Annotated in this window: 219 protein-coding genes, 7 tRNA genes and 3 pseudogenes (1 of these 229 only partly in view); 99 read left to right on the forward strand and 130 right to left on the reverse strand. The window is 58.3% G+C overall.

Going from position 1 to position 229,965, the window contains the following annotated elements; translation table 11 throughout:
* Window positions 1-343: 343 nt before the first annotated feature.
* From EDC26_RS00005 to EDC26_RS00020, 4 genes are all read right to left on the reverse strand, one after another.
* Entirely contained in the window at window positions 344-814 is a 471-nt protein-coding gene (locus tag EDC26_RS00005) for a barstar family protein (protein WP_132579227.1), read from the reverse strand.
* 2 nt (window positions 815-816) lie between these two features.
* Window positions 817-2,043, reverse strand: a complete 1,227-nt coding sequence (locus tag EDC26_RS00010) for a patatin-like phospholipase family protein (RefSeq protein ID WP_132579228.1) — start codon at window positions 2,041-2,043, stop codon at window positions 817-819.
* Window positions 2,024-4,312, reverse strand: coding sequence for an NADP-dependent malic enzyme (locus tag EDC26_RS00015; protein ID WP_132579229.1), 2,289 nt, complete (start codon window positions 4,310-4,312; stop codon window positions 2,024-2,026). Before EDC26_RS00015 ends, EDC26_RS00010 begins: the two co-directional genes overlap by 20 nt.
* 110 nt (window positions 4,313-4,422) lie before the next feature.
* Window positions 4,423-5,349, reverse strand: coding sequence for a hypothetical protein (locus EDC26_RS00020; protein WP_132579230.1), 927 nt, complete (start codon window positions 5,347-5,349; stop codon window positions 4,423-4,425).
* A gap of 101 nt (window positions 5,350-5,450) precedes the next feature.
* On the opposite strand from EDC26_RS00020, the gene EDC26_RS00025 reads away from it, so the two are divergent.
* The gene (locus EDC26_RS00025) at window positions 5,451-6,614 is read left to right on the forward strand and encodes a pyridoxal phosphate-dependent aminotransferase (RefSeq protein WP_132579231.1); all 1,164 of its coding nucleotides are present in this window, start codon (window positions 5,451-5,453) and stop codon (window positions 6,612-6,614) included.
* A gap of 3 nt (window positions 6,615-6,617) precedes the next feature.
* Here EDC26_RS00025 and EDC26_RS00030 read toward each other — a convergent pair whose 3' ends face one another.
* The gene (locus EDC26_RS00030) at window positions 6,618-7,556 is read right to left on the reverse strand and encodes a lytic transglycosylase domain-containing protein (RefSeq protein ID WP_132579232.1); all 939 of its coding nucleotides are present in this window, start codon (window positions 7,554-7,556) and stop codon (window positions 6,618-6,620) included.
* Between the two features lie 83 nt (window positions 7,557-7,639).
* Here EDC26_RS00030 and EDC26_RS00035 point away from each other — a divergent pair, with 83 nt between their 5' ends.
* Complete coding sequence (locus EDC26_RS00035) at window positions 7,640-9,184, forward strand: UbiD family decarboxylase (RefSeq protein ID WP_132579233.1); 1,545 nt, start codon at window positions 7,640-7,642, stop codon at window positions 9,182-9,184.
* Window positions 9,185-9,406: 222 nt separating this feature from the next.
* Here the strand turns inward: EDC26_RS00035 and EDC26_RS00040 are convergent, their stop codons facing one another.
* The 6 genes from EDC26_RS00040 to dacB form a co-directional block, all read right to left on the reverse strand.
* Window positions 9,407-9,754: a hypothetical protein gene (locus tag EDC26_RS00040; protein ID WP_132579234.1), complete on the reverse strand. Its 348-nt coding sequence runs from the start codon at window positions 9,752-9,754 to the stop codon at window positions 9,407-9,409.
* Window positions 9,751-10,161, reverse strand: coding sequence for a phage holin family protein (locus tag EDC26_RS00045; protein ID WP_132579235.1), 411 nt, complete (start codon window positions 10,159-10,161; stop codon window positions 9,751-9,753). Before EDC26_RS00045 ends, EDC26_RS00040 begins: the two co-directional genes overlap by 4 nt.
* A gap of 45 nt (window positions 10,162-10,206) precedes the next feature.
* The gene (locus EDC26_RS00050; protein WP_132579236.1) at window positions 10,207-10,533 is read right to left on the reverse strand and encodes an ElaB/YgaM/YqjD family protein; all 327 of its coding nucleotides are present in this window, start codon (window positions 10,531-10,533) and stop codon (window positions 10,207-10,209) included.
* 103 nt (window positions 10,534-10,636) lie between these two features.
* Window positions 10,637-11,359 carry a hypothetical protein gene (locus EDC26_RS00055; RefSeq protein ID WP_132579237.1) on the reverse strand — a complete coding sequence of 241 codons (723 nt, stop codon included), beginning with the start codon at window positions 11,357-11,359 and terminating at the stop codon, window positions 10,637-10,639.
* Between the two features lie 260 nt (window positions 11,360-11,619).
* Window positions 11,620-12,258, reverse strand: coding sequence for a uracil phosphoribosyltransferase (gene upp / locus EDC26_RS00060; protein ID WP_132579238.1), 639 nt, complete (start codon window positions 12,256-12,258; stop codon window positions 11,620-11,622).
* Window positions 12,259-12,295: 37 nt separating this feature from the next.
* Window positions 12,296-13,720, reverse strand: a complete 1,425-nt coding sequence (gene dacB / locus EDC26_RS00065; RefSeq protein ID WP_425012180.1) for a D-alanyl-D-alanine carboxypeptidase/D-alanyl-D-alanine endopeptidase — start codon at window positions 13,718-13,720, stop codon at window positions 12,296-12,298.
* Window positions 13,721-14,063: 343 nt separating this feature from the next.
* Between dacB and queA the strand changes: the two genes are divergently transcribed.
* The 12 genes from queA (at window position 14,064) to EDC26_RS00125 (ending at window position 28,447) form a co-directional block, all read left to right on the forward strand.
* Window positions 14,064-15,116 (forward strand): tRNA preQ1(34) S-adenosylmethionine ribosyltransferase-isomerase QueA, encoded by a 1,053-nt coding sequence (gene queA, locus EDC26_RS00070; RefSeq protein ID WP_243700726.1) that lies wholly within the window; start codon window positions 14,064-14,066, stop codon window positions 15,114-15,116.
* Entirely contained in the window at window positions 15,113-16,249 is a 1,137-nt protein-coding gene (gene tgt, locus EDC26_RS00075; protein ID WP_132579241.1) for a tRNA guanosine(34) transglycosylase Tgt, read from the forward strand. The genes queA and tgt overlap by 4 nt, the downstream gene beginning before the upstream one ends.
* Window positions 16,250-16,300: 51 nt before the next feature.
* Window positions 16,301-16,654, forward strand: coding sequence for a preprotein translocase subunit YajC (gene yajC / locus EDC26_RS00080; RefSeq protein WP_132579242.1), 354 nt, complete (start codon window positions 16,301-16,303; stop codon window positions 16,652-16,654).
* A 73-nt stretch (window positions 16,655-16,727) separates the two neighbouring features.
* Window positions 16,728-18,602, forward strand: coding sequence for a protein translocase subunit SecD (secD, locus tag EDC26_RS00085; protein WP_132579243.1), 1,875 nt, complete (start codon window positions 16,728-16,730; stop codon window positions 18,600-18,602).
* A gap of 58 nt (window positions 18,603-18,660) precedes the next feature.
* Window positions 18,661-19,596: a protein translocase subunit SecF gene (gene secF, locus EDC26_RS00090; RefSeq protein ID WP_132579244.1), complete on the forward strand. Its 936-nt coding sequence runs from the start codon at window positions 18,661-18,663 to the stop codon at window positions 19,594-19,596.
* Window positions 19,597-19,711: 115 nt separating this feature from the next.
* Entirely contained in the window at window positions 19,712-21,112 is a 1,401-nt protein-coding gene (gene miaB, locus EDC26_RS00095) for a tRNA (N6-isopentenyl adenosine(37)-C2)-methylthiotransferase MiaB (RefSeq protein WP_132579245.1), read from the forward strand.
* Window positions 21,109-22,113, forward strand: a complete 1,005-nt coding sequence (locus EDC26_RS00100) for a PhoH family protein (protein ID WP_132579246.1) — start codon at window positions 21,109-21,111, stop codon at window positions 22,111-22,113. The genes miaB and EDC26_RS00100 overlap by 4 nt, the downstream gene beginning before the upstream one ends.
* Window positions 22,103-22,582: an rRNA maturation RNase YbeY gene (gene ybeY, locus EDC26_RS00105; RefSeq protein WP_132579247.1), complete on the forward strand. Its 480-nt coding sequence runs from the start codon at window positions 22,103-22,105 to the stop codon at window positions 22,580-22,582. The genes EDC26_RS00100 and ybeY overlap by 11 nt, the downstream gene beginning before the upstream one ends.
* Window positions 22,583-22,636: 54 nt before the next feature.
* A complete protein-coding gene (locus EDC26_RS00110) occupies window positions 22,637-23,512 on the forward strand; it encodes an HlyC/CorC family transporter (protein WP_132579248.1) in 876 nt (291 codons plus the stop codon).
* 4 nt (window positions 23,513-23,516) lie between these two features.
* Window positions 23,517-25,163 carry an apolipoprotein N-acyltransferase gene (gene lnt, locus EDC26_RS00115; RefSeq protein WP_243700727.1) on the forward strand — a complete coding sequence of 549 codons (1,647 nt, stop codon included), beginning with the start codon at window positions 23,517-23,519 and terminating at the stop codon, window positions 25,161-25,163.
* Window positions 25,164-25,549: 386 nt separating this feature from the next.
* Window positions 25,550-27,385, forward strand: coding sequence for an SLC13 family permease (locus tag EDC26_RS00120; RefSeq protein ID WP_132579250.1), 1,836 nt, complete (start codon window positions 25,550-25,552; stop codon window positions 27,383-27,385).
* 42 nt (window positions 27,386-27,427) lie between these two features.
* Complete coding sequence (locus EDC26_RS00125) at window positions 27,428-28,447, forward strand: hypothetical protein (RefSeq protein ID WP_132579251.1); 1,020 nt, start codon at window positions 27,428-27,430, stop codon at window positions 28,445-28,447.
* Window positions 28,448-28,456: 9 nt separating this feature from the next.
* Here the strand turns inward: EDC26_RS00125 and EDC26_RS00130 are convergent, their stop codons facing one another.
* Together EDC26_RS00130 and EDC26_RS00135 are read right to left on the reverse strand one after the other, a co-directional pair.
* The gene (locus EDC26_RS00130) at window positions 28,457-28,870 is read right to left on the reverse strand and encodes a hypothetical protein (protein WP_132579252.1); all 414 of its coding nucleotides are present in this window, start codon (window positions 28,868-28,870) and stop codon (window positions 28,457-28,459) included.
* A gap of 3 nt (window positions 28,871-28,873) precedes the next feature.
* Window positions 28,874-29,230: a hypothetical protein gene (locus tag EDC26_RS00135; protein ID WP_132579253.1), complete on the reverse strand. Its 357-nt coding sequence runs from the start codon at window positions 29,228-29,230 to the stop codon at window positions 28,874-28,876.
* Between the two features lie 675 nt (window positions 29,231-29,905).
* On the opposite strand from EDC26_RS00135, the gene EDC26_RS00140 reads away from it, so the two are divergent.
* The 11 genes from EDC26_RS00140 to EDC26_RS00190 all read left to right on the forward strand — a co-directional run bounded on the left by EDC26_RS00140 (window position 29,906) and on the right by EDC26_RS00190 (window position 37,518).
* Entirely contained in the window at window positions 29,906-30,553 is a 648-nt protein-coding gene (locus EDC26_RS00140) for a GntR family transcriptional regulator (RefSeq protein WP_132579254.1), read from the forward strand.
* A gap of 70 nt (window positions 30,554-30,623) precedes the next feature.
* Complete coding sequence (locus tag EDC26_RS00145; RefSeq protein ID WP_132579255.1) at window positions 30,624-31,637, forward strand: Bug family tripartite tricarboxylate transporter substrate binding protein; 1,014 nt, start codon at window positions 30,624-30,626, stop codon at window positions 31,635-31,637.
* A 28-nt stretch (window positions 31,638-31,665) separates the two neighbouring features.
* Window positions 31,666-32,727 (forward strand): isocitrate/isopropylmalate dehydrogenase family protein, encoded by a 1,062-nt coding sequence (locus EDC26_RS00150; protein WP_132579256.1) that lies wholly within the window; start codon window positions 31,666-31,668, stop codon window positions 32,725-32,727.
* 12 nt (window positions 32,728-32,739) lie between these two features.
* Complete coding sequence (locus EDC26_RS00155; RefSeq protein WP_243700728.1) at window positions 32,740-33,591, forward strand: amidohydrolase family protein; 852 nt, start codon at window positions 32,740-32,742, stop codon at window positions 33,589-33,591.
* Window positions 33,592-33,679: 88 nt separating this feature from the next.
* Window positions 33,680-34,606 (forward strand): DMT family transporter, encoded by a 927-nt coding sequence (locus tag EDC26_RS00160; RefSeq protein WP_132579257.1) that lies wholly within the window; start codon window positions 33,680-33,682, stop codon window positions 34,604-34,606.
* Between the two features lie 73 nt (window positions 34,607-34,679).
* Window positions 34,680-34,755 (forward strand) — tRNA-Ala (locus EDC26_RS00165).
* Window positions 34,756-34,809: 54 nt separating this feature from the next.
* A tRNA-Glu gene (locus EDC26_RS00170) sits at window positions 34,810-34,885 on the forward strand.
* A 45-nt stretch (window positions 34,886-34,930) separates the two neighbouring features.
* Window positions 34,931-35,007: transfer RNA gene (locus EDC26_RS00175), tRNA-Asp, on the forward strand.
* Between the two features lie 506 nt (window positions 35,008-35,513).
* Window positions 35,514-35,906 carry a hypothetical protein gene (locus tag EDC26_RS00180; RefSeq protein ID WP_132579258.1) on the forward strand — a complete coding sequence of 131 codons (393 nt, stop codon included), beginning with the start codon at window positions 35,514-35,516 and terminating at the stop codon, window positions 35,904-35,906.
* A gap of 348 nt (window positions 35,907-36,254) precedes the next feature.
* On the forward strand, window positions 36,255-36,938 hold the full coding sequence (locus EDC26_RS00185) for a DUF5343 domain-containing protein (protein WP_132579259.1): 684 nt from the start codon (window positions 36,255-36,257) through the stop codon (window positions 36,936-36,938).
* Window positions 36,931-37,518 (forward strand): Swt1 family HEPN domain-containing protein, encoded by a 588-nt coding sequence (locus EDC26_RS00190; RefSeq protein WP_132579260.1) that lies wholly within the window; start codon window positions 36,931-36,933, stop codon window positions 37,516-37,518. The genes EDC26_RS00185 and EDC26_RS00190 overlap by 8 nt, the downstream gene beginning before the upstream one ends.
* A gap of 131 nt (window positions 37,519-37,649) precedes the next feature.
* Here the strand turns inward: EDC26_RS00190 and EDC26_RS00195 are convergent, their stop codons facing one another.
* The 3 genes from EDC26_RS00195 to EDC26_RS00205 all read right to left on the reverse strand — a co-directional run bounded on the left by EDC26_RS00195 (window position 37,650) and on the right by EDC26_RS00205 (window position 39,387).
* Entirely contained in the window at window positions 37,650-38,309 is a 660-nt protein-coding gene (locus tag EDC26_RS00195; protein WP_132579261.1) for an ATPase, read from the reverse strand.
* Window positions 38,306-38,710: a TA system antitoxin ParD family protein gene (locus tag EDC26_RS00200; protein WP_132579262.1), complete on the reverse strand. Its 405-nt coding sequence runs from the start codon at window positions 38,708-38,710 to the stop codon at window positions 38,306-38,308. The genes EDC26_RS00195 and EDC26_RS00200 overlap by 4 nt, the downstream gene beginning before the upstream one ends.
* Window positions 38,711-38,793: 83 nt before the next feature.
* The gene (locus EDC26_RS00205) at window positions 38,794-39,387 is read right to left on the reverse strand and encodes a hypothetical protein (protein ID WP_132579263.1); all 594 of its coding nucleotides are present in this window, start codon (window positions 39,385-39,387) and stop codon (window positions 38,794-38,796) included.
* Between the two features lie 882 nt (window positions 39,388-40,269).
* Between EDC26_RS00205 and EDC26_RS00210 the strand changes: the two genes are divergently transcribed.
* The 5 genes from EDC26_RS00210 (at window position 40,270) to EDC26_RS00230 (ending at window position 44,834) form a co-directional block, all read left to right on the forward strand.
* Window positions 40,270-41,046, forward strand: a complete 777-nt coding sequence (locus EDC26_RS00210) for a hypothetical protein (RefSeq protein WP_132579264.1) — start codon at window positions 40,270-40,272, stop codon at window positions 41,044-41,046.
* Between the two features lie 271 nt (window positions 41,047-41,317).
* Window positions 41,318-41,776, forward strand: a complete 459-nt coding sequence (locus tag EDC26_RS00215) for a hypothetical protein (RefSeq protein ID WP_132579265.1) — start codon at window positions 41,318-41,320, stop codon at window positions 41,774-41,776.
* Complete coding sequence (locus EDC26_RS00220) at window positions 41,769-42,461, forward strand: hypothetical protein (protein WP_132579266.1); 693 nt, start codon at window positions 41,769-41,771, stop codon at window positions 42,459-42,461. The genes EDC26_RS00215 and EDC26_RS00220 overlap by 8 nt, the downstream gene beginning before the upstream one ends.
* 1,045 nt (window positions 42,462-43,506) lie before the next feature.
* Window positions 43,507-44,085 (forward strand): hypothetical protein, encoded by a 579-nt coding sequence (locus tag EDC26_RS00225; RefSeq protein WP_132579267.1) that lies wholly within the window; start codon window positions 43,507-43,509, stop codon window positions 44,083-44,085.
* Complete coding sequence (locus EDC26_RS00230; protein ID WP_132579268.1) at window positions 44,082-44,834, forward strand: hypothetical protein; 753 nt, start codon at window positions 44,082-44,084, stop codon at window positions 44,832-44,834. Before EDC26_RS00225 ends, EDC26_RS00230 begins: the two co-directional genes overlap by 4 nt.
* Window positions 44,835-44,953: 119 nt before the next feature.
* Here EDC26_RS00230 and EDC26_RS20265 read toward each other — a convergent pair.
* Window positions 44,954-45,088, reverse strand: a pseudogene (locus tag EDC26_RS20265) (tyrosine-type recombinase/integrase); the annotation flags it as partial.
* Between the two features lie 69 nt (window positions 45,089-45,157).
* Window positions 45,158-45,232, reverse strand: a tRNA-Met gene (locus tag EDC26_RS00240).
* Between the two features lie 456 nt (window positions 45,233-45,688).
* Here EDC26_RS00240 and EDC26_RS00245 point away from each other — a divergent pair.
* Window positions 45,689-46,147 carry a host attachment protein gene (locus EDC26_RS00245; RefSeq protein WP_132579269.1) on the forward strand — a complete coding sequence of 153 codons (459 nt, stop codon included), beginning with the start codon at window positions 45,689-45,691 and terminating at the stop codon, window positions 46,145-46,147.
* 71 nt (window positions 46,148-46,218) lie between these two features.
* Here EDC26_RS00245 and EDC26_RS00250 read toward each other — a convergent pair whose 3' ends face one another.
* The 5 genes from EDC26_RS00250 to EDC26_RS00270 all read right to left on the reverse strand — a co-directional run bounded on the left by EDC26_RS00250 (window position 46,219) and on the right by EDC26_RS00270 (window position 51,168).
* Complete coding sequence (locus tag EDC26_RS00250; RefSeq protein WP_132579270.1) at window positions 46,219-47,199, reverse strand: Bug family tripartite tricarboxylate transporter substrate binding protein; 981 nt, start codon at window positions 47,197-47,199, stop codon at window positions 46,219-46,221.
* Window positions 47,196-47,906: a hypothetical protein gene (locus EDC26_RS00255; protein WP_132579271.1), complete on the reverse strand. Its 711-nt coding sequence runs from the start codon at window positions 47,904-47,906 to the stop codon at window positions 47,196-47,198. Before EDC26_RS00255 ends, EDC26_RS00250 begins: the two co-directional genes overlap by 4 nt.
* 31 nt (window positions 47,907-47,937) lie before the next feature.
* Complete coding sequence (locus EDC26_RS00260; protein WP_132579272.1) at window positions 47,938-48,927, reverse strand: Bug family tripartite tricarboxylate transporter substrate binding protein; 990 nt, start codon at window positions 48,925-48,927, stop codon at window positions 47,938-47,940.
* Window positions 48,928-48,994: 67 nt separating this feature from the next.
* Entirely contained in the window at window positions 48,995-50,407 is a 1,413-nt protein-coding gene (locus tag EDC26_RS00265) for an MmgE/PrpD family protein (protein WP_132579273.1), read from the reverse strand.
* Between the two features lie 5 nt (window positions 50,408-50,412).
* Entirely contained in the window at window positions 50,413-51,168 is a 756-nt protein-coding gene (locus tag EDC26_RS00270; RefSeq protein WP_132579274.1) for an SDR family NAD(P)-dependent oxidoreductase, read from the reverse strand.
* A gap of 279 nt (window positions 51,169-51,447) precedes the next feature.
* On the opposite strand from EDC26_RS00270, the gene EDC26_RS00275 reads away from it, so the two are divergent.
* Complete coding sequence (locus EDC26_RS00275; protein WP_165930858.1) at window positions 51,448-52,206, forward strand: IclR family transcriptional regulator; 759 nt, start codon at window positions 51,448-51,450, stop codon at window positions 52,204-52,206.
* 502 nt (window positions 52,207-52,708) lie between these two features.
* On the opposite strand, the gene purU (EDC26_RS00280) is transcribed toward EDC26_RS00275, so the two are convergent.
* The 5 genes from purU (EDC26_RS00280) to EDC26_RS00300 are packed head-to-tail and all read right to left on the reverse strand — an operon-like array spanning window position 52,709 to window position 58,671.
* Window positions 52,709-53,563 carry a formyltetrahydrofolate deformylase gene (gene purU, locus EDC26_RS00280; RefSeq protein ID WP_132579276.1) on the reverse strand — a complete coding sequence of 285 codons (855 nt, stop codon included), beginning with the start codon at window positions 53,561-53,563 and terminating at the stop codon, window positions 52,709-52,711.
* A 16-nt stretch (window positions 53,564-53,579) separates the two neighbouring features.
* Window positions 53,580-54,167 (reverse strand): sarcosine oxidase subunit gamma, encoded by a 588-nt coding sequence (locus tag EDC26_RS00285; protein WP_132579277.1) that lies wholly within the window; start codon window positions 54,165-54,167, stop codon window positions 53,580-53,582.
* Entirely contained in the window at window positions 54,160-57,135 is a 2,976-nt protein-coding gene (locus EDC26_RS00290) for a sarcosine oxidase subunit alpha family protein (protein ID WP_132579278.1), read from the reverse strand. Before EDC26_RS00290 ends, EDC26_RS00285 begins: the two co-directional genes overlap by 8 nt.
* Window positions 57,132-57,407, reverse strand: a complete 276-nt coding sequence (locus tag EDC26_RS00295; protein WP_132579279.1) for a sarcosine oxidase subunit delta — start codon at window positions 57,405-57,407, stop codon at window positions 57,132-57,134. The genes EDC26_RS00290 and EDC26_RS00295 overlap by 4 nt, the downstream gene beginning before the upstream one ends.
* A 10-nt stretch (window positions 57,408-57,417) precedes the next feature.
* Window positions 57,418-58,671, reverse strand: a complete 1,254-nt coding sequence (locus tag EDC26_RS00300; RefSeq protein ID WP_132579280.1) for a sarcosine oxidase subunit beta family protein — start codon at window positions 58,669-58,671, stop codon at window positions 57,418-57,420.
* 262 nt (window positions 58,672-58,933) lie between these two features.
* Between EDC26_RS00300 and EDC26_RS00305 the strand changes: the two genes are divergently transcribed.
* The 3 genes from EDC26_RS00305 (at window position 58,934) to EDC26_RS00315 (ending at window position 61,745) form a co-directional block, all read left to right on the forward strand.
* Window positions 58,934-59,719 carry a polysaccharide deacetylase family protein gene (locus EDC26_RS00305; RefSeq protein ID WP_132579281.1) on the forward strand — a complete coding sequence of 262 codons (786 nt, stop codon included), beginning with the start codon at window positions 58,934-58,936 and terminating at the stop codon, window positions 59,717-59,719.
* Window positions 59,673-60,686 carry a Bug family tripartite tricarboxylate transporter substrate binding protein gene (locus tag EDC26_RS00310; protein WP_132579282.1) on the forward strand — a complete coding sequence of 338 codons (1,014 nt, stop codon included), beginning with the start codon at window positions 59,673-59,675 and terminating at the stop codon, window positions 60,684-60,686. Before EDC26_RS00305 ends, EDC26_RS00310 begins: the two co-directional genes overlap by 47 nt.
* Window positions 60,687-60,773: 87 nt before the next feature.
* The gene (locus EDC26_RS00315) at window positions 60,774-61,745 is read left to right on the forward strand and encodes a LysR family transcriptional regulator (RefSeq protein WP_132579283.1); all 972 of its coding nucleotides are present in this window, start codon (window positions 60,774-60,776) and stop codon (window positions 61,743-61,745) included.
* A 12-nt stretch (window positions 61,746-61,757) separates the two neighbouring features.
* On the opposite strand, the gene EDC26_RS00320 is transcribed toward EDC26_RS00315, so the two are convergent.
* The 5 genes from EDC26_RS00320 to EDC26_RS00340 all read right to left on the reverse strand — a co-directional run bounded on the left by EDC26_RS00320 (window position 61,758) and on the right by EDC26_RS00340 (window position 66,855).
* Window positions 61,758-62,735 (reverse strand): Bug family tripartite tricarboxylate transporter substrate binding protein, encoded by a 978-nt coding sequence (locus tag EDC26_RS00320; protein ID WP_243700729.1) that lies wholly within the window; start codon window positions 62,733-62,735, stop codon window positions 61,758-61,760.
* A 15-nt stretch (window positions 62,736-62,750) separates the two neighbouring features.
* Window positions 62,751-63,773: a membrane dipeptidase gene (locus EDC26_RS00325; RefSeq protein WP_132579285.1), complete on the reverse strand. Its 1,023-nt coding sequence runs from the start codon at window positions 63,771-63,773 to the stop codon at window positions 62,751-62,753.
* A 62-nt stretch (window positions 63,774-63,835) separates the two neighbouring features.
* Window positions 63,836-64,828 carry a Bug family tripartite tricarboxylate transporter substrate binding protein gene (locus EDC26_RS00330; RefSeq protein ID WP_243700744.1) on the reverse strand — a complete coding sequence of 331 codons (993 nt, stop codon included), beginning with the start codon at window positions 64,826-64,828 and terminating at the stop codon, window positions 63,836-63,838.
* Between the two features lie 144 nt (window positions 64,829-64,972).
* Window positions 64,973-65,650 (reverse strand): nitroreductase, encoded by a 678-nt coding sequence (locus EDC26_RS00335; protein ID WP_132579287.1) that lies wholly within the window; start codon window positions 65,648-65,650, stop codon window positions 64,973-64,975.
* 233 nt (window positions 65,651-65,883) lie between these two features.
* Window positions 65,884-66,855 carry an ATP-grasp domain-containing protein gene (locus tag EDC26_RS00340; RefSeq protein WP_132579288.1) on the reverse strand — a complete coding sequence of 324 codons (972 nt, stop codon included), beginning with the start codon at window positions 66,853-66,855 and terminating at the stop codon, window positions 65,884-65,886.
* 450 nt (window positions 66,856-67,305) lie between these two features.
* Here EDC26_RS00340 and EDC26_RS00345 point away from each other — a divergent pair, with 450 nt between their 5' ends.
* Window positions 67,306-68,166: a DMT family transporter gene (locus EDC26_RS00345; protein WP_207915027.1), complete on the forward strand. Its 861-nt coding sequence runs from the start codon at window positions 67,306-67,308 to the stop codon at window positions 68,164-68,166.
* Between the two features lie 70 nt (window positions 68,167-68,236).
* Here EDC26_RS00345 and EDC26_RS00350 read toward each other — a convergent pair whose 3' ends face one another.
* Together EDC26_RS00350 and EDC26_RS00355 are read right to left on the reverse strand one after the other, a co-directional pair.
* Window positions 68,237-69,514 carry an MFS transporter gene (locus EDC26_RS00350; RefSeq protein ID WP_132579289.1) on the reverse strand — a complete coding sequence of 426 codons (1,278 nt, stop codon included), beginning with the start codon at window positions 69,512-69,514 and terminating at the stop codon, window positions 68,237-68,239.
* Between the two features lie 36 nt (window positions 69,515-69,550).
* Window positions 69,551-70,054, reverse strand: a complete 504-nt coding sequence (locus EDC26_RS00355) for a peroxiredoxin (protein ID WP_132579290.1) — start codon at window positions 70,052-70,054, stop codon at window positions 69,551-69,553.
* Window positions 70,055-70,284: 230 nt separating this feature from the next.
* On the opposite strand from EDC26_RS00355, the gene EDC26_RS00360 reads away from it, so the two are divergent.
* From EDC26_RS00360 to EDC26_RS00390, 7 genes are all read left to right on the forward strand, one after another.
* Complete coding sequence (locus EDC26_RS00360) at window positions 70,285-70,677, forward strand: hypothetical protein (protein ID WP_132579291.1); 393 nt, start codon at window positions 70,285-70,287, stop codon at window positions 70,675-70,677.
* A gap of 57 nt (window positions 70,678-70,734) precedes the next feature.
* Window positions 70,735-71,232, forward strand: coding sequence for a cyclic pyranopterin monophosphate synthase MoaC (moaC, locus tag EDC26_RS00365; RefSeq protein WP_132579292.1), 498 nt, complete (start codon window positions 70,735-70,737; stop codon window positions 71,230-71,232).
* Window positions 71,213-71,464, forward strand: a complete 252-nt coding sequence (locus EDC26_RS00370) for a MoaD/ThiS family protein (RefSeq protein ID WP_132579293.1) — start codon at window positions 71,213-71,215, stop codon at window positions 71,462-71,464. The genes moaC and EDC26_RS00370 overlap by 20 nt, the downstream gene beginning before the upstream one ends.
* Window positions 71,465-71,468: 4 nt before the next feature.
* Window positions 71,469-71,939 (forward strand): molybdenum cofactor biosynthesis protein MoaE, encoded by a 471-nt coding sequence (locus EDC26_RS00375; RefSeq protein ID WP_132579294.1) that lies wholly within the window; start codon window positions 71,469-71,471, stop codon window positions 71,937-71,939.
* Window positions 71,940-72,102: 163 nt separating this feature from the next.
* Window positions 72,103-72,624, forward strand: a complete 522-nt coding sequence (gene moaB, locus EDC26_RS00380) for a molybdenum cofactor biosynthesis protein B (RefSeq protein WP_132579633.1) — start codon at window positions 72,103-72,105, stop codon at window positions 72,622-72,624.
* Between the two features lie 11 nt (window positions 72,625-72,635).
* The gene (locus tag EDC26_RS00385) at window positions 72,636-73,841 is read left to right on the forward strand and encodes a molybdopterin molybdotransferase MoeA (protein ID WP_132579295.1); all 1,206 of its coding nucleotides are present in this window, start codon (window positions 72,636-72,638) and stop codon (window positions 73,839-73,841) included.
* Window positions 73,842-73,883: 42 nt separating this feature from the next.
* On the forward strand, window positions 73,884-74,303 hold the full coding sequence (locus EDC26_RS00390) for a DsrE family protein (protein ID WP_132579296.1): 420 nt from the start codon (window positions 73,884-73,886) through the stop codon (window positions 74,301-74,303).
* A gap of 161 nt (window positions 74,304-74,464) precedes the next feature.
* Here EDC26_RS00390 and soxB read toward each other — a convergent pair whose 3' ends face one another.
* From soxB to EDC26_RS00455, 13 genes are all read right to left on the reverse strand, one after another.
* Window positions 74,465-76,174, reverse strand: coding sequence for a thiosulfohydrolase SoxB (gene soxB, locus EDC26_RS00395; protein ID WP_207915039.1), 1,710 nt, complete (start codon window positions 76,172-76,174; stop codon window positions 74,465-74,467).
* A gap of 9 nt (window positions 76,175-76,183) precedes the next feature.
* Window positions 76,184-76,696 (reverse strand): TlpA family protein disulfide reductase, encoded by a 513-nt coding sequence (locus EDC26_RS00400; RefSeq protein WP_132579298.1) that lies wholly within the window; start codon window positions 76,694-76,696, stop codon window positions 76,184-76,186.
* A gap of 14 nt (window positions 76,697-76,710) precedes the next feature.
* Window positions 76,711-77,364: a sulfur oxidation c-type cytochrome SoxX gene (gene soxX, locus EDC26_RS00405; RefSeq protein ID WP_132579299.1), complete on the reverse strand. Its 654-nt coding sequence runs from the start codon at window positions 77,362-77,364 to the stop codon at window positions 76,711-76,713.
* Between the two features lie 13 nt (window positions 77,365-77,377).
* A complete protein-coding gene (gene soxA, locus EDC26_RS00410) occupies window positions 77,378-78,199 on the reverse strand; it encodes a sulfur oxidation c-type cytochrome SoxA (protein ID WP_132579300.1) in 822 nt (273 codons plus the stop codon).
* Window positions 78,200-78,235: 36 nt separating this feature from the next.
* Complete coding sequence (gene soxZ, locus EDC26_RS00415) at window positions 78,236-78,550, reverse strand: thiosulfate oxidation carrier complex protein SoxZ (RefSeq protein WP_132579301.1); 315 nt, start codon at window positions 78,548-78,550, stop codon at window positions 78,236-78,238.
* 58 nt (window positions 78,551-78,608) lie between these two features.
* On the reverse strand, window positions 78,609-79,076 hold the full coding sequence (gene soxY / locus EDC26_RS00420; RefSeq protein ID WP_132579302.1) for a thiosulfate oxidation carrier protein SoxY: 468 nt from the start codon (window positions 79,074-79,076) through the stop codon (window positions 78,609-78,611).
* A gap of 36 nt (window positions 79,077-79,112) precedes the next feature.
* On the reverse strand, window positions 79,113-80,255 hold the full coding sequence (locus EDC26_RS00425; protein ID WP_132579303.1) for a c-type cytochrome: 1,143 nt from the start codon (window positions 80,253-80,255) through the stop codon (window positions 79,113-79,115).
* Window positions 80,239-81,621: a sulfite dehydrogenase gene (gene soxC, locus EDC26_RS00430; protein WP_132579304.1), complete on the reverse strand. Its 1,383-nt coding sequence runs from the start codon at window positions 81,619-81,621 to the stop codon at window positions 80,239-80,241. Before soxC ends, EDC26_RS00425 begins: the two co-directional genes overlap by 17 nt.
* 495 nt (window positions 81,622-82,116) lie before the next feature.
* The gene (locus tag EDC26_RS00435; protein ID WP_132579305.1) at window positions 82,117-83,388 is read right to left on the reverse strand and encodes an NAD(P)/FAD-dependent oxidoreductase; all 1,272 of its coding nucleotides are present in this window, start codon (window positions 83,386-83,388) and stop codon (window positions 82,117-82,119) included.
* Window positions 83,385-83,780, reverse strand: a complete 396-nt coding sequence (locus tag EDC26_RS00440) for a c-type cytochrome (protein ID WP_132579306.1) — start codon at window positions 83,778-83,780, stop codon at window positions 83,385-83,387. The genes EDC26_RS00435 and EDC26_RS00440 overlap by 4 nt, the downstream gene beginning before the upstream one ends.
* On the reverse strand, window positions 83,741-84,343 hold the full coding sequence (mobA, locus tag EDC26_RS00445; protein ID WP_279432673.1) for a molybdenum cofactor guanylyltransferase MobA: 603 nt from the start codon (window positions 84,341-84,343) through the stop codon (window positions 83,741-83,743). Before mobA ends, EDC26_RS00440 begins: the two co-directional genes overlap by 40 nt.
* 119 nt (window positions 84,344-84,462) lie before the next feature.
* A complete protein-coding gene (gene moaA / locus EDC26_RS00450; protein WP_132579308.1) occupies window positions 84,463-85,545 on the reverse strand; it encodes a GTP 3',8-cyclase MoaA in 1,083 nt (360 codons plus the stop codon).
* A gap of 23 nt (window positions 85,546-85,568) precedes the next feature.
* Window positions 85,569-86,675: a substrate-binding domain-containing protein gene (locus EDC26_RS00455; RefSeq protein ID WP_132579309.1), complete on the reverse strand. Its 1,107-nt coding sequence runs from the start codon at window positions 86,673-86,675 to the stop codon at window positions 85,569-85,571.
* Between the two features lie 209 nt (window positions 86,676-86,884).
* On the opposite strand from EDC26_RS00455, the gene EDC26_RS00460 reads away from it, so the two are divergent.
* From EDC26_RS00460 to EDC26_RS00490, 7 genes are all read left to right on the forward strand, one after another.
* Window positions 86,885-87,391 (forward strand): formate dehydrogenase subunit gamma, encoded by a 507-nt coding sequence (locus EDC26_RS00460; protein ID WP_132579310.1) that lies wholly within the window; start codon window positions 86,885-86,887, stop codon window positions 87,389-87,391.
* Window positions 87,388-88,959: a formate dehydrogenase beta subunit gene (locus tag EDC26_RS00465; RefSeq protein ID WP_132579311.1), complete on the forward strand. Its 1,572-nt coding sequence runs from the start codon at window positions 87,388-87,390 to the stop codon at window positions 88,957-88,959. Before EDC26_RS00460 ends, EDC26_RS00465 begins: the two co-directional genes overlap by 4 nt.
* Window positions 88,960-88,973: 14 nt before the next feature.
* Window positions 88,974-91,835, forward strand: coding sequence for a formate dehydrogenase subunit alpha (gene fdhF, locus EDC26_RS00470; RefSeq protein WP_132579312.1), 2,862 nt, complete (start codon window positions 88,974-88,976; stop codon window positions 91,833-91,835).
* Window positions 91,836-91,844: 9 nt separating this feature from the next.
* A complete protein-coding gene (fdhD, locus tag EDC26_RS00475) occupies window positions 91,845-92,708 on the forward strand; it encodes a formate dehydrogenase accessory sulfurtransferase FdhD (RefSeq protein WP_132579313.1) in 864 nt (287 codons plus the stop codon).
* Window positions 92,705-92,959 carry a formate dehydrogenase subunit delta gene (locus tag EDC26_RS00480; RefSeq protein WP_132579314.1) on the forward strand — a complete coding sequence of 85 codons (255 nt, stop codon included), beginning with the start codon at window positions 92,705-92,707 and terminating at the stop codon, window positions 92,957-92,959. The genes fdhD and EDC26_RS00480 overlap by 4 nt, the downstream gene beginning before the upstream one ends.
* 76 nt (window positions 92,960-93,035) lie before the next feature.
* On the forward strand, window positions 93,036-94,439 hold the full coding sequence (locus EDC26_RS00485) for an L-lactate MFS transporter (RefSeq protein WP_132579315.1): 1,404 nt from the start codon (window positions 93,036-93,038) through the stop codon (window positions 94,437-94,439).
* Between the two features lie 16 nt (window positions 94,440-94,455).
* Window positions 94,456-94,599 (forward strand): MFS transporter small subunit, encoded by a 144-nt coding sequence (locus EDC26_RS00490; protein WP_132579316.1) that lies wholly within the window; start codon window positions 94,456-94,458, stop codon window positions 94,597-94,599.
* Between the two features lie 138 nt (window positions 94,600-94,737).
* Here EDC26_RS00490 and EDC26_RS00495 read toward each other — a convergent pair whose 3' ends face one another.
* Together EDC26_RS00495 and EDC26_RS00500 are read right to left on the reverse strand one after the other, a co-directional pair.
* Complete coding sequence (locus tag EDC26_RS00495; RefSeq protein ID WP_132579634.1) at window positions 94,738-95,199, reverse strand: universal stress protein; 462 nt, start codon at window positions 95,197-95,199, stop codon at window positions 94,738-94,740.
* Between the two features lie 93 nt (window positions 95,200-95,292).
* The gene (locus EDC26_RS00500; protein WP_132579317.1) at window positions 95,293-95,634 is read right to left on the reverse strand and encodes a protein tyrosine phosphatase family protein; all 342 of its coding nucleotides are present in this window, start codon (window positions 95,632-95,634) and stop codon (window positions 95,293-95,295) included.
* A gap of 101 nt (window positions 95,635-95,735) precedes the next feature.
* Between EDC26_RS00500 and EDC26_RS00505 the strand changes: the two genes are divergently transcribed.
* Window positions 95,736-96,338: a GNAT family N-acetyltransferase gene (locus EDC26_RS00505; RefSeq protein WP_425012109.1), complete on the forward strand. Its 603-nt coding sequence runs from the start codon at window positions 95,736-95,738 to the stop codon at window positions 96,336-96,338.
* Between the two features lie 537 nt (window positions 96,339-96,875).
* Here EDC26_RS00505 and EDC26_RS00510 read toward each other — a convergent pair.
* The gene (locus EDC26_RS00510) at window positions 96,876-97,772 is read right to left on the reverse strand and encodes a ChbG/HpnK family deacetylase (RefSeq protein ID WP_132579319.1); all 897 of its coding nucleotides are present in this window, start codon (window positions 97,770-97,772) and stop codon (window positions 96,876-96,878) included.
* Here EDC26_RS00510 and EDC26_RS00515 point away from each other — a divergent pair.
* Window positions 97,707-98,096, forward strand: a complete 390-nt coding sequence (locus tag EDC26_RS00515; protein WP_132579320.1) for a GtrA family protein — start codon at window positions 97,707-97,709, stop codon at window positions 98,094-98,096. The genes EDC26_RS00510 and EDC26_RS00515 overlap by 66 nt on opposite strands.
* Here EDC26_RS00515 and EDC26_RS00520 read toward each other — a convergent pair.
* Both EDC26_RS00520 and EDC26_RS00525 read right to left on the reverse strand, forming a co-directional pair.
* Window positions 98,056-99,639, reverse strand: coding sequence for a glycosyltransferase family 39 protein (locus tag EDC26_RS00520; RefSeq protein ID WP_132579321.1), 1,584 nt, complete (start codon window positions 99,637-99,639; stop codon window positions 98,056-98,058). The two genes, EDC26_RS00515 and EDC26_RS00520, sit on opposite strands and share 41 nt — an antisense overlap.
* Window positions 99,639-100,628, reverse strand: coding sequence for a glycosyltransferase family 2 protein (locus EDC26_RS00525; RefSeq protein ID WP_132579322.1), 990 nt, complete (start codon window positions 100,626-100,628; stop codon window positions 99,639-99,641). The genes EDC26_RS00520 and EDC26_RS00525 overlap by 1 nt, the downstream gene beginning before the upstream one ends.
* A gap of 343 nt (window positions 100,629-100,971) precedes the next feature.
* On the opposite strand from EDC26_RS00525, the gene EDC26_RS00530 reads away from it, so the two are divergent.
* From EDC26_RS00530 to EDC26_RS00540, 3 genes are read left to right on the forward strand one after another with little or no spacing between them, the layout of a single operon-like run.
* On the forward strand, window positions 100,972-101,376 hold the full coding sequence (locus EDC26_RS00530; protein WP_132579323.1) for a group III truncated hemoglobin: 405 nt from the start codon (window positions 100,972-100,974) through the stop codon (window positions 101,374-101,376).
* Window positions 101,369-102,574 (forward strand): NnrS family protein, encoded by a 1,206-nt coding sequence (locus EDC26_RS00535; RefSeq protein WP_132579324.1) that lies wholly within the window; start codon window positions 101,369-101,371, stop codon window positions 102,572-102,574. Before EDC26_RS00530 ends, EDC26_RS00535 begins: the two co-directional genes overlap by 8 nt.
* Entirely contained in the window at window positions 102,574-103,062 is a 489-nt protein-coding gene (locus EDC26_RS00540; RefSeq protein WP_132579325.1) for an RrF2 family transcriptional regulator, read from the forward strand. Before EDC26_RS00535 ends, EDC26_RS00540 begins: the two co-directional genes overlap by 1 nt.
* A gap of 15 nt (window positions 103,063-103,077) precedes the next feature.
* Here the strand turns inward: EDC26_RS00540 and EDC26_RS00545 are convergent, their stop codons facing one another.
* From EDC26_RS00545 to serA, 4 genes are all read right to left on the reverse strand, one after another.
* Window positions 103,078-104,235: a D-alanyl-D-alanine carboxypeptidase family protein gene (locus EDC26_RS00545; protein WP_132579326.1), complete on the reverse strand. Its 1,158-nt coding sequence runs from the start codon at window positions 104,233-104,235 to the stop codon at window positions 103,078-103,080.
* Window positions 104,236-104,305: 70 nt separating this feature from the next.
* On the reverse strand, window positions 104,306-106,129 hold the full coding sequence (locus EDC26_RS00550; protein ID WP_132579327.1) for a chloride channel protein: 1,824 nt from the start codon (window positions 106,127-106,129) through the stop codon (window positions 104,306-104,308).
* Between the two features lie 227 nt (window positions 106,130-106,356).
* Window positions 106,357-106,791, reverse strand: coding sequence for a MarR family winged helix-turn-helix transcriptional regulator (locus EDC26_RS00555; protein WP_165930860.1), 435 nt, complete (start codon window positions 106,789-106,791; stop codon window positions 106,357-106,359).
* 14 nt (window positions 106,792-106,805) lie between these two features.
* The gene (serA, locus tag EDC26_RS00560) at window positions 106,806-108,005 is read right to left on the reverse strand and encodes a phosphoglycerate dehydrogenase (RefSeq protein ID WP_132579328.1); all 1,200 of its coding nucleotides are present in this window, start codon (window positions 108,003-108,005) and stop codon (window positions 106,806-106,808) included.
* A gap of 146 nt (window positions 108,006-108,151) precedes the next feature.
* On the opposite strand from serA, the gene EDC26_RS00565 reads away from it, so the two are divergent.
* On the forward strand, window positions 108,152-109,375 hold the full coding sequence (locus EDC26_RS00565) for an FAD-dependent oxidoreductase (protein ID WP_243700731.1): 1,224 nt from the start codon (window positions 108,152-108,154) through the stop codon (window positions 109,373-109,375).
* A 15-nt stretch (window positions 109,376-109,390) separates the two neighbouring features.
* Here the strand turns inward: EDC26_RS00565 and EDC26_RS00570 are convergent, their stop codons facing one another.
* Window positions 109,391-110,155, reverse strand: coding sequence for an AraC family transcriptional regulator (locus EDC26_RS00570; protein WP_132579330.1), 765 nt, complete (start codon window positions 110,153-110,155; stop codon window positions 109,391-109,393).
* Window positions 110,156-110,276: 121 nt separating this feature from the next.
* Here EDC26_RS00570 and EDC26_RS00575 point away from each other — a divergent pair, with 121 nt between their 5' ends.
* The 7 genes from EDC26_RS00575 to EDC26_RS00605 all read left to right on the forward strand — a co-directional run bounded on the left by EDC26_RS00575 (window position 110,277) and on the right by EDC26_RS00605 (window position 116,389).
* Window positions 110,277-111,500, forward strand: a complete 1,224-nt coding sequence (locus EDC26_RS00575; RefSeq protein WP_132579331.1) for an MFS transporter — start codon at window positions 110,277-110,279, stop codon at window positions 111,498-111,500.
* A 176-nt stretch (window positions 111,501-111,676) separates the two neighbouring features.
* The gene (locus EDC26_RS00580; protein ID WP_132579332.1) at window positions 111,677-113,245 is read left to right on the forward strand and encodes a multicopper oxidase family protein; all 1,569 of its coding nucleotides are present in this window, start codon (window positions 111,677-111,679) and stop codon (window positions 113,243-113,245) included.
* A gap of 92 nt (window positions 113,246-113,337) precedes the next feature.
* On the forward strand, window positions 113,338-113,691 hold the full coding sequence (locus EDC26_RS00585; RefSeq protein ID WP_132579333.1) for a hypothetical protein: 354 nt from the start codon (window positions 113,338-113,340) through the stop codon (window positions 113,689-113,691).
* A gap of 254 nt (window positions 113,692-113,945) precedes the next feature.
* Window positions 113,946-114,587: a glutathione S-transferase family protein gene (locus EDC26_RS00590; protein ID WP_132579334.1), complete on the forward strand. Its 642-nt coding sequence runs from the start codon at window positions 113,946-113,948 to the stop codon at window positions 114,585-114,587.
* A gap of 54 nt (window positions 114,588-114,641) precedes the next feature.
* Window positions 114,642-115,451, forward strand: a complete 810-nt coding sequence (locus tag EDC26_RS00595; RefSeq protein ID WP_132579335.1) for an alkaline phosphatase family protein — start codon at window positions 114,642-114,644, stop codon at window positions 115,449-115,451.
* A gap of 346 nt (window positions 115,452-115,797) precedes the next feature.
* Window positions 115,798-116,112 (forward strand): transcriptional regulator, encoded by a 315-nt coding sequence (locus EDC26_RS00600; protein ID WP_132579336.1) that lies wholly within the window; start codon window positions 115,798-115,800, stop codon window positions 116,110-116,112.
* A complete protein-coding gene (locus EDC26_RS00605) occupies window positions 116,105-116,389 on the forward strand; it encodes a helix-turn-helix domain-containing protein (RefSeq protein ID WP_132579337.1) in 285 nt (94 codons plus the stop codon). Before EDC26_RS00600 ends, EDC26_RS00605 begins: the two co-directional genes overlap by 8 nt.
* Before the next feature lie 7 nt (window positions 116,390-116,396).
* Here the strand turns inward: EDC26_RS00605 and EDC26_RS00610 are convergent, their stop codons facing one another.
* The 4 genes from EDC26_RS00610 to EDC26_RS00635 are packed head-to-tail and all read right to left on the reverse strand — an operon-like array spanning window position 116,397 to window position 123,847.
* Complete coding sequence (locus tag EDC26_RS00610) at window positions 116,397-117,314, reverse strand: DUF2971 domain-containing protein (RefSeq protein ID WP_132579338.1); 918 nt, start codon at window positions 117,312-117,314, stop codon at window positions 116,397-116,399.
* A 17-nt stretch (window positions 117,315-117,331) separates the two neighbouring features.
* Complete coding sequence (locus tag EDC26_RS00615) at window positions 117,332-120,508, reverse strand: type I restriction endonuclease subunit R (RefSeq protein ID WP_132579339.1); 3,177 nt, start codon at window positions 120,506-120,508, stop codon at window positions 117,332-117,334.
* Window positions 120,501-121,874: a restriction endonuclease subunit S gene (locus EDC26_RS20195; protein ID WP_207915029.1), complete on the reverse strand. Its 1,374-nt coding sequence runs from the start codon at window positions 121,872-121,874 to the stop codon at window positions 120,501-120,503. The genes EDC26_RS00615 and EDC26_RS20195 overlap by 8 nt, the downstream gene beginning before the upstream one ends.
* Window positions 121,871-123,847 carry a type I restriction-modification system subunit M gene (locus EDC26_RS00635; protein WP_132579340.1) on the reverse strand — a complete coding sequence of 659 codons (1,977 nt, stop codon included), beginning with the start codon at window positions 123,845-123,847 and terminating at the stop codon, window positions 121,871-121,873. The genes EDC26_RS20195 and EDC26_RS00635 overlap by 4 nt, the downstream gene beginning before the upstream one ends.
* 351 nt (window positions 123,848-124,198) lie before the next feature.
* Between EDC26_RS00635 and EDC26_RS00645 the strand changes: the two genes are divergently transcribed.
* Together EDC26_RS00645 and EDC26_RS00650 are read left to right on the forward strand one after the other, a co-directional pair.
* Complete coding sequence (locus EDC26_RS00645; protein ID WP_132579341.1) at window positions 124,199-124,546, forward strand: type II toxin-antitoxin system RelE/ParE family toxin; 348 nt, start codon at window positions 124,199-124,201, stop codon at window positions 124,544-124,546.
* Window positions 124,543-124,875: a helix-turn-helix domain-containing protein gene (locus tag EDC26_RS00650; protein ID WP_132579342.1), complete on the forward strand. Its 333-nt coding sequence runs from the start codon at window positions 124,543-124,545 to the stop codon at window positions 124,873-124,875. The genes EDC26_RS00645 and EDC26_RS00650 overlap by 4 nt, the downstream gene beginning before the upstream one ends.
* 337 nt (window positions 124,876-125,212) lie before the next feature.
* Here EDC26_RS00650 and EDC26_RS00655 read toward each other — a convergent pair.
* Window positions 125,213-125,287: transfer RNA gene (locus EDC26_RS00655), tRNA-Val, on the reverse strand.
* 324 nt (window positions 125,288-125,611) lie between these two features.
* Between EDC26_RS00655 and EDC26_RS00660 the strand changes: the two genes are divergently transcribed.
* On the forward strand, window positions 125,612-127,225 hold the full coding sequence (locus EDC26_RS00660) for an NAD(P)/FAD-dependent oxidoreductase (protein WP_132579343.1): 1,614 nt from the start codon (window positions 125,612-125,614) through the stop codon (window positions 127,223-127,225).
* 197 nt (window positions 127,226-127,422) lie between these two features.
* Here the strand turns inward: EDC26_RS00660 and dnaQ are convergent, their stop codons facing one another.
* The 3 genes from dnaQ to EDC26_RS00675 all read right to left on the reverse strand — a co-directional run bounded on the left by dnaQ (window position 127,423) and on the right by EDC26_RS00675 (window position 129,520).
* Window positions 127,423-128,124, reverse strand: a complete 702-nt coding sequence (gene dnaQ / locus EDC26_RS00665; RefSeq protein WP_132579344.1) for a DNA polymerase III subunit epsilon — start codon at window positions 128,122-128,124, stop codon at window positions 127,423-127,425.
* 162 nt (window positions 128,125-128,286) lie between these two features.
* Window positions 128,287-128,733, reverse strand: coding sequence for a ribonuclease HI (gene rnhA / locus EDC26_RS00670; RefSeq protein ID WP_132579345.1), 447 nt, complete (start codon window positions 128,731-128,733; stop codon window positions 128,287-128,289).
* Between the two features lie 28 nt (window positions 128,734-128,761).
* Window positions 128,762-129,520 carry a class I SAM-dependent methyltransferase gene (locus tag EDC26_RS00675; RefSeq protein WP_132579346.1) on the reverse strand — a complete coding sequence of 253 codons (759 nt, stop codon included), beginning with the start codon at window positions 129,518-129,520 and terminating at the stop codon, window positions 128,762-128,764.
* 16 nt (window positions 129,521-129,536) lie between these two features.
* Between EDC26_RS00675 and gloB the strand changes: the two genes are divergently transcribed.
* From gloB to fabI, 3 genes are read left to right on the forward strand one after another with little or no spacing between them, the layout of a single operon-like run.
* Window positions 129,537-130,352 carry a hydroxyacylglutathione hydrolase gene (gloB, locus tag EDC26_RS00680; protein WP_132579347.1) on the forward strand — a complete coding sequence of 272 codons (816 nt, stop codon included), beginning with the start codon at window positions 129,537-129,539 and terminating at the stop codon, window positions 130,350-130,352.
* Between the two features lie 7 nt (window positions 130,353-130,359).
* On the forward strand, window positions 130,360-131,757 hold the full coding sequence (locus EDC26_RS00685) for a transglycosylase SLT domain-containing protein (protein WP_132579348.1): 1,398 nt from the start codon (window positions 130,360-130,362) through the stop codon (window positions 131,755-131,757).
* Window positions 131,758-131,809: 52 nt separating this feature from the next.
* Window positions 131,810-132,592, forward strand: a complete 783-nt coding sequence (fabI, locus tag EDC26_RS00690) for an enoyl-ACP reductase FabI (protein WP_132579349.1) — start codon at window positions 131,810-131,812, stop codon at window positions 132,590-132,592.
* A 3-nt stretch (window positions 132,593-132,595) separates the two neighbouring features.
* Here the strand turns inward: fabI and EDC26_RS00695 are convergent, their stop codons facing one another.
* Window positions 132,596-133,267, reverse strand: coding sequence for a glutathione S-transferase (locus EDC26_RS00695; protein ID WP_132579637.1), 672 nt, complete (start codon window positions 133,265-133,267; stop codon window positions 132,596-132,598).
* 185 nt (window positions 133,268-133,452) lie between these two features.
* On the reverse strand, window positions 133,453-134,412 hold the full coding sequence (gene trhO / locus EDC26_RS00700; protein WP_132579350.1) for an oxygen-dependent tRNA uridine(34) hydroxylase TrhO: 960 nt from the start codon (window positions 134,410-134,412) through the stop codon (window positions 133,453-133,455).
* Window positions 134,413-134,824: 412 nt separating this feature from the next.
* Between trhO and EDC26_RS00705 the strand changes: the two genes are divergently transcribed.
* From EDC26_RS00705 to EDC26_RS00730, 6 genes are all read left to right on the forward strand, one after another.
* The gene (locus EDC26_RS00705) at window positions 134,825-135,796 is read left to right on the forward strand and encodes a dipeptidase (protein ID WP_132579351.1); all 972 of its coding nucleotides are present in this window, start codon (window positions 134,825-134,827) and stop codon (window positions 135,794-135,796) included.
* Between the two features lie 86 nt (window positions 135,797-135,882).
* A complete protein-coding gene (locus EDC26_RS00710) occupies window positions 135,883-136,401 on the forward strand; it encodes a DUF5943 domain-containing protein (protein ID WP_132579352.1) in 519 nt (172 codons plus the stop codon).
* 12 nt (window positions 136,402-136,413) lie between these two features.
* Complete coding sequence (locus tag EDC26_RS00715) at window positions 136,414-138,480, forward strand: NADH:flavin oxidoreductase (protein WP_132579353.1); 2,067 nt, start codon at window positions 136,414-136,416, stop codon at window positions 138,478-138,480.
* 2 nt (window positions 138,481-138,482) lie between these two features.
* Window positions 138,483-140,390 carry a (Fe-S)-binding protein gene (locus EDC26_RS00720; protein WP_425012182.1) on the forward strand — a complete coding sequence of 636 codons (1,908 nt, stop codon included), beginning with the start codon at window positions 138,483-138,485 and terminating at the stop codon, window positions 140,388-140,390.
* Window positions 140,387-141,508 (forward strand): electron transfer flavoprotein subunit alpha/FixB family protein, encoded by a 1,122-nt coding sequence (locus EDC26_RS00725; RefSeq protein WP_132579355.1) that lies wholly within the window; start codon window positions 140,387-140,389, stop codon window positions 141,506-141,508. The genes EDC26_RS00720 and EDC26_RS00725 overlap by 4 nt, the downstream gene beginning before the upstream one ends.
* A complete protein-coding gene (locus EDC26_RS00730; RefSeq protein WP_132579356.1) occupies window positions 141,505-142,284 on the forward strand; it encodes an electron transfer flavoprotein subunit beta/FixA family protein in 780 nt (259 codons plus the stop codon). The genes EDC26_RS00725 and EDC26_RS00730 overlap by 4 nt, the downstream gene beginning before the upstream one ends.
* Before the next feature lie 24 nt (window positions 142,285-142,308).
* Here the strand turns inward: EDC26_RS00730 and EDC26_RS00735 are convergent, their stop codons facing one another.
* Entirely contained in the window at window positions 142,309-143,358 is a 1,050-nt protein-coding gene (locus tag EDC26_RS00735; protein WP_132579357.1) for an RNA-guided endonuclease InsQ/TnpB family protein, read from the reverse strand.
* A 122-nt stretch (window positions 143,359-143,480) separates the two neighbouring features.
* On the opposite strand from EDC26_RS00735, the gene EDC26_RS00740 reads away from it, so the two are divergent.
* Together EDC26_RS00740 and EDC26_RS00745 are read left to right on the forward strand one after the other, a co-directional pair.
* Complete coding sequence (locus EDC26_RS00740) at window positions 143,481-144,764, forward strand: aromatic ring-hydroxylating oxygenase subunit alpha (protein WP_132579358.1); 1,284 nt, start codon at window positions 143,481-143,483, stop codon at window positions 144,762-144,764.
* Window positions 144,765-144,786: 22 nt separating this feature from the next.
* Window positions 144,787-145,908 (forward strand): FAD-binding oxidoreductase, encoded by a 1,122-nt coding sequence (locus EDC26_RS00745; protein ID WP_165930861.1) that lies wholly within the window; start codon window positions 144,787-144,789, stop codon window positions 145,906-145,908.
* A gap of 648 nt (window positions 145,909-146,556) precedes the next feature.
* Here the strand turns inward: EDC26_RS00745 and EDC26_RS00750 are convergent.
* The 8 genes from EDC26_RS00750 to EDC26_RS00785 form a co-directional block, all read right to left on the reverse strand.
* Window positions 146,557-147,411 (reverse strand): glycine betaine ABC transporter substrate-binding protein, encoded by an 855-nt coding sequence (locus tag EDC26_RS00750; RefSeq protein ID WP_132579360.1) that lies wholly within the window; start codon window positions 147,409-147,411, stop codon window positions 146,557-146,559.
* Window positions 147,412-147,478: 67 nt separating this feature from the next.
* Window positions 147,479-148,498, reverse strand: coding sequence for a GlxA family transcriptional regulator (locus tag EDC26_RS00755; RefSeq protein ID WP_243700732.1), 1,020 nt, complete (start codon window positions 148,496-148,498; stop codon window positions 147,479-147,481).
* Window positions 148,499-148,776: 278 nt separating this feature from the next.
* Window positions 148,777-149,370 (reverse strand): sarcosine oxidase subunit gamma, encoded by a 594-nt coding sequence (locus EDC26_RS00760; RefSeq protein WP_132579361.1) that lies wholly within the window; start codon window positions 149,368-149,370, stop codon window positions 148,777-148,779.
* Window positions 149,360-152,437, reverse strand: coding sequence for a 2Fe-2S iron-sulfur cluster-binding protein (locus EDC26_RS00765; RefSeq protein ID WP_132579362.1), 3,078 nt, complete (start codon window positions 152,435-152,437; stop codon window positions 149,360-149,362). The genes EDC26_RS00760 and EDC26_RS00765 overlap by 11 nt, the downstream gene beginning before the upstream one ends.
* Window positions 152,434-152,715: a sarcosine oxidase subunit delta gene (locus EDC26_RS00770; RefSeq protein WP_132579639.1), complete on the reverse strand. Its 282-nt coding sequence runs from the start codon at window positions 152,713-152,715 to the stop codon at window positions 152,434-152,436. The genes EDC26_RS00765 and EDC26_RS00770 overlap by 4 nt, the downstream gene beginning before the upstream one ends.
* A 160-nt stretch (window positions 152,716-152,875) precedes the next feature.
* The gene (locus tag EDC26_RS00775) at window positions 152,876-154,120 is read right to left on the reverse strand and encodes a sarcosine oxidase subunit beta family protein (protein ID WP_132579363.1); all 1,245 of its coding nucleotides are present in this window, start codon (window positions 154,118-154,120) and stop codon (window positions 152,876-152,878) included.
* A gap of 6 nt (window positions 154,121-154,126) precedes the next feature.
* A complete protein-coding gene (locus EDC26_RS00780) occupies window positions 154,127-155,497 on the reverse strand; it encodes an L-serine ammonia-lyase (RefSeq protein ID WP_132579364.1) in 1,371 nt (456 codons plus the stop codon).
* Window positions 155,498-155,659: 162 nt separating this feature from the next.
* Entirely contained in the window at window positions 155,660-156,727 is a 1,068-nt protein-coding gene (locus EDC26_RS00785; RefSeq protein ID WP_132579640.1) for a GlxA family transcriptional regulator, read from the reverse strand.
* Between the two features lie 163 nt (window positions 156,728-156,890).
* Between EDC26_RS00785 and purU (EDC26_RS00790) the strand changes: the two genes are divergently transcribed.
* Window positions 156,891-157,769 (forward strand): formyltetrahydrofolate deformylase, encoded by an 879-nt coding sequence (gene purU, locus EDC26_RS00790; protein ID WP_132579365.1) that lies wholly within the window; start codon window positions 156,891-156,893, stop codon window positions 157,767-157,769.
* Between the two features lie 30 nt (window positions 157,770-157,799).
* Here the strand turns inward: purU (EDC26_RS00790) and EDC26_RS00795 are convergent, their stop codons facing one another.
* Together EDC26_RS00795 and EDC26_RS00800 are read right to left on the reverse strand one after the other, a co-directional pair.
* Complete coding sequence (locus tag EDC26_RS00795; protein WP_132579366.1) at window positions 157,800-158,720, reverse strand: ABC transporter permease; 921 nt, start codon at window positions 158,718-158,720, stop codon at window positions 157,800-157,802.
* On the reverse strand, window positions 158,717-159,898 hold the full coding sequence (locus EDC26_RS00800; protein ID WP_132579367.1) for a quaternary amine ABC transporter ATP-binding protein: 1,182 nt from the start codon (window positions 159,896-159,898) through the stop codon (window positions 158,717-158,719). The genes EDC26_RS00795 and EDC26_RS00800 overlap by 4 nt, the downstream gene beginning before the upstream one ends.
* Window positions 159,899-160,340: 442 nt before the next feature.
* On the opposite strand from EDC26_RS00800, the gene fdhA reads away from it, so the two are divergent.
* Entirely contained in the window at window positions 160,341-161,540 is a 1,200-nt protein-coding gene (gene fdhA, locus EDC26_RS00805; protein WP_132579368.1) for a formaldehyde dehydrogenase, glutathione-independent, read from the forward strand.
* Window positions 161,541-161,736: 196 nt separating this feature from the next.
* On the opposite strand, the gene EDC26_RS20025 is transcribed toward fdhA, so the two are convergent.
* The 4 genes from EDC26_RS20025 to EDC26_RS00820 form a co-directional block, all read right to left on the reverse strand.
* Window positions 161,737-161,895, reverse strand: coding sequence for a hypothetical protein (locus tag EDC26_RS20025; RefSeq protein ID WP_165930862.1), 159 nt, complete (start codon window positions 161,893-161,895; stop codon window positions 161,737-161,739).
* 494 nt (window positions 161,896-162,389) lie between these two features.
* Window positions 162,390-162,650: a pentapeptide MXKDX repeat protein gene (locus EDC26_RS00810; protein WP_132579369.1), complete on the reverse strand. Its 261-nt coding sequence runs from the start codon at window positions 162,648-162,650 to the stop codon at window positions 162,390-162,392.
* A gap of 144 nt (window positions 162,651-162,794) precedes the next feature.
* Window positions 162,795-163,580, reverse strand: a complete 786-nt coding sequence (locus EDC26_RS00815; RefSeq protein ID WP_132579370.1) for a molybdopterin-dependent oxidoreductase — start codon at window positions 163,578-163,580, stop codon at window positions 162,795-162,797.
* A gap of 19 nt (window positions 163,581-163,599) precedes the next feature.
* Window positions 163,600-164,214 carry a cytochrome b/b6 domain-containing protein gene (locus EDC26_RS00820; RefSeq protein WP_132579371.1) on the reverse strand — a complete coding sequence of 205 codons (615 nt, stop codon included), beginning with the start codon at window positions 164,212-164,214 and terminating at the stop codon, window positions 163,600-163,602.
* Window positions 164,215-164,338: 124 nt separating this feature from the next.
* Between EDC26_RS00820 and EDC26_RS00825 the strand changes: the two genes are divergently transcribed.
* From EDC26_RS00825 to EDC26_RS00845, 5 genes are all read left to right on the forward strand, one after another.
* A complete protein-coding gene (locus EDC26_RS00825) occupies window positions 164,339-165,070 on the forward strand; it encodes a response regulator transcription factor (RefSeq protein ID WP_132579372.1) in 732 nt (243 codons plus the stop codon).
* Window positions 165,067-166,533 (forward strand): sensor histidine kinase, encoded by a 1,467-nt coding sequence (locus tag EDC26_RS00830; protein WP_132579373.1) that lies wholly within the window; start codon window positions 165,067-165,069, stop codon window positions 166,531-166,533. Before EDC26_RS00825 ends, EDC26_RS00830 begins: the two co-directional genes overlap by 4 nt.
* A gap of 192 nt (window positions 166,534-166,725) precedes the next feature.
* A complete protein-coding gene (gene queE, locus EDC26_RS00835; RefSeq protein ID WP_132579374.1) occupies window positions 166,726-167,361 on the forward strand; it encodes a 7-carboxy-7-deazaguanine synthase in 636 nt (211 codons plus the stop codon).
* Between the two features lie 25 nt (window positions 167,362-167,386).
* Window positions 167,387-167,836, forward strand: coding sequence for a 6-carboxytetrahydropterin synthase QueD (gene queD, locus EDC26_RS00840; RefSeq protein WP_132579375.1), 450 nt, complete (start codon window positions 167,387-167,389; stop codon window positions 167,834-167,836).
* 139 nt (window positions 167,837-167,975) lie between these two features.
* Window positions 167,976-168,479 carry a surface-adhesin E family protein gene (locus tag EDC26_RS00845; protein ID WP_132579376.1) on the forward strand — a complete coding sequence of 168 codons (504 nt, stop codon included), beginning with the start codon at window positions 167,976-167,978 and terminating at the stop codon, window positions 168,477-168,479.
* 16 nt (window positions 168,480-168,495) lie between these two features.
* Here EDC26_RS00845 and pepE read toward each other — a convergent pair whose 3' ends face one another.
* Window positions 168,496-169,188: a dipeptidase PepE gene (gene pepE, locus EDC26_RS00850; protein WP_132579377.1), complete on the reverse strand. Its 693-nt coding sequence runs from the start codon at window positions 169,186-169,188 to the stop codon at window positions 168,496-168,498.
* Between the two features lie 903 nt (window positions 169,189-170,091).
* On the opposite strand from pepE, the gene EDC26_RS00855 reads away from it, so the two are divergent.
* Complete coding sequence (locus tag EDC26_RS00855) at window positions 170,092-171,549, forward strand: PIN-like domain-containing protein (protein ID WP_132579378.1); 1,458 nt, start codon at window positions 170,092-170,094, stop codon at window positions 171,547-171,549.
* A gap of 506 nt (window positions 171,550-172,055) precedes the next feature.
* Window positions 172,056-172,187 (forward strand): hypothetical protein, encoded by a 132-nt coding sequence (locus EDC26_RS20430; RefSeq protein ID WP_279432669.1) that lies wholly within the window; start codon window positions 172,056-172,058, stop codon window positions 172,185-172,187.
* 97 nt (window positions 172,188-172,284) lie between these two features.
* Here the strand turns inward: EDC26_RS20430 and EDC26_RS00865 are convergent, their stop codons facing one another.
* Together EDC26_RS00865 and EDC26_RS20490 are read right to left on the reverse strand one after the other, a co-directional pair.
* Window positions 172,285-172,737 (reverse strand): hypothetical protein, encoded by a 453-nt coding sequence (locus tag EDC26_RS00865; RefSeq protein WP_132579379.1) that lies wholly within the window; start codon window positions 172,735-172,737, stop codon window positions 172,285-172,287.
* Window positions 172,688-172,891 carry an Arm DNA-binding domain-containing protein gene (locus tag EDC26_RS20490; RefSeq protein WP_341802602.1) on the reverse strand — a complete coding sequence of 68 codons (204 nt, stop codon included), beginning with the start codon at window positions 172,889-172,891 and terminating at the stop codon, window positions 172,688-172,690. The genes EDC26_RS00865 and EDC26_RS20490 overlap by 50 nt, the downstream gene beginning before the upstream one ends.
* Window positions 172,892-173,269: 378 nt before the next feature.
* Between EDC26_RS20490 and EDC26_RS00870 the strand changes: the two genes are divergently transcribed.
* Together EDC26_RS00870 and EDC26_RS00875 are read left to right on the forward strand one after the other, a co-directional pair.
* Entirely contained in the window at window positions 173,270-173,773 is a 504-nt protein-coding gene (locus EDC26_RS00870) for a hypothetical protein (RefSeq protein ID WP_207915030.1), read from the forward strand.
* A complete protein-coding gene (locus EDC26_RS00875; RefSeq protein ID WP_132579380.1) occupies window positions 173,757-174,542 on the forward strand; it encodes a DUF1828 domain-containing protein in 786 nt (261 codons plus the stop codon). Before EDC26_RS00870 ends, EDC26_RS00875 begins: the two co-directional genes overlap by 17 nt.
* A 24-nt stretch (window positions 174,543-174,566) precedes the next feature.
* Here the strand turns inward: EDC26_RS00875 and EDC26_RS00880 are convergent, their stop codons facing one another.
* From EDC26_RS00880 to EDC26_RS00970, 20 genes and pseudogenes are all read right to left on the reverse strand, one after another.
* Window positions 174,567-175,295 (reverse strand): hypothetical protein, encoded by a 729-nt coding sequence (locus tag EDC26_RS00880; protein WP_132579381.1) that lies wholly within the window; start codon window positions 175,293-175,295, stop codon window positions 174,567-174,569.
* Window positions 175,285-175,626 carry a single-stranded DNA-binding protein gene (locus EDC26_RS00885; protein ID WP_132579382.1) on the reverse strand — a complete coding sequence of 114 codons (342 nt, stop codon included), beginning with the start codon at window positions 175,624-175,626 and terminating at the stop codon, window positions 175,285-175,287. Before EDC26_RS00885 ends, EDC26_RS00880 begins: the two co-directional genes overlap by 11 nt.
* 609 nt (window positions 175,627-176,235) lie before the next feature.
* Window positions 176,236-176,988, reverse strand: a complete 753-nt coding sequence (locus tag EDC26_RS00890) for a Rha family transcriptional regulator (RefSeq protein WP_132579383.1) — start codon at window positions 176,986-176,988, stop codon at window positions 176,236-176,238.
* The gene (locus EDC26_RS00895) at window positions 176,985-177,278 is read right to left on the reverse strand and encodes a helix-turn-helix transcriptional regulator (RefSeq protein ID WP_132579384.1); all 294 of its coding nucleotides are present in this window, start codon (window positions 177,276-177,278) and stop codon (window positions 176,985-176,987) included. Before EDC26_RS00895 ends, EDC26_RS00890 begins: the two co-directional genes overlap by 4 nt.
* 83 nt (window positions 177,279-177,361) lie before the next feature.
* On the reverse strand, window positions 177,362-178,315 hold the full coding sequence (locus tag EDC26_RS00900; RefSeq protein ID WP_132579385.1) for a hypothetical protein: 954 nt from the start codon (window positions 178,313-178,315) through the stop codon (window positions 177,362-177,364).
* 106 nt (window positions 178,316-178,421) lie between these two features.
* A pseudogene (locus tag EDC26_RS00905) lies at window positions 178,422-179,501 on the reverse strand (tyrosine-type recombinase/integrase).
* Window positions 179,498-179,617, reverse strand: coding sequence for an Arm DNA-binding domain-containing protein (locus EDC26_RS20495; protein ID WP_341802600.1), 120 nt, complete (start codon window positions 179,615-179,617; stop codon window positions 179,498-179,500). The pseudogene EDC26_RS00905 and the gene EDC26_RS20495 overlap by 4 nt, the downstream one beginning before the upstream one ends.
* Window positions 179,618-179,850: 233 nt before the next feature.
* Window positions 179,851-179,941, reverse strand: a tRNA-Ser gene (locus tag EDC26_RS00910).
* A 72-nt stretch (window positions 179,942-180,013) separates the two neighbouring features.
* Window positions 180,014-180,643 carry a riboflavin synthase gene (locus EDC26_RS00915; protein ID WP_132579386.1) on the reverse strand — a complete coding sequence of 210 codons (630 nt, stop codon included), beginning with the start codon at window positions 180,641-180,643 and terminating at the stop codon, window positions 180,014-180,016.
* Window positions 180,644-180,697: 54 nt separating this feature from the next.
* The gene (ribD, locus tag EDC26_RS00920) at window positions 180,698-181,978 is read right to left on the reverse strand and encodes a bifunctional diaminohydroxyphosphoribosylaminopyrimidine deaminase/5-amino-6-(5-phosphoribosylamino)uracil reductase RibD (protein ID WP_165930877.1); all 1,281 of its coding nucleotides are present in this window, start codon (window positions 181,976-181,978) and stop codon (window positions 180,698-180,700) included.
* A gap of 88 nt (window positions 181,979-182,066) precedes the next feature.
* On the reverse strand, window positions 182,067-182,528 hold the full coding sequence (gene nrdR, locus EDC26_RS00925) for a transcriptional regulator NrdR (protein WP_132579388.1): 462 nt from the start codon (window positions 182,526-182,528) through the stop codon (window positions 182,067-182,069).
* Window positions 182,529-182,570: 42 nt separating this feature from the next.
* Window positions 182,571-183,815, reverse strand: a complete 1,245-nt coding sequence (gene glyA, locus EDC26_RS00930; RefSeq protein ID WP_132579389.1) for a serine hydroxymethyltransferase — start codon at window positions 183,813-183,815, stop codon at window positions 182,571-182,573.
* Between the two features lie 129 nt (window positions 183,816-183,944).
* Window positions 183,945-184,757, reverse strand: a complete 813-nt coding sequence (locus EDC26_RS00935) for a CPBP family intramembrane glutamic endopeptidase (protein ID WP_132579390.1) — start codon at window positions 184,755-184,757, stop codon at window positions 183,945-183,947.
* A 53-nt stretch (window positions 184,758-184,810) separates the two neighbouring features.
* Entirely contained in the window at window positions 184,811-185,407 is a 597-nt protein-coding gene (gene pth / locus EDC26_RS00940) for an aminoacyl-tRNA hydrolase (protein WP_132579391.1), read from the reverse strand.
* Window positions 185,408-185,513: 106 nt separating this feature from the next.
* Complete coding sequence (locus EDC26_RS00945) at window positions 185,514-186,158, reverse strand: 50S ribosomal protein L25/general stress protein Ctc (RefSeq protein ID WP_132579392.1); 645 nt, start codon at window positions 186,156-186,158, stop codon at window positions 185,514-185,516.
* Window positions 186,159-186,264: 106 nt separating this feature from the next.
* Window positions 186,265-187,215 carry a ribose-phosphate pyrophosphokinase gene (locus EDC26_RS00950; RefSeq protein ID WP_165930863.1) on the reverse strand — a complete coding sequence of 317 codons (951 nt, stop codon included), beginning with the start codon at window positions 187,213-187,215 and terminating at the stop codon, window positions 186,265-186,267.
* A gap of 113 nt (window positions 187,216-187,328) precedes the next feature.
* Window positions 187,329-187,405 (reverse strand) — tRNA-Gln (locus EDC26_RS00955).
* A gap of 1 nt (window position 187,406) precedes the next feature.
* Entirely contained in the window at window positions 187,407-188,369 is a 963-nt protein-coding gene (gene ispE / locus EDC26_RS00960) for a 4-(cytidine 5'-diphospho)-2-C-methyl-D-erythritol kinase (RefSeq protein WP_132579393.1), read from the reverse strand.
* 8 nt (window positions 188,370-188,377) lie between these two features.
* A complete protein-coding gene (locus tag EDC26_RS00965; protein WP_132579394.1) occupies window positions 188,378-188,956 on the reverse strand; it encodes an outer membrane lipoprotein LolB in 579 nt (192 codons plus the stop codon).
* 9 nt (window positions 188,957-188,965) lie between these two features.
* Window positions 188,966-190,741 carry a tetratricopeptide repeat protein gene (locus tag EDC26_RS00970; protein ID WP_132579395.1) on the reverse strand — a complete coding sequence of 592 codons (1,776 nt, stop codon included), beginning with the start codon at window positions 190,739-190,741 and terminating at the stop codon, window positions 188,966-188,968.
* Between the two features lie 86 nt (window positions 190,742-190,827).
* Here EDC26_RS00970 and mutM point away from each other — a divergent pair, with 86 nt between their 5' ends.
* The 6 genes from mutM to fahA all read left to right on the forward strand — a co-directional run bounded on the left by mutM (window position 190,828) and on the right by fahA (window position 197,506).
* Window positions 190,828-191,655 (forward strand): bifunctional DNA-formamidopyrimidine glycosylase/DNA-(apurinic or apyrimidinic site) lyase, encoded by an 828-nt coding sequence (mutM, locus tag EDC26_RS00975; RefSeq protein ID WP_132579396.1) that lies wholly within the window; start codon window positions 190,828-190,830, stop codon window positions 191,653-191,655.
* Window positions 191,656-191,740: 85 nt separating this feature from the next.
* Window positions 191,741-192,697: an MBL fold metallo-hydrolase gene (locus EDC26_RS00980; RefSeq protein WP_132579397.1), complete on the forward strand. Its 957-nt coding sequence runs from the start codon at window positions 191,741-191,743 to the stop codon at window positions 192,695-192,697.
* 219 nt (window positions 192,698-192,916) lie between these two features.
* Window positions 192,917-194,593: an FAD-dependent oxidoreductase gene (locus EDC26_RS00985; RefSeq protein WP_132579398.1), complete on the forward strand. Its 1,677-nt coding sequence runs from the start codon at window positions 192,917-192,919 to the stop codon at window positions 194,591-194,593.
* 7 nt (window positions 194,594-194,600) lie between these two features.
* A complete protein-coding gene (locus EDC26_RS00990) occupies window positions 194,601-194,807 on the forward strand; it encodes a DUF2783 domain-containing protein (RefSeq protein WP_132579399.1) in 207 nt (68 codons plus the stop codon).
* Between the two features lie 56 nt (window positions 194,808-194,863).
* Window positions 194,864-196,165, forward strand: coding sequence for a homogentisate 1,2-dioxygenase (gene hmgA, locus EDC26_RS00995; protein WP_132579400.1), 1,302 nt, complete (start codon window positions 194,864-194,866; stop codon window positions 196,163-196,165).
* Between the two features lie 18 nt (window positions 196,166-196,183).
* Window positions 196,184-197,506, forward strand: coding sequence for a fumarylacetoacetase (gene fahA, locus EDC26_RS01000; RefSeq protein ID WP_132579401.1), 1,323 nt, complete (start codon window positions 196,184-196,186; stop codon window positions 197,504-197,506).
* A 142-nt stretch (window positions 197,507-197,648) separates the two neighbouring features.
* On the opposite strand, the gene EDC26_RS01005 is transcribed toward fahA, so the two are convergent.
* Together EDC26_RS01005 and EDC26_RS01010 are read right to left on the reverse strand one after the other, a co-directional pair.
* Window positions 197,649-199,004 (reverse strand): phosphatase PAP2 family protein, encoded by a 1,356-nt coding sequence (locus EDC26_RS01005; RefSeq protein ID WP_132579402.1) that lies wholly within the window; start codon window positions 199,002-199,004, stop codon window positions 197,649-197,651.
* 129 nt (window positions 199,005-199,133) lie between these two features.
* Window positions 199,134-200,546: an FAD-binding oxidoreductase gene (locus tag EDC26_RS01010; RefSeq protein ID WP_132579403.1), complete on the reverse strand. Its 1,413-nt coding sequence runs from the start codon at window positions 200,544-200,546 to the stop codon at window positions 199,134-199,136.
* Window positions 200,547-200,720: 174 nt separating this feature from the next.
* Here EDC26_RS01010 and EDC26_RS01015 point away from each other — a divergent pair, with 174 nt between their 5' ends.
* On the forward strand, window positions 200,721-202,151 hold the full coding sequence (locus EDC26_RS01015) for a phosphomannomutase/phosphoglucomutase (RefSeq protein ID WP_132579404.1): 1,431 nt from the start codon (window positions 200,721-200,723) through the stop codon (window positions 202,149-202,151).
* Here the strand turns inward: EDC26_RS01015 and EDC26_RS20500 are convergent.
* From EDC26_RS20500 to EDC26_RS01085, 15 genes and pseudogenes are all read right to left on the reverse strand, one after another.
* A complete protein-coding gene (locus tag EDC26_RS20500; protein WP_341802603.1) occupies window positions 202,148-203,320 on the reverse strand; it encodes a glycosyltransferase family 4 protein in 1,173 nt (390 codons plus the stop codon). The genes EDC26_RS01015 and EDC26_RS20500 overlap by 4 nt on opposite strands.
* 129 nt (window positions 203,321-203,449) lie before the next feature.
* Window positions 203,450-204,469: pseudogene (locus EDC26_RS20505) on the reverse strand (glycosyltransferase); the annotation flags it as partial.
* Window positions 204,466-205,602 carry a glycosyltransferase family 4 protein gene (locus EDC26_RS01025; protein WP_132579405.1) on the reverse strand — a complete coding sequence of 379 codons (1,137 nt, stop codon included), beginning with the start codon at window positions 205,600-205,602 and terminating at the stop codon, window positions 204,466-204,468. The gene EDC26_RS01025 and the pseudogene EDC26_RS20505, both read right to left, overlap by 4 nt.
* Entirely contained in the window at window positions 205,599-207,518 is a 1,920-nt protein-coding gene (asnB, locus tag EDC26_RS01030) for an asparagine synthase (glutamine-hydrolyzing) (RefSeq protein ID WP_132579406.1), read from the reverse strand. The genes EDC26_RS01025 and asnB overlap by 4 nt, the downstream gene beginning before the upstream one ends.
* 37 nt (window positions 207,519-207,555) lie before the next feature.
* Complete coding sequence (locus EDC26_RS01035; protein WP_132579643.1) at window positions 207,556-208,650, reverse strand: glycosyltransferase family 4 protein; 1,095 nt, start codon at window positions 208,648-208,650, stop codon at window positions 207,556-207,558.
* 52 nt (window positions 208,651-208,702) lie between these two features.
* Window positions 208,703-210,052, reverse strand: coding sequence for a murein biosynthesis integral membrane protein MurJ (gene murJ, locus EDC26_RS01040; RefSeq protein WP_132579407.1), 1,350 nt, complete (start codon window positions 210,050-210,052; stop codon window positions 208,703-208,705).
* 1 nt (window position 210,053) lies between these two features.
* A complete protein-coding gene (locus EDC26_RS01045; protein ID WP_132579408.1) occupies window positions 210,054-211,079 on the reverse strand; it encodes an SDR family oxidoreductase in 1,026 nt (341 codons plus the stop codon).
* Window positions 211,080-211,096: 17 nt separating this feature from the next.
* Window positions 211,097-212,371, reverse strand: coding sequence for a Vi polysaccharide biosynthesis UDP-N-acetylglucosamine C-6 dehydrogenase TviB (gene tviB, locus EDC26_RS01050; protein WP_132579409.1), 1,275 nt, complete (start codon window positions 212,369-212,371; stop codon window positions 211,097-211,099).
* A gap of 183 nt (window positions 212,372-212,554) precedes the next feature.
* Window positions 212,555-213,694: an MraY family glycosyltransferase gene (locus tag EDC26_RS01055; RefSeq protein ID WP_132579410.1), complete on the reverse strand. Its 1,140-nt coding sequence runs from the start codon at window positions 213,692-213,694 to the stop codon at window positions 212,555-212,557.
* A 445-nt stretch (window positions 213,695-214,139) separates the two neighbouring features.
* Window positions 214,140-214,820: a 2-polyprenyl-3-methyl-6-methoxy-1,4-benzoquinone monooxygenase gene (gene coq7, locus EDC26_RS01060; RefSeq protein ID WP_243700734.1), complete on the reverse strand. Its 681-nt coding sequence runs from the start codon at window positions 214,818-214,820 to the stop codon at window positions 214,140-214,142.
* Between the two features lie 35 nt (window positions 214,821-214,855).
* Window positions 214,856-215,485, reverse strand: a complete 630-nt coding sequence (locus EDC26_RS01065; protein ID WP_132579411.1) for a hypothetical protein — start codon at window positions 215,483-215,485, stop codon at window positions 214,856-214,858.
* On the reverse strand, window positions 215,482-216,129 hold the full coding sequence (locus EDC26_RS01070) for an SCO family protein (protein WP_132579412.1): 648 nt from the start codon (window positions 216,127-216,129) through the stop codon (window positions 215,482-215,484). Before EDC26_RS01070 ends, EDC26_RS01065 begins: the two co-directional genes overlap by 4 nt.
* A 21-nt stretch (window positions 216,130-216,150) precedes the next feature.
* Window positions 216,151-216,747 (reverse strand): c-type cytochrome, encoded by a 597-nt coding sequence (locus tag EDC26_RS01075; protein WP_132579413.1) that lies wholly within the window; start codon window positions 216,745-216,747, stop codon window positions 216,151-216,153.
* 46 nt (window positions 216,748-216,793) lie between these two features.
* Window positions 216,794-217,390 carry a cbb3-type cytochrome c oxidase subunit II gene (locus EDC26_RS01080; RefSeq protein WP_132579414.1) on the reverse strand — a complete coding sequence of 199 codons (597 nt, stop codon included), beginning with the start codon at window positions 217,388-217,390 and terminating at the stop codon, window positions 216,794-216,796.
* Window positions 217,391-217,392: 2 nt separating this feature from the next.
* The gene (locus tag EDC26_RS01085; protein ID WP_132579415.1) at window positions 217,393-219,063 is read right to left on the reverse strand and encodes a cbb3-type cytochrome c oxidase subunit I; all 1,671 of its coding nucleotides are present in this window, start codon (window positions 219,061-219,063) and stop codon (window positions 217,393-217,395) included.
* A 184-nt stretch (window positions 219,064-219,247) separates the two neighbouring features.
* Between EDC26_RS01085 and EDC26_RS01090 the strand changes: the two genes are divergently transcribed.
* Genes EDC26_RS01090 through EDC26_RS01100 form a run of 3 tightly spaced genes read left to right on the forward strand, consistent with a single transcriptional unit; the run spans window position 219,248 to window position 221,005 of the window.
* Complete coding sequence (locus EDC26_RS01090) at window positions 219,248-219,670, forward strand: OsmC family protein (RefSeq protein WP_165930864.1); 423 nt, start codon at window positions 219,248-219,250, stop codon at window positions 219,668-219,670.
* A gap of 30 nt (window positions 219,671-219,700) precedes the next feature.
* The gene (locus EDC26_RS01095) at window positions 219,701-220,495 is read left to right on the forward strand and encodes a thymidylate synthase (protein ID WP_132579416.1); all 795 of its coding nucleotides are present in this window, start codon (window positions 219,701-219,703) and stop codon (window positions 220,493-220,495) included.
* Between the two features lie 12 nt (window positions 220,496-220,507).
* Window positions 220,508-221,005, forward strand: coding sequence for a dihydrofolate reductase (locus EDC26_RS01100; RefSeq protein WP_132579417.1), 498 nt, complete (start codon window positions 220,508-220,510; stop codon window positions 221,003-221,005).
* 209 nt (window positions 221,006-221,214) lie between these two features.
* On the opposite strand, the gene EDC26_RS01105 is transcribed toward EDC26_RS01100, so the two are convergent.
* Window positions 221,215-222,642, reverse strand: coding sequence for an aminotransferase-like domain-containing protein (locus EDC26_RS01105; RefSeq protein WP_132579418.1), 1,428 nt, complete (start codon window positions 222,640-222,642; stop codon window positions 221,215-221,217).
* A gap of 153 nt (window positions 222,643-222,795) precedes the next feature.
* On the opposite strand from EDC26_RS01105, the gene aptA reads away from it, so the two are divergent.
* Window positions 222,796-224,121 (forward strand): omega-aminotransferase AptA, encoded by a 1,326-nt coding sequence (gene aptA / locus EDC26_RS01110; protein WP_165930865.1) that lies wholly within the window; start codon window positions 222,796-222,798, stop codon window positions 224,119-224,121.
* Window positions 224,122-224,241: 120 nt separating this feature from the next.
* Here aptA and speB read toward each other — a convergent pair whose 3' ends face one another.
* The 6 genes from speB to EDC26_RS01140 form a co-directional block, all read right to left on the reverse strand.
* Window positions 224,242-225,222: an agmatinase gene (speB, locus tag EDC26_RS01115; RefSeq protein WP_132579419.1), complete on the reverse strand. Its 981-nt coding sequence runs from the start codon at window positions 225,220-225,222 to the stop codon at window positions 224,242-224,244.
* A gap of 85 nt (window positions 225,223-225,307) precedes the next feature.
* Window positions 225,308-226,747 (reverse strand): aldehyde dehydrogenase family protein, encoded by a 1,440-nt coding sequence (locus EDC26_RS01120; RefSeq protein ID WP_132579420.1) that lies wholly within the window; start codon window positions 226,745-226,747, stop codon window positions 225,308-225,310.
* Window positions 226,747-228,459, reverse strand: a complete 1,713-nt coding sequence (locus tag EDC26_RS01125; RefSeq protein WP_243700735.1) for a 5-guanidino-2-oxopentanoate decarboxylase — start codon at window positions 228,457-228,459, stop codon at window positions 226,747-226,749. The genes EDC26_RS01120 and EDC26_RS01125 overlap by 1 nt, the downstream gene beginning before the upstream one ends.
* Before the next feature lie 8 nt (window positions 228,460-228,467).
* The gene (locus EDC26_RS01130; RefSeq protein WP_132579421.1) at window positions 228,468-229,121 is read right to left on the reverse strand and encodes an amino acid ABC transporter permease; all 654 of its coding nucleotides are present in this window, start codon (window positions 229,119-229,121) and stop codon (window positions 228,468-228,470) included.
* Window positions 229,118-229,786: an amino acid ABC transporter permease gene (locus EDC26_RS01135; protein ID WP_132579648.1), complete on the reverse strand. Its 669-nt coding sequence runs from the start codon at window positions 229,784-229,786 to the stop codon at window positions 229,118-229,120. The genes EDC26_RS01130 and EDC26_RS01135 overlap by 4 nt, the downstream gene beginning before the upstream one ends.
* 31 nt (window positions 229,787-229,817) lie before the next feature.
* On the reverse strand, window positions 229,818-229,965 hold the 3' end of the coding sequence (locus tag EDC26_RS01140) for a transporter substrate-binding domain-containing protein (RefSeq protein ID WP_243700746.1). It continues 605 nt past the right edge of the window; the window shows 148 of its 753 coding nt (coding positions 606-753); its start codon lies beyond the right edge, outside the window; the stop codon is at window positions 229,818-229,820.

The following is a 229,965-nucleotide window of genomic DNA, read 5'->3' on the forward strand; positions in this document are numbered from 1 at the left end:
GAGGATGGCCCGGTTCTTGTTTCTTTGTCATGGAATCACCTTATAAATTAATAATGATTCACTTCAAAAGTGTCCTCCAAAATTAGACCACAGCAGTTTGAGCGGGACGCTTGCGAATAGCCTGGGGGGCTATTCGCCCCGCGAGTTCGCACGCCGCCCCGAAGACGGTTCTGCGCGCGGGAAGTTCTGGCGCAGCCAGAACCGTGCCCGTCAGAGCCCGATCCACCTTGACTGGCCATGATGCGGGGCAAGAAGGTTTTAAACAAAGGTAAGGTTAATGCGCGAGGATGAATGCCACCCACAAGGGGTGGCGCTACAGGGCGCCGCTACAACGAACGGCGAACTACTCGTGCGAACGGTGGCCCGAATAAGGCGTGGGCGCAATCCCCGGCTCGGGATCCGGATGCTTGCCCGCATGCTGCACCGCATAGGCAAAATAGCGATCATTATTGATCGCAAACTCCACCGTATCCGCGCACACACTCAGCACCGCCGCCGCATCATCGGCCAGCGCCGGATCCCCGGAATGCAAATTATCCAGACACAGCACCACCCCGACCTTCTGATCCAGAACCGTATCGCACAGACAATCCGACAACGCATCCAGATTGCTGCCGAAATACTCCGGAAAATCGACCGCCCGGGCAATCGCCCGAAGCACCGCCGAACGACTGCGCGCCCGATCGCAATTGACAACAAAGACCGTCATCCCCAACGCATCGGCAGCCTTGGACAGGTCTTCCTGCGACACCGAGGAAACGTCAAGCAAACCACCTTTCTGCAGCTTTTTTTGCAACGACTGCACTGGGGCCATGATTACGCCTCCTTAAAAAACGCCTGGATTTCTTCAACATGGCTCAAACTATCTGAACGCCCCAACTGAATCAGCGCTTGCGTATAGCCGGCCTCGAACAACAAATACGAGATCAATGCGCCACCGCTCGATGGTCCTGAACCCGACGATACACCGAGAACCCGAAAAAGGGTACGGGCGGCGTGCGGCATTTGGTGCAGATGCTCCATGGCAATATCATCCAGGGAACGGCTGGGGGTAATCGCCAATGTACGTACCGGACGCAGCGACTGGCTTTTTAAACCATCTGGGGGTAGTTGCGCAAGCAATTCATTAATCCGGTCCATGCGCTCAAGGTCCATGGACAGACTATCGAGGAAAATATTCGACAAGGCCTGCCCGCCAATTTGCGCCAACGACGGGTACTGGGGCCGATCATTGCGATTTTCAGGGTGCGTATCATCGCGATGCCCCGTGCCGATCACAAATATTTTTTTGGCGCCCAAATGTATCGCGGGGCTCAACGGCGCCAATTGCCGCATCGACCCGTCGCCGCACCACTCGACCTGCCCATACAGAGGCAAAGCCTCGGCCGGGAATACAAACGGAATCGAACTTGAAGCCATCAAGTGATCCACACCTATGGTGCAGGGCACCGCACGGCGCAAAACGCGCCTCCAGGGCTGTATGGTGTGATGCGACTGATAAAACGTTAAGTGTTCGCCGCTGGTATAGCCCGAAGCCGTAATGGCCAGCGCCTCCAGGTAGCCCTGGCTCAGGTTATGGGGCAGGCGCTTAAAATCCAGCGTCGCGGCAAGCAGCTCGGCCAGCGGCCGATTATTGAGCAGAGACCGGGGGTTCTGATTGCGCAACCCCGGGAACAACCACCCCATCGACAACATCGCGAACCAGCGCAGACCGCTGCGCACCAGACCCAGGCTATCGGCGCGATAGACCATGCCGGTGGACAAATTTTCCCAAAGGGCCCGCAGGCGATCTATCGCATCATGCGGGGTATCGGCCCGGCATGCCAGGGCGGCGGCATTGATCGCCCCCGCCGAAGAGCCGCAAATGACTTCGAACGGGTTCGCAAAACCAGCGCTGCGGCTGGCGTCGAGGATCTGGTACACCCCATCGAGCACACCCACCTGATAGGCGGCCCGTGCCCCGCCTCCGGTCAATACCAAACCCGTAGGAGAAGCGCGGGCACCGGGAGGCCCCGAATCGGGCTTATCGAGGGGTATTGGCATCGACCACGGTGAGCGCCGTCATGTTGATGATCCGGCGCACCGTCGAACTGGACGTCAGTATATGCACCGGCGCGTTGGCCCCCAACAGGAATGGGCCCACTGCAATATTGCCACCGGCCGCGGTTTTAAGCAGGTTGTAGGCAATGTTGCCCGAATCGACATTGGGGCACACCAGCAAATTGGCCTCGCCCTTGAGCGTCGTGGAGGGCAGGATGCGCAGGCGCAGCGCTTCGTCGAGCGCGCAATCGCCATGCATTTCGCCATCGATTTCAAGCCCCGGCTCGCGTTGGCGGATCAGCTCGAGCGCCGCACGCATTTTCTTGCCTGAGGCCGAACTGCCTGATCCGAAATTGGAGCGCGACAGCAAAGCCACCTTGGGCACGACATTCAGGCGCCGCATTTCGGCAGCCGCCATAATCGTGATTTCGGCGATCTGCTCGGCGCTGGGGTCGTCGTTGACATGGGTGTCGACCAAGGCCACCGTATGCTCAGCCAGCAACAGGATATTCATGGCGGCATAGGTTTTGGCGCCCGGCGTCTGGCCAATGACCTGATCGATAAACTGCAAGTGATTGGCATAGGTGCCCACCGTGCCGCAGACCAGGCCATCGGCGTCGCCCAGATGCACCATCATGGCGCCGATCAGCGTCAGGCGGCGGCGCATCTCGACGCGCGCCATTTCCTTGCTGATGCCGCTGCGGCACATCATTTCCCAGTAGGTTGTCCAATAGCGATGGAAGCGCTCGTCGTATTCGGGGTCGGTCACTTCGACATCAACCCCCAACTGGATGCGCAGGCCGAATTTTTCAATGCGCGACTGCAGCACTGCCGGACGTCCGACCAATATAGGTTTGGCGATCTTCTCGTCGATGACCACCTGCACGGCGCGCAAAACGCGTTCTTCTTCGCCTTCGGTAAATACAATGCGCGACTTGCCGCCATCGCGCACCAGGCCTTTGGCAATCGAGAACAGGGGCTTCATGAAGGAACCCGAACGATAGACGAACTGTTGCAACTGCGCGGTGTAGGCATCCAGATCGGCAATCGGCCGGATGGCCACGCCATCTTCCATGGCGGCGCGAGCCACCGCGACCGCAATGCGCACGATCAGGCGTGGATCGAAAGGCTTTGGAATCAGATAGTCCCGGCCAAACGAAACCCCGTAGGTGCCATAGGCCGCCGCCACGACTTCATTTTGTTCTTCTTGCGCCAATTTGCAGATGGCGCGCACCGCGGCTTTTTCCATGCCACGGGTAATGGTGGTGGCGCCCACATCGAGCGCCCCACGGAAAATATACGGAAAGCACAAAACATTATTGACCTGATTCGGGTAATCAGAGCGGCCCGTTGCCATGACGATATCGTCGCGCACCGCATGCGCCACTTCGGGGAGAATTTCCGGATTGGGATTGGCCAGGGCCAGAATCAAAGGATTGGGGGCCATTTTGGCCACCATTTCGGGCTTGAGCACGCCGCCCGCCGACAGGCCCAAAAACACATCCGCGCCATCGATGATGTCGCCCAATGTGCGCGCCGTCGTGTCCTGTGCAAACCGTTCCTTGTCGGGATCCATAAGCGCCACGCGCCCCTTGTACACCACCCCCTCAATATCGGAAATCCAGATATTTTCAACTGGCAACCCCATGTCGACCATCAGGTCCAGACAGGCCAGCGCCGCGGCGCCCGCGCCTGACACCACCACCTTGACCTGATCGATGGCCTTGCCCACCACTTCCAGCCCTCCGGTGAACGCCGCCGATACGCAAATGGCTGTCCCATGCTGGTCATCGTGAAAAACCGGAATGCGCATGCGCTCGCGCAATTTGCGTTCGATGGTGAAGCACTCGGGTGCCTTGAAATCCTCTAGATTGATGCCGCCAAACGTGGGCTCCAGGCTGGCAATGATGTCGACCAGTTTGTCCGGATCGGTTTCGTTGATTTCAATATCGAACACATCGATATCGGCAAACTTCTTGAACAGCACCGCCTTGCCTTCCATTACCGGCTTGGAGGCAAGCGGCCCGATATTGCCCAGGCCCAGCACTGCGGTGCCATTGGTAATGACGCCCACCAAATTGCCGCGCGCGGTGTAGCGGTAGGCATTGACCGGGTCGGTCACGATTTCTTCGCACGCAGCGGCCACGCCGGGCGTATAAGCCAGTGCCAGATCGCGCTGATTGGAAAGCTGCTTGGTAGGGCTGATCGCAATTTTGCCTGGCCGGCCATGCTCGTGATAGTCCAGGGCCGCGCGGCGAAGATTTTCTTCCATGATGATTATTCAAAGTTCGAAAAGTGAGAGACGCTCATTCTAGCCCCAAGTCGGCGTTCAATGGCGGACCCGCCAGGGACCCCGAGCGCCGCGCCTGTCCGGACGCCTGTCTAGATATCCTGGCCCGTATACGGAAAAAGGTCGTTGGGATCGAATAACGTCTTGACCTGTGCGTCCAGGTCGGCGGCAAAAAACCAGGCCTCGTCTTCGGAACTGTCATGATGGGTGGAGAAGGCGGGCCGGGCCGTGTCCATGTCGCAGTTCATGGTGAGTTCGTTCAGCACCACCCACTCTACCCAGCCCAAGGCCCCTCCGTGACCCAGCAACAGATGAGCCAGATTGATGGTCTGCCCGGCGCACGGGAAAAGGGCGTCCAGACGGTAGCGCGCCGCCCAGGGAGTCAGCCGGCGGCACGACTGAGCGGCCGCCTTGCCCGACAGTTGAAACAGATCCGGCACCAAATGCTGCAGCATCAGGTTTTCAAGCGGCTGACGGCTATCTTCGCCAAAAGGACCGAGCGTCGCGGTCGTGCCGTCGGCCAGCAGAACCGACGCGTGATCCAGGCCCGACTTACAGGTTTCTCCGGTATTCCAATCGCACAGAGTCCGGTCGGCGAGCCAGGCCGCCACGGTCAAATGGCCGGGTATGTCGGCAAGCGCCTGGAACCCGGCCGCGCAGAGCTCGCCCACGAAGCAGCCAGGCTGCACGAACCACTGAGGGCTGCCCTCGGACAGCCGCTTGAACCCGCCCATTTCGTTGCCCGGCTCCACCCACAGCACCGACTGGCCCAGAGGCGTCGCCGTCTGCGAAATGCCGCCCAGGGCCAGCACCACCCGATACTCGGCGCACAAGGCCCGCGCGTGATGCACATCCCCCGGCTGTCCAGGGACCAGGCGCGCGCTGCCCACCCCGGACGTGGCGCCGAAATCATACAGACTGCCCTTGATATTGCGCCGCAGGCGTTCGCAGAACTTATCCCAGGGGTTACTGGAAGGGCGACGTCCCATCAGAAAGCCGCGACGAGAAGAGGACTCCATACAACGATTCCTTGCCAACAAATATTTCCGGATGGATGCGCCGCGGCGAATCGCGCGACGCTCTACAATAGCTACCTTTTTAAGCCCGAGAAGCCAGCCTTATGACCCACCTAGCCAAGCGTACCGCACAAGTGATGCCATTCTACGCTGTGGATCTCTTCAAACAGGCCAACGCGCTCAATGCGCAAGGCCGCGACATCATCAGCCTGGGCATCGGCGAACCCGACTTTACCGCACCCGCGCAAGTACTGGAAACCCTGAACCGCGCGGCCCGCGCCGGCCTGAGCGGCTACACCCCGCCGGCCGGGATCGCGCCGCTGCGCGAGGCCATTGCCCATTATTACTCGCAGAGCTTCGGCGCGTCCGTGGATGCCAAACGCGTAGTGGTGACCTCGGGCGCCTCGGGTGCGCTGCTGCTTGCCTGCATGGCCTTGATCAATCCGGGCGACGAAATCCTGATGCCCGACCCCTCCTACCCCGCGAACCAGAATTTCATCCTGGGCGCGGGCGGCGTCCCGCGCCTCATCCCCTGCCAGGCGGCACAACGCTTCCAGTTGAGCGCAGCCGATATCCGGGTCCATTGGGGCCCATCGACCCGCGGCGTACTGATCGCCTCGCCCAGCAATCCGACAGGCACCACCATTGCCCGCGAAGATCTACGCGCCCTGATTGCCGAGGTCAGGGCGCGTGACGGCTTTGTCATCATGGACGAAATCTATCTGGGCCTGTATTACGGCGACGCCCCCCAAAGCGCGTTGACGCTGGATGACAATGTCATCATCATCAACAGCTTCTCCAAATATTTTCATATGACCGGCTGGCGGCTGGGCTGGCTGATTGCGCCCGAGCCGATGGTGCCCGCCATCGAAAAACTGGCCGCCAGCCTGGCCATCTGCGCCCCGTCGCTGGCCCAGCACGCCGCCCTGACTTGTTTCGAGCCCGAGGTGATGCGTATTTACGAAAACCGCCGGCTGTCCTTCAAACAGCGCCGCGACTACCTGCTGCCCGAACTCGAGCGCCTGGGCCTGCACGTGCCGGTAACGCCCGACGGCGCCTTCTATATTTATGCCGATATCCGTGAACACAGCCAGGACAGCGACGACTTTTCGCACCGCCTGCTGCACGAGGCGAGCGTTGCCGCCGTGCCGGGGCGCGATTTTGGGCCCGCCCACGCGCGCCACACCATGCGCTTTTCGTACGCAACTGGGCTGGGCCGGCTACAGGAAGCCATCGCCCGCATCGAGCATTTTCTGGAAATGGATTGAAACTTATTTTTGCTCGATGGGAATACCCGAAGCTAGCGCGATGCGACGCCTTTCAGCCAACACCTTGGCGCCATAACCGCCATCGCTCGGGCCGCTGGAACCCACATAGCACGCCAGCCCCCCTTCCACCGACCCACGCCGCTTGATGCAGTCTTTCAATATCTGCGAACCCACGCGGATATTGGCAATGGGGTTCAAGGCCGCCACAGGCCCGCCGCCGAAACGCTTGAATTTGTCTTTGTGGACATCGCTCATCACCTGCATCAGTCCCTGCGCCCCCACATGGCTCTCCGCAAAGGGGTTATAGCGCGATTCGATGGCGATCACGGCCAGCAACAATTGCGGATCGAGATGCTGTTCCTTGCCGACCGCAAAAGCCGTTTTGATCAGCACGCCCGCCGCGTTATAGGCGATTTGATATTTGCGCGCGATATAGCTGCGCAAAGCCTGAGACTGCGCCTTCGTTACATTGGGGATCGATAGATTGCGAGCATCCACGCCCATCGCATAAGTGAAAAACCCGCCCGGAACCGCCTCGGGCTTCGAGTTTGCTTCAGGGGTCTTCGATTTTGCAACAGGCTTGGCCGGGGCCGAAGAGGGAGGCGGGGAAAGGGCCGGGCCGGACTCGTCGGCGCCAACGGTTTCATCGGGCGCCAGCGCGGACGATGTCGATTCGGACGGCATGGCCGACGCCAGCATCGTATCGTTGACCTGAGCAAACGAAGTCGTGTTTTGTATGGCGTCGGGGCGCAAGCTGGCCAGCAAAGCGCTGTGTATTTGCTGCGACTGCAGGCGCAGCGACGGCACAGTAACGCTGAGCGCCAACGTCACCAACACTGCAATGCCGAGATAGATCGCCGATACGTGAACAAATTCGCCTACCTGATTCACGAGTCCGCGAGCAGAACGGCTGAATAGATTTCCCGAACCCGAGTCGGTCATCCTGCTGCCACCAGATAAAATGAGCAAAGCCGATGTTAACCTTAGTCTAGCCGCTAAAATGTAACAAAACTAACAGGATTGCCGTGAAATATCGTGACCTCAGGGACTTTTTGGCGCAGCTTGAAAAGGCGGGCGAACTCAAGCGTGTCGCGCATCCGGTATCCACCGACCTGGAAATGACCGAAATCAGCGACCGGGTGCTGCGCGCCGGCGGTCCGGCGCTGCTGTTTGAACGAGCCATGCACCAGTCCGGGCCGGCGGCCATGCCGGTGCTGACCAATTTATTCGGCACCCCCAAACGAGTAGCCTGGGGCATGGGCGCGCAAGACGTCAGCGCACTGCGCGACACGGGCGAGCTGCTGGCGTCGCTGCGCGAACCCGAAGCGCCTCGGGGCCTGCGCGATGCGCTGGCCAAAGTATCCATGCTCAAGGCCGCCTTGTGGGACATGAGCCCCAAGAACGTCAAAAATCCGGCCTGCCAGGAAATCGTGCTCGAAGGCCAGGACGTCGACCTGAATCAAATCCCCCTGCAACGCTGCTGGCCCGGCGACATCGCCCCCTTGCTGACCTGGGGCCTGGTCATTACGCGCGGCCCCAACGCGCGCCGCCAGAACCTGGGCATCTATCGGCAGCAACTGCTGGGCCGCAACAAGCTCATCATGCGCTGGCTGTCACACCGCGGCGGCGCGCTCGATTTCAGAGACCACGCGCTGGCTCACCCAGGCACGCCTTTTCCGATCGCCGTGGCGCTTGGCGCCGACCCGGCGACCATTCTGGGCGCGGTCACCCCGGTTCCCGACAGCTTGTCGGAATACCAGTTTGCCGGCTTGCTGCGCGGCTCGCGCACCGAAGTAGCCAAAGCGCTGGGCAACGACCTCTCCGTACCTGCCTATGCCGAGATTGTGCTCGAAGGCCATTTGCTGCCCGCGGACGATCCGCGCGCCGTTCGGCCGGCAGTACCCGAGGGTGCCGCAGGGCCGGCCGATTCCCGCTACGAAATGGCGCTGGAAGGGCCTTATGGGGACCACACCGGCTACTACAATGAAAAAGACTGGTTTCCGGTCTTCACGGTCGACCGCATCACCATGCGCCGCCAGCCCATTTACCACAGCACGTATACCGGCAAACCGCCGGACGAACCGGCCATTCTGGGCGTGGCGCTAAACGAAGTATTCGTGCCGCTGCTCAAGCGTCAACTGCCGGAAATCGTGGATTTTTATTTGCCTCCGGAAGGCTGCAGCTACCGGCTGGCAGTCGTCTCGATCCGCAAACAGTACCCGGGCCACGCCAAGCGCGTCATGTTCGGTCTGTGGAGCGTGCTGCGCCAATTCATGTACACCAAATTCATTGTGGTCGTGGACCAGGACATCGACCCGCGCAACTGGCAAGAAGTGATATGGGCCATGACCACGCGCATGGATCCCGTGCGCGATACCATTCTGGTCGAAAATACGCCTATCGATTACCTGGACTTCGCCTCCCCCGTATCAGGCCTGGGCGGCAAGATGGGCCTGGACGCGACCAACAAATGGCCCGGCGAAACCCAACGGGAATGGGGCACCCCCATCCAGATGGACGCCGCCGTAAAAGCCAGAGTAGATGAAATGTGGCAAAAATTAGGGCTGTAGGGTGGGGGCGCCTTGATTTGCCGGGTGTCGTGATTTGCCGGAGCGGCGTCTCGATTTGCCGCATGGCAGCCACAAGGGCTGCCCCTACAGGCTGCCCCTACAGGCTGCCCCTACAAAAACGTAGCCGTGAATCATGTAGCGACAGGCCTTGTGCCTGTCATCCATGCAAGATTCCGTCTTGCTTGTCAAGGTTTTGTGCCACCCACAAGGGGTGGCGCTACATTATTCACGGGCATGTCTATTACGCGGCGCCTTCGCCGCGCGCAGGGCCTGCCAGCCCAGCAGTACGCCAATGCCGATGCGCAACCAGGTACGGCGCTTGCCGCGGCCGGTCAGCACGGAAGACGCTGCTGCTATCAACAAGGGGTAGCGCCGCGCCAGGCTTAACCCTTGCAGCAAGCGCCAGGTGCTCCAGCCCGATACGACCGGGAGCGCCTCGTGCAGCAGCGCCGCTGGCTTTAGCGCCTTGCCCACCTGCCTGGCCTGGCGGCCCAGCGCCTCGCGCTCCAGCGCGGCATGCGCCCGCAATATCTCGACGCGCAACGCATTCTCGGCAGACAGGGTTTTCATGGCCTATCCTCGGTGTCGGTGCGCGCGCCCGCAGCGGGCTCGCACAAACGCTGTACGGCAGTAAAATCGCGCCGCAGTTCATCCAGCGTTGCGTTAAACGGCATGGGGCCGCCCAACAAGGCGCGCCGTACCGCCCAGAAAAACCCCAAGCCCAGCGCACCGTATACCACCACCAGCAAGCCAAGCGCCCAGTAGCGATAATCGGTCGGCCAGAAATACAGGGCCAGCGTCAGCGACAACACCAATAACGCCAGCGTCGAAAACAACAACGCGGCAAACGCCATGCCCAGCAATTTGAACAGGCGCGTCTTCTCGCCCGCCGCCTCGAGCCCGAAAAGCTCGACGCGCGTGCGCACGATGGACAGCAAGGTGCCGGCCAATTCGCCTACGGATTGCCTGATCGCCATATCTGCCTTTTAAAGGCCAGGCACGCGGCCGGGTTTGCGGCGCATCTACCGGCGACTGATCAGCATGCCAACCAGCAGGCCTGTCAGGCCCCCGATACCAATCGCCTGCCAAGGGTTATCGTGCACGTAGTCGTCGGTGGCGCGCGCAGCCCGACGCCCCTTGTCCAGCAGAGCATCCTGGGTGTCGTAAAGTGCTTCGCGCGTGCGGCGCAATGAACGCATGGCCCGTTCACGCAACTCGGCGGCCTTGTCACCCGTGGCGTCAGCCGCTTCGAGCAGCAGCTTCTCGGCATCGTCCAGGCTGTCTTTAACGGTTTCAATAAATTGATCTTCGCGAGATTCAACGTCTTTGGTCGTATTTTTTGCTGTCATTGCAAGCTCCCTGGACTAAATTGAACTGAACGCTTACTGAAATCATACACGAACGAGATTGCAGATTTTTCGGTATGAATCCAGCCCGAAACCGGCCTATGCGCTAGCGCAGGCTGGATACTTCGAGCAGCGAGGACATGCCCTGCTGCTGACTCTCTTGTTTCATCACCATATTCACCTTGGGGCAGAACCAATCCGTCACCGATGAGGTCATGCCGGGAACCGGCAGGACCAGTCCATTGAACGAAGCCTGAGTCGGATCGATCACACGCGTATAGCGTATGGGCCAGCACGCCTGCGTACCCGCGGCGGTTTGTATCGATTGCTGCGAGCCGACCGTCTTTTCGCCGGTGTGCACCACCAAGGGCTGGGTCTGGACCGCATGTTTATCAATATTGATCTGGAATTTCAGGGCCGGAAAGGTTTGCCCGCTGTGAGTAATCGGCCGACCGTAGGCAAACAGCCCCAGCATACGCAAATCGAACTTGCCATTGACCGGCACACGCCGGCCCGCGCCATCGCTGCGCTCGAAGCTGGCCTTGCCATTTTTTACCGACATCCAATAATCGATTTTGGACTTGCCCGGCGGCAGGCCCATCAGGCCGAAAGTGGCATTACCCTGCACACGCGCCTCGCACGCATCGGCGGATACTTTTCTAACATTCGAAAAGCTCAGGTCCGCGCCCAGCTGGACGCCGCCCGAACCGGTCAGTGTGACCGCGCCGCCATCATGCATGAAAGGCACTTCGCAAATACCCGCCACGGCCTGCCCCATACCCAACCCCCACGCCAATGCCACCGCACCCGCTACGGAAATCAAACGCATAAATCCCATCCGCTACAAATATTCAGGCTTCATACTACTCCGTCTGCCGCAGGCGCCCCGGACAAAACACAAGAAGACGTAAGTAAATTTAATGATTTCATCGCCAGGAGGTGTTGATGTGGCACCCACAAGGGGTGCCGCTACGTGGACGACGGGTAGGTATTTGTAGCGGCCCCCCTTGTGGGTGCCATCCATTTAGCTGTAGCGGCAGCCCTTGTGGCTGCCACCTCAACCAACCCACGATTGACCTGGCAACAGAATCAAACGTCTTTCTGGCGTGTACCAAAGAGGCGATCGCCGGCATCGCCCAGGCCCGGGATGATATAGCCGTTTTCATTCAGATGGCTATCGATGGAAGCCGTATAGATATGTACGTCCGGATAGCGGGCGAACACCGCCTCGATGCCCTGCGGCGCGGCAACCAGCACCAGTGCGCGCACGCTGCGGCAGCCCGCTTTTTTAAGCATGTCGATCGTGGCCAGCATTGACCCCCCGGTCGCGAGCATTGGGTCGATAATCAAGGCCAGCCGCTGATCAAGCTGGCCAACCAGTTTCTCCAGATAAGGTTGCGCCTGCAGGGTTTTTTCATTGCGCGCAATGCCGACCGCGCTCACCCGGGCTCCAGGGATCAGATTGAGTACGCCATCGAGCATGCCGATGCCCGCCCGCAAAATAGGGACTACCGTGATTTTCTTTCCGGCAATTTTTTCCGCCGCCAGCTCGCCGCACCAGCCCTGGATGGTATACGGCTCCATGGGCAAGTCCTTCGTGGCTTCATACGTCAGCAAGGAAGCCACTTCCTGCGCCATCTCGCGAAAATTCTTGGTGCTCAGATCTGCCCGTCGCATCAGGCCGAGCTTGTGGCGTATCAGGGGATGACTAATTTCATGTACAGGCATAATTTTTCCGAAAAAAGGTAGTGGCGTGCGAGGCCGGTCAGTGTGCCGCCAGCCAAGCAATCAGCGCGTCGTCAAAGCTGCGCACCGAACCCGAGTGTTCGTCGTTGACCAGGCTGACCACAATATAGCGCTTGCCGCTGGCCCCCAGCACGTAGCCCGCGAGCGCGCGGGAATCGCGCAGGGTGCCGGTTTTCAGATGCGCCATGCCCTTGACCTCGCCGTCGCGCAAACGGCGCTTGACGGTGCCATCGGTGCCCGAAATCGCCAGAGAAGAAATAAATTCGGACATCAGGGGAGAACGCCACACCACTCCCAGCATCTGGGCCAGGCCCGTGGCGGTCAAGCGGGCGTCGCGCGCCAGGCCCGCGCCATTGTCGATGACCCAGCCGCGGGTATCCACCTGTTGGCTATTGAGCAGCGCCAGCGCGGCACGGCCCCCAGTCTCCATGGTGGCGCCAGGCCCAATTTTCTGGGCGCCCAGCGTCAACAGCAAGGTTCGGGCCATGACATTATTGCTGTGCTTGTTGATCGTGCGGATCGTGTCGGCCAGTATCGGCGAATCATGCCAGACTATCGGCGTCGCACCGGGCGGAACGCGGCCCGCCCGAATGCCCTTGCCCAGGGTGCCCCCCAGTTCTTGCCAGAGCATCCGGAAAACGGCGGAAAAATAATCGGGCTGCGACATGACCAGGCGATACACGCTGAACTCGCCGCACGAGCCCGCCGCCGTGCCGCTGACATGGACCACAACCTCTTTGCCGCCGCGGCTGACATCGGTGGCGATGGACGGAGACCCGGGACAGACCGCACCGCTCCATTTGATATCGCCGCTGATCCGCACCTCGGGCATCGGCGGGTCGACAATGGGAATCCATTTATGGGCGCGCTCATCGGGCTGGAACACCAGCCGCACCGCCCCCAAACCCACCATCAGCGCATCAGGGCTGGCGTTATAGGGCCGATCGGGCGCACCGTCAAACTCGCCCGGATCAGTGGCCACCTGGCCGAAAATGGATCGATCGACCACGACTTCGGAAAGATTTTTGATGCCGCGCAGGCGCAAATCGCGCAGCAAGGCCCATAAATCCTCGATCCGAAGCAAAGGGTCGCCACCCGCCTTTAAATACAGGGGACCCAGCAACGTGCCCTGGGCGTCGGGGTGGCCGCTGGTCAGGAACGTTGTGCGCCAGACATAATCGGGACCCAGGCCGGCGAGGCTGCTCCAGGTGGTTACCATCTTCATGACCGAAGCGGGGTTACGCGGCACGGCGCCGTTGATCTCGATCAGTCGCGGCCCATTGATCTCCTGCACCACCAGCGACAAAGAGCTTTGCGGCAAGCGAGTCGCCTGCCAGGCCCGGCTCAGGTCGGCCGGCAGCGACTGGGCGGCGGCAACCCCCGCGAACCCTGCGGCCAGGCCGCAGGCCAGCCATCGCAAGGCGCTACACCCAACGCGGCGCAGCCGTTTTCCCCACACATGTAACGCCATGATGACACCGAATTCCGCAGGCCAAAACCAAGAGCATAACCAAAGTCGCACCCGAATTGGCCGGCGTCCAAGCAAAAATCTGCGCCCGCAGCTTAAAATGTACATAGGGGCGACCCTTGTAGTCGCCCGGTGACACCCACAAGGGGTGTCGCTACAAATACGTACCCGTCGTTCATGTAGCGGCAGCCCTTGTGGCTGCCAAATCGGCAAACAGACGGTATCTACAAATTAAATTATTGAACGAATGGCGACCACAAGGGCCGCCCTCACAACCCAGGCGTGCTTACGGGCGCGGCCGCAACTCCAAGATTTACGCGTGAATCACAGGCTTGAACTTTCCCAGTTCGACTACGAACTCCCCCCCGAACTCATCGCCCAAACTCCGGCCCCCGAACGCACAGGCAGCCGCCTGCTGCATCTGGATGCGGCCGGCGCCTTGCATGATCGGCAATTCACCCACCTGCCCGAGCTGCTCAAACCCAACGACCTGCTGGTCTTCAACGACACGCGGGTCATCAAGGCCCGGCTGCGCGGGCACAAGGAAAGCGGCGGCAAAGTGGAAGCGCTGATCGAGTCCATCACCCAGCCTCGCGTGGCCCTGGCGCATGTCAGGGCCAGCAAGTCGCCCAGGCCCGGCAGCGTTCTTATCATGGCCGAGGCCTTTAATGTCAAAGTCCTGGGCCGGCAGGGGGAGCTGTTCGAGCTTGAATTCCCGGAACGGGTGCTCGACCTGCTCGACCGCTATGGCTCCACACCCTTGCCGCCCTATATTACCCATGCCGCGCAGCCTCAGGACGAAGAACGCTACCAGACGGTATACGCCCGCGAACCGGGCGCGGTTGCAGCGCCTACGGCAGGGCTGCATTTTGACACTGCCATGCTGGCCCGCCTGGCTGCGCAAGGCATAGGCGAATCCTTTGTGACTCTGCATGTAGGCGCCGGAACATTCCAGCCGGTGCGGGTGGAAAATCTCGACGAACACATCATGCATTCGGAACATTATTCGGTTTCGGCCCAAACCCTGCAGCAGATTCGCGCCACCCGCGCCGCCGGAGGCCGGGTCATCGCCGTCGGCACGACCAGCGTGCGCGCACTGGAATCGGCCGCGCAACATGCCGGCCAGGACAGCTCGGCCGAGGTCAGTCCCATCGAGGGAGACACGCGTCTATTCATCACCCCCGGCTATCGTTTTCAGATCATCGATGCGCTCATCACCAATTTTCATTTGCCGCAATCCACCCTGCTGATGCTTATTTCCGCCCTCGCGGGCATGGATCCCATCCGCCGCGCCTACGCGCACGCCATCCAATCCCGATATCGCTTTTTCAGCTACGGCGATGCCATGTTCATAGAAACGCCCCAGCCATGACCGGTCTGCAATTCGAACTTCTCGCCACCGATGGCGCGGCGCGCCGCGGCCGCATGACGCTTAATCACGGCATTGTGGAAACCCCCATCTTCATGCCGGTGGGAACCTACGGCAGCGTCAAGGCCATGCTGCCGCATGAGCTCACCGAGGTCGGCGCACAGATCGTGCTGGGCAATACCTTTCACCTATGGCTGCGCCCCGGCACCGAAGTCGTCGACAAGCATCAGGGCCTGCACGGCTTCATGCAATGGAATAAACCCATATTGACCGACTCGGGCGGGTTTCAAGTCTTCAGCCTGAAGGGCATGCGCAAAATCACCGAAGAAGGGGTCAAGTTCGCCTCGCCCATCGACGGCGCCCGGCTATTCCTGACACCTGAAGAATCCATGCGCATACAGGCGGCGCTGGATTCGGACATCGTCATGGTGTTCGACGAATGCACGCCCTACCTCATAGAGGAGCGGCCAGCCACGCACGACGAAGCGGCCCGATCGATGCGCATGTCGCTGCGCTGGGCCAGGCGGTCCCGCCAGGCCTTTGACCAGTTGCAAAACCCCAACGCCTTATTCGGCATTGTCCAGGGCGGCATGTTCGAGGACCTGCGCGACGAGTCGCTGGCAGGGCTGGTCGACACCGGTTTTCACGGCTACGCCATAGGTGGCCTGTCGGTGGGCGAACCCAAAGATGAAATGATGCGGGTGCTGGCGCACATCGCGCCGCGCCTGCCGGCCCAGGCGCCACGCTACCTGATGGGCGTGGGCACTCCCGAAGACCTGGTGGCCGGCGTCGCGCTGGGTGTGGACATGTTCGACTGCGTCATGCCCACGCGCAATGCACGCAACGGCTGGCTATTCACCCGCTACGGCGACATCAAAATACGCAACGCGCGCTATCGCGACGACACCCGCCCGCTCGACCCCGGTTGCTCTTGCCATACCTGCGGACACTTTTCACGCGCGTATCTGCATCACCTGCAGCGCGCCAACGAAATTACCGGGGCGCGGCTCAATACCCTGCATAATCTGCACTTTTACCTGGCCTTGATGCAGGAGATGCGCAGTGCGATCGCCGCCGGCACCTTCGAGGCATGGAGCCGCGAATTCGCCAAAAATCGCGCCCGCGGTATCGAATAAGCCAGATATCGCTACAATAGAAAGTTAACCAGAAACCTTCAGGAGTATTGAATGCTCGCAGTCGACACGCTCACACTTGTTACAGCCCAGGCCGCCGGCACCGCCGCGGGTGGGGAAAACGCCCTGCTGGGCATGCTGCCCATTATCTTGATGTTCGTCATTTTGTACTTTTTGATGATACGTCCCCAGATGAAGAAACAGAAAGAACACCGCAATATGGTGGCCGCGCTATCCAAGGGCGACGAAGTCATCACCTCGGGCGGGCTGCTGGGCAAAGTCACCAAAATGGGCGACAACTACATTACCGTCGACATCTCCACGGTTGCCGACAAGCCGATAGAAACCATTGTGCAAAGAGCAGCCGTCACGGCGGTTTTGCCCAAAGGCACTATCAAGGCGCTATAAGCGCGCTGTGCGTACCCCGAACCTGAAAAGGGTCCGGGGCTTGTTTTTGACGCTTTTAGCCTGTTGATCGACCATGAATCGCTACCCTCTCTGGAAATACCTGACCGTCCTGGCCGCTTTGATCATCGGGCTGCTGTACACCTTGCCCAATTTTTTTGGCGAATCGCCGGCGGTGCAGATTGCCGGCGCCAAATCAACGGTCAAGATCGATAACAACGTACTGCAAAAAGTCGAAGACATACTTCAGGGCGACCATATCGAGTACACCGGCGCCTATTTTCAGCAAAACGGCCCGAACGGCACGGTCCGGCTTCGCTTTGCGAGCACCGACATCCAGCTCAAGGCCAAGGACGCCCTCGAAAAGTCGCTTAATACCGACCGCTCCGACCCCAGCTACACCGTGGCGCTGAATCTGGCATCGGCCTCGCCCAATTGGCTCTCGGCGCTGGGCGCCCACCCCATGTACCTGGGCCTGGACTTGCGCGGCGGCGTGCACTTCCTGCTGCAAGTCGACATGCGCGGAGCCCTGACCGGACGCTACGACTCGCTGGCCAGCGACGTGCGCACCACCCTGCGCGACAACAACATCAAGAACGCCAGCGTCGACCGCTCCGATCTGTCCATCGTCGCCACCTTCGACAGCGCCGATTCGCGCGATACCGCCGCTTCGGAACTGCGCCGGCGCATGCCCGACATGGTGTTTACCAATGCCGCGGTCAATGGCGGCAAATTCCCGCTGACCGGCAAGCTCACCGACGCCGCTGTGGTCGAGGTCCAGTCGAATGCCCTCAAACAGAATATTCTCACCCTGCACAACCGTATCAATGAACTGGGTGTGGCCGAACCCGTTATTCAGCAACAAGGCGCCGACCGCATCGTGGTGCAATTGCCCGGCGTACAGGACATCGCCAAAGCCAAGGAAATTCTGGGCAAGACAGCCACACTGCAAATTCGCATGGTCGATGACTCGCCGGCCGCCATGGCGGCGCTTGCAGCGGGCACCGTGCCCTTCGGGCTGGAACGCTACACCGACCGCGACAAGCGTCCGATACTGCTGCGCCGCCAGGTGATTCTGACCGGGGAGAACCTGCAGAACGCCCAACCCGGACGCGACCAGCAAACCCAGCAGCCGTCAGTCAACCTGACGCTCGACGCCAAAGGCGCCCGCATCTTCCGCGACGTCACCCGCAACAATATCGGCAAGCGCATGGCGATTGTGCTGTTCGAAAACGGCAAGGGCGAAGTCGTGACGGCGCCGGTCATCCGCAGCGAAATCCCCGGCGGACAGGTCCAGATCAGCGGCAGCATGACGGCTGAAGAAGCAACCGACACGGCACTTCTGCTGCGCGCAGGCGCCCTGGCCGCGCCCATGAACATCATCGAAGAGCGCACCATCGGCCCCAGCCTGGGCGCCGACAATATCGCCAAGGGCTTCGATTCGACCCTGTACGGCTTTATGGCCATTGCCATATTCATCATCCTGTATTACCGCCTGTTCGGTCTGTTCTCCACCCTGGGCCTGTCCTTCAACGTGCTGCTCCTGCTGGCCGTGCTGTCCATGCTGCAGGCCACGTTGACTCTGCCCGGCATCGCGGCTATCGCCCTGACCCTGGGCATGGCCATCGACTCGAACGTGCTGATCAACGAACGGATACGTGAAGAACTGCGCCACGGCGCCTCGCCGCAACAGGCCATACACCTGGGGTTCGAGCGCGCCTGGGACACCATTTTCGACTCGAACCTGACCACGCTGATCGTCGGCCTGTCCCTGCTGGCGTTCGGCACAGGTCCGATACGCGGCTTTGCCGTGGTGCACTGCATAGGCATCCTGACCTCGATGTTCTCGTCGGTGGTGGGCGTGCGCGCGCTTGCCAACCTGTGCTATGGCCGTCGGCGCAAGCTCAAAAGCGTGTCTATCGGCCAGATCTGGAAGCCCAAGCAAGACTAAGCCCTGTGGCGGCCCGCCGTGCCGTGCCGCCACGCTCACGAATTAGGCAAGAAGAAACATGGAATTTTTCCGCATCCACCGCACCATACCGTTCATGCGCAATGCATTGGTGCTTAACCTGATCAGCCTGGTCACCTTTATCGCCGCTGTATTCTTCATCGCTACCCGAGGCTTTCATCTATCGATCGAATTCACCGGCGGCACGGTCATGGAGGTGCATTACGCACAGACCGCCCAGATCGAGAAGATCCGCCACGCGGTCGATACGCTGGGCTATACCGACTTCCAGGTGCAGAATTTCGGCACCTCGCACGACATCATGATCCGGCTGCCTCTGCATGCCGGGCAAACCTCGGCGGCCCAAAGCGAAGCGGTGCTCAAAACCCTGAAGGCTCAGCAACCCGACGTGGAACTGCGCCGCGTCGAATTCGTCGGCCCCCAGGTTGGGCAAGAGTTGGTGCATAACGGCCTGATGGCGCTGCTGTCGGTGGTGGTGGGCATCATGATCTACCTGGGCGTGCGCTTCGAATGGAAGTTCGCCGTCTCCGGGGTCATCGCCAATTTGCACGATGTGGTGATCATCCTGGGATTCTTTGCGTTTTTCCAATGGGAGTTTTCGCTCTCGGTGCTGGCCGGCGTGCTGGCCGTGCTGGGCTATTCGGTGAACGAGTCGGTCATTATCATGGACCGGATCCGCGAAAACTTCCGCAAGCAGCGCAAGACGTCGGTGCGCGAAACCATCGACAGCTCCATTACCCAGACCATTTCACGCACCATCATTACCCACGGATCGACGCAAATGATGGTGCTGTCGATGTTCTTCTTCGGCGGCCCCACCCTGCACTATTTTGCGCTGGCCCTGACCATCGGCATCTGGTTCGGTATTTATTCCTCCGTATTCGTGGCTGCCGCGCTGGCCATGTGGATGGGCGTCAAACGTGAAGACCTGCTCAAGACCGTCAAAAAGGACGACCCGAGCGCCGAAATCAGCTAAGATTTTTGGCAACCGTGTCAATTAATGTTTTTGGCAGCCACAAGGGCTGCCGCCACAAGTAAAATATTCAGCCCTATTTATCGCCCCCGGGATAAGACCCGTTACGGCCAGGATCATGCAAGAAACCCCACTCAACCCCGCCGGCGCGACCGCGACCGGCGCTCCCCGCAAGCTGTTTATCCGTACCTTCGGCTGCCAGATGAACGAGTACGACTCGCAGAAGATGGCCGACGTGCTGCGCGAGAATCAGGGCCTGGAGCTGACCCAGAACCCGGAAGAAGCCGACGTTATTCTTTTCAATACCTGTTCGGTGCGGGAAAAGGCACAGGAAAAAGTCTTTTCCGACCTCGGACGCGTCCAGCACCTCAAGCAAAACAAGCCGCATCTGATCATAGGCGTGGGCGGCTGCGTTGCCAGCCAGGAAGGCGGGGAAATCGTCAAACGCGCACCCTATGTGGATGTGGTGTTCGGCCCGCAAACCCTGCATCGCCTGCCCGAATTGATTGCGGCACGCCAGGCCTCGGGGCGTGCTCAAGTCGACATCAGCTTCCCTGAAATCGAAAAATTCGACGCGCTGCCCCCGGCGCGGGTCGAGGGCCCCAGCGCCTTTGTCTCGATCATGGAAGGCTGCAGCAAATATTGCAGCTTCTGTGTCGTGCCCTACACCCGCGGCGCCGAAATCTCGCGCCCCTTTGACGATGTGCTGGTCGAAATCGCCGACTTGGCCGACCAGGGCGTCAAAGAAGTCACCCTGCTGGGGCAAAACGTCAACGCCTATCGCGGCCCCACGGGCGAGACGGGCGAGATCGCCGATTTCGCCATGCTGCTCGATTACGTGCACGAAATTCCAGGTATCGAACGCATCCGCTACACCACCTCGCATCCCAAAGAGATGACCACCCGCCTGATCGAGGCGCACGGCCGGCTGTCCAAGCTCGTGCCCTTTTTGCACCTGCCGGTGCAGGCCGGCAGCGACCGCGTGCTGGCGGCCATGAAGCGCGGCTATACCACGCTGGAATTCAAATCGATCGTGCGCCGCCTGCGTGCCGCGCGCCCCGGCCTGTCGCTGTCGTCGGATTTCATCATCGGATTTCCCGGTGAAACCGAAAGCGATTTCGACCAGACCCTGAAACTTATCGAAGACGTGGGTTTCGACCAGTCGTTCTCCTTTGTCTATTCGCGCCGTCCCGGCACTCCGGCCGCCGACCTGCACGACGACACCAGCAAAGAACAAAAACTGGCGCGCCTGCACCGTCTTCAGGCCCTGATCAATGAGCAGGCTAGCGTCATCAGCCACGCCATGGTGGGCAGCACGCAGCGCGTGCTGGTCGAAGGCCCGTCGCGGCGCGATCCCAACGAACTGATGGGCCGCACCGAAAACAACCGCATCATCAATTTTGTCGGCCAGCCGCGCCTTGTCGGCCAGATGCTGGATGTACGCGTCGTGCAGGCTCTCACCAACACCTTGAAAGGCGCCATCGCCATCAGCGAGCCGCCGCTGCAGGGTGGCGCATGAGCCGCTCGCACCGTCATTCAATGCCCACCGTCGTGATGCTCGACGGCGACAATACACACCTGGCCAATCTGTGCGGGCCGCTTGATGAAAACCTGCATCAGATTGCCGCCGGCTGGAACGTCAAGCTCGCCCGGCGCGGCAATCGGGTTTCACTCGAAGGCGAGCAGGCCCAGGCCGCGGGCCGGGCGCTCGAGTGGTTTCACCACCGCGCCGTCCATGTAGCCCTATCGATCGACGATATACAACTGGGCCTGGTCGAACTGGGCGCCGGGCTGGCCCAGGCCAATAGCAAGCCTGTCGCGGCCGAACCCGAATTGCCCGCCGAACCCGATGAGCGCATTGTTTTACGTACGCGAAAAAGCGATTTGCGCCCACGCACGCCGCGCCAGCGCGATTACCTGAACCAGATTCTGCAACACGACATTACCTTCGGCCTGGGGCCGGCGGGCACCGGAAAAACGTGGCTGGCGGTCGCCTGCGCCATCGACGCGCTTGAACGCGAAACCGTGCAGCGCCTGGTCCTGACCCGGCCCGCCGTCGAGGCCGGGGAGCGCCTGGGCTTTTTGCCCGGCGATCTGGTGCAAAAGGTCGACCCCTACCTGCGCCCTCTTTACGACGCCCTGTACGATCTGATGGGAGTCGAACGCGTCAACCGCCTGTTCGAGAAGCAAACGATTGAAGTCGCGCCGCTGGCCTATATGCGCGGACGCACGCTCAACCATGCATTCGTGATTCTGGACGAGGCGCAAAACACCACTCCCGAACAAATGAAAATGTTCCTCACGCGCATCGGATTCGGCAGCAAGGCGGTCATCAATGGCGACCCCTCGCAGGTGGATCTGCCCCGCGGCCAGGCAAGCGGCCTGACCCACGCCGTCGATGTGCTCAACGCCGTGCAAGGCATCGCCGTTACACAGTTCACCAGCCGCGACGTGGTGCGCCATCCGCTGGTCGCGCGGATAGTCGAAGCCTACGAACAGGCAGGCGATCATGTCGCCTAAGCTGACCCTGGCCGTGCAATATGGCGCCACCGCGCCAGAACTGCCGCGCTGGCGGCTGCGCCGCTGGGTGCAGCAGGCGATCGATGCCGTTGCTCCGCAACTCGACCCGGCCATCCGCCTAATTGCCCTGACCTTGCGCCTGGTCGACGCCCGCGAGGGGCGGCGCCTGAATCAGGCCTTTCGCCAGCGCGACTACGCGACCAATGTGCTGACCTTCGAATACGGCACCGACCCCGAAGGCGCCGCCAGCGGCGATATCGTGCTGTGCGTTCCCGTTCTGCGGCGCGAAGCCCGGGAGCAGAAAAAAGGTCTGCTGCAGCATGGCGCCCATCTGACGGTGCACGGCGTGCTGCACGCGCTGGGATACGACCATATCGATCCCCTGCAGGCGCAGGCCATGGAATCGCTTGAAACCCGGATTCTCGCCCGCATGGGCATATCCGACCCTTACATATCACAAAGTTCATAAACGAAAACGCAATTTCGGTTATGCTGAAAGACCCCGTAACTCGTCCTGTGGACAATGCCAGACTCTCACCCCCCCGATGCCGAACCTCGACCGGCGAAAAACCCATCCAAATCACTATTCGCCAAGCTGGCCACGCTCATACGTCCTGAGCCTGAAGACCGGGAAGATATCAAAGCCGTCCTGGAAGCCGCTCACGACCGGCATGTGCTCGACGGCGAGTCCTATGCGATGATTTCAGGAGCGCTCGAAGTCGCCAACCAGACCGTGGCCGACATTATGGTGCCGCGCTCGAAAATGGATATGCTCGATATCGCCAAGCCGCTGTCCGAGCTTTTGCCGGAAATCATCGACACCGGCCATTCACGCTTCCCGATCTACGAGACCGAGCGCGACAATATCGTGGGCATCTTGCTGGCCAAGGATCTGTTGCTATCGATCACCAAGCCGTCGATCGACGTCAGGCCGCTGGTGCGCCCGGCCGTATTCATCCCCGAAACCAAACGGCTGAATGTGCTGTTGCACGACTTTCGCAGCAGCCGTAATCATCTGGCTATCGTGGTCGATGAGCACGGCGGTACATCCGGCCTGGTCACCATGGAGGACGTGCTCGAGCAAATCGTGGGCGAAATCGAAGACGAATTCGATGAGGACGCGGAAAAAACCATATTCCAGACGGGCACAAACAGTTGGCGCGTGATGGGCATTACCGAGGTTGAAGCGTTCAACCACACCTTCAACACCGACTTGCCGCACGACGATTACGACACGCTGGGAGGCTGGCTCGCCACCGAACTGGGGCGTATTCCCCGGCGCGGCGACAGTATCGTCTCTCAAGGCATGAACATAACGGTCGTGGGCGCCGATGCCAAGCGGGCCTTGTGGCTGCATGTCCAGCACAGCGGCACAGAAATGGCCCCCTCCGGCGAATAGGCTCTTGAAACACGCTCACTCTCCCTGGCTATACAGCGCAGGCCTGCTGGCTTTGGGTGCCATCCACGCGCTGGCGTTCGCGCCGGGACCCCTGCCGTCCTGGACGCTGCCTTTCGTCGATATTTTCACCCTGGCGGTTCTGGCCAAGGTGGTCTTTCAAAGTTCAAGCGTTCTGCGAGCGGCGGGCGCCGGCCTTTTGCTTGGCCTCGCCAATTTTTCGGTGGGGGTGTACTGGCTGTATATCAGCATGCATTCGTTCGGCGGGCTGGCGGCGCCGCTGGCCGCCGGCGCCGTGCTTATCCTGGCGTTTGTGCTGGCGCTATTCATCACGCTGGCCAGCGCCTTGGCCCGCTGGCTATCGGCACGGCACCTGGGTCTGCCCGCCAATTATCGCTGGCACCTTCTGATTGCCGCCGTCTGGGCCTCATGCTGGACTGCGACCGAGTGGCTGCGCGGCACCCTGTTCACCGGGTTTCCCTGGTTGAATATCGGCTACGCGCACGTCGAAGGCGTGCTGGCGGGCTGGGCGCCGGTCGTAGGCGTTTATGGATTGGCATGGCTGTCGGCCTTCGCCGCCGGCGCCGTTGCTCTACTGGCGGGCGCCAAAGACAACCAGAACGACGCCGCGGCGGCCATTACAGTAGGGGCCGCTATCGTGACGGGACTGGTCGGCATTTTGCTGGGCCACATTGGCTGGTCGCAGCCTCATGGCGAGCCCATGGTCATCCGCCTGGTGCAGGGCAATGTGCCGCAGACGGAAAAATTCGATCCGTCACGGATGTTGCAAGGCATCGAAAGCTATATGCGTCTGGCGGCACTGGCGCCCAAGGAACCCGATGGCGCTCCCAGCCTGATTGTGCTGCCCGAGACGGTCATGCCGGTGTTCCAGGACCGCATCGCCCCCCAGATCTGGGAGCAATGGCTGCATATCGCCAAAGAGCGCAATGCCACGATTCTGATGGGCATACCGTTGCATCGGAACCTGAACGGTCAGGATCAGTACACCAACAGCGCTATTGGTTTTAACGCCTCCACGTCGCTGTCTCAGCTGGGCGCTGCAACGCTGCCCATGGCTTACGACAAACATCATCTGGTGCCCTTCGGCGAATTCATCCCCTGGGGTTTCCGCTGGTTTGTCCACGCCATGCAAATTCCGTTGGGCGATTTCAACCGTGGAGCGCCGCGCCAGCGCCTGTTCCAAATAAACGGGCAGGCATTCAGCCCTGATATTTGCTATGAAGACGTGTTCGGCGAAGAGATCATCCGGTCTGTGCGGGACAGCGAGGTTTACGGGCCGGGCGCCAATATTCTGGTCAATGTGAGCAATCTGGCGTGGTTCGGAAACTCCTGGGCCTTGCGCCAACATTTGCAGATTTCGCGCATGCGCGCACTGGAGACGGCCCGCCCGATGATACGCGCGACCAACACGGGCATGACGGCGGCGATTGCCCCCGACGGCAGGGTGCGCGCCGCGCTGGATCCGTTGCACAAGGGGGTGCTCGACGTCGAGGTCCAGGGCGCCACGGGCCTGACTCCTTATGTGCGCTGGGGAAACTGGCCTGTTCTTGCCTGGACAGGGCTGTTCTTGCTGTGGGGATGGGCCCTGCGCAAGCGGGTCCCTGGTGGGCAACAGGGTGACGACACTCCGTAACGTCATCCTGCATCTCCGCCAACAATCATAACGCCACCCCTGTAGCGCCACCCCTTGTGGGTGGCATTCTTTTTTATATCATCCCATCTTGCCTACAAAACCTTCTAGCCCCGCATCGTGTGGTGGACTTGACGCAATCATCGCTTGTAGTGGCAGCCCTTGTGGCTGCCATGGCGTTTTTTTATAATTGCCGCCTTGGTTTTCAACGATTCTGGCAGCCACAAGGGCTGCCGCTACAAGCGGTGGATACGTTCTCGTAGCGGCACCCCTAGTGGGTGCCACCTCTACGCCAATTCCGCCACTGCCAAAAATTAGGAGTATCTGAACGGCCATTATTTGTTTAACATAGGCGCTGTTTCAGATCGTAACTCCGGACGCCGACACGTATGCAGGTCTCCTTCGCCACTGCCCTACGCAAACACACGTTATTTGCCGACTGCACACAAATTGAATTGGCTCGTCTGCTGGCAGGCACGGTTCAATGCGAATTTGCCGCCGGCGCAGAGATTTTTCAGGCGGGGGCTTCGGCAACTTATTACTATTACATTATGTCGGGCGAAGTCGCGCTTAATGCGGAAGACGATACCTGGCACCGATGCGCCGATGAAACTTTTGGCTCGGAAGCCTTTGCGGACAATGCCCGCTACCTGCGCACGGCGCGGGCCGCCACGCCGCTGGTTGCGCTGCGGATCACACGAACGGCGCTGCTGACGCTGGCCGCACACCACCCCACCATGCAGTCAACGGCGCTGGTCGATCTGGCCGCGCATATGGGTAAAGTGACGGTGCATGAACGTCCGCGCATCAAGATCGAGCGCACGGCTCAATTGCCCATGAAGCAGCGCATCGGTTGGGTTGCCACGCTGTTGCTGCCGCCGGTGACGTATCTGACCTCTACGCATAACGGGCTGCCGCAACACAGCGCCATCTATCTGGCTCTGCTCACGATGACGGCCGTCATGTGGCTGTTTGCCGTCGTTGATGAATTCGTCCCGCCGCTGATCGCCCTGGTGGCCATGCTGTTCATCAATCTGGTGCCGCCCCAGATCGCCTTGGCGGGGTTTTACTCGCCGGCCTTCCTGTTGCTGATGGGTGTGTATGCCATATCGGCCGTGCTGCTCAGTTCAGGCCTGGTCTACCGATTCATGCTGTGGCTGCTGCTCAAGGCCCCCGACCGGCCGTTCTGGCATCGCACTGCCCTGACTTTCTTCGGCATGCTGCTATCGATCATGGTGCCTTCGGACAGCGCCCGCCTGGCCCTGATGCTGCCGCTCTATCGTGAAATGGACAACAATATTGAAGCGCCGGCGCAAAGCCGCGAAGCCACCGCGCTGATGATCGCGACTTTTATGGGCGCCACGCTGTTTGCCCCTTTGCTGCTCACCAGCAAGTCGGCCCATCTGGCCGCCTACACCATGCTGCCCACTCAGGTGCAATTGCAATTCCAGGGCTCGCACTGGCTGGTCGCCGCGGCCGTCGTGGCCATCGGCCTGCTGGCCTGTCACATGCTCGCCATGCGTTTTTTATATTCGTCGGGCGGGGAAACGCAAGCCCTGCCACGCGACCGGATTGCCGTGCAACTGAAGCTGCTGGGGCCGATGGACAGCGGCGAATGGGTGGCCTTGTGCGCATTCCTGATATTTCTGCTGGGCGCCGCCTTCCCTCAACTGCACCTGTCGCTCACCGCCTGGCTGGCGGGCTTTATCCTGATCAGCCTGCTGGCGCTGGGCCTGTTCGACCGCAAGGCTTTCCTGCAAAATATTGATTGGCCCATGCTCTTTTTCATTTTGAGCCTCGACGGCCTGACTCGGGTCATCCAGTATTTGGGCCTGGGCTCTTTGCTGGTCGACGCCATAGGCAACAAGCTCGACTGGATCCACGGCCACCTGGGCTGGTTCATTTTGCTGACGCTGGCGATAACGGTCGTCACACGACTCGTCCTGCCTCTGACCGCAGGCATGCTGCTGGCCATGACCATGCTCTTGCCTATAGGCATCGAACAAGGCATACACCCATGGGTCGTCATGTTCCTGGTGTCGCTATTCAGCGATATCTGGTTTTTTCCGCACCAGATGTCCACCTATACCCAGGCAAAAAACAATGGCCTGCAAGCGCGCTGCAGCGAATCGATATTCATGCGCTACATATGGTGGCTGAACCCCTTGCGTGTGCTGCTGGCGTTTGCCTCGATCCCTTACTGGAACTGGCTGGGCCTGAATTAAGGCGCCGCCGATATCCCAATGAAACGCTATTGACGCCTTCCGATGAAATCACGACTGAAAATGCTGTTTGCGGGGCTGCTGATCATCTTGCTCTTCGCGGCAATGGACACCTTCAACCACGAAAAGCCGCGCATACTGATATTGCACAGCTATACCGAAACGGGCAAGTGGGAACAGGCCGTCAACGAGGGCATCAACCGCGAACTGGCCAAGAATCGAACACCTATTTCGATTCTCTGGCACTACATGGCGTTTACCGACCAGGCCGGCAAGACGGACTGGGACGATGCCTCAAAGCAGGCCCGGCACGTCATCAAGACCTTCCGGCCCGACATTCTGGTGCCGATAGGCGAAGAAGCCCAGGAATACGTAGGCCGCCACTACGTGAACGACCCCCACATGCGCATCATCTACGCGACGAGCGAACATCCCTCCCACTTCAGGTACCCTGAGGCCGACAATGTCACCGGCATCAGAGAAATATTGCCGCTGGCCCAGATTACCGAAGTGCTGCACTACCTGCGCCAGCCGACGCTACGGATTCGGGTACTAGGCATGGACGACGCAACGGGTCAGTCCGAGCGCGAGCAAGTGAAAGATTTTTTATGGGCGCCCAACCACTTGGTCGATGTGCAACTGGTGTCTAATTTCGATGCATGGAAAGCCGCCGTACACGCGGCGAATCAAGATGCCGATGTGCTTATCGTATTAAGCTACAACGGCCTGCCTCTCTCGGCCACCGATACCCATCCGGTCGACAACAAACTGCTCGCGACCTGGACCGAGCATGAGTCCAAACCGCTGGTCATCGGGGTACGTGTGCCCTTTGCTGCGGGCGGCGGCGCACTGGCGGTGGTTCCTTCGGCCGAAGGCATAGGCGCCCAGATCGGCAAGCGCATTCTTACGCTGCTTGCGCTTCCGCCGGGCGGCGCCTTGCCGCGCGGCAACGACAGCCAGGATTTCCTGATTGCGCTGCGCCCGGAACGTCTGGCCGAACGCAAATTCTCTTTGCCCGCTATCTATATACAGGCCGCAAGAGCGTCGCATACGCTATTTGAATAGCCACGCGCCTCACGAAAACCACCGCAGAAACGCCGCTGCCGTCAAGGCGGTGCCGCCCAGCCCAGTCAGCACCTGCCATATCCGCCGGCGGACCGCATCCGGCCAATGAGCGGCGCGCAACAGATACAGCACAGCCAGAAAACAGCCGAGGCTTGCACAGACAACTTTAATCGCCAATGCCGTCGTGGCGATCCCGCTGATTTCCGGGAACCGGCCATAGTAGTAAAAACTAATTGCGCCCAGCCCTGCGCCGCTAACGATTTGGACCGCCCACGCCAGCGCCACCAGCCACGCCAGGCGGCGTTCCAGCACGGGTTGCCGTGGCGTCAGCCAAAGAGCCGCCGCCGCACCGCCCACCACGCAAGCCGCGCCAAAATTATGGGCCACTTGATCGAGGGCATAGGCAAGGTTTTGGGGATCCATACCCTATTCCACGGTAACTTTGACGCATTGTTCGACCCCGATGGGAACGTGCGCCTTGTTCACCACCTTGATGCAGATGTTGCGGGTTCCGGAAGCGAGGGTTTCAAGCGTATAGCTTCCCGCGAGCTGGCGCAATATTCCCACCTCTTTGCCATCCACATAGACATGGACATGGTCGCCATGGGGCCCGCGGCCCGCCTCATAAACCAGTTTGGTTTGCTCCATGGCGTCCAGTTTGGCGCCTTGGACCGGGGATATGATCTTGACATACGCTTTCTCCGAAGCCGCCGACGCAACGATCGGGGTGAACAGAATGGCAGCAAGAACACAGACAGATGAAGAACGTATAGGAAAACGCATGGTTTGGCTCCTTTTCTGATTCGGGACGAAACACGGTATATCGATGCTCTTTTCAAGAATACCTCATCGGGCCCAAACCGAACCGGGTACCTCGGCGCGAGCCTCTCAAAACTGTTTGCGGCGGGGCGACGGCGAAGTGCTAAGGGATGGTTGTAGCGATAGGGCATTTTCGGTTGACGTGTTTACGGAACTGAACGCGTTTCGTGTCGCTCTTTTTTTAGCCGTTTTGGGTGGGGGTCATTCTATTAAGACGCCACAGGGCGAGGGGTGGGTACCGTCCGGTCCGTCCAGCGGCTGCGCTGATGGAGTGCATAGAGGAATGTGTAGGGGCAGCGGCCAACGTGACAGGCTGCGGGCCAGTGAGTTCCGGCCCTGCCCCTGCCCCCATAGACGGCGTCTTCAAATACCCAAACATCCCGCGCCGCATACCGTTCGACCAAAAACGCTCTAGCTCGACGAAAATGCCGCGTAATTCAGAGCTTCTTGACAAATATATTTATATATACAAAAATATATTTAACCAATAAACGGGTTTCAACCTGAAAAACACCAATATCAGAGACAACAATGAGACACCTGACTCATGCACGCCCGACCTCCCTGTCGGCCCCAAGAAGCCCAAATCGCAGTGCCTCATGTCTGAAAAATTGAATACTCTCGCATGGTTGACTTGTAATGCCAATTCCTAAAAGCGATACGCAGTTCCATGCTGCGTATAAGGACATCAAGCAAAGAATCCTGGAGGGATTTTTTTCCTCCACCGATCGCCTGCGGGAAGTCGATGTTGCGACCCTTGTCGGCATGGGGCGCACGCCGGTGCGAGAAGCCCTGAAGCGCCTTGAAGACGAAAGACTGTTGACACACGAGCCGCGGCGCGGGCTGGTTGTCACCCAGATCGACCAGCAAGGCGTCACCGAGTTATACGCGATGCGAGAAGTCCTGGAAGGGACGGCGGCAGAGTTCGCCGCGCGTCACGCCACCGACGCCGAGATCGAAAACATGGAATTCATATTGGTGGAAAGCGGCGCGCCCGGCTCCGATCCCGTGACCTTGAATCTGGCGTTTCACCAGGCAATTTACGGCGCCGCCCACAACCAATACCTGCTGCGTTCGCTGCGCGCCTTGACGGACACCACATATCTACTCGGGCGAAGCACCTTACACACCACAGACAGGGCGAAGAGGGCATTGAGCGAACACAGGAAAATTGTCACCGCTATAAAAAACAGAGACGCCGAACAAGCCGGACGTGCGGCGAAACATCATATAAGACAAGCGTTCCTTGAGCGCTTGAAAATGCTTAGAGACAGCCCGACAGGTTGAAATCAAGCGTGCCGGGCCTGGACCGGCTTATGCACTGTTCAGAATTGAAAGACACAAAAAAGAGACTGCAATGAAATTGACAAACGAATTTGCCGTGCACGCAGGACGGCGCAATTTTTTACGGATAGGTGGCGCCGGACTGATCGTAGCGGCAACGGATATACGAACGGCTCATGCCCAAACGGACTATCCATCTCACTCCATGAGCGTTATTGTGCCTTACGCGGCCGGCGGCCAGGGCGATGTATTCGCTCGTATCCTTTCGGGCCCACTGGGCGCACAACTGAAGCAAACCGTCATTGTGGAAAATCGTCCGGGCGCATCTGGAATGCTCGGTACCCGAGCGGTGATTCGGGACAAGGGCGACGGCTACACGCTGCTAATGGGGCAAACCGGCGAGATAGCCATCAATCCCACAGCGAATAAAAATGCCGGCTACGATACATTGAAGGATTTGGCGCCCATCGTATTGGTGGGCGACGCTCCCCTGGTACTCATTGCGCCCAAAAACTCTCCCTACCATTCGATTGATGAACTTATCGCCCTGGCTCGCAGCAAGCCCGAGGCTGTTTCTTATGCGTCGTCCGGTACGGCCACACCGGGCCATCTTGCAGCGGCAGCGCTGGCTCTGGGCACACACTCGAAAATGATCCATGTTCCTTACAAGGGCGCTGGACAGGCCATGAGCGATGTGATCGGAGGCCAGGTGAACTGTTTCTTTTCCAGTGCGTCAGCCGCGATGGGCCACATCAAATCGGGGTCGGTCAAGGTGCTCGCCGTCGCTTCCTTGAAACGCCTCGGTTCCCTTCCCAATGTACCGACGGTTGCCGAAACCGTGTTACCCGGCTTCCATTACAGCCTGTGGGGCGGCTTTTTTGCGCCCAAGCACACGGCAGCGACCATCGTCAATCGATTGAATCAGGACATAAACAACATCTTGGCACGCCCGAATATCCGGCAGCAATTCGACGCCAACGACAGTACGGTGGCCGCCAACACACCCGCACAGTTCACAGAATTCGTGCAGGCCGAAATTGCCAAGTACAAGGCCCTTGTTGCCTCTCTCGGCATTGCCATCGGTTGAACCTTCATAACTTGCGCGAAACCTTCTCATGAAAATTGTAGTTCTCCCCGGCGATGGCATTGGGCCTGAAACAATGGCAGCGACCACGCAAATCCTGCGCACCATCTCCGATCTCTTTGGTCTGGGGCTCGACCTGGTTCACGACATGGCTGGCCACGACAGCCTTAAATTGCACGGCGCAACCGTCACGGAGGCTCTGCTCGAAAAAGTAAAGTCAGCGGACGGTCTGCTACTTGGCCCAATGGCTACATATGACTTCAAGGACGAGTCCAAAGGAGAAATCAATCCATCGAAATATTTCCGGAAAGAACTGGATTTATATGCCAATATCCGGCCGGCCAGAACCTACAAAGGTATGAAAGCCCGGCTGGGCGAGTTTGATCTGGTTGTCGTCCGTGAGAACACGGAGGGGTTCTACGCCGACCGCAATATCGAATCCGGCAGCAGCGAAATGTTGATCACCCCAGACGTGGTCGTGTCTCTGCGCCGCATTACAAGAAAGTGCTGCGAGCGCATTGCCCGATCCGCCTTTAATCTTGCAATGAGCCGAAACAGGCACGTCAGCATTGTGCACAAGGCCAATGTGCTCAAGATCGGCGACGGCATGTTCATCGATATTTGCCGCGACGTGGCCCGCGAGTTCCCGGAGGTAAAGGTCGACGACTTTATCGTCGATGCCATGATGGCCCATGTAGTTCGCGCTCCGCAACGTTTCGATGTCATCGTGACGACCAATATGTTCGGTGACATCCTGTCGGACTTGACCGCGGAATTGTCCGGCAGCCTGGGTTTGGGAGGGTCCTTGAATGCCGGCGACCGTTATGCCATGGGCCAGGCGGCCCATGGATCCGCTCCGGATATTGCCGGAAAAGACATTGCCAACCCATTCTCTGTCATCCTTTCGGCGGCCATGTTGCTGAACTGGCATGGACAAAAGAACAACAAAGCGGAGTTCCTGAGCGCCGGCAAAGCCATTTTCGACGGGGTGGCCCACGCGATTGAAGCAGGCGAAGCGACCAAAGACGTAGGCGGCAAGCTTGGCACAAAGGAAACCGGCGCGGCACTCGCCAGACGCTTGTCGAATTTATAAAAGGATAGGCGCATGAAGCTGCCGGCACAAGCCTGTGATTGCCATGTCCATTTGATTGGACCGATCGCCCAGTACCCCATGAACGAGGATAGGCATTACACGCCGGGGCCTGCCGGCCTGGACGCCTTGATAGGCCATATGCACCGGCTCTCGCTGGATCGCGTGGTATTGATTCAGCCCAGCGTCTATGCCACAGATAATCGATGCCTGCTGGGCGGCTTGCGGCGCCTACAAGGTAAAGCACGCGGGGTGGCGGTGCTGGCCGATGACATAAGCGACACAGATCTCGTCACGCTGTCAGAGTCGGGGGTCAGGGGGCTGCGGATCAACCTGGAGAGCGCCGACACACAAGACCCAGACGCAGTTCGCAACAGCCTCAAAAAATGGTCAAAGCGTTTGTCGCCGCTGAGTTGGCATATCCAGATATATGCATCCCTCAATGTGATTGATGCCTCTCTTGGGTACATGAACGACTTGGCCGTGCCCGTTGTGCTGGACCATTTTGCGATGGCTTCCATGACGCGCCCAATGGCTGACCCGAAGATCCAGCATTTGCTGCAGGCAGTACGCAACGGCAATGTGTACGTAAAACTATCGGCCTCCTACCGCGTTGCCGCGATGATCGAGAATCGCGCGCCCGCAGAGTTGGCTAGGGCCCTGCTGGACGCCAATCCGCAACGAATACTATGGGGCAGCGACTGGCCCCATACCAATCGCGAGCCCGGCAAAGCGGCCGGAGAGGTGAGCGCATACCGGCCGGTGAGCCCCGAGAGCCTGCGACAAGAATTATTTGCGTTCTTGCCCACGCCCGAATTACTCCATCAAGTGCTGGTCGAAAACCCCGCCAGGCTTTATGGCTTTTGAACCGGCATGTAGTGCCCAAACGCCTTGATATCTCTGGATATCCCGCGTACCCTGCAAGCTGCTGATTTGATTGCAATCGGAAGCTTCTGTGCCGTATCCCCAGCCCTCCCCTACGGCGCCGCCCTGGCTTAAAGCGGCGCCGCTCCTGTTTCTACTGTTATGGTCATCGGGCTTCGTATTCCTGAAGCTCGGGCTTCACTATGCCGATCCCCTTACCTTCCTTGCCCTGCGCTACGCTTGCGTTGTCGGTCTTTTGCTGATTCCATTTCTGTGGATCAGGCCCGCGCTTCCGGCAAACCGCCAGGCCTGGCTGCACCTGGCGATGGTGGGATTGCTGCTGCAAGCGGGCTATTTTTCCCTTACCTATCTAAGCCTGAAGAGCGGCATGTCAACAGGAGCCGTGGCGCTCATCACCTCCCAGCAACCCATCCTGATAGGCCTGCTCGCCCCCGCCATCGCACACGAGCGCGTCGATCGGATCCGTTGGGCGGGACTGGCTCTAGGGGTGGCGGGCGCGGGGCTAGTCATCGGCGCAACCTCGTCGCTCGATGCAACATCGCCGCTTGGCGTCCTTTTCGCCGTTCTGGCATTATTGGCCATAACCGGCGGCACACTATGGGAAAAGCGCTACGGCACGCCCACACATCCCGTGACCGCCAACCTGGTTCAATACACCGTCGGGCTGCTGGCCGTCGCGCCGCTGGCCTACATGCTCGAACCCATGCATGTGCAATGGGCGCCCGGCCTGCTTTGGTCCCTGGCCTATCTGGTCGTTGCCAATTCGATTATTGCGATCTCTCTGCTGTTGGCCATGATTCGCCACGGCGAAGCATCGCGAGTCTCGGCGCTATTCTTCCTGGTGCCTCCCGTCACGGCCGTCATCGCCTTTGTCCTGTTAAGCGAAACCATACCGTTGCTGGCCTGGCCGGGGATGCTATTAACCGCCGCCGGTATCTATCTGGTAATGCGCAAGCCGCGCCAAGAAGCGTGCAGCCAAACCGTGGGAGGGCTCTAATGTGAGGCAGGCCAACTTGCACGCAGCCCGGATTTCATGCATAATCTCGCTTCTTCGCTAGGCACACGGGTTTGGGGGTATAGCTCAGCTGGGAGAGCGCTTGCATGGCATGCAAGAGGTCAGCGGTTCGATCCCGCTTACCTCCACCACACTACCGAAGAAAACGCGTTCGATATGCTAGAATGCAGCGCTGTTTTCGTCCTGTCCCCATCGTCTAGAGGCCTAGGACATCACCCTTTCACGGTGAGTACAGGGGTTCGAATCCCCTTGGGGACGCCAAGTTTTTGCTCATGAAAGCCTGGCACGATTTGTATGTACCGCTGCGGAGCGGTAGTTCAGTTGGTTAGAATACCGGCCTGTCACGCCGGGGGTCGCGGGTTCGAGTCCCGTCCGCTCCGCCAAAGAATTCAGTAAAATCAAGCATCTACATTATGTAGGTGCTTTTTTTTCGTCTCGGCTTATATTCCAAACTCGGGATTTTTATTCCAAAGTTCCGCTTTTCTGGCTTCCTGTTTAGCTGGAAAGCCGCGCCAAGCCTAGCTTTCCGACAGAGGCCCTCCTGAACGAATACCGACACAGAATGCCGGTATTCATGCCCTTCTTCCCCGCTGATTTACGCACCCAGATGGGTGCGCATTACACTCTGCGCATTATGTAATGCGCAATGCGCATTGAGCAATACGTATCCCGGGAGCACAACGAGCGACGTTCAGACGCCCCACCCTGCTGCTCGGTGCCACAAGCCCTGAACCAATAACACGCCACAACTCAGGGAGGCATCTCGTGCACAGCAACCACCAAGCCAAGCCCTTACCTTCCCGCGTATACGAAAGGTACGGGGTAAGAGTCTATTCCACCGGTTACAAGCGTCCCGGTGGTTCATGGGCCTTTCGCCTAAGCTGCGACATTGCCGACCAACAAGAAATTGCCGCTCTCCGAGAAGAAGCAACTTATCGTACTACAGAAGACCAACAAGACTGCCTTCATAGTAAAACTTTCACTGCCGTTGCAAAGCAACGGCTCAACTGGCACACGAATCTGCCACAGCAGCTCCGCAGAAAAGCGGGCCGATAGTACATTGGCAGAAAATGAAAAAGAGGTAGCCCAAGCCCAGCTTAATCGAACCTTTGGCAAAAGAAGGATCACAGTCCTGACCAAAGTTGACGCATATGCCTATCTATGTGACTCCCAAAGCAAGGGACGCTCCGCGAAGGGCAACAAAGAAATCGCATTAGCTAGACTCATCCTTGAGCATGCAGTCACGCTTGCCATTTCGAACCTCCCTCGTTTTCAGTATTGATATGATACTAAATATGCAATTAGAGACTAATGTAGGTGTGGAGGCGGTAGATCTGTAGAAACGGCATCAGTAGGTTTCTTCGAAAAATTCGGATTCACGCTGCACAACACACATTTTTTGGGGCTGCGGGTGAAAGTGCCTATGGACGAAGGCATCTTTCGGTCAATTGCCGTCGTCTATTGGCATTGACCTTGCAGCAAGCAAATCCCTGGCATGTCGCCATTAGCAGGCTGCGAGTCGCTAGCCTTTGCAGCACAAATAGGTGAGGAAGGGCACGTGAAAACTACATGCACCCGTGGGGGATCAGCGAAAATACGATCCACCACACTCTTTTAGAAGGAAATATATATGGCTGGTCTTCCATACGTTACTGCCACTGGCAATATAGAGCGCGCACTATTGGCTATCAAGAATGCCGCGACGCCACCGACAGTCAGCCAGGATTTTGTTAAGACGATCCTGGGCATTCCTGGCGGCTCGGGATCCCAAATGACCTCGTTCTTGCGAAAGATTGGGTTCGTTGGTCAGGATGGCAAGCCAACGGTGATCTACACGCGATTTCGCAGCACCGATTCCGAGACATCCGGTGCTGCAGTGGCAGATGCGCTGAGGTTCGGCTATGCGCCGCTATACGCACGAAACGAGTACATGCACTCGCTGTCTGACGACAAGCTCAAGGGCTTAATCATCGAAGAAACGGGGGCAGGAGGCGACTCAAACGTGGCAAGTATGGTGTTGAACTGCATCAAGTCGCTCAAGAAGCATGCGATTTTTGCATCAAAGGGAGCAATAGTTGTTGAACTCGACCCAGGCAAAGATAAACTGTTGAAATCCGAGTCAGGAAACGGAAGCGGCGAAAGCGAAAATGGTCGTAGTGGCGAAAACAGCCAACTTCCACGAAGCACTGAAGGAGTCGGCTTGAATCTCGCATACACCATCAACCTAAACTTGCCGGCCACATCTGACATCGCTGTTTTCAATGCCATCTTTAAGAGCCTCAAAGAAAACCTTCTGAAATCGTCGAATGGATAAGATGGAGAACCACCTTCGTTCGTTTGGAATGTCTGGCTACCTTGTCACGGAGGAATTGCGGGCGCTTGAGAGACAGTTCAGCATTGAACTTGGACATGTGCCACCGACCGCCGTCGAGAGTCCTGTGGACTACTATCCTCAGTTCGAGCATGAGGTTCGCGCAGAAGCCGCTGAGATGGCGCGACACTTCGAGGTCTTCTATTGTCTTGAACGTTCAATTCGTGGTCTGATCACCGAAATCTTGAAAGACGCTGATGGTGCGACCTGGTGGGATAGCGGCAAAGTTCCTGCCAATATTGTGAGCAGCGTGAAGGATCGCCAGCAGCGGGAATTGGATAGTGGAATGACTCGGCGTTCTGATGCAGCCATTGATTACACAACGTTCGGAGAACTGTCGGTAATAATTAATGCCAATTGGGCGCTCTTTACTACCGTGTTCAACAGTCAAAAGGCGGTTGAAAAAGTAATGAATAGCCTGAATATGTTGCGTGGCCCTATTGCGCACTGTTGTCCAATCACCGAAGACGAAGTTCTGCGTCTGCGGCTGGCGGTTAAGGACTGGTTCCGCCTGCTAAGCTGATCGGTAATAATCCGATCCTTGCAAACTCTAATTTAGGCCGCCAAGCAGGTTGACTATCCAATCACCTCAAGAGCGAACCTCATCGGCTAAGTGGCAACCTGCCACCTCCGAAGATAGTTGTGAGATGGGTATCAGCCCTTGTGCCTCGGCCTAGGCGGCTGCTCGGTCTTGGTGAAGACTTCGATCTCATGCGCGTAAAGGCTTAGCATCCAGGGCGTTGACTGAGAGTGACGGGTGACGATCAGCCCGGCCCGGAACTCCAGCGCAAGGCGGTGTGGCTGAGCGGCCATGGAGTTATCAAAAACGTAGGCTCTGTCGGCGAGTATGACGGCTTGGCGAATGAGTTGCTGATTTCGCTCATAGCGCCCCCGGATCTTGTCCTCAGGGACTGGGTGCCCGCCCTGCGAAACGCGATGGGCGACGCGAAGCACCGACAGAGTTGGGCTCTGGACGTTAACGTGATAGACAACCACGCGGTAGCCCGTTGCCTGCGCCTGCTGCAGCAATTCGAGTTTAGAGGGGTGAGAGAAGGTCGACTCTGTAATGAAGCTCTGGTTTGCGGCCATGAGTGCTTCGCGCCGTGCGTCGGCCAGATGCTGCCCCATGCGGGTTTCCTCCATGGTCTGCGCAGCATGCCCGAAATATCGCATTGCAAGCTCGTCGGCGTTGATGAACTCTAGACTGCGGTAGCGGTCTTGCAACTCATTGCGGTAGAGGGTAGATTTCCCTGCCCCATTTGGGCCGGCGAGGACGATAAGGGCTGGCGGGCCAATTTCTGCGGCCAGGATCACTTGGTCGCCACCCGTCCTTCGTTGGGGTCTTCAAGAACTTCAACGCCGCCCCCGGGTAGTGTGCGAATCAAACGGCCCTGCTCGTCGTAGCCAACAGCACCGCCCGCATCGCGCAAGGCTTTCATGTCCTGGAGGGACCTTGCCGATGGGATAGCCAAGGCGTTGCCCAGGCTTTCCTCGAAGGCCATCAGTTCATTGTGAGAAAGCAGTCGGACATCGAGTTGGCCGTTGAGCGCAGCCCGCACCCGATCTATGTCGAATCCCGGAACGGACTCGACGGCTTGGCCCAGGCGAACCCAGTATTCGATCTGGCCGCTGATGGTGCGATTGAAGATATCGGCATCGCGCCGGGCCTGGGCGACGATGGTGTCCGACAGCCGAATAGAAGAGGTTGTGGTCATGATGCACTCCAAAAAATGGGTTACTTCAGTGTCTGTGGTTATATTACCACTTTATGCCACTCACGCCGACATACTCTCCTGGCTTAAACATCAGGCTGGCTATCAAACAAAAATGGAAACTCGGCTGCACTTCCTTGCTTTAGCTTAGCGAAGAGCTTGTGCGCATTTTGTGGTGTCCCCTCTTCGTGTGTAGCCAAGTCCAAATAGTAGTTTTGATCGTTGTGCACTCCGAAGACAATCCAATCACCAGTTAGCCCGTACATGGTTCGGTCTGAGTACCCTTCCATAATTAGCCGGTCAACCAATACCTTGGGCCAGATATCAGGATCGTCACCATAATCGCGTGCGACCTCCTCTATCAGAGCATCAAGATCCTTGTTCCCGTTCCCACCAAGATTCCAACGTATTCCAATATTTTTTACTATGTGACGCGCCGACGAAAAGTGCTTGTGCCAGAACGGTATAAGTGCCCCTCTATGGAATGGCTTCGCATCTTTGGTTTTGCTCAAAGGCCTGATGCCCTCCAGATGATCAAGCTCATCCAATATCGCCCAAACATCTAAGCCAGTATCAGCGGCACCAAGTAAACGGAACGCGAGCACAATACTGACCCGTCCAGCATACGGTTTCCCTCTAACTGCCTCAGTCTTTAACTTGGCCACCTGATCCGCACTCAAGCTTAGATTCCGAATCATCGCACCACCTCCTCCTTTTACAAACTGCCTCGAAAGTCCCAAACTGGACCGATGCATGCTAATCATTCGACCGCATATCCGAACTCTGCGGGTTAGCGCTGGACTGGCGCTTTGAGCACTCCAGGTACGGCAGATCAACGAACAAGGCATCTCCTGGAAGGCAGGGAAGATCAGGCGCAGTGATGTACCCATTGTTGGCCTGATACATTGGAGCGCCGAGCTTAAAGCTACTATCGATGAGGCTCTTTCCTTGCCAGGTCCAAACCCATCGCCGGAGTGCTTTGTGTTCGGCACCTGCACCGGGGAACGGTACACGAAAGGCGGCAGGAAAATAATGCTGCACAAGCTCATGATGAGATGAAAGCGCAAGCGCTTGCAGACGAAGAGAATGTGCCCTTCTAGCGCTTTTCCTTTCAAGACTGTCGCCTCAAGGTGATCACCGACAAGCTAGCCTCAGGCCATGATGATGTACTGGGTGCAACGCTTCACTCTTCAGAACGAATGATTCGAGAGGTGTATGACCGTATGCGGGTACGTGAAGCAATCCCCGCCAAGTAGCGGGAAAATTGATCTCCTAACTGTCGCTTTCGGCCAGGTCCAGACTGCCATCCGACACCGTCTACTGTCACCAGTTGCCCAAAGGGAATTTCGCGCCTACACTAGGTAAGTTACCAATAGAAACAAACACATGGATCGAGACGCAACTCCGGCCCTCTCGCCATACGTCTAACTGCTCGGCCATGTTCGAAGCACGAGCAACGGTTACGGAAAGGTACAACAGCGATAATGTTCCTGTCCTTCCTGACGCTTTCAATAATTTAAGCCTGATGCTCGGTTAGGCCATTCACACGAAGGGAACCCCAGGTGAGACAGGATTTCACAGCAGATTGGGCATTTGCAACTCATGGAGCAATCGAACAGCTCGTCCGAAATAATTTTCCGCAAGACCTCCGATCATGGCCATTGCTCCAAACCTTTGACTTTGAAGCGTACTCTTTACCGGAAAACTATATGGTTCTGATTCTGAAAGATAAGTTATCAGGAATCGTTACGGGTCCGGGTAACTGGACAGACTTTCCATATACAGACATTCCTACCTTGCCTCCCAGGGCCTCGGATATTGAATTATGGCAGTTCTATCTTAGGAAAAAGTTCGCGCTGCGGGAGGAGGATTTCCCATTTCTTATTCCAGTTAGAGACTGCGGAAAAAGCGATCCAAAACAGGACTTCAAATTATTCTCTGCTGAGGAACAGTTGTTTTGGCACAAGCAAATATCCTACGTCATTTCCCGCTACAAAGTACATCGAGAGAGCATGATGAAGCCAGCGCCAATACAACACACGAGCATTACGTACAATTTGACCGGCACAGGTGCTCGAATAAACGTTAATTCTACTGATCACTCAGTCAATAACATTAGCAATGAAATTTCTAATGTTTTTGCGCAGGTACGAGATGCCGTCGCACAGATACCCGACGATTCAGCAAAAGAAGAAATCCAGCAGATCGTTAACAAAATGGAGCATGCGCACGGTTCGAATGACTTCTTGCAGAAATATCAAGCGTTCGTGACTGCCGCTGCAGATCACATAACTATTCTCGGCCCAGTCATTCCCGCACTGTCAGCCCTTCTAGGGTAACCCATCGGCTTACAGAACAACGCCTCCCGCAAATTTCCTCGGAGCTAAGCCTAGCCTCCTTACTGAGCAACGGATCACTAAGGGGCGTTTCCGGCCTGACAGTATTTGTCATACTCAAGGCGGGATTTACACGCATTGCGCATCGCATCTGAACCCTCCCCTTCCTGGCATTGATCGATGTACCTGCAATACGAGCACGACATTGATACACTCCTTTGCATTGTTGATACCGGAACGGCATCACTAAATATAGATTAGATTACGCGATCATATGACACATCACCCGGACCTAGACCTATTAGCAGGAAAGCTATTCCAAGTTTTCTCTCGAACTGAATACGCGCTGAAGGCTGCGGGATACAACAAGGGTAACGGGCCTGCGCAGGCCAACTGGCGAGAATTCGCCTTAGCTGTCGAGGATCTTATAGCCTCACCCGCAACTAAAGAACTACAAGAGGCCATTGAATTTCTCTTCACCGAACCGCCTAAGAAACAAATGATTGTCAACGAGAGAATTCAATGGGTAGCCTCAGAACCAGAAACCAGCTCCCGAGCCGATTGTCTTCTTACTTACGTCCGTCGCGTACGCAATAATCTTTTTCATGGCGGAAAATTCAATGGACATTGGTTCGCACCGGTACGTAGCAAGGCGCTATTGCATCACAGCCTGACCATTCTCACTGCTTGCGTGGGATCTGTACCTAAGGTACGCGAAGCCTACTATGGATAGCAAAAAAGCAGTCGAGCTGGGCGGGAAAATTATGCAGCTTCAGGCCCTAATGATTGCGTATGCCACCGACGGGAGAACCCCCGATCAACCACGCTTATATCGGAATCAGTATGCGGAAGTGTCAATTGAACTTGAAGATACCAAGTACGCCAACCCAAACCCTCATAAATCTCTAGAAGTCTTTTACTCATTCTGCAAGTTGCAGGAAATGAAAACCTATGCAAGTCGCCGGGTTTACGTTGAAGAGTTATACACCGACGTATTGCTTGACCTTAAACGTATTCAACTGCATGCACCATCTTCGAAGAACTGGAGGAAAGCAAACGAAGCTCTATCAGACGAGCTGACACCAATTCGGGCTCAATGGCTGAAAGCGAAGAACTTCATCTACTCTGCAACGCCAGACTTTGAAAACTCGATAAAGGAGTCTATAAATGCCGTCGAGTCATGCTTGATGGTATTGCTTAAAGAGCCTAACGGAACACTAGGCAAACTCATCAAACAGGCAAGCCTTGATCCAGATATCGAGCGCCTCGTAAGTCAAGCATATGGGGCAACTAGCAATAAGGCTTTTGTTCGGCATGGCGGCACCGTGATATCTGACCTGACACAAGCTGAAGCTGAGTTCTTCCTAGAGTTTGCGGCAACGTCCATTGTCTACATCACACGAAAACTTAAACGTTAGTATCCCATCTTCGCCATTTCTTAGAATGGACGGAATCATTGTTGACGAAAGTAATCTGCCCTTTTACATTTGTGTCTGGGAGAGGTTGGGCACCAAAGTTATCCTAGAAACCTTTGGAATAAAACTCCGCAAAACCGCATGAAATCGACATGTTTTTGAGGATTTTGGGAATACAAAATCGCTGGAAAACCGCATAAACATTGACTTCGATAACAGGCCTGTCACGCCGGGGGTCGCGGGTTCGAGTCCCGGCCGCTCCGCCAAAACTCCCCTACACATCAGCTAGTTACGTGATTAAGACAGACGGATGGTATAGTCTGTCTGGCTCACCTGACTGCACTAAAACTGCACTAGCTTTACAGGCCGGTAATCCCTGCTAGCGCCCCGTTCCCGTATCCACTACTTCCCTCACTATGAGCAGCCGGGAGATTGCGGAGCTTACGGGGAAGCTGCATAAGAACATAATTGCTGAGCGAGCTTGGCCGTAACTGGGCTGACTTTTCAGCTCAGTACACGGACCCCACTGGCCGCAGCCTTCCATGCTTCAACCTACCCCGCCGTGAGGTAGAGATTCTCGTAACCGGCTACACGCGCATGGGAATTTCTTTCGTGTTTCCGTGCGGACATCTGTTTAAGCGGGTTCCGGCATATCTAGAACGGTAGCCGTTAGCCGCGCAGTTCGAGCGAGTTGTAGCCCAGCCAGCAGGCCCACGCCCTCACAGATTCTTAGCCCACTAATTAGGTATGGGACTGAAGACGAGCCTGAGCGAATCTGTTCTTTCGCCACCCGCCATCCCTTCTAACATCTTATTCCAACTGATCAAGCGCCTGCTGAACGAGCGTACGACTGCACCATTCGCGCCTACGCCCTGGCCCAGTGACGGCCGTTCAAGACGACAAAACTGAATTTTGATCCCCCTTTCGGTCAATGCTTGCCATCGCTTATCCGCCCAACAGTTTTGTAACCATTAAATTGAGGTTGCTCCGTGTGACTTCTCATGTCGTTTCATTACAATGTACAAATCTTACAAATGGGAGGGCAAACATGGAAGACAGCACTAACCACGCAAAGTTCTGCTTTGCGGATGGTCGAATTGAACTCGAAGGTTCCGAGGGTTTTGTGGCTGCACAGATTATCAAACTCGAATCGCTTTTATCAAAGCTAGTAGAACAACTTTGCAAAAGCGGTACGCCGCCTGATGGAGGCGTCGAGGGAGCAAGTGAGTCCCCAGCCTCGATCAATGGAAAGCACACAGGCTCAACCAGCTCCGTCTCCGACGGCAAATTCGTTTCGTATGCCAATGTCTTCGCGTTGGCCGACAATAAAACTCAGATCATCAAGGACGTGCCTGGTACGACTAAAGCGAAGAAGGCGGTTGACGTCGCGATGCTTCTGGCGTTTGGCAACGAACTGCGAGGGATCAAACCGACCAGTATGGATGAGATACGCGCTAACTGCACAACCCACGTCTGCCTTGACTCATCAAACTTCGCAGCGCACATGAAAAGCTCAGCCGCACGGCAGGTCTACACAATATCTGGTAAAGGTGTTTCGCAAACCATTACTCTTACCCAGCCTGGAAAAGTAAAAGCAAAAGAACTTGCTGATTTGCTCAATAAATGACAATCGACACTGCACTCAAGGCCAAATATCCGACAGATGTTTGCGACGCACTGCTCGAAGCATATAAGGAAATTGAGAGGAGCTTTTCGCTTCAAAAATGGAAGGTGACGGAGTTAGATGCGGGCCATTTTGTAGAGGCGTCTCGGCGCTTAATTGAACAAGAACTTTTTGGCACCCATGTGCCGATTGGAAAGAGTCTGCCAAATTTCAATGATGCAGAACTTAGGCGGTATGAGAACGCGACTGGCGATGAATCGCTGCGGATGTTGATTCCGCGAATTCTGAAGTCGATTTACAATGTTAGAAACAAGCGTGGTATTGGTCACCTCGGGACTATCTCAGCAAACGAGATGGATTCGACCCTAATCCTCTATAACGTTAAATGGGTCTTAGCGGAATTCGTCCGCCTAACCACCGGTGCGAATCCTAATGCAACTCAACACATGATCGACGCTATTGTGGAGCGGCGCGTCGGTGTTCTTTGGAAGCATGAAGGGATTACGCGAATTCTCGAAGAAAGGATGCAAGCTAAGGATCAGATTCTGGTCTTGTTGTTCGATTCGAGCCCTCTAGCCGAAGCGGATCTACAGAGGGTCATTGAATATAAGCACACCGCTAACTTTAGGAAGATTCTTAGGCGGCTTCACATATCGCGATATATTGATTGGACGTCGGGCGGACAGGCCTTCATCACGCCGAAGGGTGCGGCCGCCGCCGAAGCCGTGATCTTGAAATATCGGCCGGAGTAGATTTCGATTACTTTTCACAACTAAGCCGTCCAGCACAGTTCGCTGCGCACCAAGATTCTTCTTTCCACAGCACCATAGAGCTTTCGGTATTCTCGTCGGTAATGGTTAGCAATTCCAGCTTAACCGAGCTTCGCCAATAAATGGTTCACGTCCAGATGTGTGTACCTGTTTAGCATGACTAACGATTTATGCCCGGTTATGCGGGCTACTTCCAGCACATTAAGCCCTTTCTCGAATAGTCTGCTTGTGGCCTCACACCAATGACACCAGCAGGCGTTTCACGCACCCAGGCCGGAACACCGTGGATTCGTTCGTGGTGAGATTGGTTGCGGCGGCAGGAGTCGGACCTGCCACCTCCGGCTTATGAGACCGCCGCGCTACCATTGCGCTACGCCGCAATTGACCTGTATTCACACGACTGACGACTGGCTGCTACAGGCATTTAAGGCGCGCCCTCTGGAAGGTTCCTGCGGCGACCGATTACCACGTCCAGTTACGACCAATCGCCGTGTGTGAAAATCAATTCCACCAGGCGATCAACCCTGGTGGCCAGCAGGTATTACCCCGCTGGACTTCCACCGGACTAAAGCCGGAAAATGCGTCAAATATACAAAAACCCGCCGTTTTTAAGGGGCGGGTATAGGGTGGTGTGAAGGAGCGCTATTCGCACCGTTGGTTCCCAGCCAAGTAAAAGCCAGCAGTTGCAAACGGCCCAGGCCCGATCCTGTAACGATCCTGAAGAGTTGCAGCCACGCCGGGCTAGGCCGCGTAAAATGAACTGCCCGTCTCTACCGTGCCGGTCCGTTTGTCGCAAATGAACACTCGAATTCACTTTTGAGGTAAAAGGGGGCGCTATGGAAAAGACCTGGGTTTTAATAGCAAATGCTGCGCGTGCAAAATGCTTTGAGCGCCATGGACCCGATCATTCCCTTACCGAATTGATCGATTTTGTGCACCCACACGTCCCGCTTTCTGAGAAGGCCGGGAAAGGCGATCTGACCAGTGCTGCTGGCAAAGGGCATGGTCGTACTGCACATGCAGGCACGCAGTTTGAGCCGCACACAGAGGCGCACGCAAAAGAGCGGGCGATTTTTTCCCGCCAGATCGCTGATTACATGAATGATGGCGTGGCTAAGCAACGCTGCTCTTCATTAGTATTGATCGCTACCGGCCCAATGCTTGGCGAGCTCAGGTCTCGTTTGAGCGGTGTCTCGGAAAAGTTAGTGCGCACCAGCGTCGTAAGCGATCTGACCATTTACGTGGGGCCTGAATTGAAAAGGCGTGTTGATAGCGCCCTACAGTTGCCCGCTTAAACGACGCCAAAGAATGAACTGAGATTCAAGCCGCCTGCAACGCAATCCAGGCAGACGACATGTATACTTATTTATTCCGGCTCGAGACCCGCCGCTTGCACAACTTTTTTCCAGCGGATGGCTTCGTCGGCAACCAGTTTTCCGTATGCAGAGCCCGATTCCGGCATGATATCGGCGCCCTGGCCTTGCAACCGCTTGATCAAGGCCGGGTCTTTCATGGCAGCTGCCACCGCGACTTCCAATTTCTTCAAGACATCCGCGGGCGTTCCGGCGGGAGCATGCAGCCCGACCCAGCCAAATACCGTCGCTTTCGGGTAACCCAGTTCGGCCACCGTGGGCACCTCGGGCAGCACGGACACACGCTTGGGGCTGGTGACTGCAAGAGCGTGCAATTTTCCCGATACTACCTGCGGGAGAGCGGATGGCAACGACGGAGTGGCAATCTGTGCTTGGCCGGCGACGGCGGCCAGTATGGCCGGCGCTGCTCCCTTGTAAGGCACGTGAGTCCATTGCAAGCCCGTTTCCAGGCGTAACGCCTCACCGGCAAGATGCAGCGGCGAGCCTATGCCGCCCGAACTGAAATTGAGTTTGCCGGGTTCCTTTTTAGTCAGAGCGATCAGGTCGGACAATGAATTCACCTTCAACGCGGGCGTGACCACCAGGAGATGGGGCACCGTAACGAATAACGATACCGCCTCCAGATCCTTTAACGGATTTATCTGCATGTTCTTGTACAGGCTGGGTGCGGTTGCCAGGCTGGCATCGCTGACCAGCAGGGTGTACCCATCCGGCGCGGCACGGGCCACATACGTCATGGCAATCCGGCCTCCTGCGCCGGCCTTGTTCTCCACCACGATCGACCCCCCTAGCTCCTTGGACACGGCTTGCGCGATATTACGCGCCACCACATCGGTGGTTCCACCGGGAGGATAGGGTACTACCCATGTGATCGGCCTTTCCGGGTAAGCCGCAGCCTGGACTGCCGTCTCGGGCACGCATACTGCAAAAGCAAACAACGCCGCGCACGGCAGCCATTTTGCAAACTTGTTCATATCCTGTCTCCCAATATTATTTCGTTGCCGGCGGGCCGGCCCGATACTTCGTAAAGCAACTTGTAAATACCGAAGCCTTCTTCACTCCAGCCCAGCCCGGCAAGCGCCGCCGTCGATAAAAGTGCTGCGCGCAGCGGCAGAATCTCGGCCTCGCGCGTGGCTTCGATCAGCAACACATAATCAGCGGACCGGTCCTGCTGCCCAACCGCACGCACCGAATCCATGCGTGCCCGCACTTCAGGCGCTGCCTCCATCCAGTGAACACCCACGATACCGTGCCGGCGCAGCAGCGCAGGTACCTGTTCATCCATAGCCGCGACAAGCCCGGCCGGATTCGCGCTTGCAGCCTTCAGCCGCCAGCTGGCCACCACAGCACCCAGGCCCCTTCCCACGCTGGCCCTCACCCGGAAGGTGTTGCGTACGACATTGGAAAATCCGGCACGAATACGCTGCGACTGAGCGCTGATTTTCCCGACCAGGCTTAGATAGCCTTCGCTTGCCAAAGCGTCGGGTGTCGATGCCTCGAACAAGGAGAAATAGGCCGGCTCCCCTTCAACCGCCTGGTAACGCCGGGCTCGCAGATAGCCGCCGGTGTCGACCCGGTCAGGTAAATGCTCATCCACATACCACCCGTCCGTTTCGCGGTCGAGCTGGGCTGCAACATCCAACCAAAGCGCCAGTGCGCCAGACCCCATCAATGCACTCATTTCGTCTCCCTTCACGGCTTCCAGCCTGAACTCACTCGGCCTCGATGCCGGCCCCTTTTATAACGCCCGACCAACGATCGAAGTCGCTCCGTATAAGAGCGGCGAACGCCTGCGGTGTCATGCTCATCGTCTCGGCGCCGACCGCAGCCAATCTTTTCTTTATATCGGGATCCGCTACGGCCTGCACAAGCGCACGATGCAGGCGATCGACCACAGCGGCCGGAGTACCGGCCGGCGCCAGCACACCGTTCCATGTCGTCACGACCATGCCCGGCATACCGGCCTCTTTGGCTGTGGGTACATCAGGCAATGCCGGTGAGCGGCGCTCGCCGGTGACCGCCAGGGCTTGGAGTTTGCCGCCCCTGATCAGATTGATCGCCGACGGCAAGGTGGCGTACATCGCATCGACCTGGCCGCCGATCAGGCCGATCAACGCCGGGCCACCCCCCTTATAAGGAACATGCAGAATATTGATCTTGGCCAGCGACTTGAAGATTTCCGCCGTCAGATGATTCGTACTGCCGACACCGGATGAAGCAAAGGACAGGCTTTTTTTCCGGGCCTGCGCCAGGCTGGTGAGCTCGGCGAACGACTTGACGGGTGTCGCGGAGCCCACGACCAGCACATTGGGAAATTCCGCTACCGGCATGATCGGCGCGAACGATTTTACCGGGCTGTACGGCAAGGACTTATACAAAGTGGGACTCATCGCGATTTCATTCGTCGTACCAAACAGCAGCGTATAGCCGTCTGGCTGAGAGTTGGCAACAAATGCCGCGCCTATCGTCCCGGTAGCGCCCCCGCGGTTATCGACGATGACCGGCTGCCCCAGTTCCTTGCTGATTTTTTCAGCAATCGGACGAGCGATCAGATCGGCGACGCCCCCGGGAGGGAAAGGCACAACCAAATGGATAGGCCTGGTCGGATAGGCCGCCTGCGCCGAGCAAACCAGCGGAGCCAGGAGCAGCGCCCCTAGCAAGGCCGAGTTGCATAAACCGCGCCTGAAGAGAGTTTGAAACATGGATGCCTCCTATCGCAATATGCGTTTTACGTTTTATGTTCAATCAAAAGGAAATAGAATCGGCCGACTATGGCGCCGCCAGCAATTCGGTCAAGTCACGCAGGTCGGCACAGTCCTCCATGCTGTCGACTGCGTCATGCAGCGCCTGCGCGCGGCGTCGGGAAAGAACCGGCGCCGCGTAGCCGTAAAACTTGTCGGCCAACTCGCCGGCATCCAGGGGAAATCTGGGATGGCCGGGTGGATAAGGGCAGCGATGTCTACGCACCGTGCCATCGTGCATATGTATATCCACGGCTCCGCCGGCGGCCTGCGGCCACAAATCATTCAAGGCAGAGTCCTCTGTCAGTTCCGTCTTTGCGAGCAATTCGCGCACGGTTGCATCGGCCAGTTTTGACGGTGAGAATTGCGCCTCGCCGCACTCACCGTCCAGCAGCGCGATAACCGTGCAATAGTAAAAACTGTGCTGGGCGCTTTCGATGCTGCCGGGGTATCGGCGGCCAGGATGCGCCGAGGGTGTAGCCAGGGCGAAACCGGGCAGGTGCACGACTATTTTTTCGATATCGGCCGGCCGAGGAACAGCGGCGCGATGCAGTTCGATCGCCGCGCGTATCGGCGCCAATGCGGTAGCGACCGCCGGATACGGCTTGACACTGGTTTCCAGTAAATAATACCGGCCGCCTGAAACCGGTGCGGTCAGCGCCTTGAAGTCCACACAGCCGGCCACGCTGGCCGCCCAGCCGTTCGTGCCTTCCATCAAGGGCAGCGGCCCCGTCACGCCAACACCGGCCAACAACGCAGCCTCGACCCCGGCCTTGGCGACCCAAGCTTCGACTGTCGCCTTGATCATGGAAACCGCGCCGCTTTGCAACTGCGCGAGCGTGTTCTGATGGGTGCCCGCTATAGCCATGGCGTGCGCTGTGCGCAAAGGGTCGTCCCAGCTGAGTCGCGCAGCCAATGCGGCCGTGGAGAATTGCGCATTAGTGCCATGGTGCCAGCCGCGCTTCCATAGCGAGGGTTCTCCGGCAAAATTGCACAGGCGCATATGCACTTCGTACGCCGCCACCAGCGCAGCCAGAAGATCTTTGCCGCTGCATCGTTCGCGTTCACCCACCGCCAACGCCACCGCGAGGTTTCCGCTGGGATGCGCGGGATCCCGAGCGAAGTAATAATCGTTGCTGTCCAGATAGCGCAACAAACTGCCATTGACGAAAGTGGCCAACGCCGCCGACGTTTTTTCGCCCGTTCCAATCAGCGTGGATTGCGGCGAACCTCCACAATCGATTGCCACGCGGCGGACCGCGATCCCGAGATCGCTGTGCAAACCTCCGTAGGCGCAGCCGAGCGTATCCAGGATCAACGCCTTCGCAGCCTTTATCACGCCCGCGGGCAACTCGTCGTAGCGCACCGAATGCACCAGCCCAGCCAAGCTTCCCAGCACGGTGGCCGCACCGGACTCAGGTTTGGTGGGCGGGACATTCATGGTCGTCAAAATGCGAAACGGCTAGAACCGCCATCGACTGGAATGACTGTGCCGGTGACATAAGCGGCCAGGGGCGATGCCAGGAAAACCGCCAGTGCGGCAATTTCCTCGGGTTCGCCAAAACGGCCCGCGGGGATTTCAGCCTGCGCATATTCACGTTCACTTTCCGGCGTGGGGTAGCGCCGCAATATTTGTTCTGTACGGATGCGTCCAGGCTGCAGACAATTCATGGTAATGCCATCTGCGGCAACTTCCCGCGACAGGCCCTTGGACCACACGTGCACTGCCGCCTTGGCGGTGAACGCTGCGTTCAGCATGCGAGGCTCCGACGTACCGGTGAACGTGACCACCCTGCCCCATTTTTGTTGACGCATGGCAGGGATGATCGCGTGGGTCAGTTCCCGAATACGGAAGAAATTGAGCGTCATGCCTTCCATCCACTGTTCGCGAGCGGCATCGAATGGCACAGGGCGACTCGCGCCCGCTGCATTCATGAGAATATCCACATGGCCTAACAGCCGCTGGGCTTGCGCGGCCACCCGCTCGGGAGCGTCTTCGTCATAGAAATCCGCTTCCAGCGCGGTGATCTTGCCACGGCCCTGCGTGGCGACTTCAGCCGCGAGCTTTTCCACCAATCCTTTGCGCCGCGCCACTCCCACCACATTGGCGCCCGCCAGGGCCAGCATACGCGCCGTCGCCCGCCCTATACCCTGGCTGGCACCAGTGACCAACGCCGTGCGTCCTGCAAAGTCCAATTCCATATCAGATTCCCTTGTTGTAATGACGCGCCGGCACGTTTGTACCGCCCCGGCACCGCTACTGTATATTTTGCTATTTTTCTCATTCAATGAGACAATAGTTCATTCAATGATAATTATTGACGCGTCAGCCTGGTTTGTCAATGCTGGGAAATGACGGCTGCATGGCCAGCCCCTACAATTCGCGGGGCTTTACCCAAGAGAGCGCAGGCGGTGATGAAAGAAACAGGCAAGATCAGTTCAAGTGCGGCGAGCATGGCACCGCACGGCTTAGGAAGCGATGTGAAAGAAACCAGCACAGTCAAACGAATATTGTTATTGCTGCAGTGCCTGGTGGATTATCCGGAGGAAACCGCCCAAAGCCTGGCACAGCGCCTGAATTTGCCGCGCAGTTCAGTTCATAGGTTATTGGCTACGCTGTGCACTAATGAATTTGCGCGTCACGAGTCGACCGGGGGGTTCGGCCCAGGCCTGGAGCTGTACCGGATGGCGAGCAAACTCGGCACGCGGATGTCGTATCGCAAGCTTGCCGAGTCTTATCTGCAGGAACTCTCGGCACAGTTTCACGAGACCTCGATCCTGACGCTGCTGGAACGTCAGCAACTGAAAATGTTCCACGCCGCCAACGGTTCGCCAACCGATCCAATGCGCTATAACATCCGGCTCAACGCCCTGGAACCTCTGGTATGGGGAGCAACGGCACGAGTGCTGCTGGCGCACTTGAGTAACGAGGAAATCAACCGGGCCATAGCCAAAAAAGAACCTTCGCCCGTGCAGGGCCTGATCCCGGATGAAGCCGAGATAAATGAATCGCTACAGCGTATTCGTATAGACGGCTATGCCATTACCCACTCACACCGCACCCCCAATACAGTGGGTGTCGCGGCGCCGTTTTTCAACGGCGCGGGAGAAGTCGTCGGTAGCCTGGGCTTTCTGATCCCCGAGTTCCGCTGGACCGGAACCCACCCGGACAACGTCGTCCAGGCCTTGCTGCACGCCGCCGCCGCGCTATCGCGGCAATTAGGATACTCGCAGAAATAGGTACTGGGTCAACCCACATGGGATTTCCGGGCTAGGGCATTTCGGTTGACGTGTTTACGGAACTGAACGCGTTTTGTGTCGCTCTTTTTTGAGCCGTTCTGGGTGGAGGTCGTTCTATTAACACGCCGCAGGGCGAGGGGTGGGTCGAGGAAGTCTACGGGCAACGTGACAGAGGCAAGCTGCGGACAACACGACAGAGACAGGCTGCCGGCAAGTGAGTTCCTGGCATGCCGTAACGCGAGCCGTCTATGGGGGCCGGGGCGGGGCCGGCGTAAGGCGTGCGCCGGATGCTGACGAAGGGAAGGCGGGGGCTGTCGGCGGGCCATGTTTGAGTGGAGCCGCGACAGCGGCGTAGCGAGTTTGGCCCGACGCCCGCCTGGACGAGGCAGATCCGGATCAAGCACGCCGTGCCGGCCCCGCCCCGGCCTCCATAGACGGCGTCTTCAAATACCAAAACGGCCAAGCCAAATCCCATGCCGTATACCGCTTGACCAAAAATGCTCTAACGGAACACAACAGTCTTGCAACCGTTCAGAATAATTCTATGTTCGGCATGCCACTTGACCGCATGCGCCAAGGCAATGCATTCGGCGTCCCGCCCAATGTTGGCGAGTGTTTCGGGGTCGAAGGCATGGTCGACGCGGATGACCTCCTGTCCGATTATCGGTCCTTCGTCGAGTTCAGCCGTTACGTAGTGCGCGGTCGCGCCGATCACTTTTACGCCGCGCTCGTAGGCCTGATGATAGGGCCTGGCTCCCTTGAACCCGGGTAGGAACGAGTGATGAATATTGATCGCGCGCCCTACAAGCCTGGCGCAGAAATTGTCGGAGAGGATCTGCATATAACGCGCAAGCACCACAAAATCCGACTTCGTCGACTCGATCACATCGAGAACCCTGTCCTCCTGCTCGGCTTTCTTGCTCTGATCTACAGGAAAACAATGGAAGGGTATGTTGTACGAAGCAGCAAGCGGGTAAAAATCGGGGTGATTCGAGACAATGGCGCGGATATCGACGTGCAGCAATCCGGACCTGTGCCGGAACAATAAATCGTTCAGGCAATGTCCGAACTTCGACACCATGATCACAACACCCGGCCTGATTGCCGTGTCGTTCAAGCTCCACTGCATCGCAAAGGCATCCGCCAATTCCGTGAACTCGCCGGCGAGCCGTTCAAGGCTATGCGTACCGGAAAAACATACCCGAATGAAAAACCGGTTGTTGCTTACATCGCCGAACTGGGCGCTATCGAGAATATTACAACCGCGGTCGGCCAGGAATCCTGCGACGGCGTGAACGATGCCGGGGCGATCCAGGCACGATAAGAGCAAAACAAATTTTTTACACACGGCTTCCATAAACCCCTGTCCAAAATCAAGCCTTGAATTCTTCGATGGCATCGACAAGCCATTCCAGGATGCTGAGCGCAAAGCTGCGCGGCACCAATATGTGGAAGCTGCCTGGCGCGGTTTTGACGATCAGCACGTGCACGGCATGCAACCCTGTCGCAACGACACGTCCTGTCGCGAAAGCCACGTCGGAGAAATCGATGCCTATCCCCTTCTCGAGCACAACATGGGAATCGTCGCCGCAAAGCGCGATCGCAACGATTCGGCCAAAGGAAAGATCGGTCACCGCAGCCAGGCTGCCCAGTTCGCTTTTCAGTGCAAAGGCAAGCGCGGTGCCGGTACCGGGCGCCGTCGCGATTTGCCAGGTATCGGGTGCAATCGGCATCATCGAGACCGGCCCGGATATCGAAGCCAGCCCGGGCGCGCCAGGCGCCGCGACGCCGGCAATGCGCGCGATGCTCGGCGCAATGTCGGGCGATCCGGCATAGGCGGCAACCAGCACGCAATCGACCGGAAGCTCCGACAGCTCCATGCGATGCAAGCGAAGGGGAAGCTCTCCGGTAGCCGGCGATCCCGCCAGCGCGCTTCGGTATTGAAGAGAATGATCAGCCATGCAGTTTTTCCCCGGAAGGATCGTAGAACACCGGCTCGCCCACCACCACTTCACATGTGTAGTTGTGCAAGGGCGACCATGCGGTCAACTTCTGGCCTATAAGTGCGCGGCCGTTCTTGATGAACGCAATCCCGATATGCGTGTCCAGCGTTGGGCTATACGTAGACGACGAGATCCAGCCCAGCGATGCCGCCCCGGCCATGGGCTCCTTGACGATAGCCGAGCCGGCAATGATTTTTGCGCCCGGCGATGTTGACATCACACCAACGAGCTTCGGCCGTTCCGGCGATATCAGGCCTTCGCGACGCATCAGCGGCTTGCCGATAAAGGGTTCGGCCTTGCTCGCCAATTTGCCCAGGCCCAGGTCGTCGGCGGTCGTTCTTCCATCGATCTCCGGTCCCGCCACGTGGCCCTTCTCGATCCGCATGACCCCCATCGCTTCCGTGCCGTAGGGCGTGATTCCCAACGGCTTGCCCGCTTCGAGCAACCGCATCCAAAGCGCCATGCCGTATCCCGCCGGGATGTTCAATTCATATGCCATTTCGCCCGAGTAGCTCAGACGGAATACATTTAGTGGTATATGGGCCAGGCTTGTTTCCAGCACGCCCATGTGGGGCAGCGCCGCATCCGACACATCGACACCGGGAAGCAACGCCTCCAGGACAGTGCGGCTCTTGGGGCCGGCCAGCGCGATCTGCGCGTACTGATCCGTGAGCGATGTCACTCGCACGCGTAGTTTTTGATACGCCGTGGCAAGCAGGAATTCCAGATCGGACAATACTTTGCCCGCATGGGCCGTGGTGGTGGTCATGAAGAACCGGTCTTCCGCGAACCGCGATGTGGTGCCGTCATCCAGTACGATGCCGTCGTCGCGCAGCATCAATCCATAACGCGCGCGGCCAGGCTTCAGGGTGGAGAACCGGTTGCTGTATACCAGATCAAGGAATCTTGCCGCATCCGGCCCCTGGACGTCGATTTTCCCCAATGTGGAAACATCGACGATTCCAACCCCGCGGCGTACGGCAAGCGTTTCACGCCGCCATGCCTGCGCATAGGTTTCACCCGGGCCGACATAGGTCTTGGGCCGCAACCATTGTCCCGCCGATGCCATGACCGCGCCGTTGTCCAGGTGCCACTGGTGCATAGGGGAGAGCCGCGTGGCGGAAAAACCTTTACCTATCTGACGGCCCACGAACGCACCGAGCGTCACCGGCGTGTAGGGAGGCCGGAAGGTGGTGGTCCCGACGACCGGAATCGGCTCTTGCCGCGCAAGCGCCATGAGGGCGAGCCCATTGATGTTGCTGGTCTTTCCCTGATCCGTACCCATGCCCAGCGTCGTGTAACGCTTCAGATGCTCCACCGAGCGGAAATTTTCACGAGCGGCCAGCGCCACATCGTTCACCGTTACGTCGTCCTGGAGATCGACGAATTGCTTCGCCTTGGCGCCCAGGCGCTGCGGCGCAAGCCAAAAAGCCTCGATATCCAGGTCAGGCTCGTCGCCCTCCACGATCACGTCCGGCGTTTGCTGCTTCAGTCCCAGATCCGCGCACGCCGACACCGCCGCGGCGGCACCGTCCTTCAACACCTCACGCAGTTGAAATACGCCGCGCGCGGCGCCGGCGGAAATGGCCGCCTGCTTGCCTGGCCCAGGGATGAAGGTGGCAATGCGTTCATCGTAGACGGCCTTGCCGCCCGATTGCGAATGCAGGTGCAGCGAAGGAGCCCAACCCCCGGCCGTGCCGATGACATCGCATGCGATGCTTGTCCCGCGGCCACTGTCGCGCAAAGCGATTTCGGCACCCTTGACGCAGCCGCTGCCCAGCGCCCGCAACACAATGGATCCCAGGTGCACGGGGATACCCAAGGATCGGGCTTGTTCCATGATCGCCGCCGGAATCGCACGCCGCACGTCGACAATAGCTGCAACGTCGATGCCGAGCCTGGCAAGATCGAATGCAGCCGAGTAGGCACTGTTATTGTTGACGAACAGCACAATGCGCCGGCCGGCCGCCACGCCATAACGGTTGGCATAGGTGCGAATGGCGGATGCCAGCATGACGCCCGGCAAATCGTTGTTTCCAAAAACCAGCGGGCGTTCAATCGCACCGGTGGCAAGCACGACGCGTTTAGCGCGGATATGCCATAGCCGCTGGCGGGGCACGTGCGGCCCGGGTACCGCAACATGATCGGCCACGCGTTCGATCAGGGACACCATATTATGGTCGTAATAGCCGAAAGCCGTGGTGCGAGGCAAAACAGTGACGCGGCTATTGGTGGATAAGCCGGCAGCCATGTCGTGCGCCCACTGCGCAGCGGGGATCTTGTCGATACGCGTGCCCTGGCCCAACAGCGAACCGCCCAGGCTTGCATTTTCATCGACGAGAAAAACCTTTGCCCCCGCTCGCATCGCCACGCCGGCTGCGGCCAGGCCGGCTGCGCCCGCGCCGACGACAAGGACGTCGCAGCAGGCAAACCGTTTCTCGTAACGATCCGGATCGTCTTGCCTTGTCGCCACGCCCATGCCCGCCGCATTGCGAATCACGCGTTCGTAGCTTGGCCATAGCCGTGCGGGCCACATAAAGGTTTTGTAATAAAACCCGGCCGGAAACAAGGGCGACAGCAGGTTGTTGACGGCCATCAGGTCGAACTTCAACGATGGCCAGCGATTCTGGCTTTCCGCCACGAGCCCTTCATACAGTTCAATAGCCGTGGCGCGAGTATTGGGCTCGGCTCGCGCGCCGCTGCGCAAGCGCACCAGTGCATTGGGCTCTTCGACGCCGGCGGCGACGATACCGCGCGGACGGTGATACTTGAAACTGCGGCCTATGAGTTTTACTCCATTGGCCATTAATGCGGATGCCAGCGTATCTCCCGGATGGCCTTCGTAGCGCACGCCATCGAACAAAAACGAAATGGCCTTCGAGCGATCGACCAGGCCGCCCTGCTCCAGGCGAAAGGCTTGCTTCATTGCGACTCCCGTTGGGCAAGGGCGTGTGCCAGCGAGACGCCGGCAATATCATGGGTGAGCGTATCGCGCTCGACCTTTATCCAACTGCGGCAGCCCAAGGCATGTTGCCAATATTCCGTATGTGGCCCCTTGGGATTGTCGCGCAGATAAACATAGGCAAACCACTCGGACTCGGGCGCGTCGTCGGCCGGGCGCAATACGGTTGCATCCGAGCCATAGTTGAATTCGGTGTGATTGCGCGGCCCGCAAAACGGGCAATTGATGAGAAGCATTGCAAAGGCCTTACTGTGCGCTGGGGATTGGGCCGCTGCCCTTTTCGTCGATAGTGAAGCCGCGCTCGAACCGATCCATGTTGAAGCCTCGATTGAGTTCGTGCGGCTCGTCGTGAGCAATCGTGTGGGCGAACACCCATCCGGACGCCGGTGTTGCCTTGAAGCCGCCGTAACACCAGCCGCCGTCGATATAAAAATTCTGCAATGGCGTTTTGCTGATGATCGGACTGCCGTCCATCGTCATATCCATGATGCCCCCCCAATGCCGCATCATTCGCAGACGGCTGATGAAGGGAAACATTTGCATTGCGCAAGCTGTCGCATGCTCGAGAATCGACAGATTCCCCTTTTGGGCATAGCTGTTATAGAAATCCAGATCGCCGCCCATGACCAGCTCGCCTTTGTCGGATTGGCTCATGTAGAAATGACCGGCACCGTAGGTCACGACCGTATGGATGATCGGTTTGACCGGCTCGCTGACGAACGCTTGCAGTAAATGGCTTTCGATCGGCAGGGTGAAGCCGGCCATCCTGGCCAATTGACTGGTATGGCCGGCTACGGCGATGCCCACCTGGCGGGCTCCGATAAAACCCTGATTCGTCTCTATTCCCCTGACCCTGCCGCCTTCCTGCTTGATCGCAATACATTCGCAGTTTTGCAGGATATCGACGCCGAGCGCATTGGCCGCTCGCGCATAACCCCACGCTACCGCATCATGACGGGCAACGCCGCCGCGCTTTTGCAATAGGCCGCCGATCACGGGATAGCGGGGCCGCTCGCTGCTGTCGAGCAGAGGGACCATTTCTTCGACTTGCTTGCGATCGAGCCATTCCGCATCGATGCCATTAATGCGCATTGCGTTGCCGCGACGAATATAGGCGTCTTGCTGCGCATCGGTGTGCGCAAGATTGAGAACGCCGCGCTGGCTGAACATCACGTTGTAATTGAGCTCCTGGCTCATCGTCTCCCACAGCTTGAGCGACCAGTCATAGAACCGCGCGTTGGTGTCGAGCAGGTAGTTGGAACGAATCAGTGTCGTATTGCGGCCCGTGTTGCCGCCCCCGATCCAACCTTTTTCCACTACCGCGATATTTTTGACGCCATGAAGCTTGGCAAGATAATAGGCCGTCGCAAGGCCATGCCCTCCCCCCCCAACGATGATGACATCGTAATGTTTCTTCGGTACGGGTGAATCCCACGCCGGCATCCAGCCCCGGTGGTGGCTGAAAGCATTACGTGCGAGGGAGAAAAATGAATACTTCATGAGTATTGGCGGTCAAGAAAAGGTTTATTGCTGGAACAGTTCCAGTAAGCCTGACGACCAGGGGCTTGGGCAAGCACCATCAAAGAAAGACGAGGGGTGAATAAGATTTATTAATACCCGGGCAGAGGGGAAGCACTTAATAAGAATTACTAATGCTTATAGGCAATCTTCCGTTATAAGGCGGCAAGAAATCATGGACTTCGACGAAACTGCGCCATGACACGCATCAACTCCACCAAGACTTGCAACGAGACAGACGCTCATGAAAAATTTCCCGGTTGTATTTGGTATTGATCTGGACGCCGAGTCAAGCTGGCTTGGGAAGTCCCCCGAAAACGCCGGCAAGCCGGTGCTTCTTTCGCATGGTACATACGAAATCCGGGAAGGCCTGAAATCCCTCCTGGATGTGCTCGATCGGCACGACGTGCGCTCGACATTCTTCATTCCCGGGCTGATCGCACACCGTCATCCCGAGGCCGTCACGGAAATTTTCCGGCGCGGCCACGAGGTCGCAAGCCATGGCTACAACCATTTGTCGCCGCCGCTTCTCGATGCCGGTCAGGAAAGAAAAGAGTTGGCCTCCGGCATCGAGACCCTGGAGAAAATAACAGGCCGCCGTCCGGTGACATGGCAAGCCCCCTCGTGGGAAATCACCGCTCGCACCATCGATTATCTGATCGACGAAGGGGTTTCGGTTTCCAGCAATTTTCACGACAGCACCCGGCCCTACCGCCATGTTCGCAACGGCGTGCCGCTTCCTCTGGTTGAACTACCGGTCGAGTGGCACTTGGCCGATGCCCCTTTCTTCTTGTACGGCGGGATGCCGGGCCGGCAAATCTGGCCGCCCCTGACTGTGGAGGAAATGTGGAAAGAAGATTTTCGCGGCCTCTACGAGCGGGAGGGGTCGTATTTTCGCTTGGCGCTGCATGTTCAGCTCATTGCTCACCCAGGACGGCTTCGCATGCTTGAACGTTTCATCCAATTTATAAAGGAACATCCAAATGCGTACTTTACCCGTTGTGATGAGCTTGCTGCCACGATTGCCTAGCAATCGGGCCATATGGGCTTTCCTGTTTGCCTTATCCCTTTTCTCGGGGCCCGGAGCCGCCACCGCGGCGGGCTATCCCGAAAAGCCGGTTTCCATCATCGTGCCGTTTGCCGTGGGAACCGCAACCGATAGCATTGTCCGCCTGCTCGCCAAAGGTTTGCACGCCAAACTCGGCGTTCCGTTCATTGTCGAGAATCGCCCTGGCGCGAGCGGCATTATCGGAACCGATCGCGGCGCGAGATCGAAGCCGGATGGCTACACGCTGCTGGCCGCCTCGGGCACCACGATGTCGCAAAACCCTTGGTTCTTCAAGAAAATCCCCTACAACCCAGCCACTGACCTCAGGCCCATCGCACGTATTGGCGGGTTTCCGCTAGCCGTTGTGGTGCGCCAGGAAGCGCCATGGAAAACCATGGCCGGGTTCCTGGATGCGGCTCGCACGACCACGAAATCGTTCTCCTACGGAACCGCCTACGGCATGCAAACCGTGTGCGGGGAGCTTTTGAAAAAAAATGCCAAGCTCGACTTGATTTCAGTACCATACAAAGGCACTCCGCAGGCGATTACCGACCTCCTCGGCGGGCAAATCGATTTCATGTGCGCCGAATTCGCGACCAGTCTGAATGCCATCAGGGGCCATCAATTGCGCGCATTGGCCATCTTGACCGACAAACGATCGCGCTACCTCCCCGATGTGCCCACCATGAAGGAACTGGGCTTGAATTTCGTCCCCGAAATGCACTCCTGGATTGGCTTGCTTGCCCCCAGCGGTACCCCCACGCAAAATATCGAAACCATCAGCCGGGCAGTCCTGGAAGTTGCGGCGGCCCCCGAATTTTCAAGCGCGCTCGATTCGATCGGATTTGAGCTCGCCACACTCAACGCATCGGATTTCGGTAAATTCCTGAAAAAAGATCGTGCCATATGGGGTGAACAAATCAAACAAGCCGGCATCGCACCTCAATAAACAGCCGTATCGGACTGCCCGGAGCCTACGCCCACACTACCGTATCGCGTATTATGCAAGGTCGCCAAACCGAAAAGGATTTCCGGCATGCGCAATCGCTTCACAATCGAACTCAGTTCCATGAGGGTGTTCCTGGCGGTCAGCGAAATGGGCAGTATGACGACAGCGGCCAGGAAGCTGGGGATGACGCAGTCCGCCGTCTCGCAGGCTATCCGCCAGATGGAGGAAGGCCTGGGCGTGATATTGATCGATCGGGAGTTCCGCCCGCTGCAACTCACCTCGTCGGGCACGATACTGCGCCAGCATGCGCACCGGATACTGGCCGACACAGATCACCTGACATCTGCGCTTCAAGCCGGCGGCACGGTACCCGGACTGCGCATGGGCATGCTCGATTCCTTTGCGGCAACAGTCGGACCCTCGCTCATCCGCACCGTTAGCGAGTACGCACGCGATGTTTTCGTTTATCAGGGCTTTTCACCCGAACATCTACGCGGATTCCGCGCGCGTGAACTGGATATCGTCATATCCGGCGAACTGCTCAACTGCAAAGCTGAAGAACTCAGCCTTTTGCTTCTTCGCGAGCCCTTTGTTCTGGTTCTTCCGAAAGAGCATTCGGAATATGCACAGCATTCAAACCTGAAGCAAATCGCGCGCAACCTGCCGCTGGTTCGATACAGCGCACGCTCCACGGCGGGGCTCCTGACCGACCGCTACCTGGAAAAATTGGGCCTGATCAATCAGCGCCGCCTGGAAGTTGAAACGGCCGAAGTCCTGTGCAGCCTGGTCGCAGCGGGCGTTGGCTGGGCAATCACCACCCCGTTGCACTTGCTCCAGGGCAGACCACAGTTTGAAGGGATTTCGGTGCAGCCCTTGCCCGAGGAAGGAATCAGCCGCGATCTCTCGCTTTTGGTGCGCCGGGACGAGTTTGAGACCATGGGGCGTGCGCTTACAAAACGAACGCACGAGATCCTTCGGGCCGAATGCCTGCCGCCGCTCTTCGCCCTCATGCCATGGCTGAAAGGAGTCATGAAGGCTGGAGACGACATCGGGGACTGACCGCCATCGTCTTTACTCGGGCTTCAGGCCGATGGCCGCCGCGAGCTCACGATATTTGCCGATCTCGGCTTTCATGAATCGGAGCAGCTCATCCGGGCTTCCCCCAATGGGCAAAATATACAGATTACCGAAGGCTTTCTGCAACTGCGTCGACTTCAGCGCCGCAACCGTTGCCGCATGCAAACGCGCGACGACCTCGTGCGGTGTACCGTGCGGCGCCAGCAGGCCCACCCAATTGCTGTCGACGAAGCCCGGCAGGCCTGCCTGCGCCATCGTCGGCACCGTCGGCATGGTCGCCAAACGGTCTGGCGAGAGCACCGATATGGCTTTCAGCTTGCCGGACTTTATCAGGTCGACCATGGGCTGGGGCGAACTGAAAGAATACTGGATCTGACCGGCGATCAAATCCGAAATCATCGGCCCGCTACCTTTATAAGGCACATGCACCGTATTGATGTCTGCGGCCAGATTGAACCGCAGGCCGATCAGATGGGGTTGCGAATACTGGCCGCCCGATCCGTAGTTGATCTTCCCCGGATGCGCCTTCGCATAGGCGATCAGCTCGGTCAGCGTATTCGGGGGAAAGGATGACGACGCCACCAGCATGTTCGGTAGCCAGCCCACTTGCGAAATCGGCTCCAGATCCTTGAGAGGATCATAGGTCATCACCGCAGACGTCACCGGCGCAATCGTCAACTCGGCAGAGGTTCCGAACAACAAGGTATATCCATCGGGCGTCGATCGGGCGACCAGATTCGTGCCGATTCTGCCGGTCGCTCCAGGCCGATTTTCGACCACCACGGCCTGACCCAGTTGCTGCGACAGCTGCGTTGCGAATATCCGCGCCGCAACATCTGTGCCGCCGCCAGGGGCATAACCGACGATGAGCCTGACAGGTTTGGATGGCCACGTTGCCTGCGCCATGCCTGTTGCGGGGGCAGCCAGCATGCATAGGGTTCCAAGTACGGTTAACCAGCGTTGCAGGGACATAGACATCTCCGTTGATTATCCATTGACAGAAGTAAAATGACGCAGCCAGTTGCCGCCAAGCACCGCCGCGGTCTGTTCGCGGGTATAGCCGCGGTCGAACATGCCCTGGGTGAAGTTGGCCAGTTCAAGAATCGTGCTCAGGCCGCGCGGGTAGTCCTGGGTCAGGAACTCGTCGACGCTGCCAAAAATATCCGGACGCCGCGTTCGCCATAGGACGGACGCCGGCATCAGCTTCTTCGCGGCCTTGTAGCCTTCGGTGAAGTCCAGTCCCAGGCCGACGTTCTCGACGCCGACGGTTCGGATCCAGTGCTCACCGTGGTCCAGCATGTCGTTGAGCGTCGGATCGGCGGCTCTGACGCTGCGCGGCAGGCCACACACGCCCATGACACCGCCCTTTTGCCCGATCGCCCGCGCCGTTTCGTCGCGGGTGTTGCGGTCATTGGCGTTCACGGTGTAGGCGTTGGAATGCGTGCACACCGGATGCCTGGCCCGCACGACGCCTTCGGCTCGGGCGCGATGTCCCGCATGCGACAGATCCAGGATGAGGTCCAGCTCATTGACCGCGTCGATCAGTTCTTCGCCGGCAAAGGTCAGCCCCGCGTCGCGCCGTTCGCCGCAACCGTCGGCAAATAAGGTAGCCCCCGTATAGGCCAGGCCGAAATAGCGCATGCCCATGCGAGCCATCGTGCGCAGCCGGTGAAAATCCAGATCGACCATGGCCGATCCTTGCGTGCCGACGATGACCGCCAGCCGGCCTTGCTTACGCGCCGACTCGATCTGTGCGCCGTTTGTCGCCAGCGCAAGATGCGAACTTTTGGCGATCTTTTCCAGGCCGACATCGAAATTGCGCAACGCATCGCCCCAGTTCTGGTCAGTGCCGAACGTGACGTTCACTGCATTCACGCCCGCCTGCAAGCAGCGTTCGGCCCAAGGCTCGTCCAGGACATAGAAGAGCGACAGACAATCGAAAACAAATGTTTCCTGCGTAAAGCGCTTCGCTTCGCTACTGGCCTGTGGAATGGCTGAAGATCCTTGCATGACGGGTATTCCTTGAAATGGATGTCGGATGGCAGTCAATACGGCGTCGCAGTATGCCGCCCTTATTCGGGCTTGATGCCCAATTGGGCTGCAAGCTGCCGATACCGGTCGGTTTCGGATTGCAGGAAGCGGCCGAATTCTTCCGGCGTGCTGGCGATTGGCTGGATATATAGTTCCTTGAGCGTCTTGCGGACTTCCGGCGCGGCCAATGCAGATTGCAATACCGCATGCAAACGGGTAACAATCGCCGCAGGCGTATGGGCAGGCGCGAGCAGCCCGAACCACGTGCCGTTATCGAAACCGGGAAATCCCTGTTCGTCCATCGTCGCAACGTCAGGCAGTGCCGGCAGACGATGCGGCGCCGCGATGGCCAGCGCCTTGAGCTTTCCAGCCTGCACATAGGCCAGAGAGGCTCCCGGAGAACTAAAGGCATACTGCAGCAACCCGCTGGTCAGATCGATCAGCATGGGGCCACCCCCCTTATAGGGAACATGAGTCGTCTCGATTCCCGCGGCGAAATTGAATTGCTGGCCCAGGAGATGCGGAATCGAATTGTGCCCACCCGAGCCGTAATTCAATTTTCCGGGATGAGCCTTGGCGTCCGCGACCAGCTCGCTCAATGTGTTGGGCGCAAATTCAGGCGACGCAACCACCATTCCCAGGCTTTTGCTGATGAGCATGACAGGCTGCAGATCTTTGAGAGGATCGTAAGCCAGCGATTTGACGGTAATAGGCGCTGCAGTCAGTTCGGCGCCCGTGCCGAACAAAAGGGTGTAGCCGTCGGGTTTTGCCCGCACCACCGAAAGCGTGCCTATCCTGCCGCTTGCACCAGGCCGGTTCTCTACGATGACCTGCTGCCCCAGGCTGCGAGACATACGCTCGGCCAGGACCCGGGCGGTCGTATCTGTGCCGCTGCCTGGCGGATACGAAACAATCAGTTTTATCGGATCGGCGGGCCAGCCTGGGGTCTGCGCCCGCACCATGGGCGAGCCAAACATGACAAGTAGTGCGGCGAGCACACTTACCGCCCGCCTCGTTGTGTTGGGAAGCTGCATTCTCACAAACTTTTTTCCTAAAAATGGCGGGTAACGAGCTTGAACAAGGGGTTTTACTATAGATTGCACTACCCCGGCTCACAAACTGCATGAGCCAAATTACTGCTTCGCAGTATTTTCTTTAATGGCGTGACATTCCACGAACTACGCGCAAAAAGTCACGAACTCGCTCAAATCAATGCGGCTGGTCGTGAACCGATTCGCCAGACAGCCGGTGTCTTCATAACCCATGGACATGCCGCAAACCACCACTTGATCATCGCCGATGCCAAGAAGGCTTTTGACTATATCGGGATAATTCGCCAGAGCCGCCTGCGGGCAGGTATGCAGACCGCAGCCCCGGGCCGCGACCATGATGTTCTGCAAGAACATGCCATAGTCCAGCCAACTGCCTTTTTCAAGGTCGTTGTCGATCGTGAAGATGAACACGACAGGCGCCTGGAAAAACAGATAGTTCTTTCCGTGCTGCCGCGCCGTCGCCTCCCGGTCGCCTTTGCGTATGCCGAGCGTTCCGTACAGGCCCCAGCCCGTTTCGCGCCGCCTTTCTATATAAGGGCTGCGCCAGGCGACCGGATAATATTCGTACTCCCGAGTTTCGGGCCGCTTTTGATTGTGCGCGTCGACCAGCGCCCTCGAGAGTTCATCGCGCTTGGTTCCGGTTACGACATGCACCTTCCATGGCTGGATATTGTTGCCGCTGGGCGCCCGGGCCGCGGCGGCAAGTATTTTTTCGATCAGGCTTATGTCGACGGCTTTTGGCAAGAAGCCCCTGACGCTTTTACGCGAGGTAATAGCGTCCAGAACGATTTGAGATGTATCCATTATTTGGCTTGTCCTTCCAACAAATGGCGTCGTGATAGATAGCGGGCGTGGCAGCCACAAAGGGTGCCGCTACATAAACACACCCGCCGCATGTAGTGGCAGCCCTTGTGGCTGCCAAGCGCTAATAATAATCATCTTCACGCGGATGAGGTGAATCGCCGGCTTTCATACAAATATGGCACCCACAAGGGGTGCCACTACAGGAACATACCTGCCGGTAAATATGGCGCCAATCAGGCCGCGACCGTCAATTCCTCGCGAGCCTCGACGAGCTTGTGCAGCTCGTCGCCCAGATAGGCGGCTATCGTACGCATGCCGAAAAGGCCTGCCTCGGCTTCGGCGGCGCTGTTGTAGTTGGTATTGGTATTGACGTCGTAGGTGTAGATTTCGCCGCGCGAATCGGTAATGAATTCGATACCCGAAATGCCGATACCGTTATCGCCGATAAAGCGGCGATAGCGCTCGGTGATCGGATTATTGAACCCTTCGATGATCTGAAAGCGCGGCGCGGCGGGCGTGGGCGCCGTTTCGCCGACGGGGCAAAACGCGTCGCCCACCTGGCACACATCGGCCGGGCAGAGCTCGAAGCCCAGCGAGGTATCGACACGCACCGCATACAGGAAGCGGCCGCCGATGAATTCGACACGGGTGATGTAAGGCTCCGGAGAACGGATATATTCCTGAATCAGGGTGATCCCGTCGATGGAGTCCTCGAATTCCGGGCTTTCAACGTGTTTTTTCAATGCGTCCACGCTGTGGAACAGGTGCACGCCAAGCCCCTTGCCGGCACGATTATGTTTCGTAATGAACGATCCATGCATTTTGCCCGCAGCGGCAATGATGTTGTCATGGCCCACCGCCGCGATGGTGTAGGGCGTGCGGATGCCGTAGTTGGCCAGGGCGGCGTACTGCCCAATTTTACTGACCTCGAGCTGCAACGCACGGCTGTTGTTGACGACGCGGCGGCCATGCGACTCGAGCCAGGCCAGCACGCCGGCGGTGTATTCTGGAGCGTAGCGATGGCCGCGGCTATGCGACGAAGCGCTCATGCGGTTATAAAACACGCCTTCAGGCGGCGCGCTGGAAAGATCCAGCAGGCCTTCGTTTAAAAACCATTCCTCGTAGGGCAGATCAAGCTCGGCAAACGCGGCGCGCAGCGGCTCGACCCATACGGCATTTTCGTGAATCACATAGATTTTCGGCATGATCGTCTTTTGATGATGCGCACGGCGCGGATACGCCTGCGCGCTAATTGGACTTAGCCAGCATAGCGATTCGACCCCCGGTTGAGAACGACGCAATATTCATATGTATATCAGCCTGCGATCTATAGGATGGGCTTTGATTGCGAGTTTTTATATTAGGCGGACGGTGTGGCCGACGGGATATGGCACCCACAAAGGCTGCCGCTACATGGACTGTTTCATTTAGACACAACTTCAACTCAGGCAGAAAATCGCTGCACATCGAACGCCCTTGTCGCATACATGCCGTAATTTCATTCAATAGCGGATCAAATTCTTTTAATTCCGTGCATTAAACGCCTGTCTCGCGCTTGCGCATACGCGCCACACTCCCTACTATCGCTGCAATTCGTCGATCGGCGCCCGTCGCCGCCACCGTTTAAATCCCATTCATCCCCTCACTGGCTTCTTATGATTCATCCTATTTACACCCTGATTGTCAGCATCGGATGCAGCGTCGCCGTATCGGTACTGCTAAAGGTGGCGCGTCAGCAAAGAATTGAAATCGGCCAAGCGATTGCCGTCAATTACGTGATCGCGGCCGCTTTATGCTTGTTCATTCTGCAGCCCAATCCGGCGTCGCTGCTCAAACCCAGCACACCGTGGTGGGTACTGATCGCGCTTGGTGTGTTGCTGCCCGGCATATTCCTCGCCATGGCGGGCGCCGTCCGGCATGCGGGGATCGTCTTGAGCGATGCCGCGCAACGCCTCTCGCTGTTCCTCCCGCTAATCGCTGCCTTTCTCCTCTTTGGCGAAGCGCCATCGACGGGCAAGCTGATCGGCATCGCCACCGCGCTAATCGCCCTGGCCTGCCTGCTGATCCGCCCCCGCACAACAGGCAACGGCGGCAACCTGGGTAAAACAGCAGCCCTGCTGTTATGCGTTTGGGTGGGCTACGGCACCATCGACATCCTGTTCAAGCAGCTTGCCAAAAGCGGTGCGGTATTTTCCAGCAGCCTGTTTGCGACCTTTGTGCTCGCCGGCGTGCTCATGCTGCTGTTCCTGACGATCCAACGCAGTTCGTGGAGCCTGCGCAACATCGTGGCTGGCGTAATTCTGGGTCTGCTCAATTTCGGCAATATCTATTTTTATATCCGCGCGCACCAGGTCTTTCCGCACAACCCGACTCTGGTATTCTCGGCCATGAATATCGGCGTAATTTCAGTAGGCACGCTGGTAGGCGCCGGTTTTTTCAAGGAAAAGCTGTCCTGGTTCAATGTGCTGGGCATAGGGCTGGCGATTGCTGCGATTGTGATCCTTATCCCAAAATAGGCCTATAGACGCAAGCGCTAATTTAATGGGCTGTGGCACCCACAAGGGGTGCCGCTACCAAGGAGTACCGCTACGACCCGGTTTCCGGCGGAGGATCCCGGGACACATCGCGGCTAACGTCGATCCGCGGATCCAGCACAACCGCCGCCGGCGAGCCCTGCATGCTGCCGGGCATAGGCACAAAGCTGGTTGGAGCATCCCCGCTGCGATTCTTGCCAGTGACCTTTCGTGGGTGGATAAAAACAATCATCACCACAGCGCATGCCGACACAAACACATAAAACATGCCGGAACTGATGCCGCGCATCAAGGCACCCACCAACATGGGGCCTATACAAGCACCCACGCCGTAGACCATCAACAAAACCGCGCTCAAGCCTACCCGGCGCTCAGGTTCGATATTGTCGTTGGCAAACGCCGCGCCCAGCGGGTACATCGTGAACTGCAAAATCCCATAAGCGGCCGAGAACGACAGCAAAGCCCAATACGGGAACTGCCACCAGCCCCACAGAGGAATAGTCACCAGCAATAGCAGAAACGCATTGGCGCGAATCAGGCTAGCCCGATTAAGCCGGTCCGCCAACCACCCCATGGGCCACTGCGCCAACAGGCCGGCCGCCACGGCGGCCGCCAGGTACACAGCCGCCTGATTGCTGGACAAACCCGCCTTGACCGCATACACCGCCGCCAGCGCATAAAACGCGCCATTAATATTTCCGGTAATAAAAAAAGCCAGCAGGGACATCGGCACGCGCGCCAGGTAATACTTGATCATGATGGGCGCGGGCAACTGCACCGCAGGGTGCGTGCGCCCAGTCAGCGCGACCGGCACAAGGCACAAGGCGGTGCTCATGGCGACAAACACCAGCGGCTCGTAGTTCAGAAAAGGAAACAGCGTAATGGACAGCTGCCCCGCTACCGTGCCCAGGCCGGAGAACACCATATAGAACGCAAACACACGCCCGCGCAGATGGTTTTCGGTCTGCTCGTTAAGCCAGCTTTCAATCACCATGAACTGCGTAACCATGCCTATGCCCGCGACAAAGCGGCAGGCCAGCCACACCCACAAATTGTCGACGAGCGACTGAACCAGCACGGTGATCGTGACAATCGCGGCGCTGGCCACAAAGGCGCGAATATGGCCGACCCGGATAATCAGCTGGTGGCCAATCCGCGCGCCAAAGACCAGGCCCAGGTAATACGCTGCGATGACCGCGCCCACCCAGAGTTCGGACACCGAAGTGGCGGTGAAACGCAGGCCTACATAGGTGTTGAACAGGCCTGCGCCCGATTGCAGTAAAAGCGTCGCAATGAATAAAGAAAAAAACGAAGCGACCGACTTAAACATAAGCGTGCGGGGTCATGGGATCGGCGCGCTAAATCCTTAGAGTTGGCCCAGCAGGGTTGCGGCATCGCTTACTTTGAGCGCGGTGCCCTCTTCGAGGTTAAGGTGCTTGACCACCCCGTCTTTCAAAATGGCCGAAAAACGCCGCGACCGCACGCCCAGGCCGCGGCCGGACAAGTCCAGGTCCAGACCCAGCTTACGGACCCATTCGGCGCTGCCGTCGGCCAGCATGCGCACCCGGCCGTTTACACCCTGGTCGCGGCCCCAGGCCCCCATCACAAAGGGGTCATTGACGGACACACACCATACCTCGTCCACTCCCTTGGCTTTCAGTTTGTCGCTTAATTCGAGATAGCCCGGCAGATGCTGATTGGAGCACGTGGGCGTAAAAGCGCCCGGCACTGCGCACAGGGCTATCGTTTTACCCTTGGTCAGATCAGCGACTTTGAAGCTGTTTGGCCCGAGCGTGCAGCCCGCCGTCTCGGTTTCGATGAATTCAGTCAATGTGGCGTCGGGAACGCGATCACCTACTTTTATAGTCATTTAATGCTCCTTGCTTGCAACGGTTACCGCTTGCCTTCGCATGAAGGCTGGAACTTGTAATCATACGACGTTGTCAATGATTATGTCGCGGCGCAAAAAGCCTTTTTACAGCAGCGTTCCGGTCGACACATTTCCACACGCTTATTTCACGACTTGGTAACGCTTGTCGAGCACAATAGTACCCACTGAGCGGTGGCGAATCTGCACCGCACTTTTACAGGGAGCTCCATGTGATACTACCCAAGCTTTCAGCCGCCATTCTGTCCATGGCCTTGCTGGGCAGCGCGTACGCCGCCCCAAACATAGACCCCGATACGTCGCTCGATCAATGGGTCGTCATGTCCGGCGCCACGAACGGCGCCGCCGATGCCCTGGGCGCCAGCGAAGAGGATTTGGACAAACACCGTACCACCGCCCGGGCGCACCTGACGCGTTACGCCACGGAACACGGCGCGCAGATCGAACAATTCGAAGCCTTGTTCGAGCGCGGCATGATCGAAGGCAAAAAACTGGTCGAAGACCGGGCAAGCCTGGCGAGCGTCAAGGGGCAAAACGCTATCAGCGGCTTTCGCCACGACATCAGCATCGATTACGAAACCGTCAAAGACGCGCTCGACACCTGACCCGGCACGGGTCTATTCCGTATATCATAGGGCTATGGCATTTTTCTGACTTGGCCCATGACCGAAATACCGACAACCGACCTGACTCTCAGCCACCTGGATGAGTCCGGGCAAATCCGCATGGTGGATGTCAGCAGCAAAACACCCACTCAGCGCACGGCGATTGCAGAGGGCCGGGTGCGCATGAGCGCCGCGGCCTATCGTCTTCTCACCGCACAGGAAAACGGTAAGGGCGAAGTGCTCAATACCGCCCGCGTAGCGGGAGTGCTGGCCGCCAAACGCTGCGCCGAACTCATCCCTCTGTGTCACAGCCTGCCGCTCAGCTTTGCCGGCATCGAATTTTTCCTGAGCGACGCCGACCATGCCATTACCATCAAGGCCACGTGCCGCACCGACTACAAAACCGGCGTCGAAATGGAAGCCATGACCGCCTGCAGCATTGCGGCATTGACCATCTACGATATGTGCAAGGCGGCCGACAAGGGCATCGTTCTGGAAACCATCAGGCTCGATTACAAATCCGGAGGCAAAAGCGGTGAGTGGCGCAGAAATTAAGGTCTTGTACTTTGCCCAAGTGGCAGAGCTGACCCGCACCCGTCAGGAAGTCTGGCCGCTGGCGGCCGCCATCAAAGGCGGCGACTGGCTGATCCAGCTTGAATCCCGCTATCCGCAGCTCGCGCCCGCTACGCGCCTCAAACTGGCTGTCAATCAATATCACATTCCACACGAGCACCTGATTCAACCCGGCGACGAAGTCGCGGTATTCGAACCGGTGACCGGAGGCTAGCAGCGTGGTTATCGTTCAAGAAGCCGACTTCAATGCCGCCGACCTGCTTGCACAATTGCGCGGACGCCACGCGGCGGGCGCTATTGTCACTTTCACAGGCTATGTGCGGGATTATTCCGACGACGCGGCGACCAAAACGCTGTTTCTCGAACATTATCCGGGCATGTGCGAGCGCGAAATCGACACCATCTGCGCCACGGCCCAAGCCCGCTGGCACGCACTGGAAACGCTGGTCGTGCACCGCGTAGGGCGCTTGCAGCATAAAGAACAGATTGTTTTCGTGGCGGTCGCCAGCGCCCATCGCGGCAATGCCTTCAGAGCCTGCGAATACATTATCGATGCCCTGAAAACCCGCGCACCCTTCTGGAAACGCGAAACCCTGGACAGCGGCGAAAGCTTCTGGGTGCAACAGCACAGCGCCGACGCCGACAAGACCGCCCTATGGGACGCGCCGCCCACCGACCCGCCCACCTGAATCCCATGTAGCGGCACCCCTTGTGGGTGCCATATAGGCAAGAACCCGCTGTACCAATTTATGCAAGAAAACGTCGTAGCGGCACCCCTTGTGGGTGCCATTCATGCAAGAAAGTCATGGCAGCCACAAGGGCTGCCGCTACATCAACACCACCGGACCCAACATGAGCAAAGCGTCTGCAGACAAACCCAAAGCCGTCCTGAACTGCGCGGTCCTGACCATATCGGACTCACGCAGCGCCGCCGATGACAGCTCGGGCGATTACCTGGCCGACCGTTTGCAGGCGAACGGCCACCGCTGCGCCAAACGCGCGATATGCGGCGGCAATCTGTACCAGATTCGCCGCACCCTCAGCGACTGGATCGCCGACGAGCAAATTCAGGTAATCATCACCAACGGGGGCACCGGCTATACGCACCGGAAATCGACGGCAGCCGCCATCACGCCGCTGCTCGACAGCGTTATCTCGGGCTTTGGCGAATTGTTCCGGCATTTATCCTATCTTGAAATCGGCAGTTCGTCGCTGCAATCGGACGCCTTTGCCGGCTCGGCCAATGACACCCTGATCTTTTGCGTGCCCGGATCCACCGGCGCGTGCAAAACAGCCTGGGAGGGCATCATCGGCCAGCAGCTCGACAGCACGCATCGCCCCTGCAATTTCGCCAGCCACTATCAAAACCGTTAGAACACACTCCCATGCTTGATTTCGATACTGCCCAATCCCGTCTGGCCCAGGCCGGCAAACGCCCCGAGGCCGCGGAAACCTGTCCCTTGTATCGGGCGGCCGGACGCGTGCTGGCCCAACCCGTCGTCGCCACGCTCGACCTGCCGCCTGCCGACAATAGCGCCATGGACGGCTATGCCATCCGCTACGCCGATTATCAGCCGGGCCGCAAATTCCCCGTACAACAGCGCTGCTTTGCCGGTGTACGGCCGCAAGCATTGCAGGAAGGCCAGACCATACGCCTTTTTACCGGAAGCCTGATGCCCGAAGGCGCCGACACCGTGGTCATGCAGGAAGACTGCGCCGAAGTCGACAACCTGCTGGATATTCGGCTGAAACCAAAAAACGGCACACATGTGCGCAGGCAAGGCGAAGATGTGCACAAGGGCGATGTTCTACTGGCCGAAGGAACGCGTCTCGAGGCTGCCCACGTCGCCGTCCTGGCCTCTCAAGGGCTGGTTGACCTGCCCGTTTACCCTCAGCTCAAGGTGGGCATTCTCACCACCGGCGACGAGCTGGCCTTCCCGGGCCAGCCCCGCAAGACCGAGCAGATTTTCAACTCCAACGGCCCTATGCTGGCCGCACTGGTCGACCGGCTGGGCGCCCAGGTCGTGCACGTTCTGCACGCACTCGATACCCCCGCGTCACTGAAAAAGGCGTTGGCCACCCTGCTCAAGGACTGCGACCTGATCCTGACGGTGGGCGGCGTCTCGGTCGGCGAAAAAGACCTGGTCAAGCCTGCCATCGAGCAGGCCGGCGGCACGCTGGATCTATGGCGCGTGTGCATGAAGCCGGGCAAGCCCGTGGCGCTTGCGCACGCCCGCCATAAACCCATCGTCTGCCTGCCGGGCAATCCGGTCTCGGCGTTTTCCGTTTTTGCCTTGTTGGTCAGCCCCTTGATACGCGCCATGCAGGGACGGCGCGACATCATGCCGCCCGTCCAGTTCGGATGCTTGAAAACGGCCAAGGAATTCAAGGAAACACGCGAAGAGTTCTTGCGCGTGCGGGCAATCCCCACAGCGCAAGACCTGCCCGAGCTTATTCCTTACGATAAACAGGGGTCGGGCATTATCAGCTCTCTGCCCTGGGCCAGCGGCTTTGCGCGGATTCGCGTCAACACCGCGGTTGGAAACGGCGATGTCGTACCCTATTACGATTACCGGCACTGGCTGGCCTAAGCAATTAAACAACCCGCAGCACATGGATCCGGAGACCACATCATGATCAAGAAGTTTCTCACACTCATTCTTAGCGTTGGGCTTCTGGGCTTTGCCAGCCTGACCCTCGCCGCCCAGCCGCCGCGCGTGGTCTATCATATCGACGATGCCGAACATCAGGCCCTGGCCGCCCTGCGCAATGTGCGCAACCAGCTCGACACGGCCCCCGACACCAAGATTGTGGTGGCCACACACGCCAAAGGTGTGGACTTCCTCATGACCAATTACAAAGACGCCGCCAAGGTCGGCCCCCTGGTCGCAGCCTTGGCCGCACGCGGGGTCGATTTCGAAGTCTGCGAAATCACGCTCAAGAACCGCAACCTCAAGAAAGACGACTTCATCATGGAAGCCAACTTCACCCCCTCCGGCGTGGTGCTCATCACCAAGTTGCAAAACGAGGGCTACGCGTACATCAAGCCGTAACGGCAGGCCTGTCGCGACAGGCCTTGTAGCGCCACCCCTTGTGGGTGGCAAAATCATGACAATCAAGACGGTATCTTGCATCGATGACAGGCACAAGGCCTGTCGCTACAAAATCACAGGTAGGTTCCTGTAGCGGCAGCCCTTGTGGCTGCCATTCCCCCTCACACCATCCCGCGATTTCCTGCCACGCCCTTGACCTTGGGTTCATTCAGCGTCAACGACCCAATGGTTTTCTTGTCCCGCAGGTAACGCGCCACCACATCCCAGGCCGGCTCGCCTTTGGCGCCTTCGGCGACCGGCGCCCAGCCGGCAACCTTGTAGTTTTTATCAGCCTCAATCGCGCGGCCGTTGATGCTCATGTCGCTGATGCGCTGACCTGACGGTTTGTTGGGCTCGATGGTGTACTGCATGCCGCCCACGCGCACCATGTCGCCGCCTTGCTGATAATACGGGTCGGGATTGAACAGATTGTCGGCCACGTCTTCCAGCACCGTCTTGATCTGACTGCCGGGCATCTCGGTGAGGGTCGTGTACGGATAGGTAATCGCCGTCTGCTCCATCAGGTTTTCCATGGTGATGGTGGCTCCGGGCAAGAGGCTCGTGCCCCAGCGGAAACCCGGCGAAAACCCGATCTCGGCACCCTTCTGCGCCATGAGGGCATCCAGAATCAATTGATCGAACGTACCGTTGAAATTGCCGCGCCGATACAAGGTGCCGTCGGTCACGGCCAGCGGCTCGGCCAGCTTGGCGGCAAAAGGCGCGCGCGCTTTTTCGATCAGCGCCGCCATGGCTGGATCGGAATCCAGGTAGCGGGCAAAAACCGGCATCAGCTTATAACGAAAGTCCGCCACCTTGCCGTCTTTGACATCAAAATCAAGCACGGCCAGAAACTTGCCATTGCTGCCGGCATTGGTCACCAGGGTCTTGCCGCCGGAATTCGAAACAAGCACCGGCTCGGGGACACCGTCATGAGTATGGCCGCCCAGGATTGCATCCAGACCATGCACCCGGGACGCCAGCTTAAGATCCACATCCATGCCGTTATGCGACAGCAGCACCACAGCCTGGGCGCCTTTGCCGCGCACCTCGTCGATCACCTTCTGCAAGTGTTCTTCCTGTATGCCGAAGGTCCAGTCGGCCACCATATAACGCGGGTTGGCAATCGGCGTATACGGGAAGGCCTGGCCGATCACCGCCAGCTTCACGCCGTTCATCTCTCGCAGGGTGTAGGGCGGAAACACCGGGTCGCCGAAGTCGGCGGTTTCGATATTTTGCGCAATGAAATCGATCTTGCCTTTGAAATCGTGCTCGACCACTTCTTTGACCCGATCCTGGCCCAAGGTAAATTCCCAATGGGCGGTCATGATGTCGACGCCCAGCGCCAGGGCGGCATCAACCATGTCCTGGCCTTTGGTCCACAAGGCGGTGGCCGACCCCTGCCAGGTGTCGCCGCCATCGAGGAGCAGTGCGCCGGGACGGCCGGCCTTGATTTGCTTGATCAACGTAGCCAAGTGAGCAAACCCGCCTACCTTGCCGTATTGTTTGGCGGCATTCTCAAAATCCAGGCAGGTAAACGCATAGGCCTGCGCCGAGCCGGGCGTCACCCCGAATTTCTTCAGAAAATAATCGCCCACCAAATGGGGCGGCTGATTCACCGCAGCCGCAATCCCCAGATTAACGCTGGGTTCGCGAAAATAAATAGGCATAAGCTGCGCGTGGCAATCGGTAAAATGCAGAAAGTGCACATTGCCGAACTTGGGCAAATCGTAAAAATCTTTGGCGGCCTGCGCCGCGGCGCGCGGCGAGTGCGACAGGCTCATGCCCCCCGCCGCCGCAATAGCCAAAACCTGTAAAAATTCGCGACGACTGATCATTAAAATTTATCCGGACGATTTAGGGGCATATTTAACGAGATCGAGGACATCCTCCTCGAACATTTCTCCGGGAATCACCTCGGCCAGCTTGCCATCGGCCTTGATCACGAAGATTTGCGGTATGACCTTGCGCTTGCCAAATACCTTGAGCAGTTCGGGCGTCTCCATGGCGACCGGAAACGTATAGTGGTGGCTGGCCACATAGTCTTTGGCCGCCGACTCGTGCCGGTCGATGCTGACCGTCAGTATCTCCAGACCTTTATCCTGTGCCAGCACCGTCAGTTTTTGCAAATAGGGATTCTGGCGCGCGCAAAACGGACACCACGACGCCCAGTACTCGACAATCACAGGCTTGCCCTGAAAATGGCCGGCAGGCAGCTGCCGGCCATCGAGCAGGGTAACGGCAGGAAGATCAATGCTGGCCCCCGCAACGGGTTCAGCCTGAGCCAGCGCCGCACCCGTCAGCCCCAGCGTCATCACAACGGCCAGCACATTCGCAGCAAATTTATTTTGCCACATAGGACAACTTCCTTTCAGGGCTTGACCGAGTCGTCATTCACCGGCGACTTGGGATCAAGCAACAACGCCATGACATCTTTCAATTGCGTTTCGGTCAGGATGCCGGCCGCGCCGAACCGCGGCATGACCGAACACGCGCTGCTGGCATGCGAATCGTAGATTTTGTTCCACGTATAAGCGATGACCTCTTTACCGTTTCCGCGCTGGGCGCCGTAATGCAATAACGAAGGCCCAATGTTGCCGTACGAAATTTCGGCCTTGGTCATTTGATGGCAGGCGTAGCAATTGCCGCCGCTGACGCTGCCGGGCTTATCGGTATACTGCATGCCCTTGCCGCTTTGGGCAACTTTCTCGCCGGCCTTCCAGTTGCCCAGATACTGGCCATCGGCGGGCAGCTTGACGCTCGCCAGAGCCGCTTTGGTAATGGCGGCCGTTTCCGCCTTGGAGAGCGGCTTGCCCGTGAGGCCCGCCTGAGAACAGGCAGCCTGCATGGGCGACTGGTCGAAGCGGTCAAGCTTGGCCGTGCCCCTTTCGGAAAACGAAGCCTTCAGTTCTTCTACCAGCGCTTTGTGGTCAACGGCGGCGGCCTGTTCGGCTGCCGATACGGCGCCGGACGCCGCCGCCAGAAAAATTAACGCGGCGCATGGTGCAAATTTTGATATTTTCATGTGGGCTCCCCAATTACCGTTTCAGACCTGGCGCCGCCATATGGCCGCCGCTGGCGTTCACGCCAAGAAAAACCGTGAGATCGATCGAAGCCTGCGAACCGTATTTCAGGACCGGCATGCGCTGCTGACGAAAGCAGTCTTGCAGGCGCCACTGCATGGTGCGCAAGGCGCCTTGCGAAACCCGGTATGCGGGCCAACTGGAATAAGCCTCCTGCGCCGGACCCGCCTTGGTCAAATTGGGCAGGTCTTGCAGGCGGATACGCTGGCCCGTCACGCTATGACAGGACGCACAGGCGAAATCGTAGGGCCCGCCGCGGAAAAAGAAAATTTCCTTGCCGCGCGCAAACGCATCGCGCTCGTGCTGATTGGTTTGCGGAACAGCGATTTTCACGCCTTTGGACTGCGCAACCACGTATCCGACCAGCGACTCCATGTCGGAGGAATACTCGCCGGACTTGGAAATGGCCTTCTTGATGACGCCGGCGGCATCCATGCCTTGCAGATTCACCATGCAATACAGCAGGCGCGACTCCAGATCCATGACCTTGTCGGCGTCTTTGAAATAGCGCGGCATATGTGCATACGCGCCCTTCACCACGCCCGGCCCCATGCCAAGATCGCATTTCTCAAGCGACGCATTCTTGGGTCCGCGTTTTTCGGCCCATAATTCTTTGCCTGTATCGACGATCAGGTCGGCCGGATTGCCGCCGTCGCTTAGCATCTCGCGATATTGAGCAATGCCGTCGGCCGCGCTCTCGGCCGCCAGAACAGAGCCCGACGACAACAAGGCGCCGCCCATCAGCAAGGCAAGCGCACTCAGGATTTGTTTATTCATAATGCCTTCTCCTTAGACTTCCCCCCTGCAGGGCGATTAGTGGACTTCTGCCGTATCGGTGCGGCTGCCGCCCTCGTTGTCCTTCCAGGACACGGAGATCTTGTCGCCCTTTTTGCCCCCCTTGAATTTGAAAGACAGAAACGGGTCGCGCGACACGGCCGGGCCCCATTGCGCCGTCAATACTGTTTTGTCATTGCATTTAGCTTCGACCAGGTCGATAAAGTGCGCGGGAACGATCTTGCCATCGCTGTCTTTGCGCTGACCCGTCTCCATGATGTGGCTCATCAGCACTTTCACTTCGGTGACGCCGTCTTTTTCCACGGCGCGTATGCGCATCGGTCTGCTTGCCATTTGAGTTACTCCCTGATTCCTTGATTCGATGATGTGTGGAGGATGCTTTACCGGCGCCTTAGCCGCCGCAACCGCCCAGCGTTACCTTGATCTCTTTATGCACCGTATAGTATTTGCCATCGGCCTTGACCAGGGCATAGACATCGGAGGTTTTACCCATCTTGATGCGCGTCGCGATATCGGGCAGCGAATCTTCCGGGATGTCGAATGAAGCGGCCAGAGCGGCCGGATTATTGGGTACGAGCACGGATATCTGCGTGGTTTTAGGCAGCTTGCTGACCACACCCACCGGCACTACGGCGCCATTTTCGGCAATGTCGGGCGCCACCAAAGTGATCTGGTCGCTTGCGGCCGAATTCGACCCTCCCAGCGCCTTCACCACATCGTCGACCTTATGGACGGTAAATGCCTCTTTATTCCATTGCTCTTGTGCGGCTCGAGCCTGCTCGGGCCGCACAACCCCCGCCGCCACGGCCAAACTCAATACCGTACCCATCCGCAGTACGTCTCTACGCTGGTGATTCATGCATTACTCCTCTTTATTTAATCAAATCATTTTTAGTCAGTGTCCTGCCGGCGCCCCCGCCAGAATCCATCGAAGCATCGATTTTAAATCGGCATCGCTGATATTCGGGTGAGGCGGCATGGGCACAGCCCCCCAAACTCCGCTCCCTCCGTCGCGGACTTTCCCCGCCAATTTTTGCATGGCGTCATCCTGACCTTTATATTTTTTGGCAATATCCAAAAATGACGGGCCCAGAATTTTTTTATCCACCGCATGACAGGCCATGCACGCATTGGCTGTTGCTAGTTTAACGGCATCGGCGTCCTCTTTTGCATCAAGCGCCTTCTTGCCTTCTACTTTGCCCACCGATGCCGCCGCGGGCGCCGCGCTCATGGCCAGAGTGCTGCGTGCGTAACGCCTGGCGGCGGCCGCGTTTTCGTCCACCGCCGCGGTGGGTGCGGGCTTAAGCGTATCGGCGCCGCGCACCGGCCCCACAATGCGCATCTGCGCCGCCAGATCGCCGTTCATGTCGCGTGCCTCCGGCGGCAGGCTGGACGTCACCACCGGCTTGGCCACGCAATCCTTCATGCAGGCCGTGTTGTGCGTATCGGGCTTGCCGTCGACCTCCCAAAGCCCCTTCCAGAACACCATGCCATCGCGATTGGGCATTTTTGCCTGCACCTGAGCGATATTTTTGTCCGACAGGGTGAAATCCGCAGGCACGATATCGGCCAGATTCAGCAGGTAGGCCAGCACCGCATAAACATCGTCGGGCTTCAAGGACTTGGGATTGTTCCAGGGCATGGCGCGATGGATGAAATCCCACACGGTTGAAATCGTATCCACCTTCATGAAGGTGGTGCGCACCGGCTGGGTGGGGCTCGTCAGCGAGGCCACGTGACCGCTCTTGATATCCGCGTCGGTCGTGCCCCCGACCAGGGCGGCGAAGAAGGAATTGCTTTCCCCAAAAGAGCCATGGCAGGACGCACAGGTCGCATCCCAGATGGCATTGCCCTTCTCCACCGTGCCGCTACCCACCGGCAGGCCTTTGAAGTCGGGCCGCACATCGATATTCCAGGCATCGACCTCGGCGCCTGTCGCCGCGCGGCCTATGCCGAAATTGTCGTGAGCCTGCGCCGGCCCGGCCAACCCCGCCAGCAATACGCCTGCGGCCAGGCCGGATTTAATCCACATGGACATTGGATACCTCCCCGGTCGCCGCGACATTCCACGATTGAATCGCATTATTGTGATAAGTCGATCGCGTGCCGCGCACCTTGGTCAGCTGACCATATCTGGGCTGCACAAAACCCGTGCTATCGATCGCGCGGCTTTGCAGAATCGATGGAGAGCCGTCCCATACCCAGTCGATATTGAACCGGGTCAGGCACTTATCCAGCACCGGCGTTTCCAGACGCGCCGTCTTCCAGTTTCGGCCGCCGTCGAACGAAACGTCCACCTGCTTGATTTTGCCGCGCCCCGACCAGGCCAGGCCGCTGACGTTGAAAAAACCCTTGGACAACAGCATCTGCCCACCCGACGGCGAGGTAATGACGGATTTGCACTCTTGAATGGAGGTGTACTGGCGCAACATCCCATCGGGCATCAGATCCACATAGGTCGAGGTTTCGCCCATCGTATTCCAGGGCTTGTCGCCCACCTTGATGCGGCGCAGCCACTTGACCCACGACACGCCCTGCACGCCCGGCACCACCAGGCGTAGGGGATAGCCGTTTTCCGGACGCAGCATTTCGCCATTCATGCCCCAGGCCACCATGGCATCGTCCAGGGCCGCCCCCATCGAAATCGTGCGCGTCAGGCTCGACCCGTCATTGCCCTCGGCCAGAATGAACTTGCCGTTTTTCAGATCGGCGCCGCAATCGTCCAGCAAGACTTTCAGCGGCACGCCGGTAAATTCGCAGCACGACAGCATGCCGTGCGTATATTGCACCGTCGGAACCGCGGCATTGCCCCACTCCATGCCCGTGTTGGCGCCGCACTCGATGAAATGCACTTTGGATACAGCCGGCAAGCGCATCAGATCATCCATGGTGTAGACCTTGGCCTCTTTGACCATGCCGTTGATCATGAAACGATGCTGCTCCGGATCGACATCGACCCAGCCCTGATGATGCCGCTCGAAATGCAGCCCGTTCGGGGTGATGATGCCAAAGAAACCCTGCAAAGGAGCAAACGCCACCGACGCCTGCGGCGTGGGCGTCAAACCAGGAGATTGCCGCCGCTGCAGATTGGCTTCATATTTGGAGGGCACACCGTAAGGATGAAACGCCACCGGCTTGCCCAGCACCGTGCTCCACGGACGAGGCTCCAGAATCATCGGGTCGCCTTTGGCACCCGACTTGGCCGCCTGCCCAGCCATAGCGGCCACCGGCGAACCCGCCGCCAACGCCGCACCCGCCGCCAGAAAGCTTCTTTTCAAAAACCCCCGCCGCGTGTCATCCAGGCCATGCCTGACGATATCATCAATCAATTCGCCCGAGACAAACCCCTCGGGAGCTCTTTGCAACCGGCCCGCCGGAGCAGCCGATTTGTTACGGGAACTCAAATCTCTCTCCTTTCTATATCCCTTTTAATAATATATTAATAACTCAAAAATCTAATTAGGGTTAATCCTGAAATTGAGGGAGAGCATGGTCAGAATTTGTAAAAACGGAATGGTGCTCGTGAGGATGATGGCGACCACAAGGGTCGCCCCTACGGCACGGCGGGTGCGTTTTTGTAGCGGCAGCCCTTGTGGCTGCCAGAACCGTTGAGAACCAAAGCGGTATTTTTAGAACGCCATGCCACCCACAAGGGGTGGCGCTACAACGTCGACGACCACGCTAGCGTCGTGGGCGGTTAAGGTGGGGCGGGCGACTCGGGCACGTCGGAGCCCGAACCGCCTTAACCGCCCACGACGCGGGGCTAGAAGGTTTTTAGCCAAAATAGGATTGATGCCCACGATAAGATGCCATTCATCAAACGTCACTTACCGGAAATGCTACGTGCAGCGAATGCCACCCACAAGGGGTGGCGCTACGGGGGCGCTACGAGATATTGATCACGACAACATATCAGACCAGATCGCCCTAGCCCAACTCATCGCATCGCGCCCCTCACCCTCGCTGGGCTCCACCGACAGCCCCCCCGCCCCCGGCACCGTCAGCATCGTCTTTTGCCCCGCATCGTAACGATGCACCGTCGACACATGCATCGCCTGCGACGCCGTCACGAAGCTATAACACGTATTCGCGTAAATCGGCAGCGGATTCACCTCTTGCTGCGTCAACAAAGCCACCAACGCCGCCGCGCACGTCTTCCCGTGCTGATTGGCCATGTGCCCCGCCTTGGGCATCACAGGCGCTATCTGAATCGAATCGCCCAAGACATGCACCCCCGCGGCCACACGCGACTCAAAGGTCAGAAAATCCACCTCGCACCAACGGCCGTTCGCCGTTGCCAACCCCGACTTGACGGCGATCCCGCCCGCCCGCATCGGCGGCAACAAATTCAACACATCGGCGGACTCTTCCTCGCCAAACTCGAAAATCACCTTCTTCTTCGCGGCGTCCACATCGACCGCCCTGAACTCCGGCGTGTACTCGATCATGCCCGGATAAAACTTCTTCCAGGCCGCCTTGAACAAGGCGCCCTTCGAAGTCACATCCGCATTCGCGTCGAAGACATGCACCTTGGCGCGCGGCTTGTGCTTCTTGAAATACGACGCCACCAGGCACGCCCGCTCATAAGGCGCCGGAGGACAACGATAAGGAGCCTCCGGAATGGCAATGATAAAACGCCCCCCATCGGGCATCGCTTCCAGCTGACGGCGCAAGGCTACGGTCTGCGGGCCCGCCTTCCACGCATGCAGAATCCGCTCATGCGCGCCGGGACTCGCCATGCCCGGAATTTTCTCCCACATAAAATCGATTCCCGGCGAAACAATGAGCCGGTCGTAAGCAATACCGACGCCGCTCTTCAATACGACCCGGCGCCCTCCCGCGTCGATGCGCTCGACCGTATCGCGCACCCACTTCACGCCATGGCGACGCTGCAGATCTTCATACGATACCGTGACATCGCCTATGGATAATGCCCCCTCGAGAACCAGATTGGACATCGGGCACGACACAAAGTCGGGGTTGGGCTCGACCAGCGTCACGCGGATGCGGCCCCCGCTCCACACGCGCAAATAACGGGCCGCCGTTGCCCCGCCGTAACCCCCGCCTATCACGACCACGTGACCGGCGGAGCCTTCGGCGCCCAGGCAAAGGCCCGGAACGGCAAGGGCCGCGCAGCCGCCCAGGCTGCTCAAGAACGCACGCCGTTTCATTGTGCGGCCTCCGGCTTCAAGTTCGCGTACCACTGCGCGATCTGCGCCACCGTTTTGCCGTCGTAGCCTTTGGCGATCTGCTGCATCACATCGCCCGGCGCGTTGCCCTGCGCATACGCCCGCATTTTCTGTTCGATTTCGCCTGCCGGCCGGCCCGCCAGCATGGGAATGGTCGAACCCTCGACCGGCGCACCCGCTCCATGACAGGTCACGCACGACGAAGCCCAACTCGCAGCCTGGCGCGCTGCCAGGGTCTGATCGGCGCAGGCATTGGCCATCGACAGCGTCGCGCCGACGCCCAGCAACGCGCAAAACAGCCACCGCGCTTCAAGACGCGGCCCCTCCGACAAGATCACGTTTTTGTTGCGGAAAGGAGCTGTTGGGCTGCGCATAGATCATCCCGCGTGTTGACATTGAAAAAAACATTTGCGTCTGGCGAGAATTCCACCGCAACCGCCTGATTAAGTTGTTGCCACTGCTGGACCTTGCGCCCTCCCATCCGCAAAAAATCGCACAGGCTGGAATACATATCCCGGTGCAGCAACATGCATAAAGGCTGCGGCCCACCGGCGCAGGCGTACGCTATGGGGGCCTGGGCTTCAAGTACCGCCTTCGCCAGACGTTCGATCAAATCGTCGGGCAGCAAAACCACATCAACCGGCGCCACCACGAGCCACGGCGTTTCGATTTGCGCCAGGGCGCTGGCTACACCCGCCAATGGCCCCAGGTTTTCGCCCAGCGCGGGATCATCGACCAGCACCCGCCCGTAGCGCGCGTACACATCAAGTTCGCGGTTGGCATTGACCCAGACCTGCGTCACCCGTGGCTCCAGGTAGCGGCGCATTCGCGCCACCAGGGGCTCGCCGCCGATTTCGACCAAGCCCTTATCGACCAAGGGCCGGCCGGGCAACTGCATGCGCCGGGCCTGGCCCCCCGCCAGAATCAGGCCGGTGATTTGATGGCACCCACGAGGGGTGCCGCTACAACAAGACGAATCGCTGCAACAGGAGGCGTTGCTACAACTTGAGGCGTCGCTGCAACATGGGGTTCCGCCATAGCAAGCCAGCTGATCCGTCATCCGCCGATATAACTCATTTCTATTTTTTTCTGCTGCGTCGTCGCGTGGCCGCGCAGTTCGGAATAATGGTCGTCACGCGCGCCCCATATCGACGCCAGACGTGCCACCAGTACATCGTCGCCGGCGCCGCTGCGCACGATGGCGCGCAAGTCGTGGCCGGCCGAGGCGAACAGACACAAAAACAATTGACCTTCGGGCGACAGCCGGGCACGCGTGCAATCACCGCAAAAAGGTTGCGATACGCTGGTGATCACGCCGATTTCGCCCGCCTGATCGACATAGCGCCAGCGCCCCGCGACTTCGCCGCGATACTGCGCCGGCACCGGCTCGAGAGGAAATTCGGCGCCGATTTTTTTCAATATCTCGGCGCCCGTCAGAACCTCTTCGAGATTCCAGCCGTTGGTCGTGCCCACATCCATGAATTCAATAAAGCGCAAGACATGGCCAGAGTGGCGGAAATGGCGCGCCATCGGAACGAGCTGATCGTCGTTGACGCCTTTTTTGACCACCATATTGACTTTGACCGGACGAAAACCCACCCGCGCCGCTTCATCTATGCCGCGCAAAACGGTTTTAACGTTGACCTTGCTGTCGCTCATGCGCTCGAACAAACGTTCATCGAGCGCATCGAGACTGACCGTGACGCGAGTCAGCCCGGCATCCTTCAGGGACTGGGCCTTTTTCGCCAGCAAGGTGCCATTGGTGGTCAGCGTCAGGTCGACCGAAGCGCCATCGGGCGTGCGCAACTGCGCGAGCATTTCGATGAGCGCTTCGATATTCTTGCGCAACAGGGGCTCGCCGCCGGTCAGGCGGATTTTTTGTACGCCCAGGCCAACGCTCACTCGGGCAATACGCGCAATTTCTTCGAAGCTGAGCAAGTCCGCGTGCGGCATGAATTTATAGCTGCCGCCAAACACTTCGCGCGGCATACAGTAGGTGCAGCGAAAATTGCAGCGGTCCGTGACCGAGATGCGCAAGTCGTGCAGCGGCCTGCGCCGCATATCCAGCAAAGGCTGCCCCGGCACGAACACCGGCGGGGTCGCGTCGCGTCGATCAGTAAGTGAAATGACTTGGCTCATCGTTTAATCATAAACCGTCTATCTCAAGCGCGCTTGGGCTGAGGAAATTTGCGGCCGAATGCATCGTGCAGCGTCTGCACCTGCCCCAGGGAGGTCGCGTTGTACCCAACCAGTTCAGACATATAACGCTGATACGCCGAGCTGTACATCAGCGTAAAGAGCTCATCCATCAAGGGCGTCGACAAGCTGTCGCGATGTACGGCAAAAAAATAACGTTCTTTGACTAAGGGGATAAACGACAAGCCGCTGCGCCAGGCCGCCGTTTCCACCCCGATCCCGACATCGGCCATGCCGCTGGCAATATGCGCGGCGATCGCCATGTGGGTGAATTCGCTATTGTCGTAGCCGCGTATCTGCGACGTTTCGATATCCAACGTCTTGAGCATCAGGTTCAGCAAGTTTCGAGTGCTGGAACCGATTTGCCGGTTCACAAAGCGTACCTCGGGATGCACCAGATCGGTCAGTGTATGAATGGCCTTGGGATTATCGGCCTGCACAAACAAACCCATGTTGCGCACGGCCAGATGAATCAGCCGGTGCTTGTCCGGATCAAGCCACTGGCCATACTCCCGCAAAAAAGACGCTTCGAATTCGCCTTCAGGCACCTCAAACCCCGCCAGATCGCACTCGCCCCGCTGCAGCGAAGCCAAGGCTTCGACCGCCGTGCGATAGCGCAGCTCCAGCGGCGACGTATCGAGACGATTGACAATGGTCATCAATCCTTCGATGGCAAAACCATGACTTGCATGCAACCTTAAGCGGGCGTGGCCTTCGGGACACAATTCTTCCAGTTCCTGCTGCAACTCCGAAGCCATGCTTTCAAAGGCCGGCATCAAGCGCGCCTCGACACGCCGGTCGGCCCATAACAGGCGCTGGCCGAACGCCGTCAGCTTGGTGCCCTGCCGACGGTTGGTTTCCAGCAATGAGGCGCCAAATTCTTTTTCAGCATTGCGCAATACTCCCCACGCATGCCGATACGACACGCCGCAAGCACGGCACGCCCCGGCAATATGGCCCGTGGTGTCGATTGCCGCCAGCAAACGCACCGTCTCACCCAACGCCAAATTTTCTCCATCCGGTTTTTCAAGCACCCACTGAGAGTCGAGATGAACCTTAAAACTGCATGTCATTTTTCCTCCGATACCCTGTGCAACCCAGGCCGTCACACCGAAATTTGAGCCATTTAATAAGTAATTAAATGCATATTAATAGCAAGAAGTCCTAATAGAACCAAGGGTTGTCCCTAGGGCGGCACTTATTTTATAGGCTATTTATTTCTTATTGAAGTAATTTCGGTTAGCTAGTATCTTTCAAAAATATCGTGTCCAAGGACTGCCCCATGCCAACCCTGCCAAACCCTGTTCAAGACAGGCCTTCAGAACTCCTAATCCAACAGGCTGCGCAACAGGCACTCGCGCGATACGAGGGGCAGGCGGGCAGCCTGCTACCCATTCTGCACGCCATCCAGGACGCCCTGGGCTATATTCCGGACACCGCGGTTCCGACCTTGGTCGAGGCCCTGCAATTGTCCCGTGCGGAAATTCACGGCGTGATTCAGTTCTACGCTCATTTTCGCGATCAGCCCGCAGCCCCTGTCGTGCTCGAGGTATGCCGCGCCGAATCCTGTCAGGCCATGGGTGCAGAGCATCTTGCCCAACACGCCAGGGAACACCTGGGCTGCGATTTTCACGGATCGAGCGCCAATGGCAAAGTCACGCTCGAACCGGTGTACTGCCTGGGCCTGTGCGCCCAGTCGCCCGCAGTCATGATCGATGGCGAGCCCTACGCCCGCATGACCCCGGCCAAGCTCGACGAGTTGCTGCACGCCAAGGGGTATGAAGCATGACTCAGGCCGTGAAGATATTCGTCCCCAAAGATACCGCCGCCATCGCTGTCGGCGCCAACGCGGTCGCGCGGGCTATCGAACAAGAGGCCGCACGCCGCAGCCTGGCCGTCGAACTCGTACGCAACGGCTCGCGCGGCCTGCTCTGGCTCGAGACCCTGGTCGAAGTACAAACCCCCCAGGGGCGTTTCGCCTACGGTCCGGTCCAGGCCGATGATGTGGCAGGCCTGTTCGACGCCGGCTGGCTGGAAGGCAAGACCCACGCGCTGGGCCACGGGCTCACCGAAGAGATCCCGTACCTCAAGAACCAGGAACGGCTCACCTTCGCCAGGGTTGGCATCACCGACCCGCAAAGCCTGTCCGACTACCAGGCCCTGGGCGGCTTTGCCGGGCTCAAACGCGCGCTGGACATGGCGCCCAAGGACATTGTCGAAGAGGTCATCGGCTCGGGCCTGCGCGGCCGCGGCGGCGCCGCCTTCCCTACCGGCGTCAAATGGAAAACCGTGCTGGCCGCGTCAGCCGAACAAAAATACATCGTGTGCAATGCCGACGAAGGCGACTCGGGCACTTTTTCAGACCGCATGCTGATGGAAGGCGATCCGTACGCGCTGATCGAAGGCATGACCATTGCGGGGCTGGCCGTCGGCGCCACCTACGGCTACATCTACGTACGCTCCGAATACCCCTATGCCATTGCCACCTTGAACGAGGCCATTGACCACGCGCGCGCCGCCCAATGGCTGGGTTTGGGCGTGGGCGGCAGCCACCATCGCTTCGATCTTGAAGTGCGCAAGGCCGCGGGCGCCTACATCTGCGGCGAAGAAACATCGCTGCTCGAAAGCCTCGAAGGCAAGCGCGGCGTGGTGCGCGCCAAGCCGCCGCTGCCCGCCGTCAAAGGCCTGTTTGGCCGGCCTACCGTCATCAACAACGTCATTTCATTGGCATCGGTACCCATTATTCTTGCCAAAGGCGCCGCGTTTTACCGCGACTACGGCATGGGCAAATCCAAGGGAACGCTGCCCTTCCAGCTAGCCGGCAACATCAAGCAGGGCGGTCTGGTGGAAAAGGCCTTCGGGATCAGCCTGCGCGAACTGCTCTACGACTATGGCGCGGGCAGCGCATCGGGGCGCCCCCTGCGCGCGGTACAGGTGGGTGGCCCGTTGGGCGCCTACCTGCCCGAATCGCAATGGGATGTGCCGCTGGACTACGAAGCCTATCTGGCTATTTCGGCCATGCTCGGACACGGCGGCATCGTGGCCTTCGACGACAGCGTCGACATGTCCGAAATGGCGCAGTACGCCATGGAATTCTGTTCCATCGAATCCTGCGGCAAGTGCACGCCCTGTCGCATCGGTGCCGTGCGCGGCACCGAAGTCATCGCCAAAATCAGACGCAACGAACACCGCGAGGAACAGGTCGATTTGCTGCGCGACCTGTGCGACACCATGCTGGCGGGATCTTTGTGCGCCCTGGGCGGCATGACGCCTTATCCGGTCCTGTCGGCGCTGGAACACTTTCCAGAAGATTTCGGCACGGCCGCCCACCCCACATCGACCCAGAAAGTCGCCTGATCCCGGAGCACATTATGTTGGAAACCGTTGTTAAACGCGACCGCGACATGGGCACTCCCGCACGCACCAGCACCGAAATGGTCAGCCTGACCATCGACGGCACGCTGGTCGAGGTGCCGGCCGGCACCTCTGTCATGCGCGCCGCCGCCGAAGCCGGCATCAACATCCCCAAACTATGCGCCACCGACAGCCTTGAAGCTTTCGGTTCGTGCCGCCTGTGCCTGGTGCAAATCGAAAACCGGCGCGGCTACCCGGCTTCGTGCACCACGCCGGTCGAAGCCGGCATGGTGGTGTGGACCGAAACCCCCAAGCTCCATGAATTGCGCCGCAACGTCATGGAGCTTTATATTTCCGACCATCCGCTGGACTGTCTCACCTGCCCATCCAATGGCGACTGCGAGCTGCAGGACATGGCGGGCGTCGTGGGCTTGCGCAACGTGCGCTACGGACGGGATGGCGCCAACCACCATCACGACCCGGTCGATGAATCGAACCCGTACTTTACGTACGACCCATCGACCTGCATTATGTGCAGCCGCTGCATACGCGCCTGTGATGAAACACAGGGCACTTTCGCCCTGACGATTGCCGGCATGGGCTTCGGCTCGCGCGTTGTCGCCGGGCAAAACGATTCGTTCCTGGAAAGCGATTGCGTATCGTGCGGCGCCTGTGTGCAGGCCTGCCCCACTTCGGCCCTGACCGAAAAATCCATTATCGACATGGGCCAGGCCGAGCATTCCATCCTGACCACCTGTGCCTACTGCGGCGTGGGCTGCACCTTCAAGGCCGAGATGAAAGGCGACCAGGTCGTGCGCATGGTGCCCTGGAAAGACGGCCAGGCCAACCGCGGCCATTCGTGTGTAAAGGGGCGTTTTGCCTGGAGCTACGCCACTCACGCAGACCGCATTCTGAAACCCATGATACGCAGCAAGATCACCGACCCCTGGCGCGAAGTCAGCTGGGAAGAAGCGATCGGCTATGCCGCTTCCGAGATTAAGCGCATCCAGGCCAAATACGGCCGCGATTCCGTCGGCGGCATTACCTCTTCGCGCTGCACCAACGAAGAAACCTGGCTGGTGCAAAAACTGGTGCGCGCGGCTTTCGGCACCAACAACGTCGACACCTGCGGCCGGGTGTGCCACTCGCCAACCGGCTACGGCTTGAAGACCACGATAGGTGAATCGGCCGGAACCCAGGCATTCGATTCCGTCATGTTCACCGATGTGGTCATTCTTCTGGGCGCCAATCCAAGCGCCGCGCACCCGGTATTTGCCTCGCGCCTGAAACGCCGCCTGCGCGAAGGCGCCAAGCTTATCGTGATCGATCCGCGGGCCACTGAACTGGTCAACGCGCCGCACGTCAAGGCCGACTATCACCTGCCCGTGCGGCCCGGCACCAACGCCGCCATTTTGACGGCCCTGGCGCATGTCATTGCCACCGAAGGCCTGATCGACGAAGCTTTCGTCGCCGCGCGTTGCGAACTCAAGGCGTTTGAAGAGTGGCGCGATTTTGTGTCGTTGCCCGAAAACTCGCCCGAAGCCACGCAATCCATCACCGGCGTGCGCGCCGAAGACGTACGCGGCGCGGCGCGCCTGTATGCCACCGGCGGCAACGGGTCCATTTACTACGGCCTGGGCGTAACGGAACACAGTCAGGGTTCGACGGCCGTCATGGCCATCGCCAACCTGGCCATGGCCACCGGCAACATCGGCCGCGAGGGCGTGGGGGTCAACCCCTTGCGCGGCCAGAACAACGTACAAGGCTCCTGCGATATGGGCTCGTTCCCGCATGAACTGCCCGGCTACCGCCATGTGTCCAACGACGCGGTGCGCCACGAGTTCGAACAGGACTGGGGCGTTTCCATCCAATCCGAACCGGGGCTGCGCATCCCGAATATGTTCGATGCCGCGATCGACGGTACATTCAAAGCTTTGTATTGCCAGGGCGAGGACATTGTTCAGTCCGATCCGAATACGCAGCACGTCGCGCACGCGCTCGAATCCATGGAATGCATCATTATCCAGGACATGTTCCTTAACGAAACCGCGAAATACGCCCACGTCTTCCTGCCCGGTTCATCATTCCTTGAGAAAGACGGCACGTTCACCAATGGCGAGCGGCGGGTCGGCCGGGTGCGCACCGTCATGGCCCCCAAAGGCGGCATGGCCGACTGGGAAGTCACCTGCGCCTTGTCCAACGCCCTGGGATACCCCATGCATTACGGGCACCCCAGCGAAATCATGGAAGAAATCGCCCGCCTGACGCCTACCTTCGCCGGCGTCACGTTCAAGAAAATCGACGAACTGGGCAGCCTGCAGTGGCCATGCAATGCCGACGCGCCCGACGGCACGCCGGTCATGCACGTCGACGAATTCGTGCGTGGCAAGGGTAAATTCATGATTACCAAATATGTGCCCAGCGATGAACGCAGCACGCGCAAATTCCCATTGCTTCTGACGACCGGGCGCATTCTGTCGCAATATAACGCCGGCACGCAGACCCGCCGCACGCCCAACGTGCTGTGGCACGCCGAAGATGTGCTTGAAATACATCCCGCCGACGCTGAAGATCGCGGCATAAAAGAAGGCGATTGGGTGGCCATTCAAAGCCGCGCGGGTGAAACGGTGCTGCGCGCCACCATCACCGAACGGGTGCAGCCCGGCGTGGTCTACACCACCTTCCACTTCCCCGAATCGGGCGCCAACGTGGTCACCACCGACAGCACCGACTGGGCAACCGACTGCCCCGAATACAAGGTCACCGCGGTACAGGCCCGCAAAGTCACGCAAGCCTCCGACTGGCAGGCCGGATGGTCGCGCTTTAGCGGCGAGCAGGAACAGTTGCTGCAAGAGCGCGAACGCGCCGCCAGTGAATAAGCGATATTCATGCAAACAGCCCACAACACCTTCGCCGCCCCGCCCCCGCCTTCACCGGGCACGGGGCGGCGCTCGGCAAAGGTATTGCGCAGCAGCCCGCAGACGAGCGGGCGCGGCGAATCCGACGAGCTTGCCGAAGAGGTGGCCGTGGCGCTGGAATACAACGGCATCAGCTACGCCGCGCTGCTGGCCACCCCTTGCGATCTTTCGGACCTGGCCTACGGCTTTTCACTGACCGAAGGCGTTATCCGTGGGGCACGAGACATCTACGAACTCGATGTCGCGCAACACCCGGGCGGTTTTGTGGTCCAGGTAACGATCGCCAGCGCCTGCCTGGATCAGCTCAAGCGTCGGCGGCGCACCCTCGCCGGGCGCACCGGCTGTGGCCTTTGCGGCATCGAAAGCCTGGACGAAGTGGAACGCCATCTGCCCGCGCTCGCGCCCCCTGCGAACCCGATTTCACCGGCGGCGATTTCGCAGGCGGTCGAGCAATTGCGCGCTCTGCAACCCCTGCATCTTGCCACCGGAGCCACGCATGCTGCCGGCTGGGCCAACCCGCAAGGCCATATCGAACATGTGCGCGAAGACGTGGGGCGGCACAACGCGCTGGACAAACTGATAGGGCATTTGTTGCGCCACGCGATCGACACCACGCAAGGATTCGCGGTGATCTCCAGCCGTGCCAGTTTCGAGATGGTGCAAAAGGCCGCTGCCGCAGGCATATCGGCGGTCGTTGCCGTTTCGGCCCCCACAACGTATGCCGTGCAAATGGCCAACGACCTTAATGTTTTGCTGGCGGGGTTTGCGCGCAACAAGCTGTTTACCGTATACGCCCATCCTGAATATCTGCGCAATGACGGAGGACTTTCTTGAATATCGATCACTTAATCCGCTTGGCCAACCGTATCGGCGATTTCTTCGAATCGCTCCCCGACCACAAAGAGGGCATAGAGGGAATCGCCAACCACATTCAAAAATTCTGGGCGCCACGCATGCGGATCGCCCTGCTCGATTTTCTGGACGGTCACCCCGATGGGCGTACGTCCGACGCGGCACTAAGCGCCATCACGCTTGAGGCCATCCTGCAAAACAAGCAACGATTAACCCCAAAAGGAGCAAACTGACCGACTTTTCGTACCTCGCTCAACCTTGCTGATTTCCGTTTATCCCAAACCATAACAAAGGCAACAAGGAGACAACATGAGTTCCAACACAACAGACCACGGCTTTTTTAGTAAAGAACGCATCACTGCCAAACCGGGCTTTAACCGCTGGATGATCCCCCCAGCCGCCCTGGCGGTCCATCTGTGCATCGGCCAGGCCTATGCATTTTCGGTATTCAACAACCCCATGACCCGGCTCATAGGCATCGACAAATCGGCGCCCGGCGACTGGAGCCTGGCCACCCTGGGCTGGATATTCAGCCTGGCCATTACTTTTCTTGGCCTTTCGGCCGCCTTCGCCGGCAAGTGGCTCGAAGATGTAGGCCCGCGCAAAGCCATGTTTGCCGCGGCCTGCTGCTTCGGCGGCGGTTTCATGCTGGGCGCGCTGGGCATTGCCTGGCATCAGCTCTGGCTGGTGTATTTAGGTTACGGCGTCATCGGCGGCATGGGCTTGGGTATAGGCTATGTCTCCCCCGTCTCGACCCTGATCAAGTGGTTTCCAGATAGGCGCGGAATGGCCACCGGCATGGCGATTATGGGGTTCGGCGGCGGCGCATTTATTGCCTCTCCGCTATCGGTCGCCCTTATGCAGCATTTTCGCTCTCCCACGTCCATGGGTGTGGCCCAAACCTTTGTCGTGCTGGGCATTTTGTACTTCATCTCCATGAACATCGGAGCTCTCGCCATCCGTATTCCGGCCCCTGACTGGAAACCCGATGGCTGGACGCCACCGGTCAAGCAGAACGCACTGATCAGCCGCAACCATGTGCATATCGATCAGGCCATGAAAACGCCGCAATTCTGGCTGGTCTGGTGGGCGCTGTGCCTGAACGTGACGGGCGGCATCGGCGTCATCGGACAGGCCTCGGTCATGATCCAGGAAAGCTTCAAGGGCCACATCACGCCGGCCGCGGCTGCGGGTTTTGTGGGCTTGCTATCCTTGGCCAATATGCTGGGACGATTCTTCTGGTCGTCGGCCTCGGACTATATAGGTCGCAAAAACACCTACTACATTTTCCTGGCCCTGGGCGCCCTCCTGTTCTTCCTGGTTCCGGGGGTGGGAGCCGCCGGCAATGTCGCCCTGTTTGTCTTGTTCTACATCATCATCATTTCGATGTACGGCGGCGGTTTCTCAACGGTGCCCGCGTATCTGGCCGACTTGTTCGGCACACGTTATGTGGGAGGTATCCACGGCCGCTTGCTGACCGCCTGGGCCGCAGGAGGCATCTTCGGGCCCGTGCTGGTCAATTACATTCGCCAATACCAGGTAGCGCACGGCGTGCCGCCCGCGGCAGCCTATACCGACACCATGTATATCATGGCCGTGCTGCTCATCATCGGCTTCATATGCAACTACTTCGTTCGCCCGGTTTCACAGCACCATCATATGACCAGCGAACAACTGAGCTTCGACCAACAACCGGCAATGGCAGCCAAATAAACCTGGGAGACAAAACATGGAACAACGCAGCATTGCCTCGTCCGCGACACCCAGCACCACATCGCCGGTATTGCTTGTCATTTTCTGGCTATACGTAGGCATCCCGCTCGTCATCGGCGTATGGGAAACCCTGCTTAAAGCCGCCGCCCTGTTCAAGTAAGACCAGGCGAACCCTCTTGTAGCGGCACCCCTTGTGGGTGCCATTCTGGCAAAAAAAAGAATGGCACCCACAAGGGGTGCCGCTACATGTGCCACAGTTGCCGTAGGGGCGACCCTCGTGGTCGCCCATTTATTTATACTATTCGGTTTCTTTGACGCGATAGACCAGAACAGCGCTTTTCGCCAGGCCCAGCACCTTGACCGTAACGCTGCCCAGCAACAGACGTGACCAGCCGCTGCGGCCATGGCTGCCTATGAAAATCAGGTCGCATTTTTCTTCTTCGCTGGCTTGCACCAGGCCATCGGCGACATTGAAATTGGACACCGCCTTGCCTGTCGCCTTGACGCCGGCCGTTTCAGCCCGGTCAAGGACGGCTTTCAAGTATTTCTTGGCCTGCTCGGCCGCCGTCTTCTCGTAATCTTCATCGGTAATGGCATAAGCGGCCGCCATGCCGTCAAAACCCACGGTTGCCGCAAAAGGCTGGGTCACATACAACGCGACCACCTCGGCGCCAATCTGACGAGCAAAACACACGCCTTTGTTCGCCGCTTGCGCTGACAGCGTGGAGCCATCGGTAGGGATCAGGATCTTCTTGAACATGGTGGTTGCTCCGATTTGAGTCATAGTCTTATGCTAAACCATAAACAGGCCATAAATAAAGCTGATCATACAAGGGTTTGCGCTAGGAGCCTGCTAAGCGCCGTTGGCCGCGCGGTATAAATTGGCACAGCGCGTGCCGCTACGGCAATACGCCAGAACCGGCGCCGGCAACTCTTCCAACAGCTCGGCAAACCGCTGCACATCCTCGGCGGTCATGGCGCCGCTGACGACCGGCTGATACTCCACCTTTAAACCCGCCGCCTCGGCCGCCGCCATGACATCGGCCGAAGTCGGCTGGTCAGGGCCACCCTCATAGTCAGGCCGATTGATAATCACGCTTTTGAAGCCGGCCGCCGCAACCGCCGGCATATCCGCGGGGGCTAACTGAGGGGACACCGCAAATGAATCCGTAAGTGAATTAACGGCTACTGGCATGTTTTTCTCCTTGAGAACTATTTATACTAGCAATCTGCACCATAGCTGGCAAACCATTGCCTATATCCTAACTGATTCTCGACCGATTGATGAAAAACAGCTTGACCACCTCAGCTCACCTGCAAACCCCCACCCCCGGCGTTTCCGACCTCGCTTCACCGCCCATCGCAGGGTTGCAAATCCGCGATGCCACAGCAGAAGACATGATCGCGGTGCAAGCCATTTACGCCCCCCACGTATTGCACAGTTCAGCCACCTTTGAAGAAACGCCGCCCTCGGTGCAAGAAATGCAATTGCGCCGCGAGCGAGTCCTGGCTCAAGGCCTGCCCTATCTGGTCGCGCTCATCAATAAAGAAATAGTCGGCTACAGCTACGCCTCATCCTACCGGGCCCGCATCGCCTACCGCTTCACCCTGGAAGACTCCATCTACCTGGCCGACGGCCACGCAGGCAAAGGCCTGGGCAAAGCCTTGCTCGCCGCACTTCTCGCGCGCTGCGACCAAGGCCCCTGGCGGCAGATGATTGCCGTAATTGCCGGCACCAACAACCTGCAATCCATCGGCCTGCATCGAAGCCTGGGCTTCAAGCACGTAGGCACGCAACCGTCGACGGGATTCAAGTTCAATCAGTGGATCGACGTCGTATTCATGCAAAGAGCGCTCGGCCCCGGCGACACGACGCTACCCGACTTACAAGGTTCGTAGTTCGCGGCGACACCTGCCAATGGCACCCACAAGGGGTGCCGCTACAAAATGGCAGCCACAAGGGCTGCCGCTACATGATTCACGGATACGTATTTGTAGTGGCAGCCCTTGTGGCTGCCATAATCCGCAACAACCCAGCCGACATCTGCAAAATTAGGCCCGAGACTCCACTCAAGGAAATCGATCCCGAGAATCTACTCAAGGCGACGGCGACCCAGGCGGGCGGGCGAGCTTGAGTCCGCTGCGTCAAGCGCCTGGATTGGGGAGGCAAGGGGCGCACTGCTTGAGCGGGAGCTTGCGAATAGCCCGGGGGGCTATTCGCCCCGCGAGTTTGCGCACCGCCCCAAGCCAGGCGCTTGACGCAGGCAGTCCTGGCAACGCCAGGACCGGGCGAAGTGAGCCTGCCCGCCTGGGCCGCCGTCGCCGTTTCACGCAGAAATTCATGCGAGCAAAAAACAGCAATGCCACCCACAAGGGGTGGCGCTACATGATTCACGAGTACGTTTTTAAATCGCATGGCACCCACAAGAGGTGCCGCTACACCAAAGTCAAATTCCGTTCCACCATCCAGGCGCCCGCCTGATCGCTCGCCAGCACACGGTACTCCGCCACACGCTGCACCCCCAGGCCATCGTTCGACTCCGGGTGCAAGGCAGGATGACACATCAGCACATCACCCGCCCGGGCGTGCCCCAGCCACCGCAACAGCAAGTCTCGATACGCGTCCTCCCCACCCTGAAAATCATAAGCCCCCAAAAACCCGTCGTTCAACGAAAAACCATAGCCGCCGGCCAAACGGGCAAAGCAACGTGCTCCCAATAGCTCGATAACCTTGGCTTTCGCCTGCAACGCCACAGGCATCCCCGACCCAAGCCGCATACGGGTCGAACGCAGCCACGGGCGCCGTTGGGCATAACGCCGCTCCAATTCCGCCAGCAGCGTCTCGCGGATTTGCGGGAACTGGTGCACATGCTGATGCCCATCGACAAAATCCGGACCCTGCCCCAATATCTGCTCGAAACGATCAAGCTGGCGCACGATCTGCCCACGCAAAAGGCTTGTATCCAAACGGCGCAGCCAGGCTCGAACAATCAGCTGCGACACCGGGCGATACCAGCCCGGCTGCCCCAGGCTTTCAGTAAAATTCAGATGCAAGCCCATCTGCAGGCCGGAACTTTTCAACGCCGCCGCATCTGCCGCGAAAGCCCGGCCTTCGACCAGGCAGCTAGTGGCATTCAAGCGCCCCAACCGGGCCAAATGCAATACCGCCGCATCGATACTGGAATTCATGCCAAAATCATCGGCGCAGATAATTATTTTTTTGCTCTTTGCCTCAGCCACTGATAAAGCCCCCTGGAAAACAACACTATGCGAAAGATCATCCGGCAACTGGCCTGCTTTGTGGCCGTAGGCTGCACCGCGGCTGCGACCCATTGGCTGGTGGCCGTGCTGGCGGTGCGCGCCCTGGGTTATGCGCCGCTCGTCGCAAACCTTGTCGGATGGCTGGTGGCCTTTTGCGTGTCCTTTGCAGGCCACTTCCAATTTACCTTCAGGCACCAGCACGCCCCCATCGTCAAGGCGGCACGGCGTTTTTTCCTGGTGTCTGCGCTCGGTTTCAGCGTCAATGAACTGGCCTACGCCTGGCTGCTGCGGGTCACCACCATCCGCTACGACATTCTGCTCGCGCTGATTTTAGTCGCAATTGCCGTCATGACCTTTATTCTGGGCCGCTTTTGGGCGTTCCGGCACAAAAGCTAGGGGCCGGGCCCGGCGCCACGCGCCAAACACGCAATTTGCCATGCTGGGCGTACACCGCCAACCCCGCCACCCAGGGAAATTCACCGGCGGTTTCGTTATCGCCCAACAACCACCAGGCCTGGGGCCGAGCCGCACATAGCCTGGACATCAGGGTTTGCGGTTCGATCAGCGTGCGGGCCGCCGCCTCGGGCTCGAACAGGCTGGCGTCGTACAGTTCCTTGCGCCAGGTATCGTCGGTCTTCACAGACGGGTCGCTCCAGTTCGACACAACCCACGCGGACTGGCCGGTACGCAGGTAAAAATCCAGATCGTACCGATAGCGGCCCAGCATGACGATCCGGTCGGCGGGAGTAAATACCGTCGACATGGCGCGCGCCAGCGGCTTGGAGCTGGGTAGCGGCGCCACCACCAGCGCAATCACCGCGGCCAGGCAAATGGCCAGCGACACCGCCAAATACCACGTATAGGTTTTGAGCGCCCTGCCCGGATTCTCGCCCTGCAGGCGAGCGGCAAACGGTTCGGCCAGAAAAAAGGCCACAGGAATCAGCAGAGGCAAAACGTAGCCGACCAGCTTGGAGCTGGGCATCGAAAAGAAAATCAGCACCACCAAAAGCCACGATACCATCAGGCCGCGCAAGGCGCCGTGGGCAGGATTGGTCCAGTAGGCACGGCGCGCAATGCGCCATAACTGCACAGACCACGGCAAGGTCAGCGCCAGCACGACCGGCACGTAAAACCAGAACGGATGCGGGTTGTTGAAGCCCGATTCCAGAAAGCGCTTGAAGTGCTGATAAACAATGTAATAGTCAAAGAAACCCGGATAACGCCACTGCATGACGATCATCCAGGGCAGGGACACCGCCAGGAACACGCCTATGGCCGGCCAATAAAACAGGCGCCGCAGCAGATCGAAACGGCGCCGCCCCACCAGCCAGAAAAAGATGATCCCCCCGGGCAGCACAATGCCGATCAAGCCCTTGGATAGAAACCCCAGACCGGCGAACCCATAGGCCAGCGCCAGCATCCCGCGATAAGACTCGCCCCGCTCGGCACGAAACAGGGCTTGCGCGGCCAGGACAACGGTAGCGCTGATCATGGCCGCGACCGTCATGTCCAGATTCGCATATTGCGCGGCGCCGAACAGGAAAGGCTGCGTAGCCAGGATCAGCGCCGCAAAAATGGCCACCCGCTGACCTACCTGTTTTTTCAGAAACCAGAATGCCAGGCCCACTATAAAGGCGGCCGACAACACCGAACTCATGCGCGCCGCCCACTCGTTGACGCCGAACACCTGCATGGATAAGGCGGTAATCCAGTAAAACAAGGGCGGTTTATGAAAAAACGGCAACCCGTCCAGACGGGGCACCCACCAGTCGCCCAGCTTGAGCATGCTCCAGGCAACCCCAACGTAGCGGCCTTCGTCGGGCAGGATCAGCGACCTCGTCCAGGTCGTGGCCGCCAGCCAGGCCAGCGTTGCAGCCACCACCAGCCAGGTGGACCGCACATCGAGAATTCGCGACGCCAGACCGGAAAAACGCTTCATCACCGCCCTAGCCTCTGCCCTTTAACCGCTGAAGGCATCGGCACATCATCCAGGCCGGCCCCGACTCTCTGTCTAAGCAGGTAAACGGGGCGATTTTTGACCTCGCCGAAAATACGGGCCACATACTCGCCCAGGACTCCGATGGACAGCAGATTGACCCCAGCGAAAAACAATACGACGGTAATCAACGTGGTCCAGCCCTGAACCGGATCGCCATACAGCCAATGGTTGATCACGACATATAAACCGTAAGCAAACGAGACCACGGACAAGCTGGCGCCCGACACGCTCAATAGCCGCAGAGGCCAGGTGGTAAACGCCGTAATGCCGTCGATGGCAAAACGGAACAGCTTGATGGGCTTGAAGCGAGTTGTGCCGTGCAGACGTTCGGGCGGCGAATAATAAATAGGCTCGGCGCGAAACCCCACCCAGGCAAACAGGCCCTTCATGAACCGATTGCGCTCGGGCAGCATCAGCAGGGCATCCACCACCGCCCGGTCCATAAGACGAAAATCACCGGCATTTTCGGGCACTTGCGGGCCGCCGGAGGTGCGCATCATCTTATAAAAGAGCTTGGTCCCCAGCCGCTTGAAGACGGATTCATCGTCGCGCGTGGCGCGCACGGCATAGACCATTTCAACGCCCTCTTGCCAACGTTCCAGCATGGTGGATATCAGCGCCGGGGGATGCTGCAAATCGGCATCCATGCACACAACCACCTGGCCGCGTGCGGCCTCGAGCCCGGCGCTTAACGCCGCTTCCTTGCCGAAATTGCGCGATAGCTGCAGGTAAACCACCTGTGGATGCTCCTGCGCCCAGCCGGCCAGCGTGTGGGACGTTCCGTCACTGCTGCCATCGTCCACAACGATGATTTCAAAGGCAGGCGCCAGGGCTTTCAATGCTGCAATCAAGCCCGGCAAGAGAACCTTCAGGTTCGCTTCTTCGTTCAGGCACGGCACGACACAACTAATGGAGGATGGTGGAGGCATATTCTTTCATGACATCGGAGGCTGCTCGGGCAACATCGGCGCAACGGGATTCCTGAACGCACCGCTAAACGAGACAAGCACAAAACCGCGGCAAACCACGCGCGGGACATAGTTCGGGATTTATAGCACGCCCCGCCCGGCAGCAACAGCCGCCGCAGCCATACCCGCCCCCCGCCATTGTCACCGATTAACCTCGTTCCGGCAGAACTTTGCCTCTTCCGTTTGACGCAGGCAGGCCTTTTTATTAAGATACCTGCAATATATATCTTCAAAATAAACGGGCTGCCCATCATCGCCTGCCCATCGTCGGCAACGGCCAACCCAACCTCACCCGGAGTATCCCATGGCGCCCCGCGAACTGTGCACCGAAGAAGAAATCGTCACGCTGGTCTACGGTTTCTACGATCGGGTACGCGTTGACGGCCTGCTCGGCCCTGTATTCAATAAACACGTCGAAGACTGGGATACGCATCTGGCCAAGATGGTGCGCTTCTGGTCATCGCTGCTGCTGGGCGCGGGCACCTATCGCGGCTCCCCCATGCCCACCCACATCGCCCTGCCGGGGCTGAACGCCACCTTGTTTCAGCAATGGCTCGCCCTGTTTCACCAAACCACTGAAGAATTGCCCAACCGGCTCTTGGCCCAACGCGCAGAAGAGTACGCCCAGCGTATTGCACGCAGCCTCTGGTACGGATACCAGCTCAATAATGAGCCGGACCGCGCTCCCCTGGAGATTGTTAATGGCTAGTCAAATTTTGCACATCGAAGAACAGGCCGCCCCCGCGCGCCGCCCCAGCCCGCAACTGGGCGCTTTCTTCGGCCTCGGATTCCGCCCGCTTTACATTGCAGGGTGCGGCTGGGCGCTGATTTCAATCGCCATCTGGATTTTCGCCCCATCGCTGATCGGCCATCCCATGACAGGCCTTGCCTGGCACGCCCACGAAATGCTGTGGGGCTTTATCGCCACCATCGCGGCCGGCTTCCTGCTTACCGCCAGTGCCACCTGGACGGGCTTTAACCCACTTAAAGGGTCTGCCTTGGCGCTGATATGCGCACTATGGATTGTGGCGCGCCTGGGCTACCTATTCGGCGGTGACATCGGCTTTCGGGTGGCCTGCGTGTGCGAATCGGCCTTTTTCCTGATCTGCGCCGTCGCCCTGATGCGCGTCGTGCTTAAAGCCAAAAGCAAGCGTAACTATGGAATTCCATGGCTGATGCTGGGGTTGGGAGTCGCCAACGCCCTGTATCTGCAGGCGGTGCTCCGCGGCGACTATGTGCTGCTGATGCAACGCTTCAATCTGGGGCTGATCTGCATGGCGGTGATTGCCCTGTTGATCGCCCGCCGAGTCATTCCTTTTTTTGCAATGCGCACTATACAAGGGCTCAAGATCCCGATGCTGACGCGCAGCGGCCACTGGCAGCTGGGCCTCGCCTTGCTGGCCATCGTTTGCGGCGTGGCCGGGTTTGAGCGTTCGATGGCGCTGGCGCTGGCCATTGTGGGCGCAATCAGCCTGTTCCAGCTCTTTTCGTGGAAGCCGCTGGCAGCGCGATCCGCCCCCCTGATCTGGATACTTTATATCGGCTACGCGGCGCTGGGCCTGGGCCTGATCGTGGCAGCCTGCTACTTGAGCGGCCTGGAAACGGGCGTGCTCGCCCGGCCCGCCACCCACGTTCACCTGATTGCGCTGGGCGGATTCTCGGTACTGATCATCGGCATGGTGACACGCACGGCGCTTGGCCATTTGGGCCGCCCATTGGCGCTCGATGGCAGCATGCGCACCAGTTACGTGCTGGTGCTGGCGGCGGTCGTCCTGCGCCTGGCGGCCTTGTGGCCGGGCGTGGCCAGCGTCTGGCTGCTACAGGCGGCCGCGCTCTGCTGGGTTGCCGCCTTCGCCCTGTATCTGTGGCGTTTTACGCCCATGCTCATCCGTCCCAGGACACACTGATGCGACTCACCACCCTGACCGACTACTCCATGCGCCTGCTGATGTACCTGGGCCGGCACCCGGAGCGACTCTGCACGATCTCGGAAATTGCCCGCGCCTACGACATTTCCGAGCCGCATCTAATGAAAATCACCCATCGCCTCGGCCAACATGGCTGGATCGAAACTGTGCGGGGCAGGAACGGCGGCATGCGCCTGGCGTACGAGCCCGCCGAAATCAATTTGGGAGAGGTGCTGCGCGACACCGAAAACGATCTCGACCTGGTCGAATGCCTGGGGTCGGGCAATACCTGTTCGCTAAGCGGGCGTTGCCGCCTGACCGCCATTATCGACGGCGCATTGCAACAATTCCTGCAGCACCTTCACCGCTACACCCTGGCCGACATCCTGCCCGAAGAAGACCGCGAAGTCTTCAGGCAACAGGCTAATCAAAGAAGATTGCAACTGGTCCGGACGGAACACCCGCAAAGGATGGAAAAAAGCCGGTAGTGTGCCGGGGGATGATTACCCACGCGCCTGGTTCACCCACAACGCCACCGAATCCCAGGCGCGGCCCAGGAAACCGGCCTGGTCTACGCCATCGAGCGTCACAAGCGGCAGCTTCAGCGATTTTCCGTCGATCTTCGCGTGCAGCGTTGCGACGGGCTCATGCAGCTCCAGAGGCGCAATCAATGGTCCCGGGGTGCTGACGGTGGGCACGCTGCCGATCTTGGCCGAGCGCGGCAAGGTCAGGAATACATCATGGTCAAACCCCAGTTTTACCTGATTTTGCCGGCCTTTCCAGACCCGCGACGTAGTAACCACCTGCCCCTTGCTATAAAGCCTTACCGTCTCGAAGTTCTGAAAGCCCCAGTTCAACAAGGTCAGGCTTTCCTGAGTGCGCGCCTGGTTGCTGGCCGCGCCCAGCACAACCGAAATCAGGCGCCGCTGGACGCCACCCTCGGGCCGCAACGCCGAGCCGATCAGACAATAGCCGGCCGACTCCGTATGGCCAGTCTTCAGGCCATCGACCGAGGGATCCAGCCACAACAGGCGATTACGATTGATTTGCGTGATCTTGTTGTAGGTAAACTGGCGAGTCGTATCGTAGCCCTTGTACAGGGTAGGGAAATCCTGGATCAGATGCCGCGCCAACACCGACAGGTCGCGCGCACTGGAATAGGTGCCCGGGTTGGGCAGCCCGTTGGGATTGGCGAAATGAGTGGCGTGCAAACCCATCGCCTGCGCCTCCCGATTCATCTGTACGACAAACCCTTCGACATTGCCCGAGGTCGCTTCGGCCAGCGCGACGGCCGCGTCGTTGCCTGACTGCACCAGCAAGCCGTTGAGCAACTGGTCCACAGTGACCTTCGTGCCCGGCATCAAAAACATTTTGGAGCTGCCCGGGGCCACGCTCCAGGCGCGTTTGGACACCGTCACGGTCTGCTGCTTGGACAGCCGGTGATCTTTGATGGCCTTGAAAACCAGATAGGCCGTCATGATCTTGGTCAGCGACGCCGGCTCGATACGCACATCGGCATTTTGCTCGGCGATCACCTGGCCGCTGGTCGCATCCAGCAACAGCCACGCTTTGGCGGCCAGCGCCGGGGCCGGCACGGCCTGCGCCCACGCGCCCGAGACGCAACCCAGCGCAATCCATAAACCCAATATCAATGTCTTCATGAGCATATCCAAAATACCCCAGTGTCAACGCAGGGAACAAATAGTATTCCGTTTCCAAGTCAAAATGGAATCAAACGCTTGCTTTCTCTTTCCTGACTCGCCTCGCCTTGGAACGGCGCCAGCGGAAATAAGCGGTGCGTTCATCTTCTTCGGTCAGTCTCAGAGCCCGCACGCGCATCAAATCCTTGCGCGCAATCAAGCCCAACAGCCGGCCGTCGACCCGATCGACAATAGGAATACGGCCCACACCCGACAAAGCCATGCGATCGGCAACCCGGCCCACCATTTCATCGGGGTGGCCGAGCATGAGGTCTTGATCCTGCAGCATCTCCAGCAAGGTACTCTCGCAGTGGCTTTTGTCCAGCGACCAGGCCAGGCTATCGGCCCGGGTCACCTGGCCGACCACCTGCCGGGTTTCGTCGAGTACCGGATAGCTGGCATGGCGGTAGTCTGTCGTGGTAAAAAACGTAATGGCATCGGCTACGGTCATGCTGGCCGGCAAGGTATCGACCTCGACGGTCATAATGCTATCGGCACGCACCAGATCGAACTCATCGACATGGTATTCGCGTGTAATGTGTACGCCGTGACGCGCGATTTTTTCGGTCAGGATGGAGCGCCGCAGCAGCAGTACGGTGAACCCGTAAGCAAACAGGCAGGCTGTGAGCACCGGCAGCAAAATCTGAAAATTGCCCGTCAGCTCCATGGCAAACATGGACGAGGTCAGCGGCGCGCGCATAGTGCCGCCCATCATGGCCGCCATTCCCAGCAAGGCCCAGAAACCAGGGTCCGCAGGAGGCAGCCAGGGCGCCACCAGGGCGCCGATCGCGCCGCCGAAAATCAGCAACGGGGCCAGTACGCCGCCCGATGTGCCCGAACCCAGCGCCACCGACCAGATAATGACCTTGACCACCAGCAGCATCGCCACCGCTTGCAGCGTCAGGCTATTGGCCAGCAAATGGGTAATGTTGATGTAGCCCACGCCCAACGCGTCGGGCTCGATGAGGCCGCCCGCACCCACGATCAGGCCGCCCAGGGCCGGCCACCACATCCAATGAATGGGCAGCTTTTCGAAAAAATCCTCGACGGCGTAAACGAAAGCGGTCAACAGCCCCGACCCCACTCCGGCGATAATTCCCATAAACGCCCACGCCAGCACATGCGGCACCGACACCGTGACGCCCCCGGCATAGGGAAATATGGGCGCTGCCGTCATGATCAGAGGGCGCACGGCCGCAGCCACAATCGACGCAATGGCGACCGGCAGGAAACTGCGCGGCTTCCACTCAAACAGTAAAAGCTCCACAGCCAGCAAAATAGCGGCTATAGGAGTGCCGAATATGGCCGTCATGCCGGCCGCGGCGCCGGCCACCAGCAGGGTCTTGCGCTCGCTCGATGTCATGTGTATGAGCTGGGCCAGCAGCGACCCGATGGCCCCACCCGTCATGATGATCGGGCCCTCGGCCCCGAACGGGCCGCCCGTCCCGATCGAAATGGCCGATGACAAGGGCTTGAGTACGGCCACCTTGGGTTGTATGCGGCTCTTGCCGATCAGGATGGCTTCGATCGCCTCCGGTATGCCATGGCCGCGAATTTTTTCAGATCCGTAACGGGCCATGAAACCGATGATCAGACAGCCCACGAAAGGCACAAACATGACATACCAGCCAAACGGCGTACCCGACGGGGGCAGGTTCTCGACTGTAAAACGGCCGTAGTACGCAACGTTGGAGCACAGAGCGATCAGCTTGAGCAGCACCCAGGCCGATCCCACGCCGAGCACCCCCACGACAACCGCCATTCCCATCAAAAGCAGCACGCGCTTATCGGTAGTGAAATCACCCAGGCGCGGCGCCGGCACGGCACCCCGGGGCAAAGCTTTAGGGGAAGACATTAAAAGAAGGCCCTGCGGATAAGCAAAAAATAAAGGAATGGATGACCCGCTGCACACCCGCGATACGGGCTGCGGAAACTCGCATACGCCGTATCGGTAAACGAGTCTGGTCGCCTGAAAATAGGCATTTATATCGTATCACGATATAAATGCCTATTTCAAACCTTATGGACGACTTCGTTCTGGAGAACCCCTATCTGTCGCAATCGTACGACGGCCAAGTCGCGTCAATCGTCGAAACGATCCAGCAAACTCACCAAAAGAGGCCGAATTGCGCGCAGCTCTTCCAGATGAGCGGCCGACAGCCCGGCCAGTTTTTGCTCGGCCAGCGGGGTCAGCGATACCCGCACGCGACGCCGGTCGGTAGGGTCCGGCAGACGTGAAACCAGCCCCATGCGCACCAGGCGGCCGACCAGTTCTACCGCGCTGTGGTGACGTATCATCAGGCGTTCGGCCAACTCACCCACGCTCGGAGACCGAGCCAGGCCTTTAATCGCCAGCAAGGCTTGGTGCTGTTGCGTGGCCAGGCCTTCGGTGACGGCGACCGCTTCGCTAAATACAATAAAACGGCGCAAGGCGTGCCGAAACGACGCCAACGTTTCATAGTCGGCGTCGCTGAGCTGGCGCGTGGTGTTTTTGGGCAAGGGAGAGGAAGTAGTCACGCGCCCATTCTAAATCACACCAGATCGCAACGCACGGTAATGGGGTGGCTGCGCAAAACCGACATCACGGTATCGTCGACGGTGCCTTCCACATCGGAGATCACATAGCCGATCTGGCCGCGGGTCTGCAGTTGCTGGCTGACAATGTTCAAACCATGCTCGGCCATCAGATTGCTCAGCGTACCCAGCGCGCCCGGCAGATTGCGGTGCACATGCAAAATACGCGCCGAGCCGGCGGCCTCCTGATAGGGAATCTCGGGGAAATTGACAGCCCCTTTCGACGTGCCGCTCCGCAAATAGCGCACCAGTTTTTCCGCCACTTCGCGGCCGATGTTTTCCTGCGATTCCTGCGTGCTGCCGCCTATATGAGGCGTCAGGATCACGTTGCGCATGCCGATGAGGGGGCTGGCCAGCGGCTCATCCACGTTTTTGGGCTCAGTGGGGAAAACATCCAGCGCCGCGCCCGACAAATGCCCGCTATTCAGGGCGGCATGCAGCGCATCGATATCAACCACCGTGCCGCGCGACGCGTTGATCAGAATTGCGCCCGGCTTCATGGCGGCCAAGGTTGCGGCATCCATAATATTCTTTGTGCCGCGCCCACCCGGCACATGCAGGGTCACCACGTCGGATTGCGCCAGCAGCGCCTCGAGCGAGGTGCAGGCGCGCGCGTTGCCCAGCGGCAGCTTGGCCTCGATATCGTGAAAAACCACTCGCATGCCGCAGGTCTCGGCCAGCGTCCCCACCTGCGAACCGATATTGCCGTAGCCAATCACCCCCAGCGTTTTGCCGCGCGCCTCGAACGCGCCCGTGGCGGATTTGTCCCAGTGCCCCTGATGCACGCGAGCATTCTTCTCAGGAATGCGGCGTAGCAGCAAAATAGCCTCGGCCAGCACCAATTCGGCCACCGAACGCGTATTCGAAAACGGCGCATTGAAAACCGGCACGCCACGCAACATGGTCGTTTCGAGGTCGACCTGGTTGGTGCCTATGCAAAAACAGCCCACCGCACGCAAATCGGACAAGTCCGACAGCAAAGCGGCATCAAGATGCGTGCGCGAGCGTATCCCCGCCACCTGCGCGCCCCGCAGGGCTTCGCGCAAGGACTCGGGCGGCAATGCCGAGGCATGCGCCACAATATCGTTAAAGCCAGCCTCCGCGAAGACTTCCCGGGCGCTAGGGTGGATATTTTCGAACAAAACAATTCGGGTCATGAAGATTCCAAGCAAACAACAAACGATTATTGTGCTGCAACAATTAAGTATAAACACCTACATCCATGCTGGGACAAGGGTTAAAGCGCCCAAACTTTCTTGACCGGCTATGAGCGACTGCGCATACTACGGCGATGGAAAGTACCGTGAAAACCCGCTGCTGCATTGTGGGCGGGGGTCCCGCCGGGATAATGCTTGGCTTGTTGCTGGCGCGTGCCAACGTCGCTACTGTGGTCCTGGAAAAACACGCCGACTTCCTGCGCGACTTCCGCGGCGACACGGTGCATCCATCCACCCTCGAAATCCTCACCGAGCTGGGCCTTAAACAACGCTTCGACGCATTGCCGCAACGCCGCATCAACGAAATCGAAGGCTGGTTCGCCGACGGCGCACATGTCATGGGCGATTTCCGCGGCCTGAAACCATTCCCCTATATGTCGCTGGTACCGCAATGGGATTTGCTTAATATGCTGGCCGAGGAGGCGCAGCGCCATCCCAATTTTACCTTGCACATGAACACCGAGGCCACCGGCCTTCTGTATCACGATAATCGTGTCGCCGCAGTGACCGCAACAACACCCGAAGGCGTCCTTCATGTGCATGCCGACCTGGTCATCGGCTGCGACGGCCGCCAGTCGTGCTTGCGCGACGCCGCCGCGCTACAGCCTCAAAACCTGGGAGCACCCATGGACGTGCTCTGGTTCCGCCTGCCCCGACATCCCGACGACCCCGCCGGCACCTACGGAGTCCCGGGAAAAGGCAATTTTCTGGTTTTGCTCAACCGCAACGATTACTGGCAAGCCGCCTGCGTCATCGCCAAAGGCGGCTCGGCCAGGCTGCGCGCCGACCCCATCGCCGATTTCCGCGCCCGCATTGCACGGCGGGTCCCGTTCCTGGCCGACCGGATCGATACCTTGGCATCATGGGATGAAGTCAAGCTATTGGAAGTTCGCGTCGACCGGCTGCCGCAATGGCATCGCCCCGGCCTGCTGCTGATCGGGGACGCCGCGCACGCCATGTCGCCCATAGGAGGCGTGGGCATCAACCTGGCCATACAGGATGCGGTGGCTGCCGCCAATATCCTGGCGCCGGCGCTTCTCGCGCCCGGCCTGCCCAACGACGCAACGCTCGCCGCCGTACAGCAACGGCGCCTGCTGCCCACCAAAATCATTCAGGCTATACAAGTACTGTTACAGCGCCGGATCATCGCGCCGGCACTTGCCTCCCAGGATGACGGCAAGCCAATGAGATTGTCGGGCGTCGTCCGCTTTTTCCTGCGCTCCCGCTTGATCCGCTCCATCCCTGCGCGGGTATTTGGAAAAGGCTTTCGCCGCGAACATGTTCGATCGCCGCAGCCGCCGGCATCGTAAGCCCAACGGCCGTGTTCAGACCTGTCTCATGTACAAGCTGGGCGCAAACCCCATGGATTTCTTGAACATGGTGGAAAACGACGAAGGGCTTTCATAACCCATGTCCAGGGCAATAGCCGTCACGCTCTGTCCGAGCGACAAGCGAGACAGGGCCACAAAAACACAGGCCTGCTGGCGCCAGCTCATGAATGTCATGCCGGTGCTGGCCAAGAACCGACGATAAAACGTGCGCTCGCTGACATGCAGCCGCCGAGCCCACTCTTGCGGCGTGGCCGTCTGGACGGGCGCCTTGTAAAAAGCCTGGCACAGCCTGGCCAGCTGCGGGTCCTTCGGCATGGGCAGATGCAAAGGCACAACGGGCTGGATGCACGCCTCTTGCAACAACATTTTCATCAATAAGCCATCACGCAGGTCCGGTTCATAAAGCAGCGGCACCTTGATGGCTTCGCGAATCAATTCCTTCAAGAACGGCGGCACCTCGATAACCTGGCATTTCTGCGGCGGATTGGCCAAGGCCGCGCTCCTGAAATACAGGCTGTGCGTGACCACATTGGTCATGGTCAATTGATGAGGTACACCCGCGGGAATCCAGACCGCAAAGCCTGGGGGAACAATCCAGGTCCCGAATTTCGTGTCCAACTGCATGGTGCCGGTAGCGCCGTAAAGCAGCTGTACGCGCCGATGCGAATGCGTATCGACGATCTGTCCATTGGGGTACACGGACTCCAGCGCAATCACATCGCGGTCCGTGTCTTCCACCGTGTCTATGTGTCTGGGCATTTCGTATGGCTGAAATTCAATGATGTTTGTCTTAGATTATAAAGACAGTCAGCCCAGTCTTGCTTATAGTCTAAAAATCAACGGGCATTCTTCGCTGGCCTGACTCCACGGAATCCAAAAAATGAATCAAGCAACGGCGCAAGTCGCGCCCACTCCACCCGGAGTGGCTTATGGCGTGCTGGGCGCGATCAGCGTATCGCACCTGTTGAACGACATGATGCAGTCGGTGTTGCTGGCGCTCTACCCGGTATTCCAGAGCCACTTCAACTTAAGCTTTGCCCAGGTGGGCGTCATTACCCTGGCGTTTCAATTTTCCTCGTCGCTGCTGCAGCCCCTGATCGGTTTTTTCACCGATAAGCGCCCTCTGCCGTTTTCCTTGCCCATGGGAATGGGGTTTACCTTCGCAGGACTGATTCTGTTGTCCCAGTCATGGAACTTTCCCAGCACCGTGGCCGCCGCCATGCTGATCGGCATGGGCTCGTCGGTGTTCCATCCCGAATCGTCACGCGTGGCGCGCATGGCGTCGGCGGGCCACCATGGCCTGGCCCAATCCATCTTCCAAGTGGGCGGCAATATCGGCTCATCCATCGGGCCCCTGCTGGCGGCGCTGATCATCGTACCGTTCGGACAAGGCAGCGTGGCCTGGGTGTCGCTGGCGGCCCTGCTCGCCATGCTTATTTTGTACCGCGTCGGCCGCTGGTATTCGACAAACCTGACCGGCACGCGCGGGCGCACCAGCCTGGGCAAGACAGACACCGGCCTGACGCGCAAGCAGGTTATCGGCGCCCTGTCTGTTTTGATGCTGCTGGTGTTTTCAAAATTCTTTTATCTCTCCGGCCTGAACAGCTACTTCACCTTTTACCTGATGCACCATTTCGGCGTCTCGATTCAGTTTTCCCAGTATTGCCTGTTCGTCTTCCTGGTAGGCGTAGCCATCGGCACCATTACGGGCGGCCCGATAGGCGATCGCATCGGCCGCAAGCGGATCATCTGGGGTTCCATCCTGGGCGCGGCTCCCTTTACCCTGCTCCTGCCTTTTGTCAGCCTGTTCTGGACCGTCGTGCTGGTTTTCATCATCGGCGTCGTCATCGCCTCGGCATTCCCCGCTATCGTGGTTTATGCGCAAGAACTGGTGCCAGGCAAAATCGGCACCATTTCCGGCCTGTTTTTCGGCTTCGCCTTTGGCATGGCCGGCATAGGCGCCGCTGTGCTGGGCATGCTTGCCGACGCAACCAGCATCGAATTCGTCTACCACGTCTGCGCCTACCTGCCCCTGATCGGAATTGCCGCCTTCTGGCTGCCCAATATGAATCGCAATAACAAGAAGCGCGCAGGCGCGGTTTAGCGGCAACCCTGTGGCGCCACCCCTTGTGGGTGGCAAAACCGTAACGATCAGAGATCGGTTACCTTGCGTAGATGGCAGCCACAAGGGCCGCCGCTACACCATGCTTGCGCTTGACCTTCACAATATAGGAAGGCGCAAAATGGTTCTTTACCCGAACCATGCCAAGGATCAAGCTCATGAGTCGCCGCGATTTCCTGACCAAGACACTCGCCGCCCCTGCCATCGCCGCCTTCGCGTCGCGGCTATCGGCCCAAGGCATGCCCGGCATGCACGACATGTCTCACGGCATGTCCATGGGTGCCATGGGAATGCAACACCGTATGCCCATGATGGGCCAATCCACGGACAAACTGGCCGGACCCACTGCGCTGGCCAGTGGTGCCACGTTGCGCCAGCTCCCCAGGCTCGCCAATCAAAGCAAACAGCCAGGTCAGTTTCGCGCCACATTGACAGCCCAACCCCGCTCCGTTGCGCTGCTGGCCAACCCGACCGGTCCGGCCACCGAAATGTGGCTGTATAACGAAGACACGGTGGCGCCCCTGATCGACGTCTTCGAAGGCGACCGGATCGAAATCACCTTCGTCAACCACCTGCCCCAACCGTCCACTATCCATTGGCACGGCCTGCCCGTGCCCAGCGACCAGGACGGCAACCCGGACGCCATGGTCGAACCCGGCGGCACGCGCATCTATACCTTCACGCTGCCCCTGGGCAGCTCGGGCACCTACTGGTACCACCCGCACCCGCATCGACTTTCCAGCGAACAGGTATTCCGCGGCCTGGCGGGCCCGATCATCGTCAGAGCCAAAAACGATCCCCTGGCCACATACCCGGAACGGCATCTGTTCATATCCGACCTGAAGCTGCTGGCCGATGGCGTCATCCCGCCCAACACCATGATGGACTGGATGAATGGCCGCGAGGGGCAATACGTCTTGCTGAACGGCCAGCATCAACCGCGAATTCAACTCAACGGCAACGAGCGCTGGCGTATATGGAATGCCTGCAACGCCCGCTATGTGCGCCTGAGCCTGAACAGCCACACCTTTAGCCAAGTGGGCACCGATGGCGGCTTATTGACCCATGCCGTCCACGACCTGAAGGACATCGTGCTGGCACCCGCCGAACGGGCCGAACTGATCGTATCCGCTCCGCCCCAACCCACATCGTTCCTGCTCACCGCCGCGCCCTACGATCGCAAGAAAATGACCATGGGCCACGGCAGCCCCTCCGACGACCCCACCATCGTTCTGGCCCAGATCAAGACATCGAACGCTCAGCCGCTGCACCTGCCCGACCGCCTGCGAGACATCGCCCCCCTGGACAAGCCCACCGCCACAAAGAAAATCGTGTTCTCCGAAAAAATGAACATGCTGGCCATGGGAATGAACCACGATGGCTTTCCCTCCGGGATGGAATTCCTCCTCAACGGCCGCAGCTTTGCCATGGGCCGCATCGACCAGGAAAGCCGCAAAGACGAAGTCGAACTATGGGAGATCGTCAACCACTCCGACATGGACCACCCCTTCCATATTCATGGCGCCCAATTTCAAATAGTCGAACGTGAACACAAAGGGCAGATCACACCCGAACCCATACTGGCCTGGAAAGACACGGCCAATGTACGCCCCGATGAAACAGTGCGCCTGAAGATCGTGCAAACACTGACAGGCAAGCGCATGTACCATTGCCACATACTCGAACACGAAGACCTGGGAATGATGGGCATCGTAAACGTCGTATAAGAAGAGCAAAGACATATCCGCACCGGAATCCCATGGCACCCACAAGGGGTGCCGCTACAAACACGTACCCGTCAATCATGTAGCGGCAGCCCTTGTGGCTGCCATCGGCGTTCTATAAATACCGCGACGATTTCCAACGATTTGGCAGCCACAAGGGCTGCCGCTACATTAATGACGGTCACGTCATCCAAATCGCCAACACCCCCACAAACATCCACAAAACGAGCGTCGTGGGCGGTCAAGGTGGGGCGGGCGATTCGGGCACGCCGCGCGCAGGGCCGGCTTCGGGGATTCAAGGCGTGCGCTGTTTGAGTGGGACGATTGCGAATAGCCCAGTGGGCTATTCGCCCCACGAGTTCGCACGCCGCCCCGAAGCCGGTCCTGCGCGCGGGAAGTTCTGGCGCAGCCAGAACCGTGCCCGTCAGAGCCCGATCCACCTTGACTGACCACGGCGCGGGGCTAGAAGGTTTTAAGCGGATAGGGTTGATACGAAAAATGCCACCTGCAGCGAATGCCACCCACAAGGGGTGGCGCTACGGGTGGCGCTACAGGGCACCGCTACCGAACCGTTACAACTTCACAACAACAAACACCGCCTAATCGGTAGAATTTCAATAAGCCACAGGCCGATAGCGTCACACCGCATCGAACCCGCAAACCACCGGCAATCCTGCCATCGGCCTCAAAAGGGACCACCACCATGAGCACCCAGCCCCGCGTCACCTTCTTCCACTCCCCCAACACCCGCTCCAGCGGCGCACTGGCACTCTTCGAAGAACTCGGCGTAGCCTACGACCTGCACCTGCTCAACATGAAAAAGGGTGAACAGCGCCAACCCGAATACCTGGCCATCAACCCCATGGGCAAAGTGCCCGCCATCCTGCACGGCAACGCCCTCGTTACCGAACAACCCGCCGTATTCATGTACCTGGCCGATCTCTACCCACAGGCAAAACTCGCACCCCCAATCGGCGACCCGCTGCGCGGACCCTACCTGCGCTGGATGGTGTATTACGGCTCATGCTTCGAACCCGCGCTGATCGACCGTGCCCAGCAAAACACGCCGGCCAAGCCGTCCACGTCGCCCTACGGCGACTACGACACCATGCTGAAAACGCTTACCGACCAGTTGCAACCCGGTCCATGGCTGCTAGGCGACACTTTCACAGCCGCCGACGTGCTGTGGGGCACCGCGCTGGACTGGACCACCCGATTCAAACTGGTCCCCGAAACTCCGACCATCCGCAACTACATCGAGCGCGTAACATCACGTCCGGCCGTAACCCGTGCCCGGGAAAAAGATACGGCAATGGCCGCTGCGCAAGAAAGCGGCACCAATTAAAAAATACCCCTAAACCAGTGACATATATCTGTGAACCAAACCAACGAGAAAACCGTGAAACCCAGCAAAGTTATCCTGATCATTATTGATGGTTTGGCATGGCAGGTCGCCCACGACGGCATGGGCCACTTGCAAGGGTTGTGCGAAGCGGGCCGGGCCAGCCTCTATCAACTTGAATGCGCCTTGCCGTCGCTGTCGCGCCCGCTCTACGAGTGCATCCTGACCGGCGTTCCGCCCGTCGACAGCGGTATCGTCCACAACGACGTCAATCGTTTATCCAACCAGCAGAGCCTGTTTCACCTGGCCCGCGCCGCCGGACTCACGACCGCCGCCGCCACCTATCATTGGTTCAGCGAACTCTACAACCGCTCGCCCTACGTGCCGGTACGCGATCGCTACACAGACGACCCCGCGCTGCCGATCCAACATGGCATCTTCTACCACGGCAACGATTACCCCGATGACCATCTACTGGTCGACGCGGAAACGCTGCGCCAGCGACACGACCCGGATTTTCTGTTGATCCACCCCATGAGCCTGGACGACACCGGCCATCATCACGGCTTTGACAGCCACCAATACCGCAACGCAGCGCGACGCGTCGACAGTGTGCTGGCGGAATATATCCCCGCGTGGCTAGCCGCCGACTACCAAGTGATGGTCACCAGCGACCACGGCATGAACAATGACTGCAACCACGGCGGCATCCTCCCCGAAGAACGTCAAGTGCCGCTATTCCTGGCGGGCAGCCGCTTCAGCCATCACCCCGGAATTCATGCGCGGCAAACCGAAATTTGCGGCATTGCCGCCGATTTGCTGGGCATCGAGCATTCCAAGCAACACAATGCGGGGCTGCTTTTGTGAGATGGAAGCGTCAGACACGCGCACACGCATCAGGGATGTCTGCGCTCTGCCCGGCCTTGGTCGACGGAATGGCGTGTCAGGCCTTGTGAAAAACCTATGCCAGCAAGGAAACAGATCGCCCACGACCAGCGTGGCGCCCATGCACAGCAGAAACCTGATTAATTTCGTTCTAAGCTGACACCCTTAAGCATTTCTTGGCCGGAAATCACATAAAAACGCCCCTCAAAGGGCTAGGACCGGGCAGCTAATAAAAAGCACAAGCTTAAAGTGGACCCATATTTTCAGATGTAATAAAAGAGGCCCCTTTACTTGCTCTTTTATACGTCTCTGACGTATAATCTTATCTATGTACACGATTATCGAAACCCCGACGTTTAGCGCGGATGCCAAAGCCATTTGGCAGGAAGACGAACGTGGTGAGTTCTGCGCCTGGCTGGCGCAGCATCCAGAGGCTGGCGACGTGATCCCCGGTTCGGGCGGCTGTCGCAAGGTGCGCTGGACGCGCCAGGGCACGGGCAAGCGCGGCGGCGTGCGGGTGATTTACTTTAACCGTCTGGACAACGGCGTGATTCACCTGCTGGTGATCTACGCTAAAGCGGTGCGCGGCACCATCCCGGCGCACATTCTGAACGCAATCAAAAAGGAGCTGGAACATGACTAAACGTGAAAGCATGACGGGGCAGGAATTAGGCTTGAAACTGCTGGCCTCGGTCAAACAAATGAAGGCCGGGGTAGGCACGGTGGTGCACTCCCCGGTGGCGCAGGTACGGGCAGCCTCCGAGCTGTCTCAGACGCAATTCGCCGCACTCATGGGCGTATCCGTGCGAACCCTGCAAGAATGGGAGCAAGGTCGACGCAAGCCTTCTGGTGCGGCGCAAACCCTGCTGGCGGTGGCCATGCGCCATCCCGAAGTGCTACGCGAGCTGGCGGTGGCATAGTGAATAATCAACGGTATGAAGCTTTGGATTGCCTAATCGGTATATCGGTGCGTTCCATCTTTCCGAAAATTGCAGCAAGGTCATTATCCGAGGTTCCATTTTTCGGACCTTTAACGATTTCGGCAATGATGCCTTTGTTTATGTACTCTGATAAATCAAACTCGTAGTAGGCACAAATCCGGTTGTTGGTCACCCTATGCTTTGGATCGGATATTTCAAAGCGACTGTCTGTAGTCTGATTTGTAGTCCGATCCGCGATGACCAGCGGCGCATGAATTAAGCGATGTTCCCGCTCTTCATGGAACGCGGGATTTTTTGCGATAACAGCATACCCAGTTAATTGGCGAATCAGCTCATGAAGCCCTCCACATGGAATTTCGGGCAAAGAAATTCCATTATTTTTCGCGCTCATTTTCGCGCTCATGTAAGCAATCTGCTCTTGTACGCCTAAAGGAATTTCTCCCGCCTTTGCCGTGACGTCTCGCATGGCTAATTCAAGTAGCCGCCGGATGAAATTTTGCTGGACGTCCAGTTGATACTCCACCTTGCAAAGCCATAGTTTGGTTTCCTCGGTAAATGCTTGTCGAGGGATTCCTGTCGTACTGGGAAAAAACTCACTATTGAATCCAATTGAAAACCCATAGCCATCATTTGCGTACCCGCGCCATTGGCTGAGCATGTCTCCATCCTCGGAAAAGCAGCAAACATAGGGGCTGAATTTATCGCGATTGTATTGACCGACAACCTGTTGCGCAGCCTCTCGGCCAAACTCCTGCGCAAGCGATGGAAGGATTTCGTCAATAATTCCGACTATCCAGCTTCCTTCCATGTAGTCGGACATATTATTTATACGAGATAGCCAGAGCTTTTTCCCCTGAATGATGCTGAGAAATGCTTCTGGACTACAGTAGTGATACAAGATCATTGTCAATGTTTCTCCATTCAGCCCGCTCTAACCTCATCGTTCCCGCGATACCCCGCCAACAACCGCAAAATCAACAAAGCAAAATCTCGCCCTTTGCCTTCATTACCCAGGATTTCCATAGCCATCTTTTCATGATCCGTCATGGCATCCAGAACAAGGTCTTCGACCCGTTTTGGAAACACCCCATGCATGACCTGCTCGGGGCTATGGCTATTAACCTGAGCCATCACCCCTTCGTCGCGGCTAATGCGGGCGGCCACGCCGTTGGCAAAATGCAGCTGATCATCGTCGCTGATTTCAGCCCCAAACAGGTCGTTCAGCGCGTCGATAATCTCCGAGAGCCGTTTCTTTTCTGGATCGTAGGGCTTGCCGGTGCCGACATCGCTGCCTGGCTTAAGACCATACTCCCCGGTCTTTTCATTCAGTTTCAGAAGCTGCTCGGCCCGCTTGGTCAGCCGATAGTGGGTTAATTCCAATTCCGACACATCCACATCGTCGTCATCCAGACGGCTAATTCGTAATAGCGGATGCAAATGCTTGGCATAGACGTTCAGTTGCTCAAGCTCGCGATCCTCGTAATCGACGATCTGGGATAGAAACTCATACAGCTTCACGAAGCTCTTCAGGTTTTTCTTGAACAGATCCAGCTTATCGATCGCCTCACCCGCCTCTTTCAGTGCATGCTCGGCTTTTTGAAGGCCCACCTTGTCGCCATTGTTTCGGACTACCTGTACCACCTGTTTCGCCATGCCACGCGCATTGGCGGCAAAGGCGTAGCGCTTGGCAAACCGCTCCTTGGCTGGCAGGCAGTAATAACTGAGTTTGGAGGCAGCCGCCTTGGGATCAAAAAACGCTGCGGCAAAGGATTCGACCTCCTCCCAGTAGTAGATATGCTCTTCATCGAGCCTCTTTTGCAGGTCGTAGACGATCTGCGGATCTGACACATCGGTCAATTCCGCCTTGTTGTAGTACGGCAAGAAGGCGTTCAGGACATCTTGCGAATCGTTAAAGAAATCCAGGATGAAGGTTTCCTTGCCCGGAAAGATCCGATTCAGGCGGGATAGGGTCTGTACGCAGTCCACACCATCGAGCTTTTTGTCCACGTACATGGCGCAGAGCTTGGGCTGATCAAATCCGGTCTGAAACTTGTTGGCGGCGATCATGACGTTGAAGTCCTGCGTATCGAACGCCTTTGCCAGGTCCTGGCCATGCAGGCCCGCGTTCAACAGAAAACTCGTTTCGCTGACTTCTTGCGGGATCACCTCGTCGGCAAGCACGGTGCCTGAGAAAGCCACCAGCGGGTGCACGTCCTGATAGCCCTTCTGTTTGACGTACGCGAGCATGGCCAACTGGTAGCGCACTGCTTCCTGGCGGCTGCCGGTGACAACCATGGCCTTGGCCTGGCCATCGAGCAAATGGCGCACATGATCGCGAAAGTGCTCGACGATGATCTCGACCCGCTGGTTAACATTGTAGGGGTGCAGTTTTACCCATCGGGCGAGCTTGGCGCGGGCCTTCTTGGTGTCGACCTCGTCATCAACCCCGTCGGGATGCGCAAGCTTCCAGGCTGTGCTGTAAGTGGTGTAGTTCTGCAATACGTCCAGAATAAAACCTTCTTCGATAGCCTGGCGCATGGAATACACATGGAAGGCTTCGGGCTTGTTATTGACGCTTCGCTCCGTCGTGGGATCGGGCGGGCGACCGAACAACTCCAGCGTTTTAGCTTTAGGGGTTGCGGTAAAGGCGTAATAGCTGATTCGGTCATTGGGGCGACGTGCGGAGACCGCCGCGTCCAGTAGTTCTTGGGCGCTGACCTCTTCACCCTCCGGGCGATCACTGCCCAAAATGGCTTTGAGCTTATTGGCGGACGAACCCGTTTGCGACGAGTGCGCCTCGTCCGCAATCACGGCATAGCACCCACTGGCAAGCTTCGGGTACTTATCGAGCGCATCAAAGAGCGCCGGAAAAGTCTGGATCGTGACGATAATGATGCGGGCCTGGTCGGCCAGCGCTTCGGCCAACTGCTCAGACTTACTCTGGTTGCCAATGTCGTTCGTGATGGGCTTGACCACCCCTTGCGCATGGTCGAACTGATAAATCGTGCTCTGTAGTTGCTCGTCGAGCACCGTGCGGTCGGTCACAACGATAATCGAATTAAAGAGGCGCTGGCCGCCCCCATCGTAGAGCGAGGCCAACTGGTGGGCAGCCCAGGCGATGGAGTTCGATTTACCGGATCCCGCACTATGCTGGATCAAATAGCGCTGGCCAACACCCTCCAGACGAGTTGCCTCAATCAGTTCGTTCACCACATCCCACTGATGATAGCGGGGGAAAATCAGCGACTCACGCACACGGGTCGCACCGTGAAAATCCTCGACCTTGGTTTTTTGCAGATGAAGAAAGCGCGCCAGCACCTTGAGCCAGGCGTCCTTCTGAAAGAGGCGCTCCCACAGATAACGGGTGGCATAGCTATTTTCATCGGGCGGCATGGGGTTGCCCGCCCCGCCTTCTTCGCTACCCAGGTTAAAGGGCAGGAAGAAGGTATCATCGCCCGCCAGATCGGTGGCCATGGCCACCTCAAACTGGCTCACGGCAAAATGCACCAGCGCACCGCGCTTGAAGGTCAGTAAAGGCTCGGGCTTACGCGTGAGCGGATCCTTTACCGGGCGATCCTTGCGGTATTGGCGTTTGGCATTTTCCACCGACTGCTTGAACTCGCTTTTGAGCTCCAGCGTGGCCGTAGGGATACCGTTCACAAATAGCACTAGGTCCAGCCGGGGGTTATAGTCGCCTTCGCGAAAATGCGGCGAATAGGAAACCTCGGGCACGACACGCAGGCGGTTTGCGCCGTAACGGGCCACGGAATCCGGGTTCATGCCGTGATCGGGCTTGAAACTACACAGGTCGATTTTGACGCCTGGGACCTTAAAGCCGTGGCGAAGCACATCCAGGGTGCCATCCTGTTCGAGGGCGCGGACGGTTTTCTGGATCAGGGTCTTGGCGGGATCCTGGGGATTGCTCTTGCAGAACTTTTCCCAGCGGTCGAGATGGGCGGTCTGGAAATAGGCCAGGAGGTCCTCGGTATATACAGCGTTGGCTCGGTCATAGCCCGACGACGTACCGACCAGCCAGCCTTGTGCGGATAAGGCGTCGATAATGTCCTGTTGGAATACCGCTTCTTTGCTGTCAGCCAAGAGCCGCCTCCGTTTGGTTTTCTGTTTGTGGTGCTGCGCGAGCTTGCCAGCTGCGGACATCGATTTTGCCGGTGACGGCAGCGGAGATCAGCGCGGAGCGGCGTTCCCTGAGTAGCTCTGCCATGCCAATTGACTCTGCAATCAAACTATCCAAAACATGCAAAGCCTTGCTCAAATGCAGGGACATCTGCAACTGCTCAGTCAACGGAGGGACCATCATTTGATAGTTGACGATTGTTGAAATATTGACATGAGGTGCCGTGGCGCCAACGGTATCGACCTCACCCTGTCTATATACAGGAACAGAATTCAGTTGATACATAAAAAACTCCGGGCAGACATGTGCACCCACTCGAAATTGCATCATCCTCTGCCCGAGCGCAAAAAGATCAGACTCTGGAACCAACGCAGCATGCCCCCACCGTTCACCCTCTCGGCCATACACGACATCATTCTTTATTAAGGACGATCTGCGGGTGCGATTAAGGTACTCACCATGCTGCAAGCGGTACATTCCTTCAGGCTTCAGCACTCCCTGGTCAAGGTCTGCTGTTCTGATTACAAGATAATCTCCATCCGGGTCGTAAACAGGGGTTTCATGGGGACAATCCACTACGCGGTCCGTCATGAACTTCAGCTTTGATACGGCCCAATGCGCCGGCATCTTCCCCAGCCATTCCACCCCCGAGTCTTTCATCGGAACATTCGGATCCAGGCCCTTGGTCACGGCATGCGAAATCACCGCCTGGCGCTTTTCCTTCAATAATTCGATCAGGCGTTGCTGTTCTTCGATCAGGGTGTCGATTTTGGCGGATTCGTGATTGAGAAATTGGGCAATTTTTACTTGTTCGGCAGGAGGAGGAAATGGTGTGGGCGTTGCAGCCACTTTCTCAGCGGTGAAATGTGCGATAGTCGATTTATTACAAACAACATCTATATAGCCGCTTTTCTTAATTGAAACCATCCAATAAAACAGGTAACGGGTGCTATTACTTCCCAAAGAGCGAATCCTGTTAATTGCATTCTGAAAATAGCACTCTTGATCCGAATCCCATAAGGCAGATCGCCCAACATCGCCACCCTCACTAACTAAAAGATCACCTTTAAGCAATCGCAGTGATTTTTTCTCGGATGGGGAGAACCACATTGCTCTAACATCCCGGGCATCAACACCCGCGGACTGGATGTTCGCAGCCCTTAAATAAGGTAAAAATTCATCATCCTCGTTTTTCGAATCCGGCTGAAGCATTTTCCCCAAGACAACTTCATACCCGCGCTTCAACAACGTCACAGTCCAATGTATCGGAAACATCCCCAGCCACTCTACCCCCGAATCTTTATACGCCGGATATTTCAGAAAGCTCATGCCGACAATGCCTCAATCATCTGCTTGATCTTATCGGTGCACGCTTTCAGGTCGCGGTCGATTTCTTCCAGTGGCCTGGGTAGAGCAAACACATAAAAGTGCCGGTTAAACGGAATTTCATATCCTACGACACCTAAATCCCCATCCTGTGTATCCACTTTGGATTCATCAATCCATGCATCGGACACGTGGGGTTTCACTTCCCGCTCAAAGCAGTCGCGGACGGATTCCCCCAGCGGCACGTTTTCGTAATCCCGCAGACTTGGATCAGCCTCGGGCACGCCTTTATTCATGCATACATCGGCTTCGGCATCCCGTTCGCCCAGGGTGTTAAGCAACACTTTCATTTCCGCCATGCCAGACGGCGCATCATGCGCGCCCAACGCTTTCTTCAGGACTTTGCGAAACTGCTCACGGTTCTTATAGACAACACCGCCATCCATAGACCGCAACGCCCGGCCAAGGTTATCTCGCACGCCATCACCAAGTTTCTGGATGGCCTTTTCCTCAAGTACAGCCTGGATACGCGCTTCTGTTACCTGAAAAGACAGCCGTAGCGGACGCTCAACCGTAATACGCCGATAACCAAATGCCTCATTAACGAACAGCTTGCTTTGCGGCGTCTCTTCAAACCGCCCGTACAGCCGCACCAGGTCGTTGATTTGCTCATCAGTAATATATTGGCGCTTGCTGCCCAGGGATTTGCGCATCTTGCTGAAATGCTGGGTGCCGTCGATGAGCTGTACCTTGCCTTTACGCGGCACGGGTTTATTGTTACTCAGTAACCAAACATAGGTCGCAATGCCCGTGTTGTAGAACATGTCGGTGGGCAGCGCCACAATGGCTTCCACCAGATCATTTTGAAGCAGATAACGCCGGATCTCGGATTCACCGCTACCGGCCCCGCCCGTGAACAGGGGCGATCCGTTCAGAATGATGCCGATGCGCGAGCCACCTTCGCGCGGATCGCGCATCTTGCTGACCAGGTGAAGGAGGAAAAGCAGCGATCCATCCGACACCCTGGGCAAGCCCGGTCCAAAACGGCCATCGAAGCCTCGACCGGTGTGCTCGTCGCTAACCTGCTTCTGGACCTTCTTCCACTCCACACCAAAGGGAGGATTACTGAGCATGAAGTCAAAGGTATTGTCGGCCAGTTGGTCGTCAGCCAGGGTGTTACCCAACTTGATGTGGCCGACCTCTTGGCCCTTGATCAGCATATCTGCCTTGCAGATCGCATACGACTCGGGGTTGAGCTCTTGCCCGAACAGCGAAACGGTAACTTTCTGGCTAATCGACTGGATGTAAGCATCACCTTCGGACAAGAATCCGCCCGTACCCGCTGTAGGGTCGTAGATCGTCACGATGCTGTTGGGCTTGAGCTTGCTATCCTGGCCCGTCATCAGCAGCGATGTCGTTAGATGAACAATATCCCGTGGCGTGAAATGTTCGCCAGCGGTTTCATTGGAGCTTTCGGCAAACTTGCGGATCAGCTCTTCAAAGATGACACCCATGCCAAAATTGCTAACGCTATCCGGACTCAGATCGACTGTCGCAAAGCGTTGAACCACCCGATACAACAAGTCGGCCGATGCCAATTGTTGGACAAAATCCTCAAAATGGAAATGCTCAAAAATCTCGCGACCATCTGCACTGAACGACTGCACATAACTCATCAGGTCGTCGCTCGTCTGGGTATCGGACAGGGTCGCCAAGGTAAGCGGCGAGGCATTGAAGAATTGCTGGCCGGCCACACGCAGCAACAGCTTTTCCCTAACAACATCCGGCTTGTTCTGGTGCTTACGGGCAGCTTGCAACACTACACCCTTAGTAGGGGCCAGTACGCACTCCATACGGCGCAGCAGCGTGAACGGCAAAATAATGCGCCCATATTGGGATTGTTTGAAGTCTCCTCGCAGCAAATCGGCCACCGACCAAATAAAAGAGGCCAACTGCGAATATTTTTCTGCGTTCAAGCTACAACTCCTTACAAGACACCGGTAGATTAACTCATGTCGAAATCTTCCTACAATTCAAAGATATGGCATCCGGCGCATTGGTGTCTGCAACGTTCCGATGGCGGCTGCAACCACGGCCAACTTACCCTTGAACATCCCGGTGTCGTACTTCCGCCCCACAAAATAGGCGAAGCCTCTCGTGAAGACCCAGTCAAACTAGCCTTTGAGAATAGCCGCCCTCTGCTCATATAAGCCATTTTTGCCCTACCAAGAGGGGCAATTCCACTCCAAAAATGGCACAGTAGCTGAATGGCAGCATATTCTGTTGCCAAACGTACAAAATTTGATACACTGGTATGGAAGAGGCACATGGATGAAAAGCGAATCGATTGGCGTGGGTCGTCGTTACGGGACATCAAGGATAACAAGCTCTTCACACCCAATGCACGCAAAGAGGCTGGACACCAGCTCAGCCAGATTCAAGCAGGGCTCGAGCCTGACGACTGGAAGCCATTCGATGTTGTAGGCCCAGGCACAAAGGAAATTCGCATTAACATTGACGACGGGTGGTTCCGTGTGATCTATGTCGCCAAATTTCCAGAAGCTGTTTATGTCCTGCACTGCTTCAAGAAAAAGACAGCTTCAACCAGCAAACAGGACAAAGATATAGCGGCCACTCGTTACAAAGCCGTTCTCCAAGAAAGGAATCGGAAATGAGCATAGAAACCAGATCCACGCACGTGACCCCGGTGGGCGGCAACGTGTTCGCTGACTTGGGGTTCGCACCAGAAGAAGCAGCAGCACTACAAGCCGAATCCCAACGCATCATTTCAGAAAAGCTGGCTATCAAGGAATCCCTGATGGCCGAACTGACGGAATGGATTGAGGCCGAAAAACTCAAACAAGCGGATGCGGCGAAAATCCTTGGCGTCACGCGCCCCAGAGTATCCGACGTTATTCACAAGAAAACAGTCAAGTTCACGATCGACGCGTTGGTGGACATGCTAGCCAGAGCCGGCAAGCGCGTTCACTTGTCTGTGCTATGAGCGAAGAAATAATGAAGTGCCGACACGGACACGCGCATCAGGGATGTCTGCGCTCCGCCCGGCCCTGCTCCATAGGGTGGCCTGTCAGACCCTGTGAAAAAACCTGTGCCAGCAAGGGAACAGATCGCCCGTGGCGGGCGTGGCGCCCTTGCCGCAGAAACCTGATCAATTTCATTCCAAGTTGACGCATAATCTTCTGACTTCAATATTAAAACCCGGCCCATGAAAGAGCCAGCTTGCAACTGCGGCGTAGGGCTGTGGCTTTACTACGCTGCTCGCACCGACGCAGCAAAAATCCGCAAAGCCCTGAGCCATGCAGATTTAAAAGTATGGATTCTGGTGGGCGGTACAAGGTTCGAACTTGTGACCCCTGCCGTGTGAAGGCAGTGCTCTACCACTGAGCTAACCGCCCGAAGGATCGTAACCACCGACCGTCGGAAGGCCGCTATTGTACATCAATCGGTTGCTGGGGGCGGCTGCCTTGGCACCCACAAGGGGTGCCGCTACAAAAACGCCTGCGTGAATTATGTAGCGATGGGCCTGTAGCGACAGGCCTTGTGCCTGTCATCCGTGCAAGATACCGTCTGGCTGTCAACGATTGGCAGCCACAAGGGCTGCCACTACAGAACATTCCAATTGATTTCCTAGGGGCGACCCTTAGGGTCGCCCTCGCCGGCGCCATCACGATAAAATCATGTATTGGCCGATAATCCGCGGCCACCGCAAACAGGTTCCCATGTTACGTATAAGCGAAATCAAGCTGCCGCTGGACCACTCGGAAGACGAGCTGGAGTCGGCGATTCGCTCACGCCTGGCGTTGCTTCATGTCCCCGCCAACGAGCTGACCCGCTATACGGTGTACCGCCGCGCGCACGATGCGCGCAAGCGTTCCGAGATCAAGCTGACCTATATTGTCGATGTGGAAGTAAAAGACGAAGCCGCCGCGCTGCGCCATATAGGCGGGCAACCGCATTTTTCGGCCACGCCGGATATGTCTTACAAATTTGTGGCGCAGGCGCCGAAAGCCGTGAAAACGCTTCGGCCTGTCGTCATCGGCATAGGACCCTGCGGCCTGTTCGCGGGCCTGGTCCTGGCGCAGATGGGTTTTTGCCCGATCATTCTCGAACGCGGCAAAGCTGTCCGCGAACGGACTGTGGATACGTGGGGCCTGTGGCGCAAGAATGTACTGAACCCCGAATCGAACGTGCAGTTCGGCGAAGGCGGCGCGGGAACGTTTTCGGACGGCAAGCTGTATAGCCAGATCAAAGACCCCAAACACTATGGCCGCAAGGTGCTGGAAGAATTCGTGCTTGCCGGCGCGCCCGATAACATTCTTTATCTTAGCCGGCCGCATATCGGCACATTCCGGCTGGTCGGGATGGTCGAGAAAATGCGGGCCGCCATCCACCGGCTTGGCGGAGAAGTGCGTTTCCAAAGCCGTGTCGACGACATTCTGATCGAAGGCGGCCAATTGCGCGGCCTGGCGCTTTCCAATGGCGAAATCCTGGACTGTGACCATGTCGTGCTGGCCGTCGGACACAGTGCGCGCGATACATTCCAGATGCTGCATGAGCGCGGCGTCTACATGGAAGCGAAACCTTTTTCGCTGGGCTTTCGGATCGAGCACCCGCAAGGCCTCATCGACCGCAGCCAGTTCGGCAAGTTTGCAGGGCATAAATTGCTGGGCGCGGCCGACTACAAAATTGTCCACCACTGCAGCAACGGCCGTTCGGTCTATAGTTTTTGCATGTGTCCGGGCGGCACCGTGGTGGCCGCGGCGTCGGAACCGGGGCGGGTCGTGACCAACGGCATGAGCCAGTATTCGCGCAACGAACGCAATGCCAACGCGGGCATCGTGGTCGGTATTACGCCGGACGACTTCCCCGGCGGCCCGCTCGCCGGCATTGCCTTCCAGCGGCATTGGGAAGAGCGGGCATTCGAACTGGGCGGCGGCGATTACTGCGCGCCGGGGCAACGGGTCGGCGATTTCATCGCCGGGCGGCCGTCGACGGCGCTGGGCTCGGTTGAACCATCGTACAAGCCCGGCGTGCATCTGACCGACTTGAGCACGGCCCTGCCCGATTATGCGATCGAGGCAATACGCGAGGCCTTGCCGCAAATCGACAAGAAACTTCCGGGCTACGCCATGGATGACGCCATACTGACGGGCGTCGAAACACGCACCTCATCGCCAATACGCGTGCGGCGCAAGGACAATTACCAAAGCATGAACGTAGAAGGCCTGTTCCCGGCCGGCGAGGGTGCGGGCTACGCCGGTGGTATCTATTCGGCGGCGATCGACGGCATCAAGGCGGCCGAAGCGCTGGCCCTGGATATTATGGCGCGGTAAAAAGCCGCGCCGCATAAAAAACGCAACACCTGCCTTGCGGCCGGGCGCCAGGGTTTGTAGCGGCACCCCTTGTGGGTGCCAAAATCGTTGGCGGCCAAGACGGTATCTTGCATCGATGACAGGCACAAGGCCTGTCGCTACAGCTATTGCTACGAGCCCGTCGCTATAGCTGTCGCTACGGACCTGTCGCTACAAAATCACGCCTTGCGCCACACGCAAGGTTCGCCCGACGCCTTATCCAGAACGTCCAGATACGTCTCGTGTGCCGCCATTTCTTCGGCCGAGGCCGCTACCACTTTCAAACCGGACGTGTCGAATTTTTCCACTCGCGCCGTGCGCCCGTTTTGAACGTCGGAGGCGTCAAAATCCATCAGCAGCGCATCTTGGCCGCGCGTCATGGCCAGCCAGACCTCGGCCAGCAATTCCGAGTCGAGCAAGGCGCCATGCAGGGTGCGATGGGCGTTCGATATCCCATACCGCTCGCACAAGGCGTCGAGCGAATTGCGTTTGCCTGGGTGCAGTTCGCGCGCGTGCAGCAAAGAATCGGTAATCGTGTCGCACAGATCTTCGAACAAGGGCTTCCCCGCCCGAGTCAGTTCGGCATTCAGGAATTTCTTGTCGAAGGGCGCGTTATGAATAATGACCTCGGCGCCTTTCACATAGTCGATAATCTGATCGGTGATTTCGGGAAAGCGTGGGTGGCCCGAAAGGAATTCGGTGGTCAAGCCGTGGATTCTGAGCGCTTCCGGGTCGCTGTCCCGATCGGGGTTGAGATACAAATGCAAATGATTACCAGTCAGGCTGCGGTTGACCATTTCCACGCAGGCGATTTCAACAATTCGATGCCCCTGCGAGGGTTCCAGGCCGGTGGTTTCGGTATCAAGAAAAATCTGTCGCATGAAAAATCCTGTGAGCGGGTGGACGTTGGCGTGCAAAACGCAATCTGCATGGATGCGTCCGTGAGGTTCCTGTATGCCATTTTAAACGGCAATGCATTTGCGGATATCGTTTTGATTGCCTTTATGCCACCCACAAGGGGTGGCGCTACAAAAAGGCTGCCGCTACTTCAAACGCGCCTGTTCGACCCCCATATTGGCCAGCTCGTCGGCACGTTCGTTGCCCGGATCGCCGGCATGGCCCTTGACCCACTTCCAGCTCAGGCTGTGCTGTTGCACCAGCGCATCGAGCTGCTGCCATAGGTCGGCATTTTTGACCGGTTTTTTATCGGCGGTGCGCCAGCCGCGGCGCTTCCAGTTGACGAGCCATTCCGTCATGCCTTTTTGCACATACTGTGAATCGGTGTGCACCACGACCTCGCAGCGCCGCTTCAATACTTTTAACGCCTCGATGACCGCCATGAGCTCCATGCGATTATTGGTGGTGTCGGGCTCGCCGCCGCATAATGTTTTTTCGTGCCGCCCCTGACGCAACAAAGCTCCCCAGCCTCCCAGACCCGGATTGCCTTTGCACGCCCCATCAGTCCATATATCTACCTGACCACTATCCATTAACCTCTTTCCCAATTAAAACTCCGAGTCAAAACCCCGAGTGCCGCCCTGTAACGACCGATTGCCGACGACGCACGTGCTTGGTCTTGCGCTTCCATTGCGGGCCGATTACACGCAGGCCCACGACCCGCTTGACGGCGGACACCACGTACACCGCTCCGCAAACCGGCCACCAGCGATCTCCCGCCGAGTCCATGAACGCCCAGCGCTGCAGCCATTTTTCAGTGAGGCAAGGCGGCGCGTAACAGCCGAAACGGCCCCGGTCGACCTCGAAGGACAAGAGCTTGAACCAATCTTTCAAACGCGGCAAGGATACCTGCAAATGCGCGGCAACCGGCATCAAGGGCTCCAGGCCCGGCACGCGCTCACGCGCCCCCCACAGGCTCCACGGGTTGAATCCGGAAATCACCACCCGCCCCTCGGGCATCAGAACGCGCTCGGCCTCGCGCAGAATTTGATGCGGATTCGTTGAGCATTCAAGCACATGCGGCAGCATCAGCAGGTCGATGCTCTGGCTATCGAACGGCAGGTTTTCCGGGTCGGTAACCAGCGTCAGCCTCCCGCTGGACTGCGCCGAGCCGGCCACCACATGGGTATAGTCCTTGTAGGGCATGCGGTTGGCCGAAAGCAAATCCCATTCGGGCAAGCCGATCTGCACGGCGCGGTAGCCAAATACGTTGACCACCATGCCATCGACCTGTTTTTGCTCCCACGCTTTGACGTATCGGCCGCAAGGACTATCCAGCCATCCCTCAAGCTCTACAATAGGCGATTGATCGAAAGACACTTTTGCCCCTGATGCAATGGTAAACACTACTTTTAATCGGGCCGCCCCGCAAACACAACTGTTTCCGGTTCCGGCATTTACCGACAACTATATATGGCTGCTCAGCCGGGCGGGCCACGCGGTCGTGGTCGACCCGGGCGAATCGGCGCCTGTCGAGGCGCATCTGGCCCAACAGCACCTTACGCTGGACGCCATTCTACTCACCCATCATCACGGCGACCACGTGGGCGGCGCCCTTGCCCTGCAAAAAAACACCGGCGCCCGCGTCTATGGTCCGGCCACCGAGTCGCTGCCCGTATGCGATCAGCGTCTGCGCGAGGGGGACGCCGTCGTCCTGGAAAACCTAGATCTGCATCTTGAAGTGCTGGATATACCCGGCCATACCGCCGGGCACATTGCTTATTTCGGCCCATTTAATCAGGGAAAACACCTACTTTTTTGCGGCGATACGCTATTTTCTGCCGGTTGTGGGCGATTATTTGAAGGTACCCCTGCCCAAATGCTCGATTCTCTGGGTAAACTTAGGGCTTTACCGCTGGATACACTTGTTTGCTGCGGGCACGAGTACACTCTTGCCAACTTACGTTGGGCGCTGCAAGTGGAACCCGGCAATGCGGTTTTGCACCAAAGGTGGGCGTCTGCACAAGAGCAACGCGCCAAAGGCTTGCCCACGCTGCCTTCCACTATCGGTGCGGAACTTGATATCAACCCTTTTTTTCGTACGCAACAAGACAGTGTATCCCGTGCCGCGGCAGCTCATATCGGCCAGCGCCTGGATTCGACTTTAGCCGTTTTTACGGAGCTACGTGAATGGAAAAACAACTTTAAATGAATCGCCGATGAAATGCCTGCGACTATTCATTCTGCTCATAACAGCAGTTTTGGCCGGCTGCGCCACTAATTCTTCGTACAACTCAGCCGCCTGGCAAAAACATTCGTACACGGCCGCCGAAACATCTCGCACGGTCGACCTAACCCACCCACCTCGGGATATGTGGGATCGAATTCGCCGCGGCTTTGCCATCCCCAATCTGAATAACGCTCTGACCCAGCAATGGACGGACTACTACGCCTCCCATCCAGAATCGATCCAGCGCATGAGCGAGCGCGCCAGCAAATATCTTTATTACGTGGTGCAAGAGATCAATCGCCGCGGCCTGCCTACCGAACTGGCCCTGCTGCCGTTTGTCGAAAGCGCCTACAACCCTACCGCCTATTCCAGAGCCAAGGCCTCGGGGCTATGGCAGTTCATCCCCAGCACCGGCCTGCACTACAACCTGCAGCAAGACTGGTGGCACGATGAACGCCGCGACCCGGTCGCCTCGACCAACGCCGCGCTGGACTACTTAAGCTACCTATACGAGCTTCAGGGCGACTGGTACCTGGCGCTGGCATCGTATAACTGGGGCGAGGGTTCGGTGCAGCGCGCCGTCACCAAAAATGTCAGTACGGGCGACCAGGCCGATTACACCTCGATCAACATGCCCGATGAAACCCGCAACTACGTGCCCAAGCTGCAGGCCATTAAAAACATAATCGCCAACCCCAAAAAATACGGCATCACGTTACCCGAGATCAGCAATACACCCTATTTCACCACCGTACAGAAATCGCGCGACATGGACATCGCCGTGGCGGCCAAGCTGGCCGAAATGTCAGTTGAAGATTTCAAATCGCTCAACGCCTCGTTCAATCGCCCCATCATGCTGGGCGAACATCACCCAACACTCCTGCTGCCGGTCAATCGGGTGGATATCTTCAACGCCAATCTGGAAGCCTACAAAGGGCGCCTGAGCTCCTGGCAAACCTATAGCGCCAAAAGAGGCGAGACTTACGCATCCATCGCCAAACATCACGGCATGAGCCTGGGGCAGCTGCGCGCGGTCAACGGCCTGAGCGGCACACGGGCCAAGGCGGTGGCGCAAACTCTGCTGGTGCCCACCACCGAAGCGGGAACAGGCGCGGGGATTCAACTGGCTTCGTTTGAACCGCCGCAAGACAACGAACGCGCACCGCACGCCACCCATGCCAATTACGATAGACGCCGCGATGTCGTTATTACACGGCACAAGGTCAATGTTCGAACCCACACGGTCAAACAGGGCGAAACGCTGTATAGCCTGGCCAAACGCTATAAGACCTCGGTTCAGGAATTGCGCCGGCTCAACAACTTGAAGAGTACCGCCCTGAGCCGCGGCAAATCGTTGCGAGTGCCCGGCACCAACGTTCGCGGCTAGCCGCCAAGCAGGCCACCGGCAACTCGATAAACACAGTAAAGGACTACACAACATGGGTTTCCTTAGCGGCAAGCGCATTCTGGTAACGGGCGTGCTTTCGAATCGATCCATCGCCTATGGCATTGCACGCGCCTGCCACAGGGCGGGGGCCGAACTGGCATTTACCTATGCGGGCGAACGATTCAAGGATCGTGTCGCCGAATTTGCCACCGAATTCGGCAGCGCCATCGTGCTGCCCTGCGATGTGGCCGACGACGCACAGATCGAAGCCGCCTTCTCCGGCCTGCAAACCCATTGGGATGGCCTGGACGGCCTGGTTCACTCGATCGGTTTTGCTCCGCGCGAAGCGATTGCAGGGGATTTTCTCGATGGTTTGTCGCGCGAGGGCTTTCGCATCGCCCACGACATTTCCGCCTACAGTTTCCCGGCCCTGGCCAAGGCAGCGCTACCGCTGCTCAAAGGGCGCAACAGCTCGGTATTGACGCTGACCTATCTGGGCTCCGAAAAAGTGGTTCCCAATTACAACACCATGGGCCTGGCCAAGGCCTCGCTCGAAGCCAGCGTGCGTTACCTGGCCACCGCGTTGGGGCCCCTGGGCATCCGCGCCAACGCCATTTCGGCCGGCCCCATCAAAACCCTGGCGGCCAGCGGCATTAAAGACTTTTCCTCCATCCTGAAATACGTCGAAGCCCAGGCGCCCCTGCGCCGCAACGTCACGATCGACGACGTAGGCAATGTGGCCGCCTTCTTGTTGTCAGACTTGGCGGCGGGCGTCACCGGCGAAATCACCCATGTCGACGCGGGCTTTTCCACCGTTGTTCCGGGCATGGCGTAAACGTCAAACCGGGAAACGCACGCCCACCGTCCCCGGTATCCAGGCCGGAAACTTACCCATGACCCGGCCAAACAACTCGGAATCCAGCCAGGCCCGCAGCCACGCCTGAAGCCTGGGCCAGGGCTGCGCCTCAAACCAATCCGCATCCACCCGTGCAAACTGCCGGACGAACGGCGCGATGGCCATGTCGGCCAAAGCCGCATGGGCGCCAAATAAAAACGGCTGCTGGTCCAACCGGGAATCGAGGTCGCACAACCAGACAGCCGCCGCATCTCGATACGCATCGCTGCGGCCCGCATTGTCAGGCCCCTCGCCCGCGTAACGCTGCGGATACTTATAGCGATCCAGCTGCGGCTTGAAGCGGTCGTCGCAGTCCGCGATCAGGGCCAACATCGCCGCTACATCCTGCTGCGTGGGCGACAACCATTTTTGCGGATCGTTTTGCTCGAGCGCCCAAAGCATGATATCCAGGCTTTGCTCCAGCACCTGATGGTTACCGGTAACGAGCACCGGCACCGTTGCCTTGGGCGATACCTCCAGCAACGCACGCGGCTTGTCGCGCAGCGCCACTTCGCGCAGCTCACAGGACAGCCCGCTGGCTGCAATCGCCAGCCGCGCTCGCATGGCATAGGGACAGCGACGAAAAGAATACAGAATGGGAAGGGGCTGTACCATCATTAAAGAAATCCAGCAGCGAAACTCTTATTCAATTTCCAAATCAATTGTGGGTTGATTGGGATGGCACCCACAAGGGGTGCCGCTACAAGCGACCGCCACGTTTTTGTAGACAGGTACATTTTTGTAGCGGCAGCCCTTGTGGCTGCCACCAATAAAAGCTGATGCTTAATTTGGAAATGAAATTATTCGTCACCACTTGCCGGCGCCTGCCTGGGCTCCATCCGCACGCCGATATGGCGCCGGTGCCGGCTTTTGGCCAATTCCACCTGCTTCTGGCGCTCTCTGAAACGCTGTTTCTGCTCTTCGGTATGCCGATCATGGCAATGGGGGCAACTGACTCCTTCGACAAAGAACTCAGACGCCTTGTCCTGGGCGCTCAAAGGCTGGCGGCAGGCTCGGCAGAGCTCGTAACTGCCCGGCGCCAGGCCGTGCTGTACCGAAACGCGCTCGTCGAACACAAAGCATTCGCCGTCCCAGCGGCTCTCATCGGCGGGCACGGTTTCCAGGTACTTGAGTATTCCGCCCTCCAGATGGTAGACCTCGTCAAAGCCCTGGGTACGCAAATAGGCGGTCGATTTTTCACAACGGATGCCGCCGGTACAAAACATGGCCACTTTGGGCTTTTTGCTTAGCACTCCGCCCTGGGCCGACTGTTCCCGCACCCACTGGGGAAACTCGGAAAAACTGGCGGTATGCGGATTGACCGCCCCGGCAAACGAACCGATGGACACCTCGTAGTCGTTGCGCACATCGACGACGACCACGTCGGGATCGTCAACCAGCCGATTCCACTGGGCCGGTTTGACGTAGACGCCGGCCATGGTGCCCGCGTGCACATTGGGCACCCCCATGGTGACGATCTCGCGTTTGAGCTTGACCTTCATGCGATAAAACGGCATTTCGTCGGCCCAGGACTCCTTGTGCACGAGGGTCGCCAGGCGTGGGTCGCTGCGCAAATAATCCAGCACCGCCGCAATCCCGGCCTGAGAACCGGCTATCGTGCCGTTGATCCCCTCTTCGGCCAGCAACAGAGTGCCCGCCACTTGATTGGCCTCGCAACACGCCAACAATGGCGCGCGCAATGCCCGATAATCGGCAAGATGAACGAATTTATAGAGCGCTGCAATCAAAAAACTAGCCATGAATAATGGGGACAGAGATATGAAACTTGACGCGCTATTTTACCGTTATACGTTATACGTAAGCGCAGCGCGAAAAGAATTGGCACCCACAAGGGGTGCCGCTACGGAAACGTACCCGTCGTTCATGTAGCGGCAGCCCTTGTGGCTGCCATAATCGTTAACAAGAAAAGCAGTATCTTCTCGCGTCGATGACAGGCACAAGGCCTGTCGCTACAAAATTCACGCGCAGGTAACAACAGCCATTTTCCGTAGGCCAAAGTATGACAAAAACGACAAGTCCTGGAAATTGTCGTAATTAGACAAGAACTCGTCTTTAATGGAACACACAACACACCTCTTTTAGCCAAGAATTGCAGGCATGATCTGTATTAATAAATGGTGATGGGCGCGTCGCCGCCAGGGAGAGCAAGCCATGAGTTCTTTACACGGTGACAGCATCGTCATCGACGGCCTGATTATCGCAAAATGGGACCGTTCAATTTTCGAAGACATGAAAAAAGGCGGGCTAGCGGCGGCCAGCTGTACGGTTTCGGTCTGGGAAGGCTTCCAGGAAACGGTCAACAATATCGCCGACATGAAAAAGCTGGTTCGCGACAATGCCGAACTGGTCACGCTGGTGCGCAGCACGGCGGATATCCGCCAGGCCAAGAAAGACGGCAAAACCGGCATTATCTTAAGCTTTCAGAACGCTCATGCTATCGAAGACCATCTCGGCAACATCGAAGCGTTTGCCGACATGGGCGTGCGCATCGTCCAGCTTTGCTACAACACGCAAAATCTGGTGGGCACGGGGTGCTATGAACGCGACGGTGGCCTCTCGGGGTATGGTCGCGAAGTCATCGAAGAAATGAACCGCTGCGGCGTCATTGTCGACCTATCGCATGTAGGCGCCCACACCTCCGAAGAAGCGATTCTCGCCTCCAAAAAACCGGTTTGCTACTCCCACTGCCTGCCCTCCGGCCTGAAAGAACATCCGCGCAACAAAAGCGACGCAGAGCTCAAATTCATTGCCGATCACGACGGTTTCATCGGCGTCACCATGTTTTCGCCATTTCTCAAGCGCGGCAACGAAGCCACGGTACACGACTACGTCGAAGCCTTCGACTACGTCATCAACCTGGTCGGCGACGATTGCATAGGGATAGGCAGCGACTTTACCCAAGGCTACGACAAGGGTTTCTTCGACTGGATTACCCATGACAAAGGCCGTTATCGCAGCCTTACGAAATTTGGCCCTGTCCTCAATCCCGAAGGGATCCGCACGATAGGCGAATTCCCCAACCTGACCCAGGCCATGGAGCACGCGGGCTGGAAAGCCTCCCGCATCGAAAAAGTGCTGGGCCAGAACTGGATGCGCTTCTACGACGAAGTCTGGAACGTTTAACCCTTTATTTTTTACCTACCGCACAGCCGGACAGAATCCTTCTTTGGAAATCTGCCGGCTGGCACGCACGCGTCCGGGAACCCACTATGCAGCCTCAAATACCTATCCACGTAGACGACAACACCGGCGTTTGGACCACCGACAACTTGCCCATGATCTATGTGCCCCGGCACTTTTTCACCAACAATCACATCGCTGTCGAAACGGCTTTGGGGCGGCAGAAATACGAAGAGATCCTTTATCCGGCCGGCCATAAGTCGGCCTATTTCTGGTGCGATAAAGAAAGCAGGCAGCACGGCCTCAAAGGCATGGATGTATTTGAACACTACCTGAAGCGTCTGTCCCAACGCGGCTGGGGACAGTTTCAGTTCGACGCTCACGACGCGCCTCATGCAAGCGCCACCATCCATTTGAAAAACTCATCCTTTGTCCTGCAGCAGCCCGACAAGGCAGGCAAGCTTTGCTATATGTACGCTGGATGGTTTGCAGGGGCCATGGATTGGGTATCGGACCAAAACGGCGTCGCGACCCGCGCGGCATCGCAAGAGACGCAATGTGCAAGCGAAGGCTTTGATCACTGCATATTTACAGTATCTCCCATTTAAAAGAGCCGTTATATGCGTTACGAACACCTTTTTTCGCCGCTCACCCTGAACAAACTGGTGCTGCGAAATCGAGTCGTCAGCACCGCCCACGCCGAGGTCTACGCGGGCGAAGGCGGCCTGCCGGGTGAACGCTATATTAAATATTACGAAGAAAAAGCCAAGGGCGGCCTGGGACTGGCCATTTGCGGCGGCTCCAGCCCTGTCTCGGCCGATAGCCCTCAAGGATGGTGGAAATCGGTCAACCTCACGACCGATGCCGTTATCGAGCCGCTATCGCGATTAGCCCAGGCCATGCATCGGCATGGCGCAAAAATCATGATTCAGGCCACGCATATGGGCCGCCGTTCGTCCTGGCACGGAGAGCATTGGCCGCACCTGGTCAGCCCATCGGGCATACGCGAGCCGGTACACCGCGGCAACGCCAAAATCATCGAAATCGAAGAGATCCAGCGCATCGTGCGCGACTTCGCCGCGGCCGCCAAACGAGTGCAGCAAGCCGGCATGGACGGCATAGAAATTTCTTGCGCCCATCAGCACCTGGTCGACCAGTTCTGGAGCCCGCGAACCAATTTCCGCAGCGATGAGTACGGTGGAAGCCTGGAAAACCGCATGCGCTTCGGCATGGAGGTATTTGGCGCGATTCGCGCCGCGGTAGGCACCGACTTTTGCGTCGGCATGCGCATGTGCGGCGACGAATTCCACGAAGACGGCCTGGATCACGAACAACTCAAGGAAATCGCCCGCACTGTGTCCGAAACGGGTTTGATCGACTACATCAGCGTGGTGGGGTCGGGCGCGGACACTCACAATACCCTGGCCAACTGCATGCCGCCCATGGCCTTGCCGCCCGAGCCCTTCGTGCATCTCGCGGCCGGCATCAAATCGGCCGTCCGCATCCCCGTCATGCACGCGCAAAGCATACGCGACGCGGGCCAGGCCGAGCGTATCCTGGCCGCCGGGCTGGTGGACCTGGTCGGCATGACCCGCGCCCAGATTGCCGACCCCCATATGGTCATCAAGATCCGCGACGGGCGCGAAGACGAGATCAAGCAATGCGTCGGCGCCAACTACTGCATTGACCGTCAATACCACGGCCTGGACGTGCTGTGCATACAAAATGCCGCGACCTCGCGCGAAAGCACGATGCCGCATGTCATCGCCAAGTCGAAAGGGCCAAAAAGAAAAATCGTGGTGGTCGGCGCGGGCCCCGGCGGCCTGGAAGCCGCGCGGGTCTGCGCGGAACGCGGCCACGAAGTCGTTTTGTTCGAACGCAACTCCGAAGTAGGCGGTCAGATATTATTGGCGGCCAAGGCGCCCCAGCGCGAGCAAATGGCGGGCATTGTGCGCTGGTTCGATCTGGAAACCAAACGCCTTGGCATCGATCGAAGAATGGGCACAAGCGCCGACGAACAGAGCATATTGGCTGAAAAGCCCGATATCGTCATTCTGGCCACCGGCGGGTCGAGCTTTACCAGCCAGGTCGGCAAATGGAATGTCGACCGCGGCTGGGCAGTGAGTGCCTGGGACATCCTGTCGGGCCGCGTGGCTCCCGGCAAGAACGTGCTGGTCTATGACGGGATCAGCACCCATGCGGGCGCAGGCGTGGCCGATTACCTGGCCAGCCGTGGCGCCGCAGTCGAGATCGTGACGCCCGACGTGAAGGTGTCGGACGATGTGGGCGGAACCACCTTCCCCATTTTTTACCGCCGCCTGTATGCCCAGAACGTCATCCAGACTCCCAACTATTGGCTCGATGAAGTCTACCTGGAAGGCGACCAGCACATTGCCGTGCTACGCAATGAATACACCGAAGAAAAAGAAGAGCGCGTGGTGGATCAGGTAGTCATTGAAAACGGCATCCGGCCTAACGACGAGCTGTACTGGCAGCTTAAACCCCAATCGATCAACCGCGGCCAGACCGATATCAACACCTTGTATGCGGCCCAGCCCCAGCCCTGTCTGGACGAGCTGTCGCACAGCGCCGACGCTTTCGCGCTATTCAGGGTGGGCGATTGCATCTCCATGCACAACATCCATGCAGCCATCTACGACGCATTGCGCCTGTGCAAGGATTTTTGATGATGCATTCCCTTGCCGCCGTGATCAGTGTGCTGTTCTGGATAGGGGTCATGGGCCTCGCGGTCGGCATTGGACGCCGGGCGGCGTTATGGCGCACCGGACGCGCCGCCGCGGTCAAATGGCAGGGTCTGCTCGCCATCCCGAAACGTTATTTCGTCGATTTGCATCATGTGGTGGCGCGCGACCCCTATATGGCGCGCACGCACATTGCAACGGCCGGCGGCGCCATCCTCGCCCTGCTGCTGGTCGGCGTGAATTACGGCCTGGCCTTGTATTCCCAAAGCCTGGACATCGCCATTGCGCTCGCCGCCCTGATCATGTTCACAGGCGTTGTCTTTGTCGCTTATCGCCGCGCGAAAAACAGGCCGAGCCGCCTGTCCGGGGGCGCATGGAATCGCTTGCCCTGGATGCTGGGCACGCTGGCGTTGGGGCTACTCCTGTTGGGCCTGCCCGCCCCGGGAGTCCAGACCGCCACCGCCTTTTCATACGTCATCAGCCTTTTGACCGTGTTGTTGCTTGTGGCCGGAGCCTGGGAACTCACCCTGGGCGCAGGCCGTGGCGGCCCCATGAAACACGCGATGGCAGGGCTGGCCCATCTGGCCTTTCACCCTCGCGTTGAACGTTTTGAAAAAAGCCCATCGACCAGCCCCACGGCACTCAAGCCGTTGAATCTGGATGACGCAGAACTGGGAGTGGGCAAGCCCTCCGATTTTCGCTGGAACCAGCTATTGAGCTTCGACGCCTGCGTTCAATGCGGGAAATGCGAAGAAGCCTGTCCAGCCTTTGCGGCGGAGCAGCCCCTGAACCCGAAAAAATTGATTCAGGACATCGTGGTCGGCATGAGCGGCACCACCGACGCCCACTACGCAGGCAGCCCTTATCCCGGCATGCCTGTCGGCCAGCATCATTGCACTACCGGCGAATTCATCTTCCCCAATTTGCTCGACCCGCAAACACTATGGGCCTGCACCACTTGCCGCGCCTGCGTGCAGGCCTGCCCCATGCTCATCGAGCATGTCGACGCCATCGTCGACATGCGCCGCCATCAAACCCTCACTCTGGGCGAGATCCCCGGCAAAGGCCCTGAAGTTATCGCCAACTTGCGGGAAACCGGGACGATGGGAGGTTACGACCTGGGAGCCCGCTACAACTGGGCGGTGGATCTGAACGTCAAAACAGCCAAAGAGACCGAAGCGGTCGACGTGCTGCTGATCGCCGGCGAAGGCGCCTACGACATGCGCTACCAGCGCAGCCTGCGCGCATTGGTCAAGGTCTTGCAGGCGGCCAAGGTGGACTTCGCCGTACTGGGCAAGCTGGAAACCGATACCGGCGATGTGGCCCGCCGCCTGGGCGACGAAGCCACCTTTCAGATGCTCGCCCATCAGCTCATCGCCACGCTCAACACCTTGTCGTTCTCGAAAATTGTCACGGCCGACCCGCATGTGATGCACTGCTTGCGCAACGAGTATCCGGCATTCGGCGGAAAGTTCACGGTGATGCATCACACGACCTTCATGGCCGAACTGATCGACACGGGCGCCATCCGCCCCAAGCCGCTGGAGATCGACCACACCTTGACCTACCACGACCCATGCTATCTGGCGCGTTATAACGGCGAAATCGAAGCGCCGCGGCGCGTGCTCAAAACGCTGGGCATTTCGATCACCGAGATGGAGCGCCATGGTGTCAATGGCCGCTGCTGCGGTGGCGGCGGTGGCGCCCCAATCACCGACATCCCGGGAAAGAAACGGATTCCCGACATCCGCATCCAGGATGCACGCGATATCAACGCCGGCACGGTTGCCGTGGCGTGTCCGGGCTGCACGGCCATGCTCGAAGGCGTTGTCGGCCCCAGGCCCGACGTACGCGATATTGCCGAGCTGGTCGCCTCGGCACTGGAACAATCATGAATCCGCCGCGCCGAATCAACCCTCGCCGTCCATTTATCGTCACCGGACAAGGGCGCAGGCGCTACACACTGGGCCAGACCGCGGTGGCCGGCGGCGAAATGATCCAGGCGGTCATTCCGGCCGTCGGGCCCGGTGCCGCCAAACCCCTGCGCCTGACGGGCGAAGCCCAACGCTGCATCATGACCGTCACGCACAGCGAACGAGGCGTACTGTCTCTGGAAGCGCAACAAGCCGTTGCAGCGGCAGCGTTATTGGCCGATGCGCACTGCGCCGTGCTGCTGATCGTGTTTGGCCCGCTGAATGAGGACACCGCCTTATTGGGAGCGGACCAGCTTATCGTCATGCCCGATGCCGACGTGTATGAACCTGATGTGAACACGCATATTCTGGGCGGCCTGATTGAACAGTTCGCGCCGACTCATATTGTCATGGCCGATAACGACCTGCCCGACGGCGATCTGGGGCGCCGCGTAGCCGCCCAATACACGCTGGGCATCGCCACCCATGTCGTTGAACTGACCGCGAATGCCGTTACGGTGTATCAGCAGCAAGGCGCCGTGTATGCGCGCCAGCCGCTGCCCCGCGTCATACTGCTCGACCACGACTGCGTCGATATGCGCCTGCCGTTTTCGGGCCAGGGCAAAGAAATGACCTGGACGCGCCCCGCTGCCGATCTCACGCCGCGATACCGCGACAGGGGCACCACCACGGTGCCGGCGCAGCACTTGTCGCTTGAAGAGGCCGATTTCATTATTTCCGCGGGCAATGGCGTGCAGGATCTGAACGGCTTTCACGCCCTGGCCGACGCGTTCGGAGCCGCCATCGGCGCAAGCCGCGTCGCCGTCGACGATGGGCGATTCACCCGCGACCAGCAGGTCGGCGCGACAGGGAAAACCGTCGCCTCCAGCGTCTACATCGCGCTTGGGATTTCGGGCGCGGTACAACATTTGCAAGGCATCAAAGACTGCCGTCACGTGATCGCCGTCAATATCGACGCCAGCGCCCCCATGGTCAAACGGGCCGATTTCAGCGTTATCGACGACACCCAGGCGCTTGCCCGGGCGCTGTGCGATGAAATCCACCTCGCGCGCCATCAACACACCGAGCCCCGGCCATGACCGATTCCACACGCCCATTGCGCGTGGCCGTTCTGGTATCGGTCGGCCGCCACCCCGTTTCAGGTGCTCCACGCTGGAGCCGCAACGACGCGCGCGCGCTAAGCCTGGCGTTTGCCCTGCCGCCCTCGCTCACGTCGATAGAAGTCATTCATGCAGGCAATGCGCAACATGCGGCGCTGGCCGATTACCTGGCGCTGGGCGTCAAGGCGCTCAACGTCGTGAGTGTGGCGCCCGATATCAATATCGTGCCCGCGCTGCTCGCGCGCGTTCATCACGCGGATCTGATTATTTGCGGCTCGCGGGCAGAAGGGCAAGAAGACAGCGGCATGGTGCCTTACCTCCTGGCCAACGCGCTCGACATGAATCTCGTGCCCAGCGTGCTTGAGCTGACCATCGCCCAGGATCGCGCCGTTGCCGAGCAATTCCTGCCCAAGGGGCGGCGCCGCAGCGTCGAGGTCGGTTTACCGACGGTCATCACGGTGCACCCGCTGGCGCCCCTTACGGTGCGCTACGCCTATGCACAAAAGCTGGCGGGGCGCATTATTGCCGCGCCGGCCCAGGCCCCGGCCATTGCGGGTACCGACTGGACTGTCGAGGCCATCCGCGCCAAACCCATTAAATTTGCCGCCCGCGAAAAACGCTCCGGCCATACGCGCATGCTATCGGCCACCACAACGGAAAGCCGCGCGGGGCAGGTGATGAGTCAAGGTAGCACACAGGAAAAAGCAGCAGCCGTTATTACTTACTTGCGCGAGCATGGTTTGATTGATTACTGAGGTCATGTTGACGTCCTCCCCGCCCTAAAGGGCGAGGATTCCTACCGCTAGCGTCGCACGTCCGCGACGGAGAATGTTTAACGCAGCGTTTACATCACGATCATGCATAGCACCGCAATCACTGCATACCCACTCTCTTATTCCAAGCCCTGCGATACCGTTAGGCCGCGAGTCGGGCAGTGCACCGCAACTCGAACAGGTTTGGGAGGTCAATCGTTCGTTCACTTCTTCCACCGTTGCCCCGTGCGTCATCGCTTTGAACTGGAGCAGGTTTCGAAAAGACGACCAAGCCGCGTCATTCACGCTCTTTGCCAGCTTGGTTTTGGCAAGCGCCTTGGCATTGACGTTGCCGACGGCGATGTAATCAAACTCGTTCACCAGTCTGTGAGACAGTTTGTGGAGAAAATCAGATCGGGCGTTTTTGATCTTCGTGTGGATCCCTGCGACCTGACGCTTCTTTCTGGCCCGCTGCGCGGTCGCCAGCTTTTCCTCCATCTGGCGAAAATGGCGTGGGTTGTCGATCTTCTCGCCGGTAGAAAGCGTCGCAAATTCCTTCAACCCCAGGTCGATACCCACACCGTTATGGATGGGCCGGGCGGGGGCATCAGCCACCTCAATCACGACGTTCAGGAACCAGTTGCCTTGGGCATCTCGCGCAAAGCACGTGCCGTCCCTGATTTTCCCTTCGGGAAGCGCTCGAGAATTAAACACGCGAAAAGTATGGCCAGCGAACCGGAAGGCCTGGCCGTGGCGCTTCAGCTCACGCCCCTTCAACGGAACCCATCCCAGCGAGCGCCTGCCGCGATAGCGAAGACAAGGGCGCCTGAATTGCCCACGCGATTTGGCATATTGCTCGCAGACCGCGTTGACCGTTCCCGAATGGATGCCAAGCTCTTTGCTGCTGCCCGTGGTCAGGACATTCAGGTCAAAGCCCGTTGGCCAGCGCTTGCGCCATTTGAGCGCGTGCTTTTGAGTGTCGTTGCAAAAATTCCAGACGAAGTTCACCGCTCGGGACTGCTTGTTGAGCATCCCGCTCAGGGATTTGACGCGGTAGCGGTAGACCTTCGTGCTCATTGGCGCCCCACCTTTTTTCAAGGTCTTATGCGCCTATCATACCTGTTTATTTATACAGTGCAAGCTGTCGCTTGCGCCCCTTACCTCCCCGGCCTGAACGCCGGGGTTTCACGGAGCACCTGATGAAAGAGACATACGTAGCGTGTGAGCCAGGCAAAACAAAGGTATCGCCGGAAATAGCGGCGCTGGTTGAAAACCGCAAACCGGGACATGCCCTGGATGCTCCCTTTTATATCAGCCCGGAAGTCTTCGAGGCCGACATGAAACTGATATACGGCCAGCACTGGATCTATGTCGCGGTCGAGTCCGAGATCCCTGAGCCCGGCGACTACATCACGGTCGACATACACAGAAATTCCGTGGTCGTCGTGCGCGATGACGACAACGCCATCAAAGCCTTTCACAATGTGTGCCGCCATCGCGGCTCACGCCTGTGCAACGAACACAAGGGCTCTGTGGGCAATATTGTTTGCCCCTATCATCAGTGGACCTACGACCTGGAAGGCAAACTGCTTTTTGCCGAGCACATGGGCGACGATTTCGACCGCAGCCGCAACGGCTTGAAGTCCGTCCATCTGCAAAACCTGGGCGGACTCCTGTTCATTTGCCTGGCGGACTCCCCCCCCGCCGACTTCGACGAGTTCAAGGCGGCGATGGAGCCGTACATTTTGCCGCATCAAATCAGCAAGACCAAGGTGGCGGCGCAAATCGATATCGTCGAAGAATGCAACTGGAAGCTCACCATTGAAAACAACCGCGAATGCTATCACTGCGCGGCCAATCATCCTGAGCTGACGGCGTCCATTTTTGAGTACGGCTTCGGCTATCAGGCCTCGCCAAGCAACCAGGCCATGCTCGAATCCTACGACCAACTGGTTCTGGAGCGATCCAAAGACTGGGAAGGCGGCTATGGTTTGCCTTCGATTGAAATTGAGCACCTGGATGGCAGGATCACTGGTTTTCGAACGCAGCGCCTGCCGCTGGACCAACATGGCGAATCCGAAACCCTCGACGCCAAGATAGCCAGTAAAAAGCTGCTGGGCGACTTTACTCGGGCAGACCTCGGGGCTCTTTCGCTCTGGACCCAGCCGAACTCGTGGCATCATTTCATGAGCGACCATATCGTGACGTTCCAGGTTTTCCCTCTATCGGCAGAGCGCACCATGGTGCGCACAACCTGGCTCGTGCATCAAGACGCGGTCGAAGGCGTTGATTACAACCTCGATAATCTGACCGCCGTCTGGAATGCCACCAACAACCAGGATCGCCACCTGGTGGAAATCTCACAAAAGGGTATCCATAGCGATGCCTACGTGCCTGGCACCTACTCTCCTTACACCGAAATCTATGTCGAAAAATTTTGCCGCTGGTACATCGAGCGCTTAACCGCCTTGATCAATGCCTGAACGGTACAGGCGGGAGCACAACATGGACGTAAGCACCAACCGAATAAACCAGGCCGGGTTCTGGGACAAGCTCCCGCCGGTGTGGGACAGCGACGACGAAGAATCGCTTATCTGCTGTTCCGTCACCGATGAAACGCATGACGTAAAAACCTTCGCATTCAGAACCCCGAAGGGCCATCTGTTTCACTTTTCGCCGGGGCAGTTTCTAACGCTTGAACTGGTTATCGACGGCGCGCCAATCAATCGCTGCTATACCATCTCGTCGCCCCCCACCCGCCCTCACCTGCTGACCATTACCGTCAAGCGAGTCGTCAACGGTATCGTATCGAACTGGCTGCACGACCACCTTAAAGCCGGCGACCGGGTGCGCGTTCTGCCGCCTTCGGGTGAATTTACCTGCGCCAACTATCCCGCCAAGAAATACCTGTTCCTGTCGGCCGGCTCGGGCGTGACCCCTCTGATGTCCATGTCCCGCACGCATAGCGATCTGGCCGACGATCGCGACATCGTTTTCCTGCATAGTGCGCGAACTCCGGACGACATCATTTTTGAAAGCGAACTCAAGCGGTTATCGTATACGCAGCACCATTTTCACACCCATTTCATCTGTGAACGAAATGGCGCGCGCCGACACTGGAATGGCGTCAACGGCTACCTGACCCTGTCTCTGCTGCAGCTGAGCACACCGGACTTCCTGGAGCGGGAAGCATTCATTTGCGGGCCCGAGCCGTATATGCGGTCGGTAAAAGGCATGCTCGAGGATGCCGGTTTCCCGATGGAGCACTACCATCAGGAAAGCTTCTCTTTTGAAACGCTATCCAAAACGCAGGATGAGCAATCGGCCGATGCCGTGGCCGATATCTCCGCCACACCGGGCATTGAACTGTTCAACGTGCAGTTTCAAAAAAGCCATCGCGAAATCACCTGCGTCTCCAGCCAAAGCGTGCTCGATGCCGCGCGCCAGTCGAGCGTGCGCCTGGCCTCGTCATGCACGCAAGGCATGTGCGGCACCTGCAAGGCCAAGCTTATCTCCGGTCAGGTCCACATGGAACACAAGGGCGGCATACGCCAGCGTGAAATCGACCAGGGCTATGTGTTGCTATGCTGCAGCCGCCCGCTGAGTGATCTGGTCATCGATAAATAATTCCGTTTCCAAATCAATCGCGAACGCGAAAGCGCAGACGTACCGGCACCCTCTGATAGGTAGCGGCACCCCTTGTGGGTGCCATCAATGAAATGGAATAAAGGCTAAGGCATTTTCGGTTGAAGTGCTTACGGAACTGAACGGGTTTCATGTCGCTCTTTTTTTAGCCGCTTTGGGTGGGGTCATCGTTTTGGGTGGGGTCATTCTATTAAGACGCCGCAGGGCGAGGGGTGGGTACCGTCCGGTCCGTCCAGCGGTCGTGGCGCTACGCGCCCCGACTGCCCGGGTCTGCCTCGTCCAGGCGGGCGTCGGGCGAATGACCGGACGGTACCCACCCCTCGCCCTACGGCTGCGCTGGTGAAATGCATCGGAGGATGTGTAGGGATGGCAGGCGCTTGGTCGAGTGAGGTCTACGGGCAGCGTGTCTACAGGCAACGTGATAGAGCCGGCTGCGGGCCAGTGAGTTCCAGGCATGCCACGCCCCGGCCCCCATAGACGGCGTCTTCAGATACCCAACCGACAAATACCCAAACATCCCGCACCGCATACCGTGTGACCAAAAATGCTCTAAAAACACGGAGCGCCGTCAATAATGACGGCGCTCCGGCGGACCAGCCTATTCCTGTCTTAATTTATACCGAATGACTCTTATTTTCCTACCCAACCGTTGACTTGCGCATCATTGTCGGCCACCCATTTCTTGGCGGCTACAGCAGGCTTCACGCCATCCTGAATCGCCACCATTACCGTGGCGATCTGGCCCGGCTTCCATTGGAATTTGCTCAGGAAATTCACCACCGGCTTGGCCTTGGTTTCAAGTTTTGGATTGATCATGACTTGAACATTTTCCGACGCGCCAAACACCCCCTTCGGGTCGCTAAGAAAACGCAGTTTGTATTTGCCGAACATCCAGTGCGGCTGCCAGCCCGTGACCACAATGTCCTTTTTGGCCCGAACCGCGCGATCGAGCGCGACTGCCATCCCTGCGCCCGAACTGGGAAGCAGCTTATAACCCAGGTCGTACGCCACGATGGCCTTTTGGGCCTTGTCCATTACCCCTGCACCCGCATCGATGCCGGTAATCACACCGTCAAAGGCGGTCTTTTCCGTTTTCAGATCCGCAACCGTCTTGGCCTTGACGTAGTCCGGAACGACCAGGCCGATCTTGGCGTCTGCTTCAACCGTGCCGACGAGAACGACTTGCTTCTTGAACTTTTTATAGTACTCGGAGTGCGTGACAGGCAGCCATGCGGACAGGCTCGCATCCAGATCGCCACGGGCCACGCCCGACCACATGATGCCGGCCGAAACGGGAACCAGCTTGACGTCATAGCCCAGCTTCTCGCGAATGATGGCCGCCGCAACTTCGGTCGTGGCCACGCTGTCGGCCCACCCATCGACATAACCGAGCTTGATTTCCGGCTTGCCAGCAGCCTGAGCCAGGGCCGCAACGCTCAACGTCGCAGCCAGGCCCAATGTTGTAAGTAGAGAGCAAACTTTCATAGGTAATCCTTTTTGTTTAAACATCAGTTAATAACAAAAAACGTACTGCCATTCGTCCCTAAGACCTCTATTGCCTCATGTAGCCAGCGGAAGAATTCTGAAATGAAGTATTGGTCTGGTGCAGACCCCAGCCGCGTTCCGAGCTGGGCGTCACACCGAACAATTTGCGATATGTCTTGCTGAAATGGCAGGCGGATTGAAAGCCGCAGGCAACGGTAATGTTCATCACCGACAAGCCGGTTTGCGTGAGTAGTTCGCGCGCGCGCTGGAGCCGCAAATTCAGGTAGTACTGGGTGGGCGTCACGCCCAGGTTTTCGCGAAACATTCTTTGTATCTGCCGCTGCGACGAATGCGACAATTCAGCCAGCTCACCCAGAGACAGCGGCTCTTCGATATTGGCCTCCATCAGGGAAGCCACTTCGACCAGGGCCTCTCTGACCGAACCTACGCGGGCCAGCAGCGGCACCCGCTGGCGATCCTTCGCATCGCGAATATGAGCCACTATGAACTGGCTCGCGATGGACGCCCGGATCTCGGCCCCCACCTTGCTCGCGATCAGGTGCAAGACCATATCCAGCGGCGCGACGCCGCCGGTGCACGTGATCCGGTTGCGGTCAACAACAAATACCTCTTCTTCGAATTCGACGGCCGGAAATTCCTGCCTCAGCACTGTCAGGTTTTCCCAGTGCGTCGAGCAACGGTAACCATTGAGCAAACCGGCTTTGGCCAAGGCATACGCGCCTGTGCACAGGCTGCCCAGAGTAATACCCTGCGCATCGAGATGGCGCAATGTGGACAGGATTTCCGGGCTGCTGGCCGCCCTGATCCCCGTTCCGCCGCACACAAAAACGACATCGGGCATATCCAGGTTATCGAACGGCCGCGTTGCGATGGCGATACCATTGCTGGAAACAACCGAATCGGCGTCCGGATTCAGGATGGACCATCGATATACCGACTTTCCCAGCAAGTGGTTTGCCATTCTAAGCACCTCTACCGCGCTTGAAAACGACAGCAGGGTAAACGAGGGCAGCAGCACGAAACCAAAGTGCGTGTAGTCGCTGATAGACATTGCAGGCCGGCTCATTTTCGTTCATCCATCAAATGGTTAAATTCAAACAACTTGGAAGCATGTTTCTTTATGGATAGCGTCTTGATTTTCAACATGGCACCCACAAGGGGTGCCGCTACAAAAATTGGGGTGCTGCTACAAAAGCTGGGGTGCCGCTACATTAGCTAACGGTAGGTTTTTGTAGCGGCAGCCCTTGTGGCTGCCATAATCGTTAACAAGAGGGCGGTATCTTCTTGCGTCGATGACAGGCACAAGGCCTGTCGCTACAAACCTGTCGCTACTGGCGCACCTCTTCACAAATAAAACTCTTGCGCGGCATCCAGCATCATGCGCACTACATAATCGGCAAAACTGCGCCGGACAATCACCACCCATGCGCCATCGGCTTGCGGCCGTACAGTTATGCCTGCCTTGAAAAAATACGATTGTGCACATTGCCCTTCGGTGAACGCCTTGGGATGCAGGTCCAGCGGGCAACCTTTCTGCAAAACATCCCGGGCGTGAACGCCCGACAAACGCAATGTGGTGTAGCCGCTGCTTACATCGACGGTCGTCGAAAATTGATCACCAAACCGGCGGCGCAAGGCCGCCTCGAGCACCGCAGGCGTATCCTGAAGCGATTGCGCCAGCCATTCATTGGGCCCCAGCCACCACAGCACATGCGTGGCGCCGACCGATACCGTATTGGTCTCAACCGGCAGCGCTGCGCCCAACACCTCGCCAACAGCCTGCACAAACTCGGGCGAATTCGAATTCCCGCGAATATTGTTCAGTTCAAGAAACGGCATTTCTTCTATGCGAACCTGTGCATGAAGATGGGATGGCGTCTGGGCCAATAAATCCTGCACGCCCACCAGGGGCGATTCCCGAACGATTTCAGTCTGCATTTTGGCGTGTCCCTTCGGAATCGTAAAAAACGGGGCTGCATACCGAAGCGGTCGCATAACCGCCATTGGGCAGCGCCACCGTTATCTTTTCACCCTGGCGCTCCAGGCCTCCTTGCAGCAACCCCAGGGCAATCGACCGATTGAGTATCGGACTTCTATAGCTGGACGTGACATGGCCCGTCATGACGGCCGGCAACGCGCCGCCCGACTGCGAGACAATCTGCGCGCCCTCGGGCAGCAGCAAGGCGGGATCGTCGGGCAGCAGGCCCACGAATTGCTTGCGATTGGCCTGCGCCGTATGCGTGCGGCTTAAAGAGCGCTTGCCGATACAATCTTTCGTCTTCGCCACCAGCCCGCCCATGCCCAAATCGAAAGGAGACACCGAACCATCGGTATCCTGGCCCACAATGATGTAGCCCTTCTCGGCACGCAAAACGTGCATGGCTTCGGTCCCGTAAGGCGTAATGGAATACGGACGGCCCGCCTCCATCAGCGCGTCCCAGACATGCTGGCCGCAATTGGCCGGCACGTTCACTTCGTACGAGCGCTCACCCGAGAAGCTGATGCGCATGACCCGCGCAAAAACGCCCGCAAAGGTTCCCTCGCGAAAGCTCATGAAGGGGAACGCCTCGTTGGAGAAGTCGATATCGGCGCATACCGCTTGCAATACCTTGCGCGAATTGGGTCCCACCACCGCAAAGGTCGCAAAATGATCGGTGACCGAAGTCATGTGCACCTTCAAATGCGGCCATTCAGTCTGGTGCCATCGCTCCATCCAGTTCATGACGCGCGCCGCACCGCCCGAAGTCGTACTCAGAAGAAAGTGCTCCGGCCCCAGGCGAATATTCACGCCATCGTCGAACACCATGCCGTTTTCATCCAGCATCAGGCCGTAACGGCATTTGCCAACGCCCAGCTTGGTCCACGAATTGGTATATATCCGATTCAGGAATTCCGTCGTATCCGGGCCCTGGATATCGATTTTCCCCAAGGTCGAGGAGTCCATGATGCCCACGCTATTGCGCACCGCAAGGCATTCACGTGAAACCGCCGCATGCAAGTCTTCGCCATTGCGCGGGTAATACCAAGGGCGCTTCCAGTTTCCTACGTCCTCAAACACCGCCCCTTGCGCAACATTCCATTCGTGCAAACAGGTTTTACGGATCGGATCAAAGAAGTCGCCCAGCTCCCGCCCGGCCAGCGCACCGAAGGTGACCGGCGTGTAATTGGGGCGAAACGTGGTCGTGCCGGTTTGCGGAATCGTTTTATTCAATACATCGGCCAATATCGCCATGCCGCTGATATTGCCCAGCTTGCCCTGATCGGTGCCGAACCCCAACGCCGTATAGCGCTTGACGTGCTCGATGGATTCATAGCCTTCGCGCACCGCCAGGTAAATATCCGATACCGCCACATCATTCTGGTAATCGACGAATTGCTTGGCACCGCGGCCCACCTTGGCTTTGTGGCCCGCCAGCCAAAGCGCAAGAATCGGGCTCTCGACAACGGCCGGGGTACTCCAGGATACGGCCTGCGCGGCGGTCACGCCCGCGTGGGCCAAAGCGGCTTGCGCGGCCGATACGCCGCCACTCAAAGCCTCGGCCAACAGAAAATCGCCATTGGCCGCGCCGGCGCTGAACGCCGGCTGCACAGCCTGGCCGGGGATGAAGCAGGCTTTGGCATCGTTCCATACGGCTCGGCCACCCGACTGCGCAAACAAGTGCAGCACGGGATTCCAGCCGCCCGACATGGCCAGCAGATCGCAGGGATGCTCGGCCAGGGTCTCTCCTGGCACCCCCTCTTTGCACGCAACAATCTGGACGCTGCGAACGTGACGCGTGCCACTGGCTTCAATCACCATGGCTCCGTACATGACCGATATACCTTGGCGCTTCGCCTGTTCGGGCAAAGACCCTTGCGTGGCGGCGCGGGCGTCAACCACCAGCACCGACGCGCCGTGCCGCGTCAGGTCTATAGCCGTGCGATAGGCCTCGTCGTTGTTGGTAAAGACAACGGCCTTTTTGCCCGGCAGCACACCATACTGATTGATATAAGCGGAAACGGCCCCCGCCAACATAATGCCCGGCAAATCATTATTGCCAAATATCATGGGGCGCTCGTGAGCGCCGGCGGCCAGGACAACCGCCTTCGCACGTACTTTGTACAGGCGTTCGCGCACTCCGCGACGGCTGTGCACCGGCAGATGATCCGTCAAACGATGACAGACCGTCACCAGGTTATGGTCTTGATATCCAAATGCTGTGGCGCGGGTCAATATCTGTACATTGTGGTTCGCCTGGAGCTCGGCCGCGATATGCTCCACCCATACGTCGACCGGTTTGCCGTCGATGGTGGCACCCACAAGGGGTGCCGCTACATTAGCTACCGCCACATCAGCTATCGCTGCGGCTTTGTCGTGGCGCCCGCTCTCGGTATCCTGGCTTAACAAAGAGCCGCCTAACTCCGCGTGGTCTTCGACCAGCATCACTCGCGCGCCCGATCGCGCCGCCGTGTAGGCCGCGGCCAACCCCGCAGGCCCGGCGCCCACCACCAGCACATCGCAATGGGCATAGGTTTTTTCGTAACGATCCGGGTCGGGCAGCCGGGGCGACGAGCCCAAACCCGCCGCCTCGCGAATACGTGCTTCATATTTCGGCCACAACTTCTTGGGCCACATAAAGGTTTTGTAATAGAAACCCGCTGGAATAAAACGCGCAAAGCGCTGTACAAACGCCATGCGATCATTTTCCAGACTGGGCGACGCATTCACGCTGCTTGCCACCAGGCCGCTATAAAGCTCCACCTCGGTCGCACGCGGATTGGGCACGGCATAGGCGCCTTCTTCAAGCTGTACGATGGCGTTGGGTTCTTCCACGCCCGCTGTCATGATTCCGCGCGGGCGATGGTACTTCCAGCTGCGCGCCACAAAATGCACGCCCGCGCCCAGCAAGGCCGAAGCCAGCGTGTCCCCCTGAAAACCCCGATACGTTTTTCCGTTAAACAAAAATTCCACCGGCTTGGAACGATCAACCCGCCCTGTTGAATCCAGACGATACGACTGACTCATTCCTCTACTCCCTCATTGGGTTGCGCAAACTTTTCATAACTTTTTATTTCGTACGATACGGTGTCGCGTTCAAGCTTGAACCAACGCCGGCACCCCTGGGTGTGATGCCATTGCTCGCGGTGCAATCCGCGCGCGTTTTCGCGCATGAACACGTAATCGCCCCACTCTTTATCCGTTAAATTCTCGCTGTCGACCGGGCGCACAATATCGGCCTCGCCACCACAGCTGAACTCGGTTTCGGCGCGTTCGCCGCACCAGGGGCATTTAATCAATAACATCATTGGTTCCGGAATAAATGGCACCCACAAGGGGTGCCGCCACAAAAACGTACTGCTGAATCATGTAGCGGCACCCCTTGTGGGTGCCACCACGCCAACGCGACAACCCACATACCCACCACGCATGCAACGGTCGCCCCTGTAGCCGCCAAAATCTTGTTCAATGTGCAACCGCCGCTGCGCCATGCTCATCGATCAGGTGGCCGGTATAAAAGCGGTCAAGTGAAAACGGCGCATTAATGGGGTGGGGGTTGTCGTTGGCAACGGTGTGCGCAAAAACCCATCCCGATCCCGGCGTGGCCTTGAAGCCGCCGGTACCCCAACCACAGTTGAAATAAAGACCCTTGACATCGGTTTTTGAAATAATCGGACAGGCATCGGGCGACACATCGACCACGCCCCCCCATTGACGATTCATCCGCACCCGGCTAAATATCGGGAACATCTCAACAATGGCCTTCAACGTTCCTTCGATCAACTGGAAGCTGCCTCGCTGCCCGTAACCGGTATATTGATCAATGCCCGCGCCAATCACCAGATCGCCCTTGTCCGACTGACTGATGTAGGCGTGAATGGCGTTGGACATGACGACCGTGTCGAGAACCGGTTTGATCGATTCGGACACGAGTGCTTGCAACGGATGACTCTCAAGCGGCAGGCGTATGCCCGCCATGGCGGCCAGTACACTGGAGTTGCCCGCCGTCACCACCGCAACCTTCTTGGCCTTGATAAAGCCCTTCACCGTGTCAACGCCGGTCACCGCCCCGTTTTCACGGCGAATGCCCGTGACGCCGCAGTTCTGGATAATGTCGACCCCGTATTTATCGGCACCGCGTGCAAAGCCCCAGGCCACGGCATCGTGGCGGGCCACACCGCCGCGGCGCTGAAACGACGCGCCCATCACGGGATAGTGGCAGTCCAGATTGATGATGGGCACAATTTCCTTGATCTGGTCGCGCGTGAGGAATTCGGCGTCCACGCCGTTCAACCGATTGGCGTTGACGCGGCGCTGCGTATCGCGCACTTCCTGCAAGGTATGGGCCAGGTTCATCACCCCACGCTGGCTGAACATCACGTTGTAGTTCAGATCCTGCGACAGGCCTTCCCACAGCCCCATGGCCGTTTCATACAGGCGGGCCGATTCATCCCACAAATAATTGGACCGGACAATAGTCGTATTGCGTGCGGTATTGCCCCCGCCCAGCCAGCCTTTTTCAATGACGGCGATATTCTTCACGCCATGTTCCTTGGCCAGGTAATAGGCCGTTGCCAGCCCATGACCGCCGCCGCCGACCACGACCACGTCATACTCACGCTTGGGTTCCGGGCTTTTCCAGGCCCGCTGCCAATTCTGGTTATAGGAAAGCCCATTACGGATCAGGCTGAAAATGGAATATCGACTCATAGTTGCTCAGCATTCAATAACGTTCACGGCCAAACCGCCGCGCGACGTTTCTTTGTATTTGGTTTTCATGTCGGCGCCTGTTTGCATCATGGTCTTAATGACTTCGTCCAATGACACATAATGCGTCCCGTCGCCGCGCATCGCCAGGCGCGCGGCGTTAATGGCTTTGACTCCGCCCATGGCATTGCGCTCGACGCAAGGGATTTGAACCAGCCCGCCGACCGGATCGCACGTCATACCCAGGTTGTGCTCCATGCCGATCTCGGCCGCATTTTCAATTTGCGCGTTGGTGCCGCCCATGACCGCTGCCAACGCGCCGGCCGCCATCGAACAGGCCACGCCGACCTCGCCCTGACAACCCACTTCGGCGCCCGAGATCGAGGCATTTTCCTTGTACAGGATGCCAATTGCCGCCGCGGTCAACAAGAAGTCGACAACTCCATCCGCATTCGCCCCGGGGATAAACCGGAGGTAATACTGCAGCACCGCGGGGACCACGCCCGCCGCGCCGTTGGTCGGCGCCGTGACCACCCGGCCGCCCGCTGCGTTTTCTTCATTCACCGCCATGGCGTACAAATTGACCCAGTCGAGCATGGTCAGGGGGTCGCGCGATGACTCTTCGGACTGCTCGGACAGCGCGCGATACTGGGCCGCGGCGCGGCGCTTCATTTTCATGGGGCCGGGCAAATGACCCTGAGCCGCGCAGCCGCGCTTGATACAGGCGGCCATGACATCCCAGATATTCAGCACTCCCGCGCGCACCTGATCCTCCGTGCGCCAGGACTTTTCGTTTTCCATCATGAGCCCGGCAATCGTCAGATTCGCCTCGCCCGCCATCTTCAATAACTCGGCGGCGCTCTTGTACGGATACGGAACCGGTGTATCGTCGGCCGAATTAACGCGCATCCCGTCACAGTTCATGACGAAGCCGCCACCGATGGAGTAATACTCTTTTTTCATGAGCACCGCGCCGGCCGAGTCGCTTGCAATAAAACGCATGCCATTCGAATGCAGGGCCAGCACGCCGCGGTTGAAATGGATATGCTGCTTTTCAACGAAGGGAACCGCAACCTGATTCAACAGGCGGATTTCCCCGCTCGCCCGGATGCCTTCGATAACCTGCGGCACAACGTCCGGGTCGATCAGGTGAGGCTGATAGCCGCACAAGCCCAGCATAATGGCGGTGTCGGTGCCGTGGCCCTTGCCGGTTGCGCCCAGGGAGCCGTATAGTTCAATACGCAAGCCGGCCACCGCTGACAGCAAATCGGCTTCTTCCAGGCGATGCGCAAAGCGCGCGGCCGCAATCATGGGCCCCACGGTATGCGAACTGGACGGTCCGATTCCGATTTTGAATAAATCGAAAGTACTCAGCGACATGCTTGTCTCCACGCCTGTGTTATTTTTTTATTTATCCGATAAATACCGGAATTGACAACACCTGCGTAGTACAACAATCAAACGCCTGCCGAGCTAGAATAAAGACGCCATTCAACTAGAACAATTGCGTCAAACCTTGAAGGCCGAGGGTAAACCATTTGCTTAATAAAACTCGGTCCGATTCGGGAAAATCTCCTGATAATTGACCTCGTCGAGCCCGGCCATTCTTTTTTCACGCCGAAAGGTGCTGGGAGACACCGCGTAGATCTGGCGAAACTCCCGCCCCATGTGGGAGGCATCCGAAAATCCGCAATCGGATGACACGGCGGAGATCGTTTTATCGGTGTTCAGCAAAGTCCAGGCCGCAACCCGCAAACGCATGGCCCGGGCAAAGGCCTGGGGCGTTCTGCCGGTATCGGCCTTGAATACCCGTTCGAACTGGCGGCTGGACACATTCAGCTTTTTCGCCATCTCTTCCAGAGTCAAGGTTTTGCTGACATGCTGCTCCATCAATAGCATGGCGCGTTTCACAATGGGATGGGCCGATGGCTCCAGGCCCGGAGGATGAGGCTGCGGCGCATTGATGGTATCGGCCCGGTCCACCAGCAAAATGCGCAGCGCCTTTTGAACCGTGGACAGGTCGATATGGCGCTTGAGGATAGCCGCCGCAACATCGATCGATGCACGGCCTCCGGAACAGGTAATGCGGCGATCATCCATCACGAACAAGCGGTCGGCAACGAGCCGGGTGTGATCGACATGAGGGAATTGCTCGAGGAAATCCCAATAATGAAACCAGCTGACGCAAATGCGATGTTTGGCCAGAACCCCCGCGCGCATCAGGGCGAAGGTTCCGGTGCAAATGCCGACCAGCGTCGTTTTCGTTTTCCCGACGGCCTGGATGAAATCCAGCGTCGCCTGACTGGGCTCGGACCCTTTGCGCAACAGGCCGCCTACCACCACTACATAATCAAACCGCGCCGGGTCGCCCAGATCTTCCCAGGGGGTCGTCTCGATGCCGCAGCTGGCGCGAACAGGCCGCTTGGCGTCTCCGATGAGCGACCAGCAACACCTGACGGGGCGGCTATTGTCGCCCTCGTCGCTCGCCAGCCTGAGCATATCGACCAGGCCCGAAAACGCCGTCAGCGTGAAATTGGGCAGCAACAATATGCCGAACCAAACGGGCTTGGCGGCGGCTGACATGTCTTCGCAGGGCAAGGCACACCTCATGGAGAAATCATCGCTTATGTACCTGAGTTCAGGCAGTTTCATTCTATTCCGATCCGGCGCTTTCCTGTTGTACTACCCGCTCCATACCGTTTGGCAGCCACTAGGGCTGCTGCTACACGAGACATGGCACCCACAAGGGGTGCCGCTACATAAAGCGACGACTATGCCCACCGACACCAGCCTGCCCCCGAACCGTGCATTTTGTCTCAACATCGCCTGCCCCAGCCAGGCCGGCGAAGTGGCGGCCGTTGTCGCATTCCTGGACCGGCACCACGGATACATCGACGAATTCCAGGTATTCGACGACAAGTTCAAGCAGCGTTTTTTTGTGCGCTGCGCTTTTCACACCACCGTACAGGACGCCCTGAGCCTTTCGACGCTGCAGCGGGAATTCCAGCAGATCGGCCGGCAGTTCGACATGGAATGGCAAATCTACGACATCAGCACGAAACCGCGTGTCCTGATCATGGTGTCGCGCCTGGATCACTGTTTAAACGACCTGCTCTTTCGCTGGCGCATGAACGAGCTGCCCATGGACATTACCGCCGTCGCCTCGAACCACACCCTTTTGCAACACCTGGCCGAACAACACGGCCTGCCTTTTGCGCACCTGCCTATCACACCCGAAACCAAACTGGAACAGGAAGAAAAACTGCTGCGCCTTGTCGACGAAACCCGCAGCGACCTGGTCGTCCTGGCGCGCTACATGCAAGTACTCAGCCCTGCAACCAGTAAAAAGCTGGCCGGGCGCGCCATCAATATCCACCACTCCTTCCTGCCGGGTTTCAAGGGAGCCAAGCCCTATCACCAGGCCTACGATCGCGGGGTCAAGGTGATAGGGGCGACCGCCCACTTCATCACCGATGACCTGGACGAGGGGCCGATCATCGAACAAGTCGTCGAACGCGTTACCAACGCCCATGGCCCGGACCAATTGTTGACCGTCGGGCGCGACATGGAATGCCAGGCACTGGCTCGAGCGGTCAAGTCGTTTATCGAGCGGCGCGTATTCATTAACGGCAACCGAACCATTTTGCTTTAAAACAAATGGCCGGCGCCGCCCGCGGCCTCTTTAACCGGTAACCCCCTTCAGCTTGTTCATTAAACGCGCAAACGGCGTAACGCGGCTTTGCTGCGGGTCAATACCGAAACTCTCGGTAATGCGATCGAGAATAATGGCAAGCAACACCACGGCCAAACCGCTTTCCACCCCCAGGCCGATATCCAGCCGTTGGATACTGGCCAGCACATCATTGCCCAGCCCGCCCGCGCCAACCATGGACGCAATAATCACCATCGACAGCGCCATCATGATGGTTTGATTGATACCGGCCATAATCGACGGCATGGCGTTGGGAATTTGTACCTTAAGCAATAACTGGCCCGGCTTGCAGCCAAACGCCAGCCCGGCCTCGACGATTTCATTATTCACCTGGCGGATTCCCAGCGCCGTCAGGCGCACGGCGGGCGGCATGGCGAAAACCACCGTGGCCAGAATGCCCGGCACCCGTCCAAGGCCGAAAAACATCGCCGCCGGAATCAAATAAACAAACGCGGGCATGGTTTGCATCAAATCCAGAGCGGGGCGAACAATCGTCGATACGGTTCTATTGCGGGCCGCCCAAATGCCAAGGGGGATGCCAAACGCCAGGCTGATCAAGGTCGACGAAAACGTCAGGCCCAGCGTGATGACCGTTTGGTCCCAGAAATGCGTGTTATCGATAAGCAACAAGGAAAGCAGGGTAAACAAGGCAAACCGCAAGCCCACCCGCCACAGGCCCAGCGCGACAAATATGCTGATCATCAACCAGACGGGCAAAGAAACCAGCCCCGACTCTATCGCCCCCGAAAATGAATGAATCAGGAATCCGAACGAATCAAAAATATTGCCGTGCTTATCCAGCATGTAATTAACGCCGGAATCCACCCAATGCCCCAAGGGCAATTTATGGCTTCCCCACCAGAGCACTAACTGGGTCAGTTGATCGCTCATGCGCCACCCCGATTTGCGGCGATCGTTTTCAGCACCGTGGCATGACACAAGGCGCCGCAATAAGCGCCGCTTTGATTCACCACCGGCAAAGGGCGGTGCGACATCATCAGGACATCCATTAATTCACTCAAAAGCATATCCGACGGAATCGTCGGAGAGAACAAGGGCGATGACGCACCGCTGCGGCAGCGCGCCAGCTCGTAATTATTGGGAATGAACCCCTGCACCTGTTTATGCTGGTTCAACAAAAACGCCCCCTTGTCGTCGATGTCGGCCGAAGCGGACAAGGTATCCGACAAATAGGGGTAGTCGATAATCGGGATGCCTTCGGGCTCAAGAATATCGGCAGCCGTTAAATAACGCGATGTATCGACGCCATTGAAAAAAGCGCGCACATAATCGTCGGCCGGATTATTAATGACTTCCCGCGCCGTCCCGACCTGGACCAGAACGCCGCCTTTCATCACGGCAATGCGACTGCCGATGCGAAGCGCTTCCTCCAGGTCATGCGACACAAAAATTATGGTGCGGCGCTGCTCGCGTTGCAGATCAAGCAATACGTCCTGCATCTCCCGGCGCTTTAAGGGATCGAGCGCCGAGAAAGCTTCATCCATCAGGATCAGCGACGGATTGACGGTAAACGCCCGCGCCAGGCCGACCCGCTGCTGCATTCCGCCCGACAACTCATAAGGCCGCTTATGCGCAAACGTGGCAAGCCCGACTTGTTCCAGGACCGCCAAAGCTCTTTTTTCCCGTTCTTTCTTGGCGACACCCGAAACCTCCAGGCCGAAACTGGCGTTTTCCAGCACCGTGCGATGCGGCATCAGGGCAAACGACTGAAACACCATGCTCATGTTGCGGCGCCGCAGCTCGGTAAGCTGAACCCGGTTCATGGCCGACACATTCTGCCCATCCACAAAAACGCTTCCGGCGCTGGGCTCGACGAGACGATTGATCAGGCGAATCAGGGTCGATTTCCCCGAGCCCGACAAACCCATCAAAACAAATATTTCACCCTCTTGAACGGAGAAAGAGACATTATCAACGCCTATGATTTGCCCGGTTTCGCGAAATATATCGTCTTTGCTCTGGCCTTTATTTAATAATTCGATCGCCAGATCGGGATTGGAGCCGAAGACTTTATATAAATTCTTAACCTGGATTTTATCAACACTCATAGCGGCCTCTTATACAGCAGGAAGCAGCAACAACGCCCTCCCCGTCGACTCCGCGGCACTATTGCCAAAAAACGGCAATTAATTGTCTAAAAGCGACAAAATGCTGCTTATTTCTCATAAAAAGGCTTTAAAAACCTTCAAAGGAAGGGAGTTTACGCCTCAATCGGCGTGGATTTCATAGGTGTTTGTCCTAGGAATAATTGGTCGTAAAAACTAGAGCGGATGTCGTTATCAGACAAACGAAAAACACCCAAAGCTGCCACTATTTAGCAGTCACCCGCGTCTTTGTAGCGGCAGCCCTTGTGGCTGCCACCTATCCAACAAACACGTAGACGCCGTCTTAACCGTCAGGGTTTTGCCACCCACAAGGGGTGGCGCTACAGGGCACCGCCGCTACAGGCCTATTTCTAACGCGTTACCAAACATTCAGGAGATGAATCACATGGCAGAGAACCGAGGGGTTGTCTATATAGGGCCCGGAAAGGTAGAAGTGCAGTCCATTCCATTTCCGAAGCTGGCCGATCCGCAAGGCCGGAAAATCGAACACGGCGTCGTGCTCAAGGTGGTCTCCACCAATATTTGCGGCTCGGACCAGCATATGGTCCGGGGCCGTACCACCGCGCCCGCCGGCTTGGTGCTGGGCCACGAAATCACCGGTGAAGTCATCGAGCTGGGCCGTGATGTCGAACGAATAAAAAAGGGCGACCTGGTTTCAGTGCCGTTTAACGTGGCTTGCGGCCGCTGCCGCTGCTGCCTGGAACAAAACACCGGCGTGTGCCTGACCGTCAACCCCGCCCGCCCCGGCGGCGCATATGGCTATGTCGACATGGGCGGCTGGATTGGCGGGCAAGCCGAATATGTCATGGTTCCCTATGCCGACTTCAATCTGTTGCGTTTTCCGGATCGCCAGCAGGCCCTGGCCAAAATACGCGACTTGACTTGCCTGTCGGACATCTTGCCCACCGGCTACCACGGCGCCGTGATGGCGGGCGTGGGCCCTGGAACGACCGTATACGTGGCCGGCGCCGGTCCGGTCGGCCTGGCCAGCGCCGCCTCGGCGCGGCTGCTGGGCGCTGCCGTCGTCATCGTGGGCGATGTCAATCCGGTGCGTCTGGACCATGCCAGAAAAGTGGGCTTTGAAACCGTAAACCTGTCGCTGGACACCTCCCTCGCCGACCAGATTGCGGCCATCCTGGGAACCCCCGAAGTCGATTGCGCCATTGACGCCGTCGGCTTTGAAGCGCGCGGCCACGGCCATTCCGGCTCGCAAAACGAAGCCCCTGCCACCGTACTTAACTCGCTGATGGAAGTCACTCGCGCGGCCGGCAAAATTGGCATTCCAGGCTTGTATGTGACCGATGACCCCGGCGCCTCGGACGCCGCCGCCAAACACGGTAATCTGTCAGTCCGTTTCGGCCTGGGCTGGGCTAAATCCCACAGTTTTTTCACCGGACAAACGCCTGTCATGAAATACAACCGGGCGCTGATGCAGGCAATTTTGTGGGACCGCATCAATATTGCGGAGATAGTCGGGGTGCAGGTTATTTCGCTGGATCAGGCACCCAACGGTTATTCTGAATTCGATGCGGGCGCACCCAAGAAATTCGTCATTGACCCGCACCAGGTATTGCGAGCCGCGTAGCAGGCCGTTCTAAATCAATCGCTGTAGCGGCAGCCCTTGTGGCTGCCATCTACGCCATAACCTGCACCTTGTTTGGCAAAAATGGCACCCACAAGGGGTGCCGCTACAAAAACGTGTCCGCCGCTAATGTAGTGGCAGCCCCTGTAGCTGCCACCGATACAACTAAAGTGCACAGTTGATTTGGATTCTACGGAAATTATTTATTGTGCTTGCGGCCGTACCGCTCATTACCCACGCCACTCATGCTGATAATGCGCTTGGCCGAGGCCTGCTTGGCCCGCTCTTCATTGATAAGCTGTTGAACACCGGACTGCAGCGGACGAAATTTGGTTGGGGTACGTGGTTTAACAAGCATGGCTACCTTTTTATCAAAAGAGTCTCTGTAAAATGGACACTCAAAAGCCAGCGCGCCGGCTTGGTAAACCTTGTTCGCGGCACGCGGACAATCCCTCTACCATACACCTATTTGCGGGCGCCTTCATGACAAGCCGATCCGATCCGGCTATCATCCTTGTGGATGCGGGATATTTGAACCACACTTGATACTGGCAAGGCCCCATCCCGCCCCTCTGTTCGGCGCAAACCCGGTGGACACCGCAACACCGCTTTCAAGACTGGAGAAAGTACCATGAGCAAGAATCACGATAGTAAAAAGGCCGAAAAAAAAGAGCCTCTTAAAACACCCAAAGAAAAAAAGGAAGCCAAGCGCGCCAAGAAGGAAGCCAAGCGCTAAAAACCCTCTAGGCACAGGCTCTTGCGCCGTGCCTGGCCGCAATTTCCCGGCCACCTATGCTTGGGGGCGACTATCGCAGTCGCCCCCAAGGCCTTTCCGGCAACGCAATCACTGCGTCATTTCTTCATTGTGTCCTTGCCCATCTGATCTTTGCCCATCTTGTCCTTGGCCATGGAGCTCTTCTTGCCCATGGAGTCTTTAGACATCGTATCCTTGGCCATGGAGCTTTTGCCCATGCTATCGCCCTTTTTCGACATGCCGCCATGATCCATGCTGCTTTTGGACATGGAGTCTTTATGCATGCTGTCGGCCGCGAACGCGCTGACCGTGCCCAGCGCCAAACATACGGTAAAAGCAGAAGTAATGATTTTTTTCATGATGAAATCCTTAATGGAAAAAAGAGTGAGTAAAACGGGTTAAACCTGGCACCCACAAGGGGTGCCCCTACACGAGCTGCCGGCACGTATTCGTAGCGGCACCCCTTGTGGGTGCCACCCAAACCACATCACCAACCCACCGCATCAACTGCCGCCAAACCAGTTGTAACCCTGGTCCTCCCAATACCCACCGGGGAAAGTATTGGTCACGGAAATGACTTGAATATGCTTGGGATTCTTGTAGCCCAGCTTGGTGGGAACCCGCAGCTTCATGGGAAAGCCATACTTGGGCGGCAATGTCTGGCCGTCGTACGTCAAGGCCAGCAGGGTTTGCGGATGCAAGGCCGTGGCCATATCGATACTGGTGTAGTAATCGTCAGCGCATTTGAAACTGACATACCTGGCATGCGTATCGGCTCCCACGCGATGCAGGAAATCGGAAAATTTCACACCGCCCCAACGCCCGATCGCGCTCCAACCCTCGACGCAAATGTGGCGAGTAATCTGATCGGCCTGCGCCATGGCCCGCAACTGGTCCAGCCGCCAGACGCGCTTGTCGGCCACCAGGCCCGTCACCTCAAGCCGGTACGCGGCTTCATCCACATGGCGCACCTCGTCCTCGCCGTAATAAGCATTGAACGGGAACGGCCGGGTAATCATCGCTTCCGGATACGTCGGCGCCAGTTTCGCCGGATCAAACAGCCATCCCTGCACCGTATCGTTGAAGCGTGAAATGCGCGCCAGCGCCGTCTCTACGCTGTCGTTATCGGATAGGGAGCACCCGCTTAACAAGGCAACGCCTCCGAGAGTCAGCGTGCGCTGAAAGAACCGCCGGCGCGAGGGCTGCTCTATACGACGACCCAGGATGGCGCGGGCTTCCTTGACGATGGCCTCGCCATCGAGGACCGGAATATTAGGGCGATTGAACATGCTGAGCACCTTATTTTCCCTATCGGCCGCGGATCATCGTGAGCAGGGTACGCGGCACCAGCGCCACCATCAGCACATGGACCGCCACAAAACCCACCGCCAGCGACATCGCAAAAAAATGGACTCTCCGGGCCGTTTCATAACCTCCCAGCAACTCGCGCAGCATCGGAAACTGCACGGATTTCCACAGCACCAGGCCGGACATCACCAGCACGATCAGATCCACCATAATCACCAGATACGCCAGGCGCTGAACGCTGTTGTAGTGCCGCGGATCCGCATGAGCCAAGCGGCCGTGAAGGGCTGCCCACATATCGGCGACCAGCGACTTCATGGACAAGGGAAAGAATTTGCGCTGGAAACGCCGCGAGGCCAGATTGCACGCCAGGTAAATGCAACCGTTGATCGCCAGCAGCCACATGCCGGCAAAATGCCATTGCAAAGCCCCGCCCAGCCAGCCGCCCAGAGTGATCGTGTCGGGAAACGAAAATCCAAACAAAGGCGAGGCGTTATACACGCGCCAGCCGCTGGTCACCATAATGACGACCGCGAGCGCATTGAGCCAATGCGTTACACGCAACCAGCCCGGATGCACCGGGGCAGCGCTTTGAATCGGGGCGGGACAGGTCAACATAAGACGCCTCTAACACATTGACTTCGACGCCTGCATTATTCCGCGCCTCTGGTCGCCAAATCCTCACGTAAAGTTAAATTAATTGTGATAATTGGAAGTGCCGAAATTGCGGATAATAGGCGCTATGGATCCCAAAAAACGCATTCTGATCGTCGAAGACGATATCCCTATCGCCGAGCTGCTATGCCTGCATCTGGGCGATGAAGGCTATACGGTCGAACATGCCGCCGACGGCACCGTTGGACTGCGGCTGCTGGAAGCCGGCAACTGGGACGCGCTGGTGCTGGATTTGATGCTGCCCGGCGTAGACGGACTGGAGCTTTGCAAGCGCGCCCGGGCCATGGCCCGCTATACACCCATCATCATCACCAGCGCGCGTTCAAGCGAAATACACCGTATCCTGGGCCTGGAACTGGGGGCCGACGACTACCTGGCCAAGCCCTTCTCCATTCTGGAGCTGGTGGCACGGGTGAAAGCCTTGTTGCGGCGCACCGACGCCATGGCGCGAAATTTGCGCATCGACGCCGGCAACCTCGATCTGCATGGTTTAAGCATTGATCCCCTGTCGCGCGAAGCCCGCCTCGACGGCCAGGCCATCGAACTGACGCCTCGCGAATTCGATCTTTTGTATTTCTTTGCGCGCCACCCAGACAAAGTATTCTCACGCATGGATCTGTTGAATCAGGTGTGGGGCTATATGCACGACGGCTACGAGCACACCGTCAACACCCATATTCACCGGCTGCGCAATAAGGTCGAAACCGATCCCGCCGACCCGCAGCGCATCCTGACCGTATGGGGACGCGGCTACAAATTCGCCTCAACGTCGGATGCGCATGACAGGGAGGCTCCATGAAAAACCTGACACTGTCGCAGCGCCTGTCCGCCGTGTTTGCCGTACTGCTGCTGGCCAGTTGCGGCGCGTCGGCCTGGTTGCAGGTCGCCAGCAACACCCGGCATGAACAGGAAATCGTACAGCGCATGTCGCGCGGCCTTGCCGGGCAAATCGCCGGCAGCAGCCAGCTCATGGACCGCAGTGGGCTACGACCCGCGGCGGTGCGCGAACTGTTCGCACAATTGATGGCGGTCAACCCCAGCGTCGAGGTCTACCTGCTCGACAACCAGGGCCGCATCATCGGCCACGATGCGCCCGCAGGGCACCTGAAACGCCAGCAAGTCAGCGTCCAACCCATCAAACGCCTGCTGGCCGGTGCTACCCTGCCCGTTTTTGGCGACGACCCTCGCAGCATCAACGGAACCAAGGTGTTCAGCGTGGCGCCGCTGCGCATTGGCGGCCAGGATCAGGGCTATGTCTACGTCGTGTTAATGGGTGAAACCCATGACGCCCTGGCGGCCGATGTCGCCTCCAGCGCCACCTTGCGCACTGTTCTATGGTCGATCGCGCTGGTGGCCTTGCTGGGCCTGCTGGCAGGCCTGATTGCCTTCGGCCTGATCACGCGCCCTTTGCGCCGGCTTACCGACACCGTGCGCCAATTCAACGCCAACAACGACGCAGCCGCCCTGCCTGCAGTATCCCCGACGCGCCACAAAGGCGGCGACGAAATCATCATACTCGGCCAGGCGTTCGAACAGATGGCGCAACGCATCCGCAGCCAATGGCAAGAGCTTGCCCAGCAAGACCAGCAACGGCGCGAAATGGTGGCCAATATCTCGCACGACCTGCGCACGCCGCTGACCTCGCTGCACGGCTACCTGGAAACCCTGCTCGTCAAAGCCGATACACTGGGCGAAACCGAGCGGCGCCGCTACCTGGAGGTGGCGCTGGGGCAAAGCCGCAAAGTGGGGCGGTTGGCCCAGGAATTATTCGAACTGGCGCGTCTGGAATCGGGCCTGGTCCAGCCCGAAAACGAACAATTCTCTCTCGCCGATCTGGTTCAGGATATTTTCCAGAAATTCGAGCTGGCCGCCGAAGCCCGCCAACTACGCTTGGTGGCCGACATGCCCCGCCCCCTGCCCGCCATCAACGCCGACCTGGGCATGATCGAGCGGGTGCTCACCAACCTGCTCGACAACGCCATCCGCCATAGCCCGCCCCACGAGGAAATCAGGGTCGGCTTGCGCTACACTCACGGCGCAGTGCAGGTGCAAATCAGCGATAATGGTCCCGGCATCCCGGCGGAGTTACGCGGTAAATTGTTCAAGCGCTCCTCGACCCTGAGCCACGGCAATCACAATGGTGGCGGGCTGGGATTACTTATCGTGTACCGCATCCTGCAACTTCATCACAGCGAAATTCATCTGGTCGAACAGGCCAGCCACGGTACGGTATTTCGCTTCGAATTGAATGTGGCAAGCTGAATTTCCATAACAAACAGATCATCCTATGCACGACAAAGCGCTCGCATCGTTTTCTGGGGGCCAAGACACCCACTCCTGCTACGCAGGAAATGGCACCATCCGGCACGCCTGGGGTTATAGTGCGCGGCACTTGTGCCGCATGCAAGCCGCGGAGCCGCGGTTTCAAGGCGCACATGGCCGGGAGCACAGGCAATGACTTATAGCGTCAAAGAGATTTTCTATACGCTCCAAGGTGAAGGAGCCAATGCGGGGCGTCCGGCCGTATTTTGCCGGTTTGCCGGCTGCAATCTATGGACCGGACGCGAAAAAGACCGCAAACACGCCATTTGCCAGTTCTGCGATACCGATTTTGTGGGGACCGATGGGGACGGCGGCGGCAAATTTGCAAACGCCAAAACCCTGGTCGACTCCATCGCCCACCATTGGACTCCAGCCGGCCCAGCGCACCGCTTTGTCGTGCTGACCGGCGGAGAACCTTTGCTTCAGGTGGACGAACCCTTGATCCACGAGCTGCACGCGCAAAACTTCACCATTGCCGTGGAAACCAACGGCACTCAAGCCTGCCCCCCGGGACTCGACTGGGTCTGCGTCAGCCCCAAGGCAGGCAGCGAACTCAAGGTATTCGAAGGCAACGAGCTAAAGCTGGTTTTTCCGCAATCGGGCGCCGGGCCGGAAAAATTCACCGGCTTGAGCTTCGATCATTTCTACCTGCAGCCCATGGACAACGCCTCGCAGCGCGCCAACATCCAACTCACCACCGAGTATTGCCTGGCGCATCCACAGTGGAAGCTAAGCATGCAAACCCATAAACTCCTAGGAATTCGCTGAACACCAGCGATCACGAAAACTATTCATGCTAACCATCACTAAGCGCCTGGAGTTCGATGCGGGGCATCGCATCCCGGACCACAAAAGCAAATGCCGGAACCTGCACGGACACCGCTACGCGCTGGAAATCACCCTGCAAGGCGAACCGATAGACAGCCCAGGGGCCAGCGACAACGGCATGCTGATGGATTTCAGCGACGTCAAACAAATTGCCATGGAACACCTGGTCGATATTTGGGACCACGCCTTCCTTGTCTACGAAGGCGATTCGCTCATGCAACTGCTCTTGTCCGGTCTCCCCGATCATAAAACCGTCGTCGTACCCCAAATCCCCACCGTGGAAAACCTGGCGATCATTGCTTATCAGATACTCGCTCCGCGTTACAGGCAGCGATTCGGCGCCAAGCTTCAACTTGCCAAAATACGGCTATATGAAACCCCCACATCCTGGGCAGACTACACCGCCTCAAACTAAATTCCCCAACCCTGAATCGGAATCAAGAACGCCACACGGATACCCACATGCTGATGCCGATCGCACAACAATCCGTCGGAAAAACAGAAATCCGATTTTTTAGAGCTAGAATTACATTTCGTATTATTTCGGACGCACCGTGGTGAACAGACTCCTGCTGGCTTTCAGTTTGCTGTGCGTCGCTCACGTATCCTATGCGGCCAATTGGGTGCAAGTGTCCGATTCCAATGGTGTGTCGTACTTCGCCGACTCCAACACACTCAAGCCCGAAAAAAACACGACCGGCATTATGGACGTATCGGTACGGGCCGACTTCATCACAACCCAAACTGCGTCGTATGCCGCGAACCTTTCATACCAATCCACCATCACGGCATACCGGATCGATTGCGCCAATAATTTCATATCAGTACCAAGCGTAGCCTATTATCCGGATGGCGCGGCACGCGGCAAAGCACTCAGGCGCTATACTTTCAGCGACCCAAAGCAACAGGACATCGTGCCATGGAGCACCTTTGACGACATCAAAAAGTACGCCTGCAAGAACGTAGCCGCTCACCCCCAGGAGCCCACCCTGGAGGACATGAAACCCACGATCATTCACGACACTCGCAAAAGCGCCTTCAGCCCCGGCGCAAAATAACGCCTCCTACCTGAAGTTACACAGCCGGAAAAGACTGCCCCGCGCGCAGCTCCTGGGCGTCAGCACCCTGACGGAACACGTACCCCGCTTTGATGCCGTCAAACGTCGCCTGGCCCTCGGCCACGTCCAGCCACGTGCCCTCAGGCAACGCGACAACCCGATCCTGCGGATTGACCACCAGATACTCGGCCAGGCGCTGATTGCGTGTTTCACCCTGATGCCCCGCCGGCAGCTCATTGGTGTAGTGGGCATTGATCTGGAAATCGACCAGCCCCAACGCGTCAAACCCGCAAGGGTCGACAATCGGCATGTCATTGGTGGTGCGTATGGTGGGCGAGGCCAGAACCGCCCCCGCGCTCCAGCCCACGTACGGTATCCCCGCCCGAACGCGCGTACGGATGGCATCGAGCAGGCCGCGCTCGCGGCATTCTTTCAATAGCTGGAAGGTGTTACCTCCACCCACCATGATCAACTCGGCCGCCTCGACCTCCTGTTTGCCCACCGTATGCGCGCCCGTCAGGCGCAGCCCTAGCGGCTCCACGACCGCCTGCACGTTCGCGGTGTACTCATCCCAACTGGTAGTGACGCCGGCAAACGGCACAAACAGAACTCGCGTACGCCCGGCGGAAATGGCGCGGATAAGGGGCACAGCGTGCACCAGATAGCTGCCGTCAACGGACCGGGAATTGCTAAGAAGGAGAAGTTTCATTTTTTCAGGTTATTGATGGGTCGGTATGGGTAAAGATGATATGAATATTACTAGGATTACCGGTCTGCCTCGGTACAAGATATAGTCGCGTTCGGTTTGGCGGTGAATGGAGTTTTTCGATAGACAATAAAAACCCCGTATTACCAATAAACATGCGGGTTTAGTATACGGTAGGGAATTGGTGGAAACAGCTTACTGGGCGAAGGGACATTCATATTGTGGCTGAAAATCCGCATAAATAAATGACTTATAAATTTCATTTTTTTCAGATACCGTCAAAAGTACCGTCATAAAAACGCCGCTGGAGTGCCAATCAATGGCCCTGCCTCACACCGCAGCCACATCTTGGGAAGATGCCCATCAAAATTTTTTTCATGAAAGCGGTCGCGTTTTTCATTTCGTGCGCTAAGGATTCGATCTCGGAAGGTACCAGCAGGCTTGAATCTGTCAAGGTAGAACACCTGACAACTCGCGCGATTGTTTTACAACAGAGAACCTAACGTCAGTGCAACTTGAAATCATGAGCAAACACGTGGCTCGTTGGCGGCATGGATACGCACTAAACAGTTGCACGCTGACGATTTCATTTTCTCAAATCAAGTGGCGCATCTTCACACTTATCAACTAGGCATTACGCTTGGACAGCAGATGGCTGGGTTCCCGCCATTGGCCAAGACCCGGCCATATAACGAACGCATTTCAATATCTTGGTATTGAAGTCGATATGCGCTAGAAGTGGCAGAGCAGATAGAAATTTGATATTTAGTTACAATCACAAAAGGGTAGCAGCCACTCTCGCATTCGCGTGCGGAATCCGTAAGAGTACGCAGAACGACCAAGCGGTAAATCGGCTTCCCATATCAGGTTCGAAATACCGCGTACTCAATCGGACAAGTTCTCCCTATGAAAGCCAACTTTTACGGCTATTACCCACCTACCGTCGAACAATATAAACACCTTTGGAGCGAAGGTCTGATTGTGTTGGACGCGAACGTACTCTTAAACCTGTATCGACTGCCCACTGTGGCACGCGATGAGTTGATGGGCGTATTGGAATTACTCAAGGATCGTCTATGGATTCCACACCAAGTGGCACTTGAGTTTCAGCGGCGTCGTTTAACTGTAATCGCTAGTGAAAGAAAAACTACTGAGGACGCCCTCAAGGCTACACGTGACTTAGTAGGCGACATAAGGAAGAAAGTCGACGCTCTTCAGATTGATAAGCGTGGCTTAGGACTCGAATCACAGTCGTTACTGACGGAACTGGAAAAGGCAAACAACCAACTTCTTGGCGCCATTGAAAGCGCGCATCGCGCTCAGATTGATATTTCTGCATCTGATCCCGTGCGCGATCGCCTTGACTTGCTGCTACAAGGCTGTGTCGGTGCGAGTCCCACCAGCCAAGCGGATTTGGACGACCTGATGCTCAACGGAGAAGATCGATTCAAGGAGAAGATTCCGCCAGGATTCGCCGATATTGACAAAGACAAGAACCCAAACGACGCCACATTCATTTTTGACCAAATCAAGTATCCACGAAAGTTTGGAGATCTCATACTATGGCGACAAATAATTCAGTATGTGAAGAGCGCTAATACGAAAATCGTCCTGCTGGTAACGGACGATCGTAAGGAGGATTGGTGGTGGAGAGAACAGGGGAAAACCATTGGGCCACATCCGGAGCTTGCTCGTGAAATTCGGAGAGAAGGGGCGGTTGAGCTCTTCTGGATGTACTCATCCGTCCAGTTTGTAGAACACGCAAACAAGTACTACTCGGCGAACGTTTCACAAGAATCGGTCGCCGAGATCGAACAAGTGACGCTCTCTGATCCGACACCATGGGCCGAGTTCTATGCCGGACAGCTCTCGCGGCTTTCGTTTCCGCATGCGGCCGGCCCTTCCGAGCACGATCCTCTCGCAGACCTTGTGGATCGTCGCGCCATAGATCATGCTGTTAAACGATGGCTGGAACATGGCGGGGAATTCGTAGAATCGAACCCGCATGGGTTTCCCGATTTCTTGATTAGCAGCGACGACGATGTCCACGGATACGAAGTTGCATACTTACGCCAGATCGATCGAAAGGTTTCTTTCCCAGCCGTGGCCAATCGCCTGTTACGTGGTTATATTGAGATTCAAGAGGGGCGGCTATCCAACTTTACGCTAATCATAGTCATTACAGAGGGCGATTTCCTTCGCATCTGGCACACGGAGAGAGAATCTGAACTGTCTCAACGCTTAAGTCGAATACTCAGAAAATATCCGGTTGGCGCCATCATCGTTGGAACGGTTCTAAGCGAGGAGTTTCAGGTCCTAGCCCACCTAGAGAACCCAGCTATCGGTGAAGATGATATCTACTGACCAATGTAGCTCCTAACATTTCATTCCACCAGCCATGAGGGCAGAGCTTCGCTTGCCGGTTAATTCACATGTTGTAAGGCCACTGCCCAAAAGCCCGACCGTCCGCATCGGATACCAATGTAGAGATTTACATAGCGACCTCTATGCACAGATCACAACTATGCGTAGGCCGTCTTGGTAGAATTTTTCTGATTCAATCGTGGCGTGGGCATTTAGCGAGGACGATCAGCGTAGCCCTTGCACATAGTTTTCTCATCAAAGTGCAGTGATAGCTCCACTTCAGAATACCACCGTGGGAAACACCCAATCAACTCTATTCACCCGTATCGACTGGCTCGCGGCGGCACCTCTCGCGCCTCACGTTGTCGCCCCTAAGGCAGTTTCGGACTGACGACTACGCTGCGACCACGTGTGCGCAACGTTGCCCACTTTACTCATTGGGTTCACGCCCGCTGTCTGAGCTTCCAACGCATCGACGAGTTAGTCGTCCCGGAGTGCCGTTCAATGTGATCGCACTGCTGCTCGGCTACAAGAGTACAACTACGACCCGCCGCTACGTCGAGGCCGATTCCTCTGTGAAGGAAAAGGCGTTCGCCCGACTGGTGGACTTGCTTATGCGCTTCTCGCAGGTGCTATAACTATGCGTAGAAAGCTCGCCCCCAACGCTCACCTAAATAGGTGCCGACGCCATCATTCGCATGTCATTAGACAGCCCTTTCTTGACAATTGATAGCGCTACACGTTGTCAGTTATCGAAGCCTGCGTACCATCTTTCCCGCACCCCGCCAATAACCTCAAAATCAACAAAGTAAAATCTCGTCCGTTGCCCTCATTACCCAGGATCTCCATGGCCATTTTCGCGTCATCCGTCATCGCATCCAGGACAATATCTTCGATCCGTTTTGGAAATACCCCATGCATAACTTGCGCAGGGCTATGGCTATTGACCTGGGCCATTACCTCTTCGTCACGGCCAATACGCGCCGCCACGCCATTGGCAAAATGCAGTTGATCGTCATCGCCGATCTCGACGCCAAATAGATCACTTAGTGCATCGATAATCTCTGAAAGCCTTTTCTTTTCTGCGTCGTGCGGTTTACCGGTACCGACGTCGCTCCCGGGCTTAAGACCATACTCCTCAGTATTCTCTTTCAGTTTTAGAACCTGCTCTGCCCGCTTGGCCACCATAGGCAATCGTCTTGCGCTTGCTCTGATAGCGATAATCCCAGCACCAATACTTACCGGCCGGCTTTACCTCCAAATACAGCCCTGTACCGTCCCGTAGCGCATAGGGCTTCTCGGCGGGCTTGGTCTGCCTAACTTGGACATCTGTGAGTGCCATGACGGTATTTTTCCTGATGATATTTGGAGATACGGTCAAAAGTACCGCCTATGTCAATGCATAGCGTTATGGGCTAATAGACAATAAAAAACTCGCAAAACCAATGATTGTGCGGTTTTATACAGAATAATGCAGGGTATTGAAGTCTAAACTGGCGGCAGAGGGGGATTCACATCAAGGACGGAAACCAGCATAAATAAACGATCTACGTGATATACAAAATTCATGTACCCCCAAATATACCCCCAGCAGAGTGTCGCTGGGCCATGTTTTCATAAAAAGGTTGATACTTTTGCTCCGCAGCGTTACAAACGCAGTCAGCCTTGCCAACAAACTGTAGATGTGTTTGGGGACGCGAAATAACGTACGGACTTATATATGACAGATGAGGAAATTGACAGACTCCTTACCTTACCGAAAACGGTACTAAATCCGCGAGCACGCGGGAAAATAGAAAGAGGTGCCAGAAAAATCAACTATGACCTCTCGTCAGACGCGGGCCGGTTCTCTCTATATATTCGTCAAAATGTTAGGATAAGCTTCAACTTTTCATGCGGGTTGCTTTATTTTGGGCAGGCTGGAGCCGAGAAAATTACACTTGCCCGCTATAACGGTAGCGATCACCCGCACGCAAACGCCATTGAAGAAAGTGGCCGTACGATTCACGGATGTCATATTCACAAGGCGACCGCGAGATATATTGCGGCGGGCATGAAACCAGAAAGCTACGCGGAGCTTACAAGCCGTTATACAGATCTGCGAGGGGCAATCGTCGCGCTTGTAGACGACTGTCGCATCACTGGATTACCATCATCATTAACTGAAACCGATACCTCCCATGCGCAGGCCCAACTAGAACTATTTGATGACAGTGACAATTGAAGTCGACACTCTCCGCGAAAGCCTCTGCGCTGCGTTTTGTAATAACGTTGCCGTGGGATCTGTCGACTCTGAAACTGTGTCGATTTCATTGCCCGTCTCTGGGCGGGATGGCGATCATATTGTGGCCTACGCTACCCAAACGACTGGAGGTTGGCGCGTATCCGACATGGGGAGCACCTTGATGCGCCTTAGCTACGAAAATGATCTTTCAAAATTGCTAAGCGGTGCTCGGCAAAAATTGTTTACTTCTGTACTGCTCGAAAGCGGCCTGCAAGAGGGTGATGGAGAAATCTTCATTGAAGTTCCCGCAGACTCGCTTTCACATGCACTATTCACGCTGAGCCAAGGCGTGATTCGATTGGAAGATTTGGGGCTGTGGACTCAAAATAGGGTCGAAAGCACCTTTTACGACGACTTACGACGCCTCATCGTTGAGACGGTGCCAACCGAAGATTTAGCCGAGGACTATATCGTCCCAAATGTCCCAGCCGCAGAAAACTATCCTGTAGATTTTTTTATCAAAACGAACGGCAACCCGCTATATCTTTTTGGCGTGCTAAGCAAAGACAAGGCGATGCTTAGCACGATCATTATTCAGCATTTGCGAGCCAGCGGTGCCAAATTCGATGCAATGATTGTGTATCAGGACATTGACAGTATTCCGAAACAACACACCAAACGTCTGATGAGTGCTGCGAATGACACCGTGGCATCTATTGATGATCACGATGCGATCAAAGAAAAAATTAAACATAGGCGCGCTGCATAGATAATCTGTTGCACCCATCAAAGCTTATCCAGCATTTCGGCATGTGCTTTCAGGGTGGCCCGAAGCTCCTTTTGCAATTCTCGCAATTTTCCCCACGCCCCCCCCTTTGTAGGCGTTCTTACTCGATGCTGCTTTGCCCTGCGCTGTCTTAGCTCCGGTCGATTGCTCCAGGGTTGCCAGTTCCTTATTTTTTCGGCCTGTTCTCGCCGCTGCTCCAATGTCCATTGTCTGGCTGCCATCGTTCACCTCTAAAAGTTCGTTTTGCGCCATTGCGTTTTCTTGCGGGTGCGCGGAATTGTTTACCTGTTGGTGCCCTTGCGCAAAATTGGCCTGCTTGGTTATCACCACTTGGCGCGGATATTTCAATTCGGTCAGCGCCTGAATCGTTGCCCGACACTGTGCTTGCGCTTTCAAGCCCAGGTTCATGTGTGTTTGATACTGCTTTAAATGTTCCTGAGCATATCCCTTGCGCATTAGGGCAACGAACACTTGCTGCAAGGCGTGGGCCTGCCCTACCAGCATCGCTTCCATGCCGGACATGTCACCGCTTTGAACCTCTTTAATCCGCTCCTTCAAGACATGCACTGACTCTACAAAATCGTATTCATCGCCGTAGGGCACCCTCATGAAAGGCTCAGATGCAGCGCAACTCGCAATAGCCGGGTTACCGTGTACTTTGGCAGCCCTCTTCGTCTTTTCAAGGTCAACAACTGCCTTAGGGTTTGGTGCGGGGGGTGCTTTCTTAGTTACCATCGCCGCCCCCTGTCATCGCTTGGCGTTTGTGCTTGACGTGGTACGCCGTCAATATCGCATGGGCTACTAAATCCAGACTAGGACGGGTCGCGCCGTTCTTATCCTCGTACACCTTGGGGGTAAGACTGCCGGACAGCGCCACGCTATCACCATCATCCAGAGCCAATAGCGCCGCCTGTGCTTTTTCATCAAAGGCAATCACACTGCATAGAAGCGTCTCGCCACTGCCTGAAGCTACTTTGACCTTGGCCGTGGTGTAGGTATTGCCAGTCTTGCCTGTGCCTCGTTTGGCGACTCCGTAGAGCCTGCCGCTGATTAATGCGTCAATCATTGTTCTCGCCCTTTTTGGTGAAGTGAATTAGCGGCGCTGAGGGGTGATTAGCCTTCCTCCCATTCCCTTCACTGCTCGCTGTAGATGGCATATCTAGATAGTGTACGGAAACCGTACTTAGGAAACCCCGAAAATGGCCCGCATAGCCCCGATTACCGTACTTAGAGACGGCTCCTAATGTACGGAAATCGTACATTAAGATGCGTTTTCAAAAGATGACCTTCCATTGCGAATAAGCACCACGTGGTAGGCTTTGCGGGCCACACTCCATATCGGAATGACGATGCAAGGGTTGCCATGTCACGGCAAACCAGCTTGTGCGATTTGGAAGCCGGCCTTGTCGGGTTTTGAAGAGCAGGCCATGCTCGATTAACGCCTCTAGACTTCGCGCAAGCGAATCTTTGGATGTCCAGCCTCGACGTGTGGAAAGGTAAGTCCAGGAAGCCTGTAAACGCCCATTGTTGCCCGGTGCGAGCTACATCGCAATGTCCAGCAGCAAGCGTATCTGCTGGCCCGACAACAATATGAAAGCCTGCGATTCTAGTACCTGATTCGGTAAGGCAAGAAACCGGCTTCCGTCGCGTTCGTGCTTGCTTTTGATTGCTTTTGTCATCGCACACTTGCGCCCCCGATCAGAAACGTTTTCAGACGCTGCAATTTGGGCTCAGCTAAGCGTTTCATACGCCACTGCTCCGCATACTGCGGCAACGCCTGCTTGCGTTCGTTGTAGGGCACACCACGAGCCAGCAACATTGCATTACGCACTTCTAAGGCTTCCAGTAATGCCAGCTCTGGTTGTGGCAAGTCAGTACGATCCATGCTAGAGAATTGACCGGTCAAGATCCAGTTCAACAACTTGGCCTCGTTAGCGTAGTGGTACGTGCCGGTGTTTTTCCCATCGTCGGTTCGCGCCATTTCCAGTGCCTGAGACATAAACCTGTAGCTTGCAGCGGCCTGCTTGCGGGTATCGACCCAGGCGGCTGAAGTCTTTTCTGCCAACTGATCGCGTAGCACAAGAAAGGCATCGACCAAGCGTACTTGCCCAGTGCGAGAATTGCGGCCACCAATGAACGGCATAGCAATAAGTGCTCCGCGTTCAGTCAGCTCGATACATGGCTGCACTCGATTCCATTTGTCGATGTAAGAGGTCTCCTTGACTTCAAGGACACCTATCGTGCCTTCAGCGATCAACGCCGCAACGGTTTGCATCACATTGTCATGACGCCGCCGAAACTCCCGCGCTATGGCAAGAGAATCCGTGACAGCCTCGCCACGGCGGATATGAACCAGCGGCATTGAGGTAGAATTGGCACGTCCAGTACCGGCGCTCTCATTGCTTTTTGTGATGGGGGCGTTTTTCATTGTGCATCCCCCACATTCGTTGCCCGCCAAGCTTGCGGGTCAACCATCCATTCGCGCACGGCGGAAAGCCGCCAGCGAGTGCAGCGGGCAGATAGATGAATAGGTTTTGGAAATTTGCCATCGCGGGCTAACTTCCACGGCCAGGAACGGGATGCGCCCAGCAGGTGGGCGACTTCGCGATCAGTGATTAGCCGATCATCGGCTGGGCTGACATAAGCGTGCGTCGCCGCCTGTTGCGCTTGTGTCTTGATGACTAGCTGACTGGCTGCTGGTGTAATGGGCTGTGCCATGTTATCTCCGAATGAGTGAACATGGCACAGGTTAGATATTTAATAGGATGCTGCTAATGGCGTTTGCTGCCCTTTTTCCTTTCTTATTTTGCCCGATAACACTCCGTTCTTTTTAGTTCCATTTCCTCCCGGTGGTTGTCACCCCGAAAATCCAATATTAACTGCCGGATATACATACTTGGACGATCCTTTGTTTTAAAGTCCGCGCACATTTTCTCAACATTCCTTTCGTCAATTTGATTTTCAATTCCTTGAGCCAAAAGAACATACTGAATAACACCAGGCTTCGCTCTATACGTAATGGCACGGCACGCTTGCCATAGCCGATAAATCAAAAGCCTTTCCCTCGCCGTACCCCCGCCCCGGCGAATGGGTAAAGCATCTCGCATAATTTCGATTTGCTCATCCAAACGGACAATATCGCGTTCCACCTTCTTGCTCTTAGAATGATACGAAGTGTAGCCATACGTCCAACGCGCGGACATTCTGTCAATCTCCCGCTTCGCATCAAAACCAGCCAGCACCTTTTCCTGTAGATTGCGTATCTGCTTCAGTCCATCGAGAAAATCTGGGACAGTATTTGGCTCATAATGATATTCACGCAAAGCCCAAAGCAAACAGAGGTACCACTGTATGCTGGCTGGCATGATTCTGTCAGCAGTGCTCTGCACTTTTGACCATCGTAGGACACACGTTGATAGGTTGCTGTAATGCTCTGGATCGACCTCTAAGGTTAGAGCATGCAATAACCTTCTAGCATAGGCACCCTCACCGGGATAGACCCACTTACGAGATAACCTTTTGTTAGCAAGCGCCACCATTCGATCATCAATCAGCCAGCACAATGCCGGTTGCTTTATGGAATCCATCCAGTTAGCGAAGAACCATTTCTCAACTTCCAAGGCCACACCCACGGCTGGCCCTGTATCCTCTGCACGCAACATCTCTAATGAGAAACGTTCTAACAGATAATTCGGTATCGGCCTAGCCAATGCCCGCATAGCTTCTAAAAATTGTTCCTCGCTCGGTATGTCCATTCAACGCCTCGTTCCAGTGCGTACCGTTCATAAAAATAGGTGCCAGCGCCGGGTCGGTGAACGTACCGATTTTCCCGCCGTCGCCGAGACACTGGCGTAACGCTAATTATGCTCGCTGCATAGGCAGCACGTTATCCACGCGCAAAGCGCCCAGGTAATCAGCCCAGGATTGCATCATTTTTGCTCGATGAATCAGATACAGGGTATGGTTGTAGGCGCTACTTACTTCGTCGCGTTCCTGGTGCGCCAATTGCAATTCGATATGTTCATGAGGCCAGCCCTGCTCATGCAAGATGGTAGACGCCACGCCCCGAAAGCCATGCCCGGTCATGCGCCCCCGATAACCCATGCGATATAGGGCGTACAGAATGGTGTTATTGCTCATGTGCGTAGGCTTGCCAGTGTCAGCGGGAAAAACAAACTCTCAATCATAGGACAGGGCTTGCAGTTTTTGTAGTACGGCCAGCGCCTGTTTGCTCAAAGGCACGATATGCGGGGTGCGCATCTTCATGCGTTCGGCGGGTATATTCCAGCGAGCCACATCCAGTTCAAACTCTGCCCACTTCGCGCCGATCAATTCGCCGGTACGAACAAAGGTAAGCGCCATCAATTGCAGGGCCAGCCGGGTATGCTCGCCGCCCATATAAGCATCCATGTCACGCAGTAGCTGGGGCAGGTCTTTGGCTTCGATTCGGGAATAATTGCGCTTCTTGCGGGCAGGCAATATGTCGGATGGCTGTATATCGGCTACCGAGTTGCGGCTGGCTAAGTCATTCGCCACGGCATAACGCATGATTTGGCTGCATTTCTGTAGCTGTCGCTTGGCAATGTCCAATGCGCCGCGCTTCTCGACAGCTTTGATACAGTCGCGTACCTGTGCCGCTGTCAGGTCGTTAGCGGGAATCGCCCCCATAGATGGGAATATGTCTAGCTCCAGCCGGTGCCATACCTCAGAAGCATGTTTTTCTGTCTTGCTAGGCTTCCAATGGATAAACCACTTTTCGGCCACGGCCTTGAACGTCACGCTATCGGCCTGCTTTTCAGCTTTGCGATGTGCCATCGGGTCAGCGCCGGTGGCCAACAGCTTGCGGGCACTATCGCGGGTTTGTCGTGCATCTTTTAGGCCAATTTCAGGATATACCCCCAGGCCCAGGGTCTTCTCTGTACCCCCAATGCGATATTTCAGCCGCCAATATTACCCCCATTGGGGTGCATCAAAAGGAACATACCCTTTTCATCAGCCAGCTTGTATGGCTTGTCGCGGGGTTTGGCCTGCCGGATTGCTGTATCAGTCAACGCCATGAGCAACTCCCTTGTATTGCCCCAGTGAAAGCCTGAAAGCCTCTATTTTATTAGGCTTAGGGGATATTTGGGGGTCTACGGGTTTGGTGAGAAAACCTTGTCCCCCAAATATACCCCTAGAACACGCTGTATGTCCATACACTACCGTATACAGCTATAGACAACAAAAAACCCGCAATGCCAATAAACATGCGGGTTTAGTATACGGTAATCAACGGGTGTAGACAGGTTACTGGCGGACAGAGGGGGATTCGAACCCCCGATACGCTATTCACGTATACACGCTTTCCAGGCGTGCGCCTTCAACCGCTCGGCCACCTGTCCTAACCTGCGTTTTTTTTGTAAAAACGCGAAGTCCGCTATTCTAACAGAATCAGGGCCTCGGGTTTGACGCCCCTAGGCGCGGCCACCATCTCGCAGCGAAAGCATCCGCTCCACATAGCGTGCAATCATGTCGATTTCCAGGTTAACGGCGCTCCCGGCCGCTAGGTGTTTAAGCGTAGTCACCTGCACGGTATGCGGAATCAGGTTGATGCGAATTTCACACCCCCGCGCTGTGTCATCGACCTGATTAACGGTAAGGCTGACGCCATTGACCGTGATCGAACCTTTATACGCCAGGTATTTCGATAAATGTGCCGGCACGCGGATGCGCAGATCCCAGGATTCTCCAACCGGCGCAAAATGGCTGACTTCACCTAATCCATCGACATGGCCTGACACCAGATGGCCGTCGAGCGAGTCGCCCAGCTTGAGTGAGTGCTCCAGATTGACTTCGCCCGGCGCGTCGAGGCCCGTGGTGCAATTAAGGCTTTCGCGTGACACATCCACCTGGAAGCCATCCGCCGCCAACTCCACTACCGTCATGCAGGCGCCCTGTATGGCGATGGAGTCGCCCAGGCGCGTGGTATTCAACGGGAAGCCGGGCGCATGTATGTGCAAGCGCACGCCTGCGTCTTGATGGCCTTGTTTCAAGGGCGCGACCTGCGCGATATTGCCGACCGCGGCAACAATGCCTGTGAACATGGGTTACCTCTTTTGCTTGCGAAAATGGCACCCACAAGGGGTGCCGCTACACCACTATTTAATCACAGGCTGCACGACTCGCAGCAAGGCTTGCCAGCGCTCGGGTAATCGCGCGCGCAGGCGGATATCGGGGGCTAGGGACAGGGTATCGAAAAATTCGAAGCGCTGCACCGCATCCAGGCTCTGGAGCGCCGGCAGGCGCGCCATGCCCATCGCATCACCCAGCAGCAGCGGCGCCATGTACACCAGCAGTTCATCGACGCATTGGGCCTGCAGCAAGGCGCCGTTAAGCCTCGATCCGGCCTCGACATGAACCTCGTTGATGTCGTGAGCGCCGAGCCAGCGCATCATCTCGGCCAAATCCACCCTATCGTTGCTTGCGGGCTGCACCGCGCCACGAGCACCGCCGATAACTCCCCTTCCCTCCGCCACACCCGAGCCAGCCTGCGCGTCGGGCCGCAAACCGGCACCGCGGCCAACGGTCGGCAGTTCCACAACCTGCGCATTGCGATCAGCCAGGCGTGCGGCCTTGGCGGCATCGCTGCGACGGGTGAAGATCACGACGCGGCCGCCATCGAAGAGGCGCGCATTTTCAGGGATCTCGAAACGATTGTCCACAACCGCTTTAATAGGTGCGCGCGATCCCTCGATAGGCAGACGAACGTCCGATGCCCCCGGCCTTTCGGTAGATGCGCCGCCAGGCCCGCCGGGGGCATGAGCAAGACGCGCATTCAGCCACGGGTTGTCGGCCAACACGGTGCCCACACCCGTCAACACCACGCAGCTGCGCGCGCGCCAATGATGGCCATCGGCGCGCGCGGCGGGGCCGGTAATCCATTGCGAGACGCCATTATGCAAAGCGCTGCGGCCATCGAGCGACGCGGCCAGCTTGAGCCATACCCATGGGGTCTTGCGCGTCATGCGTGCAATGAAACCGGGATTGACCGCCAGAGCTTCTTCGGCGCACACAGGGATGGTGACCGCAATGCCCGCAGCCCGCAAGCGCGCCAGACCCTGGCCGCCAACCAGAGGGTTGGGATCGAGCATGGCGACCACGACACGCGCCGGCCGGGCCTCGATCAGCGCTTCGACGCAAGGCGGCGTGCGGCCATAGTGGCTGCACGGTTCGAGCGTCACATAAACCGTTGCGCCGGCGACGTCATGCCCTTTTTGACGCGCGTCGCGCAGCGCCGCGACCTCCGCATGCGGGCCGCCGGCGGCAGCCGTCGCACCTTCACCCAGCACCCGGCCGTCGCGCACAATAACGCAACCGACACGTGGGTTGGGCGCAGTCAGGTACAGCACCTGCTCGCTTAGCCCGATGGCCTGGCGCATCCAGGCTTCGTCGCCGAGAGGAGAGGAAGAAGTATTCACAGCATCAATTGTAAAGGCAGGCACAGACCGCCCACGCCGCGCAGGCACGTCACGGCTTGCGGGGAACCTGGATTTCATCGATGGCTTTGACGAATTCGCCGATGTCCTCAAAGCTTTTATAGACCGAGGCAAAACGCACATAGGCCACCTGGTCGAGCTTTTTCAGTTCGGCAATGACCAGTTCTCCGACATGGCCCGAACTCACCTCGCGCAGCCCGCTGGCCAACAGGCTTTCTTCGATGCGCGCGACCGCTGCATCGACGTCTTCGGTGCTGACCGGCCGTTTGCGCAAAGACAGGTTCAGGCTGCCGCGCAGTTTGGCCGCATCGAACTCAACCCGCGTGCCGTTGCGTTTGACGACGGCCGGCATGACCAGTTCGGCCCGCTCATAAGTCGTAAACCGCCGATCGCAATTAACACAGCGGCGGCGGCGGCGTATGGTATCGCCCTCTTCCGAAACTCGGGAGTCGATGACCTGGGTATCAAAGCTACTACAGAACGGGCATTTCATCGTAGCGTACAGGCCCGCCTGACATGGCGGGCCAGCCCTGTTTTAGCGGTACACCGGCAAACGCGCCGTCAGCTCATTGACGCGCGCACGCACATCGGCAATCACGGCTTCATCGTGCGGGTGATCGAGCACATCGGCAATCAGATGCCCCGTAAGCTCCGCCTCGCCCTCTTTGAAGCCGCGCGTCGTCATGGCCGGAGTACCCACGCGTATGCCGCTGGTGACAAAAGGTTTTTCCGGATCGTTGGGGATGGCATTCTTGTTGACCGTGATATGCGCCTGCCCCAGAACCGCTTCGGCTTCCTTGCCGGTAATGCCCTTGGCGCGCAAATCGACCAGCATAAGATGACTTTCCGTACGGCCCGATACAATGCGCAAGCCGCGCTTGACCAGGGTGCGAGCCAGCACATCGGCATTCTTGGCGACTTGCGCCGCATAGACCTTGAATTCCGGCGACAGCGCTTCCTTGAAGGATACGGCTTTTGCGGCAATGACATGCATCAACGGGCCGCCCTGTATGCCAGGAAAAATCGACGAATTGATGGCTTTTTCAAATTCGGCTTTCATCATGATGACGCCGCCGCGCGGACCACGCAGCGATTTATGCGTGGTCGACGTCACGAAGTCTGCATGCGGGACGGGATTGGGATAAACGCCTCCGGCGACCAGGCCGGCATAGTGCGCAATGTCAACCATCAGCAAAGCGCCATTATCATGTGCAATGCGCCCCATGCGTTCGAAATCGATACGCAGCGAATAGGCCGACGCGCCGCCCACGATCAGCTTGGGCTTGTGTTCTTTGGTCAGTTGCTCGAGCTTGTCGTAATCGAGCACTTCGTTGCCATCCAGCCCGTAGGAAATGAAATGATAAAGCTTGCCCGATGCGTTGACCGACGCGCCATGCGTCAGGTGGCCGCCTTCGGCCAGGCTCATGCCCAGCACTGTGTCACCGGGCTTTAACACCGCCATGTACACACCCTGGTTGGCCTGCGAACCCGAATTGGGCTGCACATTGGCCGCCTCGGCGCCAAACAGTTGCTTTAGGCGATCAATCGCCAGCTGCTCGACAATGTCAACGTACTCGCAGCCGCCGTAATACCGCTTGCCCGGATACCCTTCAGCATACTTGTTGGTCATCTGGCAACCTTGAGCCTGCATGACAGCCGGACTGGCGTAGTTTTCAGAAGCAATCAATTCGATATGCTGCTCCTGGCGTACATCTTCTTTCTGGATTGCGGCCCACACATCGGCATCGACCTGATCGAGGGTAAGGGAACGATCAAACATTTGGCATCCTAGGGTTTAGGGAAGGCGGAAGGGAAATACGAAGCGTTCAATTTTAGCGCGAATCGCCGCAGCCCCCCAAAAAACCGCCCAGGGGTGCCGATGCAGGGTCGCGCCACCGCATTGACGCGCCTACGTGATCATTTGCGGCATGGCGTGCAGCATGATCCACACCACCAACAACGGCCCGCCATTGAACAACCCATGCAAAAGAATGGAGGCACCGATGCCTCGCCGCATCCGCAGCCACCCCAGCACCAGCCCCGTAAACCATTGCGGCAACACCAGCAACGGCATCAGCCAGTACGGCGTATGGTGCATCGAAAAATTATGCAAATGTATCGCCGCAAACAGCAGCGCCGACAAATGAAATATCCACGGAAACCACCGCCGGTAGCGCAGCCGCGAACGCCACGCCAACGGCTGCCTGAAGCGTGCCAACCGGGACGGGCGGCCCGACGCCGATATTTCCCGCTGCGAAGACATATTCTGCAGATAAGGCATCCAGCACAGCAACAATACAGCGGCCACCAGCACTACCGTAGCCCAGTTCGGCCCGAAAACCAGCGCAACCGCAACGACAGGCACCATCCATAACGCCTGCACGACGTGCCGCAACCCATAACGAAACACCAGCTCTTCAACGACAGGCGCCCATATCAAGGCTTGCAGCCACGGAATATTGTTAATATCGAACCGATGATCGGCGCCGCCCAAACTGGCCGCCGCGATCGCAATCGGCCCCAGAAAGAACAGATTGACCGCCCACAGGCAAAACGCCCACTGCAACAGGCGCCACAGGGATAAGGAGGGAAACCAGTCTTCCCACCAGCCGTTTACAGCAGCGCGATTGGGTAAACGAGGCGTAAACGCAGGCCGCTTCACAAAGCGCCAAAAATCGCGAAATTCGTCGCGAAAGCGCAAACGGCCCGTGACTTTAGTCATGACCGGTCCATAAAACGCCAACGCTAACGGAAAAACGACCGTTATCGCCCACCCTAGTCATGGTTGGCCTCATGCAACTGGCTGGTGGCCTGAGCAAACTCGCCGCGCAACAGGGCAGGGACAACCGCCCGGCAACGATCAATCACCTTCTCTATTTCTTGCAACTCGTCACGCCGCGGCGGATGCAGAACAAAATCCACCACCTGCTGGGCCAGCCCCAGAGTGCGCGGGTGCCCTATCCCCAACCGCAAGCGCCAAAAATTGGGGCTGCCAAGAACCGACGCAATATCGCGCAGGCCATTGTGACCTGCATGCCCGCCGCCCAGCTTGAGCTTGGCAACGCCAGGGAGTAGATCGAGTTCGTCGTGCAACACCAGCACCTGCTCAGGAGCCAGCTTGTAAAACCGCATCAGCGCGCCCGCAGCCTGCCCCGACCGATTCATGAACGTCGTGGGTTTGGCCAATACCACCGTATCGCCTTCAAAACGCGCCTTGGCCACCACGGCCGAAAACGCCTTTTCAATGGTGAAACGGGCCTTCAAATCGTCAGCCAAATGGTCGGCCAGCCAAAAGCCCGCGTTGTGGCGCGTGGTTTCGTACTCGGGACCGGGATTACCCAGGCCAATAATCAAACGTACAGACGATGGCATAGACGGAATCATTAAAAGGAGTGGGTCCGCGCATAAAGCAAAAACCCCCGGCTGGCGACGCCAGACAGGGGTTGGCGCCAAACACGTAGTCTGGCGTGCGGCAAGCTTATGCGGCGGGCTTGTCGGCGGCAGGTGCGGCAGCAGCCGGGGCTTCGGCAGCCGCGGGAGCATCTTCCGCGCTGTCGGCGCCCGACTTGATATGCGCCGAAGCCAAAGCCGGATCGGCATCGCCGCCATGAGGCACATACACCACGCCGACCGGCAAGGTGATGTCGGACAGGTGCAAAATGGAACCTGCCAGAAGCTGGCTCAAATCGACATCAACGAACTGGGGCAGGTTGGCAGGCAGGCAGGTGATTTCAAGCTCGGTCACCATGTGGCTGACAATAGCGCCGCTTAGCTTGACGGCGGGCGACTGTTCGGCATTGATAAAGTGCAGCGGCACCTTGGTGTGCAGGGTCTGCGAGGCGTCGACGCGTTGAAAGTCGACGTGCATGACCTGCTGTTTGTAGGGGTGCCATTGAACGGAACGCAGTAAAACCTGTTCGCTCGCACCATTCATTTCCATCGTCAGGATCGAGGCGTGAAACGATTCTTTGCGCAGCGCATGATAGATTTCGTTGTGATCGAGCTCGATATTGGCAGGCTGAGCAGTGCCGCCGTAAACAATGGCAGGCACACGGCCAGCGTGGCGCAGGCGGCGGCTCGCACTCGTACCTTGTACGCTACGCGAAGTGGCGTTGAATTTCATGGAATACTCCAAAAGCAAGGGGCTCTAAGCCCTATTAAAAAAACACAGCGCACATTACGCTGCGAAGAACAGCTGCCGGCCGCGACCAGCCGGCAGCACAAAAAACTTAATCGACGAACAGGGAACTGACCGATTCGGCGTTGGAAATACGCAATATGGTTTCGCCCAGCAAAGAAGCGCACGAGAGCTGGCGGATTTTGCCACAGGTACGCGCCGCTTCAGACAAGGGGATGGAGTCGGTCACCACCAGCTCGTCGAGCTCGGATTCAACAATACGCTGGACCGCCTCACCCGACAAAACCGGATGCGTACAGTAGGCGTAAACCGTTACGGCGCCGCGCGCTTTGAGCGCCTGCGCAGCCTTGCACAACGTGCCGGCCGTATCGACCATATCGTCCATGATAATGCAGGTGCGGCCATCGACCTCGCCAATAATATTCATCACTTCCGACACATTGGCGCGAGGGCGGCGCTTGTCGATAATGGACAGTTCCGCTTCAAGCTGCTTGGCCAGCGCCCGAGCCCGGACCACGCCGCCGATATCGGGCGACACGACAACCAGATTCTGATAATTGCGGCGCCAGATATCGCCCAGCAAAATCGGCCCGGCATAAATATTGTCAACGGGAATATCGAAAAAACCCTGGATCTGATCGGCATGCAAATCCATCGTCATGACGCGATCGACACCCACGACCTGCAGCATATTGGCCACCACCTTGGCCGAGATCGCCACGCGCGCCGACCGTGGGCGGCGATCCTGACGGGCGTAGCCGAAATACGGAATGGCCGCAGTGATTCGGCCCGCCGAAGCCCGGCGCAACGCATCGACCATGACCATGATTTCCATCAGGCTGTCGTTGGTCGGGGCGCAAGTAGGCTGAAGTACGAATACGTCTTTGCCGCGGACGTTTTCGTTGATCTCCACCATGACCTCACCATCGGAGAAACGGCCAACCGTCATCTTTCCGAGTGACATGTCGAGATGATTAACCACATCGACCGCCAAACGAGGGTTGGCGGTGCCGGTAAAAATCATGAAACTGTCGTATGTCATGATGGAAGGTAGAGATCCCGTAGCGTGAAACAACAAAGCTGTTGACCAGCACCCCATTCGAGGCCGACTCAACAGCTTGGTATGTTAAAGCAAGCCCATCGGGCCAAGAAAAATGGCTGGGGAAGAAGGATTCGAACCTTCGCATGCTGGAATCAAAATCCAGTGCCTTAACCAGCTTGGCGATTCCCCAATTAACTGCGTATCCAGTGTCGTAACGGATGATCGAGCAAACCCGGGCAAGCCCACGTATTTTCAACCATCGCCGTCTGCCCGTTTTCGGAACCAGGCATTTTAACGATTATTTCCTGCTGACACAGCCGGGCTTGTTCAAGCGTTGCACATTCAATGAAAAAACAGCCACCCGACCCGGTCATTCGAGCATGGATGCCTTGCCGTTTCAGCCACAAGGCCGTCTCGCGCACACGGGCAAACCTGCTACAAACCACCGGCTCCAAATCGTTACGGCCGAAATACGGGCTGCTGCTTGTACCACTGCTGCTGCCACTGTTTGTGCCACCAGCCAGCACGCCTATCCCCTGCGCGTGAACTCTTTGCCAATCAACGAAGACCGACATTATGATTGAGGGCGTATTTCTTGTCAATTCAGGGGCCGAAAAGATTCCAGCGGTGGGCACCGGCTCGGAAGGCTGAATCACGACATAAAAGCGCTGCGGCAGAGATAAAGGCGACAATTGCTCGCCAACCCCTTGGGCAAACGCCGGCTGGCCGTATATAAACACCGGCACATCGGCCCCCAGCGGCAAGGCCAGGGCCATAAGCGCGCGTCGATCCAGGCCGGTTTGCCACAAGCGATTCAAGGCCAGCAGCGTGCTGGCGGCGTCGCTCGACCCGCCGCCCAGCCCCCCGCCCGACGGGATAATCTTCTGATAGCGAATCTGCGCACCGAAAGAGGTGCCGGTGGCGCTTTGCAGCGCCCGCGCCGCACGCACCACCAGATCGTCTTCATGGGCCAGGCCAGGCTGCGACCCCTCGCAGACAATCCGCCCGTCGCTACGTCGGTCGAAATGCAGGGTATCGCACAGATCGATAAAGCGAAATGCGGTTTGCAACAAGTGATAGCCGTCATCGCGCCGGCCGACCACGTGCAGGAACAGATTAATCTTGGCTGGGGCGGGAACGTCGTAGAGTGTCACGGCCAACCCTAGCCATCGATGACCAGGCGCACGCTGATGCGCCGATTGGGATCGTTGCGGTTAAGTTGCAAAAGCCTCGGGCCCAGCGCGTCGTACCGCGACAACACCGCCCGCCAGCCATTCTGCTCAAAGCCCGTTATCTGGCCCGCCGGATTCCGGATCAGCTCCTGAACCGGCGCGCGACCCACTTTGCCTTGCAACCAATCGCGCAGGCCCACCACCGGAATGGCGCTACCCAACACCTGCTCCACCAGTTCATCGGGGTCGGACGCCTGCTCTTCGGACCCATTGGCGCGCGTCAGCACGGAGTAGCCCGAACTGACCTGGACGCGCGCCAGGATGCTGCCCAGGGGGTTGGCCAGGTCCAGACGCAGCGTCTGCCCATCATCGCGCCAAGCGAAGCCGCCCTGAACCGCTTCTTGCTTGCCGTCGCCGTGCGTCACGCTCACCGCAAAGCGCCCGGCGCGTTCGAAGGCCCGGGCCGCACCGCTATCACTGATACGCTGCGGCGTTGCGCAGGCCGTCAACAAACAAACCAGGCCTGCAACCAGATAAAGACGATAGCGTTCAAACAAGACCCTTGCCATGAAGCCGCCTTATGGTTTTACGCCGAAACGCTTCATGGTACCGAGCAACGCTTCATTTTTCGGATCTTTGGCCAAACCCGCGTGCCATATTTTTTTAGCCTCGTCGCGGCGCTTGAGCTTCCATAGCACTTCGCCCAAATGGGCCGCCACATCGGCCGACAACAACTGATCGTAAGAGCGCTGCAAATAATCGAGCGCCGCACGATTGTCTCCGGTGCGATACAGATACCAACCCACGCTGTCCAGAATAAATGGATTGTCCGGTTCGAGCTCGAGCGCCCGGTCAAGCAGGTTTTGCGCTTCGTCCAGTCGAACGTTCTGATCGACAAAGGTATAACCCAGCGAGTTATAGGCATTGGCGTTCTTCGGGTCGATATCGATTACGCGCTGCATGAGCTTTTCAAACTCGTCGAACTTGCCCTGCCGCTCGTACAGCATGCCCAGGTCGTACATGATTTCACTGGTATCGGGCATCGCCTTATTGGCCTCGACCAATACTTCGGTGGCCAGATCAGTGCGCCCGGCATCGCGGTAGATGGACGACAAGGTAAGGGCGATAACGGCGCGCTCGTGATCGCCGTCAGGCTTGAGCGCGGCAATGGTGCTGCGCGCCGTGGACAGATCGCCCAGGCGAGCCTGCAGCACCGCCTGATGGATCCGCGCCTGGAAGCGCAGCGTCGGGTCGTCGATCAGGCCCAGTTGCACGATGGCCTCGTTCAAGTGCCCCTGCTTCTCGGCAATTTGCACGAGCAGCAGCCGGGCGTCGGAGGCATCGGCCGCCGCGTTCGTGACATTGTCGTTAAGCGATTTCCGCCGCTGCGTCTGCACGCTGATGTATTCGTTCAGCAAGGCCTGGGCCTGGCTATATCGCTGCGCACGGAAATTGACCTCCGCCTCGGTATAAAGCAGATCAAAATCTTCCGGCGCGCTATCGCGCATTTTCTTGACCAGGTCGAGCGCGCCGTCGAAATCCTTGCGGTCAGTCAGCCGGCCAACCAGCATAAGCTGCAACTTGCGCGCATCGGGATGCTTTTCGGAAAACACGCGCGCCGCATTGATCGCCGCGCCCGGATCGACCTTCAAGCCGTACTCGAGGATGCGCTGGGCAGCGAGCTCGGAATCTTCATCCAGCGCCAGCGCCTGCTGTGCCTCGGACAAGGCGCGATTGGGGTCGCGCGCCGCCCAGGCTGCATCGGCGAGCGCCATATGAGCCATGGGCAGCGACCGCACAGGATCGTGCAAGGCGCGGTCCAGCACTTCCAGGGCCATTGTTTTATCCGTCATTTTGCCCACAATGGCGGCTGCCTGAGCGATGGCTTCTTCCTTGTTCTTGGCCTTGTCGATACGCGCCCAGAGCGCCCCGGCCAAGCCTGTCGTCTGGCCATTGGTTGCGGCCAGCGCCAGGGAAGACGCCACCGCTTCCGGGTCATTGGGCGCCAGTTGCACCCACTCGCGTGCGGCGATCAGTGCCCGGGCTATGTTCCGATCAGCCATGGAAAATTGAAACGCGCGTTTGGCCAGCCGCGGATCAGAGGTATCCTTGGCAAGGTCAAGAAAAGTCTGGCTGGCCAGATCGTATTGACCGTCGCGCGCGCCAATTTCGGCCGCCAGAATGCGATACATGAGATCGGCCGTCAGATTGATGTCGGGCAGCTGACCGTCGCGCAAATGGATCGACTCGGTTTGTTGGTGTGCTTTTGCAGCCTGGCGGGCATGGGCAGCGACGGGAACAAGCAGACATGAGCCCGCCAGTGCTGCCAGAGACAAAGAGATCGATAGTTTCATTCATTAAAACCACTGCCGTTTTGCCCGCAAAAGAGAGCAAAATGACGAAGATACGCCTAAAGATAGACAGATGTTAGCACCCCCTTATGCCTGAACTACCAGAAGTTGAAACCACGCGTCGCGGAATTGCGACGGTTATGACGGGCCAGGTCTTGACTCGCTTCATTGTTCATGAGTCGCGCATGCGCTGGCCCGTGCCTCACGACCTGCCCGACCGGATCAACGGGCAGGTGGTGCTAAGCTGCGGGCGCCGCGGCAAATACCTGCTTATAGAATTCGGGCGCGGCACCCAAATCGTGCATTTGGGAATGTCGGGATCCTTGCGCCGCGTCGCCATGGACGAGCCGCGACGCAAGCACGACCATGCCGAATGGCTGTTCGGCGACGCCCGTTTTCTCCTGCACGATCCGCGCCGCTTCGGCGCCATCCTGTGGCACAACGCGACAGAAGGGCCGGTTGCAATGCATCCGCTACTGGCTGCGTTAGGTATAGAACCGTTCGATCCCCTGTTCGACCCTCAGTGGCTGCACCGCCAGTTCCAGGGCAAAACGCTGTCGGTCAAGCAAGCGCTGTTGGCCGGCCACGCGGTCGTCGGTGTCGGCAATATCTACGCCTCGGAGGCGCTGTTCCGGGCCCGCATCAATCCGCAAACCCGCGCCGGCAGGCTGTCGCTTGCGCGCTGCGCCCGCCTGTTCACCGCCATTGTGGAAACGTTGACAGAGGCACTGGCAAGCGGGGGCAGCACCTTGCGCGACTACGTCAACGCAAGCGGTAGCCCGGGCGCCTATTTCGAGCTGCATGCCGCGGTCTATGACCGCGCGGGCGACCCCTGCCGCATTTGCCACACGCCAATACGCCGCATCGTCCAGGGGCAGCGTGCCACTTTCTATTGCCCCAAATGCCAGCATAGCTAGTTACCTTGCGTTAATTCGTTTATAACGAATGCATTGCATAAAAGCGAATTAACGGCTATATTCTTATCCAACAGGAGCCCACCACATGACTAAACAATTCGCCTCGCACGCCGACATGGACGACAAAGTCGTATCGTTCGACAAGCTGTCCGATAACGCCTACGCCTATACCGCCGAGGGCGATCCCAACACCGGCATCATCATCGGCGACGATGCCGTCATGGTGATCGACACGCAGGCCACCCCCGTCATGGCGCAAGATGTCATCCGCCGCATCCGGGAAGTCACCGACAAACCCGTCAAATACATTCTGCTCTCGCACTATCACGCCGTGCGCGTCTTTGGCGCTTCGGCGTACAACGCCCAGGAAATCCTCGCCAGCCGCGATACCTACGACCTGATCGTCGAGCGCGGCGAGCAAGACAAGGCCAGTGAAATCGCCCGTTTCCCGCGCCTGTTTCGCAACGTTGAATCGATACCGCCCGGCCTGACCTGGCCGACCATCACCTTCGACGGCGAAATGACGGTCAACCTGGGCAATCTGGAAGTCCAGATCATGCAAGTCGGGCGCGGCCATACCAAGGGCGACACGATTGCCTGGCTGCCCGAACAAAAAATCCTGTTCGCAGGCGACCTGGTCGAATATCAATCCACCCCCTACGCAGGCGACTGCTACTTCCGCGAGTGGCCGCATACCCTGGACACTCTGGCCGAATTCGACGCCGAAAAAATGGTGCCCGGCCGCGGCCCGTCGCTGACCTCGGCCGACGAAGTCCGCAAAGGCCTGGCCGGCACGCGCGCCTTCCTGACCGACCTGTATTCCTGCGTCAACAACGGCGTGGCCGAAGGCAAGGACCTGAAAGCCATTTACCGCGAAACCTACGATTTCATGAAGCCGCGCTACGCCAAATGGGTCATCTTCGATCATTGCATGCCCTTCGACGTCTCGCGCGCCTACGATGAAGCCACAGGCTACGAAGACCCCCGTATCTGGACCGCCGAACGCGACATCGAAATGTGGAAGCAGTTGGAAGGCAACTAGGCTCTACGTGTAGCGGCACCCCTTGTGGGTGCCATCGATTTTGGCAGCCACAAGGGCTGCCACTACATTAGCCACCGCCAGTTATGTGTAGCGGCAGCCCTGGTGGCAGCCACACCGCTAGTTATATGTAGCGGCAGCCCTTGTGGCTGCCACCTTGCGAATCATATGTAGCGGCAGCCCTCGTGGCTGCCATCCTTTCCGAATCACGGGAGCATCAGTGTGGGAGACATTGATTATCAGGCGCTGGAGTTCACCTACCGGCCGCAACCGGCGCAGGCGGAAAACCGCCATCCGATTGTAATCGTCGGAGCCGGCCCCGTTGGCCTGAGCATGGCGCTTGACCTAGCCCAGCGAGGCAGCAAGGTGGTGGTGATCGATGACGACTATCGCCTCTCCACGGGATCACGCGCCATCTGTTTTGCCAAGCGCACGCTGGACATTTGGGATCGCCTGGGAGTCGGCCAGAGCATGGTCGACAAGGGCGTTTCATGGAATGTCGGCAAGGTTTTCTTCAAAGGCGAAGAAGTCTGGCATTTCGACCTGCTGCCCGAACCGGGCCACAGGCGGCCCGCCTTCATCAACCTGCAACAGTACTATTGCGAAGGCTTTCTATACGAACACGCCGCGCAGCACCCCAACATCGAATTGCGCTGGAAGCACCGCGCCGTCGCCGTCAACGACCTGGGCAACGGGGTAGAGCTTACGATCGAAACTCCCGACGGCCGCTATACCCTACACACCGACTGGCTCCTGGCCTGTGACGGCTCGCGCTCGCCAATTCGCAAGATGATCGGGCAAGAAACGCACGGCCGGGTCTTTCACGACCGCTTCCTGATAGCCGATGTGAAAATGCAGGCCGAGTTCCCGACTGAGCGCTGGTTCTGGTTTGACCCGCCCTTTCACCCCAATCAATCGGCCCTGCTGCATCGTCAGCCCGACAATGTCTGGCGCATCGATTTCCAATTGGGCTGGAATGCCGACCCGGTTGAAGAGGTCAAGCCGGAAAATGTACTGCCCCGCATCAAGGCCATGCTTGGGCCCGACGCCAAATTCGAGCTGGAGTGGGTCAGCATTTACACCTTCACCTGCGGGCGCATAGACGAGCTGCGACACGGCCGCATTTTATTTGCCGGCGATGCCGCCCATCGTGTCTCTCCCTTTGGCGCTCGTGGCGCCAACAGCGGGGTGCAGGATGCCGACAATCTGGCGTGGAAATTGCACTTGGTCGCGCAAGGCCTGGCGCCGGACGCGCTGATCGATACCTACGCCACAGAGCGTGGCCAGGCCGCCGACGAAAACATCCTGCACTCATCGCGATCGACCGACTTTATTACGCCCAAGAGCGACATCAGCCTGCTCTTCAGAAACACGGTATTGAAACTGGCCAAGCGGTTCGAGTTCGCCCGCAAACTCGTCAATAGCGGCCGTCTGTCGAGCCCTACCTGCTACACCCATTCGGCGCTCAATACTCCCGATGCCGACAGCTTCGCCACCCTGCTGCCCCTGGGCGCCGTAGCGCCCGATGCTCCCATACTCACGAAAAACGGCGAGGACTGGTGGCTTGGGCAACTGGACGGGCGGTTTGTGCTGGCGGTATTTTGCCTGGCACAGCTGCCGCAGGCCGCCATTTTGCAAGGGCTGGCCCAATGGCAGGCCCATCCGCTCGAACCCAAAGTCGTGCTGATCCTGAGCCCGGACACGTCAGGGCTTCCCGCCCCCGGCGGATTCCAGACCGTGGTGGATCATCAATCCCTTCTGGCCAAACGCTACGATGCGCAGGACCAAAGCTGCTACCTGATTCGACCCGACCAACACGTGGCCGCGCGCTGGCGCCACTACCACACACAGGACATCGGCGCCGCCCTGTTGCGCGCCGCCGGCATCCGTCAAGGCTAGCTCCACCATGACTACGCTAAACATCCAAAACAATTTTGCCGCCCCCGATGACTTTTACGAGCATCTTATCGACGCGCACCGCGACCTCAGCACAGAACAAAGCCACGCCATGAATGCCGCGCTGGTTCTGCTTCTGGCCAATCATATCGGCGATCTGGGCGTGATTGACGATGCGCTGCAAAAAGCGCGCGATACCGTACAGAACGGCGGGTAATCATTACTCTCGTCGACGGCAAACGACCCACCCAGATCCAAAAGGAGCCCAGCCGCATGAGCACACTTCACTATCAAACCGGATTCGGCAATCACCTGGCCACCGAGGCGCTGCCCGGCGCCCTGCCCGTGGGCCGCAACTCGCCGCAGGTCTGCCCTTACGGACTTTACGCAGAACAGCTGTCGGGCACCGCCTTCACGGCGCCGCGCGCCGACAACCGCCGCTCCTGGCTATACCGGATCCGGCCCGCCGCCGCACAACAGCCGTTCGAGCCTTGCGAGGACATCACCGACTGGAACAATGCCTTCGGCGATGGCCCCGTCACACCCAACCAGTTGCGCTGGGATCCGCAGCCTGTACCCACGCAGCCCACCGACTTCATCCACGGCATACGCACCTGGGCCGGCCATGGCAGCCCGGATGAGCACGCCGGCGTCAGCATCAATCTGTACGCGGCCAACCGCTCCATGCAGGACAGCTACTTCTACAACGCCGACGGCGAAATGCTGATCGTGCCCCAGGAAGGCCGCCTGCGCCTGGCCACCGAACTGGGGCTGATCGATATCGAGCCCTGCGAGATTGCCGTTATCCCGCGCGGCGTGCGCTTTCGCGTTCTTCTGCTCGACTCCAGCGCTCGCGGCTATTTGCTGGAAAACTTCGGCGCCCCCCTGCGCCTGCCCGAGCTCGGCCCTATCGGTTCGAACGGCCTGGCCAATGCGCGCGACTTCCAGACTCCGGTTGCCTGGTACGAAGACATCGACGGCGATTTCACCCTTTATGCCAAATTCACGGGCGGGTTCTGGCTAGCCCGCATCGATCATTCGCCTCTGGACGTCGTGGCGTGGCACGGCACCCACGCACCGTATAAATATGATTTACGCCGTTTCAACACCATAGGGTCGGTCAGCTACGACCACCCCGACCCTTGTATCTACACCGTGCTCACTTCCCCCTCCGACACGCCGGGCACGGCAAACGTGGACCTTGCCATTTTCCCGCCGCGCGTGCTGGCGGCAGAAAACACCTTTCGCCCACCGTGGTTCCATCGCAATGTAGCGAGCGAGTTCATGGGGCTTATACAGGGCGTGTACGACGCCAAGGCTGAGGGATTCTCGCCCGGTGGAGCCAGTCTTCACAACTGCATGATGCCGCACGGCCCCGACACTGAAACGTTTGAAAAGGCTTCGAAGGCCGATATCAGCCAGGCGCAGTACATTCGCAATACCATGGCCTTCATGTTCGAGACCCGTCGCGTCATACGCCCGAGCCCCATGGCGCTGGCTTCATCCACACTGCAAAGCAACTATCATCAGGCCTGGCAAGGGTTGAAGAAGCACTTCAACCCGGCCAAAGCCTAAACATCAGGATCACTCATCATGTCGCCGCTAAACGAAACCCACGACCCCAGGCTGCAAAGCTGGGTTGAATCGGCCAATGTCGAAAACAACGGCTTTCCCATACAGAATCTGCCGTTCGCCATTTTCCGGCCGCGCGCGGGCACGCAGAACTTCCGCCCCGGAGTAGCCATCGGCGACAAAATCGTCGATCTGGCCGCTCTGGCGCAGAAAACACCGTTTTCAGGCAAGGCCGCACAAGCGCTGGCGGCCTGCAAAGGCTCGCGCCTGAATGCACTGATGGGACTGGGCCACGAGCATTGGTCGGCCCTGCGCCTGGCGCTGTCCGGCGCCCTGCGCGCAGGCGCTGCCGAACAAGGCCTGATCGAGCCCATGCTGATCCGCCAGTCCGAGGCCGAATTCGACGTGCCCGCACAGATCGGCGACTACACCGACTTCTACATCTCCATTCATCACGCCACGGCCGTGGGCAAGCTGTTTCGCCCCGACAACCCGCTGCTGCCCAATTACAAGTGGCTGCCCATTGGCTACCACGGCCGCGCCTCGAGTATTGGCGTGTCGGGCCAGGCATTCCACCGGCCTGTGGGCCAGACCCGCCCCGCGGCCGAAGGCGCAAGCCCCGGCTTTGGCCCGTGTCAGCGCCTGGACTACGAACTGGAGCTGGGCGTTTTCGTGGGGCAAGGCAACACGCAAGGCGAACGCATCAACATTGCGCAGGCCGAATCCCACGTATTTGGGCTATGCATTCTCAACGATTGGTCGGCACGCGACATACAAGCCTGGGAATACCAGCCGCTGGGTCCGTTCCTGGCCAAGAACTTTGCCAGCACCATATCGCCGTGGATCGTCACGCTCGAAGCACTGGCGCCCTTTCGCCTTCCGTTCACGCGCGCCGCCTCCGACCCGCAACCGCTGCCCTATTTATCTTCCACCGAAAACTCCGCAACAGGCGCCTTCGACATCGGCCTGGAGGTGCGGATCACCACCGCGCAGTCGCGCGCCGCGGGCGCCAAACCCGCCTTGCTTGCGCAAAGCAACTTCAAGGATGCCTACTGGAATATTGCGCAGCTTCTGGCCCACCATACGGTCAACGGCTGCAACCTGCAAGCGGGCGATATGCTGGGCACCGGAACGCTGTCAAGCCCTGGCCCCGATCGGGCGGGATCATTGCTGGAACTGAATCAGGGCGGCAAGAATCCCGTTAAATTGCCATGGGGAGAGCAACGCGTCTTCCTGCAGGACAACGATGAGATCATCTTGCAAGCCCGGTGCGAGAAACCCGGCTACCCGACGATAAGCCTGGGTGAATGCGCCGGCACTATTCTGCCCGCCAAGCCTATCTAGCAGGGGCGGCCCTCGCGGCCGCCTGTTGACGGGAATGGTGTCTATTGGCGGGAATGGCACCCACAAGGGGTGCCGCTACAAAAACGTACTGGTCGCGCTTGTAGCGGCACCCCTTGTGGGTGCCATTCTTTTTCCCCGCCTTCTACGGCAAATGCATCAACACCGGAAACCACCCCGAAGACTGCGCCCACTCGATCAATTCAAACAAGGGCACGGCCAGGAAATAGGGGCTGGCGTCGCGCACGGTGTTCCATAGGCCCGATACCGAAATCGTCAGCTCGTCCGGGCCGGTCCAGTTGGAAAAACGCGGTCCGAAACGCGGCACCTTGCGGCAATATTCGCTGAACTTGGCGCCGAAGACCTTGCGCAGCAAACGTTCTTCTTCGTCAATCACATTATTGAATACCGCGTACACGAACAAGGCCAGGATGGGGCCCAAAAGCACGCTGCCCGACTGCGCACCTATGCCGACCACTGCCGCCATGGAAAACCAATAGAGCGGATTGCGGCTGATCGAGTAAGGCCCCTGGTCTATCAGCTCGGCGCCCTTGCGCCCGCCCAGATACAGCATGCACCAGCAACGGCCCAGCAAGGCCACGAGAATCAACGCCAGACCCACCCATTCGACTGTCTGGTGCACCCAGGAATCGCCCGGCCAGGACGAAGCCAGAAACGGCAACAGGCATACGAACAACACACCGTAGGCGGTCAACGTATTGCGCCGCCGGACCTGGACGATAGACAGGTGCTTCCAGATTTCGTCGAGCGTGTAATCGGCCGTGTCCGTCGATGCCTTGCGGTGACGCGTCACGATCAGAGGGTAAAAAAGCAGGCTGCACAACAACCATGCAAGCGCCGCCGACCAAACGGTCTGGCTTAAAAAATGCGCGCCCTGGCTAATCCGCAAAAATCCAAACAACAGCCCTGCCGCAACGGCCAAAGCCAGGCCGCACCAGCGCAGGCGGGGCCAATTGAGCGCCCAGCCGGCAAAGTACAAGCCGAACAGGGAATAGCCCACCACCGCGTGATTGCTGGGCAAGGCCCCGCCCGAGGGAACGCCGCCCAAGGCCCAGAACGATTGAGGTAGCTGATCGAGCCCGCCAAACAGCGTCAGGTTGAATGGCCGCGGCAAAGCGGTGCCGTGCTTGAGCGCCCACACCAATGTTGGCGCCAGCAGAAACACGGCAAACAGAGTCCACAACACGGCCCGGCACGTGGCCGATTTACGGCGGGCGCGCAACGCCGCCACGCCGGTGGCCACAACGAGCAGCGGCGCCAGCACCCATACAACCAAGTTGCTGACAGCAGCGATCAAGCCCTCGTGGCGCAAAGGGAAGGTATGGGTGGTCGCGTCGAAAAACCGGGCCGCCACCGCCATATCAAGGCTGGAATATTCAATGCGGTAGGCCAGCCAACCCAACAACAGGGAGACACCGATAATCTGCGTCAGGACATAAAAAAAAGAATTCCGATAATACATATCGGTCGCTTGAGGCATGAACACATTCCTTTGAAAGGCCGGCGGCGCGCCCAAAGCTGCGACGCATCGATCACATATAAACCGGCTAAGCGCCGTAGCATACTGCGCTTGCCGCGAATTGGGCATCAAAAATTACGTAATTGGAAATTAATTCAGCACCTTGCCCGGATTCATCAGCCCTTGCGGGTCCAATGCCTGCTTGATCCGCTTCATCAAGGCCAGCTCCAGCGGATCTTTATACCGAGGCAAGAGGTCGCGCTTTAACTGCCCTACCCCGTGTTCGGCGCTGATCGACCCGCCAAAGCGGTGGACGCTGTCAAACACCAGTTCATAAAGCTCATCCTGGCGCGCGAGCAGCTCTTTTTCGGTGCAAGCTTGGCCGCAGGCAACGTTGTAGTGCAGATTGCCGTCGCCCAAATGGCCGAAAATCACATGCTGCACGCCCGGCATACGGGCCTGCAGCGCGGCGTTGGTGACCTCAACAAATTCGGCCATCCTCGATACCGGAATCGAAACGTCGTTTTTGATGCTTTTGCCGAACGCCTTTTCCGCCAGCGGGATGCTTTCACGCAAATGCCATAGTGCCTTGCTTTGGGTGATGCTTTCGGCAATGACGGCGTCAATGACCAGGTTTTCGTCGAGAGTCTGACTGACAATGGCTTCGAAACGTTCCCGGGCGTGCTGGGCGCTTTCGCTATCGGACAGTTCCAGCAAGGTATACCAGGGCAGTTTGGCCGAATCGCCCTCGAACGGAATACGCTGCTGCGGATAACACTGGACGACCCCGTGCAAGCACACGCCGCCAATCAATTCGAAACCCGTCAGGCTGGCGCCAAAGCCCTTGCGCGCGGCCGCCAGGACGGCGACGGCGTCGCTCACCGAAGCCATGCCCAGCAAGGCCGTGCATTGTGCGACGGGCAAAGGATACAGCTTGAGCGTAGCCGCCGTAATAATGCCCAGAGTCCCTTCGCTTCCTATGTATAAATCGCGCAAATCGTAACCGGTATTGTCCTTGCGCAAGCCACGCAGGCCGTGCCAGATATCGCCCTGGGCCGTCACGACCTCGAGTCCCAGCACCAGTTCGCGCGTATTGCCATAACGCAGCACCTGCGTGCCGCCGGCGTTGGTGCCCAGGTTGCCGCCCACCGTGCAGCTTCCCTCCGCCGCCAGGCTTAGGGGAAACAGACGATCGGCATTGCGCGCGGCTGTTTGCGCCGCTTGCAGTATGCAGCCCGCCTCAACCACCATCGTATCGTTGTCGACATCGACGCTACGCACCTGATTCATGCGCGTGAGGGACAATACGATAGCCGTGCCGCTGGAGTCGGGGGTTGCGCCCCCGCACAAACCGGTGTTTCCGCCTTGCGGCACGATGGGGGTCTTGCTGGCCGCACACCACTTGACGACATCGGCAACCTCCTGGGTGGAACCCGGCCTGACTACGGCCAGCGCCCGCCCCTCGTAGCGTCCACGCCAATCATTCAGATACGGCTCGGCCTGGGTTCCAGTCAATACATGGGAAGCGCCCACTATTCGAATCAATTCATTCAATGCCGTCATCGATATCTCGCCGCGCCTGGCGGCGCTTTACTTTCAAAGCGCTATTTTAATCATGTTCAGATAGGCGAGGCCTGCCGCGAAAATCACGCCGTGCGGCCCGTGCCGCATGCACACCGCCAATCCGCGATAATGTGTACTGTTCTTTTCTCTGATTTCCAAGGAAATACATTGGCGATGCTTTCACTTCCCGCTGCGGTATTCAAGGCCTACGACATTCGCGGCACTGTGCCCGAACAGCTCAATTCCGCCTTTGCGCATGGCCTGGGCCTGGCCCTGGCGCAACAGGCGCGCGCGCAAAACATACCGGCCCTGGTGGTCGGATACGACGGACGCCTGAGCAGTCCCGAACTGGCGCACGCGCTGCAGGCGGGATTGATGGAAGGCGGCATCAACGCCATCGATCTTGGAATGGTGCCCACGCCGCTGGTGTATTTCGCGGCGCATACACAAAAGACGGGTTCGGGCGTTGCCATTACCGGCAGCCATAATCCGCCCAATTACAACGGCTTCAAGATGATGATGGGGGGAAAGACGCTGCATGGGGAGGGGGTCCAGGCGCTTAAGGGAATCATGGAAGGATTGCCTGCGTTGGGTTCTGCGGGGGGGGAGGTGGGGCGGGGGCGCTGGCACCCACAAGGGGTGCCGCTACATAAGGGCACACGACAGACTTTGAGCCTGATCGACACGTATATTCAACGCATCAGCGCCGATGTGAAGCTGGCCAGGCCCATGAAGATCGCGATCGACTGCGGCAATGGCGTGGGCGGCGCGGTGGCGCCCCGGTTGTTTGCCGCATTGGGTTGCGAGGTCGATACGCTCTTTTGCGAGGTTGACGGCCATTTCCCAAATCATCATCCCGATCCGGCCGACCCGCACAATCTGCAAGATCTTATCCAACACGTAAAAAACAGCGACTGTGAGCTGGGGCTGGCCTTTGACGGCGATGCCGACCGACTCGGCGTCGTCACCAAGAGCGGCGAAATCATCTGGCCCGACCGGCAGCTGATTCTGTATGCGCGCGATATCTTGCGACGCGTACCGGGTTCGACCATTATCTTCGACGTGAAATGCAGCCGCCATGTTGCCCGTGCCATTGAACAGGCAGGCGGTCGGCCCTTGATGTGGCAGACCGGACATTCGATGATCAAGGCCAAGCTGGCCGAAACCGGCGCTCCGCTGGCCGGCGAAATGAGCGGCCATATTTTCTTCAAGGAACGCTGGTTCGGCTTTGATGACGGGCTGTATACCGGCGCCCGGCTGCTTGAAATCCTGTCGCGTCATGACAACCCCTCGGCCACGCTGGAGGCGTTGCCACAGGGTATTTCCACGCCCGAACTCAAGCTGGAGATGAGCGAAGGCGAGCCGCACGCGCTCATCAAACGCCTGCAAAACGAGGGGAAATTCCCATCGGCGCAAAGCATCAACCCCATAGACGGGGTGCGCGCCGAATACGCCGACGGTTTCGGGCTGGCCCGAGCCTCGAACACCACTCCCGTGGTGGTACTGCGTTTCGAAGGCGATACGCGCGACGCCTTGCGGCGCATCCAGGCCGAATTTCGCCAGGCCCTATTGGCGCTCGCGCCCACTGTGACGCTGCCCTTTTAAACGATCAAAGCCTGGTAGACATCCAGGTGGGCCTGGACGACTTTGCGTATATCGAATTCGCGTTCGGCCAGTTCGCGGCCCGCCGCCCCGAAACGCCGGCGCAAGTCGGGATCGTCGGCCAGGCGCTGCACCGCGGCGGCCAGCGCGGCTGAGTCGCGAGCCGGCACCAGCAGGCCCGTTGCATCGGGTTCGATTGCGTCGCGGCATCCCGGCACGTCGGTCGTCACCACCGCGCGTGCGCATGCCGCCGCTTCAATCAGCGATTTGGGCAGCCCTTCGCGATAGGACGGCAGCACGGCGATATGCGCATAGGCATACAACGAGGCTATATCCGTTTGCTCGCCCATGCACTCGACCAGACCCTCGCGCTCCCAAAGCTTGAACTCGGCATCGCTGATGCTGGCAGGGTTTCCCGGATCGGGGCTGCCCACCAGCACCCAGCGCAAGCCGCTAGCGCAACCGGCGCTCGCGCGGGCCGCCGCCACGAATTCACACACCCCTTTATCGCGCAACAGACGCGACACCATGATCGCCACGGGCGCCCCTTTGGGCTCGGGCGTTGCCCGGAAACGATCCAGATCGACGCCCGACCCGCGCACCATCACCACCTGCGGCGGCCGAATCACGCCGGCAAGGCTCAAGACCTCGCAATCATTCGCATTCTGGAAAATGACCCGGCTATTCGGATGCCCAAGAGCCAGACGATATAAAACCACGGCCGAACGGCGTACAAAATCAAAACCTTGCGTACTGCGGGTAAACACAAACCCCAGGCCCGACACGGCCGCCACATACGCCGGCACGCCCGCCAGCCGCGCCGCGATGCCGCCATACAACACGGGCTTGATCGTCACCGCATGGACCAGGCCGGGACGCAAGCGTCGAAACAGACGCCACAAGGCATAAAGCGTATGCAGCTCTTGCACAGGATTCTTGCCGCTGCGAGTCATGGGAATAACATGATGCGACAAACCATGCGCCACAATCTGCGACGCGGAAGGCCCCGCCATGGTCGCCACATGCACGTCAAAGCCGGCCTCCTTGGCGGCCATCGCCAAAGGCAAGCGGTGCGACAGAAAAAAGGCCGGATTATTCACCACATACAACAGACGCGGCGCCTCATCGGCCGTTTGCTTCCTTCTTGCGCGCGATGGGAAATCATTGGCCAGCCGCTGCCATACGGTTTGATAGGCGGCCACCATATTATCCAGACTGTACTCGTGCCGTACCCGGTCATGGCCACGCTGCGCGCGCAAACTCGCCTGCGGCGTACCGAGAATAGCCACGGCGTGATTCATCGCCTCGGACAGTGCCGCCGGATTGCGAGGAGGCGCAACCCAACCCTCGCCGTCGACAATTTTCGCGGCATCGCCCACGTCGGTGACCACGCACAGGGCGCCTGCCGCCATCGCTTCGGCCACCACATTGGGAAAGCCTTCGGCACAACTGGACAGGACATGCACATCGATGGCGCTCATGATGTCCGGAACATCGTCGCGTGGCCCCAGCAAAATGACCTTGTCGCGCAGACTCAGCGACGCCAGCAAGGCGGCAAGCTCCGCATTGGCGTCATCCATGCCCAGACCCACCAGCACACAGCGCAAATCCGGATACGCCGCGAGACTAAGCGCAAAGGCCCGCAATAAATTGGCATGGTCTTTAAGCGGATTCCAGCGCGCCACGCTGCCTATCAGGGGAGTATCGGCCGTCAACCCCCAATTGGCCCGCAAATCGATCCGGGCCTGCGGCCGAGCCTGCCAACGCGATAAATCGTAGCCATTGGGAATCACCAGCATGCGATCGGCGCGATAACCCCACTGCTGATGACGCAGCGACGCGTCCTGGGCGCAGGACACAATGACGCCCGGCACCAGGCCCGAGAGGCGGGCGCAAACCCACGCCAGCGCCCGCGCGGAACGACTGCCCTGCCGCAGATTGGCGCCCGAATTGCGAATACCCCACGACACCGCCCTGATACCTGCCAGACGCGCCACGACGCCGCCCAGCAGGTCGGCGTGATACATCCAGGTCTGCACCACATCGGGCCGCAGTTGCCGCAACAGGCGATACAAACGCCAAACGCCTGCGGGCGACAGGCGCCCGGGCCGCATGTTCAGGCAATGAACGGCGACCCCTGCCGCGCGCAGACGGGCGCCAAACACCCCTTCGTCGCCCAGGGAAATAACGGTATTGCGGCTGGCTTGCGAGGAGGCCGTCACCAGCCTGTGCAACACCGTTTCGGCACCCCCCTGGCCCAGACCGGAGATAACGTGTACGACTCGCAAAGAGAGGTCGGCGCCGGCGGTCATTCGCTTCATGTTTCCTCGCGCCTCACGCGTGAAATCCCCACCTGTTCCATCAATCGGTCCCAGGAGTCGAGCACCGCGTCCAGGCCGTAGCGCTTGCGCACCGAGAGGGAACCGCGTTCGGCCAAGACCCGGCGCAACGCGGCGTCTCCCAGCAGACGATCCAGCCCCTGTGTCAGGGCCTGCTGATCGGCCAGGGGAACCAGCAGCGCATCCTCGCCGTTATGCGTCATCTCGCGCGGGCCGCTCGGGCAATCGACGGCCAGGCATGGCAGGCCGATCGCCATGGCTTCCAGCAATACGTTGGGAAACCCCTCCACCCGGGAGGTCAGAACAAACGCGTGGGCCTGCGCCAGTTGCTGCCAGGGCGTGTCGGTGCGGCCCGGCAAATCGATGCGCGAGGAAAGCCCCATGGACTCGATTTGACGCAACAAGGCATCGCGCATGGGGCCATCGCCCCAAATGGTCAGGTCCCACTCCGGGCGATGAGCGGCAATCTTGCCGAAAGCGTCAATCAGCAAATCAAACTGCTTGGCAGGTACCAGGCGCCCCATGGCGACCAGGCGCAGGCGGCCATTCACATCCGGCACGCAGGCCGCAAGCCGGGCATCGAACAACTCGGGAGGCACGGGATTGGGTATCACCGCCAGACGCTCGATTCCGGGCATCATGCGCTGGAATGGCGCCACGCTGGCTTCGGTCTGCACCGTGACCAAATCGGCGAACCGGTAGGTCATTTTGCGCAAGAGCCGCAACACCCACCCCACATTGTTGTTAAAAGCAGGGTTGGTGCGCTCGCAGACGATGATGGGAATTCCCAGCCCGCGCGTGCTGAGCAGCGCTACAACATTGACGTTCGTCAGAAACGAAACAATCAGGTCGGGTTTTTTCTCCCGGACCAGGCGGCGCAGCGCCAGCCACTTCTTCAATCCGGCCGGTACAGGCAGACGCAGGCGCCTGATGCGGTCTGCCAGCCATACCATGTCGACCTGCTCCGACACTGGATAAAAACACGAGCCCTTTTTTGTATAGGTCGGCACCAGCGTGACCGCCTCGCCGCGCGCCGACCAGGCGTTGGCGAGCGTCGCCGCCACCCGCTCCGCTCCACCCGCATGCATGGAGCTGACAAGAAATACTATTTTCATTGCGGGCCTGAACCCGATCGGACAGCCGTCTCGTCCAGCCACGCCTGCATCATCAGTACGCTCCACAAATGCGTGCTCCAGTCTTGCTTGCCCGACTGATGCTCACGCCATTTGCGCAAGACCGGAGCGGCATTGAACAAGCCCTCGCGGTGCAATCGAGCCGGGTCCAGCAAGGCGGCGCCCCAGTCTTTCAAGGGCCCACGCAACCAGGATCCCAACGGGATGGAGAAACCTTTTTTTGGACGATCGACCAGGGCCCTGGGCACGTGCCGGTGCAAGAGCTGACGCAACAGCCATTTACCTTGCCCGTCGCGAATTTTATAATCCAGGGGCAAGCGCTGCGAAAATTCGAACACACGATGATCGATCATCGGCACGCGTGTTTCCAGACTGACCGCCATCGCGGCCCGGTCAACCTTGACCAGGATATCGTCAGGTAGATAAGTGACGGAATCGAGCAGGGTCATTTGCTCAAAAAAACGATCACTCGATTCCGCGTCAAAGGCCGTGGACGGCACTTGGGCGTCGAGCACCACTTGCGCGGGATCCTTCCAGTACGACACAAACTGCTGATAAAAGCGGCCCGAATGCGTCGCGCTGGCCAGTTCGGCCAGTTTGTCGAACTGATCTCGCGCGTATCCGGCCGGCATCATGCGCGCGCCAAATCGGCTCAGGGCCGACACGGGGGTACGCAACAAGTCCGGCAGGACCTCGCGCCTGTCCCACCAGCGCTGGGCACGGAAATAACGCGAATAGCCGCCAAACAATTCATCGCCGCCATCGCCCGACAAGGCAACGGTCACATGCTGGCGCGCCATGCGCGTCACCAGCATGGTGGGAATCTGCGACGAATCGGCAAACGGTTCGTCGTAGACCGACGAGAGGCTAGGCACAACCGCCAACGCATCCTGCGCCGTGACATACAGCTCGGTATGCGACGTGCCCAGGTGCCGGGCAACGGCCTGGGCATGTTCGGCTTCGTTGTACGCCGCCTCGTCAAAACCAATGGAATACGTATTGACGGCCTGCGTGTTATGGGCTTGCATCAGCGCCACGATCACCGAAGAATCGATCCCGCCCGACAGAAAGGCCCCCAGTCCGACATCAGCCAGCATTTGCCCCTTGACGGCCGCACCCAATACCTCTTCGAGCCCATCGATGGCCTGTTCATCGGAGGTAAAGTTCAAGGCCTGTTCGCGAGCCTGGCGCGCCACGGTTTGTGCCGACCAATAGACCCGCGCCGGGGGTACCTCGCGACGCCGCAACTGTTCTTCGGTCAGCTCCAGCCAGGTGCCCGGCAATAACTTGCGCATGAAACGATAAATACTCCAGGGCGCTGGAATATAGTTATGGCGAACCAGCAGCGACAGGGCACGCCGGTCAATTTCCCTGGAGAACCCGGGGATGCCGACAAGCGCCTTCAATTGCGATGCAAAGACAAAATTGCCTCCTGCAAAGCCCATATACAAAGGTTTTTCGCCCAGGCGATCGCGCATCAGCGACAAGGTCTTGCGCTGCCGGTCCCACAGCCCCATGGCAAACATGCCCACAGCGTTGAGCAGAGTCTGTTCCACGCCCCAGGCGACGAATCCGGCCAGAAGGGTTTCCGTATCGGAATGACCGCGCCAGGCGGGTGCGCGGCCCTCGGCCTCAAGCATGGCACGCAATTCAAGATGATTGTAGATTTCGCCGTTGAACACCAGCGAGTAACGCCCGCAGGCCGACAACATGGGTTGATGTCCTTCGGAGGACAAGTCGAGAATGGCCAGGCGCACGTGGCCCAAGGCAATGCCGGCCTGCGCATCCTGCCAGAAGCCCTCGCTGTCTGGCCCACGCAGCCGGATGCTGCGGCAACTGCGTTCGACGACAGCCCGCTTATTGGGCAATGCGCCCCAAATCCCAACGATTCCGCACATGATCTACTCGCTCTACGTCAAGCCTGGCCAGGCTCGGTTAGTCGTTTTCAAAAACATGACGCCACAACGCCATCACACGAACCATAGAAAACCGATCGCGTACATCCACTGCTCGCCGAGCCAAGGCTTCGCGCTGGGCGCGATGCGTCATCAACTCGTATAAATGCGCCGCCAGCGCCTCGACATCCTCACAAGGTTTGACCAACACGCCATCGATGCCATTGCGCACAATTTCACGAGGGCCGGTTTCACAATCAAACGCGACCGCGGCCATGCCGCTCGCCATGGATTCAATCAGTGTATTGGATAACCCCTCGACCCGAGAACTCAGCACGTATAAATCGGACTGCTCGTACCACTGCCCCACGTTTCCCGCCCGGCCGGGCATGGTAATGCGGCCGCCCAAACCACAGGCATCGATTTGTTCCTGCAAATCATTGCGGCTATCGCCTTCGCCCAATATAACCAGATCCCAATCAGGCACGTGGGCCGCCAGCATCTGAAAGGCGCGTATCAGAAGATCGAAGCCCTTGTGGGGATGCAAACGCCCCGCCGCAAGCAAGCGGTGGCGTCCGTTTTTCTCGGGCGGCGGCAGCAGCGGGTCACCCACCTCCAGAGGCCAGCGCACGGCATTGGGAATCACCGCGATAGCCGACCCGGGTACATTCTGTTGCAGCCACTGCGCCGTGCCCGCGGTCAGCGCGACTACCTTGGCTGCCTGCGGATAAGCCCAGCGCCGCAGGCGCAACCACATCGGGCTCAGTTCCTGAGATGGCGGATGGGTATGCTCCGTGGCAATCACCCGGCAAGCCGTACCGCGTGCGGCAATAACGGCCAACACCGAGGCGGTCGTCATCATGCCCAGCACAATCGTTGGCCGCCGGCGCCGGATCAGGCGCCGCAGGCTCCAGACACGGCGCAGATTGGCCAGCACGCCGCCAATACGCCCATTGCTCGATCCGGCAGTTCCAAGGACGACACGCTGCACCGACGGATGCAGCGCATAGGCGTCGCCCCTTGCATCGGTTTGTGTCACCACCGTAACTTTATAGCCGCGCTCGACCCAGTAGGCGCTTAGATCCGCGGCAACGCGCTCGGCGCCCCCACCGCTTAGCGAATAAATCACAATCATCAAATGAGGGGCAAGGGCTGGGTAATTCAAAACAACACCTGTGTAAACATGATCAGGACGGGCTGCGATGAGCGTGGGGCGCGGAGCGCAGCGCTACGGCCACATAACAAGTGTAGGACAAGGCATACATCACGCTGGTGGCCAGCATGATGCCGGCCACGCCCATGACCGGCGCCAGCACCGTGTTCATGACCGCCTTCAACGCAAAATTGGCGATCGCGATGGCCGCCATAATCCGGTAGCGGTTCTGGCTTGCCAACAACTGAACAAGTATCAGAACCCCAAAGTAAAAGGGCAGCTGCAACAGGCCCCAGCGCAGGACATGGGCGACAGTCATCGTATTCTCAGCCGTGAAAGCACCGCGCTGGAACAGCAATGCAACACCCCAGGGTGCCAGGAACCAGCCTATCAATGTCACCGCCGCTCCAACGAGCAGCATCAGCACCGACCACTTCAGCGCTGTCTTGCGGGCATGCGCCGCATCGCCGCGCCCCTGTATATCGGCCAGTACCGGCAACGCAGCGCGCCCCACCGACGCCGCGCCTATTCCCAGCACCAGCGACAGCAGCCTGGCCGCGTATCCCAGCGTGGCATTGGCATTGGCGCCCAGATTGGCGGCGGTGTATTGATCGATAGGTCCGACAAAACTCATGGCAACCTGGCCCAGCACCATGACTCCGGCCGCCTTGACCAGGTCGGGCCAGTGCCCGGATTGCAAACTGAAGATGGGGCGCCCCCACATGCCATCGGCCTTGGAGGCCAGCCACAGCAGCCATGTGGATTGGATGATATAGCCCACCAGCGTGCCCCACAACAAAGGCCCCACATCGTCGACCGACGAGGCCAACACCCAGATCAGGATAGCCACCGCCGGAACGCTATCGAGCAAGGTATTGATGTGCCGCTCATGCGCCCGCAGGCGCGCCGCGCTGATTCCCGTCATCAAGGTCAATAATGCAGCCGGAGCAAACGCCAGCGTCAGTTGCGACGTCATCAATTGAACATCACCGGGCAAACCGCGGCCCGCCACCTGCAGCACATAGGGCCAGCCGAAATAGATCGCCACCGCCAGAATCAGCCCGAGCACGATCGCCCAGGCCTGCAATTCACTCAGGAAACGAGCACGGGTACCGGCATCTTCATAGCGTGTGCGCACCAGCACCGGGATCAGTACCACCGACAGCGCGCCCACAAGGGTGATGGGCAGCCAACTGGCCATGGTCAGGGTGAACTGATAGGCGTCGACCACGCTGCTTACGCCGTAGCGGTAAGCAACAGCCATTTCCTTGAACGCGCCCGCCGCTTTTCCCAACAGCAGGAAAAAGGCAACCCGCGCCGCCCCTTGCGCGATGCGTCGATGGTCGGAATGCAGGCCGGAGAGTCGCTGGGCGAATGTTTTCAAGTCAACGCAGGAATTGCGTGTACCAGGGCATGGCCACTTCCAGACCTTGCACGATGTTGTGCATGGGCTCGTATCCCAGCAAGCGCTTGGCTTTGCTGATATCGGCTTGCGAGTGGCGCACATCGCCCTTGCGGAAGTCGGCATAAACCGGCTGCTTGTCGTACACAACGCCGGTATTGCCCAGCGCACGAGCCAGGTATTCGAACAGTTCGTTCAGACTGGTGCGTGCGTTATACGCAACGTTGTAAACCTGATTCACTCCTTCAGGTTGAGCCAGGGCGGCCAATATATTGGCCTGCACGGCATTTTCCACAAAGCAGAAATCCCGGCTGGTTTCGCCGTCGCCATTCACCACCACCTGCTCGCCATGTATCATGGCGGCCACCCACTTTGGAATTACTGCGGCATAAGCCCCGTTGGGATCCTGGCGTTTGCCGAACACATTGAAGTAGCGCAGGCCGATGCTTCCAAAACCGTAAGAGCGGGCGAACACGTCGGCATACAGCTCGTTGACGAACTTGGTGACGGCATAAGGCGACAGAGGCCTGCCGATCCGGTCCTCGACCTTGGGAAGCGCCTCGTGGTCGCCATAGGTCGAGCTCGAAGCCGCATAGACGAAAGACTTCACGCCGGCGTCGCGGGCCGCCACCAGCACATTCAGAAAGCCGCCGATATTGACCTCGTTGGTGGAGATCGGGTCGGCCAGGGACCGGGGCACCGAACCCAGCGCCGCCTGGTGCAAGACGTAATCGACGCCTTTGACCGCTGTCTGGCAAGCCGCCAGATCACGGATGTCGCCCCGATGAAACGCAAACCGGGCCCACTGCTCGGGCGTGACGGTCTTCTGGACTTCATCGAGGTTGTACTGATGGCCCGTCGCAAAGTTGTCCAAGCCCACCACGTTCTGGTTCAGAGTCAGCAACGTTTCGAGAATATTCGACCCGATAAATCCGGCGCAGCCGGTTACCAGCCAGGTTTTGGGTTCACGGCGCAAACTGGCCATCACTTCTTGATAACGGGTAGTCATAATTCCTTCGCTACAAATTACAGACGCAAATCGGATTCGTCGGCGGCCAGGATGTACTTGAGGTCGTACACCACGTGCTCTGCCTTGCCCAGTGCATGAATGGCCTGGGCGCCCATTTCGGCAAACTGCTTATGCGCCACGGCGACGATAATGCCGTCGTAGGCGCTTACCTTCGGCGCGGCGACAAGCGCCAGGCCATACTCATGCTGAGCCTCGGCGGCGTCGACCCACGGATCGTACACATCGACATCGATGTTGTATTCGTGCAGTTCGCGCACGATATCGACCACCCGCGTGTTGCGCAGATCGGGGCAGTTTTCTTTGAACGTCAGGCCCATCACCAGGACGCGCGAGCCCTGCACCTGTATGCGGCGCTTGGTCATGGCCTTGACCAGTTGCGACACGACATAGCCGCCCATGGAATCGTTGAGCCGCCGGCCCGCCAGAATGATCTCCGGGTGATAGCCGATGGCCTGCGCCTTGTGCGTCAGGTAGTAGGGGTCGACACTGATGCAGTGGCCGCCCACCAGGCCTGGACGAAACGGCAGGAAATTCCATTTGGTGCCGGCCGCTTCGAGCACGGCAAGCGTGTCAATGCCCATCTTGTTGAAAATCAGCGCCAACTCATTGACCAGGGCGATATTCACGTCGCGCTGGGTGTTCTCGATAACCTTGGCGGCTTCGGCCACGCGGATGGAGGGGGCTTTGTGCGTGCCCGCGACAATAATCTGCTTGTACAGGGTATCGACCAATTCAGCGATTTCGGGCGTGGACCCGGAAGTGACTTTTCTGATACTCGATACGCGGTGTGTTTTGTCGCCCGGGTTGATTCGCTCGGGGCTATAGCCGGCATAAAAATCTTCATTGAAGCGCAGGCCCGACACACGCTCCAGCACAGGCACGCACACTTCTTCGGTGGCCCCCGGATAAACGGTGGATTCGTAAATCACCACGTCGCCGCGCTTGAGTACTTTGCCTATGGTTTCGCTGGCGCGAACCAAAGGGGTCAGGTCGGGCTGCTTGTACTCGTCGATAGGGGTGGGAACAGTCACGATAAACACATTGGCCTGGGCCAACTGCGCCGCCTCGCCGCTGAAGCTTAGATGGCTCGCGCTGGCCAGTTCCGGGCCATCAACCTCGAGCGTATGGTCATGCCCGTCCTTAAGTTCGGCAATCCGGCGCGCGTTGATGTCAAAACCAAGGACAGAGCGTTTCTTGCCAAATTCCACGGCCAACGGCAGACCCACATAACCCAGCCCCACCACCGCAAGTTTCACGTCTTGAATTTGCAACTGAATCTCCCGCATTTAGTGCTGAAAAGAAAAATTTTAAGATAACGAGCATTTTCATGCTTGTGTAGCGACGCTGGTGGCGTCCCTTGTTGTAGCGGCACCCCTTGTGGGTGCCATCCGTCCCATTCTTGCCGCCATGGCAGCCACAAGGGCTGCCGCTACACACTGCGGCGACCGCCACATTTATTTCGGCTTGGTATTGCGGCCCATCGACGGCAACAACAGCCACGCGGGACGGCGCCAGGACACCAGCCTTTTATATAACCAAATATAAACCGCTGAAAAAACCAGCAAACTGGCGCACAGCGCCCAGGCGTTGTCCCACCAGATCGTCGCCGGCACCAGGCCGATGAGCGTCAGCACCCATAAATACGGTGAAGTCATCGCGTTGCAAAGCGCCGGCACGGCATGGCGGCTATCGCGGCTGAAGGTGACGCGCACAAGACGCCGAAACACCAGTTGATGCAAATGCAGGGCATCGGGTTGGTCGACCGGGGTGCCGCGCTTGAAGCGCCTGCGCCAGATTGAAAACAAGGTTTCGAACACCGGATAAAACAAAACCGCCAGCGCGTAGAACGGCGACACACTGGGGTTGCGCACCACCAGTTGCACGGCCAGCTCAGCCAGCATGAACCCCAGGAAATAGGCGCCGCCATCGCCCAGAAAAACACGTCCGAACGGAAAATTCCAGACCAGAAAGCCCAGAGTCGCGGAGGCCAGCGCGGCGGCGATCAGAAAAATGGGAATATCGTGCACTTGCAAGGCAACCAGGCCCAGCGACAGCGCCATCAAGGTAGCCACCATGCCTGCCAGGCCGTTCATCCCGTCAACGATGTTCAAGGCATGGGTACAGCCGCCAACCGCCACGACGGTAAACACCAACGATATCGGCCAAAAACCCAAAACCCAATCCACTCCGGCCAACCCGACTCTGGACACCCCTCCCAGTAGCCACCAGGCAATTGCGGCCGACGCAAAAGCGGCCAGCAAACGCTTGCCCGAGCCAATGTCTTTAGTGATGTCTTCCAGCAGGCCCGCTACGAATACAGGCAAGGCGGCGATGAATAAAACCGGCCACAACCAGGTCAGCGTCATGTTGCGCGGGCCAAGCACCAGCAGGCCGGCCAGACTGCCGGCCAGCACCGCCAGCCCCCCTACCCGCGGCGTTGAGCGCGAATGTGAAGCCTGCGGTTTATGAAGATCGGAATCGCCGGTAAAAGCGCCGTGCCAGCGTTCGGAGGCCACGATCAGGCCGCCGATGGTAAACGCCACAATACAGATATAAAGCCAGGTTACCGTGTCCCATGTTTGATGCGAGGCCACAAAACTCCCATGCACGATTGAATGTAGCCATTATCCGATGAATTGACAGCAGGCCGCAGATAAGCGCAGTAATAAATGCAACAAAAAGATCATACTGCGTATCGACTGGGAGTAACGCGAGTCGCCACACTCCGAAAAAACAAAAAAAAGAGCCCGAGATCTTACGATCTCGGGCTAAATCCACCAAAGGAGGAGGGTGGAGGAGACAACCGTGGCATGTCAGGCTACTAAAGCACTTTGCTTGAGACCGCGTGGTTGGGGTTTTCCCTCTGCAATCACGTTTCGACATCCGATAACTAAAGTGTATAGCGATTTTTTGTGCGATGCAAGATCAATCACCAAAAAATGTGCAAGTAAACGCTTCCGTTGCTTTTTTACATCCGGCGGCTCTCTCGATCCGCCAACTTGCCCGCAATTAATATTTTATTACAAATAAGCATTAACCCTAAACCCGGTAAGCAGTGACAGTCATCAGTTTCGCCATCCCGCGCATCGCCAGGCGCACCGGCCCAGGCAAGGCGTGCCCCCCCTGCTCTTCGGCCTTGGCGCGATGCCCTATCTCGTCGCGCCGCATCTGTTCGACTATCCGCCGCGAGCGCTCATCCCGACTGGGAAGCTCTTTCAGATGCCGATCCAGATGCTGCTCGACCTGAGACTCGGTTTCCGCCATAAAGCCCAGGTTTTTTGACCTGTGCGCACAACTTGCCGCCACCCCCAGCGTAAAGGAGCCCGCATACCAAAGCGGATTCAGGTAGCTGGGACGGCTGTTCAATTCGCGCAGCCGATCCTGGCACCAAGCCAGATGGTCCAGCTCTTCGGCAGCGGCACGCCCGAACAATTGCTTGATTTGTGCATCGCCGCAAAAAATCGCCTGTCCGCGATACAAAGCCTGCGCGCAAATCTCGCCTACATGGTTAACCCGCATGAGTCCGGCCGCGTGCTTTTGCTCCGCCGGGGATAACTCGGGCGCCGCAGCAACGGGCTTGCCCGCCGGATTGGGGCGGGCCGCGACGACCGCCCCACTCAGTACCTGCAGGGCGCGCCCCATCTCGGACAACACATTGTCCAGACGGTTCTCGCGCCGCAAAAAAGGGGCCGAATCCGGCATTGCAAAGGCTTTAACCATACGTTGATCTTTATAAAAAATATACGGCCATCACACTAATGGCTTAGAAACCGCCGAACGACTTTCATCGAAACGGCCAGCCAAAGCAAGGGTAACACTATCGAAAGCACCACCAGCCCGCGGCCCGCCAACAGTTGATCGTCCAACAAATACGCATTGCACAGACGCACCGAATCGCTCTGATACAGGATGCCCACCACAGCGGCCATCCAGCAAAAGCCGCCCAAGAAAAATAGTTTAATGACGGCGTTGGCTCGCCTCAATGAATCCAGCAACACCATTCCCAGCAGGAATAGCACAAAAAACTTCAGAACACTGGCCGCTGCGCAGACCTGCACCTGGTCCAGGGCCTTGGGCAACATCCAGTAGGCGCCCGCCAGGCTGGCCAGCAGCAGCCCGGGCACGCCGAACTCGTCGAATTGCCGATACTGCTGTAGCGTCCTGCGGAAAAACCCGGGCTTGCCGGCGTCGCATCGGGACATGGACAGGCCCTGCGCCGCACATATTCCCGCAAACAATATGGCGGGGATATGCACCAGCATATGCAGGGCCATCGAGTCCGTAAGGGGGCGCACGAAAATGACTGCCAACAGCAACAGGATGGCGCTTGCCAACCCGTAGCACGCAGCCGGGCTTAAACCGGCAAAAACGGCGCGGGCCTTCATGGCTGCCGCGCAGCGGTTGCCGCCGGCGCCTCGGTTCTGGTCTGCGCCTGCGCCAAGGGGAGCACCGTTTGCGGCTCGTTGTAGTCGACGATGCGCGTCAGGCGGCCGTCGGGCGCCACAATATGATAAGCCGCATTATGCACATACTGTCCTAAAGGAGCGGGAACCACGACAATGCCAAACGCAGCCAGCAAGGCGCGTCGCCCAAGGCTATCCGCCACTCGCGCAAACTGCCATACCTGCGGGTCGGCGTGCTGGCTGCGAGCGTAGACGGCCAGTTCGTCAGGGGTATCTGCCGGGTCGAAGCTAATGCTTAGCAGGCGTACGCGATGCTCCAGGCCGTGCTGGGCGATCGCCGCCTGCATTTGCTGAAACTCCGACCCCATGACCAGGCACAGAGACACGCAGCGCGTATAAATGAAATTGACAATGGTGACGCGGCCATCGGTATGCAAGGCGTCAAGCAGACCATCCCGGCGACCGGATGCGAAGGTGAGTGCGGCATCGGGCAACGCGCGCGGGTGGCGGGCTACCGAGTCTCTGCGAGCGGCTTCGGTAGTGACCACCGTAAATCCGTCAGTCTGCGCGTACAAAGCCCCGACACCCAGCATGCAGACCAGCAAGAGCGCAACAAAGAGCTTCATGCCGCGCTCTCGCGGCGCGGCTTATTTAAGACTGGCCAATTCTGCATCGCCATTCCACGGTTTCTCATGGCTTTGCGTTGCGGCGCGCTGCGCCTTGACCAGGGCGTCGTCGATTTTTCCGGCCTGATTGCCAAAGCTGGACCGGACATGGCTTAGCACGGCGGCAATTTCCTTATCGCTGAGCTTGTCCTTGAAGGTAGGCATCTGGCCCTTGTAGACCGTACCTTTGACGGTCAGGCTGCCGTCTATGCCATGCAAGACGATTTGCACGGCAACCGAGGGCTTGCCCAGCACCCATTCAGAGCCGGCGAGCGGCGGAAATACACCCGGCAGGCCCGCGCCGGTGGCCTGATGGCAGGCGACGCATTGCGCCGCATAGACCTGCGCACCGTCGACCGGGCCGGTCGTCGAGCCTTTGGCCACCACAAAATCGGCCGCCACCCGATGATCGCCGATCGAAGGGTCGTTGACCTGCTTGCTCATCCCCAGATAGGTAAGAGCCGACACAAACACCGCCCCGACAATAACAAGCACCACCCACGGTATCGGCCGCGAGCCTTCGACGGGCTCGGGCATTTCCCGCTTTTGCGCATTCAGTTCCTGTTCTGTATCCGACATTGTGCTTCTCCCACGGTCCGGCACCCCCGCGATGCCGCGATCGGTTTTATTTTCCAGAATTCAGCTCGTTCTTGACCGGATACGTATGGTCAAGCCCCAAAAGATACTGGACCAGATCCACCGCCTCGGGCCTGGCGACCACCACCTGACCCAGCGGGGCGAAGCCCGGCGGCAGATGCACGACCCGGTCGCCTGGCCCGGCCTTGTCCTTGACTTCGAACATGTACGGATAGGAAGGCATGATGCTGCCCGGGGTATAAGCGCGCGGCTGATAGAGGTGGCCCAGGTTCCAGTCGGCGCTGGGTTGGCGCGCGCCGATATTGAACAGATCGGGGCCGGTGCGCATATCGCCCAGCTGATGAGGCGAGTCGTAGTAATAATCGCCCGCCACGGGTGCCCGCCCCCAGCCGCGCTTGAAATCGGCAGGGGTTTGCGCCTGGCTGCGCGGCTGCTGCGAATGACAATACACGCAGCCATTGGCGATATAGACTTCGCGCCCGCGCAACTGTTGCGAGGTGTAGGGCTTGAGGCCCGGTGACGGTTCAACATGAGACAACTGCATGTAGGGAACGACCACCAGCGTGGCCGTGGACAAGGCCAGCGTCACCATGGCGCCGCTAAGCAGTTTGACTTCGCTTTCCATGATCAGACTCCTTCGAGCGCAACGGCCGCCCGCGCCTGCTTCTTCTTATGAAACAAGGCGGGCCCCACACGCGATGGCCCATAGCGCAGCGCCATCGCCACAAAATGGAAGGCAAAAACCAGATGCCCCAGCGTCATGATGCTGCCGCCTACGGTGCGCGCTTCCAGATACGGGATGGTGAGCCGCACCGAATCCATGAACGGCCTGGAAGCGTCGAGCATCGCCAGACCCTGCAACCAGCCGCCGATGGACAGGAAAATAAAGTAAATGGCGAAACCAATCGTAATCAGCCAGAAATGCAAGGCAATCAGCTTGGGATAAGGCCACTCCCAGGACATCACGCGCGGCATCACGAAATAGATGGCGCCAAACATCACAATGGAGAAAAAGCCATACAAGCCCAAGTGCGCATGAGCCACCGTAAAGTGGGTAAAGTGCGTAACGGTATTGATGCTGCGCAAGGCCTCGAAAGAGCCCTGCAGCGAGCTCAAGGTATACATCATCCCGCCCAGCACGATAAAGCGCAGGGTCGGCGAGTAGAACAGGGTCTTGAAGTGGCCGCGCATCGTCAGATGCTGGTTCACCGAAAAGGCAATGACGGGCACGATCATCATGATGCTTTGCACGATGGAAAGCGTGATCAGCCAGCCCGGCACCGGGCCGCCCACCAAGTGGTGGCCGCCCACCTGGCCATAGAAAAAGGCCAGTGCCCAGAACCCGAGCAAAGACAGGTTATACGACTGAATCGGGCGGCCGATGATCTTGGGCAGGAAGTAATACACCGTGGCCAGGGCGATGGGGGTGTAATACAAGCCCAGCACATTATGGCCGAACCACCAGTTCATGATGGCCTGCTCCACGCCGAAATGCAGCGACGGCACCTTGGCGACAAGATACAGCACCGGAAACCAGAACAGGGCGGCACCGATATACCAGATGGACACGTAAAGATGCTCGACACGCCGGTTTTGCAGGGTGTAGACCAACGGTAGCCCAATGAGGGCGCCGCCAATCACGAGCAGAATGCTGATCTGCCAGGGGATTTCCAGCCACATCAGCCCGCTGGTGAAGCCGGCCGCGATAGCGCCCAGACCTGCAATCAGGCCGGCATTCCAGAGCATGACGCCCAGCAAGGCGAAACGAGCGCCAACCAGCTCGGTTTTCAGCAAGCGCGGCAACATCCAGATGGCAATGCCAAATGCCGCCATGGGGCACCAGCCATATGCCACCATATTCAGGTGCAGCGTGCGTGTGCGGCCAAACGTCAGCCAGGCTTCGCTGACCAGGAAGTCGGGATTATGCAGCTTGAAAGAGCTGATCAGGCCCATGGCCGAGGCAAATATCAGCCAGACAATCGAGCACGACAGGAAAACAAAAACCACCAGCGCGGTGGAGCGGTCGGCGTGAATTCGATCGGCGATCTCGGCGTTCAGGCGGGCTGCCTTGGCAGGGTCGTCGGGCGCCTGATGCGCTCCCATCGTGTCTTGCAGCTCGGCAAGCTGGCCGGCGCTTAGGGCGGGTTCTTCGACCTTGCCGATTTCCCCTTCGGAGAAAATGACGCGTGCGGCGGCCGGGTTATCGTCAAAAAGGTGTTTGCGCAGCGACCAGATAAAAACAAACAATCCGGTGACCGACAAGATGAAAGTAAGCAGTAATACGGTGAGGGTATCCATGACAATCCGATTGAAGTAATGGTCGCGAAGGCATGTGATTAAAATGACAGGCAAAGTATAGAGCAAGTGGGCATTGGCGGACGGCCAAATCCCTTCGTCCAATCCGGCTATTATCAATATATTGCGCTTTGCGGCGCGGTCGATAATGATGCTTGCCGGGCATCGAGCAATGAGGGTAATTCAAATGGAATGTACGATCGATTGGGGCGGCCCGCAGGGCATGTTGTTTATGGCCACAACCGGCAGCGGCCATGTCGCCGCCATGGATGGCGCGCCCGACGGCGGCGGCCACAATCTGGCGCCGCGCCCCATGGAAATGCTGCTGGCGGCCACGGGAGGCTGCACCGCCTATGACGTGGTGCTTATCCTCAAACGCGGACGGCACGCGGTGAGCGGCTGCCAGGTCAAGCTTAGCGGCGAACGCGCCACCACCGACCCCAAGGTGTTTACCAAGATACACTTCGCCTTCACGGTGACGGGCGCCAACCTGCCGCAGGCGGCGGTTGAACGTGCGGTACAGTTGTCGCACGAGAAATACTGCTCGGCCTCGGCGATGCTCGCCAAGACAGCCGAAATCACCTGTTCAACCACGGTCGTCAACGCATAAGCGAGCTGGCCAAACTGCCTTAAACCGATCATGCACCAGTACGAAGATTTCATGCGCCATGTGTATGAACATGGCCAGGCTAAGACCGACCGCACCGGCACCGGCACGCGCTCGGTTTTCGGGCACCAAATGCGTTTTGATCTGGCCGAAGGGTTCCCCCTGGTCACGACCAAAAAGCTGCACACCCGAAGCATCTTTATCGAGCTGCTGTGGTTTTTGCAGGGCAGCTCCAATGTGCGCTGGCTGCAAGAGCGCGGCGTTAGCATCTGGAACGAATGGGCCGACGCCAACGGCGATCTCGGCCCCGTTTATGGTGTGCAATGGCGCTCCTGGCCCACGCCCGACGGCCAGCACATCGACCAAATCACGCAAGTCATCGACCAGATACGCCAGAACCCCGATTCGCGCAGGCTGATTGTGTCGGCCTGGAACGTGGGCGAAATCGCCAATATGGCGCTGCCGCCCTGCCATGCCTTCTTTCAGTTTTATGTGGCCGCGGGCAAATTGTCGTGCCAGCTTTACCAGCGTAGTGCCGATATCTTTCTGGGTGTGCCTTTCAACATTGCCAGCTACGCCTTGCTTACCCACATGGTGGCGCAACAATGCGATCTGGAGGTGGGCGACTTCATCTGGGTGGGCGGCGACTGCCATTTGTACAGCAATCATTTCGAACAGGTCAAAGAGCAATTGTCGCGCACACCCTTCCCCTATCCCCAGCTTGTCATCCAGCGCAAACCCGCCTCCATTTTCGACTACCGCTACGAAGATTTCGAGATCGTGGGCTATGAATCCCATCCCCACATCAAAGCGCCGGTTGCCGTCTAAATGCCAAGCCGCATGCCGCCTCCCGTTGTCAAAATCGTCGTGGCCTATTCGGACAATCGCGCCATAGGCCGCGATAATGCCCTGCCATGGAAGCTGCCCAGCGACCTGGCCCACTTCAAGCGCACCACGCTAGGCCATCCCATCATCATGGGCCGTCATACCTGGGAGTCGCTGGGGCGGCCGCTGCCCGGCCGGCGCAATATCGTCATCAGCCGCCAAGCCGACTACACCGCCATCGGGGCAACCGTGTTCGGCTCCCTCCCCGAGGCGCTCGCCGCCTGCCAGGGCGAGTCCAGCGTCTGCATTATCGGCGGCGCGCAAATCTATGCCCAGGCGCTGCAATACGCCCATGAAATCGTGGCCACCGAAGTCCATGCGGACGTCGACGGCGATGCCTTCTTCCCGGCGCCTGAACCGCAGCAATGGCAGGAAGTCGAGCGCCTGGCCCAGGCCGCCGAAAACGGCTATCACTTCGATTTCGTGCGGTATCAGCGCCGGCCGGCGCCCTGAGGCGCCCGGCGCGCCTCTTTGTTCCATTGTCAAATCCATCGTGAACGCGAAAGCGAGGCGCAGATGTAGCGGCAGCCCTTGTGGCTGCCATTTTTGCCAAACCGGGTGTAGGTTATTGCGTAGATGGCACCCACAAGGGGTGCCACTACAAACGGCGGACACGTATCTGTAGAGGCACCCCTTGTGGGTGCCATCCATGTGAAATGGAATTATTGCGCCGCGCCTACGCGCCGCATGAACTTCCACAACAAAGGATCCAGGGAATACGCCACGTTAAAGCGTATCCAGTCCGAGTCGGACTGCTCCGGATCGAAATACAGACTGGGAGCGAGCCATATACCATCTTTCAAGGCCAATTCGGCCAGGCTGGCCGCCCCCTTGCCGCGCCATTTTCCCGTTGTAGGCCGCGCCCACAAAAACAAGCCCGCCCGAGGCCTGGAAAACACTTCAAAACCATGCTTGTCCAGCAAATCGCCCAGCGCATCGTGCGCCTCGCGCAGGCGGTCCTGGACGCGCTGCAGATGCGCCTGGTGCCGCCCCAGGCGCAACACCTGATAAACCGTGCGCTCCATCATTTCGGCCGACGTCAGCGCGATAGCCATTTTGGTTTTGGCAAAGTCCGCCGCCAGGTCTGCGCTTGACACAATGTGGCCCACCCGCACCGACGGCGCAATACTCTTGGAAAAACCCGATACATACACCACTCGCCGAGTTCCTCCCAGCGCCAGAAGCATGGGGCCCACCCCCGGCAGCAAGGCGCGCGATACATCATCTTCGACCACCCAGAAGTCGTGCTGCTCGGCCACCTGCAAAACCCGAAAAGCGTTGGCCATGCTCAGGCTCGATCCGGTCGGATTCTGCAGAACGGTGTTGATGAAGATAGCCTTCAGGTTGTGCGTGCGAGCCAGGCGCTCGAGCTCGGGCACGCGGATTCCGTCGGCATCGCGCGGGACGCCGTACACCTTGAGTCCAGCCAGGCGCAAAGCGGGCAGCAAAATTCCGTAGCCGGGAACCTCGACCGCCACGGCGTCGCCCGCCCGGAACAAGGTGCGCGCCACAACGTCCAGCCCTTGCGTGGCGCCATGGGTCAACAACACTTGATCGACGCCCACGCTTGCGCCTCGCTCAGCCAGCGACTGCACGATATGCTCGCGCAGCGGCGCGTACCCATAAGGCTGGCCGTAGCCGGCGATTTGCATGGCAGGCACGCGCGCCAGCTGACGCAAGGATTGCTGCAGGCCGGCTTCGTTCAGCCATTCCGCAGGCAGCCAGCCGCAACCCGATTTGATGGGGATGGAGTGATCCGCAAACACATCGGTCAACAGCCACGAAGCGCCTATCTTGGGCGGCTGCCAACTGGCAGACGAGGACGCCGCGGGCGCCACCCGTGCGCGCACCGCCACACGATAGCCCGAGCCGGGACGCGCCGACAGCCAGTCTTGCGCGACCAGACGGCTGTAGGCGGCGGCCACCGTGAAAGTGCTCAAGCCATGCTCGTGGGCGAAATGCCGCACCGAAGGCACCGCCATGCCGGGGCGCAGCAGCTGCGTCTGGATGGCCGCCTGCAGCGCCGACACAATCTGCTCTACCAGGGTAGGGCCTTTGCTCAGATCACGCACCGGTTCGAAAAACTTCATGGCCCCCTCGCTGAACTATACAGTTCTTCCAATTTTACCAGTACAGCTAGATATTTTTTATAAAACTGTATATTTCAATCGTCTTGGAACACGGCGAGAATGGCCTATGCGTCATAAGCCGCGCGATTCATTCAACTGTCTTCGAGAGTCACTATGAACAGCCCCGTCAAAATTCCGGACATGTCCCACCTGTGGATGCCCTTTACCGCCAACCGCCAGTTCAAAGAGGCTCCACGCCTGCTGGTCGCGGCCAAAGGCATGTATTACACCTCACACGACGGACGCCAGATCCTGGACGGCACGTCGGGATTGTGGTGCGTGAACGCCGGCCACGGCCGCAGCGAAATCGTAGAGGCCATCTCGCGCCAGGCCGCCGAGCTCGACTATGCGCCCAGCTTCCAGATTGGGCACCCCAATGCCTTTCTGGCCGCCAGCGCCATCGCCCAGATCATGCCGGCAGGCATGGACCGGATTTTCTTCACCAACTCGGGCTCGGAGTCCGTCGACACGGCGCTGAAAATAGCGTTGGCCTACCATCGCGCCCGCGGCGAAGGCCAGCGTACGCGTCTTATCGGCCGCGAACGCGGCTACCATGGCGTGGGCTTTGGCGGGATTTCGGTGGGCGGCATCGGCCCCAATCGCAAGGCGTTTTCCGGAGCCCTGATCCCCGGCGTCGATCACCTGCCCCACACGCACGACCTGTCAAAAAATGCCAACTCGCACGGGCAGCCCGAATGGGGCGCGCACCTGGCCGATGACCTCGAACGCATCGTCGCCCTGCACGACGCTTCAACGATTGCCGCCGTTATCGTCGAACCGATGGCGGGCTCGACCGGTGTACTGATTCCTCCCAAGGGCTATCTGGAGCGCTTGCGCGCCATCACCGAGAAATACGGCATCTTGCTGATTTTCGACGAAGTCATCAGCGGCTTCGGGCGCCTGGGCGCCGCCACGGCCAGCGAACTCTTCGGCGTCACCCCCGACCTGATCACGCTTGCCAAAGGCGTAAGCAACGCCAGTGTTCCCGCCGGCGCGGTCGCCGTCAAACACAACATCCATGACACCATCGTTGGCGCGTCGGCCAAGGGGATTGAATTCTTCCACGGCTATACGTATTCAGGCCACCCGCTGGCCACGGCCGCCATACTGGCAACCCTGGACATCTACAAACGCGAGAAACTCTTTGCACGCGCCGCCAGCCTGTCGCCCGCGTTCGATACCGCAGCCCACAAACTGGAAGGCGGACGCCATGTGATCGACGTGCGCAACCTGGGCCTGGTAGCCGGCATCGAACTCGCGCCGCGCCCCGGCGCCCCCGGCGCACGCGCCGCCGAAGCGTTCACGAAATGCTTCGATCAGGGCCTGATGGTGCGCTACACCGGCGATACCCTGGCGGTGTCACCACCGCTGATTATCGACGAAAGCCAGATTTCCCAGGTGTTTGAAACGATCGCCGCGGTTCTGAAAACGATTGATTGAGGTTTAGGTGGTGGCACCCACAAGGGGTGCCGCTACAAAAACATACCGGTGAATCATGTAGCGGCACCCCTTGTGGGTGCCATTTTTTTATAGACGAAACCGCCACAAACCCGCCCGCGCTCAATCCCGGCGCAGCACACCGGGAAAGACGCACAGCATTTCATAGGCCAGATTGGCGCCCAACAAGGCCGTAGTGCCATGAGGGTCATACGGCGGCGCGATTTCCACGACGTCTGCGCCGATGACATCCAGGCCCCAGGCGCCGCGAATGATTTCCAGTGCCTGCGGCACGGTCAGGCCGGCGATCTCGGGCGTGCCCGTTCCTGGTGCATAGGCCGGATCGATGCCGTCGATGTCAAAACTAAGGTACACCGGGCCGCCGGCCACGCGTGCGCGCACCTCTTCCATCAGGGGTGCCAAGGATTTGTTCCAGCATTCCTCGACCTGCACGACCTTGAAACCCTGGTCGCGGCACCAGTCGAAGTCTTCCGCCGTATAACCTGTGCCGCGCTGCCCTATCTGGACAACACGGTTGCAATCCAGCAAGCCTTCTTCCACCGCCCGCCGAAACGGCGTGCCATGTGCAATTTTCTCGCCAAACATGGTGTCGTTCACATCGGCATGCGCATCAACGTGGATGAGGCCGATCTTCCCGTATTTTTTATGCAAGGCGCGCAAAATCGGCAGCACGATGGTATGGTCGCCGCCCAGCGTGACCGGACGGCAGCCCGAGGCGGCAATGCCGTCGTAAGCCTCTTCGATAATCCGGATCGAGTCCAGCAGGTTGTAGGGATTGATGGCCACGTCGCCGATATCGGCCACCTGCAGCGCATCGAACGGCGCCGCCCGCGTCGCCATGTTGTAAGGGCGCAATAACACGGATTCCGTGCGGATCTGGCGCGGGCCGAAGCGCGCGCCCGAACGGTTCGAAGTGCCCAAATCGAATGGCACGCCGACGAAACAGGCATCCAGGCCTACGCTGCTCGTCACATGCGGCAAGCGCATCATGGTGGCGATGCCGCCAAACCGCGGCATGTCGTTGCCGCCCAGGGGCTGATTCAATACCCTGGAGGTTGATTTACTCGATAACTGATCCGACATGAGAAACTCCGATAAAACAGATTTTTAAAAATACGCACGGCGCATAAAGACGGCGACGAAAAGGCGGCCCTTTGATCAGCCGCTGCTAGCCGATGCAACGCACAACATGCTTGATTTCCTGAAACGCCCGCATGCCCCATGGGCCCAGCTCGCGCCCGATACCGCTTTTTTTCATACCGCCCCACGACGTCTGCGGAAAAATCACCTGGGGGCAATTGACCCATACCAGCCCGACATCCAGCGCCGCCGATACGCGATCGGCTCTTTCCTTGTCACCGGTCAGCACAGTCGCCACCAGCCCGAATTCGCTCTGATTGGCCATGCTTATCGCCTCCTGTTCGCTCTCGAACGTATTAACGCACAGCACCGGGCCAAATATTTCTTCGCGCCACAACGGGCTGTCCACAGGCACGTCGGCAAATATCGTAGGCGCCAGATAAAACCCTTTTCCCTGACCCACCGGCTGGCCGCCCGTCACCCTATGTAAACCTGCGGCAACGCCTTGTTCAATATACTTCAGTACCTTCCGGTACTGCTGACGGGTCGTCAAAGGCCCCATCGTAGTGCGGCCGTCCATCGGGTCGCCGACCACAATGGCCTCTGCGCGCCGCTTCAAACCCCGGATGAAATCATCGGCCACGGTCCGCTCGACCAGCAGGCGCGAAGTGGCCGAGCACATCTGCCCGGCGTTATAAAATATGCCCTGGCAGACAATATCCAGCGCCCGCTCAATATCGGCATCGGCAAAGACCAGCGCCGCCGATTTTCCGCCAAGTTCCAGGCTGACGTTTTTTATATCGTCGGCGGCCGATTTCATGACGGCCCCCCCAATCGCGGTGCTGCCGGTAAACGACACCTTGCGAACGCCCGAATGCGCCACCATGGCGGCGCCCACCTCGGCGCCACCGCCCACGACCAGATTGAACACCCCGGCACGCAAACCGACGCTGTCGATCACCTCGGCCAGCGCCAACTCCGGCAAAGGTGTTATTTCCGACGGCTTGAGCACCACGCAACACCCGGCGGCCAGGGCCGGCGCAAGCTTCCAGGCGGTGGTCACCATCGGGAAATTCCATGGCACGATCAAAGCCACCACCCCACAAGGCTCGTAACGCAAGCTAGCCTCGAAAGCCGCATTGGGCAACGCCACCGGATTATCCTGCGCCGCATCCAGGTCCTGTGCCAATCCAGCGTAATAATCGAAAGTGGCGATGACATCGTCGACATCCACCCTGGACTCGGCGATCGGCTTGCCGTTATTGGCCGTTTGCAAACGAGCCAGATTATCGCGCTCTGCGGCCACGCCAAGGGCGATCGCGCGCAGGTAGTCGGCGCGCTGGCGACCGGACGTGCGGCTCCACGCCGACGTTGCCTTCGTTGCGGCACTCACCGCGGCATCGACATCGGCGCTATCGCCCCAGGCGACCTGTGCCAGAACGTCTTCCGTGGCCGGGTTGATGATCGGCTCGACCCGGCCCGATTCCGACGCCCGCCACTGTCCCGCGATATAGTGTTGATGCCGCATCAGTTGTCCTGCTCGACCCATTCCGCTTCAGAAATTTCTATCACGGTGGGCACATTGACTTGCGTGGCGGCGCGCAAAGCCGCCACCAGTTCCTTCTGGCCGGACACATGATGCGCACGGCAGCCAAAGCCTTGGGCTATGGCGATGAAATCGGGGGTATAGATGTCGACGCCTATGGGCGTGATATCCCGATTCTCCATGTACTTCTTTATTTCGCCATAACCCAGATTGTTCCAGAGAAGAACAATCACCGGGACATGAGCCTCGACAGCGCTGGCCAGTTCAGGCAAAGTAAACTGCATCCCGCCATCGCCGATCAGGCACACCACCGGCAGGCCCTCGCGGCCCAGCTTTGCGCCAATGGCGGCGGGTAGCGCGTAACCCAAGGTGCCGAATCCGGTTGACGAATTGAACCAGGTTCGAGGCGCAAGCGCATCGAACGTCAGGTTTCCGGTATACACCACCTGCGTGGAGTCCCCGACGAAGACAGATTCGGGCAGCGTGTCGCGGATGAGTTCCAGCACACGGTGATGCATCCTGGCCTGATCGTCCAGGCCGGCGGAGAGCTCTTTGCGCAGCGAAGCCACCCGGGCGCTCCCCCAATTTGCCTCGCCGCCGACAGGCGCAGGAGTATCGGAAAACTTCTGCATCAATTTCAGCAGTGCATCTTTTGCATCCGACATAAGCGCCTTGGCCGCCGGATAATTGCGCGCCAGCTGTGCCGCCTCGATATCTATCCGTATCAACTGGCCGGGGATGCGAAAACCTCCGTCGAAAACCGTGTCGTAATCGGTTTCGCTCAATTCCGTGCCTATGGCCAGCACCACGTCGGCTTCGCAAACAAGAGCCCGGGTTGCTTCACTGGACTGCGTAGAGCCCAGTAGCAAAGGATGCCGGGCCGGCAAAAGGCCTTTGGCGTTGATCGTAAGCGCCGTGGGCGCCTGCAAATACTCGGCCAGCTGCTGCAACTCGCGGCCTGCGGATACCGCGCCGCCGCCGGCCAGAATCAGCGGCCGCTTTGCGCCCGCCAAAAGCTGGGCAATGTCGGCAATACGATCGCCTGCCGCGCAAGGCTTCGAGCTGCGCGCCGAAATCCGCGTGGAGAGGTGGTCGGCCGGCGCCACAATAATGTCGAGCGGTATTTCGATGTGCACCGGCCTGGGCCGGGCACTGTCAAACACGGCAAAAGCGCGAGCGAGTACCATGGGCAGGTCTTCGACACACATCAAGGTGTGCGAAAACGCCGTGATGCCGGAAAATATATTCCGCTGCGACGAGAGCTCGTGCAAATTGCCATTGCCGCTGCCCAATTGACGGCGGGCATTGACGCTGGATATGACCAGCATGGGAATCGAATCCGCATAGGCCTGCGCCATGGCTGTCGCAATATTGGTCATGCCCGGGCCGGTAATAATCAGGCAAACGCCCGGCTTTCCGGTCACACGCGCATAGCCGTCGGCCATAAAGCCCGCCCCCTGCTCATGGCGCGGAGAAATATGCCGCAGCGTCGACCTCGCCAGGCCCCGGTACAGCTCCACGGTGTGCACGCCGGGGATACCGAACACCAGGTCGACGCCATAATTTTCAAGCAGGGTTACGAGAACCTCGCCACACGTCCGGGTGGCCCGGACAGGATGCAGGGCCGCCCCTTGCGCCAGGACCGGCGCCAGGTTCTTGGCTGCATCGATTGCCATACTCTCAAGTAGATTCATCTTAAATTTCAACGAGTGGATTGTTGGTGCCGTTTTTCCAGCTTGCGCGCATACCACGTCAAGGGAAAGCAAATAAAGAAATACAGCATGGCGACCATGCCGTAAATCGGAAAGGGCCGGAAAGTGGAATTGCTGAGCATATTGCCTGTCTTGGTCAGCTCAACCATCCCGATAATGGAGGCCAGCGCCGTACTCTTGACGACCTGAACCATGAACCCCACCGTAGGTGCGATCGCAATCCGCAAAGCCTGCGGCAACACGACATAGCGCAACTGCTGGGGGTAAGACATGCCCAGGCTCGCGCCCGAATTCCACTGCCCGCGCGAAATGGAGGCCACACACCCGCCCCAAATATCGAGCAAATAGGCACTGGTATAGAGCGTCAATGTGACGCTGGCGGCAAGCCAGGCGGAAACATCCACGCCCAGCAGCGGCAGGCCGAAAAACACCAGGAACAGTTGCAGCAGCAACGGCGTTCCCTGGAAAATCTCGACATAAACATCAATTAACGCCGTGATCTTCTTGCGGCCCGCCAATCGGCAGGCCAGCAACAACAGCCCTACGACGCCCCCGCCAATAAACGAAATCAGGGACAACAGCACCGTCCAGCGCGCCGCCAGAATCAGAATCTGCCCCATGCCCAATAAAGTGAAACCCATCATGGCTGCCGTCCTGCAAAAAGCCCGCGCCCCATGCGATTCAAGAGGCGGCGCAGCGCAATGGCCAGCAACAGATACACAACGGTAATGACCAGATAAATTTCGAAGGAGCGAAAAGTACGCGACTGGATATAGTTGGCCGCATACGTCAGGTCAGTCACGGAAATCTGCGACACAACGGCCGAACCCAGCATCACGATCAGCACCTGGCAAACAAGCGCGGGATAAACGGTGGCCAGAGCTTGCGGCAAGATAATGGAGCGCAGCGCCTGCTTTTGAGTCAAGCCCATGGCCAGGGCCGCCTGATATTGCCCGCGCGAGACCGCGTCAATACCGGCCCTGACGATTTCAATGGCATACGCACCCATATTGATGGACATGGTCAGGATGGCGGCCTGCATTTCCCCAATATGGATGCCCAGGCTCGGCAGCCCGAAAAATACGAAAAACAGCTGCACGAGAAATGGCGTATTGCGTATCGCCTCGACATAGCAGGCGATCAGCCTGCGGATCGACGGCCCGCCCATCCACTGCAAGGCCGCGCCGCCCACCCCGATGGCGCCGCCCACCAGCGTGGAGACCGCCGTCAATTCCAGCGTAACCGCGGCCCCTTTGAAAAGTAACGCGGCATATTGCGGCACATCGCTAAAGTCGAATACGTACGCCATCATGGCCTTCCAGCTTTGAGGTTTTCCAATATCACAAATCGGCAGGCAAGGACACGTGCAGCCAATGCTGGGCAATCTTGTTGAGGCTGCCGTCTTTCTTGCTTTGCGCAATCATGTCGTTAAGCACCTTTTTCAAACGAGGCTCGTTCTTGTTGAAGCCCACGTGATCGGGCGAACTG

The sequence above is a fragment of the Paralcaligenes ureilyticus genome, assembly GCF_004346225.1.
Lineage (GTDB): Bacteria > Pseudomonadota > Gammaproteobacteria > Burkholderiales > Burkholderiaceae_B > Paralcaligenes > Paralcaligenes ureilyticus.

Excerpts from the sequence above, each read along its gene's own strand:
- EDC26_RS00005 (WP_132579227.1), bottom strand. The coding sequence starts at position 814 with ATGGCCCCAGTGCAGTCGTTGCAAAAAAAGCTGCAGAAAGGTGGTTTG.
- EDC26_RS00010 (WP_132579228.1), bottom strand. The coding sequence starts at position 2,043 with ATGCCAATACCCCTCGATAAGCCCGATTCGGGGCCTCCCGGTGCCCGC.
- EDC26_RS00015 (WP_132579229.1), bottom strand. The coding sequence starts at position 4,312 with ATGGAAGAAAATCTTCGCCGCGCGGCCCTGGACTATCACGAGCATGGC.
- EDC26_RS00020 (WP_132579230.1), bottom strand. The coding sequence starts at position 5,349 with ATGGAGTCCTCTTCTCGTCGCGGCTTTCTGATGGGACGTCGCCCTTCC.
- EDC26_RS00025 (WP_132579231.1), top strand. The coding sequence starts at position 5,451 with ATGACCCACCTAGCCAAGCGTACCGCACAAGTGATGCCATTCTACGCT.
- EDC26_RS00030 (WP_132579232.1), bottom strand. The coding sequence starts at position 7,556 with ATGACCGACTCGGGTTCGGGAAATCTATTCAGCCGTTCTGCTCGCGGA.
- EDC26_RS00040 (WP_132579234.1), bottom strand. The coding sequence starts at position 9,754 with ATGAAAACCCTGTCTGCCGAGAATGCGTTGCGCGTCGAGATATTGCGG.
- EDC26_RS00045 (WP_132579235.1), bottom strand. The coding sequence starts at position 10,161 with ATGGCGATCAGGCAATCCGTAGGCGAATTGGCCGGCACCTTGCTGTCC.
- EDC26_RS00050 (WP_132579236.1), bottom strand. The coding sequence starts at position 10,533 with ATGACAGCAAAAAATACGACCAAAGACGTTGAATCTCGCGAAGATCAA.
- EDC26_RS00055 (WP_132579237.1), bottom strand. The coding sequence starts at position 11,359 with ATGCGTTTGATTTCCGTAGCGGGTGCGGTGGCATTGGCGTGGGGGTTG.
- upp (WP_132579238.1), bottom strand. The coding sequence starts at position 12,258 with ATGCCTGTACATGAAATTAGTCATCCCCTGATACGCCACAAGCTCGGC.
- tgt (WP_132579241.1), top strand. The coding sequence starts at position 15,113 with ATGACCGGTCTGCAATTCGAACTTCTCGCCACCGATGGCGCGGCGCGC.
- yajC (WP_132579242.1), top strand. The coding sequence starts at position 16,301 with ATGCTCGCAGTCGACACGCTCACACTTGTTACAGCCCAGGCCGCCGGC.
- secD (WP_132579243.1), top strand. The coding sequence starts at position 16,728 with ATGAATCGCTACCCTCTCTGGAAATACCTGACCGTCCTGGCCGCTTTG.
- secF (WP_132579244.1), top strand. The coding sequence starts at position 18,661 with ATGGAATTTTTCCGCATCCACCGCACCATACCGTTCATGCGCAATGCA.
- miaB (WP_132579245.1), top strand. The coding sequence starts at position 19,712 with ATGCAAGAAACCCCACTCAACCCCGCCGGCGCGACCGCGACCGGCGCT.
- EDC26_RS00100 (WP_132579246.1), top strand. The coding sequence starts at position 21,109 with ATGAGCCGCTCGCACCGTCATTCAATGCCCACCGTCGTGATGCTCGAC.
- ybeY (WP_132579247.1), top strand. The coding sequence starts at position 22,103 with ATGTCGCCTAAGCTGACCCTGGCCGTGCAATATGGCGCCACCGCGCCA.
- EDC26_RS00110 (WP_132579248.1), top strand. The coding sequence starts at position 22,637 with ATGCCAGACTCTCACCCCCCCGATGCCGAACCTCGACCGGCGAAAAAC.
- EDC26_RS00120 (WP_132579250.1), top strand. The coding sequence starts at position 25,550 with ATGCAGGTCTCCTTCGCCACTGCCCTACGCAAACACACGTTATTTGCC.
- EDC26_RS00125 (WP_132579251.1), top strand. The coding sequence starts at position 27,428 with ATGAAATCACGACTGAAAATGCTGTTTGCGGGGCTGCTGATCATCTTG.
- EDC26_RS00130 (WP_132579252.1), bottom strand. The coding sequence starts at position 28,870 with ATGGATCCCCAAAACCTTGCCTATGCCCTCGATCAAGTGGCCCATAAT.
- EDC26_RS00135 (WP_132579253.1), bottom strand. The coding sequence starts at position 29,230 with ATGCGTTTTCCTATACGTTCTTCATCTGTCTGTGTTCTTGCTGCCATT.
- EDC26_RS00140 (WP_132579254.1), top strand. The coding sequence starts at position 29,906 with ATGCCAATTCCTAAAAGCGATACGCAGTTCCATGCTGCGTATAAGGAC.
- EDC26_RS00145 (WP_132579255.1), top strand. The coding sequence starts at position 30,624 with ATGAAATTGACAAACGAATTTGCCGTGCACGCAGGACGGCGCAATTTT.
- EDC26_RS00150 (WP_132579256.1), top strand. The coding sequence starts at position 31,666 with ATGAAAATTGTAGTTCTCCCCGGCGATGGCATTGGGCCTGAAACAATG.
- EDC26_RS00155 (WP_243700728.1), top strand. The coding sequence starts at position 32,740 with ATGAAGCTGCCGGCACAAGCCTGTGATTGCCATGTCCATTTGATTGGA.
- EDC26_RS00185 (WP_132579259.1), top strand. The coding sequence starts at position 36,255 with ATGGCTGGTCTTCCATACGTTACTGCCACTGGCAATATAGAGCGCGCA.
- EDC26_RS00190 (WP_132579260.1), top strand. The coding sequence starts at position 36,931 with ATGGATAAGATGGAGAACCACCTTCGTTCGTTTGGAATGTCTGGCTAC.
- EDC26_RS00200 (WP_132579262.1), bottom strand. The coding sequence starts at position 38,710 with ATGACCACAACCTCTTCTATTCGGCTGTCGGACACCATCGTCGCCCAG.
- EDC26_RS00215 (WP_132579265.1), top strand. The coding sequence starts at position 41,318 with ATGACACATCACCCGGACCTAGACCTATTAGCAGGAAAGCTATTCCAA.
- EDC26_RS00220 (WP_132579266.1), top strand. The coding sequence starts at position 41,769 with ATGGATAGCAAAAAAGCAGTCGAGCTGGGCGGGAAAATTATGCAGCTT.
- EDC26_RS00225 (WP_132579267.1), top strand. The coding sequence starts at position 43,507 with ATGGAAGACAGCACTAACCACGCAAAGTTCTGCTTTGCGGATGGTCGA.
- EDC26_RS00230 (WP_132579268.1), top strand. The coding sequence starts at position 44,082 with ATGACAATCGACACTGCACTCAAGGCCAAATATCCGACAGATGTTTGC.
- EDC26_RS00245 (WP_132579269.1), top strand. The coding sequence starts at position 45,689 with ATGGAAAAGACCTGGGTTTTAATAGCAAATGCTGCGCGTGCAAAATGC.
- EDC26_RS00250 (WP_132579270.1), bottom strand. The coding sequence starts at position 47,199 with ATGAACAAGTTTGCAAAATGGCTGCCGTGCGCGGCGTTGTTTGCTTTT.
- EDC26_RS00255 (WP_132579271.1), bottom strand. The coding sequence starts at position 47,906 with ATGAGTGCATTGATGGGGTCTGGCGCACTGGCGCTTTGGTTGGATGTT.
- EDC26_RS00260 (WP_132579272.1), bottom strand. The coding sequence starts at position 48,927 with ATGTTTCAAACTCTCTTCAGGCGCGGTTTATGCAACTCGGCCTTGCTA.
- EDC26_RS00265 (WP_132579273.1), bottom strand. The coding sequence starts at position 50,407 with ATGAATGTCCCGCCCACCAAACCTGAGTCCGGTGCGGCCACCGTGCTG.
- EDC26_RS00270 (WP_132579274.1), bottom strand. The coding sequence starts at position 51,168 with ATGGAATTGGACTTTGCAGGACGCACGGCGTTGGTCACTGGTGCCAGC.
- purU (WP_132579276.1), bottom strand. The coding sequence starts at position 53,563 with ATGGAAGCCGTGTGTAAAAAATTTGTTTTGCTCTTATCGTGCCTGGAT.
- EDC26_RS00285 (WP_132579277.1), bottom strand. The coding sequence starts at position 54,167 with ATGGCTGATCATTCTCTTCAATACCGAAGCGCGCTGGCGGGATCGCCG.
- EDC26_RS00290 (WP_132579278.1), bottom strand. The coding sequence starts at position 57,135 with ATGAAGCAAGCCTTTCGCCTGGAGCAGGGCGGCCTGGTCGATCGCTCG.
- EDC26_RS00295 (WP_132579279.1), bottom strand. The coding sequence starts at position 57,407 with ATGCTTCTCATCAATTGCCCGTTTTGCGGGCCGCGCAATCACACCGAA.
- EDC26_RS00300 (WP_132579280.1), bottom strand. The coding sequence starts at position 58,671 with ATGAAGTATTCATTTTTCTCCCTCGCACGTAATGCTTTCAGCCACCAC.
- EDC26_RS00305 (WP_132579281.1), top strand. The coding sequence starts at position 58,934 with ATGAAAAATTTCCCGGTTGTATTTGGTATTGATCTGGACGCCGAGTCA.
- EDC26_RS00310 (WP_132579282.1), top strand. The coding sequence starts at position 59,673 with ATGCGTACTTTACCCGTTGTGATGAGCTTGCTGCCACGATTGCCTAGC.
- EDC26_RS00315 (WP_132579283.1), top strand. The coding sequence starts at position 60,774 with ATGCGCAATCGCTTCACAATCGAACTCAGTTCCATGAGGGTGTTCCTG.
- EDC26_RS00320 (WP_243700729.1), bottom strand. The coding sequence starts at position 62,735 with ATGTCCCTGCAACGCTGGTTAACCGTACTTGGAACCCTATGCATGCTG.
- EDC26_RS00325 (WP_132579285.1), bottom strand. The coding sequence starts at position 63,773 with ATGCAAGGATCTTCAGCCATTCCACAGGCCAGTAGCGAAGCGAAGCGC.
- EDC26_RS00330 (WP_243700744.1), bottom strand. The coding sequence starts at position 64,828 with ATGCAGCTTCCCAACACAACGAGGCGGGCGGTAAGTGTGCTCGCCGCA.
- EDC26_RS00335 (WP_132579287.1), bottom strand. The coding sequence starts at position 65,650 with ATGGATACATCTCAAATCGTTCTGGACGCTATTACCTCGCGTAAAAGC.
- EDC26_RS00340 (WP_132579288.1), bottom strand. The coding sequence starts at position 66,855 with ATGCCGAAAATCTATGTGATTCACGAAAATGCCGTATGGGTCGAGCCG.
- EDC26_RS00345 (WP_207915027.1), top strand. The coding sequence starts at position 67,306 with ATGATTCATCCTATTTACACCCTGATTGTCAGCATCGGATGCAGCGTC.
- EDC26_RS00350 (WP_132579289.1), bottom strand. The coding sequence starts at position 69,514 with ATGTTTAAGTCGGTCGCTTCGTTTTTTTCTTTATTCATTGCGACGCTT.
- EDC26_RS00355 (WP_132579290.1), bottom strand. The coding sequence starts at position 70,054 with ATGACTATAAAAGTAGGTGATCGCGTTCCCGACGCCACATTGACTGAA.
- moaC (WP_132579292.1), top strand. The coding sequence starts at position 70,735 with ATGACCGAAATACCGACAACCGACCTGACTCTCAGCCACCTGGATGAG.
- moaB (WP_132579633.1), top strand. The coding sequence starts at position 72,103 with ATGAGCAAAGCGTCTGCAGACAAACCCAAAGCCGTCCTGAACTGCGCG.
- EDC26_RS00385 (WP_132579295.1), top strand. The coding sequence starts at position 72,636 with ATGCTTGATTTCGATACTGCCCAATCCCGTCTGGCCCAGGCCGGCAAA.
- EDC26_RS00390 (WP_132579296.1), top strand. The coding sequence starts at position 73,884 with ATGATCAAGAAGTTTCTCACACTCATTCTTAGCGTTGGGCTTCTGGGC.
- EDC26_RS00400 (WP_132579298.1), bottom strand. The coding sequence starts at position 76,696 with ATGTGGCAAAATAAATTTGCTGCGAATGTGCTGGCCGTTGTGATGACG.
- soxX (WP_132579299.1), bottom strand. The coding sequence starts at position 77,364 with ATGAAAATATCAAAATTTGCACCATGCGCCGCGTTAATTTTTCTGGCG.
- soxA (WP_132579300.1), bottom strand. The coding sequence starts at position 78,199 with ATGAATAAACAAATCCTGAGTGCGCTTGCCTTGCTGATGGGCGGCGCC.
- soxZ (WP_132579301.1), bottom strand. The coding sequence starts at position 78,550 with ATGGCAAGCAGACCGATGCGCATACGCGCCGTGGAAAAAGACGGCGTC.
- soxY (WP_132579302.1), bottom strand. The coding sequence starts at position 79,076 with ATGAATCACCAGCGTAGAGACGTACTGCGGATGGGTACGGTATTGAGT.
- EDC26_RS00425 (WP_132579303.1), bottom strand. The coding sequence starts at position 80,255 with ATGTCCATGTGGATTAAATCCGGCCTGGCCGCAGGCGTATTGCTGGCG.
- EDC26_RS00435 (WP_132579305.1), bottom strand. The coding sequence starts at position 83,388 with ATGAAACGGCGTGCGTTCTTGAGCAGCCTGGGCGGCTGCGCGGCCCTT.
- EDC26_RS00440 (WP_132579306.1), bottom strand. The coding sequence starts at position 83,780 with ATGCGCAGCCCAACAGCTCCTTTCCGCAACAAAAACGTGATCTTGTCG.
- moaA (WP_132579308.1), bottom strand. The coding sequence starts at position 85,545 with ATGAGCCAAGTCATTTCACTTACTGATCGACGCGACGCGACCCCGCCG.
- EDC26_RS00455 (WP_132579309.1), bottom strand. The coding sequence starts at position 86,675 with ATGACATGCAGTTTTAAGGTTCATCTCGACTCTCAGTGGGTGCTTGAA.
- EDC26_RS00460 (WP_132579310.1), top strand. The coding sequence starts at position 86,885 with ATGCCAACCCTGCCAAACCCTGTTCAAGACAGGCCTTCAGAACTCCTA.
- EDC26_RS00465 (WP_132579311.1), top strand. The coding sequence starts at position 87,388 with ATGACTCAGGCCGTGAAGATATTCGTCCCCAAAGATACCGCCGCCATC.
- fdhF (WP_132579312.1), top strand. The coding sequence starts at position 88,974 with ATGTTGGAAACCGTTGTTAAACGCGACCGCGACATGGGCACTCCCGCA.
- fdhD (WP_132579313.1), top strand. The coding sequence starts at position 91,845 with ATGCAAACAGCCCACAACACCTTCGCCGCCCCGCCCCCGCCTTCACCG.
- EDC26_RS00485 (WP_132579315.1), top strand. The coding sequence starts at position 93,036 with ATGAGTTCCAACACAACAGACCACGGCTTTTTTAGTAAAGAACGCATC.
- EDC26_RS00490 (WP_132579316.1), top strand. The coding sequence starts at position 94,456 with ATGGAACAACGCAGCATTGCCTCGTCCGCGACACCCAGCACCACATCG.
- EDC26_RS00495 (WP_132579634.1), bottom strand. The coding sequence starts at position 95,199 with ATGTTCAAGAAGATCCTGATCCCTACCGATGGCTCCACGCTGTCAGCG.
- EDC26_RS00500 (WP_132579317.1), bottom strand. The coding sequence starts at position 95,634 with ATGCCAGTAGCCGTTAATTCACTTACGGATTCATTTGCGGTGTCCCCT.
- EDC26_RS00515 (WP_132579320.1), top strand. The coding sequence starts at position 97,707 with ATGCGAAAGATCATCCGGCAACTGGCCTGCTTTGTGGCCGTAGGCTGC.
- EDC26_RS00510 (WP_132579319.1), bottom strand. The coding sequence starts at position 97,772 with ATGGGTCGCAGCCGCGGTGCAGCCTACGGCCACAAAGCAGGCCAGTTG.
- EDC26_RS00520 (WP_132579321.1), bottom strand. The coding sequence starts at position 99,639 with ATGAAGCGTTTTTCCGGTCTGGCGTCGCGAATTCTCGATGTGCGGTCC.
- EDC26_RS00525 (WP_132579322.1), bottom strand. The coding sequence starts at position 100,628 with ATGCCTCCACCATCCTCCATTAGTTGTGTCGTGCCGTGCCTGAACGAA.
- EDC26_RS00530 (WP_132579323.1), top strand. The coding sequence starts at position 100,972 with ATGGCGCCCCGCGAACTGTGCACCGAAGAAGAAATCGTCACGCTGGTC.
- EDC26_RS00535 (WP_132579324.1), top strand. The coding sequence starts at position 101,369 with ATGGCTAGTCAAATTTTGCACATCGAAGAACAGGCCGCCCCCGCGCGC.
- EDC26_RS00540 (WP_132579325.1), top strand. The coding sequence starts at position 102,574 with ATGCGACTCACCACCCTGACCGACTACTCCATGCGCCTGCTGATGTAC.
- EDC26_RS00545 (WP_132579326.1), bottom strand. The coding sequence starts at position 104,235 with ATGAAGACATTGATATTGGGTTTATGGATTGCGCTGGGTTGCGTCTCG.
- EDC26_RS00550 (WP_132579327.1), bottom strand. The coding sequence starts at position 106,129 with ATGTCTTCCCCTAAAGCTTTGCCCCGGGGTGCCGTGCCGGCGCCGCGC.
- serA (WP_132579328.1), bottom strand. The coding sequence starts at position 108,005 with ATGACCCGAATTGTTTTGTTCGAAAATATCCACCCTAGCGCCCGGGAA.
- EDC26_RS00570 (WP_132579330.1), bottom strand. The coding sequence starts at position 110,155 with ATGCCCAGACACATAGACACGGTGGAAGACACGGACCGCGATGTGATT.
- EDC26_RS00575 (WP_132579331.1), top strand. The coding sequence starts at position 110,277 with ATGAATCAAGCAACGGCGCAAGTCGCGCCCACTCCACCCGGAGTGGCT.
- EDC26_RS00580 (WP_132579332.1), top strand. The coding sequence starts at position 111,677 with ATGAGTCGCCGCGATTTCCTGACCAAGACACTCGCCGCCCCTGCCATC.
- EDC26_RS00590 (WP_132579334.1), top strand. The coding sequence starts at position 113,946 with ATGAGCACCCAGCCCCGCGTCACCTTCTTCCACTCCCCCAACACCCGC.
- EDC26_RS00600 (WP_132579336.1), top strand. The coding sequence starts at position 115,798 with ATGTACACGATTATCGAAACCCCGACGTTTAGCGCGGATGCCAAAGCC.
- EDC26_RS00605 (WP_132579337.1), top strand. The coding sequence starts at position 116,105 with ATGACTAAACGTGAAAGCATGACGGGGCAGGAATTAGGCTTGAAACTG.
- EDC26_RS00610 (WP_132579338.1), bottom strand. The coding sequence starts at position 117,314 with ATGATCTTGTATCACTACTGTAGTCCAGAAGCATTTCTCAGCATCATT.
- EDC26_RS20195 (WP_207915029.1), bottom strand. The coding sequence starts at position 121,874 with ATGAGCTTTCTGAAATATCCGGCGTATAAAGATTCGGGGGTAGAGTGG.
- EDC26_RS00645 (WP_132579341.1), top strand. The coding sequence starts at position 124,199 with ATGGATGAAAAGCGAATCGATTGGCGTGGGTCGTCGTTACGGGACATC.
- EDC26_RS00650 (WP_132579342.1), top strand. The coding sequence starts at position 124,543 with ATGAGCATAGAAACCAGATCCACGCACGTGACCCCGGTGGGCGGCAAC.
- EDC26_RS00660 (WP_132579343.1), top strand. The coding sequence starts at position 125,612 with ATGTTACGTATAAGCGAAATCAAGCTGCCGCTGGACCACTCGGAAGAC.
- dnaQ (WP_132579344.1), bottom strand. The coding sequence starts at position 128,124 with ATGCGACAGATTTTTCTTGATACCGAAACCACCGGCCTGGAACCCTCG.
- rnhA (WP_132579345.1), bottom strand. The coding sequence starts at position 128,733 with ATGGATAGTGGTCAGGTAGATATATGGACTGATGGGGCGTGCAAAGGC.
- gloB (WP_132579347.1), top strand. The coding sequence starts at position 129,537 with ATGGTAAACACTACTTTTAATCGGGCCGCCCCGCAAACACAACTGTTT.
- EDC26_RS00685 (WP_132579348.1), top strand. The coding sequence starts at position 130,360 with ATGAAATGCCTGCGACTATTCATTCTGCTCATAACAGCAGTTTTGGCC.
- fabI (WP_132579349.1), top strand. The coding sequence starts at position 131,810 with ATGGGTTTCCTTAGCGGCAAGCGCATTCTGGTAACGGGCGTGCTTTCG.
- EDC26_RS00695 (WP_132579637.1), bottom strand. The coding sequence starts at position 133,267 with ATGGTACAGCCCCTTCCCATTCTGTATTCTTTTCGTCGCTGTCCCTAT.
- trhO (WP_132579350.1), bottom strand. The coding sequence starts at position 134,412 with ATGGCTAGTTTTTTGATTGCAGCGCTCTATAAATTCGTTCATCTTGCC.
- EDC26_RS00705 (WP_132579351.1), top strand. The coding sequence starts at position 134,825 with ATGAGTTCTTTACACGGTGACAGCATCGTCATCGACGGCCTGATTATC.
- EDC26_RS00710 (WP_132579352.1), top strand. The coding sequence starts at position 135,883 with ATGCAGCCTCAAATACCTATCCACGTAGACGACAACACCGGCGTTTGG.
- EDC26_RS00715 (WP_132579353.1), top strand. The coding sequence starts at position 136,414 with ATGCGTTACGAACACCTTTTTTCGCCGCTCACCCTGAACAAACTGGTG.
- EDC26_RS00720 (WP_425012182.1), top strand. The coding sequence starts at position 138,483 with ATGCATTCCCTTGCCGCCGTGATCAGTGTGCTGTTCTGGATAGGGGTC.
- EDC26_RS00725 (WP_132579355.1), top strand. The coding sequence starts at position 140,387 with ATGAATCCGCCGCGCCGAATCAACCCTCGCCGTCCATTTATCGTCACC.
- EDC26_RS00730 (WP_132579356.1), top strand. The coding sequence starts at position 141,505 with ATGACCGATTCCACACGCCCATTGCGCGTGGCCGTTCTGGTATCGGTC.
- EDC26_RS00735 (WP_132579357.1), bottom strand. The coding sequence starts at position 143,358 with ATGAGCACGAAGGTCTACCGCTACCGCGTCAAATCCCTGAGCGGGATG.
- EDC26_RS00740 (WP_132579358.1), top strand. The coding sequence starts at position 143,481 with ATGAAAGAGACATACGTAGCGTGTGAGCCAGGCAAAACAAAGGTATCG.
- EDC26_RS00745 (WP_165930861.1), top strand. The coding sequence starts at position 144,787 with ATGGACGTAAGCACCAACCGAATAAACCAGGCCGGGTTCTGGGACAAG.
- EDC26_RS00750 (WP_132579360.1), bottom strand. The coding sequence starts at position 147,411 with ATGAAAGTTTGCTCTCTACTTACAACATTGGGCCTGGCTGCGACGTTG.
- EDC26_RS00755 (WP_243700732.1), bottom strand. The coding sequence starts at position 148,498 with ATGAGCCGGCCTGCAATGTCTATCAGCGACTACACGCACTTTGGTTTC.
- EDC26_RS00760 (WP_132579361.1), bottom strand. The coding sequence starts at position 149,370 with ATGCAGACTGAAATCGTTCGGGAATCGCCCCTGGTGGGCGTGCAGGAT.
- EDC26_RS00765 (WP_132579362.1), bottom strand. The coding sequence starts at position 152,437 with ATGAGTCAGTCGTATCGTCTGGATTCAACAGGGCGGGTTGATCGTTCC.
- EDC26_RS00770 (WP_132579639.1), bottom strand. The coding sequence starts at position 152,715 with ATGTTATTGATTAAATGCCCCTGGTGCGGCGAACGCGCCGAAACCGAG.
- EDC26_RS00775 (WP_132579363.1), bottom strand. The coding sequence starts at position 154,120 with ATGAGTCGATATTCCATTTTCAGCCTGATCCGTAATGGGCTTTCCTAT.
- EDC26_RS00780 (WP_132579364.1), bottom strand. The coding sequence starts at position 155,497 with ATGTCGCTGAGTACTTTCGATTTATTCAAAATCGGAATCGGACCGTCC.
- EDC26_RS00785 (WP_132579640.1), bottom strand. The coding sequence starts at position 156,727 with ATGAGGTGTGCCTTGCCCTGCGAAGACATGTCAGCCGCCGCCAAGCCC.
- purU (WP_132579365.1), top strand. The coding sequence starts at position 156,891 with ATGCCCACCGACACCAGCCTGCCCCCGAACCGTGCATTTTGTCTCAAC.
- EDC26_RS00795 (WP_132579366.1), bottom strand. The coding sequence starts at position 158,720 with ATGAGCGATCAACTGACCCAGTTAGTGCTCTGGTGGGGAAGCCATAAA.
- EDC26_RS00800 (WP_132579367.1), bottom strand. The coding sequence starts at position 159,898 with ATGAGTGTTGATAAAATCCAGGTTAAGAATTTATATAAAGTCTTCGGC.
- fdhA (WP_132579368.1), top strand. The coding sequence starts at position 160,341 with ATGGCAGAGAACCGAGGGGTTGTCTATATAGGGCCCGGAAAGGTAGAA.
- EDC26_RS20025 (WP_165930862.1), bottom strand. The coding sequence starts at position 161,895 with ATGCTTGTTAAACCACGTACCCCAACCAAATTTCGTCCGCTGCAGTCC.
- EDC26_RS00810 (WP_132579369.1), bottom strand. The coding sequence starts at position 162,650 with ATGAAAAAAATCATTACTTCTGCTTTTACCGTATGTTTGGCGCTGGGC.
- EDC26_RS00815 (WP_132579370.1), bottom strand. The coding sequence starts at position 163,580 with ATGTTCAATCGCCCTAATATTCCGGTCCTCGATGGCGAGGCCATCGTC.
- EDC26_RS00820 (WP_132579371.1), bottom strand. The coding sequence starts at position 164,214 with ATGTTGACCTGTCCCGCCCCGATTCAAAGCGCTGCCCCGGTGCATCCG.
- EDC26_RS00825 (WP_132579372.1), top strand. The coding sequence starts at position 164,339 with ATGGATCCCAAAAAACGCATTCTGATCGTCGAAGACGATATCCCTATC.
- EDC26_RS00830 (WP_132579373.1), top strand. The coding sequence starts at position 165,067 with ATGAAAAACCTGACACTGTCGCAGCGCCTGTCCGCCGTGTTTGCCGTA.
- queE (WP_132579374.1), top strand. The coding sequence starts at position 166,726 with ATGACTTATAGCGTCAAAGAGATTTTCTATACGCTCCAAGGTGAAGGA.
- queD (WP_132579375.1), top strand. The coding sequence starts at position 167,387 with ATGCTAACCATCACTAAGCGCCTGGAGTTCGATGCGGGGCATCGCATC.
- pepE (WP_132579377.1), bottom strand. The coding sequence starts at position 169,188 with ATGAAACTTCTCCTTCTTAGCAATTCCCGGTCCGTTGACGGCAGCTAT.
- EDC26_RS00855 (WP_132579378.1), top strand. The coding sequence starts at position 170,092 with ATGAAAGCCAACTTTTACGGCTATTACCCACCTACCGTCGAACAATAT.
- EDC26_RS00865 (WP_132579379.1), bottom strand. The coding sequence starts at position 172,737 with ATGGTGGCCAAGCGGGCAGAGCAGGTTCTAAAACTGAAAGAGAATACT.
- EDC26_RS20490 (WP_341802602.1), bottom strand. The coding sequence starts at position 172,891 with ATGGCACTCACAGATGTCCAAGTTAGGCAGACCAAGCCCGCCGAGAAG.
- EDC26_RS00870 (WP_207915030.1), top strand. The coding sequence starts at position 173,270 with ATGACAGATGAGGAAATTGACAGACTCCTTACCTTACCGAAAACGGTA.
- EDC26_RS00875 (WP_132579380.1), top strand. The coding sequence starts at position 173,757 with ATGACAGTGACAATTGAAGTCGACACTCTCCGCGAAAGCCTCTGCGCT.
- EDC26_RS00880 (WP_132579381.1), bottom strand. The coding sequence starts at position 175,295 with ATGGTAACTAAGAAAGCACCCCCCGCACCAAACCCTAAGGCAGTTGTT.
- EDC26_RS00885 (WP_132579382.1), bottom strand. The coding sequence starts at position 175,626 with ATGATTGACGCATTAATCAGCGGCAGGCTCTACGGAGTCGCCAAACGA.
- EDC26_RS00890 (WP_132579383.1), bottom strand. The coding sequence starts at position 176,988 with ATGAAAAACGCCCCCATCACAAAAAGCAATGAGAGCGCCGGTACTGGA.
- EDC26_RS00895 (WP_132579384.1), bottom strand. The coding sequence starts at position 177,278 with ATGGCACAGCCCATTACACCAGCAGCCAGTCAGCTAGTCATCAAGACA.
- EDC26_RS00900 (WP_132579385.1), bottom strand. The coding sequence starts at position 178,315 with ATGGACATACCGAGCGAGGAACAATTTTTAGAAGCTATGCGGGCATTG.
- EDC26_RS20495 (WP_341802600.1), bottom strand. The coding sequence starts at position 179,617 with ATGGCGTTGACTGATACAGCAATCCGGCAGGCCAAACCCCGCGACAAG.
- EDC26_RS00915 (WP_132579386.1), bottom strand. The coding sequence starts at position 180,643 with ATGTTCACAGGCATTGTTGCCGCGGTCGGCAATATCGCGCAGGTCGCG.
- ribD (WP_165930877.1), bottom strand. The coding sequence starts at position 181,978 with ATGCGCCAGGCCATCGGGCTAAGCGAGCAGGTGCTGTACCTGACTGCG.
- nrdR (WP_132579388.1), bottom strand. The coding sequence starts at position 182,528 with ATGAAATGCCCGTTCTGTAGTAGCTTTGATACCCAGGTCATCGACTCC.
- glyA (WP_132579389.1), bottom strand. The coding sequence starts at position 183,815 with ATGTTTGATCGTTCCCTTACCCTCGATCAGGTCGATGCCGATGTGTGG.
- EDC26_RS00935 (WP_132579390.1), bottom strand. The coding sequence starts at position 184,757 with ATGACTAAAGTCACGGGCCGTTTGCGCTTTCGCGACGAATTTCGCGAT.
- pth (WP_132579391.1), bottom strand. The coding sequence starts at position 185,407 with ATGCCATCGTCTGTACGTTTGATTATTGGCCTGGGTAATCCCGGTCCC.
- EDC26_RS00945 (WP_132579392.1), bottom strand. The coding sequence starts at position 186,158 with ATGAAATTCAACGCCACTTCGCGTAGCGTACAAGGTACGAGTGCGAGC.
- EDC26_RS00950 (WP_165930863.1), bottom strand. The coding sequence starts at position 187,215 with ATGACATACGACAGTTTCATGATTTTTACCGGCACCGCCAACCCTCGT.
- EDC26_RS00965 (WP_132579394.1), bottom strand. The coding sequence starts at position 188,956 with ATGGCAAGGGTCTTGTTTGAACGCTATCGTCTTTATCTGGTTGCAGGC.
- EDC26_RS00970 (WP_132579395.1), bottom strand. The coding sequence starts at position 190,741 with ATGAAACTATCGATCTCTTTGTCTCTGGCAGCACTGGCGGGCTCATGT.
- mutM (WP_132579396.1), top strand. The coding sequence starts at position 190,828 with ATGCCTGAACTACCAGAAGTTGAAACCACGCGTCGCGGAATTGCGACG.
- EDC26_RS00980 (WP_132579397.1), top strand. The coding sequence starts at position 191,741 with ATGACTAAACAATTCGCCTCGCACGCCGACATGGACGACAAAGTCGTA.
- EDC26_RS00990 (WP_132579399.1), top strand. The coding sequence starts at position 194,601 with ATGACTACGCTAAACATCCAAAACAATTTTGCCGCCCCCGATGACTTT.
- hmgA (WP_132579400.1), top strand. The coding sequence starts at position 194,864 with ATGAGCACACTTCACTATCAAACCGGATTCGGCAATCACCTGGCCACC.
- fahA (WP_132579401.1), top strand. The coding sequence starts at position 196,184 with ATGTCGCCGCTAAACGAAACCCACGACCCCAGGCTGCAAAGCTGGGTT.
- EDC26_RS01005 (WP_132579402.1), bottom strand. The coding sequence starts at position 199,004 with ATGCCTCAAGCGACCGATATGTATTATCGGAATTCTTTTTTTTATGTC.
- EDC26_RS01010 (WP_132579403.1), bottom strand. The coding sequence starts at position 200,546 with ATGACGGCATTGAATGAATTGATTCGAATAGTGGGCGCTTCCCATGTA.
- EDC26_RS01015 (WP_132579404.1), top strand. The coding sequence starts at position 200,721 with ATGCTTTCACTTCCCGCTGCGGTATTCAAGGCCTACGACATTCGCGGC.
- EDC26_RS01025 (WP_132579405.1), bottom strand. The coding sequence starts at position 205,602 with ATGAAAATAGTATTTCTTGTCAGCTCCATGCATGCGGGTGGAGCGGAG.
- asnB (WP_132579406.1), bottom strand. The coding sequence starts at position 207,518 with ATGTGCGGAATCGTTGGGATTTGGGGCGCATTGCCCAATAAGCGGGCT.
- EDC26_RS01035 (WP_132579643.1), bottom strand. The coding sequence starts at position 208,650 with ATGATTGTGATTTATTCGCTAAGCGGTGGGGGCGCCGAGCGCGTTGCC.
- EDC26_RS01045 (WP_132579408.1), bottom strand. The coding sequence starts at position 211,079 with ATGACTACCCGTTATCAAGAAGTGATGGCCAGTTTGCGCCGTGAACCC.
- coq7 (WP_243700734.1), bottom strand. The coding sequence starts at position 214,820 with ATGGTTAAAGCCTTTGCAATGCCGGATTCGGCCCCTTTTTTGCGGCGC.
- EDC26_RS01065 (WP_132579411.1), bottom strand. The coding sequence starts at position 215,485 with ATGAAGGCCCGCGCCGTTTTTGCCGGTTTAAGCCCGGCTGCGTGCTAC.
- EDC26_RS01070 (WP_132579412.1), bottom strand. The coding sequence starts at position 216,129 with ATGAAGCTCTTTGTTGCGCTCTTGCTGGTCTGCATGCTGGGTGTCGGG.
- EDC26_RS01075 (WP_132579413.1), bottom strand. The coding sequence starts at position 216,747 with ATGTCGGATACAGAACAGGAACTGAATGCGCAAAAGCGGGAAATGCCC.
- EDC26_RS01080 (WP_132579414.1), bottom strand. The coding sequence starts at position 217,390 with ATGGAAAGCGAAGTCAAACTGCTTAGCGGCGCCATGGTGACGCTGGCC.
- EDC26_RS01085 (WP_132579415.1), bottom strand. The coding sequence starts at position 219,063 with ATGGATACCCTCACCGTATTACTGCTTACTTTCATCTTGTCGGTCACC.
- EDC26_RS01090 (WP_165930864.1), top strand. The coding sequence starts at position 219,248 with ATGGAATGTACGATCGATTGGGGCGGCCCGCAGGGCATGTTGTTTATG.
- EDC26_RS01095 (WP_132579416.1), top strand. The coding sequence starts at position 219,701 with ATGCACCAGTACGAAGATTTCATGCGCCATGTGTATGAACATGGCCAG.
- EDC26_RS01100 (WP_132579417.1), top strand. The coding sequence starts at position 220,508 with ATGCCGCCTCCCGTTGTCAAAATCGTCGTGGCCTATTCGGACAATCGC.
- EDC26_RS01105 (WP_132579418.1), bottom strand. The coding sequence starts at position 222,642 with ATGAAGTTTTTCGAACCGGTGCGTGATCTGAGCAAAGGCCCTACCCTG.
- aptA (WP_165930865.1), top strand. The coding sequence starts at position 222,796 with ATGAACAGCCCCGTCAAAATTCCGGACATGTCCCACCTGTGGATGCCC.
- speB (WP_132579419.1), bottom strand. The coding sequence starts at position 225,222 with ATGTCGGATCAGTTATCGAGTAAATCAACCTCCAGGGTATTGAATCAG.
- EDC26_RS01120 (WP_132579420.1), bottom strand. The coding sequence starts at position 226,747 with ATGCGGCATCAACACTATATCGCGGGACAGTGGCGGGCGTCGGAATCG.
- EDC26_RS01125 (WP_243700735.1), bottom strand. The coding sequence starts at position 228,459 with ATGAATCTACTTGAGAGTATGGCAATCGATGCAGCCAAGAACCTGGCG.
- EDC26_RS01130 (WP_132579421.1), bottom strand. The coding sequence starts at position 229,121 with ATGATGGGTTTCACTTTATTGGGCATGGGGCAGATTCTGATTCTGGCG.
- EDC26_RS01135 (WP_132579648.1), bottom strand. The coding sequence starts at position 229,786 with ATGGCGTACGTATTCGACTTTAGCGATGTGCCGCAATATGCCGCGTTA.